The sequence below is a fragment of the Pseudomonas sp. QE6 genome (assembly GCF_041379005.1).
Taxonomy (GTDB): domain Bacteria; phylum Pseudomonadota; class Gammaproteobacteria; order Pseudomonadales; family Pseudomonadaceae; genus Pseudomonas.
Genome location: NZ_CP166873.1, coordinates 5,440,606 through 5,665,425, shown reverse-complemented (window position 1 = coordinate 5,665,425; position 224,820 = coordinate 5,440,606). Strand labels below are relative to the sequence as shown.

Genomic DNA, 224,820 nt, shown 5'->3' with positions numbered 1-224,820 from the left:
CCGAAGGCGGACCGTTCAAGAACCTGTTCGACTTCTGCGACCGCATCGACCTCAAGCGCGTCAACAAGCGCACCCTGGAAGCGCTGATCCGCGCCGGTGCGCTGGATCGCCTCGGCCCGCATTTTTATGACGAGCCCAAGGCCTACCACGCCCACGTCGACATCAACCGCGCCGTATTGCTGGCGTCCATGGAAGAGGCCGTGAAGGCCGCCGAGCAGACCTCGCGCAGCCACGACAGCGGCCACATGGACCTGTTCGGCGGCGTGTTCGCCGAGCCCGAGGCGGACGTCTACGCCAACCACCGCAAGGTCAAGGCGCTCAACCTCAAGGAACGCCTGAAGGGCGAGAAGGACACCCTCGGCCTGTACCTGACCGGTCACCCGATCGACGAGTACGAAGGCGAGGTGCGGCGTTTCGCCCGCCAGCGCATCGTCGAGCTCAAGCCCGCGCGCGATACCCAGACCGTCGCCGGCCTGATCGTCAACCTGCGGGTGATGAAGAACAAGCGCGGCGACAAGATGGGCTTCGTGACCCTGGACGACCGCTCCGGGCGTATCGAGGCCTCGCTGTTCGCCGAGGCCTTCGCCGCCAACCAGGCGCTGCTGCAGACCGACGCGCTGGTGGTGATCGAGGGCGAAGTCAGCCAGGACGATTTCTCCGGCGGCCTGCGCCTGCGTGCCAAGCGTGTGATGGGGCTGGAGGAGGCGCGCACCTCGCTGGCGGAGAGCCTGCGGGTGAAAGTGCACGCGGATGCGCTCAAGGGCGACCGCCTGCGCTGGCTGGCCGACCTCTGCACCCGTCATCGCGGCAGTTGCCCGGTCACCGTCGACTACAGCGGCGAGCAGGCGCGCGCCTTGCTGCAGTTCGGCGAACAGTGGCGGATCGACCCCGCGGACAACCTGATTCAAGCGTTGCGTGACCAGTTCGGCCGCGACAACGTCTTCCTGAACTACCGCTAGTGAGGTCGGTGGCCATAGGCCGCCCGCCCGCCAGTCTCGACCCTTGGCGCCCGATACCGTAAGGTAGGGCGCTTTCAGGTCGTGGAAAACGTCACGAGCGACGGCCAAGCGAGGCGAAAGGGCTCGAAAAAGCGCAGTTTGCGACTGCAAATGAGCATTTTGAGAGCGCTTTCAACGCTGCCTGGCCTAGCGCAGTAGTTTTAACGGCCTGAAAACGGAAAGGCCCTGCCGCCATCATTACGACGGATAGCCCATGAACCCGAATTTTCTCGATTTCGAACAGCCCATTGCCGACCTGCACGCCAAGATCGAAGAGCTGCGCCTGGTCGGTAACGACAACGCCCTGAACATCACCGACGAAATCTCCCGTCTGCAGGAGAAGAGCAAGGCGCTGACCGAGAACATCTTCGGCAACCTGTCCAGCTGGCAGATCGCCCAGCTCGCGCGCCATCCGCGTCGCCCCTACACCCTCGATTACATCGAGCACATCTTCACCGAGTTCGAAGAGCTGCACGGCGACCGTCATTTCGCCGATGACGCGGCCATCGTCGGTGGCGTTGCCCGCCTGGAGGACCAGCCGGTGATGGTCATCGGCCACCAGAAGGGCCGCGAAGTGCGCGAGAAGGTTCGCCGCAACTTCGGCATGCCGCGTCCGGAAGGCTACCGCAAGGCCTGCCGCCTGATGGAAATGGCCGAGCGCTTCAAGATGCCGATCCTGACCTTTATCGATACCCCCGGCGCCTACCCGGGCATCGACGCCGAAGAGCGCGGCCAGAGCGAGGCCATCGCCTGGAACCTGCGCGTCATGGCGCGCCTGAAGACCCCGATCATCGCCACCGTGATCGGCGAAGGCGGTTCCGGCGGCGCACTGGCCATTGGCGTGTGCGACCAGCTGAACATGCTGCAGTACTCCACCTACGCGGTGATTTCGCCCGAAGGTTGCGCCTCGATCCTCTGGCGTACCGCCGAGAAGGCGCCGGATGCCGCCGAGGCCATGGGCATCACCGCCAGCCGCCTGAAGGACCTGGGTATCGTCGACAACATCATCCCCGAGCCGCTGGGCAGTGCCCACCGCGACCCGGCCGCGATGTCCCAGTCGATCCGCAAGGCCCTGCTCGGCCAGCTGGATGTTCTCAAGCAACTGAGCACCGAAGAGCTGCTGGCGCGCCGCTACGAGCGCCTGATGAGCTACGGCGTCGCCTGATCGACGTCTTCGGCGCAGCGTGGATGACGAGGTATCCTTGCCTCGTCATCCGTCCCGCCTTCCTGCGCCATGTCCCTTGACTCCCTGTCCCTGGAAAACCGACTTCTAGCTGCGCTCGCACCCTGGCGCTGCGCGCCGGCGTGGCGCGTGGCATTGTCCGGTGGGCTGGATTCCACCGTTCTCCTGCATCTGCTGGTACGACTCGCCCGTCGCGAGCCATTGCCGCCGATCTCCGCCATTCATGTTCATCACGGTCTGCAGGCCGTCGCCGACGCCTGGCCGGAGCATTGCCAGCGGTTCTGCGATGCACTGGGTGTGCCGTTGCATGTCGAATATGTGCGGGTGGATGACGGCGCCAGCCTGGAACGTGCAGCTCGGGAGGCGCGCTACGCCGCATTCACAGCGATGCTGGGGGCGGGCGAGTGCCTGCTGACCGGCCAGCACCGCGACGACCAGGCGGAGACCGTACTGTTCCGCCTGTTCCGTGGCTCTGGCGTGCTTGGTCTGGCGGGGATGTCTGCCTGCCGTCCATTGGGAGCCGGGCTCCTGCTGCGCCCGCTGTTGGGCGTCTCTCGCGACGAGATTGAGCGCTATGCCCGCAGCCACGGTCTGGCCTGGGTGGAGGACCCCTCCAATGCCAGCGACGATTACGACCGCAATTACCTGCGTAATCAGGTGCTGCCGGTGATTGCCCGGCGCTGGCCGGCGGCGGGGGAAACCATCGCCCGTAGCGCCGAGCATCTCGCGGAGGCCGACGATCTGCTGGCGGAGCTGGCCCAAGCCGATCTGACGGGGGCGGACCAACAGATGCACTATCGGGGAATGCCGCTGCCTTCCCTGGCGATCGGGTCGCTGGCCTCCCTGAGCGATTCGCGCCAGCGCAACGTGCTGCGCCACTGGCTGGGTCCCCTCGCGCGCCTGCCCGACAGCGCGCACTGGGCCGGCTGGCGGGATCTGCGCGATGCCCGGGCGGACGCAGAACCGGTCTGGCGCCTCGCCGACGGCGAGCTGCGCCGCGCCAATGGTCGACTCTGGTGGCTCTCGCATGCTTGGCTGGCCTTCGCACCGCAAGCGCAGCCCTGGGTGGATGCTTCTCAATCATTGGCGCTGCCCGGAAATGGCTCGTTGCACTTCGAGGGCGAGCCGCCGCTCGGGCTGCTGGAGGTCCGTTACCGGCAGGGCGGGGAGGTCCTGGCATTACCCGGCCGTGGCCGCCGCGATCTCAAGCGCCTGCTCAACGAGGCCGGCATTCCGGCCTTTCTCCGTGGCCGCCTGCCGCTGCTCTGGCGAGCCGACGAACTGCTGGGAGTGGCGCTGTTGCCGGAGCTGCGAGCCGAGGAATGCTCGTCATGGACCCTGTGCTGGTTACCTCCGACGAATGACTCGGGTTTGAGCTGATAGCCGCTTTCCGGTAGACTACGCTCCCGTCTTATATCGCTCCTGCCGATCCCCTGTGGAATCAGCGGGAGTTCGCTATTTTCACGACGAAGTCGTGAGCCGGGTCCCAGACCCGACACCTTCGCTTCCCCGGCGGCCGAGCCGCCTAAACGCTGACATTCAGGGCTTTTCATGACGCGCTACATCTTCGTCACGGGTGGTGTTGTTTCTTCATTGGGGAAAGGCATCGCCTCGGCTTCCTTGGCTGCCATTCTGGAAGCGCGTGGCTTGAAGATCACGATGCTCAAGCTGGACCCCTATATCAACGTCGATCCGGGCACCATGAGCCCGTTCCAGCACGGTGAGGTGTTCGTCACCCACGACGGCGCCGAGACCGACCTCGACCTGGGCCACTACGAGCGTTTCGTGCGCACCACGATGACCCAGAACAACAACTTCACTACCGGCCGCGTCTACATGGACGTGCTGCGCAAGGAGCGCCGCGGCGACTACCTGGGCGCCACCGTGCAGGTGATCCCGCACATCACCGACGAGATCAAGCGTCGCATCATCAAGGGCGCCGGCGATGCCGACGTGGCCCTGGTGGAAGTCGGTGGCACCGTGGGTGACATCGAGTCGCAACCCTTCCTCGAGGCCATCCGCCAGCTGCGCGTGGAAATCGGTTCGCGCCGCGCCATGCTGATGCACCTGACGCTGGTTCCGTACATCGCCACCGCCGGCGAAACCAAGACCAAACCGACCCAGCACTCGGTCAAGGAGCTGCGCTCCATCGGCCTGCAGCCGGACATCCTGGTCTGCCGCTCCGATCATCCGGTGGACGTCTCCTCCCGCCGCAAGATCGCCCTCTTCACCAACGTGGAAGAGCGCGCGGTCATCTCGCTGGAAGACGTCGACACCATCTACCGCATTCCGTCCGTACTGCACGCCCAGGGCGTCGATGACTTCGTCGTCGAGCGCTTCGGCCTGGAGTGCGGCCCGGCCGACCTGTCCGAGTGGGATCGCGTGGTCGACGCCAAGCTCAACCCCGAGCGTGAAGTCACCATCGCCATGGTCGGCAAGTACATGGAACTGCTCGACGCCTACAAGTCGCTGATCGAAGCCATGACCCACGCCGGCATCCAGAGCCGCACCAAGGTCAACCTGCGCTACATCGACTCCGAAGACATCGAGCAGCAGGGCACCGGCCTGCTCGAAGGCGCCGACGCCATCCTGGTTCCGGGCGGCTTCGGCCTGCGCGGCGTGGAAGGCAAGATCACTGCCGTGCAGTACGCCCGTGAGAACAAGGTTCCGTACCTGGGCATCTGCCTGGGCATGCAGGTGGCCGTCATCGAATACGCCCGCAACGTGCTGGGCTGGACCGATGCCAACTCCACCGAATTCGACAAGTCCAGCGGCCACCCGGTCGTCGGCCTGATCACCGAATGGCAGGACGCCACTGGCGCCACCGAAGTGCGCACCGAGGCTTCCGACCTGGGCGGCACCATGCGCCTGGGCGCCCAGGAATGCCTGCTGCAGGCTGGTACCCTGGTGCACGACTGCTACGGCAAGGACGTGATCGTCGAGCGTCACCGCCACCGCTACGAAGTGAACAACAACCTGCGTCCGCAACTGGAAGCCGCCGGCCTGAAGATTTCCGGCCGCTCCGGTGACGGCGCGCTGGTCGAAGTGGTCGAGGCCCCGGATCATCCGTGGTTCGTCGCCTGCCAGTTCCACCCGGAATTCACTTCCACCCCGCGTGATGGCCACCCGCTGTTCAGCGGCTTCGTCAACGCTGCGCTGAAGCAAGCCGGGAAGGCCTGAGCATGACCCAGAAGATCATCCGCGTCGGTGATATCCAGATCGGCAACGACCTGCCGTTCGTGCTGTTCGGCGGCATGAACGTGCTGGAGTCGCGCGACCTGGCGATGCAGGTCTGCGAAGAGTACGTGACGGTTACCCAGAAACTGGGCATCCCCTACGTATTCAAGGCCAGCTTCGACAAGGCCAACCGTTCCTCGATCACCTCGTTCCGTGGTCCGGGCATGGAAGAGGGGCTGAAGATCTTCGAAGAGATCAAGAAGACCTTCAAGGTGCCGGTCATCACCGACGTGCACGAGCCCTACCAGGCCGCTCCGGTGGCCGAGGTCTGCGACATCATCCAGCTGCCGGCCTTCCTGTCCCGGCAGACCGACCTGGTCGTGGCCATGGCCAAGACCAACGCGGTGATCAACATCAAGAAAGCCCAGTTCCTCGCGCCGCAGGAGATGAAACACATCCTGCGCAAGTGCGAGGAGGCGGGCAACGACCAACTGATCCTCTGCGAGCGTGGCTCCTCCTTCGGGTACAACAACCTGGTGGTGGACATGCTCGGCTTCGGCATCATGAAGCAGTTCGAGTACCCGGTATTCTTCGACGTCACCCACGCCCTGCAGATGCCGGGCGGTCGCGCCGATTCCGCCGGCGGCCGCCGCGCCCAGGTCACCGACCTGGCCAAGGCCGGCATGAGCCAGGGCCTGGCCGGCCTGTTCCTGGAGGCCCACCCGGACCCCGAGAATGCGAAATGCGACGGCCCGTGCGCCCTGCGCCTGAACAAGCTCGAGCCTTTCCTGTCCCAGCTCAAGCAGCTGGACGACCTGGTCAAGAGTTTCCCCACCATCGAGACCGCCTGAGTCTCACCAGCCGCCCCGTTTATCTCTATCTTCGGAGTGTTATCAAGAATGGCAAAGATCGTCGACATCAAGGGCCGTGAGGTCCTGGACTCCCGCGGCAACCCGACCGTTGAAGCGGACGTGATCCTGGACAACGGCATCGTCGGCAGCGCTTGCGCCCCGTCCGGTGCATCCACCGGTTCCCGTGAGGCTCTCGAACTGCGCGATGGCGACAAGAGCCGTTACCTGGGCAAGGGCGTGCTGAAGGCCGTGGCCAACATCAACGGCCCGATCCGCGACCTGCTGCTGGGCAAGGATGCGGCTGACCAGAAAGGTCTGGATCACGCGATGATCGACCTCGACGGCACCGAGAACAAAGGCAAGCTGGGCGCCAACGCCATCCTGGCCGTATCCCTGGCTGCCGCCAAGGCTGCCGCTCAGGCCAAGGGCGTGCCGCTGTACGCGCACATCGCCGACCTGAACGGCACCCCGGGCCAGTACTCCATGCCGGTTCCGATGATGAACATCATCAACGGTGGCGAGCACGCCGATAACAACGTCGACATCCAGGAGTTCATGGTTCAGCCGGTTGGCGCCAAGAACTTCGCCGACGCGCTGCGCATGGGCGCCGAAATCTTCCATCACCTCAAAGCCGTGCTGAAGGCCCGTGGCCTGAACACCGCCGTGGGTGACGAAGGTGGCTTCGCGCCGAACCTGGCTTCCAACGAAGACGCCCTGGCCGCCATCGCCGAAGCCGTCGCCAACGCCGGCTACAAGCTGGGTGAAGACGTGACCCTGGCCCTGGACTGCGCCTCCTCCGAGTTCTTCAAGGACGGCCAGTACGACCTCGAAGGCGAAGGCAAGGTGTTCAGCGCCGAAGGTTTCGCCGACTACCTGGCCGGCCTGACCCAGCGCTACCCGATCATCTCCATCGAAGACGGCATGGACGAGTCCGACTGGGCTGGCTGGAAAGTCCTGACCGACAAGATCGGTGAGAAGGTGCAACTGGTCGGTGACGACCTGTTCGTGACCAACACCAAGATCCTCAAGCGCGGCATCGAAGAGAAGATCGGCAACTCGATCCTGATCAAGTTCAACCAGATCGGCTCGCTGACCGAGACCCTGGAAGCCATCCAGATGGCCAAGGCCGCCGGCTTCACCGCGGTGATCTCGCACCGTTCGGGCGAAACCGAGGACAGCACCATCGCTGACCTGGCCGTCGGCACCGCCGCTGGTCAGATCAAGACCGGCTCCCTGTGCCGCTCCGATCGCGTTTCCAAGTACAACCAGCTGCTGCGCATCGAAGAGCAACTGGGCGCCAAGGCGCCGTACCGTGGTCGCGCGGAATTCCGCGGCTGATCCTAGTCTGGTACGGTGAAGGGGTGGCAGGAGCCACCCCTTTGCATATGGAGCTGATGGTTTGAGGTTACGTAGCCCTTATTGGCTGTTCGTCGTGCTGATCCTGGCGCTGGCCGGCTTGCAGTATCGCCTGTGGGTCGGCGATGGCAGCCTGGCGCAGGTGCGCGACCTGCAAAAGCAGATCGCCGACCAGCAGGGCGAGAACGAGCGCCTGCTCGAACGTAACCGCATCCTCGAGGCCGAAGTGGCCGAGCTCAAGAAAGGCACCGAGACAGTCGAGGAACGTGCCCGCCACGAACTCGGCATGGTCAAGGACAAGGAAACCCTCTACCAGCTCGCGCAATGACCACTCCCGCCTTTTGGGCCGTGATCCCGGCCGCCGGCATCGGTTCGCGGATGCGCGCCGACCGCCCCAAGCAATACCTCGACCTCGCCGGTCGCAGCATTCTCGAACGTACCCTCGACTGTTTCCTTGGCCATCCCCGGCTCAAGGGCCTGGTGGTGTGCCTGGCAGCCGACGATCCCTGGTGGCCGACCCTGCCCAGCGCCTCCAATGAGCTGATCCAGCGTGCCGAAGGCGGCCGCGAGCGCGCCGATTCCGTGCTCAATGGCTTGCTGCGCCTGACCGAGCTGGGCGCTGCTTCCGACGATTGGGTGCTGGTGCATGACGCGGCCCGGCCGAACCTGGCGCGAGCCGATCTCGACCGCCTGCTGGATGAGCTGGGCAATGACGCGGTAGGTGGCCTGCTCGGCGTGCCCGCGCGGGATACTCTGAAGCGCGTCGGCGCCGACGGCCGCGTGCTCGAAACCATCGACCGCAGCGTGGTCTGGCAGGCCTACACCCCGCAGATGTTCCGCCTGGGCGCGCTGCACCGTGCGCTCGCCGATGCACTGGTGGCCGATGCGGCCATCACCGACGAAGCCTCGGCCATGGAGTGGGCGGGCTATGCGCCGCGCATGGTGGAAGGGCGGGTGGACAACATCAAGGTCACCACTCCGGAAGACCTGCAGCGCCTGCAGCGCAATTTCGCCAAGCACTGATTTTTCGTAATCGTCTTATGGGCGCTATTCGCCATCCGCTCATGCCGTTGAGCGACGGCAGACACAAGCGGACCTTGTCCGCGAAATCCCTCAGGGAAATCACGGATAAGACCCGCTCCTACAAAAGCAGCCGTATCCCGGTACCGTAGGGCGGATAACCTGGAACAGGTTATCCGCCCTACGAAATCTGCTTCAGCCCAGCAACGGCACTTCGATCAGAAAACGGAACAGCGCCCCGTGCTGCTCCACTGCCAGGCAGTGATAGCCGTGGCGCTTGGTGTCTTCCGGAATGCCATGCACCGACTGCGAACAATCGGTGATCACCTCCAGCAGATCGCCCGGCTTGAGCGTCTCCAGGGTTTCCAGGGTGGCGATGGCGTTGTACGGGCAGTGTTCGCCGCGCAGGTCAAGCGACAGCGTCGGCGTCTTGGTGTCGGACATCGTTGGCTTTCCGTTTACGAGTGAAGCGTTGCGCGTTCAGTTGCACCAGCAGCATGCACAGGGCGAGGCCGGCGAAGGTGATCAGCAGGCCGCCGCCGGGACCGAACGCCTGCAGCAGGTTGAGTTTGGGATAGGGCAGGGCGAGGCTGGTGCCCAGCTGGTCCCAGAACACCGCGACCAGGGTGCCGCCGATCACGTTGCCGACGCCGACCACCCAGAAGTGCACCTGGCCTTCCATCGAGCGGTACATCCAGCCGGTTTCGCAGCCGCCGGCCAGCACGATGCCGATGCCGAACAGCAGGCCACCGATCACGGCGTTCGGGCCCATCCAGAAGATCTTCGGCGGCAGGCCATTGTGGATCGCCGCGAAGGTGCCGACGCAGGCGGCCGCCATGCCCAGCAGGATGCCCAGCGCCGCCTGGGTGCGGCCGGTGGTCCAGAGGTCACGGGCGGCGCTGGTGAAGCAGATCTGCGCGCGCTCGATCAGGCCACCGAACAACAGGCCGAACAGGCAGGCCATGCCCAGCACCAGGGAAACTTCGAAGCGCCAGGCAGCGAACAGCGCGGCGATCACCAGCACGGCCAGTCCAAGGCGCCATTGCAGTTTGGCGCGGCGGGCCAGGGCTTCGGCGCTTGGCAGTGCCGCGGCCTTGCCGCCGACTTTCAGCGGAATGCGCAGGAAAGGCAGCAGGCTGATCTTCACCCCGAACCAGGCGCCGATCACGGTGGAGAACATGAAGGCCCAGGCGTGCACCGAGAACATCGGAATCCCGGTGAAGAAGGCCGCCAGGTTGCAGCCCATCGCCAGGCGCGCGCCGAAGCCGGCGATCACCCCGCCGATCAGGCCCTGCAGCAAGCGCCGCTTGCTGGTTGGCCAGCGCAGGCTGACGTTGCCGGCCCAGAGCGCGCAGACCAGAGCGCCGAGGAACATGCCGATGATCATCACGCCATCGATGCGATCAAGCGGCGTGCCCTGCAGGCCGATGATCCTGAAGTAGCTCCACTCCTGCGGCTGGAGTCCGAACCAGGACAGCACATGGCCGCCCCAGCGGGTGAACTCGCCGGTGACGGCCCAGAAGGTACCGGTCATGGCGAAGTAATAGGCGGACGCGACGCCCAGGGCGATCAGCGTCGGCAGTGGCGACCAGAAGCGCAGGAGATAGCGCTCACGGAAGGATGAAAGGGCTGACATCTCGTCGTCCTTGAGCCAAAGGGTGGAAAACCGCCCATTCTAGCCAAGGCGACTGTTCGGTGCTTGCGTCAGGGCAACGGGGACGGCTGCAGGTGCTGCAAACCGTCCTTCAGATGATCCACCAGTTGCCGGACCTTGGGCGACAGGTGCCGCTGCTGTGGATAAAGTGCCCAGACGCCGGTATTCGGCGGCTGGTGTGCCTCCAGCAGGGACAGCAGGCGGCCGCTGCGCAGATGTTCCAGCACGTAGTAGTCCGGCAGCTGGCACAGGCCGAAGCCGCGCAGCACCGCATCGAGCACCGCCTGGCCGCTGTTGCAGCGCCAGTTGCCCTGCACCCGGTGCTGGGTTTCCCGGCCATCCTCGAGGAAGCTCCACTGGTCGCTGCTGCCCACCAGACAATTGTGCTGCGCCAGCTCCGCGACGCTCTGCGGCGAGCCGTGGCGCGCCAGGTATTCCGGGGTGGCGCACAGGTACATCACCCTCGGCGCCAGGCGGGTCGCCACCAGCCGCGAGTCGCTCAGGCGTCCCAGGCGAATCGCCAGGTCGAAACCTTCGTGCAGCAGGTCGAGCTGGCGGTTGGACAGCTCGATCTCCACCCGCAGTTGCGGAAACTGCGCCATGAACTCGTTCACCAGCGGCACCACGAAGCGTTCGCCATAGGCCACCGCGCAGGTCATGCGCAGCAGGCCCTTGGGCTCGGCGGAGAGGTCGCTGACCGCGCGCAGCGCTTCCTCGCGGGCATCCTGCAAACGGCGGCAATGTTGCAGGAAGGTCTGCCCGGCCTCGCTCAGGGTGACCTTGCGGGTATTGCGGTAGAGCAGGCGGGTCTGCAGGCGTTCTTCCAGTCGCGCCACCTGACGGCTGACATGGGACGACGACACGCCCAGGCGTTCGGCGGCGGCGGTGAATTGGCCGGTTTCGGCGACGGCGACGAATTCGTCCAGTCCTTCCCAGCGGTGCATCTGGATTATCCCTGTATGGCAATAATGTTTTGATTATTGCCTGATTATTCCCTGAAACGGGGTTTTCTACACTTCTAAGGCTTTGGGGCACGCTTTTCGCCAACTGCCCCGGACAATCTCCGACGCGGCACTGCCGCGTCGCCGGTTTCCTCGGCCCCGCTGCCGAACCCCGCCCGCGCTGCTGCGGGCGTTGTCGCTTTCCTTCGTTCAGGAGTTTCCAGATGATCAAATCCCGTGCCGCCGTCGCCTTCGCTCCCAACCAGCCGTTGGAAATCGTCGAAGTCGATGTGGCGCCGCCGAAGAAAGGCGAAGTGCTGGTACGCATCGTCGCCACCGGTGTCTGCCATACCGACGCCTACACCCTGTCCGGCCAGGATTCCGAGGGCGTATTTCCCTGCATCCTCGGCCACGAAGGCGGTGGCATCGTCGAGGCGGTGGGTGAGGGCGTGACCTCGCTGAAGGTCGGTGACCATGTGATCCCGCTGTACACCGCCGAGTGCCGCGAGTGCAAATTCTGCAAATCCGGCAAGACCAACCTCTGCCAGGCCGTGCGCGCCACCCAGGGCAAGGGCCTGATGCCCGACGGCACCAGCCGCTTCTCCTACAAGGGCGAGCCGATCTATCACTACATGGGCTGCTCGACCTTCTCCGAGTACACCGTGCTGCCGGAAATCTCCCTGGCCAAGATCCCCGAGGAAGCGCCGCTGGAGAAGGTCTGCCTGCTCGGCTGCGGTGTCACCACCGGCATCGGCGCAGTGCTGAACACCGCCAAGGTGGAAGAGGGCGCCACCGTCGCCATCTTCGGCCTGGGTGGCATCGGCCTGGCGGCGATCATCGGCGCGAAGATGGCCAAGGCCTCGCGCATCATCGCGGTGGACATCAACCCGGCCAAGTTCGACATTGCCAAGCAGCTGGGCGCCACCGACTTCGTCAATCCGAAGGATCACCAGAAGCCGATCCAGGACGTGATCGTCGAGATGACTGACGGCGGCGTGGATTACTCCTTCGAATGCGTCGGCAACGTGCAACTGATGCGTGCAGCGCTGGAGTGCTGCCACAAGGGCTGGGGCGAATCCACCATCATCGGCGTGGCCGGTGCCGGCCAGGAAATCAGCACCCGTCCGTTCCAGCTGGTCACCGGCCGCGTGTGGCGTGGTTCCGCCTTCGGTGGCGTGAAGGGCCGCACCGAGCTGCCGAGCTACGTGGATAAGGCGCAGAAGGGCGAAATCCCGCTGGATACCTTCATCACCCACACCATGGGTCTGGAGAAGATCAACGAGGCCTTCGACCTGATGCACGAAGGCAAGAGCATCCGCTCCGTCATCCATTACTGATCGAGTGGCCGGGGCTTCGCGGCCCCGGCCTCACGGAAAAGGAGGACTCCATGACGGATTCCATCGAACTGATCAGCAGCCAGAAAAGTTTTGGCGGCTGGCATCAGCGCTACCGCCACCGCTCCGAAACTCTCGGTTGCGACATGGTCTTCGCGGTTTACCTGCCGCCCCAGGCCGAGCCCGAGGCAGGGCTGCCGGTGCTGTACTGGCTGTCCGGCCTGACCTGCACCGACGAGAACTTCATGCAGAAGGCCGGCGCCCAGCGCATGGCCGCTGAACTGGGCCTGGTGATCGTGGCGCCGGATACCAGCCCGCGCGGCCCCGAGGTGCCGGGTGATCCGGATGGCGCCTGGGACTTCGGCCTGGGTGCCGGCTTCTACGTCAACGCCACCCAGGACCCCTGGTCGCGCCACTACCGCATGCACGACTATGTGGTGCAGGAGTTGCCCGCGCTGGTCGAGGCCAATTTCCCGGTCTCCCAGCGGCGCGGCATCACCGGTCACTCTATGGGTGGCCACGGCGCGTTGATCTGCGCCCTGCGCAATCCGGGCCGTTATCTGTCGCTATCGGCCTTCGCGCCCATTACCCACCCGAGCGATTGCCCCTGGGGGCAGAAGGCGCTGGGTCGGTTTCTCGGCGAAGACCCGTCCGCCTGGCGCGAATGGGATGCGGTGGAACTGCTGGCGGGCGCCAGCGAGCGCTTGCCGATCCTGGTGGACCAGGGCGACCGGGACGACTTCCTCGCCGTCCAGCTCAAGCCCGAAGCGCTGCGCGAAGCGGCTGCGGCGGTCGGACACCCGCTGGAGCTGCGTCTGCAGCCGGGGTACGACCACAGCTACTACTTCATTGCGAGCTTCATTGAAGATCACCTGCGCCACCACGCTGCAGTGCTCTGTGGCTGACACCCTGATGCCAGTGATCCGGTAGAATCGACGCCCTGACTCCAACAGGGCGTTTTTTCATGCGAATCGGACATGGCTACGACGTGCATCGCTTTGGCGAGGGCGACTTCATCACTCTCGGCGGCGTGCGCATTCCCCACAAGTTCGGGCTGATCGCCCATTCCGACGGCGACGTACTGCTGCATGCCCTTTCCGATGCGCTGCTGGGCGCCTGCGCACTGGGCGATATCGGCAAGCATTTCCCCGACACCGACCCGCAGTTCAAGGGCGCCGACAGCCGCGTGTTGCTGCGCCACGTGCTGTCGCTGGTGGAAGCCAAGGGCTGGAAGGTGGAAAACGTCGACACCACCATCATTGCCCAGGCGCCGAAGATGGCACCGCACATCCAGGCCATGCGTGAGACCATCGCCGCGGACCTGAAGGTCGAGCTCGACCAGGTCAACGTCAAGGCGACCACTACCGAGAAACTGGGCTTCACCGGCCGTGAAGAGGGCATCGCGGTACACGCCGTCGCCCTGCTGAGCCGCGCATGACCGAACTGGAGCTGCTGGGGCCGCGCGCCCACGGAGAGCCTTGCGGGCACGGTGTGTTGAAGGCCGTGGCCGAGGACTTCCAGGTCGATGAAGTGCTGGACATTCCGCTGGCGGGTGACGGCGAACACCTGTGGCTGTGGGTGGAAAAACGCGGCCTGAACACCGAAGAGGCGGCGCGCCGCCTGGCTCGCGCCGCCGGCGTACCGGTGAAGATGATCAGCTACGCCGGCCTCAAGGATCGCCAGGCACTGACCCGCCAGTGGTTCAGCCTGCACCTGCCGGGCAAGGCCGATCCGGATCTGTCCGCCGCCGAAGACGGCAGCCTGCGCATCCTCGAGCGCAATCGCCATCGCCGTAAACTGCAGCGCGGCGCGCATTCGGCCAACGGTTTCACCCTGCGCCTGACCGAACTGCAGGCGGACCGGACGCAGTTGGAGACGCGCCTGAAGGCCATCGCGGCGATCGGCGTACCCAACTACTTCGGCACCCAACGCTTCGGCCATGACGGCGGCAACGTCTTCGATGCCCGGGGCTTCGCCGAGCGCGGCAAGCTGCCCGAGCAGCGCAACATGCGTTCGCGCCTGCTCTCGGCCGGGCGCAGCTATCTGTTCAACCAGGTCCTGGCCCGTCGTGTAGCGCAGGGCACCTGGAACCAGGCGCAGGTCGGCGATCTGCTGGCCTTCACCGACAGCCGCAGCTTCTTCCCGGCCGGCGAGGCGGAATGTGCCGATCCTCGGCTGGCAGTGCTGGACCTGCATCCAACCGGACCGATGTGGGGCGAGGGCGAATCCCCGGCGTCCGCCGTTCCCGGCGACATCGAGCGCAGCGTCCAGCAAGCGGATATGGCGCTTTGCCAGTGGCTTGCCAGTGCGGACCTGGCGCACGAACGGCGCATTCTGCGCCTCCCCATCCCGACTCTGGCATGGCATTATCCCGCCCCTGACATTCTGCAACTGGAATTCGTCCTGCCGGCTGGCTGCTTCGCCACCGCGGTCGTGCGCGAGCTGATCGAACTCGTGCCGGCAGGGCAGACGGAAAGCCCATGCGCATATTGATTGCCAACGACGACGGGGTCACCGCACCCGGTATCGCCGCGCTTTACGACGCGCTGTCCGATCATGCCGACTGCGTCGTGATCGCCCCGGAAGCCGATCGTAGCGGCGCGAGCAGTTCGCTTACGCTGGACCGGCCGCTGCATCCCCATCGCCTCGGCAATGGCTTCATCAGCCTCAACGGTACGCCGACCGACTGCGTGCACCTGGGCCTGAATGGCCTGCTGGACGAGCTGCCGGACATGGTCGTGTCGGGCATCAACCTCGGCGCCAACCTGGGGGACGACGTACTGTATTCCGGCACCGTGGCGGCTGCCCTGGAAGGACGCTTCCTGTCCCGCCCGGCGTTCGCCTTTTCGCTGTGCTCGCGCCTGACGGACAACCTGCCCACCGCGATGCACTTCGCGCGCCTGCTGGTGGAGTCCCATGAGCAGCTCGCCCTGCCGCCGCGGACCGTGCTTAACGTGAACATCCCCAACCTCCCGCTCGATCGCATCAAGGGCATCCAGCTGACTCGCCTGGGTCATCGTGCCCGCGCCGCCGCTCCGGTCAAGGTGGTCAACCCGCGCGGCAAGGAAGGCTACTGGATCGCCGCTGCCGGCGACGCCGAGGACGGTGGAGAGGGCACGGATTTCCATGCGGTGATGCAAGGCTATGTGTCCATCACGCCGCTGCAGATGGACCGGACCTTCCGCGAGGCGTTCAATATCCTTGGCGATTGGATCGGAGGGCTCGACCATGGCCAATGAATTGTCCCGCCGAGGTATTGGCATGACCTCCCAGCGTACGCGCGAGCGGCTGATCCAGCGCTTGTACGAGGAAGGTCTGTCCAACGCCCATGTGCTTGAAGTGATTCGCCGCACGCCGCGCCACCTGTTCGTCGACGAGGCGCTGGCGCATCGCGCCTATGAAGACACCGCGCTGCCCATTGGGCACAACCAGACCATCTCGCAGCCCTTCATGGTGGCGCGGATGACCGAGTTGCTGCTGGCGGCAGGTCCCCTGGACAAGGTGCTGGAGATCGGCACCGGCTCGGGCTACCAGACGGCCGTGCTGTCACAGCTGGTCGAGCGGGTGTTCTCGGTCGAGCGCATCCAGGCCCTGCAGGATCGCGCGAAAGAGCGACTTGCGGAGCTAAACCTGCGAAATGTTGTCTTTCGTTGGGGCGATGGCTGGGAAGGGTGGTCTGCTCTGGCGCCCTATAACGGCATCATCGTCACCGCGGCAGCGGCCGAAGTCCCGCAGGCACTGCTGGACCAGCTGGCGCCCGGCGGCCGACTGGTGATTCCGGTGGGCGGCGGGGAGGTCCAGCAACTGCTGCTGATCGTCCGCACCGAGGATGGCTTCCAGCGCCAGGTGCTGGACTCCGTACGCTTCGTTCCGCTGCTCAACGGCCCGCTGGGCTGAAACAAGCCAGGCGGCAGCGGATACACTATCGGCCGACAGGCTGCACGTAATTCATGGATAAGGGGGATGGGTGAGCTTGACAGCGACCCTGCGACAACGGAACTGGATCAAGGGCCTGGGCCACGCTGTGCTGGCCATTGCCGTTTGCTCTCTGCTGGCGGCCTGTTCTACCTCATCACGTAGCGGAACCACCGTCGTCGATGGCGGCGCCTCCGCGCGCAAGCCGGCAGTGACCAGCGGGCAGTACGTGGTACGTCGCGGTGACACCCTGTATTCCATTGCCTTCCGCTACGGCTGGGACTGGAAAGCCCTGGCCGCGCGCAACAATATTGACGCGCCTTATACCATCCGCCCCGGACAATCGATCCGCTTCGATGGTGGGCCAGCGTCGGTACAACCGTCCGTCGCCAAAAATGCTACGCCCGTCGCTCCAGTGGTTGTCAATAAATCGACTCCTGCGACATCCAGCGCCAGTAAACCGACCACCTCGACCGTTGCGCCTTCGTCGCAGGCCAGCGCGGGCGCTGCAACTCCGGCTCCGTCAGGTGGTGGTGTGAGCGGCTGGATATGGCCGACTAATGGCACCCTGATTGGGCGTTTTGCATCAAACGGCAGTTTGAATAAAGGGATTGATATAGCCGGGCAATTGGGCCAGCCTGTCTTGGCTGCGTCCAATGGTACGGTTGTGTACGCCGGTAGTGGTTTGCGGGGCTACGGCGAACTCGTGATCATCAAGCACAGCGATACCTACGTAAGCGCCTACGGTCACAACCGCAGGTTGCTGGTGCGGGAAGGGCAACAGGTCAAAGTCGGGCAGAACATTGCCGAGATGGGCTCCACAGGGACTGACCGGGTGAAGCTGCACTTTGAGATTCGCCGCCAGGGTAAGCCTGTAGATCCTCTGCAATACCTGCCAAGTCGTTGACGTTTGCTGTTCCCCTGCGTGGGTGAGCGGGCCCTGGTGTCCTAAGGATAAGGACGCACCTGGGCTTGTTGTCGAACTCAGCAAGGGATAACGACATGGCACTTAAAAAAGAAGGGCCGGAGTTTGACGTCGATGATGAAGTGCTTCTTCTGGAGCCCGGCATCATTTTTGAAGAGTCGCTTGCCGAAGAGCAGGTATCGCTTCAAGTCACTCCCAAAGCCTCAGCACTCTCCTCTCTCAAGCAACACAAACACATCGACTACACGCGAGCGCTCGACGCTACGCAGCTGTATCTCAATGAAATCGGCTTTTCGCCGCTGCTGACCCCGGAAGAAGAAGTTCATTTTGCGCGTCTGGCGCAGAAGGGCGACCCGGCCGGCCGACGGAGAATGATCGAGAGCAACCTGCGTCTGGTGGTGAAGATCGCGCGGCGCTACGTCAATCGCGGACTCTCGCTGCTCGATCTGATCGAAGAGGGCAACCTCGGGCTGATCCGGGCTGTGGAAAAGTTCGATCCGGAGCGTGGCTTCCGCTTTTCCACCTATGCGACCTGGTGGATTCGACAGACCATCGAACGGGCCATCATGAACCAGACCCGCACCATTCGCCTGCCGATCCATGTGGTCAAGGAACTCAACGTCTACCTGCGGGCCGCTCGCGAACTGACCCAGAAGCTGGACCACGAGCCTTCGCCCGAGGAGATCGCCAACCTGCTCGAGAAGCCGGTGGACGAGGTCAAGCGCATGCTCGGCCTCAACGAGCGGGTGACTTCCGTAGACGTCTCGCTGGGCCCGGACTCGGACAAGACGCTGCTCGACACGCTCACGGACGATCGGCCGACCGATCCCTGCGAGTTGCTGCAGGATGATGATCTCAGTGAGAGCATCGACCTGTGGTTGTCGGAACTGACCGACAAGCAGCGCGAAGTGGTGATTCGCCGCTTCGGCCTGCGCGGGCATGAAAGCAGCACGCTGGAAGAGGTTGGGCAGGAAATCGGTCTGACCCGCGAGCGGGTTCGCCAGATCCAGGTCGAGGCACTCAAGCGCTTGCGCGAGATCCTCGAGAAGAATGGTCTCTCCAGCGACGCCTTGTTCCAGTAGCGCCTTGCTCCAGTAACAACGGTCGACCTCGAAAAAGCCCGGATAATTCCGGGCTTTTTTATGCGTCGTGATGTAAGCATTTGCTTACACGGCGTGTGAGCGTTCAGCTTGAAATGCTGCTCGTCCAAGCTTCATTGTTTTTTATCTTGTTGTTTTATAAAGAATTTATTGCTCTGCGTCAGCCTGAGAGAAGGGCGCGTGGGGCAGAATGCCCCAGTTGCTGCGACGCGGCAGCCGAGTAATATCACCCCTGCGTACACGGAAAGACGCAGGCCGGTAAGGATGCCGGTCAGGACATCGCAGGATGGCGATTCATCAGGATGATGAACTAGGGAAGAAAGAGTGGGCGGGTTATCCCGCCCCTTTTTTTGCCCGCAGAAAAGTGCCGCAGAAATGAAAAGGCCCGCGCGAGGCGGGCCTTTCTTGTCTTCAGCGATGGAGATCAGCGCTCCAGGTACTGCAGCTTGTTCGGCTTGCCATCCCACTCTTCAGCGTCCGGCAGCGAATCCTTCTTCTCGGTGATGTTCGGCCAGACGTCGGCCAGATCCTTGTTCAGCTCGATGAATTCCTGCATGCCATCCGGGACCTCGTCCTCGGAGAAGATCGCCTGGGCCGGGCACTCCGGTTCGCACAGGGCGCAATCGATGCACTCATCCGGGTGAATGACCAGGAAGTTCGGGCCTTCGTAGAAGCAGTCGACCGGGCAGACTTCCACGCAGTCGGTGTATTTGCACTTGATGCAGTTGTCGGTGACGACGAAGGTCATTTTCTAATTCTCTCCTCAGGCGGGCGGCTAAGCGCGCGCGATTCTAACAGCTTGTTTCGCGGTCCGTCAGACTCGCGTCTTCCATGCATATAACAATTCGAGAGCTTGACGCGGTGTCAGGTCGTCGGGGCTGATGCGCATCAGCTCATCGACGACCGGGTGCGGCAGGCTGGCGAACAGGTCGCTCTGCAGCGGCGCCGGGCTTTTCGGGTCGTTCGAGCGCGGGGCTTCGTGGGGCAGGCTGGTGGTTTCCAGGCGGGCCAGGTGTTCGCGGGCGCGCTGAATGACCGCACCCGGCACACCGGCCAATTGGGCTACTGCCAGGCCATAACTCTGGCTGGCCGGGCCGGGCAGCACGTGGTGCAGGAACACGATGCGCTCGTTGTGCTCGGTGGCGTTGAGGTGCACGTTGGCCACCGCCGGCTCGCTTTCCGGCAGCACGGTCAGCTCGAAATAGTGGGTGGCGAACAGCGTGAAGGCGCGCAGCCTGGCCAGATGCTCGGCAGCGGACCACGCCAGCGACAGGCCGTCGAAGGTGCTGGTGCCACGTCCGACCTCATCCATCAGCACCAGGCTGCGGTCGGTCGCGTTGTGCAGGATGTTGGCGGTTTCGCTCATCTCCACCATGAAGGTGGAGCGGCCGCCAGCGAGGTCATCGGAAGAGCCGATGCGGGTGAAGATGCGGTCCACCAACGACAGCTCGCAACGGGCCGCCGGGACGAAGCTGCCGATGTGCGCCAGCAGCACGATCAGCGCCGTTTGCCGCATATAGGTCGATTTACCGCCCATGTTCGGGCCGGTAATCACCAGCATGCGGGTGTCCTGGTCGAGGTTCAGGTCGTTGGCGACGAACGGCGTATCCAGCACCTGCTCGACTACCGGGTGGCGACCCTGCTCGATCAGGATGCCCGACTCTTCGACGAAGCGCGGGCGGTTCAGGTCGAGATTCAGGGCGCGTTCGGCGAGGTTCGACAGCACATCCAGTTCGGCCAGGGCGGCGGCGGTGTCCTGCAGCGGCGCCAGTTGGGCGATCAGCAGTTCCAGCAGCTCTTCATACAACTGCTTTTCGCGGGCCAGGGCGCGGCTCTGGGCGGACAGCGCCTTGTCTTCGAAGGCTTTCAACTCCGGGGTGATGAAGCGCTCGGCGCCTTTCAGCGTCTGCCGGCGGATATAGTCGGCGGGCGCCTGCTCGGCCTGCACGCGGGGCAACTCGATGTAATAGCCGTGGATGCGGTTGTAGCCGACCTTCAGGTTCGGCAGGCCGGTGCGGGCCTTTTCCCGGGTCTCCAGGTCCATCAGGTACTGGCCGGCGTTCTCGCTGAGCATCTGCAGCTCGTCCAGCTCGGCGTCGTAGCCACGGGCGATCACTCCGCCATCGCGGATCACCGCCGGCGGGTTCTCGATCACCGCACGGGCGAGCAGGTCGGCCAGCTCCGGGTAGGTGCGGATGCTGCCAGCCAGTTGGCCCAGGTATGGGGCTTCCAGTTCGGTCATGCCGTTCTGCAGCTCGGGCAGGGCGGCGAGGGCGTCGCGCAGGCGGGCAAGGTCGCGCGGACGGGCGTTACGCAGGCCGATACGAGCCAGGATGCGCTCGACGTCGCCGATTTCCTTGAGCTGCGGCTGGAGGATTTCGAAGCGATAGCGTTCCAGCAGGCAGGCAATGGACTCCTGGCGGGCTTCGAGGACAGCGCGGTCGCGTAGCGGTCGGTTCAGCCAGCGGGTCAGCAGACGGCTGCCCATGGCGGTCTGGCAGCGGTCGACCACCGACTGCAGGGTATTGTCGCGGCCACCGGCAAGGTTGGTGTCCAGCTCCAGGTTGCGGCGGCTGGCACCGTCGAGGATGACGGTGTCGTCGATGCGCTCATGGCGCAGGCTGCGCAGGTGCGGCAGGGCGGTGCGCTGGGTTTCCTTGGCGTAGGCCAGCAGGCAGCCGGCGGCGCCGATGGCCAGGGTCAGTTCCTGGCAGCCGAAGCCCTTGAGGTCCTGCACGCCGAACTGCTGGCACAGGCTCTTGTGCGCGGAGTCGCGGTCGAAATCCCAGGGCGCGCGGCGGCGCGAGCCACGGCGCTTCTCCGCCGGCAGGCCCTGGGGCCAGTCGTCGGGGATCAACAGTTCGGCGGGGTTCATGCGTTCCAGTTCCGCCAGCAGGGTTTCCCAGCCCTTTATTTCCTGGACGCTGAAGCGGCCACTGGTGATGTCCAGCACGGCCAGACCGAACAGGCGCTCGTCACCCAGCACGGCGGCGATCAGGTTGTCGCGGCGTTCGTCGAGCAACGCTTCGTCACTGACGGTGCCGGGAGTGAGGATGCGTACGACCTGACGCTCCACCGGACCCTTGCTGGTCGCCGGATCGCCGATCTGCTCGCAGATCACCACCGATTCGCCGAGCTTCACCAGCTTGGCCAGGTAGCCTTCGGCGGAGTGGAAGGGGATGCCTGCCATGGGGATGGCATTGCCGGCTGACTGGCCGCGGGCAGTCAGGGTGATGTCCAGCAGCTTGGCGGCCTTCTTGGCGTCCTCGTAGAACAGCTCGTAGAAGTCGCCCATGCGGTAGAACATCAGTTGGTCCGGGTGCTGATTCTTCAGCCTCCAGTACTGCTGCATCATGGGAGTGTGAGCTGAGAGGTCGCTTTGACTCATGGCTTCTGGCTGTCCGGCTTCAACATGCAAAAGCGCCTAGTGTACGGTATCCGCCTGGCCTTCTTTAACCCCGGAGCGCACCGTGCCCCTCACCGATTCCTCGATCACCGAACTCTCCGCGCAACTGGGCGCGCGACTGGCTGCCAACAAGTTGCGCGTCACCACCGCAGAATCCTGCACCGGCGGCGGGATTGCCGAGGCGATCACGCGTATTCCCGGCAGTTCGGCCTGGTTCGAGGCGGGCTACGTCACCTATTCCAATGAGCAGAAGACTCGCCAGCTGGATGTACCGGCCGAGCTGTTCCCGAAGGTTGGCGCTGTCAGTCGTGAAGTGGTGGAGGCCATGGTGGCCGGTGCTTTGCCGCGCAGCGGTGCGGATATTGCCGTGGCGGTCAGCGGCGTTGCCGGTCCGGATGGCGGTTCTGCCGAGAAGCCGGTAGGCACCGTCTGGCTGGCCTGGGGGAAAGGCGAGCAGGTGTTCAGCGAACGCCGTCTGTATGCCGGCGATCGGGAGGCGGTGCGCCGGCAGACCGTGGCGACCGCTCTGGCCGGGCTGTTGCGACTGGCGGACGGGGAAAATCCGCTCCAGGGGTAGGCGAGCGGCTTGCCCTGTGGAATAATACTGGCTACTTATACAGTTGTTCGTGGCCGTCCGGCCCCCTGACTTCGCGAGGACTTCAATGGACGAGAACAAGAAGCGCGCCCTGGCCGCGGCCCTGGGACAGATCGAACGCCAATTCGGCAAAGGCGCGGTCATGCGCATGGGCGACCATGAGCGTCAGGCCATTCCGGCCATTTCCACCGGCTCGCTGGGCTTGGACATCGCCCTGGGCATCGGCGGCCTGCCGAAGGGCCGTATCGTCGAGATCTACGGTCCGGAATCCTCGGGTAAGACCACCCTGACCCTGTCCGTCATCGCCCAGGCCCAGAAGGCCGGCGCCACCTGCGCCTTCGTCGACGCCGAACACGCCCTGGACCCGGACTACGCCGGCAAGCTGGGCGTCAACGTGGACGACCTGCTGGTTTCCCAGCCGGACACCGGCGAACAGGCCCTGGAAATCACCGACATGCTGGTGCGCTCCAACGCCGTTGACGTGATCATCGTCGACTCCGTGGCTGCCCTGGTACCCAAGGCCGAAATCGAAGGCGAGATGGGTGATCAGCACGTCGGCCTGCAGGCGCGCCTGATGTCCCAGGCCCTGCGCAAGATCACCGGCAACATCAAGAACGCCAACTGCCTGGTCATCTTCATCAACCAGATCCGTATGAAGATCGGCGTGATGTTCGGCAACCCGGAAACCACCACCGGTGGTAACGCGCTGAAGTTCTACTCCTCTGTCCGCCTGGACATCCGCCGTACCGGCGCGGTGAAGGAAGGCGACGAGGTGGTCGGTAGCGAAACCCGCGTCAAGGTCGTGAAGAACAAGGTTGCTCCGCCCTTCCGTCAGGCCGAGTTCCAGATCATGTACGGCCGCGGCATCTACCGCACCGGCGAGATCATCGACCTGGGCGTGCAGCTGGGCCTGATCGAGAAGTCCGGCGCCTGGTACAGCTACCAGGGCAACAAGATCGGCCAGGGCAAGGCCAACGCCGCCAAGTTCCTGGAAGACAACACTGAAATCTGCAACACCCTCGACAAGGCCATCCGCGAGCAGCTGCTGACCAACCAGCCGGCGCCGACCAAGGCCGAACTCGCGGCGGCGGAAGCCGAAGCGGAAGCTGAAGCCGACTACTGATCGCCATGTCCGTCGAGCTCGATAACCCCGTCGCGGTGCGGCGGGTCGCCATGGACCTGCTAGCACGACGCGAGCATGGCCGGGCGGAGCTCTCGCGCAAGCTGCGGCAACGCGGTGCAGCGCAGGAACTGATCGACCCCGCCCTCGACCGTCTGGCCGAGGAGGGGTTGCTCAACGAAAGCCGCTACCTGGAAAGCTACATCGCCAGTCGTGCGCGGGCCGGATACGGTCCGGTGCGGATTCGCGAGGAGCTTTCGCAACGCGGTTTGCCCCGTGGCGAAATCGACAGTGCCCTGAGCGAATCGGGCGTCGATTGGAGTGAAAACCTGAGGGAGGTCTGGCGTCGCAAGTTCGCCCGACTGCCGCAGGATGCCCGCGAGCGGGCCCAGCAGGGGCGGTTCCTGAGCTATCGGGGATACTCGATGGAAGCCATCAGCCGGCTCCTGAGTGGCCGGCGATCGGACGATTGAGCTTCATGATTGAAAACAAGGCACCCGCGAGGGTGCCTTGTTCGTTTCGGGGCCGTGATTTCCCGTTGATCAGCGCGCCCAGTTTTCCGGCTGGTTGATGAAGTTCAGCAACTCGCGCAGCCGGCCCTGGTCGCGGCCATTGAAGGCGAAGGCCAGGCGGGTGAGGTGGGAGAACTCCGGCTCATCCAGTTCCGATTCGCTGTAGGGCTGCTGGTGGAAGCCGTCGGTCACGCAGAGGCTGCCGAACTCCTGCTCCAGCAGTTCCAGCGCGCGGGTGCTCAGCGGATGGTTCAGGCGGATCACGAAGCGGTCCTTGAGCCAGCGGCTGGAGTGGAAGTTGCTGTAGAAGTGGGCGATCTCCTCCGCCGCTTCTTCAGCCGAGTGCACCAGCTTCATCAGGTTCATGTCGCTGGGCAGGATGTAGCCATTGTCCTCGAGTTGCTCCTTGATGAACTCCAGAGCGTGATCCCAGTAATGCCCACCGGGCTGGTCGAGCAGCACCACGGGCACCAGCGGGCTCTTGCCGGTCTGGATCAGGGTCAGTACTTCCAGCGCTTCGTCCAGGGTGCCGAAGCCGCCGGGGCAGAGCACCAGGGCGTCCGCTTCCTTGACGAAGAACAGCTTGCGCAGGAAGAAGAAGTGGAAAGACAGCAGGTTGCTGGTGCCATCCACTGTCTGGTTGGCGTGTTGCTCGAAGGGGAGGGTGATATTGAAACCGAGGCTGTTTTCCAGGCCCGCACCTTCATGGGCGGCGGCCATGATGCCACCACCGGCTCCGGTGATGACCATCAGGTCATAGCGGGCCAGGGTTTCGCCCAGCTCGCGGGCCAGGGCGTAGACGGGATGGTCGACCGGCGTACGCGCCGAGCCGAATACCGTGACTTTGCGGCGACGCTTGAACTGCTCCAGGGTGCTGAAGGCATGCTCCATCTCGCGCAGGGTCTGCATCATGATCTTGGCGTCCCAGCGGTTGCGGTCGGCCTGGGCCATGCGGGCTACGGTGGTGAGCATTTCGCGGTAGAGCGGCAGGTTCTGGCTATCGCCGGGTGCGGCCAGTTCGGCCAGCTCCTCGATCTTCTGGGCAAGCTCCGTGCCGCTGGTCTGGAAGTGTCTGGAGAGGTAATCGTCGGGCTCATAGGGCATGTTGATACTCCTTGTTCATCAACCCCTGTTGGCCTGTCCATGCACCGCGGCCTGTCACGCAAGGTGGCGTCGGGACGGAAAGCGCGTGCGTCATGCACAGGTCTAACGCAGGAGGCCTGCGCAGTCTGACACGCAGGGTGTGACAGTCCGTGAGACCTCCACTTCAGATCGCTATCCGGTCCCCCGGTTCCGGAATGTTCGCGTTCCAGTTCAGGCGTTCGTGGAGCGCTTTCTGCAGCGCATCCATTTTTTCTCGTTCGCCATGTATCAGGTATAGCTCGGGTTTGTGCTCGAAGTGGCCAACCCACTGAATTAATTGTGATTGTCCCGCATGGGCGGAGAATCCGCCGAGGGTATGGACCTGCGCTTTGACACCGATGCGCTGGCGCAGGATGCGGACGGTCTCGGCGCCGTCGACGATGGCGCGGCCCAGTGTGCCCTTGGCCTGGAAGCCGGGGAAGACGATATGGCATTCCTCGCGCCAGAGGTTGTGCTTGAGGTGGTGGACGATCCGTCCGCCGGTGCACATGCCGCTGCCGGCGATGATGATCGCGCCGCTCTGGATGCGGTTCAGCGCCATGGATTCCTCGGCGCTCTGCGTGGTGCGCAGGATCGGCAGCCACTCTCCTATCTTCGCGGTACCGGTGCCACGCATGTACTCGCGGTCGACGTCGGCGATTTCACCAATATGTCGCAGGTAGATGCGGTTGGCCTGGGCGGCCATCGGGCTGTCGAGGTAGACCACCTGCTGCGGCAGGCGGCCTTCCTGGTAGAAGCGGCCAAGGTAGTAGATCAGGTCCTGGGTGCGGCCGACGGCGAAGGACGGGATCAGTACGTTGCCGCCGTCGCGTTGGGCCTGGGCCAGGATACCGGCCAGCTCCAGCAGCGTTTCGTTGGCGTCGCGGTGGTCGCGGTCACCATAGGTGGATTCCAGCAGCACCACGTCGGCGCGGATCAGCGGCGTCGGCGTGCGCATCAGCGGCGAGCAGGTGCTGCCCAGGTCGCCGGAGAACACCAGGCGGCGGGTCATGCCGAATTCGGTGATCTCGATTTCGACGATGGCCGAGCCGAGGATATGGCCGGCGTTGTGGAAAGTGACGCGAATGCCCCGCGCCACATCGACCGTGCTGCCATAGCTGACGGGGCGGCGCAGGTTCAATGCTCGCGAGGCATCCTCCAGGGTGTACAACGGCTTCACTGGTGGCCGGTTGAGACGCGCGCGCCATTTGTTCTCCCACTCGGCGTCCTTTTCCTGGATGTGCGCCGAATCCATCAGCATCAACTCCAGCAGGTCGCAGCAGGATTCGGTGGCGTAGATCGGCCCCTTGTAACCTTCCTTCGCCAGGCGCGGCAGCAGGCCGCTGTGGTCGAGGTGGGCGTGGGACAGCACCACCGCGTCGAGTGCCTTGGGATCGAACGGGAAGGGCGTGCGGTTGCTGGCCTCGTTGTCGCGGGTGCCTTTGCTCGGGCTGCGTCCCTGGCGCATGCCGCACTCGAGCAGCACGCGAACGCCGTCGTGGGTCTCCAGCAGGTAGCAGGAACCGGTGACTTCCTGGATCGCACCGATGAAGGTGAGTAACGCCATATCGCCTCCTGGTCGGAATTCTCTTTCAGCCTTGCCCGAATGGTTGGGCGGGGCGTTGATACATGTCAGCGCCCGTCCGGTCTGGCGACCTAGACTTCCTGTCATATCCAAGGAGAGCCGATATGTCCCAGATCCTGCCCAGTCCGGAAGAACTTGCCGCCCACGCGGTCGCCGAACCGGCATATGCCCAGTGGCTGCATGGCCGAGGTCCGCTTCAGCATAGCGCGCAGACCCGGGCGGCGGTCTTTCGCATGGCTCATCAATTGGTCCAGTACGGCCTGCAGCCGGACCTGGCCAGCGTCTACCGGCTGTTCAGCGCGCTGGACGAACTGACCTGCGCCGGCCTCTGGCTGGTGGCGCACATGACCTACGCGCGGCGCGTGCGCCTGGACGGCGTGCCGCTCGAGGCCGAGGACTTCAAGGCGCAACCCGAGGGGCACACCGGCGGCGCGCTGAACATGGTGCCGGCCTATGCAGGCTACCTCGCCCTCAATGCCTTGAGCGGCAAGACCCGAGGCTGGTTGATGGGGCAGGGGCACTGCGTGGCGGCGATCGATGCGCTGAACGTGCTGACCGGCAATCTGCATCCGGAACAGGCCGCTGCCTACGGGCAGGGCGAGCAGGGGCTGAATCGGCTGGTGCAGGACTTCTACAGCTATGTCCAGGCGGCGGACGGCAAGGTGGCCGCGCCGCTGGGCAGCCACGTCAATCCGCACACGGCGGGCGGTATCGCCGAGGGCGGCTACCTCGGTTTCGCCGAGCTGATGTATGCGCACATGCCGCTGCCGGGCGAGACCCTGGTGGCCTTCCTCTCCGACGGCGCCGCCGAGGAGCAGCGCGGCAGCGACTGGATTCCCCGCTGGTGGCGCGCCGAGGATTGCGGCGCGGCGCTACCGGTGATGATCGCCAACGGCCGGCGCATCGAGCAGCGCACGGACCTCGGCACCCACGAAGGACTGGAAGGTTTCAAGCAGCACCTGCGCCGTTGCGGTTTCGACCCGGTCAGCTTCGACGGACGCGACCCGGCGGCCTTCGTCTGCGCTTTGTGGGAGATGGAGCAGCGGCTGGAGCACCGGGTGGAGGAAATGGCCCGTGGCATCCTCCGCTATCCCTTGCCGATTCCCTACGGCATTGCCGAAACGGTCAAGGGCTTCGGCTTCTACGGCGCCGGCAGCAATGCCGCTCATAACCTGCCGCTGCCAGGCAACCCCAGCGAGGATGCGCAGGCACGCGAGCTGTTCAACCAACATGTGGCGCCGCTCTGGGTCGAGCCGCAGGCGTTGGCCGATGCCTGTGCGCTGTTCAGCACCTCCCGCGCCGGCCGAGGGCTGGAGCGGGACAACCCGCTGGCGGTGCGCAGGCCCATCGAACCGTCGATCCCCGAACTTCATTACCGCAGCGACTTCTGCTCGCCTATGGCGGCGCTGGATCGTTTCTATGTGGACCTGTGCGCGGCGAACCCCGACCTGCGGGCCCGCGTCGGCAATCCGGACGAACTGGCGAGCAATCGCCTGGGGGGCGTCCTCAAGGCGCTCAAGCACCGGGTCTGCGAGCCGGAGAGCGAACTGGAGGCGGTCGACGGCCGGGTAATCACTGCGCTCAACGAGGAGGCGGTGGTCTCCGCCTGCCTGGCCAACCAGGGTGGTCTCAACCTGGTGGCGAGCTATGAAGCCTTCTGCGTGAAGATGCTGGGCGCGGTGCGCCAGACGATCATCTTCGCCCGCCAGCAGAAGGAGGCCGGCCGCCCCGCCGGCTGGCTCGGCTGGCCACTGGTGGCCACCTCGCACACCTGGGAGAACGGCAAGAACCAGCAATCGCACCAGGACACCACGTTCTGCGAGGCGCTGCTGGGCGAGATGAGCGATATGGTGCGGGTGGTCTTCCCCGCCGACCACAACAGCGCGCTGGCGCTGTTGCCGGAGATCTACCGCAGCCGTGGGCAACTGACCTGCATGGTGATTCCCAAGCGTGAGCGTCCCTCGGAGTTCAGTCGCGCCCAGGCCGAGCAACTGGCGCGCGACGGGGCGCTGGTGCTGGAGGAGCATCCGGGCAGCGATCCGCTGCTACTGATCGCCAACGGCAGCTATCAACTGGCGGAGATGCGCCGCGCCGCATCGCGCCTGGAGGAGGCCGGCTATCCGTATCGGCTGGTGTACCTGCAGGAGCCTGGCCGGTTCCGTGCGCCACGCGACAACTGGGAGCTGCAGTCGGTGGCCGACGAGGCGCTGACCGCCCGCTTGTTCCCCGATCATTGCGAGCGCCGGGTATTGCTGACGCACATGCGCCCGGAGGTGGCGCGCGGGCATCTCTGGCCAATCCTGCCGGACGCGCTGAAAACCTCGGTACTGGGCTATCGCAACCAGGGCGGCACGCTGAACGAGGCCGGCATGCTGTTCGCCAACCGCGCTTCCTGGGCCAATGTGCTGGCTGCCTGCGCGCGCCTGATGGACGTGCCGCGCACGGCGCTGCTGACGCCCGAAGAGGCGGCGGCCGTGGCGGGCAAGGGCGATCCGGTGCTGTTGCGTTGAGAGAGCGGGATGCGCTGAGGCGCAGCGCGCAACCGTTGGAGGACGGTTGCGCGGGGTTCAGCGTTTCAGCGGTTTGAGCAGACCGTCGAGGCCGTCGATCTTCAGCTCCAGGGTCAACTGCATCAGCTGACCCAGCTCACCCTTGGGGAATTCGCCCTTGCGGTGGAACCACAGCAGGTACTCTTCCGGCAGGTCTACCAGCATGCGTCCCTGGTACTTGCCGAAGGGCATCGGCGTGCGCGCGATCTTCAGCAACTGCAGTTTGTCGAGCATGGCGGGGCGAGGTTACTTCTGCAGCTTGATCTTGCAGCTGCCGGCGTCGAAGCGCTCGGTGGCGACCGGAGCGTTGGTCTTGTACTCGGTGAAGCTGTAAGTGAGGATCGCGCCCCTGGCCAGCAGCTGGCGGTAGCCGGTGTTGGTGCAGACGCTGTCACCCAGTTGGCTGCGGACGCTATCGGGGTTGGCGCGCATGCGCTCGGCGTGGCTGGCGCGCACGCTGAGGTGGTTGATCAGCTGGTTGCCCTCGACGGTGTAGCCCTGGTCGAGAATGTCCTCGTTGATCGCGCGCGGGGTACCCTCGCTGCTTTCCTTGGCGACCTTGTCCAGCATCTGGGACAGTTCGAAGTCCTTCTTCGAGGCGGCGTGCGCGGCGGGGAGGACGAGACAGAGGGCGAGGGCGGTGAGGCGCAGCATGGGCATCTCCTGACAATGGTGCCGATTCGACCGTGCGGACCGATTGGGGTTCGCCGGTAATTCCAGGCCGCCATTGTCCCTGAAAAGCGTGTCCGTGCCGAGAAACACTTGTCATGCCGGCGGCGAATGGCCGTTGGTGGACGATTCGCCGGTCGTCGTGGGACGGGATGCGGAGACGGCTCTGGTACAATCGCCGGTCCGCCTTCATCGTTCTATCCGAGCCATCGATGTTCCTATCCCTTCCCTCCATCCCGGTGGCGCAGCCATGAGCCACGCCGTTGCCCGTCTTCGCGACGAGCGCTTGGCCCGTTGCGTCAAGCCGTTCGTGGCCCGTGGCTCGCGCTCGCCGCGCTGCGCCGGCTGCCGCCTGCGGCCGAACTACTGCATGTGCGGCCTGCGTCCGCAGGTCGAGTCGAACGCGGCGATGTGCCTGGTGATGTTCGATACCGAACCGCTCAAGCCGAGCAACACCGGTTGGCTGATCGCCGAGACCGTGCCTGATACCTGGGCGTTCGGCTGGTCGCGCATCGAAGTCGATCCGGCCCTGGTGGCGCTGCTGGACGATCCGCAGTGGCAGCCCTACGTGGTGTTTCCCGGCGAGTTCGTCCAGCCGGAGCGGGTGGTGACCGAGGTGCTGCCACAGGAGGGCAAGCGCCCGCTGTTCATTCTGCTGGACGCGACCTGGAACGAGGCGCGCAAGATGTTCCGCAAGAGCCCGTACCTGGACCGTTTCCCGGTGCTGAGCATCACCCCCGATGCCCTGTCGCGCTACCGCCTGCGCCGCTCCAAGTTCGACGAACACCTGTGCACCGCGGAGGTGGCGGCGTTGTGCCTGGGGCTGGCCGGCGACCGCCGTGCCGGGGATGCGCTGGATGCCTATCTGGACGTGTTCAGCGAGCGCTACCTGGGCTCCAAGCGCCAGCAGCCGCTGGACGAGCAGAGCCTGGCGCACCAGGCGCTGATGCCTTTTACCAAGGGATCGGATTCGTAGGAGCAACTGTCTTTTTCTGGACAGTCTGTGCCGGCACTTCCCCCTCACCCCAACCCTCTCCCTCAGGGAGAGGGGGTAGATCGTGCCGGCTGACGCTAAGGCTTCATCCTGTTTCGAACGGTTCCCTCTCCCGCTTGCGGGAGAGGGTTAGGGTGAGGGGCTCTTGATCTCGTAGGAGCGGACTTCGTCCGCGATGCTGTGGGGGCGGGGCTGTTCGCGAGCAAGCTCGTTCCTGCAGGCTTGGTCCGAGGCGTATGACGTTTGACCTTGGTTTCCGGCCGTACGGACTTCAACCAGGATGCCTGCCACCGAGCGCTTTACGCTCAACCAGCGAGCCAACTGACGGCGTACAACCGCGAACGGTTGTACGCCATACGGGCTTCCGGTTCGCCCCTGGCCCCACAGGTTCAGGCCGCCTGTGCCTCGGCCTTCTTCGGCCACAGTTGTGCCACCAGCATGCCGGCGAGCATCAGCGCGCAGCCCAGGTAGCCGCGCAGGTGCAGGGATTCCTCGAGGAACAGGGCGCCGGCGATGGCGGCGAACACCGCTTCGAGCGACAGGATGATCGCCGCGTGGGAGGCGATGGCGTGCTTCTGTGCCACGACCTGCAGGGTGAAGCCGGTGGCGACGCCGAACAGTCCGCCATAGATCAGGGCGGGGCCGGCCTGGACGATGGCGTCCCAGCGGATTTCCTCGAAGATCAGCGCCAGGATCAGGCTCACCACCGCGCAGGTGACGAACTGCAGAAACGCCAGGCGGATCGGGTCGTAACGGCTGGCGAACAGGCCCACCAGCAGTACGTGGCCGCCCCAGACGAGGGCGCCGGTCAGTTGCAGCCAGTCGCCGGAGGCGACGTGGAAGTCCGGGCCGATGCTCAGCATGGCCATGCCGATCACCGCCAGCGCCGCGCCAATCCAGGTGCCCATGCCCGTGCGATGGCCGATCAGCAGGCCGAGCAGCGGCACGATGATCACGTACAGGCCGGTGATGAAGCCGGAGTTGGTCACGCTGGTGAACAGCAAGCCGACCTGCTGCAGGTTGATCCCCACGGTCAGCGCGGTGCCGATGGCCAGGCCGGCCAGCAGCAGGCCACGGTTGAAGGGCTGCGCACCGCGCTTGCTCGACCAGGCCAGCAGCGGCAACAGCGCCACGGCGCCGAGGGTGAAGCGCAGACCGGTGTAGAGGAAGGGGCCGATGGCGTCCATCCCGAGGCGTTGCGCGACGAAGGAGACCCCCCAGATCATCGCGGTGAACAGCATCAGGATATCGGCGCGCAGCGCGTGGCTTTTCATTTGTTGTTCTCGAACGGCAGGAAAAGAGCGGAACTCTGCCGTAACGTCCGGGCTTTGGAAAGGGGAGCGGCTTGCCCGCGGGCACAGTGGCAGAGCGTCCGGATCACACTGAAAGTACCGAGCGGTGACGTATTCGCGGCGGACATCGGGGGCTGTCTTTGCGTACAATGTGACGAGCAGTGCTGTATCCGGCTCCGACCTTTCCTGCGCAAGTCTGGCTGTTATCCACAGCGGGGCTTCGGCGCGGCCTTCAAGGAATTTCCATGGCTTCCTACGAGATCCTGATCGCTGACGATCACCCGCTGTTCCGCAGTGCCCTGCACCAGGCCCTGACCATCGGCCTGGGACCCGAGGCGAGACTGTCCGAGGCGGCGAGTATCGCGGACCTGGAGGCCAGGCTGAACGAAAAGTCGGACTGGGACCTGGTGCTGCTGGACCTGAACATGCCCGGCGCCTACGGCTTCTCCGGCCTGGTGCTGCTGCGCGGGCAGTATCCGCAGATTCCGGTGGTGATGGTCTCGGCCCAGGAAGATGCCGCCGTGGTGCAGCGCTCCCGCGAGTTCGGCGCCAGCGGTTTCATCCCCAAGTCCAGCGAGATGACCACCCTGCAGCAGGCCGTGCGCGCGGTGCTCGACGGCGACGTCTGGTGGCCGCCGCAGGTGGATGCGGCGACCGAGATGAGCGAGGAAGTGCGTGCAGCCAGCGCCGGCCTTGCCAGCCTCACCCCGCAGCAGTTCCGCGTGCTGACCATGGTCTGCGAAGGCCTGCTGAACAAGCAGATCGCCTTCGAGCTGAATGTCTCCGAAGCCACGGTGAAGGCCCACGTCACCGCGATCTTCCGCAAGCTCAACGTTCGCACCCGCACCCAGGCGGCGCTGCTGTTGCAGCAGATGGAGTCGGTCCCGGGAGCGTGACCTCGTCACATCCTGTCAAACCGCATGAATCCTTTTTGACGCGCACTGGTATAGAGTGCCGCGACTTTTACCTGTGAGAATCGCTCGTGTCCGCTTCCCCCTTCAAAGGCCAGACCGGCCTGAAACGCATCTTCAACGCCGCCGGTTATTCCCTGGCCGGCTTCGCTGCCGCCTTCAAGGGTGAGGCCGCCTTCCGCCAGCTGGTGCTGATCAACGTCATCCTGATCCCGCTGTCGTTCTTCTGCGACGTCACCCGCGGCGAGCGCGCGCTGATGATCGCGGTGTGCCTGCTGGCGCTGATCGTTGAACTGCTCAACTCCGCCATCGAGGCGGTGGTGGACCGCGTCTCCCTGGAGCGCCATCCGCTGTCGAAGAACGCCAAGGACATGGGCAGCGCCGCCCAGTTCGTGGCGCTGACCATCATCACCGTGACCTGGGCGGGCATCCTGCTGGGCTAATCCTTGTAGGAGCGAGCTTGCTCGCGAACCCGCAAGGCGCGGTGTTTTCCCTCGAGCGTTTTCGCACATACGAGAAGCCGGCGCTTTCGTAGGGCGCATAACGCGCCAGCGTTTTCCGCCGCGAAGAGCCGGCGGATAACCTGTTCCAGGTTATTCGCCCTACGCCAGGTGCGGTTTCTGTTCAGGGAATCATCGGCAGCACGATCTCGTCGCTGCGCGTCACGCCCGCCGTTTCGCTGCGGCACAGGTCGAGAAATTCGCGCATGGTCGCGGTCTGGTACTTCTGTCGGTGCCAGATGAAGTAGAACTGCCGGCGCAGGTCCAGGTCCGGGGTTTCCACCGGCACCAGGCTGCCGCGGCGGAAGGCGTCGCGCAGGGCCAGGCGCGAGATGCAGCCGATGCCCAGCCCCGACTCCACCGCGCGCTTGATCGCCTCGGTGTGTTCCAGTTCCAGCCGCACGTTCAACGGCTCCACGTGGTGCCGCATGGCCTGGTCGAAGGTCAGTCGGGTGCCGGAGCCCTGTTCGCGCAGGATCCACGCTTCCTCGATCAGCCGTTCCAGGTCCGCGCGGCCTTCACGGGCCAGCGGGTGCTGCGGCGCGCAGAACACCACCAGTTCGTCTTCCATCCACGGCTGCACCTCGATGTCCGGATGCTGGCAGTCGCCCTCGATCAGGCCCAGGTCCAGCTCGTAGTGGGCGATGCGCTGCACCACGTGGGCGGTGTTGTGCACGTGCAGGCGCACCCGGCAGTCCGGCTGGCGTTGCATGAAGCGGCCGATCAGCAGGGTCGCCAGGTAGTTGCCGATGGTCAGGGTGGCGCCCAGGTCCAGCGAGCCGAAGGCGCTTTTGCCATTGAGCATGTTTTCGATTTCGCTGCCCCGGTCGAGCAGCGCTACCGCCTGGGGCAGCAACTGGCGGCCGAGGGCATTGAGGGTCAGGCGTTTGCCGGAGCGGTCGAACAGCTTGCAGTCGAACTGCCGCTCCAGCTCGCCCAGCGCCGTGCTGGTGGCCGACTGCGACATGGACAGCGCCTCGGCGGCGCGGGAGACGCTTTCCTGCTGGGCGACAGCGACAAAGACTTCGAGCTGGCGCAGGGTGAATTTCATGGACGGACTCCAGAAGGGCGGCGCGACATTCGGTCGCCCCGGTCTAGGAAAGGCCTGACGGTATCCTTGCGCGTCGACATGACACGGCCTTATCTGCGTTTTGGATTAGCAATATCCAGATAATTTATTTTGCGGATATTGTCGCCGCCTATAAAATGTCGCGCAATTGCGCTACGTCCGGGATTTGCTGGGGTGCGCCACGATTTTCCTAGGAGTCCTTGATGAGCAACCTGTACACCGAGCGCGTTCTCAGCGTGCACCACTGGAACGACACCCTCTTCAGCTTCAAGACCACCCGTAATCCGGGCCTGCGCTTCAAGACCGGCCAGTTCGTGATGATCGGTCTGGAAGTCAACGGTCGTCCGCTGATGCGCGCGTACAGCATTGCCAGCCCGAACTACGAAGAGCACCTGGAATTCTTCAGCATCAAGGTTCCGGACGGTCCGCTGACTTCGCGTCTGCAGCACCTGAAGGAAGGCGACGAGCTGATGGTCAGCCGCAAGCCCACCGGCACCCTGGTGCTGGACGACCTCAAGCCCGGCAAGCACCTGTACCTGCTGAGCACCGGCACCGGCATGGCGCCGTTCCTCTCGGTCATCCAGGACCCGGAAGTCTACGAGAAGTTCGAGAAGGTCATCCTGGTCCACGGCGTGCGCTGGGTCAGCGAGCTGGCCTACGCGGACTTCATCACCAAGGTCCTGCCGGAGCACGAGTACTTCGGCGAGATGGTGAAAGAGAAGCTGATCTATTGCCCGCTGGTTACCCGCGAAGAGTTCCACAGCATGGGTCGCCAGACCGACCTGATGCGCAGCGGCAAGCTGTTCGCCGACATCGGCCTGCCGCCGATGAACCCGCAGGACGACCGCGCCATGATCTGCGGCAGCCCGAGCATGCTGGACGAAACCAGCGAAGTGCTGAATAGCTTCGGCCTGCAGATTTCCCCACGCATGGGCGAGCCGGGCGACTACCTGATCGAGCGCGCCTTCGTCGAGAAGTAAACCGCGCTGTCGGCTCGAAAGAACGCCGCGATTCCTTTGGGGTCGCGGCGTTTTTTTATGCCCCGCATTTCAGCGCTGACGGCGGGGGCTTTTCGTAGGAGCGGTGCATGGGATTGCCGTCACCCTAACCCCGGCGGCGCGCCCCGCTCCTGAGGGAGAGGGGGCTGTTCGCTGCAGGAGGAAACTGTGGCGCCAGCCGGCACGGCATGCTTTTCGTAGGAGCGAGCTTGCTCGCGAACCGGACCGCATCGTGCCTTGCGGGTTCGCGAGCAAGGGCTAGGCGCCCCCCTCGGTCCTACAGAAGGCGTTGCCCGGAAACCGCCGGGTGGTACAGCGGCTGCACCTTGTTCCCCGCCGGGTCGAGCAGGTGGAAGCTGCGTGCGCCGTCGCCATGGTCGAAGGGGCGGTCCAGCAGGGTCACGCCACGGGCCTTGAAGTACTGGTACCAGGCCTCCAGCTCTTCCACGCTGTCGACGATGAAACCGTAGTGATCCATGGTCTGCAGGCCGTTGGCCGCGCCAACGCCGCGTCCGAGGGAGAGGTTGTCGTTGCCGCAGGTGAGGTAGACCAGGTCTTCGTTGGCGCGGTTGAGCACCTCCATGCCGAGCACGTCGACGTAGAAGCGCTCGCACTCTTCCAGGTTGGGCACCAGCAGGGCGAGGTGGCGCAGGCCGTTGAGGCGGCCGGGGCGGGCAGGGAGATCGGACATGAATGGGATTCCTTTTTTGTATACAATTTATTTTCAAATTTAAAACAAAAGGAACGCCCTGTGTACAGTCTCTTTATCAAGACCCGCGTGAAGCCCGGAACCGCCGATGAATTCCTGTCCGCCATCAAGGTCAATGCCGCCGCCTCGGTGGCCAGCGAACCGGGTTGCCTGGTGTTCGATGTGTCCCAGGACCGCATCGATCCGGACGTGATCTACCTCTACGAGATCTACCGCGACGACGCGGCCTATGACGCGCACACCCAGACCGCGCACTTCCGCGACAGCCGCCCGCTGGTGGAGCCGCTGATCCTCGAACAGGAGTGCTTCGAGAGCGACGTGATCGCCCTCAACCCGGTGAACTGAGGCGCGTCAGTTTTCGCCGCGGGCGAGGTCGAGCACGCGGATTTCGCAGTCGGCGGGGTAGTGCCAGTGCACGTCCAGGTCCCACAGGCGCACACCGTAGCGGCGCTCGGGCGGCGGCTTCTGGTAGGCCGGGCGGGGGTCCTGGGCCAGGCACTGCTCCACCAGCTCGCGCACCGGCTGGCCGAGGCGCAGGCCATGCTCGTGGGCCTGGCGCAGGGCCTCGTCGCTCCAGTGCACGGCGATGGGCGCGGGGGGCGCGTCGGCGATGGTATTGCGGGCCTCATTGACGATGTCCGCATAGGGCACGTAGGGCTTGATGTCGATCACCGGCGTGCCGTCCAGCAGGTCGATGCCGGACAGCCAGAGGCGGCCGGGCTCGACCTTCTCCAGCTTCACCACCGACTGGCCGATGCCGTTGGGGCGGTGGGTGGCACGGGTGGCGAATACACCCATGGACTGGTTGCCGCCCAGGCGCGGCGGGCGCACCTTCAGTCGTGGCTTGTCTTCCAGCGCCTGGTGGAAGAGGAACAGCAGCCAGACGTGGCTGACCTGCTCAAGGCCCGCCACCGCATCGCCCGTGTCGAAGGGCGGCAGCAGCTCCAGCACGCCGGTCGCGGCCGGGGCCAGTTGCGGCTGGCGCGGAATGGCGAACTTCTCCTTGAAGCAGGAGCGGACGTGGCCGATGGGCGAGACGGTGTGGGACATGGCGGCACAGGCTGTTGCTGGGGCCGCCATGGTACCCGATTCGGCGTTTATCCGAGGTGGAAGCCGCCATCGATGGGGATGATGTTGCCGGTCATGTAGGCTCCGGCGGCACTCGCCAGGCTGATGGCCAGGGCGGACATTTCCTCTTCGCGACCCCAGCGGCGCATGGGGATGACGGCGGTGTCCTCGGCCATGGCCTGCTCGTCGTTGGCGATGTGGCGGGTCATCTTGCTGGGGAAGCGGCCGGGGGCGATGACGTTGACGTTGATGTGGTCGCCCACCAGCTCGCGGGCCAGCATGCGCGAGAGCTGGTGCAGCGCGGCCTTGCTCGGGCCATAGGCGTAGGCGTTCTCACCGTGGGACGTGACGCCGGCCACTGAGCCGATATTGATCACCCGCGCCGGGCTCTGCGCGCTGCCGGCCTTCTTCAGCAGCGGCAGCAGTTGCTGGATGCAACTGAACACCGCGGTGACGTTGAGCTGCATGACCTTCTCCCAGCCCGAGGCCGGGTAGCTTTCCAGCGGCGCCCCCCAGGTGGTGCCGGCGTTGTTCACCAGGATGTCGAGGTGGTCCAGGCGTTCGGCGAGATCGGCGGCGAGCACACGGGCGCCTTCCTCGGTGGCGAGGTTGGCGGGCAGGCCGATGCACTCGCCGTACTGCGACAGCTCGGCTGCGGTCTCGGCGCAGGCGGCTCCGTCGCGGGCGCAGATGATGACCCTGGCGCCGGCTTCGAGCAGCCCTTGGGCGATCATCCGGCCAATGCCGCGGGTACCGCCGGTGACCAGCGCTGTCTTGCCTTCGAGGGAAAAATAGCGATGCATGAGCCTCTCCTGGCTGCGAAATTCGCCTCACCGTAGCGGGATCGCCGAGGGCCTCCGAGCACTATCGAGAACGCAAATGGCGACGCATCACACCCGCACTGCGCTTTCTTAACCGACGCATAACCTCTGCTGCCCTAGTGTCCACGGATATTCGAGTGGTTGGGGTGCCGGGTGATGCAGGGGTGGAGCAGAGAGCGCAAGGCGTTGGCGTTGCTCATGGGCGTGTCGGCGTTACTGCTGGTGTTCGGGCTGGGTAGCCGCGAGGTCTGGGGGCCGGAGGTGCGCTGGGCGGATATCGCGCTGCAGATGCTGCAGTCGGGCGATTACTTCGACCCCTACCTGCGCGGCGCGCCGTATTACGACAAGCCCTTGCTGTCGTACTGGCTGATCACCGCACCGGCCAGCCTGTTCGGTCTCAACTCCTGGACGCTGCGGGCCGGCACCGTGCTCGCCGGTCTGGGCAGCATCTGGTTGACCTGTTGGCTGGGCGAGCGCCTGTTGCGCAAGGGCACCGGTCTGCTGGCCGGGTGGTTGCTGGCGACCACCTTCTACTTCCTGTTCTGGGCGCGGGTGGCGACGGCGGACATGCTCACGGTGTTCGGCGTGCTGGCGGCGCTGGCCTGCTACTGGCGTGATCCGGAAGACACCCGCTTTTCAGGCTACCTGGGCTTCTGCCTGATCCTGTCACTGACCTCGCTGTGCAAGGGGCTGATCGGCTTCATCCTGCCGGTGCTGGTCTTGCTGCCGCACCTGTTCAGCGAAGGGCGCTGGCGCCGGCACTTGAACCTGCGGCTGCCGGCGGCGCTGGTGATGGCGGGCGGGGTGTACGCGATTCCCTTCGTGCTGTCGCATCTCTACGGTCAGCCCAGCTATGGCGAGAGCGGGCTGGCGCTGGTGTTCAAGGAAAACGTGGTGCGCTTCTTCCACCCCTTCGACCACGTGGGCCCGATCTACACCTACCTGATTTATCTTCCGGCCTACACGCTGCCCTGGGCGCCGTTGTGGATGCTCGGACTGTGGTTCGCCGCGCGCCGCTGGAAGCAGCTGGAGCCCAATGCGCGCTGGCTGGTCTGGGCCCTGGCGCTGCTATTCGCGTTCTTCACTGCCAGCGGCAGCCGGCGCAGTTACTACGTGCTGCCGCTGGTGCCGTTCGCGCAATTGCTGGGCGCGTGGTGGGTGGTCGAGTCGCGCCAGGCTCGCGGCTTGGCCGGCCTGGGCCGTGCCTGGCCGCGAGCCCTCGGAGCCGGTGCGCTGGCAATGTTGCTGATCCTCGGCGTGGCCTACCCGTGGAGCAGCGGGGGCGGCGGCGTCCCTGCTTTTGCTCGCGATGTGCAGGCGGCTGCCGGGCAGATGGCGCCCTGGTCGCAATGGCGGGTGCTGGTGCTGGGTGACCACGATGCGCGGTTGCCGATGTACCTGGAGCAGACTGGTGCCCGGCAGGCACATCCGTTCCTCTATATCCGCTCGGGTTACCCGGAACGTGACAGCGCGACGCTCTTTGCCTGGCTGCGCCAGCGTACCGGCGAGTACTGGGACCCCTCGCGTACCCTGATCATCAGCCAGACAGCGGCCCACGGCGAACATCCCCCGACCTGGTTGTCGGCGGATCACCGGGTGATCCAGTCCCTGCCCAACAACGGCCAGCGCCTGGGGCACAGGACGGTCAGCGAGGCCAGCCTGGCCTATCTGCCGATACCGACAGCGATGCCGCTCAGCGCGAGCGCAGTACCCGACGCAGCAGGAGCAGGTAAGGCGGCAGATTGATCGCCAGCACCACCAGGCCGAGGATGACCTGGGTCGCTTCGGTCAGGCTGGCGGGGTAGATCAGCGGGATCAGGTAATGCTCGATGAAGCCGCCGTCGTAGCCGTTATCGCCGGCCAGGGCGCGTAAGCGGTTCTCCAGCGGCGTGAGCGGGCAATAGAGGTGGAGGAACTCCACCGCCATGCCCCAGGCCGCCGCCGGCACGTGCAGCCAGGCCAGGCGCGGCCAGCGCAGCACCAGCGGGCCGCCGAGCAGCACGAAGAGGATGAAGCCCAGGTGCAGCAGCACCATGGCGTCGGCGGCCAGGCGATAGAGCACGACGGCCTCAGCGCTGCTGGCGCTGGGTCAGGCCCTTGAGGAAGTTGCGCAGCAACTGGTCGCCGCAGGGGCGGTAGTTGTTGTGGCCGGGCTTGCGGAACAGCGCGCCCAGCTCGGTCTTGGTGACGATGAAGCCCACGCTGTCGAGGATCGCGAGGATGTCATCGTCGCGCAGCTCGAAGGCCACGCGCAGTTTCTTCAGGGTGATGTTGTTGGTCAGCGGCAATTCCACCGGCGGCAGCGGGCGCGATTCGTCGCGGCCGCGGCGATGCACGATCAGGCCGTCGAGGAAGTGCGCCAGTACGCGGTCGCTGCAGGGCTTGAAGTCCGGCTCGTCGTCGCGGGCAAGGAAGGCGCCGACATCCTCGGCGCTGAGGTTGAAGCCGGCCAGCGCGGTGATCTCGGCGACCTGGGCGTCGCGGATGTCCAGCAGGTAGCGCAGGCTGCGCAGTACGTCGTTGTTGGTCATGTTCGTTCCAGGCAAATGAAAAGCCCCGCATCGGCGGGGCTCTTGCGGATCAGACCAGTTCGGCCCAGAGGTCGTACTCGTCGGCGTCGGTGATGCGCACGCGCACCTTGTCGCCCGGCTTCACGTCGAAGGTGTCGACGTATACGGCGCCGTCGATTTCCGGGGCGTCGGCGAAGGAGCGGCCGACGGCGCCTTCGTCATCCACTTCGTCGATCAGCACGTCGATTTCCTTGCCGATCTTCAGCTGCAGGCGGGCGGCGGAGATGGCCTGCTGGTGCGCCATGAAGCGCTCCCAACGGTCCTGCTTGACGTCGTCGGGTACCACGTCCAGGCCCAGGTCGTTGGCCGGGGCGCCTTCCACCGGGGAGTACTGGAAGCAGCCGACGCGGTCGAGCTGGGCTTCGGTCAGCCAGTCCAGCAGATACTGGAAGTCTTCCTCAGTCTCGCCGGGGAAGCCGACGATGAAGGTGGAGCGGATGGTCAGCTCGGGGCAGATCTCGCGCCACTTCTTGATGCGCGCCAGGGTCTTGTCCTCGAAGGCAGGGCGCTTCATGGACTTGAGCACTTTCGGGCTGGCGTGCTGGAAGGGGATGTCCAGGTAGGGCAGCAGCTTGCCCTCGGCCATCAGCGGGATCACGTCGTCGACGTTGGGGTACGGGTAGACGTAGTGCAGGCGCACCCACACGCCCATGGAGGAGAGCGCCTGGCACAGCTCCAGCATGCGGGTCTTCACCGGCTGGCCGTCCCAGAAGTCCATCTTGTACTTCAGGTCCACGCCGTAGGCGCTGGTGTCCTGGGAGATGACCAGCAGCTCCTTGACGCCGGCCTTGACCAGGCGCTGGGCCTCGCTGAGCACGTCGCCCACCGGGCGGCTGACCAGCTTGCCGCGCATCGACGGGATGATGCAGAAGCTGCAGCTGTGGTTGCAGCCTTCGGAAATCTTCAGGTAGGCGTAGTGGCGCGGGGTGAGCTTGATGCCCTGCGGCGGCACCAGGTCGATCAGCGGATTGTGCTCGGCCTTGGGCGGGATCACCTCGTGGACGGCATTGACCACCTGCTCGTACTGCTGCGGGCCGGTGACGGCCAGCACGCTGGGGTGTACGTCGCGGATGCTGTCTTCGGCCACGCCCATGCAGCCGGTGACGATCACCTTGCCGTTCTCGGCGATGGCTTCGCCGATGGCGTCGAGCGATTCGGCTTTGGCGCTATCGATGAAGCCGCAGGTGTTCACCACCACCACGTCTGCGTCCTGGTAGGTGGGGACGATTTCGTACCCCTCCATGCGCAGCTGGGTGAGGATGCGTTCGGAATCGACCGTGGCTTTGGGGCAACCCAGGCTGACGAATCCGACTTTGGGTGTGGCGGTGGACATGTGCGGCTAACCTCGAAGGGCGCGCTGGTGGCGCCTCTGATCAAAAAGTGCGCAATTCTAGCGGCAGCCCGCGCGCTTGACCAGTCTCCCTGGGACAAGCTGTCGCAGGCCCCCCGCAGGCGCGTGCCAGCCGGTAATTGTGGGCAACAGGCTCTATAGTCTTTCAGAACGAACACACCCGGCTCTTGCATCGACGAATGGGTCGGAGCAGGATGCGCCGAATTTTTCAGAGGAAATTTGTTACATGTCCGATGCAAGCGCCGGCACCGTTGAGCATGAACAGCCCCATTCCAGCTCCGCGATCGGCCTGATGGTCGGCGCCGTGGGCGTCTGCTACGGCGATATCGGCACCAGCCCGCTGTACACCCTCAAGGAAGTGTTCGTCGGCGGTTATGGTGTGCAGGCCAACCACGATGGTGTGCTCGGCGTGTTGTCACTGATCTTCTGGTCGCTGATCTGGGTGGTGTCGATCAAGTACGTGATCTTCGTGCTGCGCGCCGACAACCAGGGTGAGGGCGGGGTGATGGCGCTGTCGGCCCTGGCCCGCCGCGCCGCCACCGGCCGCCGACGGATGCAGGCGATGGTGGTGATCGCCGGCCTGATCGGCGCGGCGCTGTTCTACGGTGACAGCATGATCACCCCGGCGATCTCGGTGCTCTCGGCCATCGAGGGCCTGGAGATTGCCTTCGACGGGCTGGAGCACTGGGTGGTGCCCCTGTCGCTGATCGTGCTGGTCGGCCTGTTCCTGATCCAGAAGCACGGCACGGCGCGCATCGGCATCTTGTTCGGCCCGGTGATGGTGGCCTGGTTCGTCGCCCTGGCGGCGCTGGGCATCTACGGTGTGTCGCAGCAACCGGAAGTGCTCAAGGCGATGAATCCGGTCTGGGCGCTGAACTTCTTCATCTCCCATCCCGGCATTGGCGTGGCCATTCTCGGCGCCACCGTGCTGGCCCTGACCGGCGCCGAAGCACTGTACGCGGACATGGGCCACTTCGGCCGTAAGCCGATCGCCCGTGCCTGGTTCGCACTGGTGCTGCCGGCGCTGGTGCTGAACTACTTCGGCCAGGGCGCGACCATCCTGGTCAACGCCGAGGCCGCGCGTAACCCCTTCTACCTGACCGCGCCGGGCTGGGCGCTGCTGCCGATGGTGGCGCTGTCCACCCTGGCCACGGTGATCGCCTCCCAGGCGGTGATTTCCGGCGCCTTCTCCCTGACCCGCCAGGCGATCCAGCTCGGCTACGTGCCGCGCATGGTGATCCAGCACACCTCCAGCCATGAGCAGGGGCAGATCTACATCGGCATGGTGAATTGGGCGCTGATGGTCGGCGTGGTGTTGCTGGTGCTGGGCTTCGAGTCCTCCGCCGCCCTGGCCTCGGCCTACGGCGTGGCGGTGACCGGCACCATGCTGATGACTACCCTGTTGATGGGGGTGGTGATCTGGCTGCTGTGGAAATGGCCGCTGTGGCTGGCCATTCCGTTCTTCCTGATGATGCTGCTGGTGGACAGCCTGTTCTTCGCCGCCAACCTGCCCAAGGTGGTCCAGGGCGGTGCCTTCCCGGTGGTCGCCGGCATAGGCCTGTTCATCCTGATGACCACCTGGAAGCGTGGCCGCCAGCTGCTGGTGGACCGCCTCGACGAAGGCTCGCTGCCGCTGCCGCTGTTCATCTCCAGCATCCGCTCGCAGCCGCCGCACCGCGTGCAGGGCACTGCGGTGTTCCTCACCGCGCGCTCCGACGCCGTGCCCCATGCGCTGTTGCACAACCTGCTGCACAACCAGGTGCTGCACGAGCAGGTGGTGCTGCTCACCGTGGTCAACGAAGACAGTCCGCGGGTCAGCCCGGATCGCCGCTTCGAGGTGGACGCCTACGGCGAAGGCTTCTTCCGCGTGGTGCTGCACTTCGGCTTCATGGAAGATCCGGACATTCCGCTGGCGCTCAAGCTCTGCCACCTCAACGAGCTGGACTTCAGTCCGATGCGCACCACCTACTTCCTCAGCCGCGAGACGGTGATCCCATCCAAGCTGATCGGCATGGCGCGCTGGCGTGAGGGGCTGTTCGCCTTCCTGCTGAAGAACGCCAACGGCAATCTGCGCTACTTCAACCTGCCGCTGAACCGGGTGATCGAGCTGGGGACGCAGGTGGAGATCTAAGGCCCCGTGACCAACAAAAAGCGCGCCGATTGGCGCGCTTTTTGTTGGGCGTCTTTTGTAGGAGCGGACGTTGTCCGCGGTCCACTGGCAGTTGGTGCCGAGAGCGTAGGGCGTATAACGCTCCGCGTTATACGCCGATTGGCCTTGGCTTCAGGGCACTCCGCACTTGGCCCTGGCACTGCCGGTCGGGAGTGGTGTATCGGCGTACAACCGCGAACGGTTGTACGCCCTACGATGCGCCGCGGAGCCTTACTCCGGGCGTGCCTCGCCCTTGCCCGGCAGCATGCGCACCAGGGTGTTGTCGCGGCTGATGTAGTGGTGGAACAGCGCAGCCAGGGCGTGCAGGCCGATCAGCCAGTAGCCCAGCACGGCGATGGTCTCGTGCCACTCCTTGACCTGCTTGGCCAGGTCCGGGTTCTTGTCCACCAGGTGCGGCAGCTCCATGCCCCAGAAGGGGATGGGTTTGTCGGCGGCGCTGAGGATCACCCAGCCGGCCAGCGGCAGGCCGATCATCAGGCCGTAGAGTGCGACGTGCATCAGCTTGGCCAGCTTCATCTGCCAGCTCGGCGGTGCCGGGTAGATGGGCGGGGTCGGGTAGATGAAGCGACCGAGCAGGCGCAGCCAGACCAGCACGAAGACGCTCAGGCCAAGCACGAAGTGCCAGTGCTTGAGAAACTCGCGGGCTTCGCTGCCCTTGGGGAAGTTCCCGCGCAGTTCCATGCTGGCATACACCGCCGCGATCAGCAGCAGCATGATCCAGTGCATGGCGATGGACAGGCTTCCGTAGCGGGAGGGTTTCTTTGTCAGGCTCATGACGTTTCCTTGTGTGGCTTCGCGGGCCCCGCTCTGGCAACGGGGCTGACAGTGTCAGTCTAGAGCCTTAAGCCAGCCTGAAGCAGCTCCAGTCCGTGGAGGAAGGGCCGCATCGCGCGGCCCTTTGATAAGGGTCAACCTTCGTTGTCGGCTGCCTGGCGGGAGCGGATGGCGTCGACCAGGCGCTTGGCGAGGGCCGGATAGTTCTCGTCGAAGTGATGGCCGCCAGGGAGCTGGAGGTTTTCCCCGACCGATTGCGGCTGGGTGCAGCCACTCTCGTCCTTTTCCTCGATGCCGTACACGCACAGCACCTTGGGGCCCGGCAGACGGGCCATTTCCGGGCCGGTGGCGGCTTCCTGGCCGGCCTTGCCCAGCCAGCCCTGTACTTCGATCTCGAAGCTGCCGCTGCGGGCGAAGGCCAGCAGGATCACCGCACTGACATCCTTCTTGGCATCGGCCGGCAGGCGGTTGTAGATCGCCGGCAGTACGTCGGCGCCGAAGGAGTAGCCGGCCAGCACGAAGTGCTTGGCGCCCCATTTCTGCCGGTAGTGCTGCATCAGCACGGCAAGGTCGGCGGCGCTCTGCTCGGGGCTCTTGTGCTCCCAGAAGTAGCGCAGGGCATCGACGCCCACCACCGGGTAGCCCAGCTCGGCCATCTGCGCGGCGACATCGCGGTCCAGATCGCGCCAGCCGCCATCGCCGGAGTAGAACAGGGTGACGGTTTCCGACGGCTTGGCGGCGGGGACTTCGACCACCGGCACATTGTCGTTGCCACCTTGCAGCAGGTGGCGCAGTTGGTCGGCGAGGACCTTGGGCAGTGGGGTGTCGTAGTCGGCGATCACCGTCTCGGCGTTCTTCAGACCGCGGGCGAAGCGCGCGCTGGCATCGTCCGGGTTGTCGTTCCATGCGGCCAGCCAGTGGCCGTGGGCGGCGTTCTGCGGCAGGGGCGTGGCGGTGCAGTCGGGCTTTTCCAGGGAGAAGCCGACCGACAGGGCGTGGGCCTTGTCGTCGCTTTGTCCGGCGAGCCAGCGCCAGGCGTAGGCGCCACCCTCGCCGATGCCGGCGACCAGGGTCGGCTGACCGTCCAGCAACTCGCCGGCGGCCTGGATGCGCTGCTGCTGGGCGGCACAATCCTTGTCAGGGAAGACGAACTGCACCACGCGGGCGCCGCTGTCGTGGGCCAGGGCCAGCAACTGGCCGTCGTCCAGTTTCTGGTCCGGCTGCACCGCCAGCAGGACGCGCGCAGTGGGCTGCTTGGCGGGGATGGCCAGGGTGGCGGCGCTGCCGTCGGACAACTGGCGGTGTTCCAGGGAGGCCTGGGAGGCGGGGCGGCTCCACAGCAGCAGGCCGACCGCGATGATGATCAGGAGGAGCAGGGCGAGCAGATGCCGCCAGCGACGTTTCAGCATTTCAGCGTTTCACCAATCCACTCAGGCCGCCGGCGATCAGCGCGGCGGTATCAGCCAGGGCCACCAGCGGGTCCAGTCCGGCGGGCACGGCCAGGTAACGAGGCTCCCAGTCGGGCTGGAACTTGTCCTTGAAGCGACGCAGCCCCTGGAAATTGTAGAACTGCTCGCCCCGGCGGAAGACCAGGGCGCCCAGGCGCTGGGTCAGCGGCGCGCCACGGCGCGGCTGGAGGCCGGCGAGCGGCACCATGCCCAGGCTGAAGCGGGTGTGCCCGCTTTCCTTGTAATGCAGGATCAGGCCGAGCATGAGGAATTCCATGGTCAGCTTCGGTGCGTCGGGCACCATGCGCATCAGGTCGATGCTCGCCAGCTCCTTGCTGCCGGTTTCCAGCAGGTTGGCGAAGGCCACGGCGCGGCCCTCGTGGCGGATCACCACGATGCGGAAATAGTTCAGGTATTCGGGGGTGAAGCGGCCCAGGGAGAAACCTTTCTCGCGGACGTTCTTGCCGCCCAGCCAGGCGTCGGAGATCGCCCGCAGTTCCTCCATCGGCGCCTGGCCCGGTTCGTGGAACTCCAGGCTCAGGCCGTCGCGCTGACCCCGGTTCCAGGTGTAGCGCAGGTCCTTCATTTCCTTGCCCTTGTTCTCCAGGTCGAAGCGACGCAGGTCGACCCGCGCCTCCTCGCCGAGCTTGAGGGCGGTCAGGCCGATGTCCATGTACAGCGGCAGGTTCTCCGCCCGCACCTGGTAGAACACCGGGCGCGCGTGGTGCAGGTCGCAGAGGTCGCGGAACTGCCAGATCAGCTCGGCGCGGGACTGCGCCGGACCCACCGGGTCGAACAGCGCCACCAGGCTGCGGCCGCGGCGGGCGTACATCAGGAAGGCGTCGTTGCCTTCATGGAACAGCAACGCCTTGTCGCCGGAGAGCGCCAGGCCGCCGTCCGGTTGCGAGGAGTTCGCCAGGATGCCGGCGGCGGTGTCCAGGTCTTCGCGACTGGGTTCGAGGATCGCCGGCGGCTCGGTGCGCAGCAGCCAGTACAGCGCTAGTGCGGCCAGCAGCAGACAACTGCCCAGGGCGGCGCGCAGGCCGCGCGGAGCGTCGGCGTCCAGGGCGAATTGCCACCAGAGTTCCTGATCGTAGGGCACGTCCTGGTAGGCGAACAGCAGCAGCCAGATGGACGCGGCGATGACGCAGGCGGCGGCCCCCAGATAGAGCGGCGAGAAGGGCAGGTCCATCAGGCGGCTGCGCCGGTAGAAGGCGCTGCGGAAGATCACCAGCAGCGCGGCGGTGAAGCTCAGGATCAGCGCTTCTTCCCAGTCGAAGCCCTTGAGCAGCGACAGCACCGCGCCGGCCACCAGCAGGCCGAGGGTCAGTGCCCAGGCGGCGGACAGGCGACGGCGCAGGCCATAGGCGAGCAGCAGGCAGAGCACGCCGATCAGGCTGGCGGCCAGGTGCGAGGCATCGATGAGGCGGTGTGGCACCAGGAAGCCGATCTCCTCCAGACGGGTGTCGATGGAGGGTGTGGCGCCGGAGAACAGCAGCACGATGCCGGAGATGAACACCAGCAGGGAAAGGATCTGCGCGGCGAAACCGGAAGTGATCCGCACCGCCTGCTTGGCCACCAGCACGCGCCGGGCTTCGAGGAACAGCAGCAGCAGACAGGCGACGATCAGCGGCAGCACCACATAGATCAGGCGGTACAGCAGCAGCGCGGCGGCCAGCGGCGCGGCGCCCAGTTGCCCGGCGAAGGCCGCCAGCAGCACGGCCTCGAAAACCCCGACGCCACCGGGTACGTGGCTGAGCACGCCGGCCGCCAGGGCGATCAGGTAGACCAGCAGGAAGGCGCCGAAGGGCGGGGCTTCGGGCAGCAGCAGATAAAGCACGGTGGCGGCGCAGGCGACATCCAGTGCGGTGATCAGCAGTTGCAGCAGCGACAGGCGCAGGCCGGGCAGGCGCACGGTGCGGCGACCGATGCGCACCAGGTGGCTGTCGGGAGACGGTTGTTCGGGCAGGCGCCGGCGCTCGATGCCGATCACCAGCAGAATGCAGAAGGCGATGATGCCCAGGGCGAGCACCGCCACCAGCCAGCTCGGCAGGTGCAGGGCCAGGGAGGCGTCGGACAGGTCGCTCAGCGCGGCCAGCGCGGCCAGCACCGGCAGCGCGCAACCCAGGGACAGGCTGGCGAACAGGGTCATTCGCGCCACTTCGGCGGCGCCCAGGCCCTGGCGGGCATACAGGCGATAGCGTACCGATCCGCCCGACAGCATCGACAGCCCCACGGCATTGCCGATGGCGAAGGCGGAGAAGCCGCCGGTCAGCAATGCCGAGGGGGAGAGTCTCACCCCGGCGAAGCGGGTGGCCGACCATTCGTAGCCCAGCAGGGTGATGAAGCCGGCGACGGTGGCGGCGAAGGCGCCTGCCAGCGATGCAGTGGGGACGTCGAGGATGGCGTCGTGCAGGGAATAGGCGTCGATGTCGCGCAGCAGGTGGTAGCAGGCGATCAGCGCGAGGCTGAACAGCAGCAGGGTGACGCCCAGGCCGATCGGTTGGCGATTGGCGTTGATCCAGTGCAGAAGCCCGCTGCGCTGTGGCTGCTCGCCGGTCGCGGGGCTGTCTGGGGTGGCAGGGTTGGCGCTCATCGGGCACCTCATCGAATTTGCGCGACAGAGTAGGGGCAGTGGCGCGATTTCCCAAGTCCCTCGGGAGGATTTCTTCCTGGGGGCGACGATTTGCTGAAGCAGTTTCTTCGGCACAACGAAAAAAGCCACTCCTAAGAGTGGCTTTCTTCTTGATGTCTGGTTGCGGGAGCAGGATTTGAACCTACGACCTTCGGGTTATGAGCCCGACGAGCTACCAGACTGCTCCATCCCGCGGCGGCCATTCTACGGAGATGAAAGCTGTTGTCAATCAATATTTCGTTTTTGATCAATAATTTAAATTTACGCGCAAACGAAAAAGGCCACTCCGAAGAGTGGCCTTTTCCTTGTGTCTGGTTGCGGGAGCAGGATTTGAACCTACGACCTTCGGGTTATGAGCCCGACGAGCTACCAGACTGCTCCATCCCGCGGCGGCCATTCTACGCAGGTGAAAGGTATTGTCAATCGATATTTAGTCTTCGATCAATTATTTGAATCGCACGCAAACGAAAAAGGCCACTCCGAAGAGTGGCCTTTTTCTTGTGTCTGGTTGCGGGAGCAGGATTTGAACCTACGACCTTCGGGTTATGAGCCCGACGAGCTACCAGACTGCTCCATCCCGCGGTCGTTATTCTACTCAGGTGGGCCGGGGTGTCAATGGAAAAAGGGAAAAAGTGATTTTCTATCAGACATTTAGCTGCGACGAAAGGCAGCGGGGCAGTTCACCCAGCGTGGGTGGCAGCCGGCTGTGGATAACCGGGGCGGCGGCTTTTTGCATTACCATGTACAGGTTTCCCGCCGCCTATCCAGGCGGCTTCCGATGGTGATGCAGGCGCCTTCTTCGTGACTCGGCAGAGAAAGATCATCCACATCGATTGCGACTGCTTCTATGCCGCCATCGAAATGCGCGACGACCCGAGTCTCGTCGGCAAGCCGCTGGCCGTGGGTGGTTCGCCGGACAAGCGCGGGGTGGTCGCCACCTGCAACTACGAGGCGCGCGCCTATGGCCTGCATTCGGCGATGGCGATGCGCACGGCGGTGAAGCTGTGCCCGGACCTGACCATCGTCCGTCCGCGCATGGACGTGTACCGCGAGACATCCCGCGAGATCCACGCGATCTTCCGTGACTACACCGAGCAGATCGAGCCGTTGTCGCTGGACGAGGCCTACCTGGACGTCAGCGACAGCGAGCGTTGCGGCGGCAGCGCCACGCGGATCGCCCAGGAGATTCGCCGACGGGTATGGGAAACCCTGCATATCACCGTGTCGGCCGGGGTGGCGCCGAACAAGTTCATCGCCAAGATCGCCAGCGACTGGCGCAAGCCCAACGGTCTGTTCGTGGTGACGCCGGACGAGGTGGACGGCTTCGTCGCCGAATTGCCGGTGAAGAAGCTGCACGGCGTCGGCAAGGTCACGGCGGAGAAGCTGGCACGCCTGGGTATCCGTACCTGCGCGGACCTGCGTGACTGGTCGCGAATCCAGCTGGCGAAGGAGTTCGGCAGTTTCGGCGAGCGTCTGTGGGGGCTGTCGCGGGGGATCGATGAGCGTCCGGTACAGGTGGACAGCCGGCGCCAGTCGATCAGCGTGGAGAACACTTTCGATCAGGACCTGCCTGACCTTGCCGCCTGCCAGGAGGAGTTGCCGTCATTGCTGGGTGAATTGGAACGGCGCATGACCCGCCTGGACGCCAGCTACCGGCCGGGCAAGCCTTTCATCAAGCTGAAATTCCATGACTTCACCCAGACGACTCTGGAGCAGGCCGGCGCTGCGCGGGACCTGGACAGTTACCGACTGCTGCTGGGGCAGGCCTTCCAGCGCGGCAACAAGGCGGTAAGGCTGATTGGCGTGGGGGTGCGTCTGGTCGACCTGCGCGGGGCGCACGAGCAGCTCAGTCTGTTCTAGGGGCAGCCTGTTCCCGGGATTGTTGCCGTTTCGACGCGCTCCCACGACGAAACGGCCGTCCTGTTTCTCAGCCTTCAGGCCACATGCGCATGGCGCGGCCCGAGGCCGGCCACAGGCGCAGCTCGCCCTGGTCGCTGAAGTCCCAGCGCTGGACATCGCGGAGCATCTGCAGGAAGCGTCCTTCCTGCTCCATCAGCGCCTCGGCGCACATCTTCCGGGTGGAGCCCGGCTGGCCGAAGGTCAGCTTGTCGCCTTCCAGCGTGTAGCTGGCGAACCAGTGGTTGCAGCCGGCGCTGCCATAGGCGCGGCCCTTGCCGTCGAGGGTCAGGGTGATGTGGCTGTAGTCGATCAGCGGGCGCTCGCCGATCCATTCGATGCGGTAGGTCTGATCGGTTTCAGGGACCGGCTTGCTGGCGCAGCCGGCCACGGCCAGCGCCACGCAGGCGCCGGCGAACAGGACTTTCATGCAGTCTCCTTGCTCTGGCAATCCGGGCAGAGGTGGCGGGTGCCGGCCTTCGCCCAACCCAGCTCGCCGATGCGCGCTTCGGCGGCAGGCTGCTGGGCGGCCTTGCCGAGGCTGGCGTCGACGGCGAATTCGAAGGTCAGTGTAGCCGCGCAAGCGTCACAGTTGACCGTCCATTCGTGGATCGCCAGTTCACGGAATACCGGGCCCTTGGCCACGGCCATCCACTGTCCCGGCGGGTTGATCAGGTGGCGCACCTTTTCCACTTCCAGGTTCATGCTCAAGCTCTTGCTGCCCTTGAGGCTGACCAGCAGGGTGTCGCCGGCCTTAATCGAGCCGCCGATGCCGGTGACCTGGTAGCGGCCCGGAGTCAGCGCACGGCACTCGTTGAGGGTGAATTGCGGGTTGAGCAGGGTGTAGCGGAAATCGTGCTGGGCCATGGATCCTCCGGGAAAGCGCGGCATTCTAGGCGGCGCGGCGCTCGGATGCGAGCGCCAGCCGATCAACCTTCGACCCGATTGACCGGCTTGCCCGCCTGCCAGGCGCCGATGTTGTCCAGCGTGGTTTCGGCGATGGCGGCCAGCGCCTCGCGGGTCAGGAACCCCTGGTGGGCGGTGACGATGACGTTGGGGAAGGTCAGCAGGCGCGCCAATACGTCGTCCTGCAGCGGCAGGTCGGAGCGGTCGGCGAAGAAGATGTCGGCTTCCTCTTCATAGACGTCCAGGCCGAGGTAGCCGAGCTGGCCGCTCTTGAGCGCCTCGATCAGCGCCGGGGTGTCCACCAGCGCGCCGCGCCCGGTGTTGATCAGCATGGCGCCGCGCTTCATCTGCTGCAGGCTGCGTGGGTTGATCAGATGTCGGGTGGCGTCGTTGAGCGGGCAGTGCAGGCTGAGGATGTCGGACTCGACGAGCAGTTCGTTCAGCTCGACGAAACGGCCGCCCAGGGCCTCGATGGCGCGGTTGGGGTAGGGGTCGTAGGCGAGGATGTGGCAGCCGAAACCGCTCATGATGCGGGCGAAGACTTCGCCGATCTGGCCGCTGCCGATGATGCCGACGGTGCGGCCGTGCAGGTCGAAGCCGGTCAGGCCGTGCAGCGAGAAGTCGCCGTCGCGGGTGCGGTTGTAGGCGCGGTGCAATTGCCGGCAGAGCGCCAGGACCAGTCCCACGGCGTGTTCGGCCACGGCGTAGGGCGAATAGGCCGGAACCCGTACCACGGACAGCCCCAGGGCATGGGCGGCCTTGAGGTCGACGTGGTTGTAGCCGGCCGAGCGCAGGGCGATCAGCCGGGTGCCGCCGGCGGCGAGTCGCTCCAGCACCGGTCGCGACAGGTCATCGTTGACGAAAGGGCAGACCACGTCGAAACCGCTGGCCAGGGCCACGGTGTCCAGGCGCAGCTGCGCCTGCTGGAAGTGCAGTTCGAAGCCGTGGTGGCGGTTGGCTGCGACGAAGCTGTCGTAGTCGTAGGGCTGGTTGCTGAACAGGATGATGCGCATCGTCTTGCGGTCTCAGTGCGTGTCTTGCGGTAGCGCCGTGCTGTCGGCCTCGGCCTCGCGGTTCTCCGTGGCCCTGGCAAGTTCGGCCATGGCCCTGTCGAGTTCGTTCAGGGCTGTGGGAGCGTCCGGGTCGTTCTGCTTGAGCAGGGTTTCCGCGCGCTGGCAGGCGGCGCGCAGCATCGGCACGCCGCAGTAGCGGGTGGCGCCGTGCAGGCGGTGGATGCGTTCGAGCAGGGTGTTGCGGTCGTTGCGCTCGCGGGCCTGGCGGATCACCTGGCGGTCGGCGGACAGCGAGGCGAGCAGCATGCCGAGCATGTCGGCGGCCAGCTCCGCCTTGCCGGCGGCCAGGCGCAGGCCTTCGGCGGGGTCCAGCACGCTCAGGGCGTTCAGGCCCGTCTCGGAGCTGTGCGGCTCCGTGCGTGGCGCGCCCAGGTGCAGGCCGGTCCACTTCAGCAGCACCTGGGCCAGCTGGCGCTCGTCGATCGGTTTGGTCAGGTAGTCGTCCATGCCGCCTTGCAGCAGGGCGCGCTTCTCGTTGGCCAGGGCGTGGGCGGTGAGGGCGATGATCGGCACCGGGCTGACCTCGCGGTCGGCTTCCCACTGGCGGATTGCGTCGGTGGCCTGGCGGCCGTCCATACCGGGCATCTGCACGTCCATGAAGACCAGGTCGAAGCGCTCGCGCTGGACCGCTTCCACGGCGGCCAGGCCGCTGTCGACGGCGACCACCTGGGCGCCCATGTCGCTGAGCAGGGTCTTCACCAGCAGCAGGTTGGCCGGGTTGTCGTCGACGCAGAGCAGGTGCGGTGCACGCTCCAGCACGCCGTTGGCGATCTTTTCCTTGCGGGTCGGGCGCAGGTGGAGCAGTTCGTTCAGCGCCTGCTGCAGCTTGCGGGTGCAGGCCGGCTTGCTCTGCACCTGGGATTCGGGCAGCACCGCGTTGTAGTGCGCCTGCTCGATGGTCGGGCAGAGCACCAGACTCTTGCAGCCGTGCTGTTCGAGTTCGCGGATGGACTGCCGCAGCAGCTCCGGCGGGTGGGTGGCGGAGGTCACCCCGAGCAGGGCCAGGCCGATCGCCGGCTTGCCCTGCGGATCGGCCGCCAGCGCCCGCTCCAGCGTCGCCAGGTCGGGGAACTCGCTGACTTCCAGGCCACAGTCTTCCAGTTGATGGTGCAGGGCGGTGCGGGTCAGCTCATGGGGTTCATAGAGCGCCACGCGCTGCCCGCCCGCCAGCGCCGGCAGCAGGTCGTCGCCGTCATCGCGGGCCTTGGGCAGGTTGAGGCTGATCCAGAATTCGGAACCCTCGCCGGAGCTGCTGTCGACGCCGATCTCGCCGCCCATCTGCTCGATCAGGCGCTTGGAGATGACCAGCCCCAGCCCGGTGCCGCCGGCCTGGCGCGACAGCGAGTTGTCGGCCTGGCTGAAGGCCTGGAACAGTGCGCGCAGGTCCGCGTCGGTGAGACCGACGCCGGTGTCCTGCACGCTGATGCGCAACTGCGCGCGGTCGTCGCTCTCGTCTTCGAGCATGGCGCGCACGGCGATGCTGCCTTCGTGGGTGAACTTGATGGCGTTGCTCACCAGGTTGGTCAGCACCTGCTTCAGGCGCTGCGGGTCGCCCACCAGTTGCAGCGGGGTGTCGCGGTAGATCAGGCTGACCAGCTCCAGCTGTTTTTCGTGGGCGGCGGGGGCGAGGATGGTCAGGGTGTCCTGGATCAGTTCGCGCAGGTTGAAAGGGATGTTCTCCAGCACCAGCTTGCCGGCCTCGATCTTCGAGAAGTCGAGGATCTCGTTGATGATCCCCAGCAGGCTTTCGGCGGACTTGTGGATGGTGCCGAGGTAGTCCTGCTGGCGCGAGGTCAGTTCGCTCTTCTGCAGCAGGTTGGTGAAGCCGAGGATGCCGTTGAGCGGGGTGCGGATCTCATGGCTCATGTTGGCGAGGAACTCGGACTTGATCCGGCTCGCCTCCAGGGCTTCCTTGCGCGCCAGGTCCAGCTCGATGTTCTGGATCTCGATGGTTTCCAGATTCTGCCGCACGTCCTCGGTGGCCTGGTCGATGTTGTGCTGCATCTCCTCCTGGGCGCTCTGCAGGGCTTCGGCCATGCGGTTGATGCCGCCGGCCAGCTCGTCCAGTTCGTGACTGCCCAGCGCCGGCAGGCGGGTTTCCAGGCGGCCTTCCTTGAGCTGCGCCACACCCTGGGCGATCTGCCCCAGCGGCGCGTTGATCGCGCGGCTCATGCGCAGGGCGAGGAGGGCGGTGACCACCAGGCCGGTGATAATCAGCAGCAGGCTGGTGAACAGGCTGCGGTAGCCGCGCAGCAGGGTGCCGTGGTGCGACAGCTCCAGCTCCACCCAGCCCAGCAGCTTGTCGCCGTCGCCGTAGGGCTCGCCGGACAGGCTGCGGTGCCGGCCCAGTACTGGCAGGAGGAAATGGGTGGTGTCGAGGTTGCTGTTCATGCTCAGGTGCGAGCCGTCGCCGCTGGGCATGGGGGTGAGGATGCTGGGCCCGGCATGGACCAGGCGTTCCCGCTCGGGATTGAGGAAGGTGACGGCGCGCACGTCAGGCTGGTCCAGTGCCTCGGTGGCGATGCGCGACAGCAGCTCGGTGTTGTTCTGCGCCAGCGCCGGGGCGGAAAGCGGCGCCAGTTGCTCGGCAATCAGCTGGCCACGCTCGATCAGCTGGGCGCGCATGTCCGACAGCTGCACCCAGGTGAAATAGCCACCCAATACCAGCGCCAGCAGGCTGGTGGGCAGCAGGGTGAGCAGCAGTACACGTCCCTTGATGCCGAGATCCTTGAACACGCGATTCCTCCGGTGCGGTTTTCCCCGGCAGTGTAGCGGTTCGGGCCTGCGGGAGGGGCCTTTGCCTTGCCGAGATTGCGCCGAATCGGGAATACTGGGCGCAATTGCTAATCACTCTTATTTGATATGAACGCATTTTCCTCCTCGGGGCTGCGCCTGCTGACCATCGAGGACGACCCTACCCTGGGCGCCCACCTGTCCTCCCATCTGAGTGAGCGGGGCTTCGACGTCACCTGGTGCCAGGATGGCGTCACCGGCCTGGCCGAGGCGCGCGGCGGCGACTACGACCTGGTGCTGATGGACATCCTGCTGCCCGGCATCGGCGGCCTGGATATCCTGCGCCGGCTACGCCGCGAGCGTTCGGTGCCGGTGATCCTGATGTCCGCCCTGGGGGCCGAGCAGGACCGCATCGCCGGTTTTTCCCAGGGCGCCGACGATTACCTGCCCAAGCCCTTCAGCCTGGTGGAGTTGAGCGTACGGGTCGATGCGGTGTTGCGCCGGGTGGCGCTGGAGCGTGGCCTGCAGGCGCCGGTGGGGAGCAGCGATGGCCTGCAGCTGGATGGCGAAAAGGCCGACGCTGGCCTCGATGGCCGCTGGGCAGGGCTGACCGCTACCGAGTTCCGCCTGCTGGAGACTTTCCTCGTCAGCCAGGGTGAGATCCTGAGCAAGGCCTTCCTTTACCAGCACGTCCTGCATCGTGCCTTCACGCCCCACGACCGTGCCCTGGACATGCATGTCAGCCACCTGCGCCGCAAGCTGCAGGGCATCGGCTACCTGCGCCACCAGTTGCAGACGGTGTGGGGCAAGGGCTACGTGTTCCGCGACGGCGATGGCTGAAGTCCCCGGGCGTCACTCGCTGTTCTGGAGGCTGGCGGTCGCGCTGGTGGCGTTCTGTCTGTTGTTGATCTGGCTGTCCTGGTCCTGGGGCAAGCAGGTCGAGCGGCAAAGCTATTACCTGTCCGCCGAGGCCCGGGAAGTGCTTGGCGGATATGCCCATGAGGCGGAGCGGGCCTGGCGCTCGGGTGGCGCGGCCGGGGTCGATGCCTGGCTGGCGGGGATGCGCCAGCGCGAAGAGGGCTGGATGACCGTGGTCGATGCCCGCTTGCAGACCCTGGGCAGCGTCCCGCTGAGCCGGGAAGAAGTTGCCCACCTGACCTTCCAGCGAGGCCTGGAGTGGCCGGTGAGTTCACGCTCGATAGACCTGCCTTACATCGGCATCCCATTCCCCGGCGAGCCGACGGCGGGTCGCCTGGTGCTGCAACTGCCCGCGCGCTACCTGCCCAGTGGTTTCACGTTCATGCGCCAGTCACTGACCCACGGCCTGGTGCCGGCCGTGCTGGCGCTGCTGCTGTGTGCCTTGCTCTACCGCTACCTGGTGCGCCCGTTGGCGCGCCTGCGCGAGCACGCCAACGCCTTGCAGGCCGACGACCTGGGGGCGGTGGCGGGGCCCGAGCTCAGCGCGCGCCGCGATGAACTGGGTGAACTGGGCCGCGCGCTGGACCATATGGCGGAGCGCCTGCGCAGCCATGTGACCCTCCAGCGCCAGTTGCTGCGCGACCTGTCCCACGAGCTGCGCACCCCGCTCAGCCGCCTGCGGGTGGCGGGCGACAGTCCGATCAGCGAAGCGGCGCTGCGCCAGCGGGTCGAACGCGAGGTGGAGGTGATGCAGCGCCTGGTCGCCGATACCCTCGAACTGGCCTGGCTGGATACCGAGCGGCCGCAGCTGGAGCGGGAGGACATCGACCTGCAATCGCTCTGGGAGCTGCTGGTGGACGATGCCCGCTTCGAGGCCGGCTGGACGCCGGAACGCTTCCTTTATCAGGTGCCGGCGGGGTGTCGTGTGCGTGGTCACCTCAACGGCCTGGCGCGGGCACTGGAAAACCTGCTGCGCAATGCCATCCGCCATTCGCCTGGGAACGGCTGCATCCGCCTGGGCGGCTGCCGCGAGAGCCTGGGCTGGCATCTCTGGCTCGAAGATGACGGCCCCGGCGTAGCCGAGGCCGATCTCGAGCGCATCTTCCAGCCCTTCACCCGATTGTCCGCCGCGCGCAGTGGCGAAGGCTTCGGCCTGGGCCTGAGCATCGCCCGCAGTTCGGTGCGCATGCAGGGCGGCGAACTCTGGGCGGATCGTGGGCCGGCGGGGCTGCGCGTGCACCTGCGGTTGCCCGCCGCGAGCGGCCTCTGAGCATTTGCACACGGCTTATTCGGAAACTTCGTATGGCGCGCCGCGGTTTGCCGTTATCATAGGTGGCCTGGTTTCAGATCCGAGTGCCTCCATGACCGTGCAGTATCCGACTATCGCCGATTGCGTCGGCAATACCCCGCTGGTGCGCCTGCAACGCATGCCCGGGAATACTTCCAATACGCTGCTGGTGAAGCTCGAGGGCAACAACCCCGCGGGCTCGGTGAAGGATCGCCCGGCGCTGTCGATGATCACCCGGGCGGAGCTGCGCGGCGATATCAAGCCCGGCGACACGCTGATCGAAGCCACCTCCGGCAATACCGGCATCGCCCTGGCGATGGCGGCGGCGATCAAGGGTTATCGCATGATCCTGATCATGCCGGACAACTCCACCGCCGAGCGCAAGGCCGCCATGACCGCCTACGGCGCCGAGCTGATCCTGGTGACCAAGGAGCAGGGCATGGAAGGCGCCCGCGACCTCGCCGACCAGATGCAGCGCGAAGGCAAGGGCAAGGTGCTCGACCAGTTCGCCAATGGCGACAACCCGATCGCTCACTACGATTCCACCGGCCCGGAAATCTGGCAGCAGACCGGCGGTGAGATCACCCATTTCGTCAGTTCCATGGGCACCACCGGCACCATCATGGGCGTGTCGCGCTACCTCAAGGAGCAGAACCCCAAGGTGCAGATCGTCGGCCTGCAGCCGATGGAAGGCTCGGCCATCCCCGGCATCCGCCGTTGGCCGCAGGAGTACCTGCCGAAGATCTTCGACTCGACCCGCGTCGACCGCGTGGTCGACATGCAGCAGAGCGAAGCCGAAGACGTGATGCGCCGCCTGGCCCGTGAAGAAGGCATCTTCTGCGGCGTGTCCTCCGGCGGTGCGGTGGCGGCCATGCTGCGCCTGTCCCGCGAGCTGGAAAACGCGACCCTGGTGGCGATCATCTGCGACCGCGGCGACCGCTACCTGTCCTCGGGCGTGTTCGATCCCCACTGACATGGCCAAGCAGAGAACCGGCCTGCGCTTCCAGCCCAGCGGCGGAGCGCGTGGCCCCGCGGTACCGGTGGGCAAGAAGCAGCGCCTGAACATCGAGCGCCTGGCCCATGACGGCCGCGGCATCGCCCACCAGGATGGCCATACCTGGTTCGTCGCCGGTGCATTGCCGGGTGAGTCGGTGGAAGCCCGTGTGCTTGCCGCGCGCAGCAAGGTGGTCGAGGCGCGCTGCGAGCGCGTGTTCACGGCCGCCGACAATCGTCGCAACCCACCCTGTCCGGTCGCCGGCACCTGCGGTGGTTGCAGCCTGCAGCACCTGCCCCATGCCGACCAGTTGGCGCTCAAGCAGCGCACCCTCGCCGAGCAACTGGAACGCTTCTCCGGCCTGACCCCGCAGGAGTGGGCCGCGCCGCTGGTGGGGCCGGAATTCGGCTACCGCCGCCGTGCTCGCCTCGCCGTGCGCTGGGAGGTCAAGGCCAAGCGCCTGGAGGTCGGCTTCCGCGCGGCCGCCAGTCAGGCCATCGTCGCGTTCGACGACTGCCTGGTGCTGGTACCCGAACTGCAATCCCTGGCCCGTGACCTGCCGGAACTGCTGCGCGGTTTTTCCAAGCCGCAGGTCCTCGGCCACGTCGAACTGTTCCACGGCACTGCCAGCGCGTTGCTGCTGCGGCATATCGAACCTTTGTCCGATGGCGACCTGGCGCGACTGCTGGAATTCTGTTCGGCACGCGATGTGCAATTGTGGTTGCAAGGCGACGGAGAACCGACGCCGCACTCCGGGAACTCCGATCTCGGCTTCCGGCTCGATACCTGGGACCTGACCCTGGCCTACCGTCCCGGCGACTTCGTTCAGGTGAACGCGCCGGTCAACGAGGCGATGGTCGCCCAGGCATTGGACTGGCTGAAGCCTGCGGCCGATGAGCGCGTGCTGGACCTGTTCTGCGGCCTGGGCAACTTCGCCCTGCCGCTGGCCCGTCAGGTGCGCGAAGTGGTCGGGGTGGAAGGCGTGCAGGCGATGGTCGATCGCGCTGCGGCCAATGCCCGGGCCAACGGCCTTGCGAATACTCGATTCCACCAGGCGGATCTTTCGAAACCGCTTGCCGGCGCCCTCTGGGCGGCGGAGGATTTCACCGCTGTGCTGCTCGACCCTCCGCGCGACGGAGCCTTCGAGGCGGCACGGGAGATGCGTTCACTGGGCGCCGAGCGGGTACTTTATGTGTCCTGCAACCCGGCGACCCTGGCGCGCGATGCAGGCGAACTGGCCCGGCAGGGCTATCGCCTGAAGCGCGCCGGCATCCTCGACATGTTCCCGCAGACGGCGCATGTGGAGGCCATGGCTTTGTTCGAGGCAGGCTAGGACGGCCTGCGCAATCCGACCGGCCCGAGCAAGAAGAAAGGCCGGCGCTGTGAGCGGTGCACCGTGGGGCACCGTGGGGAAGGGTAGACACGATGGTACAGGTGAGAGCGCACCAGCCGGTCAACACTGACGGCAGCATCAACCTCGAGGCCTGGCTGGACCATGTCCAGACCCTGGTCCCGGTACTGGATCGCAAGGTCCTGCTGGAAGCCTGCGAATTCGCCCGCGAGGTGGAAAACAAGGCGGTCAGCAAGGTGGACAACGCCTGGGCCGACGGCACCTCCAGCTTCCAGACGGGCCTGGAGATCGCCGAGATCCTGGCGGACCTCAAGCTCGACCAGGAGTCCCTGGTCGCCGCGGTGATCTACCGTGGCGTGCGCGAGGGCAAGGTCAAGCTGGAAGACGTCCAGCAGCGCTTCGGCTCGGTGGTCGCCAAGCTGATCGAAGGCGTGCTGCGCATGGCGGCGATCAGCACCAGCCTCAACCCCCGGCAGTCGCTGGTGCTCGGCACCCAGGCGCAGATCGAGAACCTGCGCAAGATGCTGGTGGCCATGGTCGACGACGTGCGCGTCGCGCTGATCAAGCTGGCCGAGCGCACCTGCGCCATCCGCGCGGTGAAGAACGCCGACGAGGAAAAACGCCACCGCGTCGCCCGCGAAGTGTTCGACATCTACGCGCCGCTGGCCCACCGCCTGGGTATCGGCCATATCAAATGGGAGCTGGAGGACCTGTCCTTCCGCTACCTGGAACCCGACCAGTACAAGCAGATCGCCAAGCTGCTGCACGAGCGCCGGCTGGATCGCGAGCAGTACATCGCCACCGTGATGCAGCAGCTCAAGGACGCCCTGGCTGCCACCGGCATCAAGGCGGACCTCTCCGGACGCGCCAAGCACATCTATTCCATCTGGCGGAAGATGCAGCGCAAGGGCCTGGACTTCAGCCAGATCTACGACGTGCGCGCCGTGCGCGTGCTGGTGCCGGAAATGCGCGACTGCTACACCGCGCTGGGCATCGTGCACACCCTCTGGCGGCACATCCCCAAGGAGTTCGACGACTACATCGCCAACCCCAAGGAAAACGGCTACCGCTCGCTGCACACTGCGGTGATCGGCCCCGAGGGCAAGGTGCTGGAAGTGCAGATCCGCACCCACGCCATGCACGAGGAAGCCGAGCTGGGCGTGTGCGCGCACTGGCGCTACAAGGGCACTGACGTCAAGGCCAGCTCCAACCACTACGAAGAGAAGATTTCCTGGCTGCGCCAGGTGCTCGAGTGGCACGAGGAACTGGGCGACATCGGCGGCCTGGCCGAACAGCTGCGGGTGGATATCGAGCCCGACCGGGTCTACGTCTTCACCCCCGACGGCCACGCCATCGACCTGCCCAAGGGCGCGACCCCGCTGGACTTCGCCTACCGCGTACACACCGAGGTCGGCCACAACTGCCGTGGCGCCAAGATCAACGGCCGCATCGTTCCGCTGAACTACAGCCTGCAGACCGGCGAGCAGGTGGAAATCATCACCGGCAAGCAGAGCGGGCCGAGCCGCGACTGGCTGAACCAGAACCTGGGCTACGTCACCACCTCGCGGGCGCGGGCGAAGATCGTCCACTGGTTCAAGCTGCAGGCACGCGACCAGAACGTCGCCGCCGGCAAGGCCATGCTCGAACGCGAACTGGGTCGCCTGGCGCTGCCGCCGGTGGACTTCGAGAAGCTCGCCGAGAAGGCCAACTACAAGACCGGCGAAGACCTGTTCGCCGCCCTGGGCGCTGGCGACCTGCGCCTGGCCCACGTGGTCAGCTACGCGCAACAGCTGGTGGAGCCGGAGCGCGGCACCGAACAGCTCGAACTGATCCCGCGCAAGCCGAGCAAGATCGGCCACGGCAAGCGCGGCGACATCCAGATCCAGGGCGTCGGCAACCTGCTCACGCAGATGGCCGGCTGCTGCCAGCCGCTGCCGGGCGACCCGATCGTCGGCTACATCACCCTGGGCCGCGGCGTGACCATCCACCGCCAGGACTGCGCCACCGCGCTGCAACTGGCCGGGCGCGAGCCGGAGCGGATCATCCAGGTCAGCTGGGGGCCGGTGCCGGTCAGTACCTACCCGGTGGACATCGTCATCCGTGCCTACGACCGTTCCGGCCTGCTGCGTGACGTTTCCCAGGTGCTGCTCAACGAGCGCATCAACGTTCTGGCGGTGAACACCCGCTCGGACAAGGAAGACAACACTGCGGTGATGCGCCTGACCATCGAGATCCCCGGTCTCGACGCGCTGGGACGCCTGCTGGCGCGGGTCTCGCAGTTGCCCAACATCATCGAGGCGCGCCGCGACCGCGCGGGTGGCAAGGATGTATAAGCTCGACGACCTGCTGCACCTGATGGCCCGTCTGCGCGACCCGCAGAACGGTTGCCCGTGGGACCTGAAGCAGAGCTACGCGACCATCGTTCCCTACACCCTCGAGGAGGCCTACGAGGTCGCCGATGCCATCGAGCGCGGCGACTTCGACCACCTGCGCGAGGAGCTGGGCGACTTGCTGTTCCAGGTCGTCTACTACGCGCAGCTGGCGCGGGAAGAGGGGCGCTTCGAGTTCGATGCGGTGGTCGATGGCATCACCCGCAAGCTGGTCCGCCGCCATCCCCATGTATTCCCCGACGGCGACCTCTACGGCGAGCCGGACCCGGCGAAGCTCGAAGAGGCCGCGGTCAAGCAGCGCTGGGAAGAGCTGAAGGCCGAGGAGCGCGCCGCCAAGGCCGCCGAACCGGTGCAGCTGTCGCTGCTGGACGACGTGCCCCACGCCCTGCCGGCGCTGAGCCGCGCCAACAAGCTGCAGAAGCGTGCTTCCCAGGTCGGCTTCGACTGGGCCGATGCCCTGCCGGTGGTGGACAAGGTCCGCGAGGAACTGGACGAGGTGCTCGAAGCCATGGCTGGCGGCGACACCGAGGCCCAGGCAGAGGAGGTGGGCGACCTGCTGTTCGTGGTGGTCAACCTGGCGCGCAAGCTCAAGGTCGACCCGGAAACCGCCCTGCGCGCGGCCAACGCCAAGTTCGAGCGGCGTTTCCGCTACATCGAGACGGCGCTGCGCGACCAGGGCCGCAGCCTCGAAGGCACCAGCCTGGAAGAGATGGACGAACTCTGGGGGGCGGCCAAGCGTGACGAGAAGAATCCGATCAGCTGCGGATAAGCTCCAGCACCCATGAAAAAGCCCCGCAATCGCGGGGCTTTTTTGTGGCTCTTCGTAGCGGCGAGCTTGCTCGCGAAGCGCTTGGCGCCGGCGCTGCCGGAAACTCTGTTCGCGAGCAAGCTCGCTCCTACAGGTATCTCAGTCAAACATCCAGCGCAGCAGCCACACCAGCAGGATCACCGCCAGCACCGGCCGGCCAATGCGATAGGCCTTCGGGTAGCGGCGCTTGAATACCTTCACCTGACTGCCCACGGCATTACCGACGCGGATCAGCACCGAGTAGGCCTGGTTGATCCCGCCGACGCGCTCGCCTTCGACGTTCTGCGGTGCGGTGGCGCGGCCGAGGAAGGCGCTGACGCGGCGATTGAGGCGGGTCAGCAGCGACGACTTGAGCGGGCGCTCGATGTCGCAGAAGAGGATCAGGCGCGACTCGTCGGTTTCGTTCTTCACCCAGTGCACGAAGGTCTCGTCGAACATCACGTCGTGGCCGTCGCGCCAGGCATAGGGCTGGCCGTCGACGAAGATGCGGCACTCGTCGGAGTTGGGCGTGGCCAGGCCCAGGTGGTAGCGCAGCGAGCCGGCGTAGGGGTCGCGGTGCTTGTTCAGGTGGCTGCGCGGCGGCAGGCGGGTGAACATCGCGCCCTTGACGTTGGGGATGCTGCTGACCAGTTCCACGGTCTTCGGACAGAGCTGCTGGGCCGAGGGCAGGGGGCCGTCGTACCAGGTCAGGTAGAAGCGGGTCCAGCCCTTCTTGAAGAAGGAACCGAAGCCGGCCTCGTTGTTGTTCAGGGCATCGCGGATGTAGCCCTCGTCGAACAGCTTCTCGGCCTCCTCGCGGATCATCTGCCAGTTGTCGCGCAGCTTGTCGAGCTCGGGGAAGCGCTCGCGGTCCAGGTAGGGCTTGGGCGGCACGCTGGAGTTCAGGTACATCAGCGAGTTGTACGGGGCGAACCACGCGGAGTGGTTCACGACCTGGCGCAGGAAGGGCAGCCGCACCTTGCCGCGCAGGTGCACGTAGAGGATGGCGACAAGGAAGATGGCAAGAATCGCGAGAACGATGAGCTTGATCATGAGGGCCCTGGATGAGTGAAATCGAGCTGGGCACTTGCGCAGCGCACGCACAGGCCCGAGGATTATACCCCCTGTGAGCGCGAGCGCGGAGCCTTGTGCCACCAGGAAAGTTCCCCCGCGTCAATCAAGGACTGTCGAGAGTCTTATCGAATGAGCATGTCGTTACGTGACCAGTTGCTGAAAGCCGGGCTGGTCAGCGAGAAGCAGGCCAAGCAGGCCGGCAAGCAGAAGCAGAAGCAGCAGCGTCTGGAGCACAAGGGCCAGGCGGAGAAGGATGACAGCCAGCGTCAGGCTGCCCTGCAGGCTCAGGCCGAGAAGCAGGCTCGCGATGCCGAGCTGAACCGCCAGCAGCAGGAAAAGGCTGACAAGAAAGCCAGAACTGCCCAGATCAAACAACTGATCGAAGGCACCCGTCTGCCGAAGCTGGATACCGAGGACTACTACAACTTCGTTGACGCGAAGAAGGTCAAGCGCATTGCAGTCAACGACCTGATTCGCGACAAGCTCAGCCGTGGCAGCCTGGCCATCGTCAGCTACGACGGTCGCTATGACATCGTCCCGCGTGACGCCGCGTTGCGCATCAAGGAGCGGGACGAACGCCGCATCGTGCTGCTCAACGAGCCCAGTGGCGAGCCGGACGAGGACGATCCGTACAAGGATTACGTGGTGCCCGACGACCTCATGTGGTGAGGTCTTCCGGCCTGATTCAGGCCGGATTCAGTACCACCCTTGCGAAGCGCGCTTGCGCTGCCAGCGGTGTGATGGCGTGCAGGCAATCCAGCCGGAGCTCCCGGCTGGCATCGTCCACACGTACTTCCAGATATTCCTCCAGCGTCCCATCCCCACTTCGCCGCGTGTGCGTGGTGAAGGCCTGGGCATCGAACACCAGTCCGTCACGCAACTCGATACGCAGCCAGTAGCGGTAGAGGCAGGCGATCTCCAGGTAATCGTGGAGATCGCAGTGCAGTGGCCGATAGGTATCCATGCTGCTGGGCATGCCCTTACTTCAGATCCGCGATGGCGGCGCCGAAGTTCAGGTGCAGCACCTGGCCATCGACCACCAGGGCGGGCACCGACTTGACCCCGGCGGCCTCGGCTTCGGCGATGCGCGGCGACTGCTCGCCCAGGTGCACCACTTCCACTTCCCGGTTCAGCAATGGCAGCAGCGTGCGTTCGGCTTCGACGCAGACGGGGCAACCAGCGTGGTAATAGACGGTTTTGCTCATGACCCTTCTCCTGAATAATTAGGTATCGAATCGATACCAGTTCAGTCTGCAGGCGAGCAGCGACTTCTGTCAAACTGGTTTTTGATCGATACTATCTATCGGGAGGAGTGCCCATGACCGATACGACCCTGTACGACTACCTCGAACGCATCGCCAGCTTGATGCGCGCCTGGGCTCGGGAACAGCCGCTGATGGCCGACCTGCAGCCGATCCAGTTGAGCGCGCTGAACTACCTGGCGCGCTGCAACCGTTATTCGAATACGCCGCTGGCGGTCACGGACTACCTCGGCCTGACCAAGGGAACGGTGTCTCAGTCGCTGAAGGCGCTGGAGGCCAAGGGGCTGATCCGCAAGCGTCCGGATGCGCAGGATCGGCGCAGCGTGCACCTGGAACTGACGGAGGCGGGGCGGGGGCTGATCGAGTCGCTGGTGCCGCCGGCTTTCCTGAACCGCGCGGAAGAAGTCCTGGGCGAACATAGCGAACTGCTGGTGACGCTGCTGCGCGAGCTGTTGGCGACCATCCAGCGCCAGGAGAACGTGCCGGGCTTCGGCTTGTGCCGCACCTGCCGTTTCCACCAGAAGCTGGAAGAGGGCTCGCTCTGCGGGCTGACCGGTGAGCGACTGGAATCCCGTGAAGGCGAGTTGATCTGCCGCGAGCACGCCGAGCCTGACGAGGCGGCGTGAATGCACCGATTGCGGTGGTGACACCATGAAAAAGCCGGGCATTTGCCCGGCTTTTTCATGCCACGAAGATCACGCCATCAGAAGCGATAGGTCATCTGCGCGGTCAGGCCGTGGGCGCTGTTGTCGTACTTGGCGCTGTAGGCAGGCTGCAGTTCCACACCGGCCAGGCTCTCGCCGTTGGGCTGGTTCACGCCGGCGGTGGATTCCCACAGGTAGGCGTAGGCGAAGTCGAAGGTCATGTCGGCGTTCGGCGAGTAGCCGGCGCCCAGGGTGAAGATCTTGCGATCGCCCACCGGGATACGCACGTTGCGGTGCTCGTTGGTGGTCGGCGACGGGTCGTAGGCGAAGCCGGTACGCAGTACCCACTGGTCGTTGTACTGGTAGGAGGTACCGATGGCGGCCGACCAGGTGTCGTGCCAGCTGAGGTCTTCACCGATGGTGGCGAAGTTCGGCAGCGGCGGGTTCTCGTTCTGCACCTCGATGGACTGCAGACGGCTCCAGCGCGTCCAGGTGGTGCCGCCGTAGACGGTCCAGCGGTCATCCAGCTTCTGGGTGATCGACAGGTCGAGGGACTCGGGCAGGGTGATGTCCAGGCTGGCATCCATGCGCTTGTCGAACAGGCCCATCGGGGAGCCGGATACGGTGGTGTGGCCTTCCAGTTCGTACTTGACCTTGGAGTGGTAGGTCATGCCCAGAGAGGTCATCTCGGTCGGGGTGAACAGCACGCCGACGTTGAAGCCAGCGGCGGTATCGTCGCCCTTGATGCTGATCTCGGTGTCGTCCTTGGCGCCCAACAGGCCCTTGGTGGCCAGGTTGTTCTCCAGCTTGCCGTCGATACGGTTGAAGGTCGGACCGAAGCCGACGGACACCATGTCGTTGAACTTGTAGCTGATGGTCGGCTGGACGGTGATCACCTGGACCTTGCTGTAGGAGCCGTGGTAACGGCCCTGGAAGCTGCCTTCGTAGTCGTTGATGATGCCGTAGGGCACGTAGATGCCCAGGCCGACGCTGACCTTGTCGTCCAGCGGGGTGGCAATGTAGCCGAAGGGCACGGCGGCCAGCGGGACGGAGTCGCCCTTGTTGGTGCCGGTGGCGGCGCTGTGGGCCTGGCTGATGTCGTCCTTGGCGTCGACAATGGCGAGACCGCCACTGATTTCGGTGCGCTTGAGCTTGGACATGCCGGCCGGGTTGCCGTAGATGGTGCTGGCGTCGAGGGCGGAAGAGGCACGGCCTGCGTAGGCGGTACCGGCGCCGCTGGCGCTTTGCTCGTTGATGGCGATGCCGTTGGCCAGGGCCTGGGCAGAGGCGGCGCTAATGGTCAGAGCGAGCGTGGTCTTGAGCCATGTTGTTTTCATTGTTAGAGCAACTCCTGTGTTGATCGGCGCGCACGCTATCAAGATTCGAAAGTCTTGGGTAGTGCCTGGAAAACGCTCTACTTTGGGCTTTATAGCTCAAACAAGCGTTCTATCGGCGTCGTCGCCGTTCGTCGCGATGAACAAAAAAAACTGACCGATCGGTCATTCGAGGACTTAAGGCTCCGCTCAGGCCACCTGACTGAGATTTCCGACGTAGCTGTGCCAGGCGTCGACGAAATCGTGCAGGCGTCCGTGGGGGTGGAATACGCGACGCCAGACCCGGGCCAGGCCCAGGGGATCGTCGGCATGGGGCAGCGGGATGCGCTCGGCCTCCACCATCATCCAGGCGATGGCGGTGCTGTAGCGCAGGTTGACCGTGAGTTCCAGATGCGGGGCATCGAGGAAGGCGTGCTGGCTGGCCAGCCCGCGAACCCGGCTAGCCAACTCCGGGTCGCAGGCCAGATAGCAGTCCCAGAGGGTCTGGTGACGGCTTTCACCGATGCGGTACAGCCCGTGGCCATGGCTGTCGCCCAGCGCGCTCCCCAGCGCCGATTGACAGGCTGCCGCCCCCAGCAGCAGCGCTTCCGCCGCGACACTGTGCCGCCCCAGGTAGAGCAAGGTGGGCCGGATTACGTAGTGGCACAGGTCGTTGGCAGCAATTCCCATGACGTCCTCGTCCTCGGTGACCGGCGGGGCGGGGCGACTTGGCAGCTTCTAGTGATTTTCCTGGCCCCGCCGGAAGCGGACTTAGCCGCTCGATTTGAAGTGTAGTGCGATAATTGTGCTGTAAAGGCCTGTTTTTAAATTGTTTTGATGGCGCAGGAATAATCCATATTCCGTCTGGAAATTAGATGCTGGACGGCAGCTCGGGCATTGCCTCGAGTTTTTCCCCGGCCTCCTCGTGCCCCTGGTCGGCGGCGCGCTGGTACCAGAGACGGGCCTGCGCGGGGTTCTTCGCCACCCCACGGCCCTTGGCGTAGCCCTCGGCCACGGCGAACTGGGCATCCACGTCGCCCTGCTCGGCGGACTTCTTGTACAGCGCGAAGGCCTTCTTGTAGCTGCGGGTCACCCCGGTGCCGTTCTCGTACATGATCGCCAGGTTGTATTCGGCGTCCTTGTCGTTCTGGTCGACCGCCTTCTGGTACCAGTACACGGCCTTCTCCGCGCTCTGCTCCACGCCATCGCCGCTGTCGTAGGCGTTGCCCAGGTTGTACTGGGCGCAGGCGTGCCCCTGTTCGGCGGCCTTCTGGTACCAGTACGCGGCCTGCTCGTAGTTCTGCTCGAACTCGTCGCTGCCGGCGTCGTATTCCAGGCCGAGGCTGTACTGGGCGGTGGCGTGGCCGGCGTTGGCCGCCGCTACCAGTTCGTCGCCGTAGAGGTCGGACCACTGGTCGGCGATGGAGCAGGGCGTGGCTTCCAGGGTGGCGGCCTGGACCGGCGTGGCGGCCCACAGGCACAGCAGCGCGCTGGCGAGCAGGGTGTGGCGAAGGCGGGTGGACATGGATTCACTCCTTTGAAAAATGGGCATGAGTCTGACGCATGCCCGGTTACCTATCCATCGGAACTCAAGCGTACAACACGGCCTGCTTTCCGTTTTCTCTGCGGGACGGCTGATCAGTCGCCCTTGGCCACCGGACGCTTCGCGTCGGTGATCCATTCACTCCAGGAGCCGGCGTACAGGCGGCCCAGCGGGTAGCCGGCGAGGCTCATGGCGAACAGGTTGTGGCAGGCGGTGACGCCGGAGCCGCAGTAGGCCACCAGGTCCTGCGCCGGGCGGCCGCGCAGCAGGCTGGCGAAGCGCTGGTGCAGGTGTTCCGGGCGCAGGAAGCGACCGTCGCTGCCGAGGTTGTCGGTGAAGGCTGCGCACTGGGCGCCGGGGATATGGCCGGCGACCGGGTCGATGGGCTCGACTTCGCCGCGGAAGCGCGGCAGGCCGCGGGCGTCCACCAGCGGCAGGTCGGGCTCGCCGAGGCGCTGGCCGAGGGCGTCGGCGTCGATCAGCAGGCTGTTGTCCGGCTCGCCCTGGAAGTCGCCGGGGCGCACGGGTGTCTCGGCGGTGGTCAGGCGCAGGCCGGCGGCGCGCCAGGCGCCAAGACCACCGTCGAGCAGGTAGACGCCCTCGCGCTTGCCCAGCCACAGCAGCAGCCACCAGGCGCGGGCGGCGAAGGCGCCGGGGCCGTCGTCATAGAGCACCACTTCACTTTCCGCGTTCAGGCCCCAGGTACGCAGGCGTTCCAGCAGTTGTTGCGGGTCGGGCAGCGGATGACGGCCGGTCACGCCGGGAACGACGGGCGCGGAAAGGTCCTTGTTGAGGTCGGCGAAGTGGGCGCCGGGAATGTGATTCTCCTGGTAGCTGCGCGCCCCGTAGGCGGGATCGTCGAGGGAGAAGCGGCAGTCGAGCAGCACGAGGTTCGGGTCATCGAGGCGGGCGGCCAGTTGCTCGGGCGTGAGCAGGCGGGCATGGGGCATGGGCGCATTCCTGTGTCGTGACGGGGCTTGGGTGCATCATAAGGCTTGTATAGCGAACACGTTACTGTCGGTGGGGAATTGGCGAAAATGCTCAACCTGCAATCGGAGCCGCGCAAGGCCGGCCCGCTGCGCGTCGCCCTGGTGGGGCTGGCGACGGTCCTGATCACCCTTGGCTACAGCGTCCGTGTGCTGGCGCTCGGCGCCATTGGCCGGCTGCGCCGCAGCAAGGTCGATGGCTTCACCCGCGACTGGTCCGGCAGCCTGCTGCGCCTGACCGGCGTACGCCTGAGCCGCCACGGCGAGGTGCCGGACTTCGGCGATGGCCGCCGCTACATGATCCTCTGCACCCACTCCAGCTTCTACGACATCCCGGCGATCTTCGTGACCATGCCCGGATCGATCCGCATGCTGGCGAAGAAGGAGCTGTTCTCCGTGCCGATCTGGGGCGCGGCGATGCGCGCGGCGGAGTTCCCGTCCATCGACCGGCACAATCGCCACCAGGCCATGGCGGACCTGGCCAAGGCGCGGGAAATGATGGAAAGCGGCATCGTGCTCTGGGCCGCGCCCGAGGGCACGCGCTCCAAGGATGGCAAGCTGCAGCCGTTCAAGAAGGGCTGCTTCCGCCTGGCACAGCAGACCGATGCGGTCATCGTTCCGGTGGCGATCCGCGGCATCCAGCAACTGCTGCCGGCCGGTGGCCTGAAGCTGAACCTCGGCATGCCGGTGGAGGTGCACGTCGGCGCGCCGATCGACTCCACCGCGTTTGCCGAGGAGGGCGTGGACGCCCTGATGGCCGAGGTGCGCGGGCGCATGCAGGAACTGCTGGAGCCCCCCGCCTCGTCCGCCCGGTCACCTGCCCGCGAGGAGCAGGCGCCGGCCTGAGCCGGGGCCCTCAGTGCAAGGTCAGCCGGCCGATGCGGTCGTTCTCCAGGCTGCCAAGGTAGAGCGCATCGCCCACCGGTTTGGCTGAGGTAACCATGCGCAGGTGCTGACCGCTGGTGTCGTGCAGGCTGCGCACGATCTCGCCCTTCTCGTTCAGCGCGATCACCAGGCCGTAGGGCACCGGCTTGGGCAGGAAGGCGCGCGGCAGCTTGGTCAACTGGCGCTTGAGCCAGGGCAGTTGCTGGATCAGGTCGGCGTCGGCCTTGCGCGGGGAGGGCAGGGCGACCCAGAAGGTGCCCTTGCGGTCGCCGGCGAGGTTGTCCGGCAGCCCTGGCAGATTGTCGATGAATACCTCGTGCTGCCCGGCCTTTTCGCCTTTGAGCCAGTAACGGGTGATGCGGTAGCGATAGGTCTCGTTGACCAGCACGAAGTCCTCGTTCTGCGACAGCGCCACGCCGTTGGCGAAATACAGGTCCTTGAGCAGCGTCTCGGTCTTGCCGCTGGCCGGGTCGTAGCGCAGCAGGCGGCCATGGGGGCGCGCTTCGAGCAGGTCGAGCAGGTAGTCCGGCTGATGGAAACGGCTGGATGCGTCGCTGAAATAGATGCGTCCGTCGCTGGCGATGTCCAGGTCGTCGGTAAAGGCGAAGGGGATGCCGTCGGCGGCATCGGTCAGCACGCGAATCCTGCCTTGCGGATCGACCTGCAGCAGGCCCTTCCAGGCGTCGGCGACGATCAGGTTGCCGGCCTTGTCGAACGCCAGCCCCAGCGGCCGACCGCCGGTATCGACGAAGGTCTCGACCTTGCCGTCCGCGCCGATGCGCACGATACGGCCATCTGCCAGGCCGGCGAAGACGCGGCCTTGGGCGTCCACGGCGGTGTCCTCGGGACCTGTGATCTGCCCCCGGGCGATCAGTTCGGCCTTCATCAGGGTGTCGTTGGGTTCCATCACGCCGGTCATCGGCGGGGCCTTGGGTGGCGTCCAGGCCAATGGGTCGATGGGGCTGGGGGTGAGCGCCAGGTAGGCGGCCAGGGCGGCGACCAGCAGGCCGAGCAGCCCGAGAAGCTTCTTCATGGGGGAGTTGCCTAATTGTTGTTATGGGGCGGGCCCAGCCTAGTCGCTGCATTGCACGCGATACAGACCGATAGCCGAGCGGAATGCTCGCACATCCTGCATCTCTATATAATGCGCGCACCGAAACGAAGGAGATGTTCGTGACCGCTCTCGATATTCAGTGGATTCGCGACGATGCCAGCCTGGCGCGCAAGTGCCAGGACTGGAAAGAACTGCCGTACCTCGCGCTCGATACCGAGTTCATGCGTGTCGATACCTTCTACCCCGGAGCCGGCCTGGTGCAGGTGGGCGACGGCAGTGGCGTGTGGCTGATCGATCCACTGCTGATCCGCGACTGGTCGCCTTTCGCCGCCGTGCTGGAGTCGTCGCTGGTGGTCAAGGTCTTCCATGCCTGCGGCGAGGACCTGGAAGTCTTCCAGCGTCTGACCGGCAGCCTGCCGCAGCCGCTGTTCGATACCCAGCTGGCCGCCGCCTACCTGGGCATGCCGCACTCGATGGGCTACTCGAAACTGGTGCTGGAGATCCTTGGCGTCGACCTGCCCAAGGACGAGACCCGCTCCGACTGGCTGCAGCGCCCGCTCACCGAGATGCAGGTGCGCTACGCCGCCGAGGACGTGCAGCACCTGGCCGAGGTCTACGTGAAGCTGGCGCCGCGCCTGAGTGATGAGAAGCTGCAGTGGCTGCTGGCCGACGGCGCGGACCTGGTCGCCAACCAGACCCGCGTCAGCGACCCGCAGGAGGCTTACCTCGATGTAAAGCTGGCGTGGAAGCTCAATCGCCAGCAACTGGCCGTGCTGCGTGAGCTGTGCGCCTGGCGCGAGGAACAGGCGCGCCTGCGCAACAAACCGCGCAACCACGTGCTGCGCGAGCACACCCTGTGGCCGCTGGCGCGCTTCCAGCCCGCCGACAAGGTCGCCCTGGCGCGCATCGACGACATGCACCCGCGCACCGTTCGCCAGGATGGCGATACCCTGATCGCACTGATCGCCCACGCGGCGAAGCTGCCGGAAGCCGAATGGCCTGAAACGCTGCCCGAACCGCTGCCGCGCGAGGTCACGCCGGTGCTCAAGCAGCTGCGCGAAGTCGGCCAGAAGGAGGCTGAGCGTCTGAACATGGCCCCCGAACTGATGCTGCGCAAGAAGGTTCTCGAAGCGCTGCTCAAGACCGGCTGGCCGAACGGCCCCTACCAATTGCCCGAATCGCTGCAGGGCTGGCGCCGCGAGCTGATGGGGCAGGCCCTGCTGGACAGCCTCGCCGTCCGGACCCACGAATAACGCGGAAGACACACCATGAAACGCATCTGCTCCATCTACAAGAGTCCGCGCAAGAACGAGATGTACCTGTACGTCGACAAGCGCGAGGCGCTGACCCGCGTCCCCGAAGGGCTGATCGCCGCGTTCGGTCCGCCGCAGCACACCTTCGACCTGGTGCTCAGCCCCGAGCGCCAACTGGCCCGCGAGGACATCAACAAGGTCCTGGAAAACATCGAGAAGCAGGGTTACCACCTGCAGATGCCGCCGGCCGAAGAGGAGTACATCGAGCACCTGCCCGAGGAGCTGCTGCGGATGAACGATCCGCTCTGATTCCTCGCTCGCGGACAATACCCTTCGAGCCGCGGACGGGCGCAGTGCTGGCACTGTGCAAGTTCGCGGCTTGAGCGCATTATGCGTGGAGAAAAGGGTTCAACGGAGCGGAACGCTTGGTCTCTGGCTGTGTCTATAGCCGCCTGACTTCCCTGAACTACTACCGAACTCCACGGGAAGCCCTCCTTAAGCGAGTCCAGATGCGCCAGCCGGAAACGTTCCATCGATCCAAGCGAAGGGCCTGAATCATGCGCCTGCTCGTTCTCGATCGCGACCATGCCCTTTACGCTGCCCTGATCATGGCGGCGGAACCGCGGATTACGGTGATTTCCGGCGACAAGCCGGACAAACTCCTCGAAGCCGCCGCCGAGTGCCCCGTCTGGCTCGCCCAGCCCGATTTCGCCGCCCAGCTGCTGCGCCAGGGCGTACACCCGGTGTGGATCCAGTCCAGCTGGGCGGGCATCACCCCGCTGCTAGCGGACGACCTGCCCAAGGATTACGCGCTGACCCGCGCCGTGGGCATTTTCGGCCAGGTCATGACCGAATACCTGCTCACCTACCTGCTCGCCCATGAGCGGCAGATGCTCGGCCGCCTGGCCAGCCAGGTCGGCGTGCAATGGGATGACCGCCTGCCCGGCACGCTCAATGGCCGCCAGGTGCTGATCGTCGGGACCGGCGAGATCGGCCAGGCGGTGGCGCACATGCTGGCGCCGTTCGGCGTGGAGCTGGTGGGGGTGGCGAAGAACCCTCGGCCGCTGCTGCCGTTCAGCCGCGTGGGCGCGCTGGAAGACCTGCCGCGCCTGCTGCAGACCGCCGACTATGTGGTGAACCTGCTGCCCGATACGCCGCAAACCCGCGATATCTTCAACCTGCCGCTGTTCAGCCGGATGAAGCCGACCGCCCTGTTCATCAACGCCGGGCGTGGCACCTCGGTGGTCGACGCCGATCTGGTATCGGCGCTGGAGGCCAACCAGATCGCCGGTGCGGTGATCGATGTCTGCCGCGAAGAACCGCTGCAACCGCAGCATCCGTTCTGGCACACGCCGCGCCTGCTGCTCACTGGGCACACGGCCGCGCCGACGCTGCCGGGGCCGCTGATCGAACTGTTCCGCGACAATCTCGCGCGATTCTGGGCCGGCCAGGAAATGCGCGGCGAGGTGGATTTCAGCCGCGGTTACTGATCGCGTTCGCTTCAAGGAAAAAGGCCCCGGATGGGGCCTTTTTCATGTTCGGGCTCGCTCCTACGAAAAGCATTCAGAGCGAGAAATCGCCCTCGGCGACGATTTCCGCCAGCGGGCGACGTGCGTTGGGCACTTCGCGGGCCTGCAGGCTCTCGGAGAGGATCGACTTGTCGCCCAGCTTGCCGATGGCTATCACCGCATGGATTTCATGGTCCGCCGGCACTTTCAGCTCGCTACGCGCCAGGTCGCGGTCGAAACCAGCCATGCCGTGGGTGTGCCAGCCGGCCAGGCTTGCCTGCAGCGCCAGGTAGCCCCAGGCGGAGCCGGTGTCGAAGCTGTGCCAGAGGGCCGGTTTCTCTTCGGTGGAGCCGGGCGGGGCGAAGGTGGTCTTGGACAGCACGACCACCAGCGCCGAGGCGTTCTGCGCCCAGCCACGGTTGAATTCGCCCAGCAGGTTCAGATAGCGCTGCCAGTTCGGCGTGTCGCGGCGCGCATAGAGGAAGCGCCAGGGCTGCGAGTTGAACGAGGAGGGCGCCCAGCGCGCCGCTTCGATGAAGCTCAGCAGAGTGGCCTCGGGAATGGCTTCGCCACTGAAGGCGCGGGGCGACCAGCGATTGATGAACTGCGGGTCGATGGGGTGCTCGGCAACGCGGGGATTGGCGCTCATGGTGGCTCCTTGATGACTTGGAATAGGCCGATGGTGCCGTGGACGGCCGGGCATCGCGGTGGGAACGGGCGGCGCGGCGGCGCTTGGCCGTCGGCGGGGCGCGCGGCTCTGGTGGGGAGCAGGCGGACCGGGCCCGTGGGGCGCTCAAACTAACCAGCGCGGCGCGCTCTGGCAAGCACATCGCGGTCAATGGTCGCCTGCGCTTGGCCTCAAGGCTCCGCGGGCTTAGACTTTGCGCCCCGTGAAACAGCACCTGTACAAAAAATGGCCGCCAAAGTCGAACCCTTCTGGAAACGCAAGACCCTCGACCAGCTCGATCAGGACGAGTGGGAGTCGCTGTGCGACGGGTGTGGCCTGTGCTGCCTGCAGAAGCTGGAAGACGAGGACGACGGCAGCGTCTACTACACGCGCATCGCCTGCAAGCTGCTGGACCTGAAGACCTGCCGCTGCACCGACTACGCCAACCGCCGTGCCACGGTACCCGATTGCATCCAGCTCACGCCGGCCCAGGCCAACGAGTTCCAGTGGCTACCGCCGACCTGCGGCTATCGCCTGGTCTCCGAGGGCAAGGATTTGCCACTCTGGCACCATCTGGTCTGCGGCGATCCCGACGCCGTGCACCACGAACGCATCTCCCAGTCCGGCCGCATGCTCGCCGAAGGTTCGGTGGCCGAGGACGACTGGGAAGAACACCTGATCTTCCGCGCCGGCTGACCCTTTCGCCGGCGGGTTTCGTCAGCAAGGCACGGCGTGGCATGCTGCCCGCCGTCCCGCCCCGGAGCCGCGCCATGCCAAGCCTCGAAAGCCTCAGCCTGTTCTTCGTCGCCACCCTGGCGCTCAACCTCACGCCCGGCCCGGACATGCTCTACGTGGCCTCGCGCTCGGCGGCCCAGGGCACGGCCGCCGGCCTGATGTCGACCCTTGGTATCGGCGCCGGCTGCGTGGTGTACATGCTGGCGGCGGCCTTCGGCCTGTCGGCGCTGCTGATGATGTCCAGCGTGGCCTTCGGCGTGCTCAAGTGGCTGGGCGCGCTCTACCTGGTCTGGCTCGGCTTGCAGCTGATCCGTGGCGCCTGGCGCGAGCAGAAGCGCACCGAGCTGGAACCGGCGCGCCTGGGCCGGGTGTTCCTGCAGGGCATGATGGTCAACGTGTTCAACCCCAAGGTGGCGCTGTTCTTCCTCGCTTTCCTGCCGCAGTTCGTCCCCGCCGGCAGCCCGGACTTCGTCCTGCAGATTCTCTGCCTTGGTCTGCTGTTCAACATCGGCGGCTGCCTGGTCAATGCCGTGGTTTCGCTGGTCGCCGGGCGTGTCGGCAACCGCGTGGGCAGCAATCCTACCTGGCGCCGCTGGCAGCAGAGCGCCTCGGGCGGACTGATCATGGCGATGGGCGTGGGCCTGGCCTTCAGCAGCCGTCGCTGATTCGCGCTCAGCGCGGCGCCCGCAGCCAGTAGCAGGCTTCCTCGCCGCGTAGCGGAGCCGCGTCGTCCGGCAGTTCCACGCGCTTTTCCCACAGTGGGAACCAGCGCTCGTCCTTCTCGTCGTCGATGGTCGCCGGGCGCACCTGCGTACGGAAGCGCCGTTCGCAGGCGCCCCATTGCACGTAGTTGACCTGCGCCTCGATCAGGCTGACCGCGTTGGCGCCGCCGCGGGCGTCGGGGAAGCACAGTTGCAGGTGGTCGTCTTCCCAGAAGCAGATCTCACAAATCTCGTACGACCCCGGCGGGTCGCCGAAACTGAAGTAGCCGCAGCACGGGCAGGTGTAGAGCATCAGCGATTGCCTTCGATGCCCAGCACCTTGAACAGGAAGGCGTACTCCAGCGCCACGTCCTTCAACCCCTGGTAGCGGCCGCTCATGCCGCCGTGGCCGGCGCCCAGGTCGGTCTTGAGCAGCAGCAGGTTGTCGTCGGTCTTGCTGACCCGCAGCTTGGCCACCCACTTGGCGGCTTCCCAGTACTGCACGCGGCTGTCGTTGTAGCCCGCCACCGCCAGCAGCGCCGGGTAGTCCTGGGCGCTGACGTTCTCGTAGGGTGCGTAGGCGCGGATGCGGGCGTAGACCTCCGGCTCCTGCGGGTTGCCCCATTCGTCGTACTCGGTGACGGTCAGCGGCAGGTCGGGGTTGAGCATGCTGTTGAGTACGTCGACGAAGGGCACCTCGGCGATGGCGGCGGCGAACAGCTGCGGGCGCTGGTTGAGCACCGCGCCGATCAGCAGGCCGCCGGCGCTGCCGCCGCTGATGGCCAGCTGCGCCGGGCTGCTGTAGCCCTGGGCCAGCAGGTGTTCGGCGCAGGCGATGAAGTCGCTGAAGGTGTTCTGCTTGTGCGCGAGCTTGCCGGCGCGGTACCAGGCTTCGCCCAGCTCGCCGCCGCCGCGCACATGGGCGATGGCGAAGACGAAACCGCGCTCCAGCAGGCTCAGGCGGGCGTGGGAGAACCAGGGGTCGAGGCTCTCGCCATAGGCGCCGTAGCCGTAGAGGTAGAGCGGCGCGGGCTGGCCACGGGCGATGTTTTCCAGCACGTCGCGGCGGCCGACCAGGCTGATCGGTACCTGTACGCCGTCGGCGGCGGTGGCCCAGAGGCGGCGGCTCTCGTAGGTATCGGCGTCGAACGGACCTTCCACCGGGGTTTCCTTGAGCACCTGCTGTTCACCGCTGGAAAGCTCCAGCTGGCGAATCTGCGCCGGGCGGTTGAGCGCCTCGTAACGCAGGCGGATCACCGGACTGTCGAACTCCAGGCTGTCCTGCACGTAGAGGTTGTAGGCGGCGTCCGGCAGTTGCACGCGGTAGGCCGGTTGCCCCTGCGGTTGCACCTCGACGATCGGCAGGCCGCCTTCGCGCAGGCTCAGGGTCAGGGCGCTGGCGCTCAGGGTAAGGCCTTCGAGCATCACTTCGTCGCGGTGCGCGATCAGCGTCTGCCAGTGCTCGCGGGTCGGCTGCGCCTCGCTGGCGCGGTACAGGGCGTAGTTGATGCCTTCCTGGTTGCTGCGGATCAGCCAGGCCCAGTCGCCGTTCAGGCGGCCATGGTCGGGGTAGTATTCGTGGTCTTCCTCGCGCGGCGCCAGGCAGGCGAACTCGCCGTCGGGGGTGTTGGCGTCCAGCACCCAGGCCTCGCTGGTGGTCTTGCTGCCCAGCAGCAGGATCAGCTGGCGTTCGGAGCTGGCGCGGTAGCAGTGCAGGAAGAAGCGCCCGTCGCGCTCCTCGAAGACCTGTTCCGCACCGCTCTCACCCAGGCGGTGGCGGTACAGCTTGTGCGGGCGGTGGGTGTCGTCCAGCTCGCCGAAGAACAGAGTGCGGTTGTCGTTGGCCCAGGTCAGGCTGCCATCGCAGTCCTCGAAGGGCAGGGCGGTCACGCTGCCGTCGGCCAGTTCCTTCACGTACAGGTTGTAAATCTCGTCGCCGCTGGTATCCAGGCTGTAGGCCAGTTTCGAATGATCGGGACTGATGCTGAAGGCGCCGACTGACAGGAAGCCGTCGCCGGCCAGGGCGTTGGGATCGAGCAGCAGTTGCTCGGCGGCTTCATCCACCGTCAGTGAGCCGTCGGCCGGACGCGGGCAGCGGTAGTGGCGCGGGTATTCGTCACCGGCGGTGGTGCGCTGGTAGTACAGCCAGGGGCCCCAGGGCGTGGGCAGCGACAGGTCGGTTTCGCGGATGCGTCCCTTGATCTCCTGGAACAGCGTTTCGCGCAATTTGGTCTGAGGAAGAAGCTGATCCTCAAGGTAGGCGTTTTCCGCTTTCAGATAGTCGAGGACGTCTTCGGCATCGCGGTTTTCCAGCCAGGCATAGGGATCGGCGGCGGCCTCGCGGCGGGCGATGGGGGGCTGACGGTCGGTCATGGCGACTCCTTACGTGGCGGGCATGGATGACGCCCGGCTGCGCACCCATGGGGAAAAGCGGCTATCATAAGCCCCCCTCTGCCGCTATCGCACGTACGCGCATGAACGAACACGATTACCTGATCGCCTGGGGCGCCTATCTGGGTGCCGGCCTCGGCCTGACTCTGGTCTGGTTCCTGATGACCGGCTGGATGTGGCGCTGGTTGCGCGAACCCCTGCGGGTGATCGTCATCGTGCTGCTGTTCACCCCGACCCCCGTGGACCCGGCGAACAACCTGTACGCCCCGGCCATCGCCATCACCGCGCTGGACGTGGTGTTCAAGGTCGGCAACAACGCCTGGCGCGCGGTCTCGGACCTTGCGCTGGTGCTGCTGGCGGCGTTCGGCGTGTACCTGCTGTTCGTGCTGGCCCGCTGGCCCATCGAGCGGGCGCTGAAGAACCGCCGCAAGACACCGGCGGCGGAAGACGAGCCGACCCTGCGCAAGCTGATGCAGCCGGAGCTGATGCCCGACGTGGATACCCGCACCGACGAGCGCGGCGACCGTCGCATGCGCATCGAACCACGCCTGTAGAATCGCGCCTTGCGTCCTGACCGACACGCGTCCAGCATGAACTGAACGGCCTTTCGAGGAGTTCCCATGGACTGCGTGTTCTGCGCCATCGCGGCCGGTCGCGTGCCGGCCCACGTTCTCTGCGAAGACGAGCATTTCATCGTGCTGCTGGATATCTACCCGCTGCGGCCCGCGCATCTGCTGCTGGTGGCGCGGGAGCACGTGACCTTCCTGCACCAGCTTTCGGACGGCGCGCAGCAGAGCCTGATGCCGCTGGCCGATCGCATGCAGCGCGTATTGCGCCGGGCCGGTTATGGCCGGATTGGCATCAACCTGCTGGTCAACGATGGCCCCGCGGCCAACCAGCATGTCCCACATTTTCATCTGCACCTGATTCCGCGTGAGCTGAACGATCTGCCGGCCATCGTGCTGCGCTTGCTCACACGTTTCCTGCCGCTGGGGCGGCGCAGGATGCACAATCGCCTGGAACGCGAGCTTCATCAGCTGCGCGAGGCACTGTTGGAGGAGAACTGATTCATGTGCGAGTTGCTCGGCATGAGCGCCAACGTCCCGACGGACATCGTGTTCAGCTTCACCGGGCTGATGCAGCGCGGCGGCGGCACCGGTCCGCACCGTGACGGCTGGGGCATTGCCTTCTACGAAGGACGCGGGGTGCGCCTGTTCCAGGACCCGTCGGCGAGCATCGACTCTGAAGTGGCGCGGCTGGTACAGCGCTACCCGATCAAGAGCGAAACGGTGATCGGCCACATCCGCCAGGCCAACGTCGGCAAGGTCTGCCTGTCCAATACGCACCCCTTCGTACGCGAAATGGGCGGGCGCTACTGGACCTTCGCCCACAACGGTCAGCTCGCCGATTTCCATCCCGAGCCGGGGCTGTACCGCCCGGTGGGCGATACCGACAGCGAGGCGGCCTTCTGCGACCTGCTCAACCGTGTGCGCCGCGCCTTCCCCGAACCGGTGCCGGTGGAGGTTCTGCTGCCGACGCTGGTCCGCGCCTGCGCGTCCTATCGCGAGCAGGGCGTGTTCAACTGCCTGCTCAGCGACGGGGACTGGCTGTTCACCTTCTGCAGCAGCAAGCTGGCCTGGATCACCCGCCGAGCACCGTTCGGCCCGGCGCGTCTGAAGGACGCCGACCTGACCGTCGACTTCCAGTCCGAAACCACGCCTGACGACGTGGTGACGGTGATCGCCACCGAACCGCTGACCGACAACGAGAACTGGACCCTGATGCAGGGCGGCGAGTGGATGCTCTGGTGGCGCGGAGAAATCGTCGACCAGGGACGTATCTGAAGCGGCCAGCGCGCATCCGTGCGACGCAGGCCCGGACCCGACGGACGCCTTCGACGACAATCGGCGGCGCCCTGGGGGCGATTCCAATAAGACAAGAACGAAGGGGGGGAGAAGATGTTGCGCAGCTACATTCGCATGGTGCTGTTCGCACTGGGCCTGATGGTGGCGGTACAGGTGCCGGGCTTCATCAAGGACTACACCCAGCGCATCGACGCCCATCGCCTCGAGGCCGCCCAGGCGCTGCAAGGCTTCAAGGACACCTCCGGGCAATTCTTCAAGGGCGATCTGAATGCGCTGGTGGCGCACTATCGCGGCAGCCCCGACCCGATATTCCAGCGCGATGCCGACAACATCGAGCGCCTGCTGCGCCGCGCCCAGTTGTTCGATAACGAATGGCGCGCCATGCAGGGCAGCTGGTTCCAGCGCGCCTGGCACATGGTGCTGGCGCCGAACGCCGAGCTGCTGCAGGAAACGTATGCGAACTACCGCTACCAGGTGGTGCTGGAACCCGAAGCCATCGCCTGGGGCCTGGCCGGTGGTCTGGTGCTGGCGTGGATCGCCGAGGTGCTGATGGCCTCGCTGGTGGCGCTGGTCGGCCTGGGGGACAACCGCCGGGCTTCGCGTCGGCACTGGAACTGATGTCTGAGGGCTTGTCGTAGGAACGGACTTCGTCCGCGATAGGTTCCGCTCTGTAGCGAATCGCGGGCGGTACGCAGGCGCAATGCCTAGGGTTTTTCCTGTGAGGACGGATTCTTCCGCGATGGATTTCGCGGACAAGGTCCGCTCCTACAATCGCCGAAAAGCGCGCTGCCCGCGCTTCGTAGGAGCGGATCTTATCCGCGAAGCTTTTGCTCTTCCCCACCGCGGCTAGCGCGCCAGCGCTTCCTCCGGCGACTCATGGCGGCGATAGGGGAACACGTCGATCACCTTGCCTGCCCGGATCTGCTCCTGCAAACCCTTCCAGTAATCGGCGTCGAACAGGTTGCCGTGCAGCCGGGCGAACAGCCGGCGCTGCTTCAGGTCGACGAACAGGAAGCGCGGGAACTCCTCCGGGAATACGTCCATCGGCCCCACCGAATACCAGGGCTCGGAAGACATCTCGTCCTCCTCGTAGCGCGGCGGCGGGATGTGGCGGAAGTTCACCTCGGTCAGGTAGCTGATCTCGTCGTAGTCGTAGAACACCACGCGGCCGTGGCGGGTGACGCCGAAGTTCTTCAGCAGCATGTCGCCGGGGAAGATGTTCGCCGCCGCCAGTTGCTTGATCGCCAGGCCATAGTCGTTCAGGGCTTCCTCCACCTGCGCCTCGGTGGCGTGCTCCAGGTAGATATTCAGCGGCGTCATGCGGCGCTCGGTCCAGCAATGGCGGATCAGCACCACGTCGTCTTCCAGCACGACGGTGGACGGCGCCACTTCCAGCAGTTCGGCGAGGCAGTCCGGGTGGAACTTGCGCACCGGGAAGCGGAAGTCTGCGAACTGCTGGGTATCGGCCAGGCGGCCGACGCGGTCGTGGTTCTTCACCAACTGGTACTTCTGGATCACCGTGGCGTGGTCCACGGTCTTGGCCGGGTTGAAGTTGTCCTTGATGATCTTGAACACCACGTTGAAGCCCGGCAGGGTGAACACGCTCATCACCATGCCGCGCACGCCGGGGGCCATGACGAACAGGTCGTCGGTGGTCGCCAGGTGGTTGATCAGCGCGCGGTAGAACTCGCTCTTGCCCTGTTTGTAGAAGCCGATGGAGGTGTACAGCTCGGCGATGTGCTTGCCCGGCAGCAGGCGCTTGAGGAAGGCCACCAGCTCGGCCGGCACCGGCGCATCCACCATGAAGTAGGAACGGGTGAAGGAGAAGATGATCGAGACTTCAGCTTCGTCGGTGATCACCGTGTCGAACTGGATGCCGCGCCCTTCGTGGTGCACCAGCGGGAACACCAGCGGCCACTGCTCGTCCGGGGTGAACAGGCGGCCCACCAGGTAGGCGCCCTTGTTGCGGTAGAACACCGAGCCGATCAGCTCGACGGTGAGCGTCGGGTCCTTGCACACCCAGTCCGGCAGGCTGGCGCGCAGCAGGCTGTCGATGCGCTCCAGGTCGCGCTCGCGGTCGTCGTAGTCCACAGCGAAGCGGTAGTCGTCGAAGATCTGCTCCAGGGTATGGCGCAGGTGGCCGGCGGGGCGGTACAGGCGGGTGTGCGGGTCGCGGGCGTGGGCGCGCAGGGACGGCCGGGTGGTATGCACGAACATGGTGCCGTCGCTGATGTTGTCGTGGCTGAACAGGCCGCAGAAGATCGAGTTGAACCAGGTCTCCGCCAGCTCGTCGTCCAGCCGCGGGTCGATCAGGGTGATGTAGGCGCTCTTGGCGATGGGCCAGCGCTCCACGTCCACCAGGTCGATGTGGGCCATGGTGCGGGTCAGGCGTTCCACGGTCTCGGCGACCTTTTCCTCGTACAGGTTGATGCGCTCGGTCGAGGCTCGCTGCGCCTCCTGCCAGAGTGCCTGCTCGAAGCGCGCAGGCGCTCCGTCGGTGATCTGGTGGAAGCGTGCGCGGTAGTCGTCGAAGCCTTCGAGGATCAGGGTCGCGATCTCGGTCGCCGGCCAGTGCTCAGCCATGGGAGCGCCTCTGCGGAGTCTTGGTGCAGCGAGCTTAGCCACGCACAACGGAGAGCGAAAGGGCGAATTCGTAACGCTCGGCCCGGGGCAAGTTGCGTATGCTGGGCTGCCCTTGTTCCTTTAGATTGAGAGCCTTTGGCAGATGCCTTGGCAAGGAGCCGCCACGATGGACACCCTCCGCATCGAACGCTGCACGGAGCAGCATATCAACGGGCTGACCGCCCTCTACAACGACCCCGCCGTGGCCCGTCAGGTGCTGCAGATGCCTTACCAGGCGCCGGAGCTGTGGCGCAAACGGCTGTGCCAGGACAGCGAGCGCCAGGTGACCCTGGTGGCGCTGCACCAGGACGAAGTGGTCGGTAGCGCCAATCTGGAACAGTACCCGCGCGTGCGCCGCAGCCATTGTGGCGCCATCGGCATGGGGGTGGCGGTCGCCTGGCAGGGGCGCGGCCTCGGGACGCGGTTGCTGGCGGAGCTGCTGGAGGTCGCCGACAACTGGATGAACCTGCGTCGCGTGGAACTGACCGTCTACACCGACAACCAGCCGGCCATCGCGCTGTACCGCAAGTTCGGCTTCGAGGTGGAGGGCGAATTGCGAGACTATGCCTTCCGCGACGGCGCCTTTGCCGACGTGCTGAGCATGGCGCGCCTGCGCAGGAGCTGAACATGGAGTTTGAAAGTCAGCTGCGGGTGGACGCCCTCCGCCTGCGGCGTAGGCTGGTGACTCCCACGCCAAGGATCCGTTCGCGATGAGTCCCGCCGCACTCCTGAACCTGCTCGGGCTGGCCGCCATCTGGGGCGCCAGTTTCCTGTTCATGCGCCAGCTGGTACCTGCCATCGGGGTGATGCCGACCGCGTTCTTCCGCGTCTTTCTCTCCGCCGTCGGGCTGGTGGTGATTCTGCTGGTGCTGCGCACACGCTGGGACTTCCGGGGCAAGTTCGGGCGCATCCTGCTGATCGGGGTGATCAGCTCGGGCATTCCGGTGTTGATGTACAGCCTGGCGGCGCGGGTCCTGCCGGCGGGCTATTCGGCGATCTTCAACGCCACCACGCCGCTGATGGGGGTACTGATCGGCTCGCTGTTCTTTGGTGAGTCGCTGACCGGCTCCAAGGCGCTGGGCGTGCTGCTCGGCCTCGCGGGTGTGGCGGTGCTGACCGGGGCCGGCCCGGTGCCGCTGGATGCCGCCGTGCTGTGGGGCGCCGCCGCCTGCCTGGTGGCGACCACCTGCTACGGCTTCGCCGGGTTCATCACCAAGCGCTGGATCAACGACCAGGGTGGCCTGGACTTCGGCGTGTCCGCCCTGGGCAGCCAGATCGGCGCAACGCTGTGCCTGCTGCCGTTCTTCCTCGGTACCAGCCTGGACATGCCGCTGGCGCCGTTGCTGGAGCCGAAGGTGGTTCTGGCGTTGGCCGGGTTGGGCTTCCTCTGCACCTCCTTTGCCTATGTCCTGTACTTCCGCCTGCTGGCCAGCATCGGCCCGCTGAAGACCATGACGGTGACCTTCCTCATCCCACTGTTCGGCGTGCTCTGGGGCGCGCTGTTGCTGGACGAGTCGCTGTCATGGGCGCACCTGCAGGGCGGGCTGCTGATTGCCGTTGCGCTGTGGCTGGTGTTGCGGCCGGCGCCGTTGTCGAAGGTGGAGACTGCCAGTTGATTCAGCCGGAGGCGAGGAGTCATCCCCGCCTCCGGCTTTCGTGCCCGGTCAGCCGTTATCCACGGCCTGCGTTGCCTCTGCGGCCCGCACCGGCGCCGGCTTGCGGAACACCAGCATCAACCCCACCACGATCAGCCCCATCCCCAGCAGGCCCAGGGCGGACAGGCGGTTGCCGAACACCCCGTAGTCCATCAGCGCCGTGACCGCCGGTACCAGGTAGAACAGGCTGGTGACGTTCACCAGGTTGCCCGCCGCGATCATCCGGTAGAGCAGCACGGTGGCCAGCACCGAGACCATCAGCCCCATCCACAGTGCACTGAGGATGAACGCGGCATTCCACTCGACGTGCAGTGGCTGGAAGGGCGCCACGGCCAGGCACAGGGTCAGCCCGGCGATGTACTGCAGGGGTAGGGTGCCCAACGGGTTTTCGCGGATGTTCTTCTGCAGGATCGACCCGCCGGTAATCGATAGCAGCGCCAGCAGGGAGCAGGCCAGTCCGGCGAAGGTCAGGCCCGACAACCCGATGCTCTGGTAGACCACCATGACCAGTCCGATCAGCCCCAGCGCGAGGCCGCCCAGGCGAGTGGCCGAATGTCGGCGTTCGAGGAGGAAGCTGGTGAGCATTGGCTGCACGCCGAGCACGGTGGCGATGACCCCGGGGGTGACGTGCAGGTCCAGCGCCATCAGGTAGAAGATCGGGTAGATGCCGAGCATCACCAGGCCGGTGAGCACGGCATGGCGCACCTGCTTGCGTTCGCGTGGCCAACGCAGGCCGATCAGTGGCGAGAGGATCAGCAGCGCCACCAGTGCGGTGCCGAAGCGGGCGATGAGGAAGACCATCGGCGAGGCATGGGCCAGGCCCCACTTGCTGATGATGGCGGCGCTGCTCCACAGCAGCACGAAGAGCGAGGTACTGGCCAGGGCGGCCAGGGACGAACGATTGAACGAAATCATGCCATATACCTGTCGTCAGGCAGATCACGGCCGGCCTTCAGGCGGCCAGCCACAAACCGGGCGCCGCGTCAGACGAGCGCGGCAAGCCGGGTGTTGGAATACGCTTGATGCGTGGGCGTCAGAGGCTCACACCGGGCGGCGGATAGGCCGCGCCGGGAGGCGGAGGCGACGCGCTGGCGACGACAGGAGGGGGAGGGCAGGCCGCACCCATACCCGCGCCGCGGGCCGGGGAGGCTGCAGCGATGATTGCCGGATCGGGCAACGGGGATCGGGACATGGATGGAAGCCTGTTCAGTGGGGCAGCAACTGCGCTGCGTGGGCTGACTATAGCGGCCTGGATCGACGCTGGCGAGCCCTGTGCGAGTCGTGCGGCAAAGCGCGACTCCTGCGACAGAAACGACAACGCGCGGCTTCGGCCGCGCGTTGCAGGGCAAGACGATGCTTACTTGCCGGTCTTGATGGTGTTCCAGATGCGGGTGCGCAGGCGGTCGATCTTCTGCGGCATGGATTCGAGGGCGAACAGCTTGGCCATCTTCTCCTGCGGCGGATAGATCGCCGGATCGGCCTTGACGTCCGCGTTCACCAGCGGATCGGCCGCGAGGTTGCCGTTGGCGTAGCGCACGTGGTTGCTGATGTTGGCCATCACTTCCGGGCGCAGCAGGTAGTTCATGAAGGCGTAGCCGGCCTTTTCGTCGGGGGCATCGACCGGCATGGCGACCATGTCGAACCACAGCGGCGAGCCTTCCTTCGGGGTGGAGTACTGGATTTCCACGCCGTTCTTGGCTTCCTTGGCGCGGGTGGCGGCCTGCAGGATGTCGCCCGAGAAGCCGACGGCCACGCAGATCTCGCCGTTGGCCAGGTCGCTGACGTACTTGGAGGAGTGGAAGTAGCGGATGTACGGGCGCACCTTGAGCAGCGCGGCCTCGGCCTGCTTGTAGTCGTCCTGCTTCTGGCTGTGATGCGGCAGGCCCAGGTAGTTCAGGGTGATCGGCAGCAGTTCGGGACCGTTGTCCAGTACGGCGACGCCGCACTTGGCCAGCTTCTCCATGTACTCGGGCTTGAAGAAGATGTCCCAGGAATCGATCGGGGCGTTGTCGCCCAGCACTTCCTTGATCTTCGCCGGGTTATAGCCGATGCCGGTGGTACCCCACAGGTAGGGGAAGCCGTGCTCGTTGCCCGGGTCGTTCACTTCCAGCGCCTTCATCAGCACCGGGTTGAGATTCTTCCAGTTCGGCAACTGGCTCTTGTCCAGCTTCTTCAGCGCGCCGGCCTGGATCTGCTTGGCCATGAAATGGTTGGACGGCACCACGATGTCGTAACCGGATTTGCCGGTCATCAGCTTGCCGTCGAGGGTCTCGTTGCTGTCGTAGACGTCGTAGGTCGCCTGGATGCCGGTCTCTTTGGTGAAGCTCGGCACGGTGTCCGGGGCGATGTAGTCGGACCAGTTGTAGATCTTCACGCTGTCGGCCTGGGCGGCGCCCGCGGACAGCGTGATGGAAAGCGCGAGGGTGGAGAGCAACGGGGAGGAAATTTTCATTCTTGTGTTCCTGACGGCGGTGCGGGATGCCCGGCGCCGTCCGCTTTGTGCGGTCGGCAGTTGTGACGGGCTGCGCAAGAATTAACCGTTTTGCCGGAACATGGCGAGGGGCGGTGGCTGCTTGCGGGTCCGCAGACAGCCACCATGCCCCGGCTCGCACCGTGACGGAACGAGCAGGGGGAAACCGCCCCGAGTGGGGCGCAGGCGTCTTACTGGACCAGCTCCTGTTCGTCGAACACGCCGTCGAACAGCATGCTCGACAGGTAGCGCTCGCCCGAGTCCGGGAGGATGACCACGATGGTCTTGCCCTGCATGTTCGGTTCCTCGGCCAGCTTCACCGCAGCGGCCATGGCGGCGCCGCTGGAGATGCCGCAGAGGATGCCTTCTTCCTGCATCAGGCGCAGGGCCATGGCCTTGGCGTCGTCGTCGGCGATGGTGGCGACGCGGTCCACCAGCGACAGGTCGAGGTTCTTAGGCACGAAGCCGGCGCCGATGCCCTGGATCTTGTGCGGACTGGGTTTGACTTCCTCGCCGGCCAGGGTCTGGCTGATCACCGGCGAGCTGACCGGTTCCACGGCCACCGCGAGGATCGGCTTGCCCTTGGTGTTCTTGATGAAGCGCGATACGCCGGTAAGGGTGCCGCCGGTGCCGACGCCGGCCACCAGCACGTCCACCGCGCCATCGGTGTCGTTCCAGATTTCCGGGCCGGTGGTCTTCTCGTGGATCGCCGGGTTCGCCGGGTTGTCGAACTGCGCCGGCATGAAGTAGCGGGACGGGTCGCTGGCGAGGATTTCCTCGGCCTTGGCGATGGCGCCCTTCATGCCCTTGGCCGGCTCGGTCAGCACCAGTTCGGCGCCCAGGGCCTTGAGCACCTTGCGGCGCTCCAGGCTCATGGAGGAGGGCATGGTCAGCACCAGCTTGTAGCCACGGGCGGCGGCGACGAAGGCCAGGCCGATACCGGTGTTGCCGGAGGTCGGCTCGACGATGGTCATGCCCGGCTTGAGGCGTCCGCTCGACTCGGCATCCCAGATCATGTTGGCGCCGATCCGGCATTTCACCGAGTAGCCGGGATTGCGCCCTTCGATCTTGGCCAGGATGGTGACGCCGCGCGGGGCGATGCGATTGATCTGGACCAGCGGCGTGTTGCCGATGGACTGCGCGTTGTCTGCGTAGATGCGGCTCATGGGGAGAGAGTCCTTGTCGCTCTTGAGTAGACCCGAAAGCCTATTCCCAGCCCGCCTCTGCGTCCAGACGCAGAACCGGCGGAAAGATCGGTCGCCGCGGTGGCTGGAACGGGCCTCAATGGATCTCCGGGAGGCGGCGCCTGGCGAGAAATGGCCGGGCGCGCGGTGACCGGGCATTCAGTGACTGAATGCCCGTCCTGCGTTCACAGTCGAGCGCCATGCGCGTTATAGTCGCAGTCTCCCAAACGCACCTCTCCGCCCGGGTCAGGCCCGGCCGCTACCGTTCGAGGATTTCCCGATGAAGTTCGAAGGCACTCAGTCCTACGTCGCCACCGACGACCTCAAGCTGGCGGTCAACGCCGCCATCACCCTGCAGCGTCCGCTGCTGGTGAAGGGTGAGCCGGGCACCGGCAAGACCATGCTGGCCGAGCAGCTGGCGGAGTCCTTCGGCGCCAAGCTGATCACCTGGCACATCAAGTCCACCACCAAGGCCCACCAGGGCCTGTACGAGTACGACGCGGTCAGCCGCCTGCGCGACTCGCAGCTGGGCGTGGACAAGGTCCACGACGTGCGCAACTACATCAAGAAGGGCAAGCTCTGGGAGGCCTTCGAGGCCGAGGAGCGCGTGATCCTGCTGATCGACGAGATCGACAAGGCCGACATCGAGTTCCCCAACGACCTGCTGCAGGAACTCGACAAGATGGAGTTCTTCGTTTACGAGACCAACGAGACCATCAAGGCCAAGCAGCGCCCGATCATCATCATCACCTCCAACAACGAGAAGGAACTGCCGGACGCCTTCCTGCGCCGCTGTTTCTTCCACTACATCGCCTTCCCGGATCGCGAGACCCTGCAGAAGATCGTCGACGTGCACTACCCGAAGATCAGCGGCACGCTGGTCAGCGAGGCGCTGGACATCTTCTTCGACGTGCGCAAGGTGCCGGGTCTGAAGAAGAAGCCCTCCACCTCCGAGCTGGTGGACTGGCTGAAGCTGCTGATGGCCGACAACATCGGCGAAGCCGTGCTGCGCGAGCGCGACCCCACCAAGGCCATCCCGCCGCTGGCCGGCGCCCTGGTGAAGAACGAGCAGGATGTGCAACTGCTGGAACGCCTCGCCTTCATGAGCCGCCGCGCTTCGCGCTGATCTCCGAATCTGCTCTTTTGTTGTAGGAGCGAGCTTGCTCGCGAACCGTCCAGAGATTGAGCTGCCGGTTAATTTATTCGCGAGCAAGCTCGCTCCTACGAAGAGCACATGCTCCACGAGAGGATGCAGCCATGCTGCTCAACCTGTTCAACGAAATGCGCGCGGCCAAGGTGCCGGTGTCGGTGCGCGAGCTGCTCGACCTGATCGATGCGCTCAAGCACCGCGTCGTGTTCGCCGACATGGACGAGTTCTACTACCTCGCCCGCACCATCATGGTGAAGGACGAGCGCCATTTCGATAAGTTCGACCGGGCCTTCGGCGCCTACTTCAAGGGGCTGGAAAAGCTCGACGACCACCTCAAGGCGCTGATCCCCGAGGAGTGGCTGCGCAAGGAATTCGAGCGCCTGCTGACCGACGAGGAACGTGCGCAGATCCAGTCCCTTGGCGGCCTGGACAAGCTCATCGAGGAGTTCAAGAAGCGCCTCGAAGAGCAGAAGGAACGTCACGCCGGCGGCAACAAGTGGATCGGTACCGGCGGCACCAGCCCGTTCGGCTCCGGCGGCTTCAACCCCGAGGGTATCCGTGTCGGCGATGCCGGCAAGCGCCAGGGCAAGGCCGCCAAGGTCTGGGACCAGCGCGAGTACAAGAATCTCGACGACCAGGTCGAACTGGGCACGCGCAACATCAAGATCGCCCTGCGCCGCCTGCGCAAGTTCGCCCGCGAAGGCGCGGCGGAAGAACTGGATATCGACGGCACCATCGACCACACCGCCAAGGATGCCGGCCTGCTCAACATCCAGATGCGCCCGGAGCGCCGCAACACCGTGAAGCTCCTGCTGCTGCTGGATATCGGCGGGTCGATGGATGCCCACGTGAAGGTCTGCGAGGAACTGTTCTCGGCCTGCAAGACCGAGTTCAAGCATCTCGAATACTTCTACTTCCACAACTTCATCTACGAGTCGGTGTGGAAGAACAACCTGCGCCGCTCCAGCGAACGCACCGCCACCTTCGACCTGCTGCACAAGTACGGGCCGGACTACAAGGTGGTGTTCGTCGGCGACGCCGCCATGGCGCCCTACGAGATCACCCAGGCCGGCGGCAGCGTCGAGCACTGGAACGAGGAGGCCGGCTACGTCTGGATGCAGCGCTTCATGGAGAAGTACAAGAAGCTCATCTGGATCAATCCGTATCCGAAGGACACCTGGAACTACACTGCCTCCACTGGCCTTGTCCGCGAGCTGGTGAAGGAGCAGATGTACCCGCTGACGCTGAGCGGCCTGGAAGAGGGCATGCGCTTCCTCTCCCGTGGTTGAGTACCGGAACGGTGCATAGGCACCGTCCCGGTGTCCGCAAAGGTAACCTTGCGATCGGGCGGATCAGCTTCCGCCCTGCGTCCCAAGGCCCGTAACATGGGGATCGATCCGGCCACGTGGGGTGGCCGGCACGCAACTTGCCTGCCCCTGAGCTGTGCCCGTCGCGGTAACACGCAACGGGCACGCCATCGCTTCTACCCTGGGCATGACATGAATCCGCTGACCTTCTCCCGCTCCACCTGGCTCAATTCCCTGCACATGACCTCGCTGACCGTCGCGCTGATGGAGTCGGAAGGGCACAGCCGCGAGTCGATCCTGGAAGGCAGCGGCATCACCGGCGACGACCTGCTCGACCTGCGTCGGCTGGTCAGCCCGTGGCAGGAACAGCAGGTGTTCGTCAACGTGCAGAACCTCGCCGGCGAGCCCGCCCTGGGCCTGCGCCTGGGCGTGCGCACGCGGATCACCGCCTACGGCCTGCTCGGCTACGCGCTGCTTTCCGCGCCGACCCTGGGCGAGGCGCTGCGCATCGGCCTGAGCTACCCGGTGCTGCTGGGCACCTACTTCCACCTGGCGCTGGAAGTGGAGGGCGACATGGCCTGGCTGAGCGCCACCGGCTACGGCGAAACCGAGTCGATGCGGCCGTTCAATACCGAACTGTGCCTGGGTTCGTTGAAGGTGGCCTGCGCCGACCTGCTCGGCCAGCCGCTGCCGCTGGTGCGCGCCGAGTTCGACTATGACGGCCCGGAGGACCGCCGCGCCGCCTACGCCACCCTGTTCGGCTGCCAGCTGGACTTCGGCTGCAAGCGCAGCGCCATTGGCTTCCCGGCCTCCTGGCTGGAGATGCGCCTGCCCCTGGCCGACGCCGTGACCCATCGCGAGATGCTGGAGCAGTGCCGCCGCCAGAACATCGACCTGGCCGCTCGCCGCGCCTGGCTGGACAAGGTCCGCGCGATCCTCGGCGAACGCCTGCAGGAGCCGCCGGGCCTGGAAGAGCTGGCGCGCCGCCTCAATTGCTCCTCGCGCAGCCTGCGCCGCCACCTGCAGCAACAGCAGACCAGCTACCAGCAACTGCTCGACGAACTGCGCTTCGCCCGCGCCAAGGAGCTGCTGCAGGACGGCGACATGCCGATCTACCGCATCGCCGAGGAGCTCGGCTTCAGCGAAACCGCCAGCCTGCGCCATGCCTTCCAGCGCTGGAGTGGCCAGCCGCCGAGCCATTTCCGCGCATAAAGCCGTGCATGGAAAGCCGTGCACAAAGGCTGCGCCTGAAATCCGTGCGAATTTGTCGTAGATCAAGGAGCAGGCCAGTCCTACAGGCATAGCCTTCAGGGATCCCACAAGGAAACCCCTGAGGGCCTGAGCATGGCCAAGAAATTCCCCCTCAATCCACCGCATCCCGAGCGCATCTGCTGGGGTTGCGACCGTTATTGCCCGTCCACCAACCTGGCCTGCGGCAACGGCGCGGACCGCACCATGCACCCGGCCGAAATGCTCGGTGACGACTGGTACCAGTTCGGTGACTGGAACATCGAGGTGCCGGAGAAGGTTGCCGTGCAGCTGGAGCCGTCCAGCTAGCGCCTCACGCCGCGCCGTCCTGGCGCGCATAACTGACGGTGAGGATTTCCCACTGGTGGCCGTCCGGCTCGTTCCAGTAGAGGATGCGTCCGCCGTTTTCCGTGTCGACCTGATGATCCACCGGCCCGTGTACCCGGCTGCGCCAGGCGATGCCGGCGTCGCGCAGACGCGCGAGGATCGCATCGAATTCCGCTTCGCTGACCCGGAAGCAGAAGTGCAGGCGGGGGAAGGGTTCTTCCCACTGGTCGAAATCCAGGGTCAGTCCCGAATTGACGAATACCGGCACGAACGGGCCGACGCCTTCGCGCGCCCAGGGTACGTCCAGCAGTTCCGCGAGTTGCCGTGCCGCGGCCAGCTTGTCGGCAGCGGGTACCAGCAGGTGATCCAGTTCCACGCTCATGGCCGCCTCCGCAAGGGATATCCCTGAGCAGAGTCTAGGCCCCTGCGAAGCCCGCATCCGGCCCTCGGTCGGGCCGGATGCAGGCTGACGGATCAGCCTTTGGCCGGGGGGATGCCGTAGATCTTCTGGAACTTGGCGATCAGGGCGACCGGCTTGGACTCTTCCTTCTGCATCAGGTAGACCACGCGCTCGCCATTGGGGCCGCTGGCGATCTCGGTGTGGCGGAAGATCGGCTCGCCCAGGCCGTTCATGTCGACCATGTCGCCGTAGCGCTGGGCCACGTAGATCACGCCGTCCTTGCGGATTTCGCCGTAGAAGCCGGCTGCCGGCGGCAGGCTCTGCTTGTAGAACTGGTAGGAGGCGATCTTCTTCGCGTCCTTGTCCTTGTCTTCGGCGCGTACGACCAGGACGACGTTCTGGCCGAACTTGTCCTTCTCGCCCACGTCCTTGGTATAGGTAGTCTTGCCGGTCACCAGGTAGTCGCGGTAGACGTTGGCGTCGTCGAACAGGTAGAGGGTCTCGTCGGTGCGCACCAGGTACCAGTCATCGTTGTTCGGCGTGACTTCCTTGCTGGCGACCGGTGGCTGCATGGCGCAGGCACCCAGGCCGGCGACGAGCAGGGCGATGGATGCGGCTTTGTATAGGTTATTGTTGAACATCGGTTTACCTCCCCAGGTTGAAAGCCAGGGAGTTTCGCCAGCGTTTGTAACGAAGTGATGACTGGTAGATGAACGATTTGTGCGCGCTGGCGCGCCCCATTGCGCGGGGCGCGCCGCCGTCTGCTGAGGAGCAGACGCGGGCTTGCGCCGACGCGACCGCCCACCTCATTCCTCGGTCTTCTGCTGCGACTGCTCCGGGACCGGCAACGGTTGCTGCAATACCAGGCTCTGCGGCGAGGACAACGGGATGCCCAGTTCGCGCAGGCGCCCGAGGATGGTGAACAGCAGGTCGCTGCGGGCGGTCGCCACCGCACGCGGGCTGTTCACATAGCCCGACACCCCCAGGGTCAGTCCGGTGACACCGAGCTCCTTGAAGGTCACCGACGGGGCCGGCGTGGAGGTGATCGATTCGTGCTCGGAGAAGGCGCCCAGCAGCACCTCGCGGACCTTCAGCACATCGGTATCCAGCGGCAGCGTCAGGCTGATGCTGACCACCCCCAGCGCGTTGCTCATGGTCACATTACGCACGTTCTGCGAGATGAACTGCGAGTTGGGAACGATCACCGTGGACTGGTCGGACATCTGGATTTCCGTGGCGCGCACGTTGATCCGGCGGATATCGCCTTCCACTCCGCCGGTCAGGCTGACCCAGTCGCCGACCTTCACCGGGCGCTCGGTGAGCAGGATCAGGCCGGAAATGAAGTTCTGCACGATGGCCTGCAGGCCGAAACCGATGCCCACCGACAGGGCGCTGACCACCCAGGTCAGGCTGGTGAGGTTGATGCGCAGGGCCGAGAGCACCAGCAGCACCAGGATGACCATGCCGATGTAGCCGACCAGGGTCACCAGGGAGGCGCGCATGCCCACGTCCATGCTGGTTTCCGGCAGCAGCTCGTCGGCCAGCCAGCGCTTGAGCAGGCGCAGGCCGAACAGGCCGCCGGCGAGCGTCGCCAGGGCCAGCAGGATGTCCTGCGGGACGATGTTCAGGCGGCCCAGCGACTGGCCGCTTTTCACCAGTTGCACCAGGCCTTGCAGCAACTCGCCCGGACTGGTGCCGGAGGTGGAGAAGGCCACCAGCAGGGTCGTCAGCACCAGCAAGGTGCGGCCCGTGCCGGTCAGCAGCGTGGTGAACTGCGCCTGGTGCTGCGGGTTCACCCCGAGGTTCTGCGCCAGGCGCTCGCCGATAGGGTGCTTGGGCGACAGCAGGGCCTCGCAGAGGTCGCCGAACAGGGCGGTCAGCAGATAGCCGCTGGCGCAGATCACGCTGGCCCAGAGCAGCTTGCCGGCAAGGAAATAGGCCAGCGAGAGGTAGCCGCTGAACAGCGCGAGCAGGATCAGCAGCACCGTGAGCAGGATCGCCATCACCATTACGCCGGTGAGCGGAGAGCTTTCGTACTCCGTTTCGCGGCTGCGGCGGCGGTAGCCATAGAGTGCGGCGGCGAACAGCACCGCGGTGGCCAGTGCGGTGATTCCGTTGACCGCTGCGGTCAGGGCCAGGCTGGCGCCGCTGGCGCTGTTCAGGCGCTCCTGGGTACCGAGCAGCAGGAGCAGCCAGGCCATCAGCCAGGGGAAGGGCGACAGGGCTTTGGCCACCGGATCGGGCAGGTCGGGCAGGCGCCAGGAAGGTCGCTGTACGGCCAGCAGGCCACGGCCGAGGCCAGCGGTGAAGGTGCAGAAGATCACCAGGGAAAGCAGCTGGTCCGCCAGGTTGGACATGCTGCCGCCGAGCTGTTCGTGCCAGTCCAGCCCTTCGCGGATCAGCGCAGCGCCGCCGCCCAGGGTGAGGATGGTCGCCAGGCTCACCGACAGGGCCAGGGCGCTGCGCCGCAGGCGGCCGACGGGAATCCAGCGGATCATCGCCTTGGTCAGCAACCCCTCCAGCAGGCGCCGTCCCGGTATCCAGAGCAGCATGGCAGCGATCAGGCAGACGATGAAGGGCGCGCGGTTTCCGGGCTGCCAGGCCTGGGCGAGGCTGTCGGCCACCTGGGCGTAGACGGCGCTCAAGCGTGCCAGGTCGTCGTCGGTGGGGCGGATCAGGTTGGACCAGAAGCGCGGGCTGAAGGGGGGCGGGGAGCGCGTGGCGATCTGTGAGTTGAGCTGGCTGCGGCGCAGGTTGACGATCTGCGCGGCGAGGTCCTGGGCGGCGCTGTCCACCTGATTGACGCGCTGTACCTGACTGGCAAGCTGCTTCTGTTCCGCCAGCAGGTCATTGCGCTGGCGGGTGAGGTTGTCCGCTTCGCCGGCGACTTCCGGACCGAGTACCTTGAGCTGATCTCCGGTGCGCGCCAGGCGGGTGCTGAGGTCGCCCGCGCTCTGCTCCGCGCGCAGCTGGACCTGCAGCGCAGCCTGGCGCAGGGAGGCCAGCAGGCTGTCGTCGCTGTCGGCGGAAACGCGCTGGCGAATCAGCTCCAGACGTTCGCTCAACTGGTCCAGGCTCGCCTCGTCGGGGAGGTCCGGCAGTTCGAAGGCGGAGGCCGGCGTCGTCGCGTTTGGCTCGCCTGCCAGCGCGGCGGTGGCGCCGACCAGCGACAACATCAGTGCCAACAGGGCATGGCAGCATGCCCGTGCGATGGTTTTGCGCATCTTCCCCCCAGCCGCTGGTCATGGCGTGTTACCGGAGGTAGACCGGTTCCCGCCGTGGCAATTCCCTGAAGCATAGCGAGGCGGGGTGCTCCGGGGGAGGGTTTCGTGGTGAACTGTCGGCGGATACGGTTAGTTAAGGGTCATAAATTCTGGCCATATCGATCCCCTTTTGGCCGCTCACGCTGTTCTGCGTCGTGCCCAGGCTGGGCAGAATCCTGCCACCCGAGAACAAGAATCCTGCGAGGTCTACTCCCATGCTCACGGTCTACAGCGACGATCACCGCCTGCACTTCGGCCAGTCCGAACTGGTCGACGGCAAACTCCAGCCCTGCTTCGAAATGCCCAGCCGCGCGGATACCGTGCTGGCCCGCGTGAAGTCGCAGAACCTCGGCGAGGTCATCGCGCCGAAGGACTTCGGCCTCGAGCCGATCCTGCGCACCCACAACACCCGTTACGTCGAATTCCTCAAGGGCGCCTGGGCCCGCTGGGCGGCCGAAGGCCACACCGGCGACCTGGTCTCCACTACCTTCCCGGGCCGCCGCCTGCGCCGTGACGGTCCGATCCCCACCGCGCTGATGGGCGAGCTGGGTCACTATAGTTTCGACACCGAGGCGCCGATCACCGCCGGCACCTGGCAGGCCATCTACAGCTCGGCCCAGGTCGCGCTGACCGCCCAGGACCACATGCGCCAGGGAGCCAACATGGCCTTCGGCCTATGCCGTCCGCCGGGCCACCACGCCGGCAGCGACTTCATGGGCGGCTACTGCTTCCTGAACAACGCCGCCCTCGTCAGCCAGGCGTTCCTCGACCAGGGCGCCAAGCGCGTGGCCATCCTCGACGTGGACTATCACCACGGCAATGGCACCCAGGACATCTTCTACCGCCGCAACGACGTGCTGTTCGCCTCGATCCACGGCGACCCGCTGGTGGAGTACCCCTATTTCCTCGGCCATGCCGACGAGCACGGCGAAGGCGCCGGTGAAGGCTACAACCACAACTACCCGCTGGCCCACGGCACCGGCTGGGACGGCTGGTCCGCCGCGCTGGAGGACGCCTGCCGCAAGATCGCCGCCTACGCGCCGGACGCGGTGGTGGTCTCCCTGGGCGTGGACACCTACAAGGACGACCCGATCTCCCAGTTCAAGCTGGACAGCCCGGACTACCTGAAGATGGGCGAGCGCATCGCCGCAATGGGCATCCCGACGCTGTTCATCATGGAAGGCGGTTACGCGGTCGAGGCCATCGGCGTCAACGCGGTGAACGTGCTGCAGGGCTTCGAAGGCCGCGCACGTTGACAGCCACAATCGGGCGGACGGGAGTCCGCCCGATTGCATTTTGGCCCGCGAACCTTTGCGCGGGCGCATCACCTGGGGAAGGACATGAACAAGAATAACGCGCTGCGCGGCCTGCTCGCCGCGGCCACCCTCGCCACTGCCTGCACCGCCGGCGCCGCGCCGGAAGTGCGCATCTACAACTGGTTCGACTACATCGGCCCGGATACCCTGAAGGGCTTCCAGGCCGATACCGGCATCAAGCCGCAGTACGACGTCTACGACAGCAATGAAGTGCTGGAGGCCAAGCTGCTCTCCGGCCATTCCGGCTATGACGTGGTGGTGCCCAGCGACGGCTTCCTGCCCAACTACCTGAAGGCCGGTGTGTTCCAGCCGCTGGACAAGAGCCAGCTGCCGAACTGGAAAAACCTCAACCCCGCGCTGCTCAAGGTGCTGGAGAGCAAGGACCCGGGCAACCAGTACGTGATGCCCTACATGTGGGGCACCAACGGCGTCGCCTACAACGTCGACAAGGTCAAGGCCGTGCTCGGCGACAAGGCGCCGCTGGACTCCTGGGACCTGGTGTTCAAGCCCGAGAACCTGGCCAGGCTGAAATCCTGCGGCGTGGCCTTCCTCGACTCGCCCACCGAGGTGATCCCGCAGGTGCTGCACTACCTGGGGCTGTCGCCCAACAGCCGCAATCCCGAGGACTACAAGAAGGCCGAGGCGCTGCTGATGCAACTGCGCCCGAACATCACCTATTTCAGCTCCTCGAAGTTCGTCACCGACCTCGCCAACGGCGACGTCTGCGTGGCCCTGGCCTGGTCCGGCGGCGCGATGCAGGCGGCCAACCGTGCCAAGGAGGCCAAGAACGGTGTCAGGATCGAGTACCGCATTCCCAAGGAGGGCGCGGCGGCCTGGTTCGACGTGCTGGCGATTCCGAAGGACTCGAAGAACGTCGAGCAGGCCCATGCCTTCCTCAACTACCTGCTGCGTCCGGAAGTGGTGGCGCCGATCTCCGACTATGTGGCCTACGCCAACCCCAACCAGGAAGCGGACAAGCTGATCTCGGCGGAGCTGCGCGACAACCCCAACGTCTACCCGACCGCCGAGGTTCAGGCCCGGCTGTACTCGGTGGAGCCGCTGCCGCAGAAGCTGGAGCGCATCCGCACCCGTACCTGGAGCCAGGTGAAGTCGGGCAAGTGATGTCGTTCGCGGCTGGCTGGACAGCGGGTTTCCGTTGGCAGTGAGCTGCCTGGAACTGGAATAATCGGCGGACTTTCATTGCCGCCGATTTTCCCAGGACGCTCCCTTCTCACTGACGAGTCTTGCCATGCACAGTCCGACTGCCGACCGCGCCGCCAACCGGAGGCGCCCATGATTCCCGAACGCAAGAACGCGGATGCCTTCGCCATCCAGACGATGACCGGCCTGTGCGTGATCTGGGGCATCCAGCAGGTTGCGGTGAAGCTGGCGGCGCCGGACATCGCGCCGATCATGCAGGCCTTCGGGCGCAACGCGATCGCCGCCGTGCTGCTGGCGTTGCTGATGTGCTGGCGCGGCGGCTGGGAAGGCCTGCGCCAGGGCACCCTCAAGGGCGGCATGCTGGCCGGGGTGCTGTGCGCCGCGGAGTTCTTCTTCATCGCCCAGGGGCTGGTCTACACCTCCGCCTCGCACATGGCGGTGTTCCTCTACACGGCGCCGATCTTCTCCGCGCTGGCCCTGCATTTCCTGCTGCCCAGCGAGCGTCTGCGGCGCCTGCAGTGGTTGGGCATCGCGGTGTGCTTCGGTGGCATCCTGCTGTGCTTCGGCGGCGGATTCGACCTCGCCGGGATGGACAGCCGCATGTTGCTCGGCGATGCCCTGGGTGTGCTCGCCGGGCTGTCCTGGGGCATGACCACAGTGGCGGTGCGTACGACGCGCCTGTCCGAGGCGCCGCCGAGCCTGACGCTGTTCTACCAGATGTTCGCCGCCGCCCTGTTGTTGCCGCTCACCGCACTGGCGCTGGGCAAGACCCACGAGGTCAGCTTCACCGCCATGAGCGTGGGCAGCGTGCTGTTCCAGGGCGTGGTGGTGTCGTTCTTCAGCTATTTCTGCTGGTTCTGGCTGCTGCGCCGTTACCTGGCGTCGAATCTGTCGGTGTTTTCCTTCATGACGCCGATGTTCGGCATCGCCTTCGGCGTGCTGATCCTGGGCGAACCGCTGAGCCTGAACTTCGTCGGCGGCGCGGTGCTGGTGCTGGCCGGCATCACCCTGGTCAGCAGCGAGCAGTGGATACGCAGCAAGCTGCGTCGATGAGCGGCGGATGTGTCGCGCCGTTGATTCAGGTCAGGCGTCGATCCGGCGCTAACCGATAGGCTTTGTATCAAGGAATGAGTAGCGCGGGCGGAGAGTGGGACGCCGAGCTATTCTTTCCCAGGGCGGCCCATGGTGGTAACGGGCCGCCCGACCCGAATTGGAATGAGGAGGCATCCCATGAAAGTCTGGCTGCAAGGCATCGCGTGGAAACTGGCTGTCACGCTCGGACTGATCGAGCCTCCACGTTTGCAACCCATCCCCATCCGCAGCGACGAACAGCGTCGCCTGATGGAGCAGCGCCGGCGCTACTGATCGCGCCTGCCTACCGCTGAAGAAAAACCCGCCTGATGGCGGGTTTTTTCTTGCCCGTTATTCGTGGGCCTTGAACCAGTCGTCGATCATCGACTTCAGGCGCTCCCCGGAGAAGCTCGGGAAGTGCCCGCCATGCACGGTGCGCACCGGCAGCTCGCGCAGGCGCGCCAGGCTTTTCGCATAGTCGTCGAGGTTGGAGTGGTAGGCGTCCTCGATCAACGGGCCGTCGTAGATGATGTCGCCGGAGAACAGCGTCTTCGTCTCCTCTTCCCACAGGCTGATGCCGCCGGGCGAATGACCGGGCGTGTGCAGCACCTGCAGGCTACGGTCGCCCAGGTCGAGCACATCGCCCTCGTCGATGGTGCGGGTGGCCGGCGCGGCCTTGACCCGGTATTCGGCGTAGCACAGCGGGCAGTCGGGATGGGCGTCGAACATCTCGTCGCCGACGAAGGCGGTGGCCAGGGTGCGCTCGCCGTCGGGGTTGGCGAGGATGTCGGCTTCGGCCGGATGCACCAGGCGTTCGTCGAACTCATGGTGGCCGGCGATGTGGTCGAAGTGGGTGTGGCTGGCGACCGCCAGCAGCGGGCGCTCGGTGAGCCAGGGCAGTTGTTCGCGCAGGCTGACCAGGCCGGAGCCGCTGTCCACCAGCACGTCGCGGTCGCGGCCCTGGATGTGCCACAGGTTGCAGCGATAGAAGGGACGGACGTAGGGCTCGTGGATCAGGCTGACGCCGTCGTAGCAGTGGCGGACTTCGAACCAGCGGTCGCGGGTGACGATTTTCATGGTGTGCGCCTTGAAAGCTGATCGTAGGAGCGGACTTTGTCCGCGATAGCCAAGGTACGGCGATGATCGCGGACAGAGTCCGCTCCTACGGAAATGTCGTGCCGGAGAGGAATACCCCTGACCTATTCCGGCGGCCTAGGGCGTACAACCGTTGGCGGTTGTGCGCCGATACACCGTGTCATTCATTGGCACCAAGGCCAAGCTCGGAGTGCTTGGTGCTCTTGGTAGGAGCGAGCTTGCTCGCGAACAATCCCGAGCTGGGCGGTTCGCGAGCAAGCTCGCTCCTACAGGGGATTACGGCGCGAAAGGCGCCGCTTCCATCACTTCCACGATCAGCGGGCGATCGCTCGGGGCGTTGCGCAGCAGTTCCTGCAAGTGCGCGTGGTCGCGGGCGCGCTCGGCGGCGCAGCCGAAGCCCTTGGCGATGGCGAGGAAGTCCGGGGTGTAGATGTCCACGCCCAGCGGGGTGATGTCGCGGCGTTCCATGTAGCGCTTGATCTCGCCGTAACCGTGGTTGTTCCACAGCAGGACGATGATGCCCACCTGGGCTTCCACGGCGCTGGCCAGTTCGGTCATGGTGAACTGCAGGCCACCGTCGCCCATCAGGCTGATCACCGGGCGGCCCGGCTCGCCGAGCTTGGCGCCGATGGCTGCCGGCAGGCCGTAGCCCAGGGTGCCGTAGCCGGTGGAGGCGTTGAACCAGCGTCGGCCGCCGTCCAGTTCCACCAGATGGTTGCCGCTGTAGACGGTCTGGGTCGAGTCGCCGACGAAGCGCGCGTCGGGCAGCACTTCGAGGATCTTGCCGAACAGCTCGCGATAGTGCGCCCAGCCGCTGAAGTCCTCGGCCAGTTGCGCGCGCACCTTGGCCGCGCGCTGGGCGCCAGGGCTGCCCGCGTCGGCTTCGCGGGCCGGCAGCAGTTCCAGCAGACCGCGCATGGCGGTGCGGGCGTCGGCGTGGATGGCGATGCTCGGTACGTAGTTGCGCATCAGCTGCTGCGGGTCGATGTCGATACGGATCAGCTCGCCGCCGATCTTGAAGTTGCCGTCGAACACCACGTCGTAGTCGGTCTCGCCCAGCTCGGTGCCGATGGCCAGAACCACGTCGGCCTGCTCGGCCAGCTCGCGTACGGGAATCAGCGACTGGTTGCTGCCGATCAGCAGCGGGTGCTCCGGCTGCAGCAGGCCCTTGGCGTTGATGGTCAGCGCGGTCGGCGCATCCAGGGCGATGGCCAGGGCGCGGGCTTCGGCCTGGGCTTCGACGCAGCCGCCACCGAGCAGCAGCAGCGGCTTCTGCGCCTTGGCCAGCTTGGCGGCGGCTTCATGCAGCGGCGAGCGGGCCGGGGCGGGGCGGGCCAGCTGCACGCGCGGGCGCACCTGCATGTGGTCGGCCGGGGCGGTGATGATGTCCAGTGGCAGTTCGATATGCACCGGGCGCGGGCGCTCGCTGTCGAACACGGCGAAGGCGCGGGCCAGCACGGCCGGCAGTTCCTCGACGCTCATCAGGGTGTGGCTGAACGCAGTCACGCCAGCGGTCATGGCGCGCTGGTTGGGCAGCTCGTGCAGGTAGCCGTTGCCGTGGGCCAGGCGCGAGCGTTCGTTGACGCTCGAGATCACCAGCATGGGGATGGAGTCGGCATAGGCCTGGCCCATGGCGGTGAGGATGTTGGTCATGCCCGGGCCGGTGATGATGAAGCACACGCCCGGCTTGCCGGTGACGCGGGCGTAGCCGTCGGCCATGAAGCCGGCGCCCTGTTCGTGGCGCGGGGTGATGTGGCGGATATCGCTGTGGGGCAGGCCGCGGTACAGCTCGACGGTGTGTACGCCGGGGATACCGAAGACGGTGTCCACGCCCCAGGCTTCGAGTTGCTTGACGAGGAATTCGCCGCAGGTGGTCATGGCAGTTTCCTTACAGGGAGAGGTCGTGAAATGAAACGGGGCGCGGTGATCGACTCGCCGCGCCCCATTCTTTGTGTGGTGCTCGATCAGGCTGCGTCGGCGACCGCAACCGGGCGGGGCGACATCAGGCTGACGACGATGAAGCTGACCAGGCCGACGGCCAGACTGTAGTAGATCGGGGTGTTGGCGTCGAAGCCATCCTTGAGCATGAATACCAGGGCGGTGATGAAGCCCAGGGCCATGCTGGTGATGGCGCCGGCGGTGGTGGCGCGCTTCCAGTAGATGGCGCCGATCAGCGGGATCAGCATGCCGCCTACCAGCAGGTTGTAGGCCAGGGTCAGGGCGCTGATCACGTCATTCACGACCAGGGCGATGGCCAGTACCAGCAGACCGGTCAGGGCGGTGAACAGGCGGCTGGTGCCCAGGCTGGATTCCTTGCCGCCGCGCAGCTTGGGCAGCAGGTCTTCGGTGATGGTGGTGGAGGCGGCGAGCAGGCCGGCGCTGGCGGTGGACATCATGGCGGCCAGGGCGGCGGCGATCACCAGGCCACGGATGCCGTCCGGCAGGGCGGACTGGACGATGGCGGCGAAGGCGTTGTTGACGTTGTCCAGGTCAGGCAGCAGCACCTTGGCGCACATGCCGATCAGGGCGCCGACCAGGCCGTAGATCACGCAGTACACGCCCGCGGTGGTGCCGGCGTACTTGGCTACGTTCTCGCTGCGGGCGGTGAACACGCGCTGCCAGATGTCCTGGCCGATCAGGATGCCGAAGAAGTAGATCAGGAAGTAGGTGATGATGGTGTCGTAGCCGATGGTGTGGAAGCTGAAGGCGCTGGCCGGCAGCTTGGCCACCAGCTCATCCCAGCCGCCCACGCGGTACAGGCAGATCGGCAGCAGCACGAACATCAGGCCGACGGTCTTGATGATGAACTGCACGATGTCGGTCAGGGTCAGCGACCACATGCCGCCGATGGTGGAGTACACCACGACCACGCCGCCGCCCAGCAGGACGGAGACCCAGAACGGCAGGCCGAACAGCACCTGCATCACGGTACCGATGGCCAGGGTGGAAACCACGCCGATCATCAGTGCGTAGGCGAACATGATCACTGCCGAAGCCTGGCGGGCCATCGGGTTGTAGCGACGCTCCAGCACCTGGGTCACGGTGAAGATGCGCAGCTTGAGCAGCGGCTTGGCCAGGAACAGGTTCAGCGCGATGATGCCGGCGCCCAGGGCCGCGCACAGCCAGAAGCCGGAGATGCCATGGACATAGCCCAGGCGCACGGTGCCCACGGTGGACGCCCCGCCCAGTACGGTTGCCGCCATGGTGCCCATGTAGAAGGACGGGCCGAGGTTCCGACCGGCCACCAGGAATTCCTCATGGGTCTTGGCGCGGCGCATGCCGTACCAGCCCAGGATCAACATGCCGGCGGCATAGATCAGAACAACGAATATATCCAAGGCCATGATCGGCTCCTCACACTTGCATTGTCATTGTTGCCGCACGCTTGTGGCGTACGGTGATTCACCGGACCGACGGAGGTCGGTCCGATGGGGCTTAGGGGTATTGCTCCGCCTCAGGCTGGCGGTCGATCAGGCGGCTGGTTCGCTGATGTCCAGCACCGGACGATCATGGCTGCCGACCCAGCGCGGGCCTTTGGGGCCATACACGCCCGCTGCTTCCGGGAAGGTCCGCAGCAGGGCGACGTAGAGCACGGCGGCCATGCCGAGGGTGACCGGCAGGCTGATGTCGATGCCGCCGGCCAGGTTGCCCAGGGGGCCTACGAACTGGCCCGGCAGGTTGACGAAGCACAGGCCCAGGGCCGCGCTCGGGATCCATGCGCCCATGCCGCGCCAGTTCCAGCCGTTGTGGAACCAGTAGGCGCCGCCCTGCTGTCCGCGGGTGAACACCTGCAGGTCGTCGGCGTGGTAGAAGCCGCGGCGGATGACCAGACCGAGGATCATGATCACCATCCAGGGGCTGGTGCAGGTGATGATCAGCACGGCGAAGGTGGACACGCTCTGCACCAGGTTGGCGGCGAAGCGGCCGATGAAGATGAAGGCGATGGACAGCACGCCGATCAGCAGGGTGGCCTGCACGCGGTTGAGCAGGCGCGGGAACACGCTGGACATGTCCAGGCCGGTGCCGTACAGCGAGGTGGTGCCGGTGGACATGCCGCCGATCACCGCAATCAGGCACACGGGCAGGAAGAACCAGCTCGGCGAGACCGCCAGCAGGCCGCCGACGTAGTTGTTCTGGGCGATGTAGTCCGGGGCGTTGACGGCCACGATGGTGGCGGTGGCCAGGCCGAACAGGAACGGGATCAGGGTGGCCAGCTGGGCGCAGATCACTGCCAGCATGATGCGCTTCTGCGAGGTTTCGCGCGGGATGTAGCGCGCCCAGTCGCCGAGGAAGGCGCCGAAGGACACAGGGTTGCTCATGGCCAGCAGGGCGGCGCCTATGAAGGCGGCCCAGAAGCCTTCGCTACCCATCTGCACGGTGCCGGCGTAGCTGGCGTCGAAGGGGCCGGAGAAGGCGAACAGGCCGAGCAGGAACAGCAGGCTGGCGGCCCATACGGCGATCTTGTTGACCAGCAGCATGAAGCGGAAGCCGTAGATGCACACGACCAGCACCAGCACGGCGAACAGACCGTAGGCCAGCCCCAGGGTCAGGTCGGTTTCCGGCAGGGCGAACAGGCGCTTGGCACCGCCGATCAGCGCATCGCCCGAACTCCATACGGAGAGAGAGAAGAAGGCGACGGCGGTGAGCAGCGACAGGAACGAACCGACGATCCGCCCGTGCACGCCGAAGTGGGCGCCCGAGGAGACCGCGTTGTTGGTGCCGTTGAGCGGGCCGAACAGGCCCATGGGCGCGAGAATGATCGAACCGACCAGCACGCCGAGGACGATGGCCCAGACGCCGGCCTGGAACGACAGCCCGAACAGAACCGGGAAACTGCCGAGCACGGCGGTGGCGAAGGTGTTGGCGCCACCGAAGATCATGCGGAACAGATCGGTGGGCGTAGCGTTGCGTTCGTGATCCGGGATCTGTTCGACCCCGAATGTCTCGATCGTTGTGATGGCGTGTGCGTTGTTCTTGTTATCCATGACTTCCTCCCGGGATGCCCTGTCTTTATGGCGTCGGAGACGGTGACAGGTGCTCGTGCGTGGCCAGCCAGCGGCCCTGTTTCGGATCACGGCGGAAGACGATGGTCTCCCGTTCGTGGTTCAGGCTCTCCTCTCCCTGGATGCGCAACCGCGTGGCGACGTCGTGGCAGAACACGGCCACATCTTCGCCCTGCAGGCTGACAAAGGTATTGCTGGACTGGCATTCGAGGACTTCGAAGCCGTCGTCACCCAGCCAGCCTTCCCACACCTCGCGGTACGCCGCGCGCGACAGCAGCGGCTGCGGCCAGGTGTGGAAGATGAAGCTGGCGTCTTCGCTGAAGGCCGCGAAGTAGGCCTCGGTGTCGGTGCGCGCGAAGGCTGCCACGAGATCGCGGGCAGCCTCCAGCACCTGTGCTACGCAGGCATCGTTATTCATGTGTTTGCTCGCGCGCTTAGCGGCGCTCTACGCCCGGGAGGATGCAGAGCATTTCGTACAGCAGGTTGGCGCCGAGCAGCGAGGTGTTGCCGGTGGTGTCGTAGGGCGGGGAGACTTCCACCAGGTCGCAACCGATGATGTCCAGGCCCTGGCAGCCACGCACGATTTCCATGGCCTGGATGGTGGTCAGGCCGCCGATTTCCGGGGTGCCGGTGCCGGGCGCCCAGGCCGGGTCGATGCCGTCGATGTCGAAGGACAGGTAAACCGGGCCGCCGCCGACTTTCTCGCGGACTTCGGCCATCAGCGGAGCCAGCGACTTGTGCCAGCACTCTTCGGCCTGCACCACGCGGAAGCCCTGCTTGCGGCTCCAGTTGAAGTCTTCGGCGGTATAGCCCTGGGCGCGCAGGCCGATCTGCACCACGCGGTCGCAGTCGAGCAGGCCTTCTTCCACCGCGCGGCGGAAGGTGGTGCCATGGGCGATCTTCTCGCCGAACATGTGATCGTTGACGTCCGCGTGGGCGTCGATGTGCACCAGGCCGACCTTGCCGTGCTTCTTGTGGATGGCACGCAGGATCGGCAGGGTGATGGTGTGGTCGCCACCCAGGGTCAGCGGGATGATGCCGTGGTCGAGGATGCCATCGTAGGCTTCCTCGATGATGCGCACGGCTTCCAGCAGGTTGAAGGTGTTGATCGCCACGTCACCGATGTCGGCGATGTTCAGCGAGTCGAACGGCGCAGCGCCGGTGGCCATGTTGTACGGACGGATCATCACCGACTCGGCGCGGATTTCGCGCGGCCCGAAACGAGTGCCGGAGCGCAGGGAGGTACCGATATCCAGCGGCACGCCGACGAAGGCGGCGTCGAGCTTGTTGAGCTCTTCGGGGGACTGGATGTGCGGCAGGCGCATCATGGTGGCGATGCCGCCGAAACGCGGCATTTCGTTACCGCCCAGGGGCTGGTGAAGTTTCTTGTCCATGGGGAGGGCCTCAGGCTGATCGCTGTCTTCGTGGAAACAGGCTTGTTGATACTGAGGCCGGATTCTCATCAGGTTGGGTAGTGGGAAAAATCGCTGGCTACAAATAATCACTTCAGAGTTTTCTAAACTTTCCCTGAGCGCTAGACTGCGCCACCTCGTCGCAGGGGTAAGGTTGCCGGGCGCATGGGACCTGATCTGCGGATCGATAGGCAGCTTGCTATCGTTCGTTTCGCTGGTGCAGAAAGTACTGAACTAGAGCGGCTTTGCCGCCGTTTTACGGAGTCCATATGACCGCCAGTGCATTGCCTGACATCAAGCTGCTGCGGATCTTTGCCTGCGTGGTGCGCAGCCAGGGCTTTGCTGCGGCCCAGCAGGAGCTGAACCTGTCGACCTCGGCGATCAGCACCTACATGAGCCAGCTGGAGAACCAGTTGGGCATCGTGCTCTGCCACCGCGGCCGTGGCGGCTTCGGGCTAACCAGCAAAGGTGAGCTGTTCTACCAGGAGACCCTGCGTATCCTCGGCGAACTGGAAGGCTTCGAGCGTTATGCGGCGACCTTGAAAGGTGAGCTGCGTGGCACCCTGAACCTCGGCGTGCTGGACTCCACCGTGAGCGATCCGGCGCTACCACTGGCCGAGGTCATCGGCGCCTTCAGCAGCCTGCACCCGGCGGTGCACCTGCACTTGCAGGTACAAAGTCCTTATGAGCTGCAGCTGGCGGTGCTGGACAACCGCCTGGACCTGGCCATCGGCTCCTTCTTCAGCCGGATGAACGGTCTGGTCTACCAGCCTCTCTATAGAGAGCAGCACTGGCTGTACTGCAGCGACCGTCACCCGCTGTTCGACGGCCGGCGCATTCCCGCCGAGCTGATCACCCAGCAGCGCATGGTCGGCCGTGGCTACTGGAGCCAGGCGGAACTGGCGCGGCACGGCTTCAAGCACAGCGCCGGCACTGTGGAGAGTATGGAGGCGCAGCTGATCCTGATCCTCTCCGGCGGCTACATCGGCTACCTGCCCGAGCACTACGCCCATCCCTGGGTGGAGCAGGGGCGCCTGCGCGCCCTGTTGCCGACCACCTTCGGCTACCAGGCGCCGTTCTCCCTGATCCTGCGCCGTGGCCGCTCCCGCGAGCCGCTGATCCAGAACTTCCGCGACCTGCTGCGGACGCAGCCGAACACGCCATGAGCCGCGTCCGCTGCCCGCGCTGCGAGCGCCCGCTGACGCATTGCCTGTGCGCGCTGGTCCCGCGCCTGGAGAACCGCACCCGCGTGTTGCTGCTGCAGCACCCGAGCGAAGTCGGCCATGCACTGAACACCGCGCGGCTGGCGGCCCTTGGGCTGGCCAATGCGGAATTGCTGGTGGGCGAGGACTTCAGTGGTCTCGACCTGTCTGACTGGGATGCCTGGCTGCTGTTTCCCGGTGAATCCGCTGTCGCGTTGGCCGATCTGGCAGCGCGCCCCCTGGATAAACTACGCCTGCTGGTAGTGCCCGATGGCACCTGGCGCAAGGCGCGCAAGCTGCTGCATCTCAATCCCGGCCTGGCGGCGCTGCCCCGTGTGGCACTGCCCGGCGGGCTGAGCTCCCGCTACCGCTTGCGCAAGGCGCCGGCCGAAGGCGCGCTGTCGACCATCGAGGCGGTGGTGCATGCCCTCGACGCGCTGGATGCGCCGCAGTCCCACACGGAGCTGCTGCGGCCGTTCGAGGCGCTGATCGACGGACAGATCGCCGCGATGGGCGAGGAGACCTTCCTGCGCAACCACGGGCCGCGTTCTTCGCCCTGAGCGTTCTTCTGTAGGAGCGAGCTTGCTCGCGAACAGATCCTCCGGCCACGCGGGCGCCGGGTTGGTTCGCGAGCAAGCTCGCTCCTACGAAAAGCCGGCCGGCGGATTCGCTTACTGCGGTCGACTCGTTATACTGCGCGCCTCATTCCTTTTCGCGAGGTGTTCGTCCGATGCGCAATTGATGCCGCCGTGGTTTCACGGCCCGTTTCCGTCCCAGGTTCCGCCTGGGGGATTTCCGGCATCAATCTGGATGGCATATGACGAGCCCCTTCACCCTGGCGCTGCAAGGCGTCTCTTTCCAATTGCCCAGCGGCGAAGCGCTGCTGAGCGATCTCAACGAAACCTTCGACGACCGCCGTACCGCGCTGGTCGGGCGCAATGGCGTGGGCAAGTCCGTGTTGGCGCGGATCATGGCCGGCCAGTTGCAGCCCAGTGCCGGGCGTTGCCTGAGTTCCGGGCTGGTGCACTACCTGCCGCAGCGCGTCGAGCCGCAGGCGTTTCGCAGCGTGGCGGACCTCGCCGGGGTGCAGCCGCTGCTGGATGCGCTGGCGCGGGTCGAGGCGGGCGGCGTCGATCCCGCCGACTTCGAGCGCCTCGACGGTCACTGGGATATCCATGCGCGCCTGGAGGCCGAGCTGGCCGCCAGCGGGCTCGGGCACCTGGCGCCCGATACGCCGGCCGCACACTTGAGCGGCGGCGAGTGCACGCGAGTGGCGCTGCTCGGTGCCTGGCTCAGCGAGGCGGACTGGCTGATCCTCGACGAGCCGAGCAACCACCTCGACCGCGCCGGGCGCGAAGCGTTGCGCGAGCAGGTGCAGCGCTGGCATGGCGGGCTGATCCTGGTCAGCCATGACCGCCTGCTGCTGGACGACTTGCCGCGCATCGTCGAACTGTCTCCCACCGGATTGCGCAGCTATGCCGGGGGCTACGGCTTTTACCGGGAGGTTCGCGAGCAGGAGCAGGACAATGCGCAGCGCGAATTGCAGCGTCGCAAGCTGGAGCGCGACCGCCAGCAACGGGCCATGCAGGAGCAGCGCGAGCGCCAGGAGCATCGCCAGGCGAAAGGGCGGAAGGATGCCCGCGAGGCCAACCAGGCAAAGATCCTCGTCGACCGGCAGAAGGAGCGCAGCCAGGCCAGCATTGCCCGCCTGAGCACCCAGCATGGCGATCGCCGCGAGCAGTTGGCGCGTGAGGTGCGAGAAGCGTTCGGCCAGTTGCGCGAGGAAGATGGAGTGACGCTCAACGCACCGGACTGCGCGCTGCCCGAGCCGCGCGGCGTGCTGTCTTTGGAGGCATTGCGCTTGCCGTTCGGCAATGCCGCTCCGCTCGATCTGCAACTGGCAGGGCCGCGCCGTGTGGCGGTGATCGGTCGCAATGGCAGCGGCAAGTCGACCTTGCTCAAGGTCATCGCCGGCGAATTGGACCCCGCTTCCGGTTCGTGCGAGCTGAAGGTACGCAGCACCTACCTGGACCAGCATCTGGCTGCGCTCTTGCCCGGACGCTCGGTGCTGGAGCAGTTGCAGGCGCGCAACCGGGCGCTGGATCAGTCCGTGTTGCGCACCCGGCTGGCACAGTTGGGCCTGTCGGCGGCGCGTGTCGATCAGCCCTGCGGGCTGCTTAGCGGCGGCGAGCGATTGAAGGCGGCATTGGCCTGCGAGATCTACGCGGAGCAACCGGCGCAACTGCTCTTGCTGGACGAGCCTGACAACCATCTCGACCTGCCATCCCGTGAGGCGCTGGAGACTCTCCTGCGGCAATACCGGGGCGCGCTGCTGGTGGTCTCCCACGACGATGCCTTCCTGGACCGTCTGGAACTGGAGGCGCGTCTGGAGTGCCTGGACGGCAGTTGGCGCTGGCATCGCGAGTGAGGGCTTTACCCGCCGGGCGGGGCTGGCTAGGATCGACTTCCCTTCCTTCCCGGCTGCCTCTGCCGTGTACCGCCCAGGCGTTGATTCGCGAAGCGGTCATTCATGCTGCCGACGCTCCAACGGCCGCCCTTCGCTGGCGTGCCATTCCTTTTTGATCAGCTGAATCAGGATGATTTCATGCTCATTCGCCAACGCATCGCCGCGGACAATCCGCGCCTGCTCGACATCTGGCTGCGCTCCGTGCGCGCTACCCATCACTTCCTCCAGGCGTCCGATATCGACGCACTATTGCCGCAGGTCCGCGACCTGTACCTGCCCGCCGTCGAGGTCTGGGTGGCGGTGGATAACGACGATCATCCACTGGGTTTCATCGGGCTCAACGAGTGCCATGTGGAGATGCTCTTCATCGACCCCGAGTTGCGCGGACAGGGCATCGGTACCCGGCTGCTCGACTTCGTGCGCGAGTCGCGCGACCCACTGAGTGTCGACGTCAACGAGCAGAACCCTCAGGCGGTGGGGTTCTACCTGCACTACGGCTTCGTCCAGACCGGGCGCTCGCCCACCGACGGTGAAGGGCGGCCGTTCCCGCTGCTGCACATGAGTCTGCCCGACGAGGCATAAGCGGCTCTTCGTACGGCCGAGGCTTAGGGCGTATTAGGTTCCGCGTTATACGCCGATTGACTCTGCTCCCAGCGCACTCCGGGTTCGGCGATGGCGATGGAGTCCGGTGTATCGGCGTACAACCGCGAACGGTTGTACGCCCTACGTGGCGTTCAGGGCCCGGTGTCACCACTGCCGAAACTGATGCTCCGCGCGCCGAGCCTGAGCAGGCTGTCGGCGAACAGGTCGCTGGCGGTGCTGCCGCAGTCCCAGGCGGCTTCCCAGTCTTCCCGGCGGCGCCAGTGCAGGCGGCCGACCAGGCGCTGCGGCTCGCCTTCGGCGTGCAGTTCGCTGGCGAGGTAGCCGGGGCGCAGGTGAAACAGCTGCTGCAGGTGTTCCAGGTAATCACCCAGTTTCGCGGCGATGTGCGCGCGCTGCTGTGGCGTCACGCCAATCTCGATCTGCAGGACGAAGTGCGGGGCGTCGATGCAGGCGTGGATCGGGCTGGGCTGGGTCATGGTTCTTGGCTCCTGTCTTGAACCGAATGCCAGGCGAGGGTAAAACCTCAACTTAAGTTGAGGTCAATAGCCCATGAAGAAATCTTCTCCCTGTTCGATGCACCGCGACCTGAGCGTCGGCGAGCTGGCCAAGCGCGCTGGCGTGGCCGTGTCGGCGCTGCACTTCTACGAAGCCAAGGGGCTGATCGCCAGCACGCGCAATGCCGGCAACCAGCGTCGTTATTCGCGCGATACGCTGCGGCGGGTGGCGGTGATCAAGGTGGCGCAGCGGGTCGGTATCCCGCTGGGCGAGATTGCCGAGGCGCTGGGCTCGCTGCCCACCGGGCACAACCCCACGGCGGCGGACTGGGCGCGGCTGTCGGCGCGCTGGCGGGATGATCTGAATGAGCGGATCGAGAAGCTGCTGCTGTTACGCGATCAGCTCGATGGCTGCATTGGTTGCGGATGTCTGTCGATGGAGGCGTGCCCACTGCGCAATCCGGGGGACCGGTTGGCGGAGGAGGGGCCGGGGGCGCACTGGCGGGGGAAGAACTGAAGAGCCCCTCTCCCTGAAGGGAGAGGGGACCGTTCGGAGTGAGGTGATTCCACATAGCTCGCCGGACGCTTTGGGTGGAGGGAGCATCATTCTTCCAGCCGGCACGAATAGCTCCCTCTCCCTTCAGGGAGAGGGCTGGGGAGAGGGTAAGCCCCAGCTCTGAAGTCCCTGGACAAACTCACCGCTCCCGCAACGCCTCCCAACGCGCCTTCAGCACCGGCTTGAGAATGTAATCCAGCACGCTCTTCTCGCCGGTGATGATGTCCACCGTCGCCACCATGCCGGGGATGATCAGCAGTGGCTTGGCGTCGGTGCCCAGGTGGTTCTTGTCGGTACGCACCTGGATCAGATAGAAGCTGTTGCCCTTGTCGTCGGTGATGGTGTCGGCGCTGATCAGTTCCAGCTTGGCCTTGAGTCCGCCGTAGATGGTGTAGTCGTAGGCGGTGAATTTCACAGTCGCCGGCTGGCCGGGATGGAGGAAGGCGATGTCCTGCGGACGCACCCGCGCCTCCACCAGCAGGTTGTCCTCCAACGGAACGATCTCCACCATGTCGCTGCCGGGCTGCACCACGCCGCCGATGGTATTGACCTTGAGCTGCTTGACGATGCCGCGCATGGGCGAGACCACCAGGGTGCGGTTGACCTTGTCGTCGATGGCGCGGCTGGTGGCGGTGAGTTTGTTGAAGTCGGTGCGGACCTCGTTGAGCTCCTTCAGCGCGTCGCTGCGAAAGCCCAGTTTCGATTCCTCGATCTTGCGCTGGATTTCGTTCACCGCCGCCTCGGCGCGGGGGATGGCCAGGCTGGTGGCGTTGAGGTCGCCGCTGATCTCCACGGCGCTGCGGCGCAGGCGCAGCAGCTCCACCGGGGAGACCGCGCCGCTCTTCACCAGCGGCTCGGACATGTTGATCTCCTGCTGCACCAGGCCGAGGCTGGAGCGGTATTGCTGCGCCTTGGCGCGGAACTCCTGAAGTTCCTGGCTCTTCTGCCGCAGCTGTTCCTGGAGGATGTTCTGCTCGCTGTTCTGTCGCTGCTGGCGGGTCTGGTAGAGGGCCAACTGGTCTTCCACCACCTGCGGCGCGTCTTTCTTCAGCTCATCGGTGAATACCGGCTCGCGGCCTTCGGCTTCCGCGCTCAGACGTTCCACGCGGGCTTCCAGGGAGTTGCGGTCGGCCTCGGTCTCGCCCTTGTTGGAGGCGAAGCGGGTATCGTCCAGGCGCAGCAGCGGCTGGTTCTTCTCCACCACCTGGCCTTCGCGGACGAAGATCTCCGAGACGATGCCGCCTTCCAGGTTCTGGATGGTCTGCACCTTGGAGGAGGGGATGGCCTTGCCTTCGCCCTTGGTCACTTCTTCTATATCGGCGAAGTAGGCCCAGGTGATGGCCGCCACCAGCAGGCCGAGCGCCGCCCAGAGGGTGATGCGGGTGGCGTTGGGCGAGTCTTCCAGCAGCGTACCCTGGACCTCCGGCATGAACTCTGTGTCGCGGGCGCCGTTGCCGCCCAGGTAGTCGCGGATCGATTGGGAGAACTGCATGGCGATTACCCCGCTGCCGGGCCGACGTGGCCCTTGCGCAATGCTTCGATGACCGCGTCTTTCGGGCCGTCGGCGACGATGCGGCCGCTGTCGAGCACCAGCAGGCGGTCGACCAGGCTGAGCATCGAGGTGCGGTGGGTGACCAGCAGCAGGGTCTTGTCGCGGCAGGCTTCGTGCAGGCGCTTGCGCAGGATCTCCTCGCTGCTGTTGTCCATTGCGCTGGTGGGTTCGTCGAGCAGCAGGATCGGCGGGTCGAGCAGCAGTGCGCGGGCCATCAGCACGGCCTGGCGCTGGCCGCCGGAGAGCAGCTGGCCGCGCTCGCCCACCGGACGGTCGAAGCCCAGCGGGTGCTGCCGGGCCAGCTCGCTGACGCCGCTCAATTCGGCCACTTCCAGCATCCGCGCGTCGCTGATGTAGCGCGCGCCGAGGGTCAGGTTGTCGCGCAGGCTGCCGGCCAGCAGTGGCAGGTCATGGGCGACGTAGCCGATCTGCTGGCGCAGGTCGGCGACGTCGATCTGCCGCAGGTCCAGGCCGTCGAGCAGGATCTGTCCTTCGTCGGGTTGGTAGAAGCCCATCAGCAGACGGCCGAAGGTGCTCTTGCCGGAGCCGCTCTTGCCGATGATGCCGACCTTCTCCCCGGGAGCCAGGCGCAGGCTGATGTGGTTCAGCGCCGGGGTGTTCTGGCCCTGGTAGCTGAAGCTGAGCTGGCGGACCTCCAGGGCGCCGTGCAGTTGCGTGCGCTCCAGCGGACGCTGGCGCGGCTGGCGCTCCTGCGGCAGGGCCATCAGCGCGTCGGTGCTGGTCATGGTCAGACGCGCCTGCTGGTAACGGGTGATCAGCCCGGCGATCTGCCCGAGCGGGGCGAGCACCCGGCTGTTGAGCATGTAGCTGGCGACCAGCGCACCGACGCTGAGGTTGCCGTCGAGGATGCTGTAGACCCCCGCGCAGATCATCGCCATGCCGGCGAACTGCTGCAGGAACAGGGTGCCGTTGGTGGCCAGCGCGGAGAGGAAGCGGGCGTGGTTGTCCAGGCGGGCGAGGGCGCCGTGGGTGCTTTCCCAGCGATACTGGCGCTCGCTCTCGGCGCCGCAGGCCTTGAGGGTTTCCAGGCCGCCCAGGGTTTCGATCAGCAGCGCCTGGCGCTCGGCGCCCAGGGTCAGGCTCTTCTGCACCGTGTCGCGCAGGCGGCTCTGGATGATCAGGGCGAAGACGATGGTGATGGGGAAGGCCAGCAGCGGGATCGCGATGAGCCAGCCACCGAGCAGGCCGATCACCAGGATCATCAGCAGCGAGAAGGGCAGGTCGATCAGGCTGGTCAGGGTCAGGGCGGTGAGGAATTCGCGCAGGCCCTGGAAGTCGTGGATGCTCTGGGCGAAGCCGCCGACGGTTTCCGGCTTGGCGACCATCGACATGCCGGTGATGCGTTCGAACAGGGTCGCCGACAGCACCACGTCGGTCTTCTTGCCAGCCATGTCCAGCAGGTTGGAGCGCAGCACCCGCAGCAGCAGCTCGAACAGCGTTCCCAGCAGCAGGCCGGCGGCCAGGACCCAGAGGGTCGAGAGCGCCTGGTTGGGCACGACGCGGTCGTAGGTCTGCATGACGAACAGCGGCACCAGCATGCCCAGCAGGTTGATCAGCAGGCTGGCCACCAGCGCGTCGGTGTAGAGCCAGCGTGATAACCCGAGGGTGTCACGGAACCAGGCTTCCACCCGCGGCACCAGCGGTTTGCGCGCGGCTTCCAGTTCGTGGCGCGGGCGGGCGAACAGGGCCTGGCCGCTGTACTGGGCGGCCAGTTCTTCGGCGCTGACGGACTGCTCGCCACCTTCGGTCTCGCAGGGCAGGATCAGCGCCTGGCCGTCGTCGCGCCATTGGCGCAGCACGGCGCTGCGGCCGTCGTTGAGCAGCAGCAGTACCGGCAGGTTGAGGTTGGAGATGCTCTTCAGTTCACGGCGCAGCAGGCGGCCCTGCAGCCCGGCGCGAGCCGCCGCACGGGGCAGCAGGCTGGCGGACAGGCGCTGGTCGGGCAGGGGCAGGCCGGCCGACAGGCTGTTGCGGCTGACCGCGCAGCCGTGCAGGCGGCAGAGGATCAGCAGGCCGTCGAGCAGAGGGTCGTCATGGCTCAGGCGTGGGTCGCCGGGCGCGGGGGCGCCGCGCTCCTGGATGATCATGGTCACGCTACTTCCTCCCGGGCCGGGTCACCGCCGGCCACCCCCCGCGGGATGCCCGGCCTGCGCCGCACGACGGTTCCGTGCCCTCTGTCGTATCGCCTTACGACCGTCACCCCGTGGCCGGATGGCACGGGGTACGGAGGACGGTCGGGTGCGACTTTCTTATTTCAGATCAGGCAGGCGTGCCTCGTTCTTCACATCCGTGAGGGCCACGGATTCGTGCGGCGCCACCACGTGCTGGGACTTGAGCAGGTAACCCATGCTGGCGAGTACGCGGTACATCGAGTATTCCTCGGTGTAGCGGACCTCGGTATAGCGGCGGTTGGCGGTGAACAGTTCGTTCTCGCTGTCCAGCAGGTCGAGCAGGGTGCGCTGGCCGAGGGTGAACTGCTGCTGGTACGCCTCGCGCACCTTGCGGGTGTAGTCGGCGTATTCGCGGGCCGGCTGGGTCTGCTTCTTGGCGTTCTCCATCGCGTCCCAGGCCAGCGAGAGGTTCTCGTTGATCAGGCGCAGGGCGTTGTTGCGGATGTCCTGGGCCTCGTTGATCTCGTGCGAGGTAGCGTTCAGGTGGGCCTTGTCGCGCATCCCGTTGAACAGGTTGTAGCGCATCACCACTTGGGCTTGCCACTGGTTGAAGTGGCCTTCCTCGCCGTCGATGTTGTTGTTGGCGCTCTTGGCCAGTTCGGCGTCGAAGCGCGGGTAGAAGGGCGCCTTGGCAGCCTCGTACTGGGCTTCGGCGGCATTTACGTCGGCCTGGGCGGATTTGAGCAGCGGGTTGTCGCTAAGCATGTTCTGCCGGGCGGCCAGCAGGTCCGGCGGCACCTCGGCCTTGACGGTGGAAGGGGCCTCCAGCTGGTCCGGCATCCGTCCGGTGGCGCTATAGAAGCTGGCTTCGGCATCGGCCAGATTCACCTCTTCGGTGTAGAGGTTGTTCTGCGCCAGGGCCAGACGGGCGATGGCCTGATCGTTGTCGGCGGTGCTGCCGACGCCACGCTCGCTGCGCAGGCGGATCTGGTCACCGATGCGTTCGTGGGCCTGCAGGTTGTTCTTCGCCAGGGCCACCATCTCGCGGCGCTTGAGCACGTCGAGGTAGACCTCGACGGTGCGCAGGGCGGCGTTCTCCGAGGTGCCTAGGATACGGAAGGCCTTGGAGTTGACGTTGGCCTCGTTACGCTTGACCTCGTTGGGAGTGCCGAAGCCGTCGAACAGCATCTGCCGCAGGCGGATCTCGGACTCGCCGCGGGTCAGGGTTTCGTCATTGTGATCGCCGAGGGCGCGGGTGGAGGGGCTGTCGGTGTTCTCCCGGCCGTAGCCGAGCAGAAGGTCGACGGTTGGCAGATAGCCGCCCCTGGCAAACTTCAGTTCCTCGTCCGCAGTCAGGCGGCTGTTCACGCTCTGGCTGATTTCCGGGTGGTATTGCAGTGTGCTTTGTATAGCCTCGGTCAGCGTCATGGCCTGCCCATGGGCGCATGATGCCGCGATAAATACACCGCTCCATAGTGCCGCGTTACGACTGCGCATGGCTTTGCTCCTGGTGTTCTCTTTACCTGTGATGCTCTTTGAGTCGCCAATTTTTTGGCTTTTTTCTCTTATCAAGCGTTTCACGCCTGTAACATCACAGCTAAGAACAACTTTCCAGACAGCTCAGAAGAATTTTTCACAAGACTTATTCAGAAAAAATCTTATGAGACATCTGAAAAGCAGCACATTGTTTAAGCCTGCAAGCCCCGGTATTTCCCGGGTATGGGCGAGGACGGTGCTTGCAATAGAAGCCAGGTACGGTTTGGAGCAGTTAGGGCGGGGACTACGGCAGAAGGACACGAAAAAGCGTCGTCAGAGTGACAAAAAAATGTCGCTGGCTTTTTGATGCTGAGACGCCACCAGTCCTTTTCGCCACCTTCGCAACTTTCTTCGCGCATCCGAATACACAAGCGTGCCTTGGCCTGTTTCGGATAGCTGCATGCCGGTGGAACCGGTTCAGGCAGTGGAGCGGAGGAAGGACTCATGGCTACGTTGATGGGTGTCGTCAGTAAAGTGGTCGGCGAAGTGTTTGCGGTAGCCGCCGATGGATCGCGTCGTCCTTTGAGCCAGGGAGACAAGGTGTTCGTTGGTGAACAGCTGGTCACCGGTGCCCATGGCTCAGTGGTACTGAAAATCGCCGGAGGGGGTGAAATCACCCTCGGGCGTGACAGCTCCCTTCCCATGACCGCGCAGTTGCAGTCCGCCGCCCACCACTCGCAGGACGGCCAGCAACAGGCTGTCACCCAGCAGCCCGCGACACCGACCAAGCAGGACATCACTGACGTGAAGGCCCTGCAAGCGGCAATCGCCGCCGGCGTGGACCCGACCAAGGCAGCCGAAGCCACCGCCGCCGGCCCGAGTGCCGGTACTGCCGGCGGAGCCAATGGGCAGCCGGGCGGTGGGCACTCCTTCGTGCTCCTGACCGAGGTTGCCGGGCATGTCGGCCCGGAGATCGGCTTCCCTACCGGTCCGCTCACCTGGGGCCCATTGTTCCCGCAAGACCGCGTTGCCGCGCCACTCGATGAGGCAGCCAGCTCCGGTCCCGGTGCCATCAGTATCGGCGAAAATGCCCTGGGCGGCCCCGGCGGCGCTACGCTGGGCGGCAGCCTGAACTACGACTTCGGCACCAATGGCGCCGGCGGCTTCACCTGGGGGACGGCCGGCCTGCCCAACCTGACGTCCGGCGGCGTGCCGCTGACCTACACCGTCAGCGCCGATGGCCATACGCTCACCGCCAGTGCCAACGGCACTCCGGTGTTCACCCTGACGCTGACCAACATCAACACCGGCGCCTTCGAACTCAACCTGCTGCAGCCGGTGGACCATCCGGGGGCGGGGCAGGACACCCTGACTCTCAACGTGCCCTACACCATCACTGACGGTACCGGGGGCACCAGCACCAGCAACCTGGCCGTCGGCATCGTCGATGCCTTGCCGAGTGCCGCGCTTGCCGCCAACGGTGGGGTGGACGGCGCGTTGCTGACCCATGACGCCGCCACCCTGGGGGCTGATTCCGATAGCAGCAGCGCCGACTTCAGCGCGGCCTTCCAGGTCAACGCCAGCTACGGCGCCGATGGCGCCGGCAGCACCGTGCTGAGCTACAGCCTCCAGCTGGTCGGTGCCGACGGCAGCAACTCTGGATTGACCAGCGGTGGTGCGGCGATCTTCCTGCACAGCGTCGGTGGCGTCATCGTGGCCTCCACTTCCGCCAGCGCGGCCGGCATCACCGCGGAGAACACCATCTTCTCGCTGTCGGTGAACGGCAGCACCGGCGTGGTCACCCTGACCCAGTTCAGCGCGATCGATCATGCGCTGCCGGGCAGCGATGGCAACTTCGCCGGGCAGAGCGCAGTGCTCGACCTGGGCCTGGTGCAACTGCAGGGCACCCTGGTGGTCACCGACCGTGACGGCGACACCGCTACCTCCTCCAGTACGCTGGACCTGGGTGGTCGCGTCAGCTTCGCCGATGATGGTCCGAGCATTGCAATCGGCCTTGGCGAGGGGCAGGTGGGCTCCCTGGTTACCCATGACGCGCTGACCATCGGTAGCGCCTCCGACACTGCGACGACCGACTTCTCCGGTGCCTTCACCATCACCCAGCAAAACGCAGGTGCTGACACTCCTGCCTCGGCAGTGAGCTGGACCTACGCCGTACACCTGGACGTGGCGGGCGGCACCGCTTCCGGTCTGAGCAGCGGTGGCCAGACCATCTACCTGTACCAGATCGGCAATCAGGTGGTGGGCAGCACGGCGAGCACTCAGGCTGGCGTGACCGCCGGCAACACCGTGTTCGGCCTGAGCGTCGACGGCAGCGGCAAGGTGACCCTGACCCAGTACGCCGAACTCGATCATCCCAAGCCGGGCAGTGACCAGCAGATCTCCCTGGGCAGCGACCTGGTGAGCCTGCAGGGTACCGCGAGCATCACCGACTTCGATGGCGACAAGGCCACCTCCACGGCGAGCCTGGACCTCGGCGGCAAGGTGACCTTCGATGACGACCGCCCAAGCATTGGCGTTGGCGTCAATGGTGCGCAGGCGGGGGCTCTGGAGACCCATGATGCGCTGACCATCGGAGGCGCTTTCGACAGTTCTACGGCCAACTTCTCCGGCGTCTTCACCATTACCCAGCAAAATGCCGGCGCCGATACCCCGGCCTCGGCAGTGAGCTGGACTTATGCCATGCACCTGGACGTGGCGGGCGGCACCGCTTCCGGCCTGAGCAGCGGTGGCCAGACCATCTACCTGTACCAGATCGGCAATCAGGTGGTGGGCAGCACGGCCAGCACTCAGGGTGCCGTGACCGCCGGCAACACCGTGTTCGGCCTCAGCGTCGACGGCAGCGGCAAGGTCACCCTGACCCAGTACGCCGAGCTCGATCATCCCAAGCCGGGCAGTGACCAGCAGATCTCCCTGGGCAGCGACCTGGTGAGCCTGCAGGGTACCGCGAGCATCACCGACTTCGACGGTGACAAGGCCACTTCCACCGCCAGCCTCGACCTGGGCGGCAAGGTGACCTTCAATGACGATGGTCCGAGCATCAGTGTGGGCCTCGGCAATGCCGAGATCGGTAACCTGGAAACCCATGATCACCTGACCATCGGTAACGCCTCCGACACTGCGACGACCGACTTCTCCGGTGCCTTCACCATCACCCAGCAAAACGCGGGTGCTGACACTCCTGCCTCGGCGGTGAGCTGGACCTACGCCGTGCACCTGGACGTGGCGGGCGGCACCGCTTCCGGCCTGACCAGCGGCGGCCAGACCATCTACCTGTACCAGATCGGCAATCAGGTGGTGGGCAGTACGGCCAGCACTCAGGGCGCCGTGACCGCTGGCAATACCGTGTTCGGCCTCAGCGTCGACGGTAGCGGCAAGGTCACCCTGACCCAGTACGCCGAGCTCGATCATCCCAAGCCGGGCAGTGACCAGCAGATCTCCCTGGGCAGCGACCTGGTGAGCCTGCAGGGTACCGCGAGCATCACCGACTTCGACGGTGACAAGGCCACTTCCACCGCCAGTCTCGACCTGGGCGGCAAGGTCACCTTCGACGACGATGGTCCGAGCATCAGCGTGGGTCTCAGCAATGCCCAGGTCGGCGGTCTGGAAACCCAGGATCACCTGACCATCGGTAACGCCTCCGACAGCGATACAACCGATTTCTCCGGTGCCTTCACCATCACCCAGCAGAGCAGCGGTGCCGATACTCCGGCCTCGGCGGTGAGCTGGACCTATGCCGTGCACCTGGACGTGGCGGGCGGCACCGCTTCCGGCCTGAGCAGCGGTGGCCAGACCATCTACCTGTACCAGATCGGCAATCAGGTGGTGGGCAGCACGGCGAGCACTCAGGCTGGCGTGACCGCCGGCAACACCGTGTTCGGCTTGAGCGTCGACGGCAGCGGCAAGGTCACCCTGACCCAGTACGCCGAGCTCGATCATCCCAAGCCGGGCAGTGACCAGCAGATCTCCCTGGGCAGCGACCTGGTGAGCCTGCAGGGCACCGCCAGCATCACCGACTTCGACGGTGACAAGGCCACTTCCACCGCCAGTCTCGACCTGGGCGGCAAGGTGACCTTCAACGATGATGGTCCGAGCATTACCGCCGATCTCAGCGGCGCCCAGATCGCTGGCCTGGAAACCCATGACGCGCTGACTATCGGCGATGCCTCCGACCACGACACGGTGGACTTCTCCGGCGCCTTCACGGTCACCCAGCAGAGCAGCGGCGCCGATACCCCGGCCTCGGCGGTGAGCTGGACCTATGCCATGCACCTGGACGTGGCGAGCGGCACCGCTTCCGGCCTGAGCAGCGGCGGCCAGACCATCTACCTGTACCAGATCGGCAATCAGGTGGTGGGCAGCACGGCGAGCACTCAGGCTGGCGTGACCGCCGGCAACACCGTGTTCGGCCTCAGCGTCGATGGCAGCGGCAAGGTCACCCTGACCCAGTACGCCGAGCTCGATCATCCCAAGCCGGGCAGTGACCAGCAGATCTCCCTGGGCAGCGACCTGGTGAGCCTGCAGGGCACCGCCAGCATCACCGACTTCGACGGCGACAAGGCCACTTCCACCGCCAGTCTCGACCTGGGCGGCAAGGTGACCTTCAACGACGATGGTCCGAGCATCAGCGTGGGGCTCAGCAATGCCGAGATCGGTAACCTGGAAACCCAGGATCACCTGACCATCGGTAATGCCTCCGACAGCGATACAACCGATTTCTCCGCTGCCTTCACCATCAACCAGCAAAACGCGGGTGCTGACACTCCTGCCTCGGCAGTGAGCTGGACCTACGCCGTGCACCTGGACGTGGCGGGGGGCACCGCTTCCGGTCTGAGCAGCGGTGGCCAGGCCATCTTCCTGTACCAAGTTGGCACGCAGGTGGTGGGCAGCACCTCCAGCACCTTGGCTGGTGTGACCCCTGGCAACACCGTGTTCGGCTTGAGCGTCGACGGCAGCGGCAAGGTCACCCTGACCCAGTACGCTGCTATCGATCATACCCAGCCCGATCATGATCAACAGGTCTCCCTGGGCAGCGACCTGGTGAGTCTGCAGGGCACCGCGAGCATCACCGACTTCGACGGTGACAAGGCCACCTCCACTACCAGTCTCGATCTGGGCGGCAAGGTCACCTTCGACGACGATACCCCGAGCAGCAACATCAGCCTCAGCGATGCTCAGGTCGGCAGTCTGGAAACCCATGACGCGCTGACTATCGGCGATGCCTCCGACCACGATACGGTGGACTTCTCCGGTGCCTTCGTCATCACCCAGGAAATCGCTGGCGCCGACATCCCTGCCTCGGCAGTGAGCTGGACCTATGCCATGCACCTGGACGTGGCGGGCGGCACCGCTTCCGGCCTGAGCAGCGGCGGCCAGACCATCTACCTGTACCAGATCGGCAATCAGGTAGTGGGCAGCACGGCGAGCACTCAGGCTGGCGTGACCGCCGGCAACACCGTGTTCGGCCTCAGCGTCGACGGCAGCGGCAAGGTCACCCTGACCCAGTACGCCGAACTCGATCATCCCAAGCCGGGCAGTGACCAGCAGATATCCCTGGGCAGCGACCTGGTGAGCCTGCAGGGCACCGCGAGCATCACCGACTTCGACGGTGACAAGGCCACCTCCACCGCCAGTCTCGACCTGGGCGGCAAGGTCACCTTCGATGACGATGGCCCGAGCATCAGCATTGGTTTGAGCAACGCTCAGATCGATGCACTGGAGACCCATGATGCCCTGACCATCGGTGCCAATGCCGACCACGATACGGTGGACTTCTCCGGTGCCTTTACCGTCACCCAGCAAAATGCCGGCGCCGATACCCCGGCCTCGGCAGTGAGCTGGACTTATGCCATGCACCTGGACGTGGCGGGCGGCACCGCTTCCGGCCTGACCAGCGGCGGCCAGACCATCTACCTGTACCAGATCGGCAATCAGGTGGTGGGCAGTACGGCCAGCACTCAGGGCGCCGTGACCGCTGGCAATACCGTGTTCGGCCTCAGCGTCGACGGTAGCGGCAAGGTCACCCTGACCCAGTACGCCGAGCTCGATCATCCCAAGCCGGGCAGTGACCAGCAGATCTCCCTGGGCAGCGACCTGGTGAGCCTGCAGGGTACCGCGAGCATCACCGACTTCGACGGTGACAAGGCCACTTCCACCGCCAGTCTCGACCTGGGCGGCAAGGTCACCTTCGACGACGATGGTCCGAGCATCAGCGTGGGTCTCAGCAATGCCCAGGTCGGCGGTCTGGAAACCCAGGATCACCTGACCATCGGTAACGCCTCCGACAGCGATACAACCGATTTCTCCGGTGCCTTCACCATCACCCAGCAGAGCAGCGGTGCCGATACTCCGGCCTCGGCGGTGAGCTGGACCTATGCCGTGCACCTGGACGTGGCGGGCGGCACCGCTTCCGGCCTGAGCAGCGGTGGCCAGACCATCTACCTGTACCAGATCGGCAATCAGGTGGTGGGCAGCACGGCGAGCACTCAGGCTGGCGTGACCGCCGGCAACACCGTGTTCGGCTTGAGCGTCGACGGCAGCGGCAAGGTCACCCTGACCCAGTACGCCGAGCTCGATCATCCCAAGCCGGGCAGTGACCAGCAGATCTCCCTGGGCAGCGATTTGGTGAGCTTGCAGGGGACCGCGAGCATCACCGACTTCGACGGTGACAAGGCGACCTCTACCACCAGTCTCGACCTGGGTGGCAAGGTCACCTTCGACGACGATGGCCCGAGCATCAGCGTTGGTTTGAGCAACGCTCAGATCGATGCGCTGGAGACCCATGATGCCCTGACCATCGGTGCCAATGCCGACCACGATACGGTGGACTTCTCCGGTGCCTTTACCGTCACCCAGCAAAATGCCGGCGCCGATACCCCGGCCTCGGCAGTGAGCTGGACTTATGCCATGCACCTGGACGTGGCGGGCGGCACCGCTTCCGGTCTGAGCAGCGGTGGCCAGACCATCTACCTGTACCAGATCGGCAATCAGGTGGTGGGCAGCACGGCGAGCACTCAGGGCGCCGTGACCGCCGGCAACACCGTGTTCGGCTTGAGCGTCGACGGCAGCGGCAAGGTCACCCTGACCCAGTACGCCGAGCTCGATCATCCCAAGCCGGGCAGTGACCAGCAGATCTCCCTGGGCAGCGATTTGGTGAGCTTGCAGGGGACCGCGAGCATCACCGACTTCGACGGTGACAAGGCGACCTCTACCACCAGTCTCGACCTGGGTGGCAAGGTCACCTTCGACGACGATGGCCCGAGCATCAGCGTTGGTTTGAGCAACGCTCAGATCGATGCGCTGGAGACCCATGATGCCCTGACCATCGGTGCCAATGCCGACCACGATACGGTGGACTTCTCCGGTGCCTTTACCGTCACCCAGCAAAATGCCGGCGCCGATACCCCGGCCTCGGCAGTGAGCTGGACTTATGCCATGCACCTGGACGTGGCGGGCGGCACCGCTTCCGGTCTGAGCAGCGGTGGCCAGACCATCTACCTGTACCAGATCGGCAATCAGGTGGTGGGCAGCACGGCGAGCACTCAGGGCGCCGTGACCGCCGGCAACACCGTGTTCGGCCTGAGCGTCGACGGCAGCGGCAAGGTCACCCTGACCCAGTACGCCGAGCTCGATCATCCCAAGCCGGGCAGTGACCAGCAGATCTCCCTGGGCAGCGATTTGGTGAGCTTGCAGGGGACCGCGAGCATCACCGACTTCGACGGTGACAAGGCGACCTCTACCACCAGTCTCGACCTGGGCGGCAAGGTCACCTTCGATGACGATGGCCCGAGCATCAGCGTTGGTTTGAGCAACGCTCAGATCGATGCGCTGGAGACCCATGATGCCCTGACCATCGGTGTCAATGCCGACCACGATACGGCCGATTTCTCCGGTGCCTTTACCGTCACCCAGCAAAATGCCGGTGCCGATACCCCGGCCTCGGCGGTGAGCTGGACCTACGCACTGCAATTGAGTGCAGGCGTGACGCAGGGGAGTTTCTCCGGGCTGAGCAGCGGCGGCGCGGCAATTTACCTCTACACCATCGGCGGCCAGGTCGTCGGCAGCACCGCCAATAGCCTGGGGGCGGTGAGCGCCGGCAATACCGTCTTCTCGCTCTCGGCGAACAGTAGTACCGGGGTAGTCACCCTGACCCAGAACAGTGCGATCGACCATGCGCTGCCGGGCAGCGACAGCAACTATGACAGCCAACAGGCCGTGCTCAATACGGGCCTGGTGCAGTTGCACGGTACCGCCAGCATCACCGACTTCGACGGTGACACCTCCACCTCCTCGACCAACCTTGATCTTGGCGGCAAAGTGGCCTTCGCTGACGACGGCCCTGTGGTGAGCCAACCGCTCACCCAGAACGTCTTCGATGCCAAGGGCTTCCACCTGGAGGGCATCCTGGATGTCAACTTCGGTGCCGACGGTCGTGGAGGCTTCGATCTGAGCGGTAATACGGCACCCAGTGGACTGCACTATGTGGTCACCAGCCTGGCGGGGGGCGGCTCCCTGCTGACCGCCCTGGACGGTGACAACCAGCCGTTCTTCACGCTCCAGATCAACAGCAACGGCACCTACAGCTTCGATGTGGTCAACTCGCGGCCGACTGCCGAGGTGGGGTACGACCTGACCACGATCAATGCCAGCGGGCCGGCACCTTCGTTCACCTTGACGTCGTCCGGACTCAGCGCAACCTTCACCACCACCGCCGGTCACCTGGTGAACCCGTCAACCAACGGCATGGGGATCGACAACAACACGATCGATACCGGTGAGAGCCTCAAGATCGCCTTCAGCGATACTGTCTATAACGCGAGCTTCAAGGTTCAGAAGCTCTCGTCCGGGGACACTCTCACCTGGAGCGTGCTGAGTGCGGCCGGGGCGCTACTGGCCAGCGGTACCTTCGTACCTCCGGCGGGTACCGGCGAGAGCGCCTCCACGACCTGGAACCTGCTGAGTAATGGGCACTTCATCACCGGTTCGGCCGCCCAGTTGGCGGAGAGCGGCTTCAGCACGGTGGTACTGGGCAGTAGCGATGGCGATTACCGGGTCCTGACCCTTTCCGCCGATCGCGCCGTGCTGCCGCCGGACCTGGCGCTCAACTTCGGCGTTGTCGTGACTGACGGCGATGGCGACCATGCCAACCTGAATCTTGGCCTGGAAATGAACACCCCGACACTGCTGGTGGTGGGCAGCAATGCCGACGACAGCGGCTCCTCGACGACCCAGCACACCATTCCGAACCCGACCGATGCCGACAAGAGCGGCGATATCGCGGGCGGCAACGGCAGCGATGTGCTGGTGGGGGACAAGGGCGGTGTTGCGCAGCCGGTCGGGAATGACCATCTGGTGGGCGGTGCCGGCAACGACATTCTCTTCGGTGACTCCATCAACACCGACAACCTGAGCTGGGCGGGCCATGCCGCGGGCACGCACAACGGTGCCGGCCTCCAGGGGCTGGTGGACTATCTGACCGCCACCAACGGTGGAACGGCGCCTTCCACCGGGCAACTGCTCAACTACATCGCCGCCCATGCCCAGGAGCTCAATGTCGCCGGCGATCCCCGTGGCGGCAATGACATCCTCGAAGGCGGGGCCGGCAATGACCTGATGTTCGGCCAGGGTGGCAACGACAAGCTGATCGGAGGCCCCGGCGACGACATCATGTTCGGCGGTACCGGCGCGGATGAGTTCGTCTGGAAGGCAGGGGACACCGGTCACGATGTGATCAAGGACTTCAGCATCGCCGAAGGCGACACGCTGAACCTGACCGACTTGTTGCAGGGAGAGGCCGCCACGGCTTCGTCCTTGGCGCATTACCTGAACTTCACGGTGACCTCCGGCACCACCAGCATCGGCGTCATGCCCACCGGCACCGGCCCGGTGACCCAGACCATCGACCTGGCCAACGTCGACCTGTCCGCCAAGTACGCCGGCCATGCGGGCAATGGCGTGCTCTCGGCGGGCGATACCCAGCAGGTGCTCAACGGCCTGCTCGGCGATCACGTGATCAAGACCGATACCGTCTGACCGCTGTCGCTTCACCCCTGAAACCGCCGCCTCCGGGCGGCGGTTTCGTTCGTGCCGCACAACGGGGGTGAGGGCTGGCCTATACGGCTGGTGAATGATCGTCGCGGTGCGTCCTCACTGCCGCCTATGCTCGGGGCCACAGCATCCTCCCCAACGAACAATCAGAACGAGGTTTCCCATGCGCGAAGTGGTGATCGTCGACAGCGTCCGTACCGGCCTGGCCAAGTCCTTCCGGGGCAAATTCAACATGACCCGCCCGGACGACATGGTCGCCCATTGCATCGACGCGCTGCTCGCGCGCAACGACCTCGATCCGCTGCTGGTGGACGACTGCGTGGTGGGCGCCGGCTCCAACGAAGGCGCCCAGGGCCACAACATCGGCCGCAATGCGGCGGTGCTGTCGAAGCTCGGTATCCATGTCGCCGGCATGACCCTCAACCGCTACTGCTCCTCGGGCCTGCAGGCCATCGCCATCGCCGCCAACCAGGTGGCTTCGGGCTGCAGCGACATCCTGGTGGCCGGCGGCGTCGAGTCCATCACCATGACCGCGGGCAAGATGAACCGCGACAACTTCGTGAACCCGCGCCTGGAAGCCGAGTTCCCCGGTATCTACTACCCCATGGGGCAGACCGCCGAGATCGTCGCCCGTCGCTACAACGTCACTCGCGAGCAGCAGGACCTCTACGCCCTGCAGAGCCAGCAGCGCACAGCCCGCGCCCAGGCCGAGGGCCTGTTCAACGATGAAATCGTGCCGATGAACGTGAAGTACCTGGTGGAAGACAAGGCCACTGGCGAGAAGAAAGTGCTCGATGGCGTGGTCGATCGCGACGACTGCAACCGCCCGGACACCACGATCGAGGGCCTGAACTCCCTCAAGCCGGTGTTCGCCGAGGATGGCTCGGTCACCGCCGGTAACGCCTCGCAGCTTTCCGACGGCGCCTCCATGACCCTGGTGATGAGCCTGGAGAAAGCGCTGGAGCTGGGCCTCAAGCCCAAGGCCTTCTTCCGTGGCTTCACCGTCGCCGGTTGCGAGCCGGACGAAATGGGCATCGGCCCGGTGTTCTCGGTGCCCAAGCTGCTCAAGGCCAGGGGGCTGCAGGTCGCCGACATCGACCTCTGGGAGCTCAACGAAGCCTTCGCGTCCCAGTGCCTCTATGCCCGCGATCGTCTGGGCATCGACAACGAGAAGTACAACGTCAACGGCGGCTCCATCTCCATCGGCCATCCCTTCGGCATGACCGGCTCGCGCCAGGTGGGCCACCTGGTGCGTGAGCTGCAACGCCGCAACCTGCGCTACGGCATCGTCACCATGTGCGTGGGCGGCGGCATGGGCGCCACGGGGTTGTTCGAAGCGGTGCGTTGAGCCTCCGTCAATACCGCGTTCCTCCGGCCCGCTCCACGCAAGCGGGCCAGTAGCGACGAAAAAGCCCCCGGCAAATATGCCGGGGGCATTTTATTTTGACAGGATTGAGAGGGTCTCCGGCGGAGTGCTGCTCGCTAATAGATATCTACCACATGACCTGGAGCGGCCAGGTTGCACAGATGTGGAACTGTAGGAGCGAGCTTGCTCGCCACCAGCGTATTCCGGCTGAACGAATAGCCTGGACGTCTGCAACGGCAAACGCCCTGCGCTGTACCGGATCAGCGTGCGGCGCGTACGAACAGGCCTGCTGCCAGCCTCATGCGGTCGATGTACTTCGCAACCTCGCGTTCGGCATCGAAGCGAGTGAAGTAAGGCCCTTCCAGCGTTCCTTCCCGCGTTGAGAAGAAGTACTGGCCATTGACCGAGGTGATCCGGTCGCTGCGGTAGTGGGTTGCCGCATGGGCATCGTTGGACCGTTGACCGACCATGAAGTCGCCTCCTGTGCAAAAGGATCAATTACCTAGGAGTGTATGCAGCCAACCTGCGTGCCACTAGGCTTGCGACGAACGGCAGGGTTTCGTTTCAGGACCGAGCGCTGGCAGACAGGCTCGGACTTGTTGTTTTGGTTATAAGAAAATCAAAATATATTCTTTTTAATTAAAAAAGACCTTGTGCATAGTTGACCTCAACATGAACAAGGAGAGACCCATGAGCTTGCGACTTGGCGACATCGCCCCCGACTTCGAACAGGAATCCAGCGAAGGCCGCATTCGCTTCCACGAATGGCTCGGCAGCAACTGGGGCGTGCTGTTCTCCCACCCGGCCGACTTCACTCCGGTGTGCACCACCGAGCTTGGGCTCACCGCCAAGCTGAAAGACCAGTTCGCCGAGCGCGGCGTCAAGGCGATAGCACTCTCGGTTGACCCGGTGGACTCCCACGTGAAGTGGATCGACGACATCAACGAGACCCAGAATACCGTGGTCAACTTCCCGATCATCGCCGATGCCGACCGCAAGGTGTCCGAGCTGTACGACCTGATCCACCCGAACGCCAACGATACCCTGACCGTGCGTTCGCTGTTCGTCATCGACCCGAACAAGAAGGTGCGCCTGACCATCACTTACCCCGCGAGCACCGGACGCAACTTCAACGAGATCCTGCGGGTGATCGACTCGCTGCAACTGACTGACAACCACAAGGTCGCCACCCCGGGCAACTGGCAGGACGGCGACGACGTGGTGATCGTGCCCTCGCTCAAGGACGAGGAAGAGATCAGGCAGCGTTTCCCCAAGGGCTATCGTGCAATCAAGCCTTACCTGCGGCTGACGCCCCAACCGAACAAATGATCCGAAGCGGCTGCGCGTCGGCCAGCCTGCGTTGCCAGCGACAGCGAGATGCTCATGTGCTTCAGCACGCTCCGCTCGCACTGCCGCTGGTGCCTTGCCTGGCTCTGGCTCGCGCGCTCCGGGTCTCGATGTTTCAACCTCGAGCAGGGTAATGGGGCCGGTTCGCCGGCCCATTTTTTTCAGTTTTCACGCGCGGACCACGCCGCGCTTTTTTATCTGTTCTGACTTGCCCGCCACACGGGGAGAAGACGTCAGCCCACGCCAAGGAGAACGACCATGGGTCATTCCACCTGGCGCCGCAGCCTGGCCGTCGCTCTTCTCGCGAGCCTGCCGATCGGCGCCTACAACGCTCCCGCCCAAGCAGCCGACGCCCCGAAAGAAGTGCGGCTGGACTACGCCTACTACGCGCCCACCAGCCTGGTGCTCAAGCACTTCGGTTGGCTGGAGAAGTCCCTCAAGCCGCAGGGAACCGAGGTGCGCTGGGTGTTCAGCCAGGGCAGCAACCGCTCGCTGGAATACCTCAACGCCGGCAGCACCGATTTCGCGTCTACCGCCGGGCTTGCCGCCGTGCTCAGCCGCGCCAACGGCAGCCCGCTGAAGACCGTCTACATCGCCAGCCGTCCGGAATGGACCGCGCTGGTAGTGCCGAAGGATTCGCCGCTCACGTCCGTCGCCGACCTCAAGGGCAAGAAGATCGCCGCTACCAAGGGGACCGACCCGTACCTGTTCCTGCTGCGCAGCCTGCAGCAGGCGGGGCTGGACAAGAACGACGTGGAGATCGTCCATCTGCAGCACCCGGACGGCCGCGCCGCGCTGGAGCAGGGCAGGGTGGACGCCTGGGCCGGTCTCGATCCGCACATGGCCGCCAGCGAGCTGCAGGCCGGCTCGCGCCTGCTGTACCGCAACGTCGACTTCAACAGTTACGGCGTGCTCAGCGTCACCGAGAAGTTCGAGCAGGAGCAGCCGGCGCTGATCAAGCAGGTCATCGCCGCCTATGAAGAGGCGCGTCAGTGGGCCGTTGCGCATCCGGAGGAGACCGCCAAGCTGCTCGCCGAGGAAGCCAAGCTGCCGCTGGAAGTGGCCAAGCTGCAACTCTCGCGCACCGACTTCAGCAAGCCGTTGCCGGGTGCCGAGCAGGTTGCCGCGCTGAAGGCCGCCGCGCCGATTCTGCTCGATGAGCAACTGGTGCGACCGGGTACCGATGTCACCGCCGTGGTCGATCAACTGATCGACCCGCAACTGGCCGGCGATGTGATCGGCAAGCCTGCCGTCGCCAAGGTGGAGCAATAGTCCATGCCAACCCAGAGCCTGCGCCTGGCCCGCCAGCGTCGCGCCTTCATACTGCGCTGGCCGCGGTTGAGCTGGCGCGCCTGGCTGGTGCCGCTGCTGCTTTGCGTGGCGCTGGAATTGGCGGTGCGCATCGGCTGGCTCGCCGAACACCAGATGCCGGCGCCCAGCAGCGTCGCGCTGACGCTCTGGCAACTGGCCCAGGGCGAGCTCTGGAAGCATGTCGCCGCCAGCCTGGCGCGGGTCGCGGCGGGTTTCTTCATCGGCGCGGCCGCCGCCGTGCTGATCGGCACCTGGGTCGGCCTCAGCCAGCGCGCCGAGGCCTATCTGGAGCCGACTTTCCAGGCGCTGCGGGCGATCCCCAGTCTCGCCTGGGTGCCGCTCCTGCTGCTCTGGCTCGGCATCGACGAGACGCCGAAGATCGTGCTGATCGCTCTCGGCGCCTTCTTCCCCGTCTACCTCTCGCTGGTGGCCGGCGTGCGCAACGTCGACCGCAAGTGGGTGGAGCTGGGCCGGCTGTATCACCTGTCGCCCTTCGCCCTGGTACGGCGCATCCTCCTGCCGGCGGCGCTGCCGAGCCTGTTCACCGGCCTGCGCGGCGCGCTGAGCCTGAGCTGGATGTTCCTGGTCGCCGCCGAACTGATTGCCGCCACCCGTGGCCTGGGCTACCTGCTCAGCGACGGCCGGGAAACCTCACGACCGGACATCGTCATCGCCGCCATCCTGGTGCTGGCGGTGCTCGGCAAGCTCAGCGACAGCCTGCTCAAGGTGCTGGAACAGCGTGCGCTGGCCTGGCGCGACACCTTTGCCGGCAACGGAGACAGCTGATGAGCGCCTTGCTGGAACTGCGGGATATCCGCAAGAGCTTCTCCGGCGTGCGGGTGCTGGACGACGTCAGCCTGAGCCTGGCGCCGGGTGAGGTTGTGAGCCTGCTCGGTCCCAGCGGCTGTGGGAAAAGTACCTTGCTGCGTATCGCCGCCGGGCTGGACGACGAGTTTGCCGGCTGCCTGGAGCGCAACCCGCTGCTGGGCTTCGGCCCGGATGGCGAGAGTGGCCGTGGCGGCGGTGGCATCGGCGTGGTGTTCCAGGAGCCGCGCCTGCTGCCCTGGCTGACGGTGGCGCAGAACATCGGCTTCGCCGACGGCTGGCTGGCCGACGACCACCGCATCGAGCATCTGCTGCGCGATGTGGGGCTGGAAGGCAAGGGCGACCTGCTGCCCAAGCAGCTCTCCGGTGGCATGGCCCAGCGCGCGGCCATCGCCCGTGGTCTCTACGGGCGGCCGCAGGTACTGCTGCTGGACGAGCCGTTCAGCGCCGTGGACGCCTTCACCCGCATCCGCCTGCAGGACCTGATCCAGGACCTGGCGGTGGAATACGACATCAGCATCCTGCTGGTCACCCACGACCTCGACGAAGCCTTCTACCTCAGCGACCGCGTCCTGCTGCTGGGCGGCAGCCCCAGCCGCCTGCGCCGCGAACTCCCCGTGCCCCTGCCGCGCCCGCGCGATCGCCGCGCGGTGGAGCTGGCCTACCTGCGCGGCGAAGCGCTGACCGAGCTGCACCAGTCCCACGTCATCTGACTGTCTTCAGCCGAGACGACTGGTTTTTCGTAGGAGCGAGCTTGCTCGCGAACCGCTTGATGCCGGAGTAGCCGGAGAGCGTTCGCGAGCAAGCTCGCTCCTACATTTAAATCAAAATCGCATAACTAAATGAATAAATAACATTTATTGGAATATTAGATGGGCTGTTAAGGTCTATGCACATTGGTTAGCAGGGCGATGACTGAATCGCTCAGATCGTTATAAGGAATCGCGCACATGTACGTAGTCACCCTTGCCGGCAGCCCGAGCCAGCGTTCCCGTTCCGGCGTCCTCCTGGACGTCGCGCGGAACTGGCTGCACGAGCGTGGCGCCGAGCTGCGTTCCTACGGGGTGCGCGACTTCCCGGCCGAGGACCTGCTGCACGCGCGATTCGACAGCCCGCGAGTGGTGGAGCTGATCGAACAGGTGGCCCGCGCCGATGGCCTGGTGATCGCAACGCCGGTGTACAAGGCGTCCATCGCCGGCGCACTGAAGGTCCTGCTCGACCTGCTGCCGGAGCGGGCGCTGAGCCACAAGGTGGTGCTGCCCCTGGCCACCGGCGGCAGCAACGCCCACATGCTGGCGGTGGATTACGCGCTCAAGCCGGTTCTCGCCGCGCTCAAGGCCCAGGAAACCCTGCACGGCGTGTTCGCCGAGGACAACCAGGTGCAGTACGCCGAAGGCAGTAAGCCGGCACGCCTCGACCCGGCCCTGGAACATCGCCTGCTGGACGCCCTGGAACAGTTCCATGGCGCCCTGGCACGCCGCCCCAAACCCATCGACCCGAACCTGCTCAACGAGCGGCTGATCAACGCCCGCTGGAGCATCTGATCCCCAAGATACCAACGCCAAGCCCCGACCCGGCAGGCGACGACTCCCGTACACCACGAAAAGGCCCTCACCGTCCCGTCAACGGGACCGCAGGTCCGGCAAGCACACTCGATAAAGGAGCACTCCCATGCGGACCCTCACTTTGCGTAGTGGACTGGCGGCCCTGCTGATCGCGGCCCTGTCCTATAACGCCCAGGCAGAAGAACAACCCGGTACCCTGCGTATCGGCTACCAGAAGTACGGCACCCTGGTGCTGCTCAAGGCCCGCGGCACGCTGGAGAAGCGCCTGGCCGAGCAGGGCGTCAAGGTGCAATGGACAGAATTCCCCGGCGGCCCGCAGCTGCTCGAAGGCCTGAACGTCGGCAGCATCGACTTCGGCGTCACCGGCGAGACTCCGCCGGTATTCGCCCAGGCCGCCGGTGCCGACCTGGTCTATGTCGCCCACGAACCGCCGGCGCCGACCAGTGAGGCGATCCTGCTGCCCAAGGATTCGCCGATCAAATCCCTCGCCGAGCTCAAGGGCAAGAAGATTGCCCTGAACAAGGGCTCCAACGTGCACTACCTGCTGGTGCGCGCCCTGGAGAAGGCCGGCCTGAAATACACCGATATCCAGCCCGTCTACCTGCCGCCGGCCGACGCCCGCGCCGCCTTCGAGCGTGGCAGCGTCGACGCCTGGGTGATCTGGGATCCGTACCAGGCAGCGGCCGAGAAGCAGCTCTCCGCCCGCACCCTGGTGGACGGCACCGGCCTGGTGGACAACCACCAGTTCTACCTGGCGACCCGCCCCTACGCGAACAATCACCCGCAGGTGATCACCACCCTGATCGACGAAGTGCGTTCGGTGGGCCAGTGGTCGCAGCAGAACCCGCAGCAGGTGACCGACCAGGTCGCACCGCTGCTCGGCCTGCCGGCGGACATCACCCTCACCGCCGTGAAACGCCAGGGCTACGGCGCCCAGCCGATCACCCCGGAAGTCACCGCCGCGCAGCAGAAGATCGCCGACACCTTCACCCAGCTGAAGCTGATTCCCAAGCAGCTGAGCATCAAGGACGTGGTGTGGACGGCGCCGGCCAAGGTGGCCACCAGCAACTGATCCGCTTTGTGTAGGAGCGAGGGGGACGCCTGGTCCTTGCTCGCGAACCCGCCCAGCGCCAGCGCTGCCGGGAAATCTGTTCGCGAGCAAGCTCGCTCCTACGAAGAACAGCAGCAACACGAAATACCCGAATCCCTTCATCGCGCGGCTACGCCACGCCGGCGCGCTTATCTGGAGCAATTGCGATGAGTCTCGACATCTTCTGGTTCCTGCCGACCCACGGCGACGGCCGCTACCTGGGCACCGCCGAAGGCGCCCGCGCGGTGGACCACGGCTATCTGCAACAGGTCGCCCAGGCCGCCGACCGCCTCGGCTTCGGCGGCGTGCTGATCCCCACCGGCCGTTCCTGCGAGGACTCCTGGCTGGTCGCCGCCTCGCTGATCCCGGTGACCCAGCGCCTGAAATTCCTGGTCGCCCTGCGCCCGGGCATCATTTCCCCGACCGTGGCCGCGCGCCAGGCCGCCACCCTTGACCGGCTTTCCGGCGGACGCGCGCTGTTCAACCTGGTGACCGGCGGAGACCCGGACGAGCTGGCCGGCGACGGCCTGCACCTGAGCCACGCCGAGCGCTACGAAGCCTCCGTCGAGTTCACCCGCATCTGGCGCCGCGTGCTGGAAGGCGAGACCGTCGACTACGACGGCAAACACCTGCAGGTGAAGGGCGCCAAGCTGCTCTATCCGCCGATCCAGCAGCCACGCCCGCCGCTGTACTTCGGCGGCTCCTCCGATGCGGCCCAGGACCTCGCCGCCGAGCAGGTCGAGCTGTACCTGACCTGGGGCGAGCCGCCGGCCGCCGTCGCCGAGAAGATCGCCCAGGTCCGCGAGAAGGCCGCCAGGCAGGGCCGTAGCGTGCGCTTCGGCATCCGCCTGCACGTCATCGTCCGCGAGACCAACGAGGAAGCCTGGAAGGCCGCCGACCGCCTGATCTCCCACCTGGACCAGGACACCATCGACCGCGCCCAGGCGTCCCTGGCGCGCTTCGACTCCGTCGGCCAGCAGCGCATGGCCGCCCTGCATGGCGGCAGCAAGGACAAGCTGGAAGTCAGCCCCAACCTCTGGGCCGGCGTCGGCCTGGTGCGCGGCGGCGCCGGCACCGCGCTGGTCGGCGACGGCCCGACTGTGGCGGCCCGCGTCAAGGAGTATGCGGAGCTCGGTATCGACACCTTCATCTTCTCCGGCTACCCGCACCTGGAAGAGTCCTACCGGGTCGCCGAACTGCTCTTCCCGCATCTGGATATCGCCCAGCCGCAGCAACCGCAGGCGCGCGGCTACGTCAGCCCGTTCGGCGAGATGGTGGCCAACGACATCCTGCCGAAAGCCGCGTCCGCCAGCTGACCTGACCGTAGGGCGGATAGCGCGCAGCGTTATCCGCCGTGGATCCCGAACGGCGGATGAAGCCTTCCCGCTTCATGCGTCCTACGACGAATCCGGAGTGATGAGATGAGCATTTCCAACAACCTCGCCCAGCGCCTTGCGCCCTGGGCCCTGCCGGTGGGCCTGGTGCTGATCTGGCAACTGGCCGTGGAAACCGGCTGGCTGTCCAGCCGCATCCTGCCGGCGCCCAGCGCCGTGGCCGAGGCCGGCTACCACCTGGTGGTCAGTGGCGAGCTTTGGCAGCACCTGGCGATCAGCACCTGGCGCGCCGCCGTCGGCTTCCTCATCGGTGGCAGCATCGGCCTGGCGCTGGGACTGATCACCGGCCTGTCGAAGTGGGGCGAGCGCTTCCTCGACAGCTCGGTGCAGATGATCCGCAACGTGCCGCACCTGGCGCTGATCCCGCTGGTGATTCTGTGGTTCGGCATCGACGAGTCGGCGAAGATCTTCCTGGTCGCCCTCGGCACCCTGTTCCCGATCTACCTCAACACCTACCACGGCATCCGCAACATCGATCCGGGCCTGCTGGAGATGTCGCGCAGCTACGGCCTGTCCGGTTTCGCGCTGTTCCGCCAGGTGATCCTGCCCGGCGCGCTGCCTTCGATCCTGGTCGGCGTGCGCTTCGCCCTGGGCTTCATGTGGCTGACCCTGATCGTTGCCGAGACCATCTCCGCCAGCTCCGGTATCGGCTACCTGGCAATGAACGCCCGCGAATTCCTGCAGACCGACGTGGTGGTGCTGGCGATCCTTCTCTATGCGGTGCTCGGCAAGCTGGCCGACCTCGCCGCCCGAGGCCTGGAACGCGTCTGGCTGCGCTGGCACCCGGCATACCAGAGCAAGGGAGGTGCGGCATGAACGCCGTGAATTCTCTGTCTCAAAAGCAGCTGCCCCAGCAACTCAAGAAAGGCATCCCGCTGGTGGTGGAAGGCGTGGTCAAGCGCTTCGGTGAGCGGGAGGTGCTCAAGGGCATCGACCTGCGCATCCCCGCCGGCCAGTTCGTCGCCATCGTCGGTCGTAGCGGTTGCGGCAAGAGCACCTTGCTGCGCCTGCTGGCCGGGCTCGACAACGCCAGCGAAGGCCAGTTGCTGGCCGGCGCGGCACCGCTGGAGAGCGCCCGCGATGGCACCCGCCTGATGTTCCAGGATTCGCGCCTGCTGCCCTGGAAACGGGTGATCGACAACGTCGGCCTGGGCCTTAAGGGCGACTGGCGTGGCCAGGCACTGGAAGCGCTGGAGGCGGTCGGCCTGGCCGATCGCGCCAACGAGTGGCCGGCCGGCTTGTCCGGTGGCCAGAAGCAGCGCGTGGCCCTGGCCCGCGCCCTGATCCACCGTCCACGCCTGCTGCTGCTCGACGAACCGCTGGGCGCGCTGGATGCCCTGACCCGCATCGAGATGCAGCAACTGATCGAGCGCCTCTGGCAGCAGTATGGCTTCACCGTGCTGCTGGTCACCCACGACGTCAGCGAGGCCGTGGCCATCGCCGACCGGGTGATTCTCATCGAGGACGGCGAGATCGGCCTGGACCTCAATGTCGAACTGCACCGGCCGCGCGCCCGTGGTTCGGCACGCCTGGCCGCGCTGGAGGCCGAAGTGCTCGAACGCGTGCTGTCGCTGCCGGCGCAGCCGCCCGAGCCGGAACCCGTATCCCCATTGCCCACGCAATTGCGCTGGGCGCTTTGATCCAACGTTCATCCGTATCACGACATTCCCCCAAGGAGCATTGCCATGACCATCAAAGCCATCAACGTCCGCAACCAGTTCAAAGGCACCATCAAGGAAATCATCGAAGGCCCGGTCCTGTCGGAGATCGACGTGCAGACCGCTGCCGGCATCGTCACCTCGGTGATCACCACCCGTTCCGTGCGCGAGCTGGAACTGGCCATCGGTAGCGAAGTGATCGCCTTCGTCAAATCCACCGAGGTTTCCATCGCCAAGCTGTAAGTGCGGTGATGGAGGAGGGCGGGCAGTCCGGCGACGGGCTGCCCGTTTTCTTTTGTGCAGGCGCGTGTCGGGTCGCGCACATGGCTTTTGCAGGATGGGTGGAGCGGAGCGATACCCATGCTGTGGGTGAGGCCGACGGGCATCGCATGCTCCACCCATCCTACGAAAACCTCCCACCTTTGTGTCGGATAGAGCAATTACTCTATTTCCCTTAGACTCCTCTCAAACCAACAAGAAAAAGGAGTCCCGCATGTCCCTGAGTCCCTCCGCCTTCACCCTGCTCGGCCTGGTCGCCTGGACCGTGCTGCTGGTCCTGCTGCTGGTCAACCAGCGTGGCCTGCTGGTGATGTCCGGCCGCATGAAGGTCAACGTCTTCGCCGCCGACGGCAGCAACACGCCCGGCGCCTTCGGCCAGCGGCTGGTGCGGGCCCACGCCAACTGCGTGGAGAACGTGCCGCTGTACGCCGCCGTCCTGCTCTACGCCATGGTCAGCGGCGCGACGCTGGTGACCGATCCGTTGGCCCCGACCCTGCTGGGCGCGCGCATCGTGCAATCGGTGGTGCACCTGATCAGCACCTCGGCGCTGGCCGTGTGGATTCGCTTCGCCGCGTTCTTCGTCCAGTTGCTGATCCTGATCTGGTGGCTGCTGCGCCTGGCCGGTCTGATCTAGTGCCTTGATTGGGAGCGACGCGGCGTTGCCGCCGAGCGACCGGAACAGTTGCGTGTCGCAACTGTTCCTATGGCGTGATACCGCCATGACTTAGCATGGCGAACCGCACACGCGTCGAGGCTCCCATGCACGTTTCTTCCGGCCGCTGGCAATTCGGCCTGTTTCTCGCCCTGATCACCGCCGTGCTCTGGGGCATCCTGCCGATCAAGCTCAAGGAAGTCCTGAAGACCATGGACCCGGTCACCGTGACCTGGTTTCGCCTGGTGGTCTCCGGCGGTCTGCTGCTCGTCTACCTGGGCTTCACCCGCCAGTTGCCGCGCTTCGCGCCGCTGGGCACGCGCGGCAAGGGGCTGGTGCTGGTCGCCATCCTCGGCCTGACCGGCAACTACGTCTGCTACCTGATCGGCTTGCGCATGCTCACGCCCGGCACCACGCAACTGGTGATCCAGATCGCGCCGATCCTCCTGCTGCTGGGCAGCCTGCTGGTGTTCAAGGAAAGCTTCAGCCTCGGCCAGGGCCTGGGGCTCGCGGTGCTGATCGCAGGCTTCGGGCTGTTCTTCAACCAGCGTCTGGCGGAACTGTTCGGCTCGCTCGGCGAATACACCACCGGTGTGCTGATCGTGGTTTTCGCCGCCTTTATCTGGACCTTCTATGGTCTCGCACAAAAGCAGCTGCTGACCCAATGGACCTCGGTACAGGTGATGATGGTGATCTACCTGGGCTGCGGCGCGCTGCTCACCCCCTGGGCGCATCCGCTGGAGGCGCTGGACCTGTCGCCGCTGCAGGGCTGGCTGCTGCTGGCCTGCTGCCTGAACACCCTGGTGGCCTACGGTGCCTTCGCCGAGGCGCTGGCGCACTGGGAGGCTTCGCGGGTCAGCGCGACCCTGGCGATCACCCCGCTGGTGACCTTCGCCTCGGTGGCGCTGGCCGCTTCGCTGTGGCCCGACTACGTGTACCCGGAAAACCTCAACGGCCTGGCTTACGTCGGCGCGCTGCTGGTGGTGAGCGGCTCGGCATTGACCGCCCTGGCGCCCTCGCTGCTGCGCAGCTACCGGGCCCGCCGCCAGCGCCTCGCGGATACCTGAGCAAGGGCCGCCCATTGGGCGGCCTCTTTCATTGAGGCCCGAGGGGAGGGGACTGTGTTTCCTGGGATCGAGGCGGGTGCCCGGTCCTCGCTCGCGAACCATCCAATACCGGTGCCGTCGGTCGAATCTGTTCGCGAGCAGGCTCGCTCCGCTCCAGCAGGTCTGTCAGACCTGCGTACCCAACTGCTCCGCCCGGCGCAGCCAGGTCTGGCGCTGCTCCTCGCTGGAGCCTCGCACCGGACTGAACTCTTCCAGATGGTGAAGCTCGATACCGCAGGGCGCGAGGATGCAGCGGGTCATCTGGCGATGCGCCGGGGCGCCCTGGCGCAGGCGGTAGTGCCAGTGGGTCTGGTCATGGCTGACCAGCAGGTCGGCGCTGCGCCCGCCCAAGAGCGGTTCGAACTCGCGGGATTCGGCCGAGCGGTAGCGGAAGGCGAAGCCCGGTTGCAGCACGCGGTCGAAGAAGCCCTGCAGCAGCGCCGGCAGGCCGCCCCACCAGACCGGATAGATGAACGCCAGGTGCTGCGCCCAGTGGATCTGCCGTTGCGCCTCGAGCACGTCCGGCTCGAGGGCCTGGCTCTGCTCGTAGCCGCCGCGCAGCACCGGATCGAAGTTCAGCTCGCCGAGCTTCAGGGTGTGCACCACATGGCCCTTGGCGCGGGCGCCCTGGGCGTAGGCTTCCGCCACCGCATGGCAGAAGCCGCCGGGCTTGGGCGAGCCGAGCACCAGCAGCACGCGCTTGCCGTCGCCCTCGATGGGGGTGGCGCCATGCTTGGCTGCATCAACCATTCTGTCCTGCCTCCAGCATGGTTTCCGGGCGTACCCACTGGTCGAACTCGGCGTCTGTCAGGTAACCCAGCTCCAGGGCCGCTTCGCGCAGGGTCTTGCCCTCGGCGTAGGCCTTCTTGGCGATCTCGGCGGCCTTGTCGTAGCCGATATGCGGGTTCAGCGCGGTGACCAGCATCAGGCCGCGCTCCAGATGTTCGCGCATCTTCGCCGCGTCCGGCTCCATGCCGGCCACGCAGTGGCTGTTGAAGTTGCGGCAGCCATCGGCGAGCAGGCGCACCGATTCGAGCAGGTTATGGATGATCACCGGCTTGAACACGTTCAGCTGCAGGTGGCCCTGGCTGGCGGCGAAGGTGACGGTCGCGTCGTTGCCGAACACCTGGCAGGCGAGCATCGACAGGGCCTCGCACTGGGTCGGATTGACCTTGCCGGGCATGATCGAGGAGCCCGGCTCGTTGGCCGGCAGCTTCACCTCGGCGAAGCCCGCGCGTGGGCCGGAGCCGAGCAGGCGCAGGTCGTTGGCAATCTTCATCAGGGCGGTGGCCAGGGCCTTCAGGGCGCCGGAGAGGATCACCAGCGGCTCGTGGCCGGCCAGGGCGGCGAACTTGTTCGGCGCGGAGACGAAGGGCAGGCCGGTGAGGTCGGCCAGCTCAGCGGCGATGGCGTCGGCGAACTCCTTCGGCGCATTCAGCCCGGTGCCGACGGCGGTGCCGCCCTGGGCCAGCTCGTAGACGGCAGGCAGGGCCGCGCGGATGGCGCGGTCGGCGTAGTCGAGCTGGGCGACGAAGGCGGACAGCTCCTGGCCGAAGGTGACCGGCGTTGCGTCCATCAGGTGGGTGCGGCCGGTCTTCACCAGGTCGGCATGGCGCGCGGCCTGCTGGGCCAGGCCGCCGCGCAGCTCGGCGATGGCCGGCAGCAGGTCGTCATGCACGGCGCGCGCGGCGGCGAGGTGCATGGCGGTGGGGAAGCTGTCGTTGGAGCTCTGTGCGCGGTTCACGTGGTCGTTGGGGTGCACCGGCTTCTTGCCGCCACGGCCGTTGCCGGCGATCTCGTTGGCGCGCCCGGCGATCACCTCGTTGACGTTCATGTTGCTCTGGGTGCCGCTGCCGGTCTGCCAGACCACCAGCGGGAACTGATCGTCGTGCTCACCGGCGAGGACTTCGTCGGCGGCTTCTTCGATCAGGCTGGTGATGTTCTCCGGCAGTTCGCCCAGTTGCGCATTCACACGGGCCGCGGCCTTCTTCACCAGCGCCAGGGCATGCACCACGGCCAGCGGCATGCGCTGCCCGCCGATGGCGAAGTTTTCCAGCGAACGCTGGGTCTGCGCGCCCCAATAGGCATCGTCGGGGACTTCGATGGGGCCGAGGCTGTCGGTTTCGGTGCGGCTCATGATGCGTTCCTCCTGGAATGACTCGGGCAGTTTAGGCCGTTGTCGGCGCTCCGGGTTCCGCGTCGGCTCAATGACCGTGATAGAGCGATCTCACCAGCGTGCCCGGGTGGCGCCGACCCAGCCGAGGGCTTCGCGTACCGGAACGTGCTCGCCGTCGAGGCTGCGCAGGGAGCCGTCGAAGTGGCCGAACCACTGGCTGGTCTCGGCGAACAGCGGCCCCAGGCGCGGGCAGGCACGGTGCAGCTTGCGTGGTGTGAAGGTGAGGTCGACCCGTTCGCAGGGGCTGCGCAGGTGCCACGGCGCCAGGGGATCATGGGGCGCCTGGTGGATCTCGACCTCGTGCTCCAGGCGCTGCAACTCGCCGCCGAACCACAGGGCGTTTTCCTTGAGCGGGGTGTGATCGGTCCAGCCGCTGCCAAAATTGCCGGCGATACCGCCGGGTCCGGCGAAGGCGGCGCGGGTCCAGTGGGTGCGGAAGGGCCACACGCCACGGCCGAAGTCCAGGGCGGCGAAGCTTTCGCCGGCGCTGCACCGATAGACGCTCTGGCCCAGCTGCAGGCTGCCGCGCACCGGCAGGCCCATCTGTCGGCTGCAGGCGTGGAAGCACTGGCCGGCCATGGGCACAACCAGGTTGACCGACTCCAGGTGTGCGGGACGCTTGACCTCCAGCGCCAGGTCCAGCGGCTGGCCGCCGAGGTCGGGGGCGCTGGCGGTGATGCGCAGCTGGCCGGGCTGTTCGACGAAGTTCAGGCACAGGTCGCCATGCTGGAAACTGTGGCTCTGGTTGGGCACGTCGGGCAGGTCGCAGCCGCTGCCCAGCGGCGTGATCTGGGTGCGGTGCACCGAGCGACCGGTTTCCAGGTCGAGGAAGTAGATGGCGCCGTAGCCCAGGTAATCGAGGTCGGCGATGGTCAGCGAGAGCATCCAGCCCGGTGCGTTGATGCACCAGTGATTCCAGCGTTTGCGGCGTCCGGGGTTGCCCGGCAGGTTGCAGACCGTCTGCGGCCGGCTCGACCAGCCGATGGCGGCGTCGTTCAGGCGGCCGCGCGGGTCGCACAGGGGAGGGGAATTCGCGTAGGGCGGCACGTAGGTGAAGGTATTCATTGGACACATCCATGTGGCAACGGGACGCAGCATGCCGGTTTGCCGAAAGGTCGACAAGAGATGCGGGCCATTTCCGTGCAGTTCGGCGGTCTCTTGAGCACTTTCCGAACTTAGGCGCAGAATGGCGGGTCCCACCGGGACATACCTTCAGACTCAAGGACCGCCCAATGACCGCTCTTCGTACTCTCTGCACCGCAGCTCTACTGGTGGGCTTCAGCTCTGTCGCCCTGGCCGACGCCAACACCGAGGCGGAGAAATTCCTCAAGCAGGTTCACGCCGACAAGCTCACCGTGCCGGTCTATGCGCAGGTCCAGCAGATGCTCGCCCAGCGTTTCGCCGAGTCCAAGGCGCCCGAGAGCAAGAAGCCGGTGCTGGAGCGTTACCAGGCCAAGGCCAATGCCGAACTCGACCGCGCGGTAGGCTGGGACAAGCTCAAGCCTGAACTGGTCAAGCTCTACACCAGCAACTTCAGCGAATCCGAGCTCAAGCAGATCAACGACTTCTACGCCTCGCCCGTGGGCCGCAAGATGCTGGAGAAGATGCCGCGCCTGACCGCCGAATCCGCCCAGCTGACCCAGGCCAGGCTGCAGACCGCCGTGGAGCCGGTGAACAAGCTGATGGCCGACATGGACAAGGAACTGGGCGTGAAAGCCCCGGCCGCTCCGGCCAAGAAGCCCTGATCATCCCGACCTGCATTGACAGCCTGATTGCCAGCGAGACCCGACATGAGCATGCGTGACCGTATCCAATCCGCCCTGGGCGCCCTCGAACCACAGCACCTGGAGGTACACGACGAGAGCCACATGCACAGCCGCGGGCAGGAAACGCACTACAAGGCCGTGATCGTCAGCCCGGTGTTCGCCGGGCTGAACGCGGTGAAGCGGCACCAGAAGGTCTACGCCACCCTCGGCGACCTGATGGGGCAGTTCCACGCCCTGGCCCTGCATACCTACACCCCCGAGGAGTGGGCGCAGCAGGGACAGGCGCCGGACTCGCCGACCTGCCGTGGCGGCAGCAAGCATGACCTGCATTGACCGCGCGCCGCGCTGATAGGCGGCAGGATGCGGGCTTCGTCCCGCTCCGGTAGAATGCGATACCCAGCGCCGGCTTCTGCCGGCGCTGTCATTTTCAGCTGCTGTAATTCAAAGACCCGGTCCGCCCTTTACGCGGGCGACCACTGGAGTGATGCATGACCACCGATCGAATCGTCGTCGCGGCGCTGTACAAGTTCGTCTCCCTGCCCGACTACGTCGCGCTGCGCGAACCCCTGCTGCAGACCCTGCTGGACAATGGCGTGAAGGGCACCCTGCTGCTCGCCGAAGAGGGCATCAACGGCACCGTCTCCGGCACCCGTGCCGGCATCGACGGCCTGCTGGCCTGGCTGCGCAATGACCCGCGCCTTGCGGATGTGGACCACAAGGAGTCCTACTGCGGCGAACAACCCTTCTACCGCACCAAGGTCAAGCTGAAGAAGGAAATCGTCACCCTCGGCGTGCCGGGCGTGGACCCGAATTCGAAGGTCGGCACCTACGTCGAACCCAAGGACTGGAACGCGCTGATTTCCGATCCGGAAGTGCTGCTGATCGACACCCGCAACGACTACGAAGTGGCCATCGGCACCTTCGAGGGTGCCATCGACCCGAAAACCAAGTCGTTCCGCGAATTCCCCGACTACATCCGCGAGCATTACGACCCGGCCAGGCACAAGAAGGTCGCCATGTTCTGCACCGGCGGCATCCGCTGCGAGAAGGCGTCGAGCTACATGCTCAGCGAAGGCTTCGAAGAGGTGTTCCACCTCAAGGGCGGCATCCTCAAGTACCTGGAAGAGGTGCCCGAGGCCGAGACCTTGTGGCGCGGCGACTGCTTCGTCTTCGACAACCGCGTGACCGTGCGCCACGACCTCACCGAAGGCGACTACGATCAGTGCCATGCCTGCCGCAACCCGATCTCGGTCGAGGACCGTGCCTCCGAGCACTACGCGCCGGGCATCAGCTGCCCGCACTGCTGGGATTCGCTGCCGGAGAAGACCCGTGCCAGCGCCCGCGAGCGGCAGAAGCAGATCGAACTGGCGCGCGAGCGCAACCAGCCGCATCCCATTGGCCGTGATCCCCGCGCGGAGAACTGATCCATGACCAGCCGCCTGCTCTACGTGATGGACCCGATGTGCTCCTGGTGCTGGGGCTTCGCCCCGGTGGCCGGGAAGCTGGTGGAGCAGGCGCGCGCCGCCGGCGTGCCGCTGGCGCTGGTGATGGGCGGGTTGCGCACCGGCCAGGGCGCGGCCCTGGAGCCGGCCACCAAGCGCTACATCCTCGAACACTGGCAGGCAGTGCATGACGCCACCGGCCAGCCGTTCCGCTTCGAGGGCGCGCTGCCCGAAGGCTTCGTCTACGACACCGAGCCGGCCTGCCGGGCGGTGGTCACCGCCCGTCGCCTCGACGACGACTGCGCCTGGGCGCTGGTCGGCGAGATCCAGCGGGCCTTCTACGCCGAAGGTCGCGACGTCACCCAGGCCAGCGTGCTCACCGAGCTGGCCGAGCGCGTGGGCCTGCCGCGCATCGAGTTCGCCGAGGCCTTCGACAGCCAGGACAATCACCTGGCGACCCTGGCCGACTTCTCCTGGGCCCGTGACCTGGGCATCGCCGGCTTCCCTACGTTGCTGGCCGAGCGCGATGGCCAGCTGGCCCTGCTGACCAACGGCTACCAGCCTCTGAGCGAACTCGCGCCATTGCTGGAGCGCTGGCTGGAGCGCGGGCGGCATGCCTGAGCTGTCCGCTGACCGCCTGAGCTGGGCGGAGATTCGCCGGCTCGCTTTCCGTCACCGCAAGGCCCTGCTTCTCGCCAACCTCGTCGCCGTGCTGGCCACCGCCTGCAGCGTGCCCATCCCGTTGCTGCTGCCGCTGCTGGTGGACGAAGTGCTGCTGGGCAAGGGCGACGCCGCGCTGCGGGTTATGAACCAGTGGCTGCCCCAGGCCTGGCACAAGCCGGCCGGCTACATCGGCCTGATGCTGCTGGCGACCCTGGTGCTGCGCAGCTGCGCGCTGGTCTTCAACGTGCTGCAGGCGCGCCTGTTCGCACGGCTGTCCAAGGACGTGGTGTACCGCATCCGCCTGCGCCTGATCGAACGCCTGAAGCGTATCGCCCTGAGCGAGTACGAAACCCTCGGCGGCGGCTCGGTCAGTGCGCACCTGGTGACCGATCTGGACACCCTCGACAAGTTCGTCGGCGACACCCTGAGCCGCTTCCTGGTGGCGCTGCTGACTCTCTGCGGCACCGCCGCCATCCTGATCTGGATGCACTGGAAGCTGGCACTGCTGATCCTGCTGTTCAACCCGCTGGTGATCTTCGCCACGGTGCAGCTGGGCAAGCGCGTCAAGCACCTGAAGAAGCTGGAGAACGACAGCACCTCGCGCTTCACCCAGGCGCTGACCGAAACCCTCGAAGCGATCCAGGAAGTACGCGCCGGCAACCGCCAGGGCTTCTTCCTCGGCCGCCTCGGCGTGCGTGCCCGCGAGGTGCGGGACTATGCCGTGGCCTCGCAGTGGAAGAGCGATGCGGCCGGGCGCGCCAGTGGGTTGCTGTTCCAGTTCGGCATCGACCTGTTCCGCGCCGCGGCGATGCTCACCGTGCTGTTCTCCGACCTGTCCATCGGCCAGATGCTGGCGGTGTTCAGCTACCTCTGGTTCATGATCGGCCCGGTGGAACAGCTGCTGAGCCTGCAGTACGCCTTCTACGCCGCCGGTGGCGCGCTGAGCCGCATCAACGAGCTGCTGGCCCGCGCGGACGAGCCGCAGTACCCGCACCGCCGCGATCCCTTCGTCGGGCAGGACAACGTCGGCATCCAGGTGCGCGACCTGAGCTTCGCCTATCGCGACGAGCGGGTGCTCGATGGCATGGATCTGGACATCGCTGCGGGCGAGAAAGTCGCCATCGTCGGTGCCAGCGGTGGCGGCAAGAGCACTCTGGTGCAGTTGCTGCTCGGTCTCTACCAGCCGCAATCCGGCAGCATCCGCTACGGCGGCGTGGCGCTGGAGGAGATCGGCCTCGACTGTGTACGCGAGCACGTGGCGGTGGTGCTGCAGCATCCCGCGTTGTTCAACGACACGGTGCGCGCCAACCTGACCATGGGCCGCGAGCGCAGCGACGAAGCCTGCTGGCGCGCTCTGGAAGTGGCGCAGCTGGCGGACTCCATCCGCAGCCTGCCGCAGGGGCTGGACAGCGTGGTGGGCCGCTCCGGCGTGCGCCTCTCCGGCGGCCAGCGGCAGCGCCTGGCCATCGCCCGCATGGTGCTGGCCGAACCCAAGGTGGTGATCCTCGACGAGGCCACCTCGGCGCTGGACGCGGCCACCGAGTACGCCCTGCACCAGGCGCTGGGGCGTTTCCTCGACGGTCGCACCACGCTGATCATCGCCCACCGCCTGTCAGCGGTTAAGCAGGCCGACCGGGTGCTGGTGTTCGATGGCGGGCGCATCGCCGAGGACGGCGACCATCAGCAACTGATCGCCGAAGGCGGGCTCTATGCCCGTCTGTACGGCCATTTGCAGCAGCACTGATCAGCCGTAGCGGGTGACTTCCAGGAAGCTCACGCAGTTGCCCAGGTCGTGGAAGACCCGGGTATGGCTGATGTCGTTGTAGGCGATCCCGCGCAGCAGGTCGATCAGCTCGGCGTCGCTGCGGTAGTGCGGCTCCCAGTCCAGCAGCCCTTCCAGGTAGGCGATGTCCGGGATGTCCGGCAGGAAGTTGCTCAGTAGCAGGCGTCCGCCCGGCAGCAGGCGGGCGAACAGGTTGCGGGTGAGGTCATGGGCGTCCTGGTCGTTGAGGACTTCATAGATCCCGCCACAGTAGATCAGATCGAAATGACGCAGGTCGGTCCGGCTGTAGAGCAGCTCGTCGAGGCCGCATTGCACCGCCCGTACGCCCTTCGAGGCGTAGCAGGATTCCACGGTCTGCAGCGTCTGTAGCTGAGGGTCGAGGGCGACGAACTCGCGGAAGTACCCGTCGCGCAGGGCCCTTGAAAGGTCGGCCTCGCGCAGGTGGCCGCAGCCTACGCAGAGAATGCGCGCCTGGCCGCCGAGCTGCTCGCAGGTACGGTCGATCTCCCGTGCCAGCAACTGGCGGCGCGAGCGCAGGGCGCGCGCCGCTGGCGCGGAGCTGGCGTAGCGGAACAGCTCGTCGGTGGGGCCGTCGGGCAGCAGCGAGGGCAGGGCGCTGTCGATGCCGTAGAGATAGTCCATGAGCACGGCATTGCCGGAGCCTTCACCCATCGGCCGCTCCCGCCGGCGGGGAAAGGGCAGCACCCGGGACTGCGCCATGGGCGTCGACTGGCCGATGGCCAGCGCCAGCAGTTCGGTGTTGCTGTCCTTGATACGGCGCAGTTGCTGTTCGAGTTCTTCGATGGCCTGTGCGATCGATGCCGGATTTTGCTGGGTCCGATTGTCCATTGCCGTCCACCTGGGATGCCGATTGCGTGGCCGGCCCCTTCCGGGCCGGTGCTCCAGTCACCACCTTAGAGGGCTCGGGGCCTCAGTCCATCATCTGAATGAATGATGAACTCGCCGGATCAGCGCTGCCCAACGCGCACCAGCAGGCTGACCAGTTCGGCCTGGCGGCTGGTGTGGGTCTTGCGGAACAGCGCGCGCAGCTGGCTGCGCACGGTATTGATGGAGGTACCCAGGTGTTCGCCGCATTGCTCCGGTGACAACCCGCGCACCAGGAGGTCGCCCAGGCGCTGCTCGGCCGGGGTGAGGCCGAACAGTTCGCTGAGCAGGCGGCTCTGGCGCTGCGGGTCGAGCAGGGCGAGCAGGGCCAGTGGGCGCTGGAAGTTCTGGTTGAAGCCGGCCTCGGCCGGCACCGGGGTGACCAGCAGCTCCAGCGCGCTGCCATCGCTCAGCGGCAGCCAACCCGCTTTTCCCTTGCCCTGGCGCGGCGCGGCGTAGCGCACCAGCGCTTGCAGGCGGGCATTATGCTGGCGGCAGTGCAGGCGACCGAAGACTTCGTAGAACGGCACTTTGGCCTGCCCCAGTTGTCGCTGTGCGGCCAGGTTGGCGTAGAGCACCCGCGTGTCGCCATCGAGCAGCCAGAGCGGCGTGGGGTGCTGGTCCAGCAGCAGGTCGCGTTTGGCCAGCTCCTCACGCATGTCGCCGATTCGCTCGAACATCCGCGCCGCGCGAATCAGGTGCTGGCTCAGGCGATTCAGCAGGGCCTGCTCGTCCGAGGTGGGATAGCGCGCGCCGACACTGGTCAGCACCGACAGGTAGATGCCGGCACTGGACTGTTCGTTGAGCTTCAGGCACGACACGTTGAGCATGTCGTTGGGCAGCTGGAATTCCTGGTAGTAGGGGTCGCGGCGAATGCGCTCCGGGCCGTACTCCTCCAGGTCGTGGTACCAGTTGCCGACGGGGCGGTGGAGCATGAAGCCCTTGGACGGGTCGATGTTGCAATAGTCGCGGTTGTACAGCTCGATGGCGCCGGGATCACAGAGGTTGATCTCGCTGGCCAGGGCGCCGTCCTGGGTCTGGTCCCAGAACAGCAGGGCGCCCTGCTGGCGGCCGGTGGCGTCGATCAGGCCGGAGAGCAAGGGCAGCCAGGCGCTCTCGTCGAGCACGCATTCATAGGAAAGCCCCACCAGCTGGTCGTAAAGCTCCTCCATATCCCGACGCTGCATGGGGTCTCTCCGGGCTTGCAGACTGCACGATTGGCTGATGTATGGCTCATCGCCGCTATTCGCGCAAGGCACCGGGAAGGAGCGCCGTGGCAGGCCGTTGGTCGGGCGCGGGTCTCCCGACGAATGGCGGTGGTGGGCAGAAAATGACATCGTGCCATCTGCATTTGGCCCAACCTGTGCTTCGTCAGCCGACCAAGGGCCCTGCGATGCGGTTTGAGGATTTTCCGTGATCGACTATGAGTAAAAGGTAGGTAACACAGAAATTCCCTTCGGCGGCGCGAGCCAGAACCGCCCGGTATGGCTTGCCAGGGATAAGAAGAAGGAAGTCGAAGTACATTATGGATGCCTTGGGGCTTGTGCCGAACCGTCGAAGAACCCGGCTACTGCGGCTGATATGGCCGTTCATGGCCGTGGTACTGCTGCAGGCGCTGATTGCCGCCGGCAGCCTGTACATTCTTTCCGGCGTGCGGGCCTACGTGGGGGGCGAAAGCCTCTGGTCGAAGGGGCAGAAGGATGCCATCCACTACCTGCAGCGCTATGGCCAGACCCGCGACCCGGAAGACTACCGCCGCTACCAGGCCGCCATCGCCATTCCGCTGGGCGACCGCACTTTCCGCGCGGCCCTCGACCAGGACCCGCCGGATATCGAGCAGGCGCGGCGCGGCGCGCTGGAGGGCGGCAATCACCCGGATGACGTCAACAGCCTGATCTGGCTGTATCGCTACTTCCACGAATACAGCTTCTTCGACGAGGCGGTGAAACGCTGGATCGTCGGTGACGCCTACCTGGACCAGCTCCTGCAAGTGGCCGACGAGATGCACGGCAGCATCCGCGCCGGCACCGTCAACCCCGGCGACCTGAGTTACTGGAACAGCCGCATCCAGGGCATCAACGATGGCGTGACGCCTGCGGCGATGGCCTTCTCCGCCGCCCTGGGCAAGGGTTCGCGGATGCTGATGTGGGTGCTGCTGGTGGTCAACTGCCTGGCGGGGCTGGCGCTGATCCTCCTGGCAATCTGGCGCACCCTCAAGCTGGTGCGCCAGCAGCGGGTCTACGAAAGCGCGCTGGACACCGAGAAGGAGCGGGCCCAGACCACCCTGGCGGCGATCGGCGACGGCGTGGTGACCCTCGATGCCCAGGAGTGCATCGCCTACTTCAACCCGGCCGCCGAGCGCCTGATCGGCTGGGACAGCGCCATGGCGGTCGGCCTTCCGCTGCGTTCGCTGCTGCGGGTATTCGACGAGGCCAACGAGGAGGAGGGCCTGCCGCTGGTGGGGCAGATCCTGCGTGGCGAGGTGGATGGCGGCAGCGAGTCTAGCAAGCTGATCCAGCGCCTGGATGGCACCCGCGTGGCGGTGACGCTGGTGGGCACGCCGATCCACGCCGACGGGCGGGTGGTCGGCGTGGTGCTGGTGATGCACGACATGACCCGCGAGCGCCAGTACATGGCCAGCCTGTCGTGGCAGGCGACCCACGATGCGCTGACCGGCCTGACCAACCGCCGCGAGTTCGAATTCCGCCTGAAGCAGGCGATGGAGAGCTCGGTGCATCTGGATGAGCGTCACGCACTGATGTACCTGGACCTGGACCAGTTCAAGCTGGTCAACGACACCTGCGGCCACGCCGCCGGCGATGAGCTGCTGCGCCAGGTGTGCTCGGTCCTGCAGCAGTGCCTGCGCGATGGCGACACCCTGGCGCGGCTGGGCGGCGACGAGTTCGGCATCCTGCTGGAGAACTGCCCGCCGGAGATGGCCGAGCAGATCGGCGAGCGCATCCGCCTGACCGTCCAGGGGCTGCATTTCATCTGGGAAACCCGGCCCTTCAACATCACCGTCAGCATCGGCGTGGTGCATGTGTCGTCGATGCTGGTGTCCGTGGAGGAGGCGCTGCGCTGTGCCGACATGGCCTGCTACATGGCCAAGGAGAAGGGCCGCAACCGGGCCCAGGTGTTCCGCCCCGACGATACCGAGCTGTCTACCCGCGTGGGCGAGATGGCGTGGGTCCAGCGCATCCGCCTGGCGCTGGACGAGGAGCGCTTCTGTCTCTACGCGCAGCCGATCTTCCCGGTCGACCCGCACGCGGAGGAGGGCGCCCACGTCGAGCTGCTCCTGCGCCTGAACGACGAGTGCGGCCGGCTGGTGGCGCCGATCAACTTCATCCCCGCCGCCGAACGCTACGGGCTGATGCCGGACATCGACCGCTGGGTGGTCGAGAACGCCTTCAAGACCCTGGCCGCCCGCGCGCTGGAAGGCGATTACGAGCCGATCCATACCTGCGCCATCAACCTGTCCGGGGCGACCATCGGCGACGACACCTTCCTCGATTTCCTGCGTGACCTGCAGCCGCGCTACGGCATCGTCCCGGCGAGCATCTGCTTCGAGGTCACCGAAACCAGCGCGATCGCCAACCTGGTCAACGCGACGCGCTTCATCCAGGAGCTCAAGGCCCTGGGCTACCGCTTCTCCCTCGACGACTTCTGTGCCGGAATGTCCTCCTTCGTCTACCTCAAGCACCTGCCGGTGGACTACCTGAAGATCGACGGCAGCTTCATCAAGGACATGCTCGACGACCCCATCGACCGGGCCATGGTCCAGGTGATCAACCAGATCGGCCACGTCATGGGCAAGCGCACGGTGGCGGAGTTCGTCGAATCGCTGGAAATCCTCGAAGTCCTGCGGGAAATCGGCGTCGACTATGCTCAGGGCTATGGCCTGGCCCGGCCGCAACCATTCAACCGCAGCTTCCTGCGCGAGGCGGAAATGGCGACCGCTGGGGCGAACACAACCTCCGGACGGTGACGACGGGTGCGCGGAGGGCTAATCTGAGGCCAGTTTTACCGGTGCTTGCATGGATTGACCGGCAACGGAGCCTTGGATGAACGAGACCTTTGTTCGTAGTGGGCCGCTCAAGGAGCTTTCCAGTTACCCCCTCTGGGCCCAGCGCCTGGTGCAGGACTGCGAGAGCAGTCGCCTGGCGGTGGTCGGCCATCCCTTCTACGCCCGCCTGCGTGACGGCCAGCTCAGTCGCCAGACCCTGCGCGCCTTCCTCATAGGCGGCTGGCCGGTGGTGGAGCAGTTCCCCCTGTACATGTCGCAGAACCTGCTCAAGACCCGCTTCGGCCGCAGTCCTGGCGAGGACATGGCGCGGCGCTGGCTGATGCGCAACATCCGCGTCGAACTCAACCACGCCGACTACTGGCTGCGCTGGGCCGAGAGCTACGGCGTGACCCTGGCCGAGCTCAAGGCCCAACTGGTGCCGGGCGAACTGCACGCTCTCAGCCACTGGTGCTGGCACACCTGCTCCAGCGACGAGCTGGCGCTGGCCATGGCGGCCACCAACTACGCCATCGAAGGCGTTACCGGCGAGTGGTCGGCACTGGTGTGCTCCACCGACACCTACGAGCGCACCCTTCCGGCGGGCTGCCGCAAGGACGCCATGCGCTGGCTTAGGATTCACGCCCGCTACGATGACGATCATCCGTGGGAGGCGCTGGATATCATCTGCACCCTCTACGGCCCGCAACTCTCGGTGCCGCGCTGTCTGGCCCTGCGCGAGGCGATCTGCAAGAGCTACGGCTACATGCGCATGTTCCTCGACCATTGCATGGCGCTGGAGCAGGTGCACAGCGGCTCGCGGCGGCGGTCGATACAGGCGGCGGGGTAGGTTGGGCGGGGAAGGCTTTCGCGGCATTTCCCCGGCTCTATTGGCGTCGATCTAGCTGGCGCTTCTAGGCTGTCGACTTCCAGAATGGTGCCGGATCGAACCATCGGATATGCCTGCCGGGACTGGCTGCCTTGAGGATTGCCGGGCTTTGGCGGGCCGGATCAGAGGGGCTGGCAGTGGGATGGATCGGCACAGGGGCTTTGCCCTCACCCCAACCCTCTCCCGGAGGGAGAGGGGGCTGATCGGCGCGCGGGGTCACCTCACGTGCCCGCCGGAACCTGCCGAACGAAAGCCACGAGCGAATTATCAGGATTGCGCGGGCCTCAGCAGCCCCTGCGGACGGTCAGATGGCTGGGGTGAGGGGACTCTTGCACTGCCGCGCCAGACCACTCAAGGCACCAGAATGATCTTCTCGCTGCTCCCCTCGTTGATTTCCCGATAGCGCTGCACCCCCTCGCTCAGCGGCACCTCGCGCAGGCCGCCGGGCAGCGGCAGCTTGCCGTCGTCGAACCATTGGCCGAACTCGCGCAACATCCTGGCGCAGGCCTCCGGGCCGTAGAGCAGCGAGTTGACCCCAACCACGGTGCCGCCGCGACGGTACAGCGCCAGGGCCGGCAGATGGACGTGCCCGTCCACCGGTGCGGCGATGATGGCGATGCGGCCGAAGGTGGCCAGTGCGGCGACGGCGGCGGGCAGCCAGAAACCGGTGGTATCGAAGATCACCTCGGCGCCACCGGAGTAGTGCTCTTCCACCTGCGCGGCCAGCGCGTCCGCGGAGCCCAGCAGGATGCTCCGGACACCTTGCGCCTGCAGCTCCGCCTGCGATTCGGCACGGCGCACCGCGCCCAGCACCTCGGCGCCGCGGGCCTTGGCCAGGGCGATGGCCGCCGCGCCAACGGCGCCGGAACCGATCACCAGCAGGCGCGTGCCGGCGCCCACCTGGCTGCGCTCCAACGCGTCCCAGGCGGTGGTGTAGGGCACGCCGCAACTGGCGGCCTGGGCGAAGCTCATGCGCTCGGGCATCAGCGCCACGCCGCCGGCTGGCACGCTCATCAACTGCGCGTGGCTGCCGTTGCGGGTGAAGCCCAGGCCCTTGCCGGTGCCCCAGACGGACTTGCCGAGCAGCTCGACCGGGCCCTTCACCACGGTGCCGGCGAAGTCGCGGCCCGGCACGCGCGGCAGGGTGGTGTAGGGGAAGCGGCCCAATACGTTCTTCACGTCGCTGGGATTGAGGCCGGCGGCGTGGACTTCCACCAGTACCTCGTCGGCGGCGGGCACCGGGTCGGGCAGTTCGGTGAAGCTCAGGGCGGCGAGGTCGCCGGTACGGTCGAATTGCAGGGCTTTCATGGCACGGGTCCGTAACAGTGAGAGGAAGGTTTAGTCAGTGCAGCCAGCGGTTGAGCAGCGGCAGGGCGTTCTCGCCGATCTGCATGCCCAGCAGGCCGACCAGCGCCACGAGCGGTGGGGCTGGCGAACGGAAATCGAGAAAGTGGTAGGCCAGGCCGACGGCGAGGCCGATGGCCAGGGAAATCAGGTAGCTCATGGTGTCCTCCGCGCGAGGCTCGGCGGTTGAAGGGGGATGAGTGAAGTCTAGGGCGCGGGATCGGCTGGTGCCGGTCATCGGCTTCGGAATATCGGACAGATGTGTGGTGGGGGATTGGACGGCCGTGCTGGGCGACGCTGCTTTTCGTAGGAGCGGACCTTGTCCGCGAAATCCATCGCGGAGGAATCCGTTGTCGCAGGATTACCTCCGCAGCAATGCGCGATCTGTTGGACCGTCGGGAATGCCCAGTCCTCGCTCGCGAACCCGCTCAGTACCCGCCCGGCCGGCGAATCGCGGAGAAGCTCCGCTCCTACGAAGAACGGTGCGCTACCTGGCGCAATACTCCGACGGCGCCATCCCCAACTCTCGCCGGAACATCTCGCTGAAGCTCCCCGGCTGGTAGCCCAGGCCATGGGCGATCTGGTTCACCTGGACGCCCTCGCTCAACTGTGCCACGGCAGTGGCCAACTGCACCTGCCGGCGCCACTGGGCGAAGCCCATGCCCAGGCTGCGCTGGAACAGGCGGGCGAGGGTGCGCACGCTGGCGCCGGCGTCGGCGGCGTGCTGTTCGAAGGGGATTACCTGGGATGGCTCGGCCATCACTGCATGGCAGAGATTGAGCAGGCGACGGTCGGAATCGTCCGGCAGCGGCACGCGCAGCAGCAGGCTGCGGGCGCGCTGCAGCTCCAGCACGGCCAGTTGCGACAGCGCCTGGTAGTAGTCGGTGTCCGGTTCGCGCTCATGCTCCACCAAGTGCACGATCAGCTCGCGCAGCAGGCCACCGACCTCGAACGCCTGCACCTGTTCGCCCAGCGAGTCGGCGGTGCCAGGGCGCAGGTAGATATTGCGCATTTGCAGTTCGCTGACCACCCGGATGCCGTGGGGCACTTGCGGCGGCAGCCAGACGGCGCGGTTGGGCGGCACCAGCAGCGCTTCCTGCGGGGTCTCTACCCACATCACCCCGGACATCGCGTAGAGCACCTGCCCCCAGTCGTGGGAGTGCGGTTCGATGTGCAGGCCGCGCGGGTAGCTGCGGGCCAGGGCGCGAAGGGACGCGTTGGTGGCGTCGAAGTCAGGGGGAGCGGCGCGGGCCATGGCGGGATTCGGCGGTGGAGATGCGCCGCATGGTAGCCGCTGGCCGCGCCCGCTGGCGAGCCGGGCCGCACGCGGTGGCACGCTGGCGCACCGCCTTGTAACGAATTCTTTACGGTGCGGCAGCCCGCCGCAGGGGGCTTTGCCCGGCGTAAGGATTTCTTGCCGCGCAACCAGGGGCGGGCCGAGCGGTGCGGCGCCGGGATGGCTTGTCCAGAGCGCCGCGGACGGTTGAGATGAAGGCATTCCAGACGCCTGGGCGGCCCCGCGCCGTACAGCCGATAACGACAATGAGGAGGCCGGATGAACGCCGTGTCCAAGATCGAGCAGCACAATCCCATCGGTACCGACGGCTTCGAGTTCGTCGAATTCACCGCCCCCGATGCCCAGGGCATCGAGCAACTGCGCCAGCTGTTCACCGGCATGGGCTTCACCGAGACCGCCAAGCACCGTTCCAAGGAAGTCTTCCTGTTCCAGCAGAACGACATCAACATCGTGCTCAACGGCAGCCCCACCGGCCATGTCCACGAGTTCGCCAAGAAGCACGGCCCGAGCGCCTGCGCCATGGCCTTCCGGGTGAAGAACGCCGCCCAGGCCGCCGCCTACGTCGAGTCCCAGGGCGCCAAGCTGGTGGGCAGCCACGCCAACTTCGGCGAGCTGAACATCCCCTGCGTCGAAGGTATCGGCGGTTCGCTGCTGTACCTCGTGGACCGCTATGGCAGTCACAGCATCTATGACGTCGACTTCGAGTTCATCGAAGGCCGCACCGCCAACGACAACGCCGTCGGCCTCCTGGCAATCGACCACCTGACCCACAACGTCAAGCGTGGCCAGATGGACGTCTGGTCCGGCTTCTACGAGCGCATCGCCAACTTCCGCGAGATCCGCTACTTCGATATCGAAGGCAAGCTCACCGGCCTGCTGTCGCGCGCCATGACCGCGCCCTGCGGCAAGATCCGCATCCCGATCAACGAGTCGGCGGACGACAAGTCGCAGATCGAGGAATTCATCCGCGAGTACCATGGCGAAGGCATCCAGCACATCGCCCTGTCCACCAACGACATCTACGAAACCGTGCGCAAGCTGCGCGCCAACGGCGTGGACTTCATGACCACCCCGGACACCTATTACGAGAAGGTCGACACCCGCGTCCCCGGCCACGGTGAGTCGCTGAAGGACCTGCGCGATCTGAACATCCTGATCGACGGCGCACCCGGCGATGACGGCATCCTGCTGCAGATCTTCACCAATACGGTGATCGGTCCGATCTTCTTCGAGATCATCCAGCGCAAGGGCAACCAGGGCTTCGGCGAGGGCAACTTCAAGGCCCTGTTCGAATCCATCGAGGAAGACCAGATTCGCCGTGGCGTGATCTCCGAGACCAAGTAACCGTCACTCGCGCCGGCCGCGTTTCGCGGTCGGCGCCGGAGAGCCGTCATGCTGACCCTTTATTCCTACTGGCGTTCCAGCGCCGCCTACCGGGTGCGTATCGCCCTCGGTCTCAAGGGCCTGGCCTACCGCCAGGTGCCGGTGCACCTGGTGAAGGACGGCGGCCAGCAGCACGCCGCCGACTACAAGGCGCTCAACCCGCAGGAACTGGTGCCGCTGCTGGTGGACGGCGAGGCGCGCATCGCCCAGTCCCTGGCCATCCTCGAATACCTCGAGGAAACGCACCCGCAACCGAGCCTGCTGCCGCGCGATGCGCTGCAACGCGCCCAGGTCCGCGCGCTGTCCCTGCACATCGCCTGCGACATCCACCCGCTGAACAACCTGCGCGTGCTGCAGTACCTCAGCGGCCCGCTGGGTGTGGCGGACGAGGCGAAGAATGCCTGGATTCGCCATTGGGTCGAGACCGGCCTGCGCGCAGTGGAGGCCGGATTGGACGTGCTGCCCGGCCCACTGTCCCTCGGCGAGCGCCCCGGGTACTTCGAGGCCTGCCTGATTCCCCAGCTGTACAACGCCCGGCGCTTCGACTGCGACCTCTCCGGCTGCCCGCGCCTGCTCGCCATCGCCGCGCGCTGCGAGACCCTCGAAGCCTTCCAGCAGGCCGCCCCGGAGGTGCAGCCGGACGCCCAGTAATCCCCTCGTTCCACCGCTCTTTAGCCTTGCCTTGCCCGCACCGCCCAGCCACGAGCCGGGCGGCCGATTCACGTCACAGATAAAAACAACAGGTGACGCATGACGCGTGAAACTCAACACGCAGGCCAGCTCCAGCGCGGCCTGAAGAATCGCCATATCCAGCTGATCGCCCTCGGCGGCGCCATCGGTACCGGGCTGTTCCTCGGCTCGGCCGGGGTGCTCAAGTCCGCCGGTCCGTCGATGATCCTCGGCTACGCCATCGCCGGCTTCATCGCCTTCCTGATCATGCGCCAGCTCGGCGAGATGATCGTCGAGGAGCCCGTCGCCGGCTCCTTCAGCCACTTCGCGCACAAGTACTGGGGCGGGTTCGCCGGTTTCCTCTCGGGCTGGAACTGCTGGGTGCTGTACATCCTGGTGGGCATGTCGGAACTCACAGCAGTGGGCAAGTACATCCACTACTGGTGGCCGGACGTACCGACCTGGGCCACTGCCGCGCTGTTCTTCGTGGCGGTCAACGCCATCAACCTGTTCAACGTGAAGGCCTTCGGCGAGGCGGAGTTCTGGTTCGCCATCATCAAGGTCGCCGCTATCGTCGGCATGATCGTCCTGGGCTGCTACCTGCTGGCCAGCGGCTCGGGCGGCGAGCAGGCGGCGGTGAGCAACCTGTGGAGCCACGGCGGCTTCTTCCCCAACGGCATCAGCGGGCTGGTGATGGCCATGGCGATCATCATGTTCTCCTTCGGTGGCCTGGAGATGCTCGGCTTCACCGCCGCCGAGGCCGACCGGCCGAAGACGGTGATCCCCAAGGCGATCAACCAGGTGATCTACCGCATCCTGATCTTCTACATCGGCGCGCTCACCGTACTGCTCTCGCTGACTCCCTGGGACAGCCTGCTGCAGACCCTCAATGCCTCCGGCGACGCCTACAGCGGCAGCCCCTTCGTGCAGATCTTCTCGATGATCGGCAGCAGCACCGCCGCCCACGTCCTCAACTTCGTGGTGCTGACCGCCGCGCTGTCGGTTTACAACAGTGGCACCTACTGCAACGGCCGCATGCTGGTAGGGCTGGCCGAGCAGGGCGATGCCCCGCGCGCGCTGGCCAAGGTGGATGCGCGCGGCGTGCCGGTGCGTTCGCTGCTGGTCTCGGCGGCGGTGACCTTCTTCGCCGTGCTGGTGAACTACCTGATCCCGGCCCGTGCCCTGGAGCTGCTGATGTCCCTGGTGGTCGCCGCGCTGGTGATCAACTGGGCGATGATCAGCCTGGCGCACCTGAAATTCCGCGCACGCATGGATGCCGAGGGCAAGCGCACCGCCTTCCGCGCCGTGGCGTATCCGGCGGCCAACTGGCTGTGCCTGGGCTTCGTGGTGTTCATCCTCGGCGTCATGCTGCTCACCCCGGGCATCCAGGTGTCGGTCTACGCGATCCCGGTATGGCTGCTGGTGATGTACGGCTGCTATCGCCTCAAGCGCCAGCCGGCGCTGCGTGGCGAGCGCGGCGCGGTGCTCGCCGAGTGACGCGTTGACCCGATCCCCGGTTGGGCACGGACCGCGCGCGATTGACCGCGCGGTCCGACCTTTCCTAGAGTGACCGGGCCATTTTTCGTCAGAGGGATACTCATGAAAAACGCACTTTGGCTGCTCGCGGCCGCCGTGCCGGTCCTGCTCGTTGCCTGCGGCGGCGAAGAGAAAAAGGCGCCCCAGGTCGACGCGCTGGTCCTGCCTGGCGACGCCAAGCTGGATTCGCGCAGCGTCTCGTACAAGTGCGAGGACGGCCGCAAGTTTGGCGTCCAGTACCTGAACAAGGGCGACAACAGCCTGGCTGTGGTGCCGGTGACCGACGCCTCGACCCTGGTGTTCACCAACGTCATCTCCGCCTCCGGTGCCAAGTACGCCGCCGGCCAGTACGTGTGGTGGACCAAGGGCCAGGACGCCACCCTGTACAAGGACTGGAAGGGCGGTGAGCCCGCCGATGGCGTGGCCTGCAAGGAGAACTGAGTGCTCTCCCGCGACCCCAAGAAAAAGCCCGGCAGATGCCGGGCTTTTTCTTGGGCAGAGAAGGTGACTCCGTAGAGCGTACAACCGTTCGCGGTTGTACGCCGATACACCGGTCCCATCGCCAGCTTCGTATTCGAGCCTGGTCAATGAATCCCAGGTCGACCCCGAGCGGGTGGTAGCCAAGGTCAAGCGGCGTATAACACGGAGCGTTATACGCCCTACGCTCCAACTTAGAAGGTGAACTCCAGGTTCACCGTCGGCGTCGAGGTGCGGCTGCCGCGCCCGCCGTCCACGCCGAACTTGTTGTGCCAGTACTCGTAGCCCACGCCGACCCAGAAGTTCGGTTGCCGCTTGGTGCCCGGCAGGGTGGCGAACATCAGCGAGGTGCGGATCAGGGTTTCCGGCGCCGTGTCGTTGTCGTTGTAGTCCTCGCCCTTCTCCCCGGTGTAGTTCAGGAAGCCCTGGAACTTCGCTCCGTGATCGCCCAGCTGGAACGGCCGCAGCCAGGTCAGGTTGACCATGTAGGTGGCGTCGAAGGTGTGGTCCGGGTGTTTCACGTTGGGAATGCCCGAGTGGTTCTTCTCGCGGTAGTAGAACAGCGAGAGGTCCAGCACGCCGGGGCTGTTGAACTTGATGGTGGGGCCGAACACCAGGGCGCGCTTCTTCGCCGAGGCGCGGTTGTTGTTGCGGCTGGCGTCGAAGCCGAAGGTGAAGGCGTGATCCTTCACCAGCCCCTTGCCCTGCGGCAGGTCGAACACCCGCGAGGCGAACAGCTGGCTGCGGAACACCCCGTAGACTTCGCTGCTGCCCTCGTTGGTGCCCTTGCGTGGGTCGTTGTTGTCGGACTCCAGCACATCCAGGTGGAAGAAGTTGCTGCCGTAGCGGTAACCGTCCGCGTGGCTGAAGCTGTAGATGTTCTTGCTGATGTCGTTCGGGTTATTCGGGTTGGTGAAGTCCTTGCCGTAGCGATACCCGAGGGTGTTGCTGGTCCACTCGAAGATGCGACCATCATCGGCCTGCGCCGCGCCCCAGGGGGCGGCGATCAGCGCGGTGCCGAGGGCGAGCCAGCGGCCGTTGCTCAGGCGGCGGCTGGAACGCGATTGAAGGCGGGCGGCATCAATGGCCGCCGGCGCCAACAGGGTTGGAAACATGCTGCACCTCATCTTGTTTTTGTTATGGGGCCCGCGTGCCGCAGTTCGCGCTGCGACCGGTGACAGGAGAGGGTTCTAATGGCGAATTGACGACATTGCAAGAAAAACTTGTACACAACTTCGTATACAAAAGTTGATCCAAAAGTCAGGAATGAGCTTTGCGCGGCGGGCCAGATAGTCCGGGGACAGATGCACCCCGGCGCGATATGCTGCAGATATTTCCCGCCAGACCCTTCGCCATGCTGCAGATTTCCAACACCGTGCAGATTCCCGACGCCGAGATCGAGCTGAACGCCATCCGCGCCCAGGGTGCTGGCGGTCAGAACGTCAACAAGGTGTCCAGCGCCGTGCACCTGCGCTTCGACGTCCGCGCCTCGTCGTTGCCGGAGTTCTACAAGGAGCGCCTGCTCGCCCTGAGCGACCAGCGCCTCACCAGCGAGGGCGTGGTGGTGATCAAGGCCCAGCAGTACCGCACCCAGGAGCAGAACCGCGAGGACGCGCTGAACCGCCTGGCGGAGCTGATCCGCAGCGTCGCCAGGGTGGAGAAGAAGCGCCGCCCGACCAAGCCGACGCTGGGCTCGAAGACGCGCCGCCTGGAGGGCAAGAGCAAGCGCGGGGCGATCAAGGCGGGGCGGGGGAAGGTCGATTACTGAGGGGCGGAAAGGGCTCAAGGGCACTTGCTTTTCGTAGGAACCCCCTGTGCCCGAATGCCGTCAGTGCACCAGCACCCCCGTGAACACATACGCCTGCGCCAGCGTGATCAACCCGATGAACGCCGCGAAGATCAGGCTGTGCTTGACCGTGAAGCGGAACAGGTCCGACTCGCGCCCGACCATCCCGGTGGCCGCGCAGGCCACGGCGATGGACTGCGGCGAGATCATCTTGCCGGTCACCCCGCCCGTGGTATTGGCCGCCACCAGCAGGGTGTCGCTGACCCCGAGCTGGTGCGCGGTGGTCGCCTGCAGCGAGCCGAACAGCGCGTTGGACGAAGTGTCCGAACCGGTCAGGAACACCCCCAGCCAGCCGAGGAACGGCGAGAAGAACGGGAAGGCCGCGCCGGTTCCGGCCAGCACCAGCGCCAGGGTGGTGGACATGCCCGAGTAGTTGGTGACGAAGGCGAAGGCCAGCACCATACCGATGGTCAGCACCGGCCATTTCAGTTCCCGCAGCGTGTCGCGGAAGGTCGCCGCACCGCTCTTCACGCCGATGCGCAGGATGGCCATGGAGATCAGCGCCGCGAGGAAGATCGCCGTGCCGCTGGCCGAGACCAGGTCGAACTTGTAGATCGCCGGCATCGGTGTCGGATTGGCGACGATGGGCGCGGCCTTGAGCACCAACTGATCGAGGTATGGCACCTTGATCACCGCCACCCAGCTCTCCAGCGCGCCGCCGGGCAGGAACAGCGCCTTGAACGGCTTCATGGTCCAGATGGTCACCAGCACCGTGAGGATCAGGAACGGCGACCAGGCCTTGAAGATCTGCCCGAAGCTGTACTGGGATTCGCGCTGACCTCCACCGCCCACTCCGCCAAGCGTCGCGCTGCCGTCGGCGTTGATGCTCGAGAACTCCGTCTCGCGCAGGTTCGCCGGTTGCCACACGCGCAGGAACAGCGTCAGGCAGACCATGCTCAGCAGTGCGGAGGTGATGTCCGGCAGCTCCGGACCGATGAAATTGGACGTGAGGAACTGGCTGATCGCAAAGGAGCCGCCGGCCACCAGCAGCGCCGGCCAGGTTTCACGGATGCCGCGCCAGCCGTCCATCATCGCCACCAGCCAGAAGGGCACGATCACCGACAGGATCGGCAACTGCCGCCCGGCCATGGCGCCGATCTTGAAGGCGTCCACGCCCGACACCTGCCCGGCGACGATGATCGGGATGCCCAGGGCGCCGAAGGCCACCGGCGCGGTGTTGGCGATCAGGCACAGGCCGGCCGCATACAGCGGGTTGAAGCCCAGCCCCACCAGCAGCGCCGCGGTGATCGCCACCGGCGCGCCAAAGCCCGCCGCGCCCTCGAGGAAGGCGCCGAAGGAGAAGCCGATCAGCACCACCTGCAGGCGCTGGTCGACGGTGATCGACAGCACCGAGCTGCGGATGATCTCGAACTGCCCGCTCTTCACCGTGAGCTTGTAGAGGAACACCGCCGCCACGATGATCCAGGCGATCGGCCAGAGCCCGTAGAAGAAGCCGTAGACCGCCGAGGCCAGCGCCTTGTCCACCGGCATGTGGTAGACGAACACGGCGATCAGCAGCGACAGCGCCAGGGTGATGGCCCCGGCGACGTGTCCCTTGAGGCGGAACACCGCCAGGGCGAGGAAGAAGAAAATGATCGGCACGAGGGCCGCCAGGGCCGACAGCCCGAGGCTGCCAAGCGGGGTATAGAGCTGCTGCCAGGTTTGCATGGGGAGGGTCCCTTGTTGTTGTAGGAGGCAAAAGCGTCAGCGGTGGATGAGCGATAGCGGTGGTGAATGGTTGGGTGGCGCATGGACGCGAGAGCCCGGCGCCAGCCATTGAAAAAGCCCCGGAACGCGGCGCGTAGCGGGGCTTTCGAGAGCGGGGTCCGGCAAGCATTCAGGGGTGTCGCCGTCGGCTCGCTTGTGGCCGGCGGCGACCAGGCCCAAGCCTGTGGCCACCTGTCGGCAGGGCCGCGTGAGCGCTTTCAAAGCGCTGTCGCTCCGACGCTGGCGACCTGTGCGTCTTCGCCGGACTTCACCCCGGAAACGCCCACCGCGCCGATCACCTGCCCGTCCACCACCACCGGCACCCCGCCTTCGAGCGAGGTGAGCAGCGGCGCGCTGACGAAAGCCACGCGCCCGCCGTTGACCATGTCCTCGTAGTCCCTGGTTTCGCGCCGGCCCAGTGCCGCGCTGCGGGCCTTCTCGATGGCGATGTAGGCGCTGGCCGGGGCGCAGCCGTCGAGGCGCTCCAGCGCCAGCGGATGGCCGCCGTCGTCGACCACCGCGATCGAGACCGCCCAGTGGTTGCGCTGCGCCTCGGCGCGCGCTGCGGCAAGGATGCGGCCCACTTCCTGCTGGGTCAGAACGGCTTTGTTGAGCATGTTTCCACCTCGCCTTGGTTGTCGGGTTGCGGCGCGTCGGCCAGGGCTTCTTCCACCAGTTCGATCCAGTGTCTTACCGGCGTGCGGCCGGCGCCGCCCAGGTGCGTCTGGCAGCCGATGTTGGCCGTGACTATGACCTCCGGGCCGCCGCTCTCCAGCGCCTGCAGGCGGCTGTCGCGCAGGCGTCTGGACAGCTCCGGCTGGGTCAGCGAATAGGTCCCGGCGGAGCCGCAGCACAGGTGGCTGTCCGGCACGCCGGTGAGGCTGAAGCCCAGGCGGGTGAGCACGCTCTCCACTGCGCCGCCGAGCTTCAGCGCGTGCTGCAGGGTGCAGGGGCAATGGAAGGCCAGGCGGCGGTCGCCATGCAGGTTCAGCTCCTCCAGCGGCTCGGCGCGCAGCACTTCGGACAGGTCGCGGGACAGTTCGCTGACCCGCCGGGCCTTGGCCGCGTATTGCGCATCGCGCTCCAGCAGATGGCCGTAATCGCGGACGAAGGCGCCGCAACCGCTGGCCGTCTGCACGATGGCCTCGGCGCCGGCGTCGATGGACGGCCACCAGGCGTCGATGTTCCGGCGTGCGCGCGCCAGGCCTTGCTCCTGGGCGTTCAGGTGATAGTCCACGGCGCCGCAGCAGCCGGCGTCCGCCGCCGGGATCACGCTGATACCCAGGCGATCCAGCACCCGCGCCGCGGCGGCATTGGTGTTGGGGGAGAGCGCCGGCTGCACGCAGCCTTCGAGCATCAGCATGCGCCGTGCATGGCGCGGTTTCGGACGCTCCACCGGCGGGGGCGGATGGCGCGGCAGCTTGCTTTGCAGGCTCTGCGGCAGTAGCGGGTAGAAGGCCCGCCCGGCCTTCGCCAGGGCGCCGAACAGCACGGCGTTCGGCACCACGGCGCGCAGGCCGCGACGCAGCACGCGCTCGCCGAAGGTGCGTGGCACCCGCTCTTCGACCACGGCGCGGCCGATGTCCAGCAGGTTGTGGTAATCCACGCCGGAGGGGCAGGTGGTTTCGCAGTTGCGGCAGCTCAGGCAGCGGTCCAGGTGCTCGCGGGTGCTGGCGCCGGGCTCATGGCCTTCGAGTACCTGCTTGATCAGGTAGATACGCCCGCGCGGGCCGTCCAGTTCGTCGCCCAGCAACTGGTAGGTCGGGCAGGTGGCGGTGCAGAAGCCGCAGTGCACGCAGGAGCGCAGGATGCTCTCGGCTTCCTCGGCGCGGGGCAGGTGCCTGGCCTGTTCGCTCAGGTTGGTTTGCATCAGACCTCCGCGTACATTCGGCCAGGGTTGAAGATGCCCTGCGGGTCGAGCTGCTGCTTGAGGTTCTGGTGGTAGCGCAGCAGGGATGCGGGCAGCGGGTGGAAGCTGTCATCGCCCGGCGCGCAGCGCATGGCATGGCCCGCGACTTCGGCGACGCTTTGGCGGATCAGATCGGCGTCCGCCTCGGACTTGAGCCAGCGCTGTGCGCCGCCCCAGTCGAGCAGTTGTTCGCCCGGCAGGGAAAGCGATGGCGTGGCGTTGGGCAAGGATAGCCGCCAGAGGGCGCCGGGACCGGAGAAGAAGTCCAGGCGCTGTTCGCGCAGGTCCTGCCAGTAGCCGCTGTCGATCTCCTCGCCGCCCAGCCGCAGGCGCGCCGAGCACACCGAGCCTTCGCCGCCTTCCAGGCGCAGATGCAGCGCCGTGCCGTCATGGCAGGCGGCGGTGATCGGGATGGGCTGGGTGCCCCACTCCGCGAGTTCTCCCAGCGCCTGATGAATATCCATCTCCAGGCGCAGGCTGGCGCACATCCGGGGCTTGGGCAGCACCTTCATCGACACCTCGGTGATCACGCCCAGACAGCCGAAACTGCCGGCGAGCAAACGGGAGAGGTCATAGCCGGCAACGTTCTTCATCACCTCGCCGCCGAAGCGCAGCAGCTTGCCGTGACCGGTGATCACCCGCGTACCGAGCACGTAGTCGCGCACCGAGCCCGACCAGGGTCGGCGCGGGCCGGAGAGCCCGGCGGCGACCATGCCGCCGAAGGTGGCGCCGCTGAAGGTTGGCGGCTCGCAGGGCAGCAGTTGCCCGGCTTCATCCAGTGCCGCTTCGATCTCCGCCAGCGGCGTGCCGGCGCGGGCGGTGAGCACCAGTTCGGTCGGGTCGTAGCTGACGATGCCGCTGTGACGGCGCGTGTCCAGCTCCACGCCGTTCACCGGGCGGCCGAGGAAAGCCTTGCTGTCGCCGCCGCGAATGCGCAGCGGTGTGCGTGTGGCGAGCGCCTGGTTCACCTGGTCGAGCAGGTCGGTGCTGGCATCGGGCATCAGAAACGCTCCAGGTCGGGGAAGGGCAGCTGACCGTGGTGCACGTGCATGGCGCCGAATTCCGCGCAGCGGTGCAGGGTCGGGATGTTCTTGCCGGGGTTGAGCAGGCGGTCCGGGTCGAACGCCGCCTTCACCGCATGGAACAGGGTCAGCTCGTCGCTGTTGAACTGTGCGCACATCTGGTTGATCTTCTCGCGCCCGACGCCGTGCTCGCCGGTGATGCTGCCGCCCGCCGCCACGCAGAGTTCGAGGATCCTGCCGCCGATGGCCTCGGCGCGCTCCAGCTCGCCGGGCAGGTTGGCGTCGAAGAGGATCAGCGGGTGCATGTTGCCGTCGCCGGCATGGAACACATTGGCCACGCGCAGGCCGAATTCCTCGGACAGCTCGGCGATGCCGTGCAGCACGCGTGGCAGCTCGCGACGCGGGATGGTGCCGTCCATGCAGTAGTAGTCCGGGGAGATGCGCCCCACCGCCGGGAAGGCGTTCTTGCGCCCGGCCCAGAAGCGCACGCGCTCGGCCTCGTCGCAGGCCAGGCGCACGTCGGTGGCACCGGCCGCGCGCAGCACGCCGTCGACGCGCTCGCAGTCGTCCTGCACGTCGGCTTCCACGCCGTCCAGCTCGCAGAGCAAGATGGCGGCGGCGTCCACTGGGTAGCCGGCGTGGATGAAGTCCTCGGCGGCGCGGATCGACAGGTTGTCCATCATCTCCAGCCCGCCGGGGATGATGCCGGCGGCGATGATGTCGGCCACCGCGCGGCCGGCCTTTTCCACCGAGTCGAAACTGGCCAGCAGTACCCGCGCCACCTGCGGGCGGGGCAGCAGCTTGACCGTGACTTCGGTGACGATGCCGAGCATGCCTTCGGAGCCGGTGAACAGTGCCAGCAGGTCGAAGCCGGGGCTGTCCAGGGCGTCGCTGCCCAGGGACAGGTGCTCGCCCTCGACGGTGAGGATGTCCACCTTCAGCAGGTTGTGCACGGTCAGGCCGTACTTGAGGCAATGCACGCCGCCGGCGTTCTCCGCGACGTTGCCGCCGATGGAGCAGGCGATCTGCGAGGACGGGTCGGGTGCGTAGTACAGGCCGTGCGGCGCGGCGGCCTGGGAGATCGCCAGGTTGCGCACTCCCGGCTGCACGCGGGCGAAGCGGCCCTGCGGGTTCACTTCGAGGATGCGGTTGAAGCGCGCCATCACCAGCAGGATGCCTTTCTCCAACGGTAGTGCACCGCCGGAGAGACCGGTGCCCGCGCCGCGCGCCACCACCGGCACCTTGCGCCCGTGGCAGAGCCTGAGCAGCGCCTGCACCTGCTCGATGCGTTCGGGCAGAGCCACCAGCATCGGCACGGTGCGGTAGGCGGAGAGGCCGTCGCATTCGTAGGGTTTGAGGTCTTCGGGGCGGTGCAGCAGTTCCAGGTCCGGCACGGCGGCACGCAGTTCGGCCAGCAGGGCGGCCTTGTCGACGGCAGGCAGCGCGCCATCGACGCGCTCGTCATAGAGGATGTTCATAGGCTCACGGTGCTCTGGTCTTGTTGTTGTTCGCGCCCGGCGAGCGGCGCGTGGAGCCACGGCACCGTGAAAGTGCGACCGACGGTCAGGCCACGTCCATCGCCTTCTGCACTGGTCCTACCAGATCTTGCACGAGCGTCCATTGGAAAGCCGCGGTACTGAGTGCTAGGGTTCTGGACAGCGAGGCAGGTGAATACCTACTGGTCCGACCAGTTTGTAACGGCAGGGGGAGCGTACCGATGACGACTCATGCACAGGGCAAGCAGCGCGTCGCCGACCAGGTGGCGGAGAAGATCGAGCGGCTGATCGTCGACGGCGTGCTCAAGGTCGGCCAGGCATTGCCTTCGGAACGGCGCCTGGTGGAGAAGCTCGGCTGCTCGCGCTCGGCGCTGCGTGAAGGGCTGCGCTCACTGCGTGGACGCGGCATCGTCGATACGGAGCAGGGGCGCGGTTCGTTCGTCGCCGACCTCACCGGCGTCGACGACATGTCGCCGCTGATGCACCTGTTCCGCTCGCAGCCGCGTACCCTCTACGACCTGCTGGAAGTGCGCGCGCTGCTGGAGGGGGAGTCCGCGCGCCTGGCCGCGCTGCGCGCCACCGAGGCCGACCTGGTACTGATCGGCCGACGCTTCGAGGAAATGCACGCCGCCTACGACGAACCGCAGCCACTGGACCCGCGCGAACATGCGCGGCGCGATCATGCCTTTCATCAGGCCATCAGTGAGGCGTCGCACAACCCGGTGCTGGTGCACACCCTGCAGTCACTCAACGAACTGATGCTCAGCACCGTGTTCGCCTCGGTGAACAACCTCTACAACCGGCCGCCGCAGAAGCGCCAGATCGACCGCCAGCACGCGCGGCTGTACCGCGCCATCAGCGAACGCCAGCCCGACCAGGCCCAACGCTCCGCCCGCGAACATATCCACAGCGTGAGGGACAATCTGCGGGAGATCGAACAGGAGGAGCAGCGCCTGGTGCGCGCGACCTTGCGCCTGGAGGGGTGGAAATAACGGTTCTTCCTGGGAGCGAGCCTGCTCGCGAGAACCGTCAGTTCTCGAAGCTGCAACCCACCCGCCCCAGTCCCTCGATCTCCAGCTCGAACACATCCCCCGGCGCGACCTGCGACATCGGTGCCAGCGCCCCGCACAACAGGACATCGCCAGCCTTCAATGGCGTACCCAGGCGCGCCATGCGCCGAGCCAGCCACAGGGCGATATCCAGCACCGCCGCGATGTTCGTCTGGGTAGGCGGGAAGGCTGGGGCGCCATTGCGCAGCAGTTGCACCGCCAGCGCCGCGCCCTGCAGTTTCTCCAGCGCCACCGGCTGGCTGCCGGTGAGGTAGAGGCCCGCGCAGAGGTTGTCGGCGATCGAGTCGAGCAGGCCGATCTGCCAATTGGCCACGGCGGTGTCGTTGATCTCGATGGCTGGCACGGCGCCGTCGAGGCAGGCGCCCAGGGTGGCCAGGTCAGGCTCTTTCAAGGGCAGGTCGCGGCCCACCAGCAGGGCGATTTCCGCCTCGATGCGCGGCTGCAACAGGCGCTCGCGGGAAATGCGCGCGCCACTCTGGCAGCGCAGGTCGGCGAGCAGCCGGCCGTAGACCGGCTCGTCGACCTTCAGCGCGGCCTGCATCACCGGCGAGATCAGCCCGGCCTTGGCGCCCGCCAGGCGTTGACCGGCGGTGAGCGCCAGGTCGATGCCCAGCGCCTGCACGCGGTAGGCATCCTCCAGCCCGGCCAGGGCGTAGGTGGCCGCGGGAGCGGCGATGGGCGTTCGGCTGGCCCGCGCGTCGGCCAGGGCGCGGGCGGCGGCCTGGTGGTTGTCGGTGCTCATGGCGCGTCTCCTCAGCGGCAGGGAATGTCGCCGACTACGGTGGTGCGGTACATCTCGCGGCGCATGCCGTGGTAGTCCGACACCGGGTAGTGCCAGGTGCTGCGGTTGTCCCAGATCGCCAGGGTCCCCTGGCTCCAGCGCATGCGGCAGGTGAAGGCGGGCTGGGTGGCGATGCCGAACAGGTAGTCCAGCAGCGGCTGCGACTCGGCGGGGCGCATGCCCATGATGCCACTGGTGTAGGCGGGGTTGATGAAGAGGACCTTCTTGCCGGTTTCCGGGTGGCGGGTGACCAGCGGGTGGGAGCGCACTTCGCCGTCGTGGCTGCCATAGCGCACCGCCATGTTTTCCATCAGGTCGTTGTGCTTGGCCTCGGCGCCGTAAGCGCGCTCCGGGCTGTGGATGGCGTCGAGGGTTTCCAGCTGGGCGCGCAGCTTGGGCGACAGCCATTCATAGGCCAGCGCCAGGTTGGCGTAGAGGGTGTCGCCGCCGAAGGGCGGGATGTCGTGGCCGTAGAGCAGGGTGAAGGCCGGCGGGCGCTCCTGGAATGACCAGTCGGTGTGCCAGGCACCGCCGAACACCACCGGCGTCTTCTCGTTGGCTTCCTTGACCACGCGCACCACGTGAGGGTGGCCGTCCATGCCGACCACATAGGGTTCCCGGCCGAACTCGCCAAAGCGCAGGGTCACGGCTTCGAGGTCTTCCACGCTGAGCGACTGGCCGCGGATGAACAGCACCTTGTGCGCCAGCAGGGCCTGGCGCAGCTCGGCGAAACCCTCATCGCCCAGTTGCCGCAGATCGACGCCGCTGACGTCCGCGCCGATGGCGCCGGTGGCGGGGACGATGCTGAAGTGGCGGTACTCGGCCGCTCGGTTCTGGCTCGGCAAGGCGTAGAAGAACTCGAACATGGGGAAGCCTCTTGTGGGTGTTATTGGCCACTCAAGGATGGTCAGCGTGCGCGCTTTCTTCCATGATGATCAGCGCCAAAAATTGATTTTCTCCGCCAACGAGAGCCGCCAGGGAGACCGCGATGGATTGGCGTCAGGTCCGCGAGATCACCGGGGTGCGTTACCTGCTCGATACCGCCCGCGACAGCGGGCTGGCGCCGGAGGCCTGCCTGGTGGGCAGCGCGATCGCGCTGGCGGATCTGCAGTCGCGCGCGGTACGCATCCAGGCCTGGCAGGAGCTGGCGGTGATCCGCAATGTGCTGCAGCACATCGGGCGTCCCGGCCTGGGGCTGGTCGCTGGCCAGCGCTACCACCTGACCTCCCTCGGCCACCTGGGCTTCACCATGCTCGCCAGCCGCACCCTGCAGGAGGCGTTCGAGACCTTCGGGCGCTTCCAGAGCCTGGCGCTGACCCTCTGCCCGGTGAGCAGCGAGCCCGAGGTACGTGGCGTCTGGCTGGTCTACGACGACACGGTGCTGCCCGAGGATGCGCGGCCCTTCGTGGTGGAGCGCGGCATCGCCGGGTGCCTGCAACTGTCGCGGGAGCTGTTGCAGCGCTCGTTACAGCCGTTGGCCATCGAGTTGAAGAGCGTTGAACCGACAGACCTCACGCCGTTCCGCGAGCTGTTCGGACTGGTTCCTAGCTTCGCCGCGCCACGCAACGCGATGCTGTTCGCCATGCAGGATCTGCTCGCGCCGTTGCCGCAGGCGCACATCAGCGCCCGCGACAGCGGTGAGCAGTTGTGCGAGCAGCTATGCGGCGAGCTGGCGCTGACCCTCGCCGCCACACCGACTGCGCGGCAGGTGCAGCAACTGCTGCTGCGCGAGTCCGCCAGTCTGCTGGGCGGTGCCGAGGTGTCCGGGCGACTAGGGCTGTCCGAACGCACCCTGCAGCGGCGCCTGGCGGAGGAGGGGCAGAGCCTGCAGGCGCTCAACGATGGCATCAAGCAGCGGCTCGCCGAGCGTCTGCTGCGGGAGTCGCGCATGGACCTGCAGGAGATCGCCCAGTGTCTGGGCTATGCCGAGGCGGCCAGTTTTTCCCGTGCCTTTCAGCGCTGGACCGGGCAGGCGCCGGGGCGCTGGAAACGCCGGGGCGGCCTGCCGCTCCAGTCTTCGTGATGCGGGTCGGTTTCTGACTCCAACCCTTTCCCAGAGGGGGAGTGCAGCCAGGGGCACGGATATCACCGTCTCTGCCTAGGCCTTTCGCTCCGGCAAAAAAAAGACCGGCCCATTGGCCGGTCGAGGGGGAAGAAAACGGTATCAGCGACAGACGCTGGCAATGGCCAGCGCCAGGTCGCCCAGGCGTTCGGCATCGAGCCCGGCGATGTTGGCGCGGCCGCTGCCGACCATGTACACGCTGTGCTCTTCGCGCAGGCGGCGCACCTGTTCCGGCGTGAGGCCGGTGTAGGAGAACATGCCGCGCTGGATGGCGATATGCGCGAAACGCTCGGCCAGGCCGTGCGGGCGCAGCGCTTCCACCAGCCCCAGGCGCAGGTCGGCGATGCGCGCGCGCATGCCGTCCAGCTCGTCCAGCCAGAGCGCCTTGAGGTCCGTGTCGCCGAGGATGGTGGCGACCACTTCGGCGCCATGGGCGGGCGGGGTGGACCAGAGGCTGCGGGCCATCAGCGCCAGCTGGCTGCGCACGTCGGTGAGCTTGGCGGCGCTGCCGGCGCAGACGATCAGCGCACCGGTCCGCTCGCGGTAGAGGCCGAAGTTCTTCGAGCAGGAACTGGTGATCAGCATTTCCGGCAGGCTGTCGGCGAACAGGCGCACGGCGCGGGCGTCTTCTTCCAGGCCATCGCCCAGGCCCTGGTAGGCGAAGTCCAGCAGCGGCAGCAGCTCGCGGCGGCGCACCACGTCCAGCACGCGTTGCCAGTCGTTGTAGGCCAGGTCGAAGCCGGTGGGGTTGTGGCAGCAGGCGTGCAGCAGCACCACGTCGCCATGGGGCACGCGCTCCAGGGCGCTGAGCATGGCTTCCACGTCGAGACGGTTGTCGGCATCGACGTAGGGGTAATGCGACACGCGCACGCCGGCGGCGGCGAACAGGCTTTCGTGGATCGGCCAGGTCGGGTCGCTCAGCCAGATGCTCCTGCCCGGCAGGCAGTGGGCGATGAAGTCCGCCGCCAGGCGCAGGGCGCCGGTGCCGCCCGGGGTCTGGGTGGCGTCGGCGCGCTGGGTGGCCAGCAGGCGCGAATCGGCGCCCAGCACCAGTTCGCACAGGCGGGCGGCGAACAGCGCATCACCGTGGCCGCCGACGTAGCTCTTGGTGGTCTCGGTCTCCACCAGGCGTTGCTCGGCGATCTTCACCGCGCGGGGGATCGGCGTCAGGCCCTGGGCGTCCTTGTAGACGCCCACGCCAAGGTCGAGCCGCGCCGGGTTCGGGTCGGCCCGGTAGGCGTCGAGCAGGCCCAGGATCGGGTCGCCCGGCACGCGGGTGACCTTGGCAAAATGACTCATTTGCGGCCCTCGGCGGTTTGCGCCACCTCGTCGGTGCGGGCGGCCATGATGAAGTCGTTGCGGTGCAGGCCCTTGAGCTCGTGGCTCCACCAGGTGACGGTGACCTTGCCCCACTGGGTCAGCAGGTCGGGGTGGTGGCCTTCTTCCTCGGCGATGGCGCCGATGGCGTTGGTGAAGGCCAGGGCATGACGGAAGTTCTTGAACAGGAAGACGCGCTCCAGCTCCATGTGGCCGTCACGGACTTCGATGTTCCAGTCCGGAATCTGCTTGATCAGGACGGCCAGTTCCTCGTCCGAGACCTTCGGGGCGTCGGCGCGGCAGGCTTCGCAATGGGCTTGGGTGAGTGCAGTCATGGGGTTCTCCTAGATAGGGGCCTTGTTGGGGGCATAGGAGTGGGCTCGCGGACCATCTTAGGCTCGCGAGCACGCCTCATCCTAGGCACAGATGGCGGGATTTGCAGCGGATCAGGCCGCCTGCTTGGGCGGAAACTTCGGCGCGTGCAGACCCAGGTGCATGGCCTCGCGGACCAGCGCCATGATGTCCTGGTGGGCCAGTTCGAACAGGCGCTTGAGCTCCGGCAGGACGAAGTACAGCGGCTGCAGGATGTCGATGCGGTACGGGGTGCGCATGCATTCCAGCGGGTCGAACGCCTGGCGCTCGGGCTCGTCGGAGAGGCTGTAGACGGTCTCCTTCGGCGAGGAAAGGATGCCGCCGCCGTAGATGCGTACGCCCTGGGAGGTGTCGAGCAGGCCGAATTCGATGGTCATCCAGTACAGGCGGGCGAGGAACACGCGCTCTTCCTTGCTGGCGGCCAGGCCGAGCTTGCCGTAGGTGTGGGTGAATTCGGCGAACCAGGGGTTGGTCAGCAGCGGGCAGTGGCCGAAGATCTCATGGAAGATGTCCGGTTCCTGCAGGTAGTCCAGCTCTTCCGGGGTACGGATGAAGGTGGCCACCGGGAACTGCTGGCTGGCCAGCAACTCGAAGAAGGTCTGGAAGGGAATCAGCGCCGGCACCCGCGCCACGCGCCAGCCGGTGGTGGATTGCAGCACCCGGTTGATCTCGTCCAGTTGCGGGATGCGGTCATGGGGCAGGCCGAGTTGTTCGATGCCGTCCAGGTATTCCTGACAAGCGCGGCCCTCGATCACTTTCAGCTGGCGGGTGATCAGGGTGTTCCAGACCTGGTGTTCGGCTTCGGGGTAGTGGATGAAACCGTTCTCGTCAGGTTGGCGGGCCACGTACTGCGTTGTCTTCATGGGTCCTCCGGCTTCGAGGCCTTGTTGTTGTGATGGACCAAGAAATAGCGCGGCTGATGTCGGCGCACAGCCCCCGGATAGAGCCTTGGCGTCCCGGATAGCTGCTGATTTCGTAAAGAAATGATTACGCTTCGGCGTAAAAGCACCCGGTCACGGCTTGAAGGTGCGTCCGGGTGTCACATATTCTTGACGGAAATTTCCGGCTGCCTTGTGAAAATCCACGCCGGAACGCCCATCAGAACCACAACTACGGGCCCGCCATGCGTATCAAAGTGCACTGCCAGAACCGCGTCGGCATCCTGCGCGACATCCTCAACCTGCTGGTCGACTACGGCATCAACGTCAACCGCGGCGAAGTCGGCGGCGAGCAGGGCAACGCCATCTACCTGCTCTGCCCGAACCTCATCAACCTGCAATTCCAGTCGCTCAAGCCCAAGCTCGAAGCGGTGCCCGGCGTGTTCGGCGTCAAGCGCGTCGGCCTGATGCCCAGCGAGCGCCGTCACCTGGAACTGAACGCGCTGCTGGCGGCGCTGGACTTCCCGGTGCTGTCGATCGACATGGCCGGGCAGATCGTCGCGGGCAACCGGGCGGCCGCGCAGTTGCTGGGCGTGCGCGTTGACGAAGTGCCCGGCATCCCGCTGTCGCGCTACGTGGAAGACCTCGACCTGCCGGAGCTGGTGCGGGCCAACAAGGCGCGCATCAATGGCCTGCGGGTGAAGGTGAAGGGCGACGTATTCCTGGCCGACATCGCGCCACTGCAATCCGAGAACGATGAAAGTGAAGCGCTGGCCGGCGCCGTGCTGACGCTGCACCGCGCCGACCGCGTCGGCGAGCGCATTTATAACGTGCGGCGCCTGGAGTTGCGCGGCTTCGACAGCATCTTCCAGAGCTCGCGGGTGATGGCCGCCGTGGTGCGCGAGGCGCGGCGCATGGCGCCGCTGGATGCACCGTTGCTGATCGAAGGCGAGACCGGCACCGGCAAGGAGCTGCTGGCCCGCGCCTGCCACCTGGCCAGCCCGCGCGGGCAGTCGCCGTTCATGGCGCTGAACTGCGCCGGCCTGCCCGAATCCATGGCCGAGACCGAGCTGTTCGGTTACGGCCCCGGCGCCTTCGAAGGCGCGCGCCCGGAAGGCAAACTCGGCCTGCTGGAGCTGACCGCCGGCGGCACGCTGTTCCTCGATGGCGTGGGCGAGATGAGCCCGCGCCTGCAGGCCAAGCTGCTGCGCTTCCTGCAGGACGGCTGCTTCCGCCGGGTGGGCAGCGACGAGGAGGTATATCTCGACGTGCGGGTGATCTGCGCCACCCAGGTCGACCTGTCCGAGCTCTGCACCAAGGGCGAATTCCGCCAGGACCTCTACCACCGCCTCAACGTGCTGTCGCTGCACATCCCGCCGCTGCGCGAATGCCTCGACGGCCTGGAACCGCTGGTGGAGCACTTCCTCGACCAGGCCAGCCGCCAGATCGGCTGTGGCCTGCCCAAGCTGGCGCCGCAAGCGCTGGACCGCCTCGGCCGCTACCACTGGCCGGGCAACGTGCGGCAGTTGGAGAACGTGCTGTTCCAGGCGGTCTCGCTGTGCGAGGGCGGCACCATCAAGCCCGAGCACATCCGCCTGCCGGACTACGGCGCGCCGCACCCGCTGGGCGACTTCTCCCTGGAGGGCGGGTTGGACGTCATCGTCGGGCGCTTCGAGAAGGCGGTGCTGGAGCGGCTCTATCGTGAGCACCCGAGCAGCCGGCAGTTGGGCAAGCGGTTGGGGGTGTCGCATACGACCATTGCCAACAAGTTGCGGCAGCATGGGTTGGGGCAGAGCGACGAGTCGTAGGGCGTTTCTGGGGCTCTGTTGGGGGGACCCAGTCCCGTAGGTGCGGACTTTGTCCGCGATGCTTGTTTCTTGTTTGGATGTCCAGCGCCGCTTCGGCGTGCGCTGAGAGATTTTGTTTCGCCCCCTCGGGCGAGTCCCTTTTGTCAAACGACACAAAAGGAACCAAAAGGTCTTGCCCCATCATCCGGGTCTCGCTTCGCGAGACTCCCCTCACTCCATCGAAGTTTCAGGGGCACGCCGCGAAGGGCCATCCCTGGCCCATCGCGGCTCTCGCGGCATCCATGCCGCTCAACCCCTGAAACTCCGATTCCGCTCGGCCTCCTGAAGGGGCGCTCCGGTGCGCGCGGATATTTCTCTGGAAGTCTTTAAATCCAGAGCCAGAGCGGTGCGCATGCTTTCGTAGGAGCGGACCTTGTCCGAGAAGTCTCATCACCGCACTCAGGTTGCAGGATGAAAAGCAGTCTATGCACGAAGCAGCCACAGTTGCAGGCGCGCGCAGAGTCCCGTCAGGAGGCCGAGTGGAGGTATTGCGCAGAGGGGCTAGCGGCATGGATGCCGCGAGAGGTGTAGAGGGCCAGGGATGGCCCTTCTACGCCGACCCTCGGAGCAATGCCGGAAGGAGGGAAGTCTTCGCGAAGCGAAGACCCGGATGTCGGGACGAGACCTTTTGGTTACTTTTGTGTCGTTTGAGAAAGTGACTCGCCCGAGGGGGCGAAACAAAATATCCCAACACACACCGAAGCGACGCAGAAACACCGATCAAGACGGCGGATAACACTTTAGGCGCTACTTTCCCCTACAAAGAGCATCGCGGACGGAGTCCGCACCTACAAAACCATGCCGTCGTGAATCACCAGGTCTTCGGCCGATACCCCTTCACACACGCCCGCACTTCATCGTCGATCACATTCCCAGGCTTGATGCACTGGGCCAGCGTGCGCGGGCTGTCGCTGTAGCGCGAAGGGGCAGGGGCGGCGGTCTCCGCCGTGGGCGCCAGGCCCAGGCGGCTTTGCAGCAGCACCCAGCGCTGCTGCAGCCAGAGCTGGCTGGCCGGGTCGCGCCAGAGCGCCGTACCTGCGGCGATGAGCAGCAGCGGAATGAGCAGCCAGAGCAATGGCTTGATCCACAGGCGCCAGTTGCGCCGGGGATTTGCCTCCTGCTCAGCCTGCTTCTGGTTCTGTTGCCTGACCTGCTGCCAGTACCAGTCGCGGTCTTTTTCGCTCATGTCGGTGTATCCGGATGCCGTTCTGCGCAGCGTAGCGGGAAGCGCGATTGGCGGCGAGCCACGATCGGCGGTCCTTGTGACCGGCTTCGCGCGCCACCATAGTTGAGGCCATGACTTCCACCTCGCTTTCCTCGCGCAGCCGGGACGACGCGCTGGCCGCCTTCCATCCGGCGGTGGCCGCCTGGTTCCGCGCCCACTTCGCCGCGCCGACCCAGGCGCAGGTGCTGGCATGGCCGGCAATCCAGGCCGGCGATTCGACCCTGGTGGCCGCGCCCACCGGCTCGGGCAAGACGCTCACCGCCTTCCTCGCCGCCATCGATGCGCTGGTGCGCGAGGGACTGGCCAACGGTGGCGCGCTGCCGGACCGCACCACCGTGGTCTACGTCTCGCCGCTCAAGGCGCTGTCCAACGACATCCGCATCAACCTCGAAGAACCGCTGGCCGGCATTCGCGCCGTGCTGGGCGAGATGGGGCTGCCGGAGGTGGACATCCGCACCGCCGTGCGTACCGGCGACACCACCTCCAGCGAGCGCGAGGCGATGCGCCGGCAGGTGCCGCACATCCTGGTGACCACCCCGGAATCGCTCTACGTGCTGCTCGGTTCCGACTCCGGCCGCGCCATGCTGGCCGGGGCGCGCAGCGTGATCGTCGACGAAATCCACGCGCTGGCGGCGAGCAAGCGCGGCAGTCATCTGGCGCTGTCACTGGAGCGTCTGCAGGCGCTGTGCGAGGCGCCGCTGGTGCGCATCGGCCTGTCCGCCACGCAGAAACCCCTTTCGGCGGTGGCGGCGTTCCTGGTGGGGCAACGGGCGGCCTGCCGGATCATCGACATCGGCTACAGCCGCCAGCGCGACCTGAACCTGGAAGTCCCCCCGGCGCCGCTGGAAGCGGTGATGTCCCACGACGTCTGGGACAAGGTCTACGACCGCCTCGCCGAACTGGCCGAGGAACACCGCACGACTCTGGTGTTCGTCAACACCCGGCGCCAGGCCGAGCGGGTCACCCGGCACCTGGCCGAGCGCATCGGCGCCGGCTGGGTGGCGGCGCACCACGGCAGCCTGTCCAAGGAGTTGCGCCTGGGCGCCGAGCGGCGGCTCAAGGCCGGCCAACTGCGGGTGCTGGTGGCGACCGCCTCGCTGGAGCTGGGCATCGATATCGGTGACGTCGAGCTGGTCTGCCAGCTCGGTTCGCCGCGCTCCATCGCCGCCTTCCTGCAACGCGTCGGACGTTCCGGGCACAGCGTCGGCGGCACGCCCAAGGGGCGGCTGTTCCCGGCCTCGCGGGACGACCTGATCGAGTGCGTGGCGCTGCTCGACAGCGTGCGCCGCGATGAGCTGGACGCGCTGACGATTCCGCGCGCGCCGCTGGACGTGCTGGCGCAGCAGATCGTCGCCGAAGTGGCCTGCCGGGAGTGGGGCGAGGAGGAACTGTTCGGGCTGTTCACCGCTGCCCAGCCCTACGCCGATCTCCCCCGCGAACACTTCGACGCGCTGTTGCGCACCCTGGCCGAGGGCTACACCAGCCGCAATGGCCAGCGTGGCGCCTACCTGCACCGCGATGCCGTGCACCAGCGCCTGCGCGGACGGCGCGGCGCCAGGCTGACGGCGGTGACCTCCGGCGGCACCATTCCCGATACCGGCGACTACGCCGTGCTGCTGGAGCCCCAGGGCCTGAGCGTCGGCACGGTGAACGAGGACTTCGCGGTGGAAAGCCTGGCCGGCGACGTGTTCCAGCTGGGCAATATTTCCTACCGTATCCTGCGCATCGAGCCGGGCCGGGTGCGCGTCGAGGATGCCCAGGGCCAGCCGCCGAACATTCCCTTCTGGCTCGGCGAAGCGCCGGGCCGCAGCGATGAGTTGTCGTTCAGCGTCGCGCGCCTGCGCGAGCGGCTGGATAGTTTGCTGGCACAGGGCGAGGGCGATGCCGAGCCCCTGGCGCGGGCCATCGGCTGGCTGCAGGACGAACTGGAGCTGGACGAAGGCGCGGCACGCCAACTGGTGGAATACCTGGCCCGCGCCCGTCACGCCCTCGGCGCACTGCCGACCCAGAAGACGCTGATCCTCGAGCGCTTCTTCGACGAGTCCGGCGGCATGCAGCTGGTGATCCATTCGCCTTTCGGCAGCCGTCTCAATCGCGCCTGGGGCCTGGCCCTGCGCAAGCGCTTCTGCCGCACCTTCAATTTCGAATTGCAGGCCGCCGCCACCGAAAACGCCATCATCCTCTCGCTGTCCACCAGCCACAGCTTCCCGTTGGAGGAAGTCTGGCGCTACCTGCACTCCAACAGCGCCGAACAGGTGCTGATCCAGGCGCTGCTCGATGCGCCGCTGTTCGGCGTGCGCTGGCGCTGGAACGCCACCACGGCGCTGGCGTTGCCGCGCTATTCCGGTGGACGCAAGGTCGCCCCGCAGCTGCAACGCATGCGCAGCGAGGACCTGCTGGCCTCGGTGTTCCCCGACCAGGTGGCCTGCCTGGAGAACATCGTCGGCGAGCGCGAGATTCCCGATCACCCGCTGGTGGCGCAGACCCTCGACGACTGCCTGCACGAGGCGATGGACAGCGAGGGCTGGCTGGCCCTGCTGCGGCGCATGGAGCGCGGCGAGGTGACCTTGCTGGCGCGCGACCTGCCGGCCCCTTCGCCGCTGGCGGCGGAAGTGCTGACGGCCAGCCCCTACGCCTTCCTTGACGACGCGCCGCTGGAGGAGCGTCGGACCCAGGCCGTACAGAGCCGCCGCTGGACCGATCCGGAAAGCGCCGACGACCTCGGTGCGCTGGATGTGCAGGCCATCGCCGCGGTGCGCGCCGAAGCCTGGCCGGAAGCCCGCGATGCCGACGAGATGCACGAGGCGTTGACCGGACTGGGTGGCATCCGCGACAGCGAGGCGCAGGCCAACGAGGGCTGGCCCCAGTTGCTCAAGGCGCTGGCCAAGGCGGGCAGGGCGACGCGTCTGTCCTTGCCGGTCGGAGAGGTTTGGGTAGCGGCGGAGCGGCTCAGCCAGTGGCAGGCGTTGCATCCGCAGGTGGCCATGACGCCTGTGCTCGACCTGCCGCCGGCATTGCGCGAGACATGCGCGGCGGATGAAGCGCAAGTCGAACTGGTACGCGCTCGCCTGACCGGCTTTGGTCCGCGTCTGCAACGCGAGCTGGCCGACGACCTGGGCATTGCCACCGGCGATGCCGGCTTCGCCCTGGCCAGCCTGGAGCGCGAGGGCTATGTGCTGCGCGGACGCTTCGTGCCGGGTGTGAGCGATGAGCAATGGTGCGAGCGTCACCTGCTGGTGCGCATCCATCGCTACACGGTCAAGCGCCTGCGCCGGGAGATCGAGCCGGTACCGCGCGCCGACTTCATGCGCTTCCTGTTCGACTGGCAGCGGGTTTCCAGTGGCTCGCGGGTGCGTGGCGCGGAATCCCTGGCCGGCGTGCTCAGCCAGCTGGAGGGCTTCCAGGCCGCCGCCGGCGCCTGGGAGAGCGACATCCTGCCGGCGCGGGTGGCCGACTATGGCATCAACTGGCTGGACGACCTGTGCCGCGCCGGCCGGCTGGTCTGGGCGCGCCTGCCCAGCCGCAGCTCGGCGCGTGGCCGCAGCGGGCCGCTCAAGAGCACGCCCATCGTCCTGCTGCCGCGCGCGCAGATGGCGCTGTGGAGCTCACTGGGCGCGGCGCAGCCGGAGGCCGAGCTGTCGGCCAAGGCCAACAAGGTGCTGGAGGTGCTCAAGGAGCACGGCGCGTCCTTCTTCGACGAACTGGCCAGCGACAGCCACCTGCTGCGCACCGAGCTGGAAGCCGTGCTGGGTGAGCTGGTGGCGGCCGGGCGGGTGAATGCCGACAGCTTCGCCGGCCTGCGCGCGCTGCTGATGCCGGCGGCGAGACGCCACCCGCAACGGCGCTCGCGCACACCGCTGTTCGGCATGGCCGACGCCGGACGCTGGGCGTTGTTGCGCCGAACCACCCTGGAGCCGGGCACGCGGCTGCCGGCGGAAACCCTGGAACACGTCGCCATGACCCTGCTGCGCCGCTACGGTGTGGTCTGCTGGCGCCTGCTCGACCGCGAGGCCGACTGGTTGCCGCCGTGGCGCGACCTGCTGCGGGTCTATCACCGCCTGGAGGCGCGCGGGGAAATCCGTGGCGGACGCTTCGTCGCCGGGCTCACCGGCGAGCAGTTCGCCCTGCCCGAGGCTGTCGGCCTGCTGCGCGAGGTGCGTCGCCGCGAGGCTGGCGGAGAATGGGTGGTGGTTTCGGCGGTGGACCCGCTGAACCTGTCCGGTACCCTGCTGCCAGGGCGCAAGGTGCCGGCGTTGGCCGGCAACCGGGTGCTCTACCGCGAGGGTGCGCCGGTAGGCGCCCTGATTGCCGGCGAGGTGGAGCTGCTGGCGGAACTGGCGGCGGAAGACCAGGCGCGGGCGCGGGAGTTGCTGATCCGCCGGTAACGGGGTCAAGGCTGGCTTACACTCAGCGACACGAACCTCTTTTCGATGAGACCGAGATGTCGTCCCGCGAGCCGCCGCATCTGTCCGCCTTGCTGCGCCAATGGTGGTTTCTGCCGCTGCTGGTGCTCGCCACTGTCCTGCGCCTGCACGAACTGACCGAATCGGCGATCTGGGGCGATGAAAGCTCCAGCCTGCTCCTGGCCCTCTATTCGCCCTCGGCGCTCTGGCATCACGCCGCCCATGACGTGCATCCGCCGCTGTACTTCTTCCTGTTGCACCTGTGGGTGCAGGTGCTGGGCGAAGGCGTGCTGGCGCTGCGCCTGCTGAGCGCGGTGTTCGGCTCGCTGGCGGTGTTCCTCGGCGGCTGGCTGGCCTGGCGGCTCGCCAGTCGCCGCGCGGCCTTCCTGGCCACCTTGCTGCTGGCGTTGCTGCCCACGGCGGTGCGCTACAGCCAGGAGGTACGCATGTATTCGCTGCTGGGCTGCTGGCTGCTGGCGGCGACCCTGGCGCTGCTCTACTGGTTGGACACGGGGCGCCGCCGTCACCTGGTGGCGTATGCGCTGCTGATGACGGCGGCGTTCTACACCCATTACTTCAGCGTGCTCGGGCTGCTGGTGCACTGGCTCTGGCTGGCTTCGCTGCCGGACAGCCCGTTGCGGCGGCGCGACTGGTGGCTGGCCAATCTGGCCGTGGCCGTGCTGTTCCTGCCCTGGCTTCCGGGGATGCTCGACCTGGCCCGGCACATGGCCGACCTGGTGGCGGGCGGCGACGTGGGCTGGGAGCCGCCCGTGGACGCGCTGTCGGTGCCCTCCATGCTCTGGCAGTGGCTGGCGCAGTCGGATGGCAACGAGCTGCCCTGGCCGTTGCTGCTGGGCGTGCCGGTCTTGCTGCTGGCGGTACTGCTGCTGGTGCTGCGCCGGGACCGCAGCCGCCTGCGCGTCGGGGTGCTGGCGGCGCTCTACTGCGGCGTGCCGCTGCTGATCCTGTATGGCGTGTCGTTCGTCTCGTCGGTGTTCGTTGAGCGCTACCTGACCGCCTTCGCCCTTGGCCTGCCGCTGCTCCTGGCGCTGGGGCTGGATCGCCTGCTGGCATCGCGCCGGGCCTTGGGCGCCGTCTTGCTGGTGACCCTGCTGGGCCTGGAGTGCACGGGCCTCGGGCGTCTCTACGAGGCCGACCCGGACGAACAGTTCGACGGCATGGCTGCCTACGTCAACGCGCACTATCGCGGTGGCGACCGCATCGTGGTGGACGACATCCTCTGGTACCTGGCCTTCCGTTACTACAACCACACCGGCAGCCAGCCGCTGCTGTATACCGCGCCGGCGGAGGATGGCTCGTCCGGGCGGCCGACCCTCTACGGCTTCGGCTCGCTGATCGACGACCGGCGGCATTCCTTCGTCGATCGCCTGGCCGACCTGCCGCAGGACGAGGGTCGCGTCTGGCTGGTGATGAGCCGCTACAACGACAATGAGATTCCCGACGTGCCGGCCAACTGGCGACGGGTGGCGCAGCATGCCGGCGGGGAAGTGCAGGCGATGCTGTTCGAGCGCGCGGGACAGCGCAACGCCGCACGCTGAGGGCTTATCGCCGGATCAGAAACGGATGCGCCCGGTGAAAGCATCCTTGAGCATCACCCAGTCGCCCATGAAGGACCACAGCGGGTACTTGAAGGTGGCCGGGCGGTTCTTCTCGAACACGAAGTGCCCGACCCAGGCGAAGCCGTAGCCGGCAAACGGCAAGGCCAGCAGCCACAGCCACTGCCCGCTGACGATGGCGTAGGCGAGCAGCGACAGCACCAGCAGGCTGCCCACGTAGTGCAGGCGGCGGCAGGTCGGGTTGCTGTGTTCCTGCAGGTAGTAGGGGTAGAACTCGGCAAAGCTCTGGAATCGATCAGCGGTCCGGGTGCTCATGGCGCACCTCCTGTTGTTGTGGTGGCCCAGTGTAGGCGCGGGCCGGCGGACTTGCGGATGACATAGGGGGCCAGTTTAGTATCCCGCTACGCCGCGCCGCTGGCGCGAGTCATCAGCATAACTAGAAGAATCGAGCATGCCTGAGCGTACAACCCTGTCGAGCTGGGTGCGGGGGATCGTGCAGTCGCTGGAGCTGGAAGGCCTGGACAGCCGTGCATTGTTCGTCGAGCTGGGGCTGGATTACGCCGCTCTCGACGACCCCGACGCGCGCTACCCACAGGACGCCATGAGCCGCCTGTGGAACCGCGCGGTGGAGCTGTCCGGCAACCCGGCCATCTGCCTGAACATCGCCCGTGTGCACACGCCGGCCTTTCCGGTGGTGGGCTATGCGCTGATGTCCAGCCGCAACCTGGGCGAGGGCTTCGAGCGCCTGGAGCGCTACCAGCGGATCATCGCCGAGGGCGCCGACCTGACCTTCCGCCGCCTGCCCGAGGGCTGCCTGTACAGCATCGCCGTGCATGGCGACCGCCTGCCGGTGCCGCGGCAGAGCGCCGAGTGCTCGCTGGCCAGCCTGATCAGCATGCTGCGCTGGATCACCGGACGCCCGATCAAACCCCTGGAAGTCCACCTGGCCGGCGAGCCGCCGCGGAATGCCGCGCCCTACCGCGAGCTGTTCCAGGCGCCGCTGGTCTTCGGCCACACGCACTGCGCCATGCTGTTCTCCCACGAGGACATGGCCGCGCCGCTGCCCACCGCCAACGAGGAACTGGCGCGCCTGCACGACCGCTTCGCCGGGGAGTACCTGGCGCGTTTCGTCAGCAGCCGCTTCAGCCACCAGACGCGCCAGGTGCTGTGCCGCCTGCTGCCCCAGGGCGAGCCCAAGCGCGAGAGTGTGGCGCAGGCACTGCACCTGTCCGAGCGCACCTTGCAGCGGCGCTTGCAGGAGGAGGGCAGCAGCTACCAGCAACTGCTCGACGACACCCGCCGCGAACTGGCCCAGCAATACCTGGCCACGCCGCGCATGACGTTACTGGAGATCGCCTACCTGCTGGGGTTTTCCGAGCCGAGCAATTTCTTCCGGGCGTTCCGTCGCTGGTTCGGGATGACGCCGGGGGAGTATCGGGAAGGGTTGTAAGCGGGCGCAACGCTCCTACAGAAGCCTGCCGCAGCGGGCTAGCGTAGACGGCGCCTGGGAATGATGGGTATCGCTGCGCTCCACACCATCCTACGGCGTATTCATCCTGCAAATTTGGTGGCAGGGACGATCAATGCCGCCAGAACGCCGGGGTGAACAGCACCAGCACGGTGATGATCTCCAGGCGACCGAACAGCATCCCGGCGCTGAGCAGCCATTTGGCAGCGTCCGGCAGCGGTGCGAAGTTGCCCGACGGGCCGATGATCGGCCCCATGCCCGGCCCCACGCCGGCCACGGTGCTGGCGGCGCCGGTCAGCGCGGTCATCCAGTCCAGGCCGAGGAACGACAGCCCCAGCGCCAGTACGCCCACGGTGCCGCCGAAGAAGAACGAGAAGGTCAGGATCGAGCGGACGATTTCCTCGTCCAGCCGGTGGCCGTTGTAGCTCTGCCTGATCACCGCGCGCGGGTGGATCAACTGGTAGAGGCTGGCGCGCAGCAGGGTGAAGGCCACCTGGAAGCGGAAGATCTTGATGCCGCCGGCGGTGGAGCCGGAGCAGCCGCCGATGAAGCCCAGGTAGAAGAACAGCATGATCGAGAAGTGCCCCCACAGGCTGTAGTCGCCCAGGGCGAAGCCGGTGGTGGTCATCACCGAGGTGACGTTCACCGCGACGATGCGGAAGGCATCCTGCCAGGCGAGGTCGGAGTTCACCGCATACCAGGTCCCCATCACCACCCAGGTGAACAGCAGTATGCCGAGGAAGCCATGGACCTGGTGATCCTTGATCAGCGCCTTGCGGTGGCCGCGCAGGGTGGCCACGTAGAGCACGAAGGGAATGCTGCCCAGGATCATGATCACCACCGCCACCCAGTGCACCGCCGGCTGGTGCCACTTGGCCAACGACTGGTCGGAGGTGGAAAAGCCGCCGGTGGAGATCGCCGACATGGCGTGGTTGACCGCGTCGAACAGGCCCATGCCGGCCCACCACAGGGCCAGCGCGCCGAGGATGGTGATGCCGACGTACACCCCGACGATGTACTTGGCCACCATGTGCGAGCGTGGCATGACCTTGTCGGAGCGGTCCGAGGATTCGGTCTGGAACAGGCGCATGCCGCCGATGCGCAGCATCGGCAGGATCGCCACCGCCATGCCGATGAAGCCGATGCCGCCCAGCCAGTGCAGCAGCGAGCGCCAGATCAGCAGGCCCGGCGACATGCTGTCCAGCCCGCTGAGCACGGTGGAACCGGTGGCGGTGATGCCGGACATGCTCTCGAAGATCGCGTCGGTGAAGCTGATGTGCCGGGCGAACATGAAGGGCAGGGCGGAGAAGAAGCAGACGATCACCCAGCTCGACACCGTGAGCATGTACATGTCCCGCGGGCGCAGGTGCACCTGCTCCGGGCGGCCGGGGAGAACCATGCCCAGCCCGCAGGTGAAGGTGATGATCGCCGACCAGATGTAGGGGTGCAGTTCGCTGCCGCGGCCGTAGTAGAGCAGGGTGGCCATAGGGATCAGCATGGCGACGGCCAAGGTGATCACGAAGATGCCGATGATGAATCCAAGGGTACGTAGTGTCGGCAGGGCCATGCGGCGGCGCTCGGGTATCGGTGAACCGGCCATTTTACCTGCCGTCGGGCAAGTGTAAACCGAGTGAATCTGCCCTCTTCACAAGCGCAACGGGATGGATAGAATCTTGCGCAGCCCGCCGGCGCTCGCCGGTTTCTCTGGTGCATTCGCATCCATGTCCAATAACAATCCGTGTCTGAATTGTGGCGCCTGCTGCGCGCATTTCCGTGTGTCCTTCTATTTTGGCGAGTGCCAATCCTCCGGTGGCGTCGTCCCGGATGAGCAGGTCGTCCAGGTCAGCCCCTACATGGTCGCCATGCGCGGCACCGAGGTGCGCCCGGTGCGCTGCGTCGGCCTGCTCGGTGACGTCGGTTGCGGCGTGCGCTGCACGATGTACGAACAGCGTTCCTCGACCTGCCGGGAATTCGAGGCCTCCTGGACCGATGGCGTCCACAACCCCAACTGCGACGCGGCCCGCGCCGCCTATGGGCTGCCGCCGCTGACGCCACCGGTGATGCCGACGCTTTCGCCGGACCGGGTGGCCTGACGGCGCAGCGAGCGCTGGGCAAATGCGAACCCTTTGCGTCTACAATGGCGCTTTCGAGTTTGTCTGGAGGTAGCCCATGGAGGCTCTCGACGCGTTGCACAACCGTGTATCCCACGCTCGCCTGGGTGAGCCGGCGCCGTCCGCCGAACAGCTGGACGGCCTGTTCCGCGCCGCCCTGCGTGCGCCGGATCACGGCCAGCTGCGACCCTGGCGGTTCCTGACCGTGGAAGGGGATGCGCGCGCTCGCCTGGGCGAGCTGTTCGCCCGTGCGCTGCAGGCCCAGCAACCCGACGCGGCGCCCGAGGCGCTGGACAAGGCGCGCGCCATGCCGCTGCGCGCGCCGACCCTGGTGGTGGCCGTGGCGCGCCTGCAGGAGCACCCGAAGGTGCCGGAAATCGAGCAGTGGCTGGCTGCCGGCTGTGCCGCCTACGGCATCATCGAGGCTGCCTATGCCCAGGGGCTGGGCGCGATGTGGCGCACTGGCGCCATGGCGTTCGATCCGTTTGTGCGGGAAGGCTTGGGCCTGGCGGCCAACGAGCGCATCGTCGGTTTCATCTACCTGGGCACGCCGATCGGCGAGCTGCGCCGGCCGACGCCGCTCGATCCGGCGGCCTTCGTCAGCGCCTGGCAGGGCTGAGCGGCAGCCCCAGGCGAATCTTCCAGCCCTTGCCGTGGGCGCGCCAAAGCAGGCGTCCGCCCTGCCAGGCGGCAAGGCGTTGAGCCGGACGCAGGGCGTCCGGCAGCCAGGCCCGCGCCAGCGGGTCGTGGCCTTGCAGATCCACTCTCAAGAGTCCCCGCGTTGAGCTGAGCGTCAGCTCCAGCGCGGCGTTCGGCCGTCTCTGCAGCGCGGCCTGCAACAGCGCATCCAGTGCCCCGCGCAGCGCTTCGGGCCAGCTTTCCAGCGGCCAGGTGCCCGACTGCGGCAGGTTCAGGCGCAGGCCGGGCCAGCGCGCGCGCCATTGCTCGGCCAGGCGCGCCAGTTCCACCGCCAGCACCAGGCTCTGCGGGTCGTCCGGCGGCGCGCCGAATGACCGCGCGATGGGCGGCACGGGAGCATGCGGGAACGGGGTGGCCAGGGCGGGAAGGCTCATTCGGGTTCTCCGGAAAATAGTGCGTCGCTCAAGCGGCCGGTCGGTGCAGGGGCAGGTCGATGCTGGCCTGGAAGCCGCCATCGGGATGGTTGCCCAGGCGCAGCCGGCCGCCGTGGCGTTCGATGGCGCGGCGGGCGATGGCCAGGCCCAGGCCGTGGCCGGGGCTGCTCTGGTTGGGCGCGCGGAAGAAGGGTTCGCCCAGCTGCGCCAGGTGTTCCTCGTCGGCGCCGGGGCCGTGGTCGCGCACGTTGATGTGCAGGCGTTCGCCGTCGACCTGGGCCCGTACGTCCAGCGGCTGCTCGACGGGGTTGAAGCGCAGGGCATTGCGCAGCAGGTTGTCGAGGGCGCGTTCGAGCATGTCGGGCCAGCCGTCCAGCGCCAGGTCCGGCGCGATGTCCAGCTGGATCCGCTGGTCCGGGTAAAGCAACTGGGCATCGTCGCGCAGGCGCTCGAACAGCGGCAGCAGGGCGATCCGGCTGGCCGGGCCGGGGTCGGCGTCGAGGCGGGCGAGGGCGAGGATTTCGCCGATCAGGGCCTCCAGGCGATCGCACTCCTGCTCCAGGCGCGGCCACATGTTGGCGCGTTCCTCGGGAGTGGCGCGCTCGGCCAGGGCGAGGGCGATGCGCAGCCGCGCCAGCGGTGAGCGCAACTCGTGGGAAACGTCCCGCAGCAACTGGCGCTGGCTGCTGATCAGGCGTTGCAGGCGGGCGCCCATGCGGTTGAAGTCGCGCGCCAGTACGCCCAGTTCATCGCCACGACGTGACAGGCGCGCCAGGCTGTCCTGCTGGTAGGCGGTCTGGCCGAGGTCGTGCACGGCGCGGCGCAGGCGGTTCAGCGGACGAGTGATGGAGAGCGTCAACAGCAGGCTGAATACGGTCAGCACCACCAGGGCGATGCCCAGAGCGCTGAGCGGCCACAGCAGGCTGCCGCGATGCCAGGCCTGCAGCGCCGGGTGGGGAATGCGGTAGATGAACAGGAAGGTCTGGTCGGTACGCGGGCTGACGTATTCCTGGCTCAGTTGGCGCCAGGGGAAGCGCGGCAGGTTTTCCCGGTTGAACGAGCCGCCCGGTCGGGGCGGGCGCGGCAGGTAGGTGCCGTTGACCAGGCGCTGGCCGCTCTCGTCGAGCACCTGCACCGAGAGTTCGTACTGCTGCCGGCGACTTTCCAGCAGCCCCTGGGCGGCTTCCGGACCACGGGTTTCGTAGAGCAGGGTCCATTGCCGGGCGAGGTCATGCAGGCCGGGGTAGCGGGCGATGACCCAGGTGTCCTGGTTGAGGGCGCGGCCCAGCAGGATCGACAGTCCGGCCACCAGCAGCAGGGCGAGCCAGAAGGCGGCGAGGATCCGCCAGAAGAGTGAGCGCATGGTCTTCCTGTTCAGCCGCATGGTCTATCCGTTGTCAGGGCCCCACGGCAAGGCGCCGGGATAACCCGGCGCCTGCACTTGCGGGAGCGATCAGTTGGCCTTGGCGCCGTCCTTCTGGGCCTTCCAGGTCTGGAATTCCGCCCATTCGGCCTTGCGCTGTTCGCGCTGTTTCTTCAGCTCGTCGAACTTCTTCTGCTGGTCGGGCGTCAGGATGCCGCGAATGCCGGATTCAGCCTTGTCGTGGTTGGCCTTGAGCTCGGCCTGCATGGCCTTGCGGTCGGCTTCGGGCAGCTTGTTCCAGTACTTCTCGGTGATCTCGTGGCGATTCTTCATGGAGTCGCCCATCAGCTTGCCGATCTGCTGGCGCTGCTCCTGGCTCAGGTTCAGGTCGCGGAACATGCCGCCACGTCCGCCGTGCATCATGCCGTGGTCGTGGTCTTTCATGTACGGGGCCGGCGGCGGGGCGTCGGTCGGCGCGGGAGTGGCCGCCAGTGCGACGGTCGGCAGGGCGGCGGCGATCAGCAGGGCGGTCAGGGTCTTGCGCATGGTGTTTCTCCTTTCAGGGACCGGTCGTTACCGGATGGGCCCAGTCTAGGGTCGGCAAGGTCAAGGGCGGTCAGTCACAGGTAAAGCTTCGGTAAAGATTACGTGAAGCGCCTCTCCGAACTTTACGAAAGCCCGCGCCAGGGCGGCTCGGGGCTTGCAGCCCGCGCGCTTCAGGGCGCGTAGAAATACCCGCGGCCACGCAGGGCGAGGATGCGCGGACGGCCGTCGGGGTGGCCGCCGAGCTTCTTGCGCAGGTTGCTGACGTGCATGTCCAGGCTGCGGTCGTACAGGGTCAGCTTGCGGCCCAGCGCGAGCTGCGCCAGGGCCTGCTTGTCCAGCGGTTCGCCGGGCTGGCGCAGCAGGGCTTCGAGGATGCGGCTCTCGGAGAGGGTGAGGCTGATTTCCTGCTCGCCGATGCTTGCTACGCCGCGCGTGAGGTTCAACGCCAGGTCGCCCAGCTCCAGCTGTGCGCTGGGCTGCGCCGGGTGGCTGCGGCGCAGCACGGCGCGCAGGCGGGCGGTGAGTTCACGGGGGTCGCAGGGTTTGGCGAGATAGTCGTCGGCGCCCAGCTCCAGGCCGAGGATACGGTCCAGTGGTTCGCCGCGGGCGGAGAGCATCAGCACCGGCAGGTCCGGATGTTCGCCGCGCAGTTGCTTGAGCAGTTCCAGCCCGCTGCCATCGGGCAGCATCACGTCGAGTACCACCGCGTCCGGGGCGCGGCTGGCCAGCGCGGCGCGGGCCTGCGCACCGTCATGGGCGGCGCGGATGCTGAAGCCTTCCTGGACCAGCCAGGTGCCGAGCAGCTCGCAGAGCTCGCGGTCGTCGTCGATCAGCAGCAGTTCACTCATGAAGTCGGTTCTTTCAGTTGATCCATTCGCGGCGATGCCGGCGGCGGCTGCCACGGCTCAGCGCACCGAGGAGGAAAGCCAGCAGGGCGGTGGCGCCGCCGCTGACGTACCAGGTCTGCTGCTCGGTCAGCAGGCGCGGCGGCTGTTGCGACTGGGCTTCGCGCAGTTGCAGTTTCAGGCGCTGGTTCTCCTGACGCAGACGACCGATGACGGCTTCGTCCTGGCTGTTGTCCCGGTCCGCGGATTGCGCGGCCAGTTGGGCGGCCAGCGCCTGGCGTTGCTGCTCGCTCTCGGCCAGGCGGCGTTCGAGGTCGGCGTGGGCGCTGGCGCTCGACGCGTCAATGACTTCGACAGCGGCGGCCGGAGGCTGTTCCGGAGCGGGTTCTTCGGCCTGGGCGGCCAGGGGCAGGGCGAGACAGACGAGCAGGGGCAGACGGTGCATCGGGACTCCTTGTTCGATGATGTACCGCCGTTCACGGCCATCCCGGCGGTGTCCGGCTGCTATCCCCCGCGAACGTCCCTGCCGCGGGGCTGCAACGGGGCGAGCGGTTACGGCAGGACTTTCTTGAACGGCTTGACCACGACTTCGGCGTAGACGCCGGCGGCGCGGTAGGGGTCGGCATCGGCCCAGGCCTGTGCTGCGGCCAGGGACTCGAACTCGGCGACGATCAGGCTGCCGGTGAAGCCGGCGGCGCCCGGGTCGTTGCTGTCGATCGCCGGGTGCGGACCGGCCAGCACCAGGCGGCCTTCTTCCTTCAGTTGCTCCAGGCGGGCGATGTGCGCGGGGCGAGTGGCCAGGCGACGTTCTTGGGAAGCGGTGATATCACGGGCAATGATCGCGTAGAGCATGTCAGTCCTTGGGTTTTTCGCCGGTAGGTTCATCGTGCATGTGGCGGGCCAGGAACACGCCCTGGCCGATCAGGAACAGCAGGGTCATGCCCAGGCTGCCGAACACCTTGAAGTCCACCCAGATGCTCTGGAAGGTGAAGGCGACGAACAGCTGGACACAGCCGCAGATCAGGAAGAACAGCACCCAGGCGATGTTCAGTTTCGCCCAGAGGGAATCGGTGAGGTGCACCGCGTGGCCCATGATCCGCTGGATCAGCGGCTGGTTGCCGATGAAGTGGCTGCCGGCGAAGGCCAGGGCGAACAGCCAGTTCACCACCGGCGCCTTCCACTTGAGGAAGGTTTCGCTGTGGAAGGCCAGGGTCATGCCGCCGAACAGCAGGCAGGCGGCGAGGGTCACCCACTGGCCCTTGTCCAGCTTGCGCTGCTTGATCAGCAGGGCGCCGTAGACCACCACGGAGGTGGCGATCAGCACGGCGGTGGCGCTGTAGATGCCGCCGACCGAGAAGCTCTGGCCAGCGAGTTCGACGTTGCGCGGGTCGAGCTTGTAGACGATGAAGAACAGGATGAGGGGGATGAAATCGATGAATTGCTTCATTACGGCAGCCAGAGCCTGGTAGAGCCGGCATAATACCAACCTGCCGGTGAACTGAAAGCCTCATCCGCCCAACGCTGCGCCCGCTCATGGTTTCAACCCGTTGCCGTGAGAGCGGGCGCACATAAGCGTCTATACAGAAATAAGCCGTCCCCAGCCTACGGAAGCCCTGCATGCGAGTTGACCTGCACTGCCACAGCACCGCGTCCGACGGACTCCTCAGCCCGACGGCCCTGGTCGAGCGCGCCCACGGGCGCGGCGTGCGTGTGCTGGCGCTGACCGACCACGACACCCTCGACGGCCTGCCGGAGGCCCGCGATGCCGCGCGTCGGTTGGGCATGGAACTGGTCGACGGGGTCGAGCTGTCCTGCACCTGGGGGGGCGCGACCATCCACGTGCTGGGCTATGGCTTCGATCCGCGCGCCGAATCGCTGGTCGAGGCACTGGACGACCTGCACCGCGCCCGCTGGACCCGTGCCGAGGAGATCGGCCGGCGCCTGGAGGCCAAGGGCATGCCCGGCGCCTTCGAGGGCGCGCAGGCGGTGCAGCGCGAGCTGGGTGACAGCGAGAATGCCCCGGCGCGCCCGCACTTCGCCGAGTTCCTGCTGCGCCAGGGCTACGTCAAGGACCGCGCCGAAGCCTTCCGCAAGTGGCTGGGCGCCGGCAAGCTGGGCGACGTCAAGCAGCACTGGCCGGCCCTTGCCGATGCGGTCGGCACCCTGCGCGCCGCCGGCGCCTGGATCAGCCTGGCGCACCCCTACCAATACGACTTCACGCGCACCAAGCGGCGCAAGCTGGTCGCCGACTTCATCGCCGCCGGTGGCCATGCCATCGAGGTGGTCAACGGCCCGCAGCCGGCGGAGCAGGTCGGCGTGCTCAGCATCCTCGCCCGCGAGTTCGGCCTGATGGTCACCGCCGGCAGCGATTTCCACGGCCCCAGCGACTGGTCCGAACTGGGCCTGTACCGTACGGTGCCGGATGATCTGCCGCCGCTGTGGCCGCGTTTCGCCCATGCGGACACCGCCCCAGGGAACAAGGAGACTCAATGAGCCAGTTCTTTCAGGTCCACCCGGAAAACCCCCAGTCGCGCCTGATCAAGCAGGCGGTGGAGATCGTCCGGCAGGGGGGCGTGATCGCCTATCCCACCGACTCCTCCTACGCGCTGGGTTGCCGGATCGGTGAAAAGTCGGCGGTGGAGCGCATCCGCCACATTCGCCGGCTGGACGACAAGCACAACTTCACCCTGGTCTGCCGCGACCTCTCCGAACTGGGGCTCTACGCCAAGGTCGATACCGGCCTGTTCCGCCTGCTCAAGGCGCACACCCCCGGCCCCTATACCTTCATCCTCAACGCCACCCGCGAAGTGCCGCGCATGTTGCTGCACCCCAAGCGCCGCACCATCGGCCTGCGCGTGCCGAGCTGCCCCATCGCCCTGGCGCTGCTGGAGGAACTGGGCGAGCCGCTGATGAGCGTCAGCCTGATCCTGCCGGGGCAGACCGAGCCGCTCAACGACCCGTACGAGATGCGCGACCTGCTGGAGCATCAGGTGGACCTGATCATCGATGGCGGCTACGGCGGCGGCGAGGCGTCCACGGTGATCGCGCTGACCGACGAGGACCCGGTGGTGGTGCGCGTCGGCTGCGGCGATCCGGAACCCTTCATGGTCAGCGCCTGAGCATCGGTTCCCGAACTTGAGCCTGTCCTGATGCAGCAGACCCGACGCGCAGCAGTTCGGGAACTGGCTCGGCACCTATACTGCGCACTTCGTTCCTGACTCCGCGAGGTTGATCCTTGGCCAGCGTCGAATCCCAGCGCCGCGTGCTGTCCGGCATGCGCCCTACCGGGCGCCTGCACCTGGGGCATTACCACGGCGTGCTGCAGAACTGGGTGAAACTGCAGCACGAATATGAATGTTTCTTCTCCATCGTCGACTGGCATGCCCTGACCACCGAGTACGACGAAACCGAAGGTATCCGCCAACACGTGCGCGACATGGCCATCGACTGGCTGGCGGTGGGCGTCAGCCCCAGCGCGGCGACGATGTTCATCCAGTCCCAGGTGCCCGAGCACGCAGAGTTGCACCTGCTGCTGTCGATGATCTGCCCGCTGTCCTGGCTGGAGCGGGTGCCGACCTACAAGGAACTGCAGGAAAAGCTCAGCCACAAGGACCTCTCCACCTACGGCTTCCTCGGCTATCCGCTGCTGCAGGCGGCGGACATCCTGATCTACCGCGCCGGCTGGGTGCCGGTGGGTTCCGATCAGTTCGCCCACGTCGAGTTCAGCCGCGAGATCGCCCGGCGCTTCAATCATCTGTATGGCGGCGAGGAGGATTTCGAGGAACGGGTGCAGACCGCCATCGGCCGGCTGGGCAAGAAGACCGGCAAGCTCTACTCCAGCCTGCGCCGCACCTGGCAGGAGCAGGGCGATGCCGAAGCGCTGGAAACCGCGCAGGCCCTGCTCAAGGAGCAGCAGAGCCTGACCTTGGGCGACCGCGAACGGCTGCTGGGCTACCTCGAAGGCAGCAGCCGGCTGCTGCTGCCCGAACCCCAGACCCTGGTCAGCCAGGCGCCGAAGATGCCGGGGCTGGATGGCCACAAGATGTCCAAGTCCCACGGCAACACCATCGCCCTGCGCGACAGCCCGGCGGAGGTGGAGGAAAAGATCGCGCGGATGCCCACCGACCCTGCGCGGGTGCACCGCAACGATCCCGGCAATCCGGACCTTTGCCCGGTGTGGCAGTGGCACCTGATCTACTCCGACGCCGGCTGCCGGCAGTGGGTGCAGGAGGGCTGCCGCAGCGCCGGTATCGGCTGCCTGGACTGCAAGCGGCCGCTGATCGAGGCGATCCAGCAGGAGCTGGCGCCGATCCAGGAACGCGCGCTGGACTACGAGGACAACCCGGAGCTGGTGCGCAGCATTCTCGCCGAGGGCGCCGAGCACGCCCGCGAGACCGCCCGTGAAACGCTGGTGGAGGTTCGGCATGCCATGGGGCTGTCCTACCGCTGATAAACGCTTTTCGTAGGAGCGAGCTTGCTCGCGAACAAGCCCCCGCTGCGGAGCCTGGTTCGCGAGCAAGCTCGCTCCTACAGGAATGCCCACCGCCGCGCGACGTGATTTGACACCGCCCATCCCTTGAGCCATTTCCCCCACCCACGAGGGGTAAAAGCAGGGATAATGCCGCCTGTATCCCCCAGACCCTGACGAGTGGCCGATGAGTGACCTGACCGAGCCGGACGATCCTTCCAGCGCCACCGAATACCGGGCCCCGGTACAGCTGGCGCTGGTCTACGGCGAGGCGCTGACCGAGCTGCCGCAGGACCTGTACATCCCGCCGGACGCCCTGGAAGTCTTCCTCGAAGCCTTCGAAGGCCCGCTCGACCTGCTGCTCTACCTGATCCGCAAGCAGAACATCAACATCCTCGACATCCCGGTGGCGGAAATCACCCGCCAGTACATGGGCTACGTCGAGCTGATGAAGTCGGTGCGCCTGGAACTGGCCGCCGAGTACCTGGTGATGGCCGCCATGCTCGCCGAGATCAAGTCGCGCATGCTGCTGCCGCGCTCGGCCGAGGCCGAGGAAGAAGAGGAAGACCCGCGCGCCGAGCTGATCCGCCGCCTGCAGGAATACGAGCGCTTCAAGAAGGCCGCCGAGGACCTCGACACCCTGCCGCGCCTGGGCCGCGACATCATCCTGCCAGCCGTTGCCGCGCCGGATGCGCGGGCGCGCAAGCTGCTGCCCGACGTCGACATGCAGGAACTGATGCTGTGCATGGCCGAGGTGCTGCGCCGCGCCGACCTGTTCGAAAGCCACCAGGTCACCCGCGAGATGCTCTCCACCCGCGAGCGCATGACCGAGATTCTGGAGCGCCTGAAGGGCGAGGGCTTCGTGCCCTTCATCAGCCTGTTCCGCGTCGAGGAGGGCAAGCTCGGCGTGGTGGTGACCTTCATGGCCGTGCTCGAACTGGTGAAGGAACAACTGGTGGAGCTGGTGCAGAACGCCGCCTTCGCGCCGATCCACGTGCGCGCCCGGACCGAGACCACGGAAGGCGCTCCGTCCGCGGAAACCTTACAGGAGGAAGGCGAGGGGGCCTTCGAACCCGAGGAGGCAGTGCCTGCGGAGCCGACTTTCGATGACCTTGAAGATTCGCTCTGAACAACCCGGCGACCACGCCGCCATCGACGCCCTGTTGCGCGCGGCGTTCGCCGACCATCCGCACAGCCGGCAGACCGAGCACCTGCTGGTGCAGGCCCTGCGCGAGGAAGGCGCACTCAGCCTGGCGCTGGTGGCCGAGGAGGCCGGCGAAGTGGTCGGCTACCTGGCCGCCTCGCCGGTGACCCTCGATGGCGCAGACATCGGCTGGCTGGGCCTGGGCCCGCTGGCGGTGCTGCCGGCGCGGCAGAAGGGCGGTATTGGCGCTGCACTGGCGCAGGCCTGCCTGGAGCAGCTGCGCGCTGAAGGCATAGCCGGCTGTGTGCTGGTGGGCGATCCGGATTACTATTCGCGCTTCGGCTTCGTCGCCGATGACACCCTGGTGTTCCCCGGCATCCCCGCCCCGTACTGCCAATGCCTGCGCCTGACCCCGCAGGCCCAGGCGGTGCGCGGCGAAGTGGCCTACCACCCGGCCTTTACCCGTTTCGGCTGACCCACTGAGCGACTCGATGAACCTGTCCGACCCCAAAGAACTGGCGACCCTGCTCGAAGGCATCCTCCTGGCGGCCGGCAAGCCGCTGTCGCTGGAGCGCCTCGGCGAGCTGTTCGAGGAGGCCGAGCGGCCGGAGCCGCAGCAGTTCCGCGATGCGCTGGCGGTGCTGTCGCTGTCCTGCGCCGGCCGGGCCTTCGAGCTGAAGGAGGTGGCCACCGGCTACCGCCTGCAGGTGCGCGAGAAGCTCGCCCCCTGGGTCGGCCGCCTGTGGGAAGAACGTCCGCAGCGCTATTCCCGCGCCCTGCTGGAGACCCTGGCGCTGATCGCCTACCGCCAGCCGATCACCCGTGGCGAGATCGAAGAGATCCGTGGCGTCGCGGTGAACACCCAGATCGTCAAGACGCTGATGGAGCGCGAGTGGATCCGCATCGTCGGCTACCGCGAGGTGCCCGGCCGTCCGGCGATGCTGGCCACCACCCGGACCTTCCTCGACTACTTCAACCTGAAGAGCCTGGAAGAGCTGCCGCCGCTGGCCGAGCTGAAACTGATGGAGCCCGAGCCCCAGCCGATCCTCGAGGACATGGCGCCGACGGTCAGTCTGCCGAGTCCCGAGGAATACGACGAGGACTACATTCCGCCGTCGCTGCAGGCGCTGGCCGACCAGGCGCTGCGCGATGCCGGCGAGGAGCCGGAGCCCGCTCCGCCGGAGGAAAAGCCCGAGGAGACCAGCTTCCGCAGCCTGCTCGCCGAGCTGGACGAGATGGAGCAGGGCCTGAAGACCGATTTCGACGACCTCATCGACCTGCCGCCGGCGGATGCCGAGGACAATGGCGTGGACGCCGATTTCAGTGGTGTCTTCGGCTTGCCCGAGGTTCAGCCGGAAGGCTCGGCGCCGGAAGACACGGAGACGGAGCCCGCTTCGCCTGAGCCCGAGCCTGCCGTCACCGCGCCGGCCGCCGAGGCGGAAGAGGAGTGGGACGAGGAACGCGCCCTGCGCGAAGCCATGCGCGAGGAAATGGAGTTCAACGCCCGCAATCGCGACCATTAAAGGCATTTCCCCGACGCTTTCCAGCCGTTCGGTGATTGACTTCCGCCTTCGGCGCGACGACCTTATGTGCCGCGTTCGAAAGGCGCTGGCGGCAACACCCGGGGGAGCCGCCGGAATCCCCGTCCCTTCGACGACCCTCGATAACAATCCACAGTGGCCCGGCGCTTCGCGCAGGCTGCTGAGTACCCATATGAAAACAACACCAATCAGCCGTATCTCCTGGCTCGGCCTTCTGCTGGGCCTGAGCAGCGCTTCGCTTTCCGCAGCCCAGGCTCCTGCCGTGGCACCCGCCGTGCCGCTGCCCGGCCAGTCGAAGGACGCCTTCATCGACAGCCTGATGCAACGCATGACGCAGGAAGAGAAGATTGGCCAGCTGCGCCTGGTCAGCGTCGGTCCCGATCATCCCAAGCCGGTGTTGCTGGAAGAGATCGCCGCCGGCACCACTGGCGCGGTGTTCAACACCGTGGTGCGTCCGGGCATCCGCGACCTGCAGGATGCGGCGATGAAGAGCCGGCTGAAGATCCCGCTGTTCTTCGCCTATGACGTGGTCCACGGCCATCGCACCGTGTTCCCCATCGGCCTGGGCCTGGCGGCCAGCTGGGACCTGGCGTCCATCGAGCGCAGTGCCCGCGTCTCGGCCATCGAGGCCAGCGCCGACGGCCTCAACCTGACCTATTCGCCCACCGTCGACATCGCCCGCGATCCGCGCTGGGGCCGTGTCTCCGAGGGCTTCGGTGAAGACGCCTGGCTGACCAGCAAGGTCGCTGCCGCGGTGGTCAAGGGATACCAGGGCAAGGGCCTGGACCAGCCGGAAACCATCATGGCCGGGGTCAAGCACTTCGCCCTGTACGGCGCCGGCGAAGGCGGCCGCGACTACAACACCGTGGACATGAGCCCGCAGCGCATGTTCCAGGACTACCTGCCGCCGTACCGCGCCGCCATCGATGCCGGCGCCGGCGCGGTGATGGTCTCGCTGAACAGCATCAACGGCGTGCCCGCCACCGCCAACAAGTGGTTGCTGCAGGACCTGCTGCGCGGCCAGTGGGGCTACAAGGGCCTGACCCTGAGCGACCACGGCGCGGTGGGCGAGCTGATCAAGCACGGCGTGGCCGCCAACGAGCGCGACGCCACCCGCCTGGCGATCAACGCCGGCGTCGAAATGAACATGAACGACGACCTCTACGGCAAGCACATGCCCGAGTTGCTCAAGGCGGGCCTGATCAGCCAGGCCGAGATCGACCGTGCCTGCCGCGACGTGCTGGCCGCCAAGTGGGACATGGGCCTGTTCAAGGACCCGTACCGCTACCTGCAGGGCAAGGACCCGGTGGACACCGACGCCGAGGAGCGCCTGCACCGTGCCGACGCCCGCGAGATCGCGCGCAAGGGCATGGTCCTGCTGAAGAACCAGGATGGCGTGCTGCCGCTCAAGCGTGATGGCGTGATCGCCCTGGTCGGTCCGCTGGCCGACAGCAAGCGCGACGTGATGGGCAGCTGGTCCGCCGCCGGCAAGGCCTTCCAGGCGGTGACCGTGCTCGAAGGCATGGGCACGGCGACCCGCGGCAAGGCCGCATTGCTTTATGCCAAGGGCGCCAACGTCACCGACGACCAGGAGATCATCAAGTACCTCAACGAGTACAACGAGGACGTCAGCGTCGACTCCCGCAGCCCGAAGGAAATGATCGACGAGGCCGTGGCCAAGGCGAAGCAGGCCGACGTGGTGGTCGCCGTGGTCGGCGAGGCCCAGGGCATGGCCCACGAGGCGTCGAGCAAGACCAACCTGCATATCGCACAGAGCCAGGTCGAGCTGCTCAAGGCCCTCAAGGCCACCGGCAAGCCGCTGGTGCTGGTGCTGATGAACGGCCGCCCGCTGGACCTGCGCTGGGAAAGCGCGAATGCCGACGCCATCCTGGAAACCTGGTTCAGCGGCACCGAGGGCGGCAATGCCATCGCCGACGTGCTGTTTGGCGACTACAACCCGTCGGGCAAGCTGAGCATGACCTTCCCGCGTTCGGTGGGGCAGGTGCCGATCTACTACAACCACCTGAACACCGGCCGCCCGTTCGACCACGAGCACCCGAACAAGTACACCTCGCGTTACTTCGACTCGCAGAACGGCCCGCTGTACCCCTTCGGCTACGGCCTGAGCTACACCGACTTCAGCGTCTCGGACGTGAAGATGTCGGGCAGCAGGCTGAAGAAGGGTGACCAGCTGACCGCCAGCGTGACGGTGAAGAACACCGGCAAGGTCGCCGGCGAGACCGTGGTGCAGCTCTACCTGCGCGACGTCGCCGCCTCCATCAGCCGTCCGGTGAAGGAGCTCAAGGGCTTCAGCAAGATCATGCTGCAGCCGGGCGAGTCGAAGGTGGTGCAGTTCCCGATCCGCGAGGAAGACTTGCGCTTCTACGACAGCCAGCTGCGCTACGCATCGGAGCCGGGCGAGTTCAAGGTCTACGTCGGCCTGGATTCGGATAACGTGAAGGAGCAGAGCTTCACGCTGCTTTAAGCGTTATCCACAAGCGCTGGTTCCAGACGAAAACGCCACGGCTCATCGAGTCGTGGCGTTTTTCTTTTTCAGGTCGCCGGGTTCGCCAGCTTCCTGGCCCTGCGCCCGATCAACCAGCGCAATGCGCCTTGCACCAGCACGGACAGCATTGCCGCTTCGGCGAAGCTCTGCACGGTGCCGGTCTCCGGCAGGCGCAAGGCCAGCCACAGGCAGAAGGCGCCGAAGGCCGGACGCCCGGTGACCATGCCGCGCAGCAGGGCGATGACGAAGCCCGCGCCATTCAGGCGCTGCGACGATACGCAGAGCACGATGGAGAGCAGCGGGAACACCGCCAGCAGGCCGCTCCAGCTTGGCCCGGCCCAGCCGGCGAGGGCGGTGACGGCCAGCGTCAGCGCGGCGCCGGCGAGCATGCGCAGGCCCAGTTCGAAGCGTCCGATGGGGGAGAGGGTGGGCGGCAGTTCCACTCGCGGCATGAACAACAGGCTGGTCAGTGTGCCCAGCGCCGCCGCACCCAAGGCCCAGGCGGGCAGAGTGGGCAGTTGCGTCAGTCCCCAGGCGGCGGCCAGCCAGGCCAGCATCGCGCCGCCCAGCGCCAGCGGCCAGGGATGGCGTCGGCAGATCCAGGCATAGGTGAAGTTGAACGCCTCCGAGGCGAAGATCGCCGCCAGCGCCAGTAGCGCGGCCTGGGCGCCGAAGTCGCGGCCATGTTCGAGGGTGATCAGGCAGAGGATCGGCCCGGTGATGGCGGGCAGGGTGGCCAGGCAGCCGGCGACGGCGGGCCCCCACCAGCGCCCGGAGAGCGAGACCAGCAGCAGGAACAGCGGAACCAGGGTGAGCTTGAGGGCGAGCATGAAGGCGGCGAGCAAGAAGTGACGGCGGATTCTAGCAAGAGCGGGGTTGGGTGCGATTGGCGGCTTCGATGGCGGCGATGAGAAATCCGACACGCGTATGCAGGATGGCGTGGAGCGCAACGAACCCCATCGATCCCGAGCACTGGCGGCATGGGTTTCGCGCTGATCCCTGCCCATCCTGCAAGCTGATTGATAGTGCGGTGCAGTGGTTGTTCGCGAGCAAGCTCGCTCCTACGAAGAGCCTGCGCTCCCTACCTGTAGGAGCGAGCTTGCTCGCGAACCTTCTTCATCCCTGCGCCAAATACACCGCCCGCGCCGTATCCAGCATGCGGTTGGAGAATCCCCACTCGTTGTCGTACCAGGCCATCACCTTGACCAGTCGGCCGCTCACCCGCGTGTGGCTGGCGTCGAAGATGGCGGAGCGCGAGTCATGGTTGAAGTCCACCGAAACCAGCGGCTGGCGGTTGAAGCCGAGGATCGGCGAGCCCTGGCTGGCACGTTCGAACAATGCGTTCACCTCCTCGGCGTGGGCCGTGTGGGCGACCTGCACCGTCAGGTCCACCAGCGACACATTGATCACCGGCACCCGCACCGCCAGTCCGGTCAGTTTGCCGGCCAGTTCCGGCAGCACCAGGCCCACCGCGTCGGCGGCACCGGTGCGGGTCGGGATCATCGACTGGGTCGCCGAGCGCGCCCGGTATGGATCGCTGTGGTAGACGTCGGACAGGTTCTGGTCGTTGGTATAGGCATGGATGGTGGTCATCAGCCCGTACTCGATGCCCAGTTCGCGGTGCAGTACCTGGGCCACCGGCGCCAGGCAGTTGGTGGTGCAGGAGGCGTTGGAGACGATCTGGTGCGTCGGCCGCAGGATGTGTTCGTTGACGCCGTAGACCACCGTGGCGTCGACTCCCTGGCCCGGTGCCGAGATCAGCACCTGGCGTGCGCCGGCGTCGAGGTGCGCGGCGGCCTTCTCGCGGCTGGTGAAGAGGCCGGTGCATTCCAGCACGATGTCCACCTCCAGCACCTTCCACGGCAGCTCCGCCGGGTTGCGGATAGCCGTGACGGCGATCTGGTCGCCCTCTACGCTGAGACTTTCCGCGTCATGCTCCACCTGGCCAGGGAAGCGCCCGTGCACGCTGTCGTACTGCAGCAGGTGGGCGTTGATCGCCGCGTCGCCCAGGTCATTGATCGCCACCACTTGCAGGTGCTGGCGATAGGGGCCCGAGTAGAGTGCGCGGAGAACGTTCCGACCGATGCGACCGAAACCGTTGATAGCCAGGCGTATAGTCATGGATGTCGTCTCTTTTCTTTTGTTGTGGTAAAAAACATTAAATTTCCGCTTCGAAGAAAAGTAAACGCTTTGTATTCGAAGATTATGTTGTAAAAACAACAACTGATAGTCTGTAGGAGAATGCTGCCATGCACCCTCGTGTGCTCGAAGTCACCCAGCGCATCCAGGCCCGCAGCGCGGCAACCCGCCAGCGCTACCTCGACCTGGTCAAGGCAGCCGCCACCAAGGGTCCGCACCGCGGCACGCTGCCTTGCGGCAACCTCGCCCACGGCGTCGCGGCCTGCGGCGAGTCCGACAAGCAGGCGCTGCGGCTGATGAACCAGGCCAACGTCGCCATCGTTTCCGCCTACAACGACATGCTCTCCGCGCACCAGCCGCTGGAGCGCTTCCCGGAGCTGATCAAGGACGCCCTGCGGCAGATCGGCTCGGTCGGCCAGTTCGCCGGCGGCGTGCCGGCCATGTGCGATGGCGTGACCCAGGGCGAACCGGGCATGGAACTGTCCCTGGCCAGCCGCGACGTGATCGCCATGGGCACCGCCATCGCGCTGTCCCACAACATGTTCGACGCCGCGCTGTGCCTGGGCGTGTGCGACAAGATCGTCCCCGGCCTGCTGATCGGCTCGCTGCGCTTCGGCCACCTGCCGGTGGTGTTCGTGCCGGCCGGCCCCATGCCCACCGGCATCTCCAACAAGGAGAAGGCCGCGGTGCGCCAGCTGTTCGCCGAAGGCAAGGCCACCCGCGAGGAGCTGCTGGCCTCGGAGATGGCCTCCTACCACGCGCCGGGTACCTGCACCTTCTATGGCACCGCCAACACCAACCAGCTGCTGGTGGAGGTGATGGGCCTGCACCTGCCGGGCGCCTCCTTCGTCAACCCGAACACCCCGCTGCGCGACGAGCTGACCCGCGAAGCCGCCCGCCAGGCCGCGCGCCTGACGCCGGAGAACGGCCAGTTCGTGCGCATGGCGGAGATCGTCGACGAGAAGGCCATGGTCAACTCGGTGGTAGCGCTGCTCGCCACCGGCGGCTCGACCAACCATACCCTGCACCTTTTGGCCATCGCCCAGGCCGCCGGTATCCAGCTGACCTGGCAGGACATGGCCGACCTTTCCGAAGTCGTACCGACCCTGGCGCGTATCTATCCCAACGGCCAGGCTGACATCAACCACTTCCAGGCGGCGGGCGGCATGTCCTTCCTGATCCGCCAGCTGCTGGACGGCGGCCTGCTCCATGAAGACGTGCAGACCGTGGTCGGCAAGGGCCTGCGCCGCTACGTGCAGGAGCCTTTCCTCGAAGAGGGCAAGCTGGTCTGGCGCGAAGGCCCGGCGGCGAGCCTGGACGAGAACATCCTGCGCCCCATCGACAAGCCGTTCTCGCCCGAAGGCGGCCTGCGCCTGATGGAAGGCAACCTTGGCCGTGGCGTGATGAAGGTGTCCGCCGTGGCACTGGAACACCAGGTCGTCGAGGCGCCGGTGCGTATCTTCCACGACCAGTCGAGCCTGGCGGCCGCCTTCAAGGCCGGCGAGCTGGAGCGCGACCTGGTCGCCGTGGTGCGCTTCCAGGGCCCGCGCGCCAACGGTATGCCGGAGCTGCACAAGCTCACGCCGTTCCTTGGCGTGCTGCAGGACCGTGGCTTCAAGGTGGCGCTGGTGACCGACGGGCGCATGTCCGGCGCGTCCGGCAAGGTGCCGGCGGCGATCCATGTCTCCCCGGAAGCGCTCAACGGCGGCCCGCTGGCCAAGCTGCGCGACGGCGACGTGGTGCGCGTCGACGGCACGACCGGCGAGCTGCGCGTGCTGGTGGATGCGGCGGAGTGGGATGCCCGTCCGCTGGTGGAAACCCCGGCCATCGATAACCTTGGCATGGGCCGCGAGTTGTTCGCCTTCATGCGCAACGCCTTCAGCCCGGCGGAGCAGGGCGCCTGCAGCTTCACGGCCGAACTGAACGGTCCGAGCTGACCCTGCCGGTCTCCCGTGTGACGGACTGCCTGTTCGTCGCACGGGGCGTTTTCGGCGCTGTCCTATGCTGGCATGATCCCGCGCCGCATCCTTCCAACCCATTTCCAGGCCAGAGCCCGCCATGAATTCCAATAACGCTCAGCCCGCCTCGAACGGTTTCGCCCTGGTCGGCGACATCGGCGGCACCAACGCCCGCTTCGCCCTGTGGCGCGGTGAAGTCCTCGAATCCGTCCAGGTCCTGGCCTGCGCCGACTACCCGCGGCCCGAAGACGCCGTGCGCGACTACCTGCAGCGCGTTGGCCAGCCGCTGTCGGCCATCGACAACGTCTGCCTGGCCTGCGCAGGTCCCGTTGGCGCCGCCGACTTCAAGTTCACCAACAACCACTGGGTGATCAAGCGCGACGCCTTTCGCGCCGAACTGGGCCTGAGCCACCTGCTGCTGGTGAACGACTTCAGCACCATGGCCTGGGCGGCTTCGCGGCTGTCGGAAGAACACCTGGTGCAGGTGCGCCCGGGCAAGGCGCTGGAAGGCCGCGCCAGGCTGATCATCGGCCCGGGCACCGGTCTGGGCGTAGGCAGCCTGATGCCGTTGCCGGGCGGCGGCTGGGACGTGCTGCCCTGCGAAGGTGGCCATGTCGACCTGCCGGTAACTTCCGAGCGTGATTTCGCCCTCTGGCAGCTGCTGCGCGAAAAATATGGCCACGTCTCGGCCGAGCGCGTGCTCTCCGGCAGCGGCCTGGAAAACCTCTACCGCATGAGCTGCCAGCTCGATGGCGTGGAACCAAAATGCGCCACCGCCGCCGAGATCGGCGAGCGCGCCATGGCCGGCGACGCCTACGCCGACGCGGTGCTGGAACACTTCTTCCTCTGGCTGGCGCGGGTCGCCGGCAATGCCGTGCTGACGGTCGGTGCGCTGGGTGGCGTGTACATCACCGGCGGTATCGTCCCGCGCTTCCTCGAGCGCTTCCAGCGCAGCGGCTTCGCCGAGGCGTTCCGCGCCCGCGGCAAGACCAGCGGGCCCTACCTGGAGCCGGTGCCGGTGTGGGTCATGACCGCCGAACACCCCGGTCTGTTCGGCGCCGGCGTCGCCCTGGAGCAGGCCCTGCGCAACGAAGGCTGAATCCACGCTGCATCCCTGAAGAACAACAAGAACGAAGGACGCCCCAAGTGACCCAGCCCGCCAAATCCATCCTGCTGGTGGACGACGACCAGGAAATCCGCGAGCTGCTGGAAACCTACCTCAGCCGCGCCGGTTTCCAGGTGCGCAGCGTTGCCGATGGCGAGAGCTTCCGCCGCGCGCTGTGCGAGGAGGATGCCGCCCTGGCGATCCTCGACGTGATGCTGCCCGACGAGGACGGCTTCAGCCTGTGCCGCTGGATTCGCTCGCACCAGCGCCACGCCTGCATGCCGGTGATCATGCTCACCGCCAGCTCCGACGAGGCCGACCGCGTGGTGGGCCTGGAACTGGGCGCCGACGACTACCTCGGCAAACCCTTCAGCCCCCGCGAGCTGCTGGCGCGGATCAAGGCGTTGCTGCGCCGCGCGCAGTTCACACAGGTGCGCGGCGGCGAAGTGCTGGCCTTCGACGACTGGCGGCTGGATACCATCAGCCACCGGCTGTTCCACGAGGACGGCGAGGAGCACTTCCTCAGCGGCGCTGACTTCGCCCTGCTCAAACTGTTCCTCGACAACCCCCGGCAGATTCTCGACCGCGACACCATCGCCAGCGCCACCCGTGGCCGCGAGGTGATGCCGCTGGAGCGCATCGTCGACATGGCTGTCTCGCGTCTGCGCCAGCGCCTGCGCGACACCGGGAAGCCGGCGCGGCTGATCCAGACCGTGCGCGGCAGCGGCTACCTGCTGGCCGCCCAGGTTCGCCCGCACCTCGCCGGCCATGAGTGAGCGCCGCCGCAGGGCCCTGGTGCCGCGCTCGCTGCTCGGGCGCATGCTGCTGCTCACCCTGCTGGCGGTGCTGATTGCCCAGGGACTGTCGAGCCTGTTCTGGATTTCCCACCTGCGCAGCAGCCAGCGCGACGGCCTGCTCACCAGTTCGCGCAGCTTGGCCTATTCCATGGCAGCGAGCGTCAGCTACTTCCGCTCGCTGCCCATCGGCTACCGCCCGCTGGTGCTCGACCAGCTGCGCAGCATGGGCGGCACGCGCTTCTTCGTCTCGCTCAACGAACGCCCTCTGGACATGCGCGCGCTGCCGGACACCACCAACAAGCAGGCGGTGATCGACATCGTGCAGGACGTGCTGCACCAGAAGCTGGGCAAGGACGTGGAGCTGCAGGTGGAGTTCGTCAGCCCCGATGACCTGCGGTTGTTCAATGGCGAGCTCAAGCTCGAAGAACTGCCGCGCTCCTGGGCGCACTACGCGCTGACCCTGGAGCCGGTGAACCCGCCGGTGCTGGTCACGCAGATCCGCATCGGCGAAAGCGAATGGCTGTACATCGCCAGCCTGATGCCCGCACCCTACGTGACCCTGGAACCTGAAAGCCTGCCGCCGCAGCAGATCATCTCCATCGTCTTCACCAGTCTCCTGTTGCTGCTGTTCACCGGCCTGCTGGTGCACTGGCAGAGCCGCCCGCTCAAACGCCTGGCCAGCGCCGCCCGTGACATCGCCCTGGGCGGCCAGGACCAGCCACTGGAGGAGAGCGGGGCGAGCGAACTGGTGGAAGTCTCCCGCGCCTTCAACACCATGCGCGAGCGCATCGACCGCTACGTCAACGAACGCGCTCAGCTGTTCAGCGGCATCTCCCACGACCTGCGCACGCCCATCACCCGCTTGCGTCTGCGCGTGGAGCTGCTGGAGGACGAACAGGCGCGGGACAAGTTCAGCCACGACCTCGACGAACTGGAACTGCTGGTGAAGGGTGCGCTGCAATGCGTGAAGGACACCGACATCCACGAGAACGTCGAGCCGGTGGACCTCAACCAACTGCTGCAGTACGTCGCCGGGCCCTATATCGCCGATGGCCGAGTCGAGGTGCTCGGCGCCGCCCGCGAGCCTTATCCGGGCAAGCCGCTGGCGCTCAAGCGCTGCATCGGCAACCTGCTGGACAACGCCCTGAAATACGGCGGCCGCGCTCAGTTGAGCATCGAGGATGATCCTGACGCTGTGGTTCTGCATGTCGACGACCAGGGGCCGGGTGTACCGGAGCAGCGGCTGGAGAAGGTCTTCGAACCGCGTTTCCGCCTCTCCGAGCGCGGCCAGGGCTACGGACTGGGGCTGGGTATCGCGCGCAATATCGCGCATACCCATGGCGGGGAAGTCACCTTGCAGAACCGCCGGGAAGGTGGGTTGCGGGTGACCTTGAGGTTGCCGCGGTTGGAGGTGGAGTAGGGCGGTTGGTTTTCTCCGGTGGGTATGGCGCGTGGCGGTGCCGTTTCCCTCTCCCTAACCCTCTCCCTGAAGGGAGAGGGGACCGTCCGGCATGTGCGTTCAGGCCGGAGTCAGCTTGATGCAAAGGCCATCTGAAGCGCAGGAACCTACAGGCAGCTCGGAAAGCTCCCTCTCCCTTCAGGGAGAGGGCTGGGGAGAGGGTGGTGGGCCAAGCCACAAATATTCAGGAAACATCCCAGAGTGCCTTTCCAGCTCCCCAGATACTTTCACGCAAATCCCACTCAAAGCCCCCAATGTCACCACCTCGTGACAATCGAAGATCGCTTCGTTACCCGGAGACCGGAATGCCTTGGATAGACTCGGACCATCGCAAGCGCAGACTTGCCTCCAATAACAAGAACAAGGTGCTCCCCATGAATGCGATCCGTCGCCTGTCGGCCGCCATCTGTCTGTCTTCCTTCTGTCTCTCCCCAATGCTGGCCCACGCCGGTGAAGTCGAAGTGCTGCACTGGTGGACTTCCCCCGGCGAGAAGCGCGCCGCCGAAACCCTGAAGAAACTCGTCGAAGCCAAGGGCCACACCTGGAAGGACTTCGCCGTCGCCGGCGGTGGTGGCGAAGCGGCCATGACCGTGCTCAAGACCCGCGCCGTTTCCGGCAACCCGCCGGCCGCCGCGCAGATCAAGGGGCCGGACATCCAGGAGTGGGGTGAGCTCGGTCTGCTGGCCGACCTCGACGACGTCTCCGCCGAGGGCAAGTGGGACCAGCTGCTGCCGCCGCAGGTGGCGCAGATCATGAAGTACAAGGGCGACTACGTGGCCGTGCCGGTCAACGTGCACCGGGTGAACTGGCTGTACATCAACCCGGAAGTCTTCAAGAAGGCCGGCGCCACGCCGCCGACCACCCTCGACGAGCTCTTCGCCGCCGCCGACAAGCTCAAGGCCGCCGGCTTCACGCCCCTGGCTCACGGCAGTCAGCCCTGGCAGGACGGCACCCTGTTCGAAAACCTGGTGCTCAGCAAGATGGGCCCGGAAGGCTACCGCAAGGCCTTCGTCGAGCTGGACAAGGACACCCTTACCGGCGCGCAGATGGCCGACGTCTTCGTCGCGCTGAAGAAGCTGCACAGCTATGTGGACGCCGACGCTGCCGGCCGCGAGTGGAACGTCGCCACCGGCATGGTGATCAACGGCAAGGCCGGCATGCAGATCATGGGCGACTGGGCCAAGAGCGAGTTCACCGCCGCCGGCAAGGTGGCGGGCAAGGACTACCAGTGCCTGCCGTTCCCCGGCACGCAGAAGGCCTTCGACTACAACATCGATTCCCTGGTGATGTTCAAGCTCAGCAACGCCGAGAACCGCAAGGCCCAGGAAGACCTGGCGCGCGCGGTGCTCGCCCCGGCCTTCCAGAAGGACTTCAGCCTGAACAAGGGCTCGATCCCGGTGCGCCTGGACGTCGACATGACGCCCTTCGACAGCTGCGCCCAGCAGTCCATGAAGGACTTCAAGGCCGCCTCCGCCAGCAACAACCTGGTGCCGAGCATGGCCCACAGCATGGCCGCCTCCAGCTACGTGCAGGGTGCGATCTTCGACGTGGTCACCAACTTCTTCAACGACCCCGCCGCCGATCCGCAGAAGGCCGCACAGCAACTGGGCGCCGCCATCCAGGCCGCCGCGCAGTAAGGCGCTCGCCGGCCCTGTAACGGGGCCGGCTTTCCTCCCGACAGAACGACTCCGGGCCGCCACGGCAGCCCGGGTGGGCTCACTCATCCTCGAGAAAGCAGATGGCGACCCGATCTCCGACTTTCACTCCCCACCGCGTTTCGCTGCTCGACGGCCTGCAGGCCTGGCTGCCGAAGCTGGTGCTGGCCCCGAGCATGCTCGTGGTGCTGGTCTGCGTGTACGGCTACATCGGCTGGACGCTGCTGCTGTCCTTCACCAACTCGCGCTTCATGCCGGCCTACAGCTGGGCCGGGCTGACCCAGTACCTGCGCCTGTGGGGCAACGACCGCTGGTGGGTGGCGAGCAAGAACCTGCTGCTGTTCGGCGGCCTGTTCATCGGCGTCTGCCTGGTGCTCGGGGTGTTCCTTGCCGTGCTGCTGGACCAGCGCATCCGCCGCGAAGGCTTCATTCGCACCGTCTACCTCTACCCCATGGCGCTGTCGATGATCGTCACCGGCACGGCCTGGAAGTGGTTGCTCAACCCCGGCCTGGGGCTGGACAAGCTGCTGCGCGACTGGGGCTGGACGGGCTTTCGCTTCGACTGGCTGGTGGACTCGGAGCGGGTCGTCTATTGCCTGGTGATCGCCGCCGTGTGGCAGGCCTCCGGATTCGTCATGGCGCTGTTCCTCGCCGGCCTGCGCGGGGTCGATCCGGCCATCGTGCGCGCCGCCCAGGTGGACGGTGCGAGCCTGCCGACCATCTACCTGCGTATCGTCCTGCCGAGCCTGCGCCCGGTGTTCTTCAGCGCGCTGATGATCCTCGCTCACATCGCCATCAAGAGTTTCGACCTGGTCGCCGCGATGACCGCCGGCGGCCCCGGCTACTCCTCCGACCTGCCGGCGATGTTCATGTACGCCCACACCTTCACCCGCGGCCAGATGGGCCTGGGCGCGGCCAGCGCGATGCTGATGCTGGGCGCCGTGCTGGCCATCGTCGTGCCGTACCTGTATTCCGAACTGCGGGGCAAGCGCCATGCATGACTCGACCCTGAAACCGTCGTTCAGCCTGAGCCGCCTGGCGGTGCACGCGACCCTCTGGGGTGCCGTGGCGCTGTACGTGATCCCACTGCTGGTGATGCTGCTGACCAGCTTCAAGACCCCGGAAGACATCCGAAACAGCAACCTGCTGGCGCTGCCGGACGTGTTCACCCTGATCGGCTGGGTGAAGGCCTGGGGCGCGGTGGGGGACTACTTCTGGAACTCGGTGAAGATCACCGTGCCCGGCGTGCTGATCTCCACCTTCATCGGCGCCATGAACGGCTACGTGCTGTCGATGTGGCGCTTCCGCGGTTCGCAGCTGTTCTTCGGCGCGCTGCTGTTCGGCTGCTTCCTGCCGTTCCAGGTGATCCTCCTGCCGATGTCCTTCACCCTCGGCAAGCTCGGCCTGGCCAACACCACCACGGGCCTGGTGATGGTCCATTGCATCTACGGCCTGGCCTTCACCACGCTGTTCTTCCGCAACTACTTCGTGGCGATTCCCGATGCGCTGGTGAAGGCCGCGCGGCTGGACGGCGCAGGGTTCTTCACCATCTTCCTGCGCATCCTGATGCCGATGTCCACGCCCATCGTGATGGTCTGCCTGATCTGGCAGTTCACCCAGATCTGGAACGACTTCCTGTTCGGCGTGGTGTTCGCCAGCGGCGATGCCCAGCCCATCACCGTGGCGCTGAACAACCTGGTGAACATCAGCACGGGCGTGAAGGAATACAACGTTGACATGGCGGCCGCGATGATCGCGGCGCTGCCCACGCTGGTGGTCTACGTACTGGCCGGCAAGTACTTCGTGCGCGGGCTCACCGCCGGCGCCGTCAAAGGTTGAGGTAACCCCCAGATGTCCACACTCGAACTGCGCAACCTGCACAAGTCCTACGGCAGCGGCCTGGCCGACACCCTGAAGTCGATCAACCTGTCGATCGATTCGGGCGAGTTCCTGATCCTGGTCGGCCCCTCCGGCTGCGGCAAATCCACCCTGATGAACTGCATCGCCGGGCTGGAAAGCGTGACCGGCGGCGCCATCCTGGTGGACGGCCAGGACATCAGCGGCATGAGCCCGAAGGATCGCGACATCGCCATGGTGTTCCAGTCCTACGCGCTGTACCCGACCATGAGCGTACGCGAGAACATCGCCTTCGGCCTGAAGATCCGCAAGCTGCCCAGGGCCGAGATCGACGCCGAAGTAGCGCGCGTCTCGAAGCTGCTGCAGATCGAGCACCTGCTCGAACGCAAGCCCTCGCAGCTTTCCGGCGGCCAGCAGCAGCGCGTGGCCATGGGCCGGGCGCTGGCGCGGCGGCCGAAGATCTACCTGTTCGACGAGCCGCTGTCGAACCTCGACGCCAAGCTGCGCGTGGAGATGCGCACCGAGATCAAGCTGATGCACCAGCGCCTGAAGACCACCACGGTATACGTGACCCACGACCAGATCGAGGCCATGACCCTGGGTGACAAGGTGGCGGTGATGAAGGACGGCATCGTCCAGCAGTTCGGTACGCCGCAGCAGATCTACAACGATCCGGCCAACCTGTTCGTCGCCAGCTTCATCGGTTCGCCGCCGATGAACTTCATCCCGCTCAAGGTCCAGCAGCAGGGCGGCCGGCTGGTCGGCCTGCTGGACAGCGGCCAGGACCGTTGCGAGCTGCCGCTGCAACTGGACGCCGGGCTGGTCGAGAGTCGCGAGCTGATCCTCGGCGTGCGTCCGGAACAGGTGCAGCTGGCCAGCGACGGTGCCAACGGTCCGAGCGACCTGCGCGCCGAAGTCGAGGTGGTCGAACCCACCGGTCCGGACACCCTGGCCTTCGTCACGCTCAACGGTGCCAAGGTCTGCTGCCGACTTGCGCCGGACCAGGCGCCGCAGCCGGGGGCGTCCCTGCAGCTGCGTTTCGATCCTTCCCGCGCACTGCTGTTCGACGCGCGGAGCGGCGAGCGTCTGCGCGCCGAGCCGCGCGGCGACGGCGCGAACAAGGTGACGCCGCTGGCACGGCAGAAGCATTCCTGAAGTACCCCTGCCTGCAACTACGCTAGAAACCAAGACAACGAGGACGCTGGAGATGCACAAGAACAACAAGAACCGGCCTGCCGCACGAACCCTGGGCTGCCTGCTCGCACTGGGCTGCGTGGGCAATGTCGCCCATGCCGCCGACGCCTTTTCATCCGAGTCCAGGTGGGGCCTGGGCGACTGGGGCGGCAAGCGCACCGAACTGCTGGAGAAGGGCTACGACTTCAAGCTCGACTACGTCGGCGAAGCCGCGAGCAACCTGGGCGGCGGCTACGACCAGCACACCACCGCGCGTTACTCCGACCAGTTCGCCCTCGGCACCCACCTGGACCTGCAGAAGATCCTGGGCTGGGACGCCACCGAGTTCCAGCTCACCGTCACCGAGCGTAGCGGCCGCAACCTCTCCAACGACCGCATCAGCGACCCGCGCGCCGGGCAGTTCAGCTCCGTACAGGAAGTCTGGGGCCGTGGCCAGACCTGGCGCCTGACCCAGATGTGGATCAAGCAGCAGTACTTCGACGGCGCACTGGACGTGAAGGTCGGCCGCTTCGGCGAAGGCGAGGACTTCAACAGCTTCCCCTGCGACTTCCAGAACCTGGCCTTCTGCGGCTCGCAGGTGGGCAACTGGGTCGGCGGCATCTGGTACAACTGGCCGGTCAGCCAGTGGGCCGCCCGCGTGAAGTGGAACTTCAACGATCAGTGGTACGCCCAGGTCGGCGCCTACAACCAGAACCCCTCGAACCTGGAGACCGGCAACGGCTTCAAGCTCAACGGCAGCGGCACCGAAGGCACCATCCTGCCGGTGGAGCTGGTCTGGATGCCCAAGGTCGGCGCGGCGCAGCTGCCCGGCGAATACCGCCTGGGCTACTACTACAGCACTGCCAAGGCCGACGACGTCTTCGAGGACGTCAACGGCAACCCGCAGCCGCTCACCGGTGAGCCGTTCAAGTCCCACAGCAGCAAGCACGGCTGGTGGGTGGTGGCGCAGCAACAGATCACTGCGCACAACGGCGACGCCTCGCGCGGCCTCAGCCTGTTCGCCAACTTCACCGTGCATGACGAGGCGACCAACACGGTGGACAACTACCAGCAGCTGGGCGTCGTCTACAAAGGCCCGTTCGATGCGCGGCCCAAGGACGACATCGGCTTCGGCGTGGCGCGCATCCACGTCAACGATGACGTGCAGGACCGCCAGCGCCTGGTGAACCAGGTCAACGGCATCGACGACTACGACAACCCGCTGTACCAGCCCATCCAGGACACCGAGTACAACGCCGAGCTGTACTACGGCGTGCATGTGACCAATTGGCTCACCGTGCGCCCGAACCTGCAGTACATCAAGCATCCCGGTGGCGTCGACGAGGTCAACAACGCCGTGGTGGCCGGCCTGAAGATCCAGTCCAGCTTCTGATTGCTTCCTGGTGCGAATCTGGCCCGTCCGTGCGACGGGCCTTTTTTCATTGGCGCGGGCGCTGCGCGTGGCTAGGCTTTGCGAGTAGAATCGCCGCTTTTCATCGAATGTAGTGAAACTACAGCCTCTTTACGCCCCGGAGCGTCCGGGCAGGGATTGGATCAGGACATCCGGATAATGCTCGAGCATCCGCTGCAGCGCTTTTTTCATTCCATGCGGGCCAAGCGCCCCTTCGACTGGGTGCGCTTCCAGCGTCGCGACCTGCTGCTGATCGATCACCCGCAGTGCCAGGCGGTATTCAGCCGCCAGGGCGCGCAGTTGCTGCACTTCCAGCCGCGCGGTGCGCGCCCGCTGCTGTGGTGTTCCAGCCAGTGGCCGAGCCTGAGCACCGCGCCGATTCGGGGCGGCATCCCGGTCTGCTGGCCCTGGTTCGGCAGTCACCCGGTCGAGCCCGACTGGCCCCAGCACGGCTGGGCGCGCCAGCGCGAGTGGCGGATGCTCGATGCCTGGGCCGACGACAGCAAGGTGGTGGTCAGCTGGCAACTGGACGTCGAGGATTGGCACGTGCGCCTGGAGGCGCGCCTGGGCCAGGACCTGGATATCGAGCTCTCCAGCTACCACGAGGATGACAGCGACTGCCTGTTCAGCTTCGCCCTGCAGCCATACTGGCGCGTGGGCTCGCTGCGTCGTTCGGTGGTCCATGGCATGGAGCTGGACGGCAAGGCCACCGGTCTGCCCAATACCTGGGCTCCGCGCGGGGCGGTCAAGCAGGTGCTCTACAACACAGGGGCCCTGGTGCTGGAAGATGCCGGCTGGCAGCGCCGTCTGCGCATCGACAAGAACGTCGGCGCCGGCAGCGTGATCTGGCACCCCGGCAGCCGCACGGTGGAGCAGGTGGCGGCGGCCGAGGCGGATCGCTTCCTGTGCATTGGCGCCGCCGGCTATCGCGCGGGCGGGCTGATCCTGGCGCAGGGCGAGCGGATGTTGCTGAACCTGCGCGCCGGGCTGGTCTGATCGACTGAGCTTCTAGGGCGGGCCGAACGAGTGTAAGCGAGCTTGCTCGCGAACCGCTTGGCTCCAAAGTTTCCGGCGAGAGCGTTCGCGAGCAAGCTCGCTCCTACGGAAAGCCACGTTGCGTGCCGGCCTTATCCCGTAGGAGCGGACCTTGTCCGCGAAGAGTCAGCCGTGCACTAGAGCATCGCGGAGAAGCTCCGCTCCTACGAGAGCGGATCAGCGTGCGGCATTGCTTTTTGTAGGCGCGATGCTTTCCTAATCTTCCTCATCGAGCTGGTAACGCGTTGGCACCAGGCTCTCCTTGATCCGCCGCAGGTGCGGCTGGAAGTCCACGCCGCGGCGCAGGGTCACGCCAGTGGCGAGTACGTCGAGCACGGTGAGCTGGATGATCCGCGAGGTCATCGGCATGTAGATGTCGGTGTCTTCCGGCAGCGGGATGTCCAGGCTCAGGGTGCTGGCGCGGGCCAGCGGGGAGTCGGCGGCGGTCAGGCCGAGCACCGAGGCACCGTTCTGCCGTGCCAGGTGCGCCACTTCCACCAGCTCGCGGGTGCGCCCGGTATAGGAAATCACCACGAACAGGTCGCCGGTGTGCGCCACCGAGGCGATCATCCGCTGCATCAGCACGTCGCTGTGGGCCGATACCGCCAGGTTGAAGCGGAAGAACTTGTGCTGCGCATCCAGCGCCACGGAGCTCGAAGCGCCGAGGCCGAAGAAATGGATCTGCCGGGCCTGGATCAGCAGGTCCACGGCGCGGTCGATCACCTTGGGGTCGAGCAGCTTGTAGGCGCTGTCCAGCGAGGCGATGGTGCTGCTGAAGATCTTCCGGGTGTAGGCCTCGGGCCCATCGTCCTCGGCCACCGCCTGGGCGACGAAGGCCGCGCCGCTGGCCAGGCTCTGGGCCAGCTGGATCTTCAGCTCCGGGTAGCCGCTCATGCCGAAGGAGCGGCAGAAGCGGTTCACCGTCGGCTCGCTGACGCTGGAGGCCTGGGCCAGCGCGGCAATGCTGAAGCGCGTGGCCTGCTGCGGGTCGCGCAGTATCACTTCGGCGACCTTGCGCTCGGCCTTGTTCAGCTGTTCCAGACGGCTCTGGATCTGCTCCAGCAGGTTTTTCATCCGTGCTCCTTGAGGTAATCGACGGTTGACCGGGTAGGGCCGATCAGCGGCGCTATCCTAACTTTCAGGCCGGCAGCGACCAACAAGGACGCGAAACGGCAAAAATATGTTGTTTAATTACTACATATTTGTCTTAATGCCGGCGTAGAAGGCTAACTATCGTTCAAAATTTAGTTGGTAACAACAAATGCCTGAAGTCCGCGTTCTGCCCTGCACCCTCGCGCTGTTCGGCGCCCTGGGTGATCTTGCCCTGCGCAAGCTGCTCCCGGCGCTGTACCAGCTCGATCGCGAGAGCCTGCTGCACGGCGAAACCCGCATTCTCACCCTGGCCCGCGACGAAGGTGCCAGCGAGGCGCCGCTGGCCGTCATCGAGCGACGCCTGCGCCAGGCGGTGCCCGCGAAGGAGTGGGACGAGGCGGTGTGGATGCGCTTCCAGGCGCGCCTGACCCACCTGAACATGGACTTCCTCGATGGCGGCTCCTACACGGCGCTGGCCGAACAGGTCGGCGAGGAGCGCACCCTGGTCGCGTACTTCGCCACGGCCGCCTCGGTATTCGGCGGCATCTGCGAGAATCTCGCCGCCGTCGGCCTCGCCGAGCGCACCCGGGTGGTGCTGGAGAAACCCATCGGCCACGATCTGGAGTCCTCCCGTGCGGTGAACGACGCGGTGGCGCGCTTCTTCCCGGAAAACCGCATCTACCGGATCGACCACTACCTGGGCAAGGAGACGGTGCAGAACCTCATCGCGCTGCGCTTCGCCAACAGCCTGTTCGAGACCCAGTGGAACCAGAATCACATCTCCCATGTGGAGATCACCGTGGCCGAAAAGGTCGGCATCGAAGGCCGCTGGGGCTACTTCGACAAGGCCGGCCAGCTGCGCGACATGGTGCAGAACCACCTGCTGCAGCTGCTCTGCCTGATCGCCATGGACCCGCCGGCGGACCTGACCGCCGACAGCATCCGCGACGAGAAGGTGAAGGTGCTGCGTGCGCTGGAGCCCATCGCGCCGGAGCAACTGGCCACCCGCGTGGTACGCGGCCAGTACACCGCCGGTTTCATCGACGGCAAGGCGGTGCCCGGCTATCTCGCCGAGGAAAACGCCAACCCCAACAGCGACGCCGAGACCTTCGTCGCGCTGCGCGTGGACATCCGCAACTGGCGCTGGTCCGGCGTGCCGTTCTACCTGCGTACCGGCAAGCGCATGCCGCAGAAGCTGTCGCAGATCGTCATCCACTTCAAGGAACCGCCGCACTACATCTTCGCCCCGGAGCAGCGCTCGCTGATCAGCAACCGCCTGATCATCCGCCTGCAGCCGGACGAGGGCATTTCCCTGCAGGTGATGACCAAGGACCAGGGCCTGGGCAAGGGCATGCAACTGCGCACCGGCCCGCTGCAACTGAATTTCTCCGAGACCTTCCACACCGCCCGTACGCCGGACGCCTACGAGCGACTGCTGCTGGAAGTCATGCAAGGCAATCAGTACCTGTTCGTGCGCAAGGACGAGGTGGAGTTCGCCTGGAAATGGTGTGACCACCTGATCGCCGGCTGGGGCCGCCTGGGCGAGGAACCCAAGCCATACCCGGCGGGCAGTTGGGGACCGCAGGCGTCTGTTGCCCTCATCGCACGCGACGGGAGGGACTGGTATGGCGATCACTGAACCGAAACTGGCTGAAGGCATGGCCTGGAACACCTGGAACAACGCCGCCGAGCAGGCGCAGGGACTGGCCGCTACCGTGGCCGACGGGTTGCGCGCGGCGCTGGCCGAACGTGGCCGGGCGTTGCTGGTGGTATCCGGTGGGCGTAGTCCGATCGCCTTCCTCGAAGCGCTGAGTAGCGCGGAGCTGGACTGGTCGAAGGTGTCCGTCAGCCTGGCCGACGAGCGCTGGGTGCCCGAGTCGCACCCTGACAGCAATGCCGGCCTGCTACGTCGCCATCTGCTCAAGGGCGCGGCGGCCCGCGCGCACTTCATCGGTCTGTACCAGTCGGCAGCCTCGCTGGAAGAGGCCGCCGACAAGGCCGACCGTTTCCTGCATGAGCTGAGCCTGCCCATCGACGTGCTGGTGCTGGGCATGGGTGACGACGGCCATACCGCCTCGCTGTTCCCCGGCAGCGCCGGGCTGGCCGAAGCGCTCGACCCGGCGAGTACGCGCCGCTGCCTGCCGATGTGGGCGCCGAGCGTGCCTCGTCAGCGTCTGACCCTGACCCGCGCCGTCTTGCAGGGGGCGCGGCTGCAACTGCTGGCCATCCAGGGCGAGGCCAAGCTGGCCACCCTGAGCCAGGCGCTCAGCGACAACGACGACCAGCGCATGCCGGTCAACGCGTTCCTGCGCGCACCTCTTTCGATCCATTGGTGCCCCTGAGGCACGGAGTTACCGCAATGTCTGAACAACACATCCAGCAGATCGATGCCCTGGCGCAGCGTGCGCGCATCCTGCCGGTGATCACCATCGACCGCGAGGCGGACATCCTGCCCATGGCGGATGCCCTTGCCGCTGGAGGGATCACCGTTCTGGAAGTGACCTTGCGGACCTCGCTGGGGCTCACCGCCATTCGCCAGTTGAGTGAGCGACGCCCGGAGCTGCTGGTGGGCGCCGGCACCGTGCTCGATCCGGAAACCTTCCGCCAGGCGGAAGAGGCGGGGGCGAAGTTCATCGTCACGCCGGGTTGCACCGAGGAGTTGCTGCAGTACGCCGTGACTCGCCCGGTGCCGCTGCTGCCGGGCGTGGCCACCGCCTCGGAAATCATGGCGGCGTACCGCCACGGCCTGCGCCGCTTCAAGCTGTTCCCGGCGAAGGTGTGCGGCGGCGTGGAAGCGCTCAAGGCCTTCGGCGGGCCGTTCCCGGACGTGCGCTTCTGCCCCACCGGCGGCGTCGGCCCGGACAACCTGAATGATTACTACCGGCTGGCCAACGTGATGTGCGTGGGCGGCAGCTGGATGCTGCCCAAGGGCGCCATCGACAGTGGCGACTGGGCTACGGTCGAGCGCCTGAGTCGAGAGGCGCTGACGTTACTGGACACACACTGAGCTGTCCCGGTTTGGACGTGCCCGGCCCTGTGCCGGGCTTTTTTATGGGGGCGAGCGGCTCTTCGTAGGAGCGAGCTTGCTCGCGAACGGATTTCCCCGGCGGCTCTGATGCTCGGGCTGTTCGCGAGCAAGCTCGCTCCTACAGATAACGGATGCTTTGGTGCATCTCAGGGCAAACGATCAATCCACCCCGACGAACCCACCCGTCTGGTGCCGCCAAAGCCGCGCGTAAAGCCCGCCATGGGCCAGCAGCTCGGCATGGCTGCCGCTCTCGACGATGCGGCCGTGTTCCAGCACCACCAGGCGGTCCATGCGGGCGATGGTGGAGAGGCGGTGGGCGATGGCGATCACCGTCTTGCCCTGCATCAGGGTCTCCAGGCTTTCCTGAATCGCCGCTTCCACTTCCGAGTCGAGCGCCGAGGTGGCTTCGTCGAGAATCAGGATCGGCGCATCCTTGAGCAGCACGCGGGTGATCGCGATGCGCTGGCGCTGGCCGCCGGAAAGCTTCACGCCGCGCTCGCCGACGTGGGCGTCGAGTCCCTGCCGCCCTTCGGCGTCGCTCAGTTGTGGGATGAATTCCGAGGCGCGGGCCTTCTGGATGGCGTCCTGCAATTCGTCCTCGCCGGCATCCGGGCGACCGTAGAGCAGGTTGGAACGGATCGACCGGTGCAGCAGCGAGGTGTCCTGGGTGACCATGCCGATCTGCGCGCGCAGGCTTTCCTGGGTCACGCCGGCGATGTCCTGATCGTCGATCAGGATGCGTCCGCCTTCCAGGTCATACAGGCGCAGCAGCAGGTTGACCAGGGTGGACTTGCCGGCGCCGGAGGGGCCGACCAGGCCGATCTTCTCTCCGGGGCGCACCACCAGGTCGAGGCCGTCGATCAGGCCGCCGCCCTTGCCGTAGCTGAACGACACCTGTTCGAAGCGAACCTCGCCGCGATTCACCGTCAGCGGCCTGGCCTCAGGCTTGTCCACCACCTGGCGGGGCAGGGCGATGGTCTGCATGCCGTCCTGCACCTGGCCCACGTTCTCGAAGATGCCGCCGACCACCCACATGATCCAGCCGGACATGTTGTTGATACGGATGACCAGGCCGGTGGCCAGGGCGATGGCGCCCACCGAGATCAGCGACTGGCTCCACAGCCACAGGGCCAGGCCCGTGGTGCCGGCGATCAGCAGGCCGTTGAAGATGGTGATGGTGACGTCCATGGAAGTCACCACGCGCCCGGCGCGCTGGGCCTTGCGGGTCTGATCGTCGATGGCCTCGCGGGCATAGTCCTCTTCCTGGCGCGTGTGGGCGAACAGCTTGAGGGTGGTGATGTTGGTGTAGCCGTCGACGATGCGGCCCATGAGCTTGGAGCGCGAATCGGAGGCGGCCACCGAGCGGCGCTTCACCTGCGGCACGAAGTAGCCCAGCGCGCCGACGTAGCCGATCACCCAGAGTACCAGCGGGATCATCAGGCGCCAGTCGGCCTCGGCGAACAGCACCAGGGCGCTGAGGGTGTAGATGACCACGTGCCAGATGGCGTCCACCACCTGCACGGCGGAGTCGCGCAGGGAGTTGCCGGTCTGCATGATGCGCTGGGCGATGCGTCCGGCGAAGTCGTTCTGGAAGAAGCCCAGGCTCTGCTTGAGCACGTAGCGGTGGTTCTGCCAGCGGATCAGGTTGGTCATGCTGGGGTTGATGCTCTGGTGCACCAGCATGTCGTGCAGGCCGTTGAACAGCGGGCGCAGGATCAGCGCGACCACGGCCATCCAGATCAGCTCGCGGTCGTGCAGGGAGAAGAAGTCGGCGGGGGCGGTGCCCTGGGCGAGGTCGACGATGCGCCCCAGGTAGCTGAACAGCGCGACTTCGATCAGCGCGACGATCAGGCCGACGAAGAGCAGGGCGAGGAACACCGGCCAGACCTGGCGCAGGTAATAGACGTAGAAGCGGATGACGTCGGAGGGCGGCATGCGCTCGGGGACGTCACGGAAGGGATCGATCAGACGTTCGAAACGACGGTAAAGCATGATTCTTCTCAGGTTGGTAGCGGGTCCGTCCTGGACCCGCTGGATATGGCCTCCGTCAGGCGTGTGCGCGGGACATCACAGGCGCTTGGCGGAGAGGATGACGACCGGGGCTTTCGGGACGTCCTGGAACATGCCGCGGTTGCCGGTCTGGACCTGGGCGATCTGGTCGACCACGCCCATGCCGCGCACCACCTTGCCGAACACGGCGTAGCCGAAGTCGCGGGCACCGTGGTTGAGGAAGTCGTTGCCGGTCAGGTTGATGAAGAACTGGCTGGTGGCCGAGTCCACCGCGCTGGTACGGGCCATGGCCAGGGTGCCGCGCTCGTTGAGCAAGCCGTTGTCGGCTTCGTTCTTGATCGGCGCCTGGGTGTCTTTCTGGCTCATGCTCTCGGTGAAGCCGCCGCCCTGGATCATGAAGTTGGGGATCACGCGGTGGAAGATGGTGCCGTTGTAGAAGCCACTGTCGACGTAGTTCAGGAAGTTCTTCACGGAAATGGGGGCCTTGTCGGCGTACAGCTCGATCTCGATTTCACCCGAGGTGGTGGACAGCAGTACGTGCGGCTTGTTGGCGTCGGCGGCGAATACCGAGCCGGCCAGGACCAGGGAGCAGGCAGCGAGCAGGAAGCGTTTGAACAGAGTCATTTGGCGGATGTTTCCGTTGGGTTCTAGGGATGGTCGACCTGCTCGAGGAAGTCGAGCAGAGTGGTGTTGAAGCGTTCCGGCTGATCCAGCGGTGTGGCGTGCCGCGAGTCCTCGATCACCACCAGGCGGGCGTTGGGCAGGTGCCCGACGTAGGCCTGCTTGAGCGAGACCGGGGTGTAGTCGCGGTCGGCGCTGATCACCAGTGTGGGACAGGTTATGCGCGCCAGGCGCTCCTGCACACCCCAGCCGATGATGGCGTGCAGGCTGGAAAGGTAAGCGCGTTTGTCGTTCTGCGGCCAGCGTTGCTGGATCTTGCGGCGCAGGTCGGCCTGCTCGGGCTTGGGGAACAGCAGCTTGCCCAGGGCCTTGCCCACGGTGTCCAGGCCCAGCACGTGGGCGAGGAACAGCCGGCGCGCCACTTCCAGGTATTCGCGAAGGCTGCGCGGTTTCAATTCCGGCGCGCTGTTGACGATGGTCAGGCTGTTCAGTCGTTCCGGCCAGCGGGTGGCCAGCTCGAAACCGATCATGCCGCCCATGCTGATGCCGACCAGGTGCACGCGGCCCAGGTGCAGGTGGTCGAGCAGGGCGATCACGTCTTCGGCGAAGGCGCCGATGCTGTAGCGTTCGCGCGGTTTGTCCGACTGGCCGTGGCCGCGCACGTCGAGGGCGATCACCCGGTGGCGCTTCTCCAGCTCCGGCACCTGGTATTCCCAGTCGCGGGTGCTTGAGCCAAGGCCGTGCACCAGCAGCACCGGGGTGCCGAATCCGCTTTCCTCGTAATGCAGGCGGTGGCCGGTGTGGTCGAAGAATGGCATGACGGGCTCCTTGCTTTGGCTCTGGGCCCTGGCCTCAGGTCGGGCTCTCGGGGGCGGCGAAGTGCGCGTCCAGTGGGACGCTGGCGAAGGTGGTCAGCAGTTCGACGAGAATCTGCGTGGCCGGGCCCAGCGGCTTCTCCTTGTTCGGGTAGAGGTAGAAGCGGCTCTCGCGTACGCCGCCCTGGGTCAGCGGCAGCGGTTTGAGCACGCCGTCCTTGAGCTCTCGCTCGATCATGTGCCGCGGCAACCAGGCGAAGCCCAGGCCGTTGCTGACGAAGGTGGCGGCGGTAGCCAGGCTGCCTACCGTCCAGCGTTGCTCGGCGCCCAGCCAGCCGACGTCGCGTGGCTGCAGGCGGCCGGAGTCGCGGATCACCACCTGCATCTGGGTTTCCAGGTCCTGGTGGGTGACCTC

205 protein-coding genes, 3 tRNA genes and 1 pseudogene (2 of these 209 cut by a window edge) are annotated in these 224,820 nt (G+C 66.1%); 116 read left to right on the top strand and 93 right to left on the bottom strand.

From position 1 onward, the window contains the following. From dnaE to ispD, 8 genes are all read left to right on the top strand, one after another. On the top strand, positions 1–959 hold the end of the coding sequence (dnaE, locus tag ACAW63_RS25875) for a DNA polymerase III subunit alpha (RefSeq protein WP_371230201.1). It extends 2,572 nt beyond the left edge of the window; only the last 959 of its 3,531 coding nucleotides appear in the window; its start codon lies off the left edge, out of view; the stop codon is at positions 957–959. Between the two features lie 253 nt (positions 960–1,212). After that, positions 1,213–2,163 carry an acetyl-CoA carboxylase carboxyl transferase subunit alpha gene (gene accA, locus ACAW63_RS25870; protein ID WP_371230199.1) on the top strand — a complete coding sequence of 317 codons (951 nt, stop codon included), beginning with the start codon at positions 1,213–1,215 and terminating at the stop codon, positions 2,161–2,163. A gap of 69 nt (positions 2,164–2,232) precedes the next feature. Beyond that, positions 2,233–3,561, top strand: a complete 1,329-nt coding sequence (tilS, locus tag ACAW63_RS25865; RefSeq protein ID WP_371230198.1) for a tRNA lysidine(34) synthetase TilS — start codon at positions 2,233–2,235, stop codon at positions 3,559–3,561. A 171-nt stretch (positions 3,562–3,732) separates the two neighbouring features. Beyond that, entirely contained in the window at positions 3,733–5,361 is a 1,629-nt protein-coding gene (locus ACAW63_RS25860; RefSeq protein ID WP_254470769.1) for a CTP synthase, read from the top strand. 2 nt (positions 5,362–5,363) lie between these two features. Next, complete coding sequence (kdsA, locus tag ACAW63_RS25855) at positions 5,364–6,209, top strand: 3-deoxy-8-phosphooctulonate synthase (RefSeq protein WP_371230195.1); 846 nt, start codon at positions 5,364–5,366, stop codon at positions 6,207–6,209. Between the two features lie 48 nt (positions 6,210–6,257). Continuing rightward, a complete protein-coding gene (gene eno, locus ACAW63_RS25850) occupies positions 6,258–7,547 on the top strand; it encodes a phosphopyruvate hydratase (protein ID WP_275608222.1) in 1,290 nt (429 codons plus the stop codon). A 61-nt stretch (positions 7,548–7,608) separates the two neighbouring features. Then, entirely contained in the window at positions 7,609–7,893 is a 285-nt protein-coding gene (gene ftsB, locus ACAW63_RS25845) for a cell division protein FtsB (protein WP_017521200.1), read from the top strand. Then, on the top strand, positions 7,890–8,588 hold the full coding sequence (ispD, locus tag ACAW63_RS25840; RefSeq protein ID WP_371230193.1) for a 2-C-methyl-D-erythritol 4-phosphate cytidylyltransferase: 699 nt from the start codon (positions 7,890–7,892) through the stop codon (positions 8,586–8,588). Before ftsB ends, ispD begins: the two co-directional genes overlap by 4 nt. Before the next feature lie 192 nt (positions 8,589–8,780). On the opposite strand, the gene yedF is transcribed toward ispD, so the two are convergent. From yedF to ACAW63_RS25825, 3 genes are all read right to left on the bottom strand, one after another. Beyond that, the gene (yedF, locus tag ACAW63_RS25835; protein WP_371230192.1) at positions 8,781–9,029 is read right to left on the bottom strand and encodes a sulfurtransferase-like selenium metabolism protein YedF; all 249 of its coding nucleotides are present in this window, start codon (positions 9,027–9,029) and stop codon (positions 8,781–8,783) included. After that, entirely contained in the window at positions 8,995–10,221 is a 1,227-nt protein-coding gene (gene yedE, locus ACAW63_RS25830) for a selenium metabolism membrane protein YedE/FdhT (RefSeq protein ID WP_371230190.1), read from the bottom strand. The genes yedF and yedE overlap by 35 nt, the downstream gene beginning before the upstream one ends. A 68-nt stretch (positions 10,222–10,289) precedes the next feature. Further along, positions 10,290–11,183, bottom strand: coding sequence for a LysR substrate-binding domain-containing protein (locus ACAW63_RS25825; RefSeq protein ID WP_275608218.1), 894 nt, complete (start codon positions 11,181–11,183; stop codon positions 10,290–10,292). A gap of 221 nt (positions 11,184–11,404) precedes the next feature. On the opposite strand from ACAW63_RS25825, the gene ACAW63_RS25820 reads away from it, so the two are divergent. The 8 genes from ACAW63_RS25820 to rpoS all read left to right on the top strand — a co-directional run bounded on the left by ACAW63_RS25820 (position 11,405) and on the right by rpoS (position 18,436). Then, on the top strand, positions 11,405–12,517 hold the full coding sequence (locus ACAW63_RS25820) for an S-(hydroxymethyl)glutathione dehydrogenase/class III alcohol dehydrogenase (RefSeq protein WP_371230188.1): 1,113 nt from the start codon (positions 11,405–11,407) through the stop codon (positions 12,515–12,517). A 50-nt stretch (positions 12,518–12,567) separates the two neighbouring features. Continuing rightward, the gene (gene fghA, locus ACAW63_RS25815) at positions 12,568–13,419 is read left to right on the top strand and encodes an S-formylglutathione hydrolase (protein WP_371230186.1); all 852 of its coding nucleotides are present in this window, start codon (positions 12,568–12,570) and stop codon (positions 13,417–13,419) included. A gap of 59 nt (positions 13,420–13,478) precedes the next feature. Beyond that, a complete protein-coding gene (gene ispF, locus ACAW63_RS25810; protein ID WP_017521207.1) occupies positions 13,479–13,952 on the top strand; it encodes a 2-C-methyl-D-erythritol 2,4-cyclodiphosphate synthase in 474 nt (157 codons plus the stop codon). Next, positions 13,949–15,007 (top strand): tRNA pseudouridine(13) synthase TruD, encoded by a 1,059-nt coding sequence (truD, locus tag ACAW63_RS25805; RefSeq protein WP_371230185.1) that lies wholly within the window; start codon positions 13,949–13,951, stop codon positions 15,005–15,007. Before ispF ends, truD begins: the two co-directional genes overlap by 4 nt. After that, positions 14,995–15,753, top strand: coding sequence for a 5'/3'-nucleotidase SurE (surE, locus tag ACAW63_RS25800; protein WP_275608214.1), 759 nt, complete (start codon positions 14,995–14,997; stop codon positions 15,751–15,753). Before truD ends, surE begins: the two co-directional genes overlap by 13 nt. A 22-nt stretch (positions 15,754–15,775) precedes the next feature. Further along, a complete protein-coding gene (locus tag ACAW63_RS25795) occupies positions 15,776–16,411 on the top strand; it encodes a protein-L-isoaspartate(D-aspartate) O-methyltransferase (protein WP_152224982.1) in 636 nt (211 codons plus the stop codon). A 70-nt stretch (positions 16,412–16,481) separates the two neighbouring features. Continuing rightward, a complete protein-coding gene (locus ACAW63_RS25790; RefSeq protein WP_371230183.1) occupies positions 16,482–17,336 on the top strand; it encodes a peptidoglycan DD-metalloendopeptidase family protein in 855 nt (284 codons plus the stop codon). A gap of 95 nt (positions 17,337–17,431) precedes the next feature. Beyond that, the gene (gene rpoS, locus ACAW63_RS25785) at positions 17,432–18,436 is read left to right on the top strand and encodes an RNA polymerase sigma factor RpoS (protein WP_371230181.1); all 1,005 of its coding nucleotides are present in this window, start codon (positions 17,432–17,434) and stop codon (positions 18,434–18,436) included. Between the two features lie 131 nt (positions 18,437–18,567). Here rpoS and ACAW63_RS25780 read toward each other — a convergent pair whose 3' ends face one another. The 3 genes from ACAW63_RS25780 to mutS all read right to left on the bottom strand — a co-directional run bounded on the left by ACAW63_RS25780 (position 18,568) and on the right by mutS (position 21,842). Beyond that, the gene (locus tag ACAW63_RS25780) at positions 18,568–18,921 is read right to left on the bottom strand and encodes a hypothetical protein (protein WP_371230179.1); all 354 of its coding nucleotides are present in this window, start codon (positions 18,919–18,921) and stop codon (positions 18,568–18,570) included. Next, positions 18,879–19,202 (bottom strand): ferredoxin FdxA, encoded by a 324-nt coding sequence (gene fdxA, locus ACAW63_RS25775; RefSeq protein ID WP_371230178.1) that lies wholly within the window; start codon positions 19,200–19,202, stop codon positions 18,879–18,881. The genes ACAW63_RS25780 and fdxA overlap by 43 nt, the downstream gene beginning before the upstream one ends. Positions 19,203–19,268: 66 nt before the next feature. After that, the gene (mutS, locus tag ACAW63_RS25770; RefSeq protein WP_371230176.1) at positions 19,269–21,842 is read right to left on the bottom strand and encodes a DNA mismatch repair protein MutS; all 2,574 of its coding nucleotides are present in this window, start codon (positions 21,840–21,842) and stop codon (positions 19,269–19,271) included. 82 nt (positions 21,843–21,924) lie between these two features. Here mutS and ACAW63_RS25765 point away from each other — a divergent pair, with 82 nt between their 5' ends. From ACAW63_RS25765 to recX, 3 genes are all read left to right on the top strand, one after another. Beyond that, on the top strand, positions 21,925–22,437 hold the full coding sequence (locus ACAW63_RS25765) for a CinA family protein (RefSeq protein WP_371230174.1): 513 nt from the start codon (positions 21,925–21,927) through the stop codon (positions 22,435–22,437). Between the two features lie 85 nt (positions 22,438–22,522). Next, positions 22,523–23,578 carry a recombinase RecA gene (gene recA / locus ACAW63_RS25760; protein WP_152224972.1) on the top strand — a complete coding sequence of 352 codons (1,056 nt, stop codon included), beginning with the start codon at positions 22,523–22,525 and terminating at the stop codon, positions 23,576–23,578. 5 nt (positions 23,579–23,583) lie between these two features. Beyond that, a complete protein-coding gene (recX, locus tag ACAW63_RS25755; RefSeq protein ID WP_371230172.1) occupies positions 23,584–24,048 on the top strand; it encodes a recombination regulator RecX in 465 nt (154 codons plus the stop codon). A 69-nt stretch (positions 24,049–24,117) separates the two neighbouring features. Here the strand turns inward: recX and ACAW63_RS25750 are convergent, their stop codons facing one another. Both ACAW63_RS25750 and ACAW63_RS25745 read right to left on the bottom strand, forming a co-directional pair. After that, on the bottom strand, positions 24,118–25,191 hold the full coding sequence (locus ACAW63_RS25750) for an LOG family protein (protein ID WP_371230170.1): 1,074 nt from the start codon (positions 25,189–25,191) through the stop codon (positions 24,118–24,120). Positions 25,192–25,354: 163 nt separating this feature from the next. Further along, positions 25,355–26,776, bottom strand: coding sequence for an MBL fold metallo-hydrolase RNA specificity domain-containing protein (locus ACAW63_RS25745; protein WP_371230168.1), 1,422 nt, complete (start codon positions 26,774–26,776; stop codon positions 25,355–25,357). Positions 26,777–26,898: 122 nt separating this feature from the next. Here ACAW63_RS25745 and ACAW63_RS25740 point away from each other — a divergent pair, with 122 nt between their 5' ends. After that, positions 26,899–29,304: a xylulose 5-phosphate 3-epimerase gene (locus ACAW63_RS25740; protein ID WP_371230166.1), complete on the top strand. Its 2,406-nt coding sequence runs from the start codon at positions 26,899–26,901 to the stop codon at positions 29,302–29,304. 57 nt (positions 29,305–29,361) lie between these two features. Here ACAW63_RS25740 and ACAW63_RS25735 read toward each other — a convergent pair whose 3' ends face one another. Both ACAW63_RS25735 and ACAW63_RS25730 read right to left on the bottom strand, forming a co-directional pair. Then, the gene (locus ACAW63_RS25735; protein ID WP_275608206.1) at positions 29,362–29,577 is read right to left on the bottom strand and encodes a DUF3820 family protein; all 216 of its coding nucleotides are present in this window, start codon (positions 29,575–29,577) and stop codon (positions 29,362–29,364) included. A gap of 12 nt (positions 29,578–29,589) precedes the next feature. Then, positions 29,590–29,997, bottom strand: coding sequence for a quorum-sensing-regulated virulence factor family protein (locus ACAW63_RS25730; protein ID WP_275608205.1), 408 nt, complete (start codon positions 29,995–29,997; stop codon positions 29,590–29,592). A 265-nt stretch (positions 29,998–30,262) separates the two neighbouring features. On the opposite strand from ACAW63_RS25730, the gene ACAW63_RS25725 reads away from it, so the two are divergent. After that, positions 30,263–30,988: a tRNA-uridine aminocarboxypropyltransferase gene (locus tag ACAW63_RS25725; protein ID WP_371230164.1), complete on the top strand. Its 726-nt coding sequence runs from the start codon at positions 30,263–30,265 to the stop codon at positions 30,986–30,988. Between the two features lie 407 nt (positions 30,989–31,395). On the opposite strand, the gene ACAW63_RS25720 is transcribed toward ACAW63_RS25725, so the two are convergent. Next, positions 31,396–32,280 (bottom strand): DMT family transporter, encoded by an 885-nt coding sequence (locus ACAW63_RS25720; protein ID WP_371230163.1) that lies wholly within the window; start codon positions 32,278–32,280, stop codon positions 31,396–31,398. Positions 32,281–32,543: 263 nt separating this feature from the next. Here ACAW63_RS25720 and erdR point away from each other — a divergent pair, with 263 nt between their 5' ends. After that, a complete protein-coding gene (gene erdR / locus ACAW63_RS25715) occupies positions 32,544–33,194 on the top strand; it encodes a response regulator transcription factor ErdR (RefSeq protein WP_371230161.1) in 651 nt (216 codons plus the stop codon). Positions 33,195–33,280: 86 nt separating this feature from the next. Next, positions 33,281–33,652 (top strand): diacylglycerol kinase, encoded by a 372-nt coding sequence (locus ACAW63_RS25710; protein WP_024765290.1) that lies wholly within the window; start codon positions 33,281–33,283, stop codon positions 33,650–33,652. 181 nt (positions 33,653–33,833) lie between these two features. On the opposite strand, the gene ACAW63_RS25705 is transcribed toward ACAW63_RS25710, so the two are convergent. Next, a complete protein-coding gene (locus tag ACAW63_RS25705; RefSeq protein WP_371230159.1) occupies positions 33,834–34,760 on the bottom strand; it encodes a LysR family transcriptional regulator in 927 nt (308 codons plus the stop codon). Positions 34,761–34,981: 221 nt separating this feature from the next. Between ACAW63_RS25705 and fpr the strand changes: the two genes are divergently transcribed. Then, complete coding sequence (fpr, locus tag ACAW63_RS25700) at positions 34,982–35,758, top strand: ferredoxin-NADP reductase (protein WP_275608200.1); 777 nt, start codon at positions 34,982–34,984, stop codon at positions 35,756–35,758. 295 nt (positions 35,759–36,053) lie between these two features. Here fpr and ACAW63_RS25695 read toward each other — a convergent pair whose 3' ends face one another. Further along, entirely contained in the window at positions 36,054–36,467 is a 414-nt protein-coding gene (locus tag ACAW63_RS25695) for a VOC family protein (RefSeq protein WP_371230158.1), read from the bottom strand. A 60-nt stretch (positions 36,468–36,527) separates the two neighbouring features. Here ACAW63_RS25695 and ACAW63_RS25690 point away from each other — a divergent pair, with 60 nt between their 5' ends. Next, complete coding sequence (locus ACAW63_RS25690; protein WP_371230156.1) at positions 36,528–36,830, top strand: putative quinol monooxygenase; 303 nt, start codon at positions 36,528–36,530, stop codon at positions 36,828–36,830. 6 nt (positions 36,831–36,836) lie between these two features. Here ACAW63_RS25690 and tsaA read toward each other — a convergent pair whose 3' ends face one another. Beyond that, entirely contained in the window at positions 36,837–37,535 is a 699-nt protein-coding gene (tsaA, locus tag ACAW63_RS25685; protein WP_371230154.1) for a tRNA (N6-threonylcarbamoyladenosine(37)-N6)-methyltransferase TrmO, read from the bottom strand. A 47-nt stretch (positions 37,536–37,582) separates the two neighbouring features. Next, the gene (locus tag ACAW63_RS25680) at positions 37,583–38,356 is read right to left on the bottom strand and encodes an SDR family oxidoreductase (RefSeq protein WP_371230152.1); all 774 of its coding nucleotides are present in this window, start codon (positions 38,354–38,356) and stop codon (positions 37,583–37,585) included. 174 nt (positions 38,357–38,530) lie between these two features. Here ACAW63_RS25680 and ACAW63_RS25675 point away from each other — a divergent pair, with 174 nt between their 5' ends. Then, positions 38,531–40,120, top strand: a complete 1,590-nt coding sequence (locus ACAW63_RS25675) for an ArnT family glycosyltransferase (RefSeq protein WP_371230151.1) — start codon at positions 38,531–38,533, stop codon at positions 40,118–40,120. Here the strand turns inward: ACAW63_RS25675 and ACAW63_RS25670 are convergent. The 3 genes from ACAW63_RS25670 to rimO are packed head-to-tail and all read right to left on the bottom strand — an operon-like array spanning position 40,068 to position 42,277. Next, positions 40,068–40,436, bottom strand: coding sequence for a DUF2784 domain-containing protein (locus tag ACAW63_RS25670; protein ID WP_371230149.1), 369 nt, complete (start codon positions 40,434–40,436; stop codon positions 40,068–40,070). The genes ACAW63_RS25675 and ACAW63_RS25670 overlap by 53 nt on opposite strands. A 7-nt stretch (positions 40,437–40,443) precedes the next feature. After that, positions 40,444–40,905 (bottom strand): DUF1456 family protein, encoded by a 462-nt coding sequence (locus ACAW63_RS25665; protein WP_275608193.1) that lies wholly within the window; start codon positions 40,903–40,905, stop codon positions 40,444–40,446. A 49-nt stretch (positions 40,906–40,954) separates the two neighbouring features. Then, positions 40,955–42,277 carry a 30S ribosomal protein S12 methylthiotransferase RimO gene (gene rimO, locus ACAW63_RS25660; protein ID WP_275608192.1) on the bottom strand — a complete coding sequence of 441 codons (1,323 nt, stop codon included), beginning with the start codon at positions 42,275–42,277 and terminating at the stop codon, positions 40,955–40,957. Positions 42,278–42,521: 244 nt separating this feature from the next. On the opposite strand from rimO, the gene ACAW63_RS25655 reads away from it, so the two are divergent. Further along, a complete protein-coding gene (locus tag ACAW63_RS25655; protein WP_371230146.1) occupies positions 42,522–44,426 on the top strand; it encodes a potassium transporter Kup in 1,905 nt (634 codons plus the stop codon). 249 nt (positions 44,427–44,675) lie between these two features. Here ACAW63_RS25655 and ACAW63_RS25650 read toward each other — a convergent pair whose 3' ends face one another. From ACAW63_RS25650 to ACAW63_RS25625, 6 genes are all read right to left on the bottom strand, one after another. After that, positions 44,676–45,239, bottom strand: a complete 564-nt coding sequence (locus ACAW63_RS25650) for a cytochrome b (protein WP_371230144.1) — start codon at positions 45,237–45,239, stop codon at positions 44,676–44,678. Positions 45,240–45,373: 134 nt separating this feature from the next. Then, complete coding sequence (locus ACAW63_RS25645) at positions 45,374–46,648, bottom strand: virulence factor family protein (protein ID WP_371230142.1); 1,275 nt, start codon at positions 46,646–46,648, stop codon at positions 45,374–45,376. A gap of 1 nt (position 46,649) precedes the next feature. After that, positions 46,650–49,295 carry a bifunctional lysylphosphatidylglycerol flippase/synthetase MprF gene (gene mprF, locus ACAW63_RS25640; RefSeq protein ID WP_371230140.1) on the bottom strand — a complete coding sequence of 882 codons (2,646 nt, stop codon included), beginning with the start codon at positions 49,293–49,295 and terminating at the stop codon, positions 46,650–46,652. Between the two features lie 145 nt (positions 49,296–49,440). Beyond that, positions 49,441–49,517 (bottom strand) — tRNA-Met (locus ACAW63_RS25635). Between the two features lie 117 nt (positions 49,518–49,634). Further along, positions 49,635–49,711: transfer RNA gene (locus ACAW63_RS25630), tRNA-Met, on the bottom strand. A 116-nt stretch (positions 49,712–49,827) separates the two neighbouring features. After that, positions 49,828–49,904 (bottom strand) — tRNA-Met (locus ACAW63_RS25625). A 279-nt stretch (positions 49,905–50,183) separates the two neighbouring features. Here ACAW63_RS25625 and dinB point away from each other — a divergent pair. Continuing rightward, the gene (dinB, locus tag ACAW63_RS25620; RefSeq protein WP_370601701.1) at positions 50,184–51,182 is read left to right on the top strand and encodes a DNA polymerase IV; all 999 of its coding nucleotides are present in this window, start codon (positions 50,184–50,186) and stop codon (positions 51,180–51,182) included. Positions 51,183–51,249: 67 nt separating this feature from the next. Here the strand turns inward: dinB and ACAW63_RS25615 are convergent, their stop codons facing one another. The 4 genes from ACAW63_RS25615 to ACAW63_RS25600 all read right to left on the bottom strand — a co-directional run bounded on the left by ACAW63_RS25615 (position 51,250) and on the right by ACAW63_RS25600 (position 55,933). After that, positions 51,250–51,648, bottom strand: coding sequence for an META domain-containing protein (locus ACAW63_RS25615; protein WP_371230138.1), 399 nt, complete (start codon positions 51,646–51,648; stop codon positions 51,250–51,252). After that, the gene (locus ACAW63_RS25610; protein WP_331316949.1) at positions 51,645–52,085 is read right to left on the bottom strand and encodes a hypothetical protein; all 441 of its coding nucleotides are present in this window, start codon (positions 52,083–52,085) and stop codon (positions 51,645–51,647) included. Before ACAW63_RS25610 ends, ACAW63_RS25615 begins: the two co-directional genes overlap by 4 nt. 62 nt (positions 52,086–52,147) lie before the next feature. Continuing rightward, positions 52,148–53,137 carry a 2-hydroxyacid dehydrogenase gene (locus ACAW63_RS25605; RefSeq protein ID WP_371230136.1) on the bottom strand — a complete coding sequence of 330 codons (990 nt, stop codon included), beginning with the start codon at positions 53,135–53,137 and terminating at the stop codon, positions 52,148–52,150. Positions 53,138–53,149: 12 nt separating this feature from the next. Further along, positions 53,150–55,933 carry a response regulator gene (locus tag ACAW63_RS25600; RefSeq protein ID WP_371230134.1) on the bottom strand — a complete coding sequence of 928 codons (2,784 nt, stop codon included), beginning with the start codon at positions 55,931–55,933 and terminating at the stop codon, positions 53,150–53,152. Between the two features lie 126 nt (positions 55,934–56,059). Between ACAW63_RS25600 and ACAW63_RS25595 the strand changes: the two genes are divergently transcribed. The 6 genes from ACAW63_RS25595 to mazG all read left to right on the top strand — a co-directional run bounded on the left by ACAW63_RS25595 (position 56,060) and on the right by mazG (position 63,640). Further along, a complete protein-coding gene (locus ACAW63_RS25595) occupies positions 56,060–56,770 on the top strand; it encodes a response regulator transcription factor (RefSeq protein ID WP_371230132.1) in 711 nt (236 codons plus the stop codon). Further along, the gene (locus ACAW63_RS25590) at positions 56,763–58,118 is read left to right on the top strand and encodes a histidine kinase sensor domain-containing protein (protein WP_371230130.1); all 1,356 of its coding nucleotides are present in this window, start codon (positions 56,763–56,765) and stop codon (positions 58,116–58,118) included. Before ACAW63_RS25595 ends, ACAW63_RS25590 begins: the two co-directional genes overlap by 8 nt. 91 nt (positions 58,119–58,209) lie before the next feature. Continuing rightward, positions 58,210–59,109 carry a cysteine synthase CysM gene (gene cysM, locus ACAW63_RS25585; RefSeq protein ID WP_275608180.1) on the top strand — a complete coding sequence of 300 codons (900 nt, stop codon included), beginning with the start codon at positions 58,210–58,212 and terminating at the stop codon, positions 59,107–59,109. A gap of 1 nt (position 59,110) precedes the next feature. After that, entirely contained in the window at positions 59,111–60,463 is a 1,353-nt protein-coding gene (gene rlmD, locus ACAW63_RS25580) for a 23S rRNA (uracil(1939)-C(5))-methyltransferase RlmD (RefSeq protein WP_371230127.1), read from the top strand. 92 nt (positions 60,464–60,555) lie between these two features. Next, positions 60,556–62,814, top strand: a complete 2,259-nt coding sequence (relA, locus tag ACAW63_RS25575; protein WP_371230126.1) for a GTP diphosphokinase — start codon at positions 60,556–60,558, stop codon at positions 62,812–62,814. Further along, positions 62,807–63,640 (top strand): nucleoside triphosphate pyrophosphohydrolase, encoded by an 834-nt coding sequence (gene mazG / locus ACAW63_RS25570; protein ID WP_371230125.1) that lies wholly within the window; start codon positions 62,807–62,809, stop codon positions 63,638–63,640. Before relA ends, mazG begins: the two co-directional genes overlap by 8 nt. A gap of 138 nt (positions 63,641–63,778) precedes the next feature. Here the strand turns inward: mazG and ACAW63_RS25565 are convergent, their stop codons facing one another. Beyond that, positions 63,779–64,711 (bottom strand): aspartyl/asparaginyl beta-hydroxylase domain-containing protein, encoded by a 933-nt coding sequence (locus ACAW63_RS25565; RefSeq protein WP_371230123.1) that lies wholly within the window; start codon positions 64,709–64,711, stop codon positions 63,779–63,781. A gap of 150 nt (positions 64,712–64,861) precedes the next feature. Between ACAW63_RS25565 and ACAW63_RS25560 the strand changes: the two genes are divergently transcribed. Next, on the top strand, positions 64,862–65,401 hold the full coding sequence (locus tag ACAW63_RS25560) for a DUF2058 domain-containing protein (RefSeq protein WP_371230121.1): 540 nt from the start codon (positions 64,862–64,864) through the stop codon (positions 65,399–65,401). A 16-nt stretch (positions 65,402–65,417) separates the two neighbouring features. On the opposite strand, the gene ACAW63_RS25555 is transcribed toward ACAW63_RS25560, so the two are convergent. Together ACAW63_RS25555 and ACAW63_RS25550 are read right to left on the bottom strand one after the other, a co-directional pair. Then, a complete protein-coding gene (locus ACAW63_RS25555) occupies positions 65,418–65,696 on the bottom strand; it encodes a Rho-binding antiterminator (protein WP_371234792.1) in 279 nt (92 codons plus the stop codon). A gap of 16 nt (positions 65,697–65,712) precedes the next feature. Beyond that, the gene (locus tag ACAW63_RS25550) at positions 65,713–65,937 is read right to left on the bottom strand and encodes a thioredoxin family protein (RefSeq protein WP_343572453.1); all 225 of its coding nucleotides are present in this window, start codon (positions 65,935–65,937) and stop codon (positions 65,713–65,715) included. 113 nt (positions 65,938–66,050) lie between these two features. Between ACAW63_RS25550 and ACAW63_RS25545 the strand changes: the two genes are divergently transcribed. After that, positions 66,051–66,620, top strand: coding sequence for a MarR family winged helix-turn-helix transcriptional regulator (locus ACAW63_RS25545; RefSeq protein ID WP_371230119.1), 570 nt, complete (start codon positions 66,051–66,053; stop codon positions 66,618–66,620). Positions 66,621–66,697: 77 nt separating this feature from the next. Here ACAW63_RS25545 and ACAW63_RS25540 read toward each other — a convergent pair whose 3' ends face one another. The 4 genes from ACAW63_RS25540 to ACAW63_RS25525 form a co-directional block, all read right to left on the bottom strand. Continuing rightward, positions 66,698–67,975 carry an outer membrane protein transport protein gene (locus tag ACAW63_RS25540; RefSeq protein ID WP_371230117.1) on the bottom strand — a complete coding sequence of 426 codons (1,278 nt, stop codon included), beginning with the start codon at positions 67,973–67,975 and terminating at the stop codon, positions 66,698–66,700. Positions 67,976–68,161: 186 nt separating this feature from the next. Further along, positions 68,162–68,641 carry a hypothetical protein gene (locus ACAW63_RS25535; RefSeq protein ID WP_207885371.1) on the bottom strand — a complete coding sequence of 160 codons (480 nt, stop codon included), beginning with the start codon at positions 68,639–68,641 and terminating at the stop codon, positions 68,162–68,164. Between the two features lie 181 nt (positions 68,642–68,822). Continuing rightward, a complete protein-coding gene (locus ACAW63_RS25530) occupies positions 68,823–69,476 on the bottom strand; it encodes a tetratricopeptide repeat protein (protein ID WP_371230116.1) in 654 nt (217 codons plus the stop codon). Positions 69,477–69,589: 113 nt separating this feature from the next. Continuing rightward, a complete protein-coding gene (locus tag ACAW63_RS25525; RefSeq protein ID WP_371230115.1) occupies positions 69,590–70,444 on the bottom strand; it encodes a sulfurtransferase in 855 nt (284 codons plus the stop codon). 87 nt (positions 70,445–70,531) lie between these two features. Here ACAW63_RS25525 and ACAW63_RS25520 point away from each other — a divergent pair, with 87 nt between their 5' ends. Then, positions 70,532–71,326 (top strand): lysophospholipid acyltransferase family protein, encoded by a 795-nt coding sequence (locus tag ACAW63_RS25520; protein WP_371230113.1) that lies wholly within the window; start codon positions 70,532–70,534, stop codon positions 71,324–71,326. A gap of 10 nt (positions 71,327–71,336) precedes the next feature. On the opposite strand, the gene ACAW63_RS25515 is transcribed toward ACAW63_RS25520, so the two are convergent. After that, a complete protein-coding gene (locus tag ACAW63_RS25515) occupies positions 71,337–72,398 on the bottom strand; it encodes an SMP-30/gluconolactonase/LRE family protein (protein ID WP_371230111.1) in 1,062 nt (353 codons plus the stop codon). A 140-nt stretch (positions 72,399–72,538) separates the two neighbouring features. Here ACAW63_RS25515 and rnd point away from each other — a divergent pair, with 140 nt between their 5' ends. From rnd to ACAW63_RS25500, 3 genes are all read left to right on the top strand, one after another. After that, positions 72,539–73,672: a ribonuclease D gene (gene rnd / locus ACAW63_RS25510; RefSeq protein WP_371230109.1), complete on the top strand. Its 1,134-nt coding sequence runs from the start codon at positions 72,539–72,541 to the stop codon at positions 73,670–73,672. Between the two features lie 15 nt (positions 73,673–73,687). After that, on the top strand, positions 73,688–73,981 hold the full coding sequence (locus ACAW63_RS25505) for a YcgL domain-containing protein (protein WP_275608165.1): 294 nt from the start codon (positions 73,688–73,690) through the stop codon (positions 73,979–73,981). A 248-nt stretch (positions 73,982–74,229) separates the two neighbouring features. After that, positions 74,230–75,162: a D-2-hydroxyacid dehydrogenase gene (locus ACAW63_RS25500; RefSeq protein ID WP_371230107.1), complete on the top strand. Its 933-nt coding sequence runs from the start codon at positions 74,230–74,232 to the stop codon at positions 75,160–75,162. Between the two features lie 73 nt (positions 75,163–75,235). Here ACAW63_RS25500 and ACAW63_RS25495 read toward each other — a convergent pair whose 3' ends face one another. After that, positions 75,236–75,829 carry a nitroreductase family protein gene (locus tag ACAW63_RS25495; RefSeq protein ID WP_331316983.1) on the bottom strand — a complete coding sequence of 198 codons (594 nt, stop codon included), beginning with the start codon at positions 75,827–75,829 and terminating at the stop codon, positions 75,236–75,238. Between the two features lie 264 nt (positions 75,830–76,093). On the opposite strand from ACAW63_RS25495, the gene ACAW63_RS25490 reads away from it, so the two are divergent. Together ACAW63_RS25490 and ACAW63_RS25485 are read left to right on the top strand one after the other, a co-directional pair. Then, positions 76,094–76,543 carry a YcgN family cysteine cluster protein gene (locus ACAW63_RS25490; protein WP_275608162.1) on the top strand — a complete coding sequence of 150 codons (450 nt, stop codon included), beginning with the start codon at positions 76,094–76,096 and terminating at the stop codon, positions 76,541–76,543. Positions 76,544–76,617: 74 nt separating this feature from the next. Then, the gene (locus ACAW63_RS25485) at positions 76,618–77,247 is read left to right on the top strand and encodes a LysE family translocator (RefSeq protein WP_371230104.1); all 630 of its coding nucleotides are present in this window, start codon (positions 76,618–76,620) and stop codon (positions 77,245–77,247) included. Between the two features lie 7 nt (positions 77,248–77,254). Here ACAW63_RS25485 and ACAW63_RS25480 read toward each other — a convergent pair whose 3' ends face one another. Together ACAW63_RS25480 and ACAW63_RS25475 are read right to left on the bottom strand one after the other, a co-directional pair. Further along, positions 77,255–77,596 carry a CPCC family cysteine-rich protein gene (locus ACAW63_RS25480; RefSeq protein ID WP_371230102.1) on the bottom strand — a complete coding sequence of 114 codons (342 nt, stop codon included), beginning with the start codon at positions 77,594–77,596 and terminating at the stop codon, positions 77,255–77,257. Beyond that, on the bottom strand, positions 77,596–79,656 hold the full coding sequence (locus tag ACAW63_RS25475; RefSeq protein WP_371230100.1) for a S9 family peptidase: 2,061 nt from the start codon (positions 79,654–79,656) through the stop codon (positions 77,596–77,598). Before ACAW63_RS25475 ends, ACAW63_RS25480 begins: the two co-directional genes overlap by 1 nt. A 101-nt stretch (positions 79,657–79,757) precedes the next feature. Between ACAW63_RS25475 and ACAW63_RS25470 the strand changes: the two genes are divergently transcribed. The 4 genes from ACAW63_RS25470 (at position 79,758) to ACAW63_RS25455 (ending at position 82,157) form a co-directional block, all read left to right on the top strand. Further along, a complete protein-coding gene (locus ACAW63_RS25470; protein ID WP_371230098.1) occupies positions 79,758–80,228 on the top strand; it encodes an MFS transporter in 471 nt (156 codons plus the stop codon). A 66-nt stretch (positions 80,229–80,294) separates the two neighbouring features. Then, positions 80,295–80,741 (top strand): HIT family protein, encoded by a 447-nt coding sequence (locus tag ACAW63_RS25465; protein WP_371230096.1) that lies wholly within the window; start codon positions 80,295–80,297, stop codon positions 80,739–80,741. 3 nt (positions 80,742–80,744) lie between these two features. After that, positions 80,745–81,518 (top strand): class II glutamine amidotransferase, encoded by a 774-nt coding sequence (locus ACAW63_RS25460; RefSeq protein WP_275608158.1) that lies wholly within the window; start codon positions 80,745–80,747, stop codon positions 81,516–81,518. Between the two features lie 114 nt (positions 81,519–81,632). Next, the gene (locus ACAW63_RS25455; RefSeq protein WP_371230094.1) at positions 81,633–82,157 is read left to right on the top strand and encodes a DUF2937 family protein; all 525 of its coding nucleotides are present in this window, start codon (positions 81,633–81,635) and stop codon (positions 82,155–82,157) included. Positions 82,158–82,385: 228 nt separating this feature from the next. Here ACAW63_RS25455 and aceK read toward each other — a convergent pair whose 3' ends face one another. Continuing rightward, the gene (aceK, locus tag ACAW63_RS25450; protein ID WP_371230092.1) at positions 82,386–84,122 is read right to left on the bottom strand and encodes a bifunctional isocitrate dehydrogenase kinase/phosphatase; all 1,737 of its coding nucleotides are present in this window, start codon (positions 84,120–84,122) and stop codon (positions 82,386–82,388) included. Positions 84,123–84,288: 166 nt separating this feature from the next. On the opposite strand from aceK, the gene ACAW63_RS25445 reads away from it, so the two are divergent. Further along, on the top strand, positions 84,289–84,786 hold the full coding sequence (locus ACAW63_RS25445) for a GNAT family N-acetyltransferase (protein WP_371230090.1): 498 nt from the start codon (positions 84,289–84,291) through the stop codon (positions 84,784–84,786). Between the two features lie 85 nt (positions 84,787–84,871). After that, positions 84,872–85,777: a DMT family transporter gene (locus ACAW63_RS25440; protein WP_371230088.1), complete on the top strand. Its 906-nt coding sequence runs from the start codon at positions 84,872–84,874 to the stop codon at positions 85,775–85,777. A 48-nt stretch (positions 85,778–85,825) separates the two neighbouring features. On the opposite strand, the gene ACAW63_RS25435 is transcribed toward ACAW63_RS25440, so the two are convergent. The 3 genes from ACAW63_RS25435 to cysK all read right to left on the bottom strand — a co-directional run bounded on the left by ACAW63_RS25435 (position 85,826) and on the right by cysK (position 89,452). Continuing rightward, positions 85,826–86,731 (bottom strand): DMT family transporter, encoded by a 906-nt coding sequence (locus tag ACAW63_RS25435; protein WP_371230086.1) that lies wholly within the window; start codon positions 86,729–86,731, stop codon positions 85,826–85,828. Between the two features lie 442 nt (positions 86,732–87,173). After that, positions 87,174–88,268 carry a polyamine ABC transporter substrate-binding protein gene (locus tag ACAW63_RS25430; protein WP_371230085.1) on the bottom strand — a complete coding sequence of 365 codons (1,095 nt, stop codon included), beginning with the start codon at positions 88,266–88,268 and terminating at the stop codon, positions 87,174–87,176. 209 nt (positions 88,269–88,477) lie between these two features. After that, positions 88,478–89,452, bottom strand: coding sequence for a cysteine synthase A (gene cysK / locus ACAW63_RS25425; RefSeq protein ID WP_371230083.1), 975 nt, complete (start codon positions 89,450–89,452; stop codon positions 88,478–88,480). 298 nt (positions 89,453–89,750) lie between these two features. Between cysK and ACAW63_RS25420 the strand changes: the two genes are divergently transcribed. The 4 genes from ACAW63_RS25420 (at position 89,751) to ACAW63_RS25405 (ending at position 93,484) form a co-directional block, all read left to right on the top strand. Then, positions 89,751–90,596: a MoxR family ATPase gene (locus tag ACAW63_RS25420; RefSeq protein WP_015476360.1), complete on the top strand. Its 846-nt coding sequence runs from the start codon at positions 89,751–89,753 to the stop codon at positions 90,594–90,596. A gap of 131 nt (positions 90,597–90,727) precedes the next feature. Beyond that, a complete protein-coding gene (locus ACAW63_RS25415; RefSeq protein ID WP_017518512.1) occupies positions 90,728–91,909 on the top strand; it encodes a VWA domain-containing protein in 1,182 nt (393 codons plus the stop codon). Positions 91,910–92,119: 210 nt separating this feature from the next. After that, positions 92,120–93,139 carry an AraC family transcriptional regulator ligand-binding domain-containing protein gene (locus tag ACAW63_RS25410; protein WP_371230081.1) on the top strand — a complete coding sequence of 340 codons (1,020 nt, stop codon included), beginning with the start codon at positions 92,120–92,122 and terminating at the stop codon, positions 93,137–93,139. A gap of 132 nt (positions 93,140–93,271) precedes the next feature. Next, positions 93,272–93,484, top strand: a complete 213-nt coding sequence (locus tag ACAW63_RS25405) for a DUF3079 domain-containing protein (RefSeq protein WP_371230080.1) — start codon at positions 93,272–93,274, stop codon at positions 93,482–93,484. Between the two features lie 4 nt (positions 93,485–93,488). Here ACAW63_RS25405 and ACAW63_RS25400 read toward each other — a convergent pair whose 3' ends face one another. From ACAW63_RS25400 to ACAW63_RS25390, 3 genes are all read right to left on the bottom strand, one after another. Beyond that, positions 93,489–93,884, bottom strand: a complete 396-nt coding sequence (locus ACAW63_RS25400) for a VOC family protein (RefSeq protein WP_371230078.1) — start codon at positions 93,882–93,884, stop codon at positions 93,489–93,491. A gap of 92 nt (positions 93,885–93,976) precedes the next feature. Beyond that, positions 93,977–94,543, bottom strand: coding sequence for a hypothetical protein (locus ACAW63_RS25395; protein ID WP_371230076.1), 567 nt, complete (start codon positions 94,541–94,543; stop codon positions 93,977–93,979). A gap of 165 nt (positions 94,544–94,708) precedes the next feature. Further along, a complete protein-coding gene (locus ACAW63_RS25390) occupies positions 94,709–97,126 on the bottom strand; it encodes a DUF3772 domain-containing protein (RefSeq protein ID WP_371230074.1) in 2,418 nt (805 codons plus the stop codon). Between the two features lie 254 nt (positions 97,127–97,380). Here ACAW63_RS25390 and ACAW63_RS25385 point away from each other — a divergent pair, with 254 nt between their 5' ends. From ACAW63_RS25385 to ACAW63_RS25370, 4 genes are all read left to right on the top strand, one after another. Further along, positions 97,381–98,421, top strand: a complete 1,041-nt coding sequence (locus ACAW63_RS25385) for a histone deacetylase family protein (RefSeq protein ID WP_371230072.1) — start codon at positions 97,381–97,383, stop codon at positions 98,419–98,421. A gap of 84 nt (positions 98,422–98,505) precedes the next feature. Then, on the top strand, positions 98,506–99,603 hold the full coding sequence (locus ACAW63_RS25380; protein ID WP_371230070.1) for an extracellular solute-binding protein: 1,098 nt from the start codon (positions 98,506–98,508) through the stop codon (positions 99,601–99,603). Between the two features lie 171 nt (positions 99,604–99,774). Beyond that, positions 99,775–100,695: a DMT family transporter gene (locus ACAW63_RS25375; RefSeq protein ID WP_371230068.1), complete on the top strand. Its 921-nt coding sequence runs from the start codon at positions 99,775–99,777 to the stop codon at positions 100,693–100,695. Between the two features lie 177 nt (positions 100,696–100,872). Further along, on the top strand, positions 100,873–101,007 hold the full coding sequence (locus tag ACAW63_RS25370; protein WP_275608141.1) for a PA1414 family protein: 135 nt from the start codon (positions 100,873–100,875) through the stop codon (positions 101,005–101,007). 57 nt (positions 101,008–101,064) lie between these two features. Here the strand turns inward: ACAW63_RS25370 and ACAW63_RS25365 are convergent, their stop codons facing one another. From ACAW63_RS25365 to speB, 6 genes are all read right to left on the bottom strand, one after another. Further along, positions 101,065–101,790 carry an MBL fold metallo-hydrolase gene (locus ACAW63_RS25365; protein WP_371230067.1) on the bottom strand — a complete coding sequence of 242 codons (726 nt, stop codon included), beginning with the start codon at positions 101,788–101,790 and terminating at the stop codon, positions 101,065–101,067. A gap of 294 nt (positions 101,791–102,084) precedes the next feature. Beyond that, positions 102,085–103,686 carry a 5-guanidino-2-oxopentanoate decarboxylase gene (locus ACAW63_RS25360; RefSeq protein WP_371230065.1) on the bottom strand — a complete coding sequence of 534 codons (1,602 nt, stop codon included), beginning with the start codon at positions 103,684–103,686 and terminating at the stop codon, positions 102,085–102,087. Positions 103,687–103,772: 86 nt separating this feature from the next. Next, positions 103,773–105,152, bottom strand: coding sequence for a sodium:solute symporter (locus tag ACAW63_RS25355; protein ID WP_371230063.1), 1,380 nt, complete (start codon positions 105,150–105,152; stop codon positions 103,773–103,775). Positions 105,153–105,278: 126 nt separating this feature from the next. After that, positions 105,279–106,793, bottom strand: a complete 1,515-nt coding sequence (locus tag ACAW63_RS25350; RefSeq protein WP_331317018.1) for a cytosine permease — start codon at positions 106,791–106,793, stop codon at positions 105,279–105,281. 25 nt (positions 106,794–106,818) lie between these two features. Next, positions 106,819–107,229 carry a nuclear transport factor 2 family protein gene (locus ACAW63_RS25345; RefSeq protein WP_371230062.1) on the bottom strand — a complete coding sequence of 137 codons (411 nt, stop codon included), beginning with the start codon at positions 107,227–107,229 and terminating at the stop codon, positions 106,819–106,821. 16 nt (positions 107,230–107,245) lie between these two features. Continuing rightward, complete coding sequence (gene speB / locus ACAW63_RS25340) at positions 107,246–108,205, bottom strand: agmatinase (RefSeq protein ID WP_275608136.1); 960 nt, start codon at positions 108,203–108,205, stop codon at positions 107,246–107,248. A gap of 287 nt (positions 108,206–108,492) precedes the next feature. Here speB and ACAW63_RS25335 point away from each other — a divergent pair, with 287 nt between their 5' ends. The 4 genes from ACAW63_RS25335 (at position 108,493) to ACAW63_RS25320 (ending at position 112,474) form a co-directional block, all read left to right on the top strand. Beyond that, positions 108,493–109,389, top strand: a complete 897-nt coding sequence (locus ACAW63_RS25335; protein WP_371230061.1) for a LysR family transcriptional regulator — start codon at positions 108,493–108,495, stop codon at positions 109,387–109,389. After that, on the top strand, positions 109,386–109,985 hold the full coding sequence (locus ACAW63_RS25330) for a tRNA-uridine aminocarboxypropyltransferase (RefSeq protein ID WP_371230059.1): 600 nt from the start codon (positions 109,386–109,388) through the stop codon (positions 109,983–109,985). Before ACAW63_RS25335 ends, ACAW63_RS25330 begins: the two co-directional genes overlap by 4 nt. Positions 109,986–110,242: 257 nt before the next feature. Beyond that, positions 110,243–111,853, top strand: a complete 1,611-nt coding sequence (locus ACAW63_RS25325; protein ID WP_371230057.1) for an ABC-F family ATP-binding cassette domain-containing protein — start codon at positions 110,243–110,245, stop codon at positions 111,851–111,853. 177 nt (positions 111,854–112,030) lie between these two features. Continuing rightward, complete coding sequence (locus ACAW63_RS25320) at positions 112,031–112,474, top strand: acetyltransferase (RefSeq protein ID WP_371230055.1); 444 nt, start codon at positions 112,031–112,033, stop codon at positions 112,472–112,474. Between the two features lie 152 nt (positions 112,475–112,626). Here ACAW63_RS25320 and ACAW63_RS25315 read toward each other — a convergent pair whose 3' ends face one another. After that, positions 112,627–112,971 carry an antibiotic biosynthesis monooxygenase gene (locus ACAW63_RS25315; protein ID WP_371230054.1) on the bottom strand — a complete coding sequence of 115 codons (345 nt, stop codon included), beginning with the start codon at positions 112,969–112,971 and terminating at the stop codon, positions 112,627–112,629. 97 nt (positions 112,972–113,068) lie between these two features. Between ACAW63_RS25315 and soxR the strand changes: the two genes are divergently transcribed. After that, positions 113,069–113,506: a redox-sensitive transcriptional activator SoxR gene (gene soxR / locus ACAW63_RS25310; protein WP_371234791.1), complete on the top strand. Its 438-nt coding sequence runs from the start codon at positions 113,069–113,071 to the stop codon at positions 113,504–113,506. Between the two features lie 178 nt (positions 113,507–113,684). Here soxR and ACAW63_RS25305 read toward each other — a convergent pair whose 3' ends face one another. The 3 genes from ACAW63_RS25305 to ACAW63_RS25295 form a co-directional block, all read right to left on the bottom strand. Then, positions 113,685–115,037 (bottom strand): HlyD family type I secretion periplasmic adaptor subunit, encoded by a 1,353-nt coding sequence (locus tag ACAW63_RS25305; RefSeq protein WP_371230052.1) that lies wholly within the window; start codon positions 115,035–115,037, stop codon positions 113,685–113,687. A gap of 5 nt (positions 115,038–115,042) precedes the next feature. Then, positions 115,043–117,205, bottom strand: a complete 2,163-nt coding sequence (locus tag ACAW63_RS25300) for a type I secretion system permease/ATPase (protein ID WP_371234789.1) — start codon at positions 117,203–117,205, stop codon at positions 115,043–115,045. A gap of 162 nt (positions 117,206–117,367) precedes the next feature. Then, a complete protein-coding gene (locus tag ACAW63_RS25295) occupies positions 117,368–118,726 on the bottom strand; it encodes a TolC family outer membrane protein (protein ID WP_371230049.1) in 1,359 nt (452 codons plus the stop codon). Here ACAW63_RS25295 and ACAW63_RS25290 point away from each other — a divergent pair. From ACAW63_RS25290 to ACAW63_RS25280, 3 genes are all read left to right on the top strand, one after another. Continuing rightward, positions 118,725–119,072 carry a hypothetical protein gene (locus ACAW63_RS25290; RefSeq protein WP_371230048.1) on the top strand — a complete coding sequence of 116 codons (348 nt, stop codon included), beginning with the start codon at positions 118,725–118,727 and terminating at the stop codon, positions 119,070–119,072. The two genes, ACAW63_RS25295 and ACAW63_RS25290, sit on opposite strands and share 2 nt — an antisense overlap. 137 nt (positions 119,073–119,209) lie before the next feature. After that, complete coding sequence (locus ACAW63_RS25285) at positions 119,210–128,755, top strand: retention module-containing protein (protein WP_371230046.1); 9,546 nt, start codon at positions 119,210–119,212, stop codon at positions 128,753–128,755. Positions 128,756–128,933: 178 nt separating this feature from the next. Then, positions 128,934–130,118, top strand: a complete 1,185-nt coding sequence (locus ACAW63_RS25280; RefSeq protein WP_371230045.1) for an acetyl-CoA C-acyltransferase — start codon at positions 128,934–128,936, stop codon at positions 130,116–130,118. Positions 130,119–130,396: 278 nt separating this feature from the next. On the opposite strand, the gene ACAW63_RS25275 is transcribed toward ACAW63_RS25280, so the two are convergent. Beyond that, positions 130,397–130,606, bottom strand: a complete 210-nt coding sequence (locus tag ACAW63_RS25275; protein WP_371230043.1) for a DUF6316 family protein — start codon at positions 130,604–130,606, stop codon at positions 130,397–130,399. 220 nt (positions 130,607–130,826) lie between these two features. On the opposite strand from ACAW63_RS25275, the gene ACAW63_RS25270 reads away from it, so the two are divergent. From ACAW63_RS25270 to ACAW63_RS25215, 12 genes are all read left to right on the top strand, one after another. Then, positions 130,827–131,465 (top strand): peroxiredoxin, encoded by a 639-nt coding sequence (locus tag ACAW63_RS25270; protein ID WP_371230042.1) that lies wholly within the window; start codon positions 130,827–130,829, stop codon positions 131,463–131,465. Between the two features lie 276 nt (positions 131,466–131,741). Further along, positions 131,742–132,755: an aliphatic sulfonate ABC transporter substrate-binding protein gene (locus ACAW63_RS25265; protein ID WP_371230040.1), complete on the top strand. Its 1,014-nt coding sequence runs from the start codon at positions 131,742–131,744 to the stop codon at positions 132,753–132,755. 3 nt (positions 132,756–132,758) lie between these two features. Further along, complete coding sequence (locus tag ACAW63_RS25260) at positions 132,759–133,580, top strand: ABC transporter permease (protein ID WP_371230039.1); 822 nt, start codon at positions 132,759–132,761, stop codon at positions 133,578–133,580. Continuing rightward, positions 133,580–134,332 carry an ABC transporter ATP-binding protein gene (locus ACAW63_RS25255; RefSeq protein ID WP_371230038.1) on the top strand — a complete coding sequence of 251 codons (753 nt, stop codon included), beginning with the start codon at positions 133,580–133,582 and terminating at the stop codon, positions 134,330–134,332. Before ACAW63_RS25260 ends, ACAW63_RS25255 begins: the two co-directional genes overlap by 1 nt. A gap of 237 nt (positions 134,333–134,569) precedes the next feature. Beyond that, positions 134,570–135,163, top strand: a complete 594-nt coding sequence (gene ssuE / locus ACAW63_RS25250) for an NADPH-dependent FMN reductase (protein WP_371230037.1) — start codon at positions 134,570–134,572, stop codon at positions 135,161–135,163. A gap of 127 nt (positions 135,164–135,290) precedes the next feature. Beyond that, positions 135,291–136,256, top strand: coding sequence for a sulfonate ABC transporter substrate-binding protein (locus ACAW63_RS25245; protein ID WP_371230036.1), 966 nt, complete (start codon positions 135,291–135,293; stop codon positions 136,254–136,256). A 185-nt stretch (positions 136,257–136,441) separates the two neighbouring features. Next, positions 136,442–137,590 (top strand): FMNH2-dependent alkanesulfonate monooxygenase, encoded by a 1,149-nt coding sequence (ssuD, locus tag ACAW63_RS25240; RefSeq protein ID WP_371230035.1) that lies wholly within the window; start codon positions 136,442–136,444, stop codon positions 137,588–137,590. A gap of 105 nt (positions 137,591–137,695) precedes the next feature. Further along, positions 137,696–138,484 (top strand): aliphatic sulfonate ABC transporter permease SsuC, encoded by a 789-nt coding sequence (gene ssuC, locus ACAW63_RS25235; RefSeq protein WP_371230034.1) that lies wholly within the window; start codon positions 137,696–137,698, stop codon positions 138,482–138,484. Beyond that, on the top strand, positions 138,481–139,308 hold the full coding sequence (ssuB, locus tag ACAW63_RS25230) for an aliphatic sulfonates ABC transporter ATP-binding protein (protein ID WP_371230033.1): 828 nt from the start codon (positions 138,481–138,483) through the stop codon (positions 139,306–139,308). Before ssuC ends, ssuB begins: the two co-directional genes overlap by 4 nt. 45 nt (positions 139,309–139,353) lie before the next feature. Next, positions 139,354–139,569, top strand: a complete 216-nt coding sequence (locus ACAW63_RS25225; protein WP_275608115.1) for a molybdopterin-binding protein — start codon at positions 139,354–139,356, stop codon at positions 139,567–139,569. Between the two features lie 250 nt (positions 139,570–139,819). Continuing rightward, a complete protein-coding gene (locus ACAW63_RS25220; RefSeq protein WP_371230032.1) occupies positions 139,820–140,239 on the top strand; it encodes an MAPEG family protein in 420 nt (139 codons plus the stop codon). 125 nt (positions 140,240–140,364) lie between these two features. Further along, entirely contained in the window at positions 140,365–141,324 is a 960-nt protein-coding gene (locus ACAW63_RS25215) for a DMT family transporter (protein WP_371230031.1), read from the top strand. 165 nt (positions 141,325–141,489) lie between these two features. Here the strand turns inward: ACAW63_RS25215 and ACAW63_RS25210 are convergent, their stop codons facing one another. The 3 genes from ACAW63_RS25210 to ACAW63_RS25200 form a co-directional block, all read right to left on the bottom strand. After that, on the bottom strand, positions 141,490–142,113 hold the full coding sequence (locus tag ACAW63_RS25210; protein WP_371230030.1) for an NAD(P)H-dependent oxidoreductase: 624 nt from the start codon (positions 142,111–142,113) through the stop codon (positions 141,490–141,492). Continuing rightward, complete coding sequence (locus ACAW63_RS25205) at positions 142,106–143,500, bottom strand: class II fumarate hydratase (RefSeq protein WP_371230029.1); 1,395 nt, start codon at positions 143,498–143,500, stop codon at positions 142,106–142,108. The genes ACAW63_RS25210 and ACAW63_RS25205 overlap by 8 nt, the downstream gene beginning before the upstream one ends. 90 nt (positions 143,501–143,590) lie before the next feature. Continuing rightward, the gene (locus ACAW63_RS25200; RefSeq protein WP_371230028.1) at positions 143,591–144,604 is read right to left on the bottom strand and encodes a DUF2804 domain-containing protein; all 1,014 of its coding nucleotides are present in this window, start codon (positions 144,602–144,604) and stop codon (positions 143,591–143,593) included. Positions 144,605–144,725: 121 nt separating this feature from the next. On the opposite strand from ACAW63_RS25200, the pseudogene ACAW63_RS25195 reads away from it, so the two are divergent. The 5 genes and pseudogenes from ACAW63_RS25195 to ACAW63_RS25175 all read left to right on the top strand — a co-directional run bounded on the left by ACAW63_RS25195 (position 144,726) and on the right by ACAW63_RS25175 (position 149,154). Continuing rightward, positions 144,726–145,284 (top strand): annotated as a pseudogene (locus tag ACAW63_RS25195) (DUF2059 domain-containing protein). A 45-nt stretch (positions 145,285–145,329) separates the two neighbouring features. Further along, on the top strand, positions 145,330–145,638 hold the full coding sequence (locus ACAW63_RS25190; protein ID WP_371230027.1) for a BolA family protein: 309 nt from the start codon (positions 145,330–145,332) through the stop codon (positions 145,636–145,638). Positions 145,639–145,793: 155 nt separating this feature from the next. Continuing rightward, the gene (locus tag ACAW63_RS25185; protein WP_371230026.1) at positions 145,794–146,729 is read left to right on the top strand and encodes a rhodanese-related sulfurtransferase; all 936 of its coding nucleotides are present in this window, start codon (positions 145,794–145,796) and stop codon (positions 146,727–146,729) included. A gap of 3 nt (positions 146,730–146,732) precedes the next feature. After that, on the top strand, positions 146,733–147,368 hold the full coding sequence (locus ACAW63_RS25180; protein ID WP_371230025.1) for a DsbA family protein: 636 nt from the start codon (positions 146,733–146,735) through the stop codon (positions 147,366–147,368). After that, entirely contained in the window at positions 147,361–149,154 is a 1,794-nt protein-coding gene (locus tag ACAW63_RS25175) for an ABC transporter ATP-binding protein (protein ID WP_371230024.1), read from the top strand. The genes ACAW63_RS25180 and ACAW63_RS25175 overlap by 8 nt, the downstream gene beginning before the upstream one ends. On the opposite strand, the gene ACAW63_RS25170 is transcribed toward ACAW63_RS25175, so the two are convergent. Both ACAW63_RS25170 and ACAW63_RS25165 read right to left on the bottom strand, forming a co-directional pair. After that, entirely contained in the window at positions 149,155–150,042 is an 888-nt protein-coding gene (locus ACAW63_RS25170) for a class I SAM-dependent methyltransferase (protein ID WP_371230023.1), read from the bottom strand. It lies immediately after the preceding gene. Positions 150,043–150,161: 119 nt separating this feature from the next. Next, complete coding sequence (locus ACAW63_RS25165; protein WP_371230022.1) at positions 150,162–151,265, bottom strand: helix-turn-helix transcriptional regulator; 1,104 nt, start codon at positions 151,263–151,265, stop codon at positions 150,162–150,164. A 404-nt stretch (positions 151,266–151,669) separates the two neighbouring features. Here ACAW63_RS25165 and ACAW63_RS25160 point away from each other — a divergent pair, with 404 nt between their 5' ends. Then, positions 151,670–154,063 (top strand): EAL domain-containing protein, encoded by a 2,394-nt coding sequence (locus ACAW63_RS25160; RefSeq protein WP_371230021.1) that lies wholly within the window; start codon positions 151,670–151,672, stop codon positions 154,061–154,063. Between the two features lie 76 nt (positions 154,064–154,139). Beyond that, entirely contained in the window at positions 154,140–154,928 is a 789-nt protein-coding gene (locus ACAW63_RS25155; RefSeq protein ID WP_371230020.1) for a TenA family transcriptional regulator, read from the top strand. A 390-nt stretch (positions 154,929–155,318) separates the two neighbouring features. Here ACAW63_RS25155 and ACAW63_RS25150 read toward each other — a convergent pair whose 3' ends face one another. The 3 genes from ACAW63_RS25150 to ACAW63_RS25140 all read right to left on the bottom strand — a co-directional run bounded on the left by ACAW63_RS25150 (position 155,319) and on the right by ACAW63_RS25140 (position 157,566). Beyond that, entirely contained in the window at positions 155,319–156,275 is a 957-nt protein-coding gene (locus tag ACAW63_RS25150) for a zinc-binding alcohol dehydrogenase family protein (protein ID WP_371230019.1), read from the bottom strand. A gap of 34 nt (positions 156,276–156,309) precedes the next feature. Continuing rightward, positions 156,310–156,471: a DUF1427 family protein gene (locus tag ACAW63_RS25145; protein ID WP_015476413.1), complete on the bottom strand. Its 162-nt coding sequence runs from the start codon at positions 156,469–156,471 to the stop codon at positions 156,310–156,312. A 327-nt stretch (positions 156,472–156,798) separates the two neighbouring features. After that, positions 156,799–157,566, bottom strand: coding sequence for a helix-turn-helix transcriptional regulator (locus ACAW63_RS25140; RefSeq protein ID WP_371230018.1), 768 nt, complete (start codon positions 157,564–157,566; stop codon positions 156,799–156,801). A gap of 300 nt (positions 157,567–157,866) precedes the next feature. Here ACAW63_RS25140 and hppD point away from each other — a divergent pair, with 300 nt between their 5' ends. The 4 genes from hppD to ACAW63_RS25120 all read left to right on the top strand — a co-directional run bounded on the left by hppD (position 157,867) and on the right by ACAW63_RS25120 (position 161,637). Next, complete coding sequence (gene hppD, locus ACAW63_RS25135; RefSeq protein ID WP_371230017.1) at positions 157,867–158,952, top strand: 4-hydroxyphenylpyruvate dioxygenase; 1,086 nt, start codon at positions 157,867–157,869, stop codon at positions 158,950–158,952. A gap of 48 nt (positions 158,953–159,000) precedes the next feature. Then, a complete protein-coding gene (maiA, locus tag ACAW63_RS25130) occupies positions 159,001–159,642 on the top strand; it encodes a maleylacetoacetate isomerase (protein ID WP_371230015.1) in 642 nt (213 codons plus the stop codon). A gap of 99 nt (positions 159,643–159,741) precedes the next feature. Next, positions 159,742–161,157 carry an amino acid permease gene (locus tag ACAW63_RS25125; protein ID WP_371230013.1) on the top strand — a complete coding sequence of 472 codons (1,416 nt, stop codon included), beginning with the start codon at positions 159,742–159,744 and terminating at the stop codon, positions 161,155–161,157. Positions 161,158–161,259: 102 nt separating this feature from the next. Continuing rightward, positions 161,260–161,637: an MliC family protein gene (locus tag ACAW63_RS25120; RefSeq protein WP_371230011.1), complete on the top strand. Its 378-nt coding sequence runs from the start codon at positions 161,260–161,262 to the stop codon at positions 161,635–161,637. 230 nt (positions 161,638–161,867) lie between these two features. Here the strand turns inward: ACAW63_RS25120 and ACAW63_RS25115 are convergent, their stop codons facing one another. Then, positions 161,868–162,788 carry a nucleoside-binding protein gene (locus tag ACAW63_RS25115; RefSeq protein ID WP_371230010.1) on the bottom strand — a complete coding sequence of 307 codons (921 nt, stop codon included), beginning with the start codon at positions 162,786–162,788 and terminating at the stop codon, positions 161,868–161,870. 239 nt (positions 162,789–163,027) lie between these two features. Here ACAW63_RS25115 and arfB point away from each other — a divergent pair, with 239 nt between their 5' ends. Then, complete coding sequence (gene arfB, locus ACAW63_RS25110) at positions 163,028–163,441, top strand: alternative ribosome rescue aminoacyl-tRNA hydrolase ArfB (protein ID WP_371234788.1); 414 nt, start codon at positions 163,028–163,030, stop codon at positions 163,439–163,441. A 60-nt stretch (positions 163,442–163,501) separates the two neighbouring features. Here the strand turns inward: arfB and ACAW63_RS25105 are convergent, their stop codons facing one another. The 5 genes from ACAW63_RS25105 to glcD all read right to left on the bottom strand — a co-directional run bounded on the left by ACAW63_RS25105 (position 163,502) and on the right by glcD (position 169,635). Beyond that, positions 163,502–165,187 carry a lactate permease LctP family transporter gene (locus tag ACAW63_RS25105; RefSeq protein ID WP_371230008.1) on the bottom strand — a complete coding sequence of 562 codons (1,686 nt, stop codon included), beginning with the start codon at positions 165,185–165,187 and terminating at the stop codon, positions 163,502–163,504. A 257-nt stretch (positions 165,188–165,444) separates the two neighbouring features. After that, positions 165,445–165,843 (bottom strand): heme-binding protein, encoded by a 399-nt coding sequence (locus ACAW63_RS25100; protein ID WP_371230006.1) that lies wholly within the window; start codon positions 165,841–165,843, stop codon positions 165,445–165,447. Beyond that, positions 165,822–167,096, bottom strand: coding sequence for a glycolate oxidase subunit GlcF (glcF, locus tag ACAW63_RS25095; protein WP_371230004.1), 1,275 nt, complete (start codon positions 167,094–167,096; stop codon positions 165,822–165,824). The genes ACAW63_RS25100 and glcF overlap by 22 nt, the downstream gene beginning before the upstream one ends. After that, positions 167,096–168,136, bottom strand: a complete 1,041-nt coding sequence (glcE, locus tag ACAW63_RS25090; RefSeq protein ID WP_371230003.1) for a glycolate oxidase subunit GlcE — start codon at positions 168,134–168,136, stop codon at positions 167,096–167,098. The genes glcF and glcE overlap by 1 nt, the downstream gene beginning before the upstream one ends. Then, entirely contained in the window at positions 168,136–169,635 is a 1,500-nt protein-coding gene (gene glcD, locus ACAW63_RS25085; RefSeq protein ID WP_371230001.1) for a glycolate oxidase subunit GlcD, read from the bottom strand. Before glcD ends, glcE begins: the two co-directional genes overlap by 1 nt. A 239-nt stretch (positions 169,636–169,874) precedes the next feature. On the opposite strand from glcD, the gene glcC reads away from it, so the two are divergent. Further along, a complete protein-coding gene (gene glcC, locus ACAW63_RS25080) occupies positions 169,875–170,645 on the top strand; it encodes a transcriptional regulator GlcC (RefSeq protein WP_371230000.1) in 771 nt (256 codons plus the stop codon). Positions 170,646–170,682: 37 nt separating this feature from the next. On the opposite strand, the gene ACAW63_RS25075 is transcribed toward glcC, so the two are convergent. Together ACAW63_RS25075 and ACAW63_RS25070 are read right to left on the bottom strand one after the other, a co-directional pair. Next, positions 170,683–171,465 (bottom strand): 2-keto-4-pentenoate hydratase, encoded by a 783-nt coding sequence (locus ACAW63_RS25075; RefSeq protein ID WP_371229999.1) that lies wholly within the window; start codon positions 171,463–171,465, stop codon positions 170,683–170,685. A gap of 11 nt (positions 171,466–171,476) precedes the next feature. Next, on the bottom strand, positions 171,477–172,370 hold the full coding sequence (locus ACAW63_RS25070) for a TauD/TfdA dioxygenase family protein (RefSeq protein ID WP_371229997.1): 894 nt from the start codon (positions 172,368–172,370) through the stop codon (positions 171,477–171,479). 122 nt (positions 172,371–172,492) lie between these two features. Between ACAW63_RS25070 and ACAW63_RS25065 the strand changes: the two genes are divergently transcribed. Next, complete coding sequence (locus tag ACAW63_RS25065) at positions 172,493–173,527, top strand: AraC family transcriptional regulator (RefSeq protein WP_371229995.1); 1,035 nt, start codon at positions 172,493–172,495, stop codon at positions 173,525–173,527. A 141-nt stretch (positions 173,528–173,668) separates the two neighbouring features. Here ACAW63_RS25065 and ACAW63_RS25060 read toward each other — a convergent pair whose 3' ends face one another. The 3 genes from ACAW63_RS25060 to phhA form a co-directional block, all read right to left on the bottom strand. Then, positions 173,669–174,865, bottom strand: coding sequence for an amino acid aminotransferase (locus tag ACAW63_RS25060; protein WP_371229993.1), 1,197 nt, complete (start codon positions 174,863–174,865; stop codon positions 173,669–173,671). Further along, positions 174,862–175,218: a 4a-hydroxytetrahydrobiopterin dehydratase gene (locus ACAW63_RS25055; RefSeq protein WP_015478129.1), complete on the bottom strand. Its 357-nt coding sequence runs from the start codon at positions 175,216–175,218 to the stop codon at positions 174,862–174,864. Before ACAW63_RS25055 ends, ACAW63_RS25060 begins: the two co-directional genes overlap by 4 nt. 111 nt (positions 175,219–175,329) lie before the next feature. Further along, entirely contained in the window at positions 175,330–176,118 is a 789-nt protein-coding gene (gene phhA / locus ACAW63_RS25050) for a phenylalanine 4-monooxygenase (RefSeq protein ID WP_371229991.1), read from the bottom strand. 260 nt (positions 176,119–176,378) lie between these two features. Here phhA and ACAW63_RS25045 point away from each other — a divergent pair, with 260 nt between their 5' ends. Next, positions 176,379–177,941 carry a sigma-54-dependent transcriptional regulator gene (locus ACAW63_RS25045; RefSeq protein ID WP_371229989.1) on the top strand — a complete coding sequence of 521 codons (1,563 nt, stop codon included), beginning with the start codon at positions 176,379–176,381 and terminating at the stop codon, positions 177,939–177,941. Between the two features lie 850 nt (positions 177,942–178,791). On the opposite strand, the gene ACAW63_RS25040 is transcribed toward ACAW63_RS25045, so the two are convergent. Continuing rightward, on the bottom strand, positions 178,792–179,166 hold the full coding sequence (locus ACAW63_RS25040) for a hypothetical protein (protein ID WP_371229987.1): 375 nt from the start codon (positions 179,164–179,166) through the stop codon (positions 178,792–178,794). A 110-nt stretch (positions 179,167–179,276) separates the two neighbouring features. On the opposite strand from ACAW63_RS25040, the gene ACAW63_RS25035 reads away from it, so the two are divergent. Both ACAW63_RS25035 and ACAW63_RS25030 read left to right on the top strand, forming a co-directional pair. Next, on the top strand, positions 179,277–183,590 hold the full coding sequence (locus ACAW63_RS25035) for a DEAD/DEAH box helicase (protein WP_371229985.1): 4,314 nt from the start codon (positions 179,277–179,279) through the stop codon (positions 183,588–183,590). Between the two features lie 56 nt (positions 183,591–183,646). After that, positions 183,647–185,167, top strand: a complete 1,521-nt coding sequence (locus ACAW63_RS25030; RefSeq protein ID WP_371229983.1) for a glycosyltransferase family 39 protein — start codon at positions 183,647–183,649, stop codon at positions 185,165–185,167. 15 nt (positions 185,168–185,182) lie between these two features. Here the strand turns inward: ACAW63_RS25030 and ACAW63_RS25025 are convergent, their stop codons facing one another. Continuing rightward, entirely contained in the window at positions 185,183–185,500 is a 318-nt protein-coding gene (locus tag ACAW63_RS25025; protein WP_275610851.1) for an Mpo1-like protein, read from the bottom strand. 136 nt (positions 185,501–185,636) lie between these two features. On the opposite strand from ACAW63_RS25025, the gene ACAW63_RS25020 reads away from it, so the two are divergent. Continuing rightward, positions 185,637–186,635 carry an AraC family transcriptional regulator gene (locus ACAW63_RS25020; protein ID WP_371229981.1) on the top strand — a complete coding sequence of 333 codons (999 nt, stop codon included), beginning with the start codon at positions 185,637–185,639 and terminating at the stop codon, positions 186,633–186,635. A 130-nt stretch (positions 186,636–186,765) separates the two neighbouring features. Here the strand turns inward: ACAW63_RS25020 and ACAW63_RS25015 are convergent, their stop codons facing one another. Continuing rightward, entirely contained in the window at positions 186,766–188,220 is a 1,455-nt protein-coding gene (locus ACAW63_RS25015) for a TrkH family potassium uptake protein (RefSeq protein ID WP_371229979.1), read from the bottom strand. A 154-nt stretch (positions 188,221–188,374) separates the two neighbouring features. On the opposite strand from ACAW63_RS25015, the gene ACAW63_RS25010 reads away from it, so the two are divergent. Further along, complete coding sequence (locus ACAW63_RS25010) at positions 188,375–188,746, top strand: YkgJ family cysteine cluster protein (protein WP_331316047.1); 372 nt, start codon at positions 188,375–188,377, stop codon at positions 188,744–188,746. Between the two features lie 76 nt (positions 188,747–188,822). Further along, positions 188,823–189,383: a nitroreductase family protein gene (locus ACAW63_RS25005; RefSeq protein WP_371229977.1), complete on the top strand. Its 561-nt coding sequence runs from the start codon at positions 188,823–188,825 to the stop codon at positions 189,381–189,383. Here the strand turns inward: ACAW63_RS25005 and ACAW63_RS25000 are convergent. The 7 genes from ACAW63_RS25000 to ACAW63_RS24970 form a co-directional block, all read right to left on the bottom strand. After that, positions 189,364–189,837 (bottom strand): hypothetical protein, encoded by a 474-nt coding sequence (locus ACAW63_RS25000; protein WP_371229975.1) that lies wholly within the window; start codon positions 189,835–189,837, stop codon positions 189,364–189,366. The genes ACAW63_RS25005 and ACAW63_RS25000 overlap by 20 nt on opposite strands. A gap of 28 nt (positions 189,838–189,865) precedes the next feature. Then, positions 189,866–191,200: a sensor histidine kinase gene (locus ACAW63_RS24995; RefSeq protein WP_371229973.1), complete on the bottom strand. Its 1,335-nt coding sequence runs from the start codon at positions 191,198–191,200 to the stop codon at positions 189,866–189,868. Between the two features lie 90 nt (positions 191,201–191,290). Then, on the bottom strand, positions 191,291–191,746 hold the full coding sequence (locus ACAW63_RS24990) for a Spy/CpxP family protein refolding chaperone (RefSeq protein ID WP_371229971.1): 456 nt from the start codon (positions 191,744–191,746) through the stop codon (positions 191,291–191,293). Between the two features lie 170 nt (positions 191,747–191,916). After that, positions 191,917–192,594 carry a response regulator transcription factor gene (locus ACAW63_RS24985; RefSeq protein ID WP_275610857.1) on the bottom strand — a complete coding sequence of 226 codons (678 nt, stop codon included), beginning with the start codon at positions 192,592–192,594 and terminating at the stop codon, positions 191,917–191,919. A 13-nt stretch (positions 192,595–192,607) separates the two neighbouring features. After that, entirely contained in the window at positions 192,608–193,036 is a 429-nt protein-coding gene (locus ACAW63_RS24980; protein WP_371229969.1) for a translation initiation factor 2 (IF-2, GTPase), read from the bottom strand. Between the two features lie 107 nt (positions 193,037–193,143). After that, positions 193,144–193,443: a YciI family protein gene (locus ACAW63_RS24975; protein WP_015478115.1), complete on the bottom strand. Its 300-nt coding sequence runs from the start codon at positions 193,441–193,443 to the stop codon at positions 193,144–193,146. Between the two features lies 1 nt (position 193,444). After that, on the bottom strand, positions 193,445–194,038 hold the full coding sequence (locus tag ACAW63_RS24970; RefSeq protein WP_371229967.1) for a septation protein A: 594 nt from the start codon (positions 194,036–194,038) through the stop codon (positions 193,445–193,447). Positions 194,039–194,208: 170 nt separating this feature from the next. On the opposite strand from ACAW63_RS24970, the gene ACAW63_RS24965 reads away from it, so the two are divergent. The 7 genes from ACAW63_RS24965 (at position 194,209) to bglX (ending at position 202,229) form a co-directional block, all read left to right on the top strand. Continuing rightward, complete coding sequence (locus tag ACAW63_RS24965; protein WP_371229966.1) at positions 194,209–195,084, top strand: PHP domain-containing protein; 876 nt, start codon at positions 194,209–194,211, stop codon at positions 195,082–195,084. Next, the gene (locus ACAW63_RS24960; RefSeq protein WP_275610861.1) at positions 195,081–195,710 is read left to right on the top strand and encodes an L-threonylcarbamoyladenylate synthase; all 630 of its coding nucleotides are present in this window, start codon (positions 195,081–195,083) and stop codon (positions 195,708–195,710) included. Before ACAW63_RS24965 ends, ACAW63_RS24960 begins: the two co-directional genes overlap by 4 nt. Before the next feature lie 155 nt (positions 195,711–195,865). Continuing rightward, positions 195,866–197,041, top strand: a complete 1,176-nt coding sequence (locus ACAW63_RS24955; RefSeq protein ID WP_371234786.1) for a tryptophan--tRNA ligase — start codon at positions 195,866–195,868, stop codon at positions 197,039–197,041. Positions 197,042–197,375: 334 nt separating this feature from the next. Then, the gene (locus ACAW63_RS24950) at positions 197,376–198,188 is read left to right on the top strand and encodes a ScpA family protein (protein WP_371234785.1); all 813 of its coding nucleotides are present in this window, start codon (positions 197,376–197,378) and stop codon (positions 198,186–198,188) included. Beyond that, a complete protein-coding gene (locus ACAW63_RS24945) occupies positions 198,166–198,678 on the top strand; it encodes a GNAT family N-acetyltransferase (RefSeq protein WP_371229964.1) in 513 nt (170 codons plus the stop codon). Before ACAW63_RS24950 ends, ACAW63_RS24945 begins: the two co-directional genes overlap by 23 nt. Positions 198,679–198,694: 16 nt before the next feature. Then, the gene (scpB, locus tag ACAW63_RS24940; protein WP_371229962.1) at positions 198,695–199,726 is read left to right on the top strand and encodes an SMC-Scp complex subunit ScpB; all 1,032 of its coding nucleotides are present in this window, start codon (positions 198,695–198,697) and stop codon (positions 199,724–199,726) included. A 205-nt stretch (positions 199,727–199,931) separates the two neighbouring features. Next, entirely contained in the window at positions 199,932–202,229 is a 2,298-nt protein-coding gene (bglX, locus tag ACAW63_RS24935; RefSeq protein ID WP_371234784.1) for a beta-glucosidase BglX, read from the top strand. A 68-nt stretch (positions 202,230–202,297) separates the two neighbouring features. Here the strand turns inward: bglX and ACAW63_RS24930 are convergent, their stop codons facing one another. Together ACAW63_RS24930 and gap are read right to left on the bottom strand one after the other, a co-directional pair. After that, on the bottom strand, positions 202,298–203,080 hold the full coding sequence (locus ACAW63_RS24930) for a hypothetical protein (protein ID WP_371229960.1): 783 nt from the start codon (positions 203,078–203,080) through the stop codon (positions 202,298–202,300). A 286-nt stretch (positions 203,081–203,366) separates the two neighbouring features. After that, positions 203,367–204,371, bottom strand: a complete 1,005-nt coding sequence (gene gap, locus ACAW63_RS24925; protein ID WP_371229958.1) for a type I glyceraldehyde-3-phosphate dehydrogenase — start codon at positions 204,369–204,371, stop codon at positions 203,367–203,369. 128 nt (positions 204,372–204,499) lie between these two features. On the opposite strand from gap, the gene edd reads away from it, so the two are divergent. The 10 genes from edd (at position 204,500) to ACAW63_RS24875 (ending at position 216,800) form a co-directional block, all read left to right on the top strand. Beyond that, positions 204,500–206,326, top strand: coding sequence for a phosphogluconate dehydratase (gene edd, locus ACAW63_RS24920; protein WP_371229956.1), 1,827 nt, complete (start codon positions 204,500–204,502; stop codon positions 206,324–206,326). Positions 206,327–206,447: 121 nt separating this feature from the next. Then, complete coding sequence (locus ACAW63_RS24915) at positions 206,448–207,446, top strand: glucokinase (protein ID WP_371229955.1); 999 nt, start codon at positions 206,448–206,450, stop codon at positions 207,444–207,446. 47 nt (positions 207,447–207,493) lie between these two features. After that, the gene (locus ACAW63_RS24910; protein WP_371229953.1) at positions 207,494–208,228 is read left to right on the top strand and encodes a response regulator; all 735 of its coding nucleotides are present in this window, start codon (positions 207,494–207,496) and stop codon (positions 208,226–208,228) included. 19 nt (positions 208,229–208,247) lie between these two features. After that, positions 208,248–209,669: an ATP-binding protein gene (locus ACAW63_RS24905; RefSeq protein WP_371234782.1), complete on the top strand. Its 1,422-nt coding sequence runs from the start codon at positions 208,248–208,250 to the stop codon at positions 209,667–209,669. A 413-nt stretch (positions 209,670–210,082) separates the two neighbouring features. Next, a complete protein-coding gene (locus ACAW63_RS24900) occupies positions 210,083–211,345 on the top strand; it encodes an ABC transporter substrate-binding protein (protein WP_371229951.1) in 1,263 nt (420 codons plus the stop codon). Between the two features lie 101 nt (positions 211,346–211,446). Continuing rightward, positions 211,447–212,364, top strand: coding sequence for a carbohydrate ABC transporter permease (locus ACAW63_RS24895; protein WP_371229949.1), 918 nt, complete (start codon positions 211,447–211,449; stop codon positions 212,362–212,364). Beyond that, a complete protein-coding gene (locus ACAW63_RS24890; protein WP_088418070.1) occupies positions 212,357–213,202 on the top strand; it encodes a carbohydrate ABC transporter permease in 846 nt (281 codons plus the stop codon). The genes ACAW63_RS24895 and ACAW63_RS24890 overlap by 8 nt, the downstream gene beginning before the upstream one ends. 12 nt (positions 213,203–213,214) lie before the next feature. Beyond that, positions 213,215–214,375, top strand: coding sequence for an ABC transporter ATP-binding protein (locus ACAW63_RS24885; RefSeq protein ID WP_371229947.1), 1,161 nt, complete (start codon positions 213,215–213,217; stop codon positions 214,373–214,375). Positions 214,376–214,427: 52 nt separating this feature from the next. Beyond that, complete coding sequence (locus ACAW63_RS24880; protein WP_371229945.1) at positions 214,428–215,786, top strand: carbohydrate porin; 1,359 nt, start codon at positions 214,428–214,430, stop codon at positions 215,784–215,786. A gap of 177 nt (positions 215,787–215,963) precedes the next feature. Next, positions 215,964–216,800 (top strand): D-hexose-6-phosphate mutarotase, encoded by an 837-nt coding sequence (locus ACAW63_RS24875; RefSeq protein ID WP_371229943.1) that lies wholly within the window; start codon positions 215,964–215,966, stop codon positions 216,798–216,800. A gap of 255 nt (positions 216,801–217,055) precedes the next feature. Here ACAW63_RS24875 and ACAW63_RS24870 read toward each other — a convergent pair whose 3' ends face one another. Then, positions 217,056–217,913, bottom strand: a complete 858-nt coding sequence (locus tag ACAW63_RS24870) for a MurR/RpiR family transcriptional regulator (RefSeq protein ID WP_371229942.1) — start codon at positions 217,911–217,913, stop codon at positions 217,056–217,058. A gap of 187 nt (positions 217,914–218,100) precedes the next feature. Between ACAW63_RS24870 and zwf the strand changes: the two genes are divergently transcribed. From zwf to ACAW63_RS24855, 3 genes are read left to right on the top strand one after another with little or no spacing between them, the layout of a single operon-like run. Then, positions 218,101–219,570, top strand: coding sequence for a glucose-6-phosphate dehydrogenase (gene zwf / locus ACAW63_RS24865; RefSeq protein ID WP_371229940.1), 1,470 nt, complete (start codon positions 218,101–218,103; stop codon positions 219,568–219,570). Then, the gene (gene pgl, locus ACAW63_RS24860) at positions 219,557–220,273 is read left to right on the top strand and encodes a 6-phosphogluconolactonase (RefSeq protein ID WP_371229937.1); all 717 of its coding nucleotides are present in this window, start codon (positions 219,557–219,559) and stop codon (positions 220,271–220,273) included. Before zwf ends, pgl begins: the two co-directional genes overlap by 14 nt. 17 nt (positions 220,274–220,290) lie before the next feature. Further along, the gene (locus ACAW63_RS24855) at positions 220,291–220,938 is read left to right on the top strand and encodes a bifunctional 4-hydroxy-2-oxoglutarate aldolase/2-dehydro-3-deoxy-phosphogluconate aldolase (protein ID WP_371229935.1); all 648 of its coding nucleotides are present in this window, start codon (positions 220,291–220,293) and stop codon (positions 220,936–220,938) included. Between the two features lie 180 nt (positions 220,939–221,118). On the opposite strand, the gene ACAW63_RS24850 is transcribed toward ACAW63_RS24855, so the two are convergent. The 4 genes from ACAW63_RS24850 to ACAW63_RS24835 all read right to left on the bottom strand — a co-directional run. Next, positions 221,119–222,951, bottom strand: a complete 1,833-nt coding sequence (locus tag ACAW63_RS24850; protein ID WP_371229932.1) for an ABC transporter ATP-binding protein — start codon at positions 222,949–222,951, stop codon at positions 221,119–221,121. A gap of 75 nt (positions 222,952–223,026) precedes the next feature. After that, positions 223,027–223,587: a peptidylprolyl isomerase gene (locus tag ACAW63_RS24845; RefSeq protein ID WP_371234780.1), complete on the bottom strand. Its 561-nt coding sequence runs from the start codon at positions 223,585–223,587 to the stop codon at positions 223,027–223,029. Positions 223,588–223,616: 29 nt separating this feature from the next. After that, complete coding sequence (locus tag ACAW63_RS24840) at positions 223,617–224,408, bottom strand: alpha/beta fold hydrolase (protein ID WP_371229930.1); 792 nt, start codon at positions 224,406–224,408, stop codon at positions 223,617–223,619. Positions 224,409–224,442: 34 nt separating this feature from the next. Then, positions 224,443–224,820, bottom strand: partial view of a LysR family transcriptional regulator gene (locus ACAW63_RS24835; protein WP_371229927.1) — the 3' portion only. 549 nt of this gene lie beyond the right edge of the window; the window shows 378 of its 927 coding nt (coding positions 550–927); its start codon lies off the right edge, out of view; the stop codon is at positions 224,443–224,445.

Coding starts and splice junctions, on each gene's coding strand:
- ACAW63_RS25455 (WP_371230094.1), top strand. CDS start 81,633: ATGTTGCGCAGCTACATTCGCATGGTGCTGTTCGCACTGGGCCTGATG.
- ACAW63_RS25280 (WP_371230045.1), top strand. CDS start 128,934: ATGCGCGAAGTGGTGATCGTCGACAGCGTCCGTACCGGCCTGGCCAAG.
- ACAW63_RS25515 (WP_371230111.1), bottom strand. CDS start 72,398: ATGAAGAAGCTTCTCGGGCTGCTCGGCCTGCTGGTCGCCGCCCTGGCC.
- ACAW63_RS25140 (WP_371230018.1), bottom strand. CDS start 157,566: ATGGCCCGCGCCGCTCCCCCTGACTTCGACGCCACCAACGCGTCCCTT.
- ACAW63_RS25665 (WP_275608193.1), bottom strand. CDS start 40,905: ATGACCAACAACGACGTACTGCGCAGCCTGCGCTACCTGCTGGACATC.
- ACAW63_RS25390 (WP_371230074.1), bottom strand. CDS start 97,126: ATGCGCAAAACCATCGCACGGGCATGCTGCCATGCCCTGTTGGCACTG.
- mprF (WP_371230140.1), bottom strand. CDS start 49,295: ATGAGGTGCCCGATGAGCGCCAACCCTGCCACCCCAGACAGCCCCGCG.
- zwf (WP_371229940.1), top strand. CDS start 218,101: ATGCCTGAAGTCCGCGTTCTGCCCTGCACCCTCGCGCTGTTCGGCGCC.
- ACAW63_RS25145 (WP_015476413.1), bottom strand. CDS start 156,471: ATGAGCTACCTGATTTCCCTGGCCATCGGCCTCGCCGTCGGCCTGGCC.
- erdR (WP_371230161.1), top strand. CDS start 32,544: ATGGCTTCCTACGAGATCCTGATCGCTGACGATCACCCGCTGTTCCGC.
- ACAW63_RS25100 (WP_371230006.1), bottom strand. CDS start 165,843: ATGCTCAACAAAGCCGTTCTGACCCAGCAGGAAGTGGGCCGCATCCTT.
- ACAW63_RS24915 (WP_371229955.1), top strand. CDS start 206,448: ATGAATTCCAATAACGCTCAGCCCGCCTCGAACGGTTTCGCCCTGGTC.
- yedE (WP_371230190.1), bottom strand. CDS start 10,221: ATGTCAGCCCTTTCATCCTTCCGTGAGCGCTATCTCCTGCGCTTCTGG.
- ACAW63_RS24900 (WP_371229951.1), top strand. CDS start 210,083: ATGAATGCGATCCGTCGCCTGTCGGCCGCCATCTGTCTGTCTTCCTTC.
- ispD (WP_371230193.1), top strand. CDS start 7,890: ATGACCACTCCCGCCTTTTGGGCCGTGATCCCGGCCGCCGGCATCGGT.
- ACAW63_RS25435 (WP_371230086.1), bottom strand. CDS start 86,731: ATGATTTCGTTCAATCGTTCGTCCCTGGCCGCCCTGGCCAGTACCTCG.
- ACAW63_RS25225 (WP_275608115.1), top strand. CDS start 139,354: ATGACCATCAAAGCCATCAACGTCCGCAACCAGTTCAAAGGCACCATC.
- ACAW63_RS24985 (WP_275610857.1), bottom strand. CDS start 192,594: ATGAGTGAACTGCTGCTGATCGACGACGACCGCGAGCTCTGCGAGCTG.
- ACAW63_RS25750 (WP_371230170.1), bottom strand. CDS start 25,191: ATGCCCTATGAGCCCGACGATTACCTCTCCAGACACTTCCAGACCAGC.
- ACAW63_RS25375 (WP_371230068.1), top strand. CDS start 99,775: ATGATTCCCGAACGCAAGAACGCGGATGCCTTCGCCATCCAGACGATG.
- ACAW63_RS25405 (WP_371230080.1), top strand. CDS start 93,272: ATGGCCAAGAAATTCCCCCTCAATCCACCGCATCCCGAGCGCATCTGC.
- ACAW63_RS25535 (WP_207885371.1), bottom strand. CDS start 68,641: ATGGGAATTGCTGCCAACGACCTGTGCCACTACGTAATCCGGCCCACC.
- ACAW63_RS25410 (WP_371230081.1), top strand. CDS start 92,120: ATGAATCCGCTGACCTTCTCCCGCTCCACCTGGCTCAATTCCCTGCAC.
- ACAW63_RS25150 (WP_371230019.1), bottom strand. CDS start 156,275: ATGAAAGCCCTGCAATTCGACCGTACCGGCGACCTCGCCGCCCTGAGC.
- ACAW63_RS24870 (WP_371229942.1), bottom strand. CDS start 217,913: ATGAAAAACCTGCTGGAGCAGATCCAGAGCCGTCTGGAACAGCTGAAC.
- ACAW63_RS25055 (WP_015478129.1), bottom strand. CDS start 175,218: ATGACTGCACTCACCCAAGCCCATTGCGAAGCCTGCCGCGCCGACGCC.
- eno (WP_275608222.1), top strand. CDS start 6,258: ATGGCAAAGATCGTCGACATCAAGGGCCGTGAGGTCCTGGACTCCCGC.
- ACAW63_RS24875 (WP_371229943.1), top strand. CDS start 215,964: ATGCTCGAGCATCCGCTGCAGCGCTTTTTTCATTCCATGCGGGCCAAG.
- ACAW63_RS25470 (WP_371230098.1), top strand. CDS start 79,758: ATGAACGAACACGATTACCTGATCGCCTGGGGCGCCTATCTGGGTGCC.
- ACAW63_RS25645 (WP_371230142.1), bottom strand. CDS start 46,648: ATGCTGAAACGTCGCTGGCGGCATCTGCTCGCCCTGCTCCTCCTGATC.
- ACAW63_RS25680 (WP_371230152.1), bottom strand. CDS start 38,356: ATGCATCGCTATTTTTCCCTCGAAGGCAAGACAGCGCTGGTCACCGGC.
- glcF (WP_371230004.1), bottom strand. CDS start 167,096: ATGCAAACCAACCTGAGCGAACAGGCCAGGCACCTGCCCCGCGCCGAG.
- ACAW63_RS25615 (WP_371230138.1), bottom strand. CDS start 51,648: ATGAAAGTCCTGTTCGCCGGCGCCTGCGTGGCGCTGGCCGTGGCCGGC.
- ACAW63_RS25505 (WP_275608165.1), top strand. CDS start 73,688: ATGAAACGCATCTGCTCCATCTACAAGAGTCCGCGCAAGAACGAGATG.
- arfB (WP_371234788.1), top strand. CDS start 163,028: ATGCTGCAGATTTCCAACACCGTGCAGATTCCCGACGCCGAGATCGAG.
- ACAW63_RS25015 (WP_371229979.1), bottom strand. CDS start 188,220: ATGGCCCTGCCGACACTACGTACCCTTGGATTCATCATCGGCATCTTC.
- ACAW63_RS25290 (WP_371230048.1), top strand. CDS start 118,725: ATGGCTTTGCTCCTGGTGTTCTCTTTACCTGTGATGCTCTTTGAGTCG.
- ACAW63_RS25305 (WP_371230052.1), bottom strand. CDS start 115,037: ATGCAGTTCTCCCAATCGATCCGCGACTACCTGGGCGGCAACGGCGCC.
- ACAW63_RS25285 (WP_371230046.1), top strand. CDS start 119,210: ATGGCTACGTTGATGGGTGTCGTCAGTAAAGTGGTCGGCGAAGTGTTT.
- ACAW63_RS25385 (WP_371230072.1), top strand. CDS start 97,381: ATGCTCACGGTCTACAGCGACGATCACCGCCTGCACTTCGGCCAGTCC.
- ACAW63_RS25180 (WP_371230025.1), top strand. CDS start 146,733: ATGACCAGCCGCCTGCTCTACGTGATGGACCCGATGTGCTCCTGGTGC.
- ACAW63_RS25350 (WP_331317018.1), bottom strand. CDS start 106,793: ATGGATAACAAGAACAACGCACACGCCATCACAACGATCGAGACATTC.
- gap (WP_371229958.1), bottom strand. CDS start 204,371: ATGACTATACGCCTGGCTATCAACGGTTTCGGTCGCATCGGTCGGAAC.
- ssuB (WP_371230033.1), top strand. CDS start 138,481: ATGAACGCCGTGAATTCTCTGTCTCAAAAGCAGCTGCCCCAGCAACTC.
- ACAW63_RS25325 (WP_371230057.1), top strand. CDS start 110,243: ATGACGAGCCCCTTCACCCTGGCGCTGCAAGGCGTCTCTTTCCAATTG.
- ACAW63_RS25335 (WP_371230061.1), top strand. CDS start 108,493: ATGACCGCCAGTGCATTGCCTGACATCAAGCTGCTGCGGATCTTTGCC.
- edd (WP_371229956.1), top strand. CDS start 204,500: ATGCACCCTCGTGTGCTCGAAGTCACCCAGCGCATCCAGGCCCGCAGC.
- ACAW63_RS25030 (WP_371229983.1), top strand. CDS start 183,647: ATGTCGTCCCGCGAGCCGCCGCATCTGTCCGCCTTGCTGCGCCAATGG.
- ACAW63_RS25725 (WP_371230164.1), top strand. CDS start 30,263: ATGAGCCACGCCGTTGCCCGTCTTCGCGACGAGCGCTTGGCCCGTTGC.
- ACAW63_RS25655 (WP_371230146.1), top strand. CDS start 42,522: ATGTCCGATGCAAGCGCCGGCACCGTTGAGCATGAACAGCCCCATTCC.
- ACAW63_RS25400 (WP_371230078.1), bottom strand. CDS start 93,884: ATGAGCGTGGAACTGGATCACCTGCTGGTACCCGCTGCCGACAAGCTG.
- ACAW63_RS24895 (WP_371229949.1), top strand. CDS start 211,447: ATGGCGACCCGATCTCCGACTTTCACTCCCCACCGCGTTTCGCTGCTC.
- maiA (WP_371230015.1), top strand. CDS start 159,001: ATGCTGACCCTTTATTCCTACTGGCGTTCCAGCGCCGCCTACCGGGTG.
- ACAW63_RS25185 (WP_371230026.1), top strand. CDS start 145,794: ATGACCACCGATCGAATCGTCGTCGCGGCGCTGTACAAGTTCGTCTCC.
- ACAW63_RS25010 (WP_331316047.1), top strand. CDS start 188,375: ATGTCCAATAACAATCCGTGTCTGAATTGTGGCGCCTGCTGCGCGCAT.
- phhA (WP_371229991.1), bottom strand. CDS start 176,118: ATGAAGACAACGCAGTACGTGGCCCGCCAACCTGACGAGAACGGTTTC.
- ACAW63_RS25430 (WP_371230085.1), bottom strand. CDS start 88,268: ATGAAAATTTCCTCCCCGTTGCTCTCCACCCTCGCGCTTTCCATCACG.
- ssuD (WP_371230035.1), top strand. CDS start 136,442: ATGAGTCTCGACATCTTCTGGTTCCTGCCGACCCACGGCGACGGCCGC.
- ACAW63_RS25125 (WP_371230013.1), top strand. CDS start 159,742: ATGACGCGTGAAACTCAACACGCAGGCCAGCTCCAGCGCGGCCTGAAG.
- ispF (WP_017521207.1), top strand. CDS start 13,479: ATGCGAATCGGACATGGCTACGACGTGCATCGCTTTGGCGAGGGCGAC.
- ACAW63_RS24960 (WP_275610861.1), top strand. CDS start 195,081: ATGAGCCAGTTCTTTCAGGTCCACCCGGAAAACCCCCAGTCGCGCCTG.
- ACAW63_RS25320 (WP_371230055.1), top strand. CDS start 112,031: ATGCTCATTCGCCAACGCATCGCCGCGGACAATCCGCGCCTGCTCGAC.
- ACAW63_RS24980 (WP_371229969.1), bottom strand. CDS start 193,036: ATGCACCGTCTGCCCCTGCTCGTCTGTCTCGCCCTGCCCCTGGCCGCC.
- tilS (WP_371230198.1), top strand. CDS start 2,233: ATGTCCCTTGACTCCCTGTCCCTGGAAAACCGACTTCTAGCTGCGCTC.
- ACAW63_RS24840 (WP_371229930.1), bottom strand. CDS start 224,408: ATGCCATTCTTCGACCACACCGGCCACCGCCTGCATTACGAGGAAAGC.
- kdsA (WP_371230195.1), top strand. CDS start 5,364: ATGACCCAGAAGATCATCCGCGTCGGTGATATCCAGATCGGCAACGAC.
- ACAW63_RS25440 (WP_371230088.1), top strand. CDS start 84,872: ATGAGTCCCGCCGCACTCCTGAACCTGCTCGGGCTGGCCGCCATCTGG.
- ACAW63_RS25415 (WP_017518512.1), top strand. CDS start 90,728: ATGCTGCTCAACCTGTTCAACGAAATGCGCGCGGCCAAGGTGCCGGTG.
- ACAW63_RS25020 (WP_371229981.1), top strand. CDS start 185,637: ATGCCTGAGCGTACAACCCTGTCGAGCTGGGTGCGGGGGATCGTGCAG.
- ACAW63_RS24890 (WP_088418070.1), top strand. CDS start 212,357: ATGCATGACTCGACCCTGAAACCGTCGTTCAGCCTGAGCCGCCTGGCG.
- ACAW63_RS24975 (WP_015478115.1), bottom strand. CDS start 193,443: ATGCTCTACGCGATCATTGCCCGTGATATCACCGCTTCCCAAGAACGT.
- ssuE (WP_371230037.1), top strand. CDS start 134,570: ATGTACGTAGTCACCCTTGCCGGCAGCCCGAGCCAGCGTTCCCGTTCC.
- mutS (WP_371230176.1), bottom strand. CDS start 21,842: ATGAGTCAAAGCGACCTCTCAGCTCACACTCCCATGATGCAGCAGTAC.
- surE (WP_275608214.1), top strand. CDS start 14,995: ATGCGCATATTGATTGCCAACGACGACGGGGTCACCGCACCCGGTATC.
- soxR (WP_371234791.1), top strand. CDS start 113,069: ATGCACCGCGACCTGAGCGTCGGCGAGCTGGCCAAGCGCGCTGGCGTG.
- ACAW63_RS25490 (WP_275608162.1), top strand. CDS start 76,094: ATGGCCGCCAAAGTCGAACCCTTCTGGAAACGCAAGACCCTCGACCAG.
- ACAW63_RS25275 (WP_371230043.1), bottom strand. CDS start 130,606: ATGGTCGGTCAACGGTCCAACGATGCCCATGCGGCAACCCACTACCGC.
- aceK (WP_371230092.1), bottom strand. CDS start 84,122: ATGGCTGAGCACTGGCCGGCGACCGAGATCGCGACCCTGATCCTCGAA.
- ACAW63_RS24855 (WP_371229935.1), top strand. CDS start 220,291: ATGTCTGAACAACACATCCAGCAGATCGATGCCCTGGCGCAGCGTGCG.
- ACAW63_RS24965 (WP_371229966.1), top strand. CDS start 194,209: ATGCGAGTTGACCTGCACTGCCACAGCACCGCGTCCGACGGACTCCTC.
- ACAW63_RS25605 (WP_371230136.1), bottom strand. CDS start 53,137: ATGCGCATCATCCTGTTCAGCAACCAGCCCTACGACTACGACAGCTTC.
- recX (WP_371230172.1), top strand. CDS start 23,584: ATGTCCGTCGAGCTCGATAACCCCGTCGCGGTGCGGCGGGTCGCCATG.
- ACAW63_RS25040 (WP_371229987.1), bottom strand. CDS start 179,166: ATGAGCGAAAAAGACCGCGACTGGTACTGGCAGCAGGTCAGGCAACAG.
- ACAW63_RS25200 (WP_371230028.1), bottom strand. CDS start 144,604: ATGAATACCTTCACCTACGTGCCGCCCTACGCGAATTCCCCTCCCCTG.
- ACAW63_RS25205 (WP_371230029.1), bottom strand. CDS start 143,500: ATGAGCCGCACCGAAACCGACAGCCTCGGCCCCATCGAAGTCCCCGAC.
- mazG (WP_371230125.1), top strand. CDS start 62,807: ATGTATAAGCTCGACGACCTGCTGCACCTGATGGCCCGTCTGCGCGAC.
- glcD (WP_371230001.1), bottom strand. CDS start 169,635: ATGAACATCCTCTATGACGAGCGCGTCGATGGCGCGCTGCCTGCCGTC.
- ACAW63_RS25370 (WP_275608141.1), top strand. CDS start 100,873: ATGAAAGTCTGGCTGCAAGGCATCGCGTGGAAACTGGCTGTCACGCTC.
- scpB (WP_371229962.1), top strand. CDS start 198,695: ATGAACCTGTCCGACCCCAAAGAACTGGCGACCCTGCTCGAAGGCATC.
- ACAW63_RS25460 (WP_275608158.1), top strand. CDS start 80,745: ATGTGCGAGTTGCTCGGCATGAGCGCCAACGTCCCGACGGACATCGTG.
- ACAW63_RS25860 (WP_254470769.1), top strand. CDS start 3,733: ATGACGCGCTACATCTTCGTCACGGGTGGTGTTGTTTCTTCATTGGGG.
- ACAW63_RS25255 (WP_371230038.1), top strand. CDS start 133,580: ATGAGCGCCTTGCTGGAACTGCGGGATATCCGCAAGAGCTTCTCCGGC.
- ACAW63_RS24930 (WP_371229960.1), bottom strand. CDS start 203,080: ATGCTCGCCCTCAAGCTCACCCTGGTTCCGCTGTTCCTGCTGCTGGTC.
- ACAW63_RS25170 (WP_371230023.1), bottom strand. CDS start 150,042: ATGGACAATCGGACCCAGCAAAATCCGGCATCGATCGCACAGGCCATC.
- ACAW63_RS25705 (WP_371230159.1), bottom strand. CDS start 34,760: ATGAAATTCACCCTGCGCCAGCTCGAAGTCTTTGTCGCTGTCGCCCAG.
- ACAW63_RS25070 (WP_371229997.1), bottom strand. CDS start 172,370: ATGTTCGAGTTCTTCTACGCCTTGCCGAGCCAGAACCGAGCGGCCGAG.
- ACAW63_RS25420 (WP_015476360.1), top strand. CDS start 89,751: ATGAAGTTCGAAGGCACTCAGTCCTACGTCGCCACCGACGACCTCAAG.
- ACAW63_RS25745 (WP_371230168.1), bottom strand. CDS start 26,776: ATGGCGTTACTCACCTTCATCGGTGCGATCCAGGAAGTCACCGGTTCC.
- ACAW63_RS25165 (WP_371230022.1), bottom strand. CDS start 151,265: ATGCAGCGTCGGGATATGGAGGAGCTTTACGACCAGCTGGTGGGGCTT.
- ACAW63_RS25120 (WP_371230011.1), top strand. CDS start 161,260: ATGAAAAACGCACTTTGGCTGCTCGCGGCCGCCGTGCCGGTCCTGCTC.
- ACAW63_RS25115 (WP_371230010.1), bottom strand. CDS start 162,788: ATGTTTCCAACCCTGTTGGCGCCGGCGGCCATTGATGCCGCCCGCCTT.
- ACAW63_RS25075 (WP_371229999.1), bottom strand. CDS start 171,465: ATGAGCACCGACAACCACCAGGCCGCCGCCCGCGCCCTGGCCGACGCG.
- ACAW63_RS25300 (WP_371234789.1), bottom strand. CDS start 117,205: ATGATCATCCAGGAGCGCGGCGCCCCCGCGCCCGGCGACCCACGCCTG.
- ACAW63_RS25175 (WP_371230024.1), top strand. CDS start 147,361: ATGCCTGAGCTGTCCGCTGACCGCCTGAGCTGGGCGGAGATTCGCCGG.
- ACAW63_RS25650 (WP_371230144.1), bottom strand. CDS start 45,239: ATGAGCCTGACAAAGAAACCCTCCCGCTACGGAAGCCTGTCCATCGCC.
- glcC (WP_371230000.1), top strand. CDS start 169,875: ATGACGACTCATGCACAGGGCAAGCAGCGCGTCGCCGACCAGGTGGCG.
- ACAW63_RS25495 (WP_331316983.1), bottom strand. CDS start 75,829: ATGAGCGCCAATCCCCGCGTTGCCGAGCACCCCATCGACCCGCAGTTC.
- ssuC (WP_371230034.1), top strand. CDS start 137,696: ATGAGCATTTCCAACAACCTCGCCCAGCGCCTTGCGCCCTGGGCCCTG.
- rpoS (WP_371230181.1), top strand. CDS start 17,432: ATGGCACTTAAAAAAGAAGGGCCGGAGTTTGACGTCGATGATGAAGTG.
- ACAW63_RS24955 (WP_371234786.1), top strand. CDS start 195,866: ATGCGCCCTACCGGGCGCCTGCACCTGGGGCATTACCACGGCGTGCTG.
- ACAW63_RS25035 (WP_371229985.1), top strand. CDS start 179,277: ATGACTTCCACCTCGCTTTCCTCGCGCAGCCGGGACGACGCGCTGGCC.
- ACAW63_RS25740 (WP_371230166.1), top strand. CDS start 26,899: ATGTCCCAGATCCTGCCCAGTCCGGAAGAACTTGCCGCCCACGCGGTC.
- ACAW63_RS25270 (WP_371230042.1), top strand. CDS start 130,827: ATGAGCTTGCGACTTGGCGACATCGCCCCCGACTTCGAACAGGAATCC.
- ACAW63_RS25735 (WP_275608206.1), bottom strand. CDS start 29,577: ATGCTCGACAAACTGCAGTTGCTGAAGATCGCGCGCACGCCGATGCCC.
- ACAW63_RS25215 (WP_371230031.1), top strand. CDS start 140,365: ATGCACGTTTCTTCCGGCCGCTGGCAATTCGGCCTGTTTCTCGCCCTG.
- tsaA (WP_371230154.1), bottom strand. CDS start 37,535: ATGTCCCACACCGTCTCGCCCATCGGCCACGTCCGCTCCTGCTTCAAG.
- ACAW63_RS25475 (WP_371230100.1), bottom strand. CDS start 79,656: ATGACCGACCGTCAGCCCCCCATCGCCCGCCGCGAGGCCGCCGCCGAT.
- truD (WP_371230185.1), top strand. CDS start 13,949: ATGACCGAACTGGAGCTGCTGGGGCCGCGCGCCCACGGAGAGCCTTGC.
- ACAW63_RS25155 (WP_371230020.1), top strand. CDS start 154,140: ATGAACGAGACCTTTGTTCGTAGTGGGCCGCTCAAGGAGCTTTCCAGT.
- ACAW63_RS25525 (WP_371230115.1), bottom strand. CDS start 70,444: ATGCCCCATGCCCGCCTGCTCACGCCCGAGCAACTGGCCGCCCGCCTC.
- fghA (WP_371230186.1), top strand. CDS start 12,568: ATGACGGATTCCATCGAACTGATCAGCAGCCAGAAAAGTTTTGGCGGC.
- relA (WP_371230126.1), top strand. CDS start 60,556: ATGGTACAGGTGAGAGCGCACCAGCCGGTCAACACTGACGGCAGCATC.
- ACAW63_RS25105 (WP_371230008.1), bottom strand. CDS start 165,187: ATGCAAACCTGGCAGCAGCTCTATACCCCGCTTGGCAGCCTCGGGCTG.
- ACAW63_RS25675 (WP_371230151.1), top strand. CDS start 38,531: ATGCAGGGGTGGAGCAGAGAGCGCAAGGCGTTGGCGTTGCTCATGGGC.
- ACAW63_RS24885 (WP_371229947.1), top strand. CDS start 213,215: ATGTCCACACTCGAACTGCGCAACCTGCACAAGTCCTACGGCAGCGGC.
- ACAW63_RS25560 (WP_371230121.1), top strand. CDS start 64,862: ATGAGCATGTCGTTACGTGACCAGTTGCTGAAAGCCGGGCTGGTCAGC.
- ACAW63_RS25330 (WP_371230059.1), top strand. CDS start 109,386: ATGAGCCGCGTCCGCTGCCCGCGCTGCGAGCGCCCGCTGACGCATTGC.
- glcE (WP_371230003.1), bottom strand. CDS start 168,136: ATGCCCGATGCCAGCACCGACCTGCTCGACCAGGTGAACCAGGCGCTC.
- pgl (WP_371229937.1), top strand. CDS start 219,557: ATGGCGATCACTGAACCGAAACTGGCTGAAGGCATGGCCTGGAACACC.
- cysM (WP_275608180.1), top strand. CDS start 58,210: ATGACCGTGCAGTATCCGACTATCGCCGATTGCGTCGGCAATACCCCG.
- fdxA (WP_371230178.1), bottom strand. CDS start 19,202: ATGACCTTCGTCGTCACCGACAACTGCATCAAGTGCAAATACACCGAC.
- ACAW63_RS25820 (WP_371230188.1), top strand. CDS start 11,405: ATGATCAAATCCCGTGCCGCCGTCGCCTTCGCTCCCAACCAGCCGTTG.
- ACAW63_RS25695 (WP_371230158.1), bottom strand. CDS start 36,467: ATGTCCGATCTCCCTGCCCGCCCCGGCCGCCTCAACGGCCTGCGCCAC.
- ACAW63_RS25720 (WP_371230163.1), bottom strand. CDS start 32,280: ATGAAAAGCCACGCGCTGCGCGCCGATATCCTGATGCTGTTCACCGCG.
- ACAW63_RS25595 (WP_371230132.1), top strand. CDS start 56,060: ATGAACGCATTTTCCTCCTCGGGGCTGCGCCTGCTGACCATCGAGGAC.
- yedF (WP_371230192.1), bottom strand. CDS start 9,029: ATGTCCGACACCAAGACGCCGACGCTGTCGCTTGACCTGCGCGGCGAA.
- ACAW63_RS25590 (WP_371230130.1), top strand. CDS start 56,763: ATGGCTGAAGTCCCCGGGCGTCACTCGCTGTTCTGGAGGCTGGCGGTC.
- ACAW63_RS25465 (WP_371230096.1), top strand. CDS start 80,295: ATGGACTGCGTGTTCTGCGCCATCGCGGCCGGTCGCGTGCCGGCCCAC.
- ACAW63_RS25295 (WP_371230049.1), bottom strand. CDS start 118,726: ATGCGCAGTCGTAACGCGGCACTATGGAGCGGTGTATTTATCGCGGCA.
- ACAW63_RS25520 (WP_371230113.1), top strand. CDS start 70,532: ATGCTCAACCTGCAATCGGAGCCGCGCAAGGCCGGCCCGCTGCGCGTC.
- ACAW63_RS25500 (WP_371230107.1), top strand. CDS start 74,230: ATGCGCCTGCTCGTTCTCGATCGCGACCATGCCCTTTACGCTGCCCTG.
- recA (WP_152224972.1), top strand. CDS start 22,523: ATGGACGAGAACAAGAAGCGCGCCCTGGCCGCGGCCCTGGGACAGATC.
- ACAW63_RS25245 (WP_371230036.1), top strand. CDS start 135,291: ATGCGGACCCTCACTTTGCGTAGTGGACTGGCGGCCCTGCTGATCGCG.
- ACAW63_RS25480 (WP_371230102.1), bottom strand. CDS start 77,596: ATGCTCTACACCTGCCCGTGCTGCGGCTACTTCAGTTTCGGCGACCCG.
- ACAW63_RS24850 (WP_371229932.1), bottom strand. CDS start 222,951: ATGCTTTACCGTCGTTTCGAACGTCTGATCGATCCCTTCCGTGACGTC.
- accA (WP_371230199.1), top strand. CDS start 1,213: ATGAACCCGAATTTTCTCGATTTCGAACAGCCCATTGCCGACCTGCAC.
- ACAW63_RS25355 (WP_371230063.1), bottom strand. CDS start 105,152: ATGGCCTTGGATATATTCGTTGTTCTGATCTATGCCGCCGGCATGTTG.
- ACAW63_RS25380 (WP_371230070.1), top strand. CDS start 98,506: ATGAACAAGAATAACGCGCTGCGCGGCCTGCTCGCCGCGGCCACCCTC.
- ACAW63_RS24990 (WP_371229971.1), bottom strand. CDS start 191,746: ATGCGCAAGACCCTGACCGCCCTGCTGATCGCCGCCGCCCTGCCGACC.
- ACAW63_RS25345 (WP_371230062.1), bottom strand. CDS start 107,229: ATGAATAACGATGCCTGCGTAGCACAGGTGCTGGAGGCTGCCCGCGAT.
- ACAW63_RS25555 (WP_371234792.1), bottom strand. CDS start 65,696: ATGGATACCTATCGGCCACTGCACTGCGATCTCCACGATTACCTGGAG.
- rlmD (WP_371230127.1), top strand. CDS start 59,111: ATGGCCAAGCAGAGAACCGGCCTGCGCTTCCAGCCCAGCGGCGGAGCG.
- cysK (WP_371230083.1), bottom strand. CDS start 89,452: ATGAGCCGCATCTACGCAGACAACGCGCAGTCCATCGGCAACACGCCG.
- ACAW63_RS25000 (WP_371229975.1), bottom strand. CDS start 189,837: ATGAGCCTTCCCGCCCTGGCCACCCCGTTCCCGCATGCTCCCGTGCCG.
- speB (WP_275608136.1), bottom strand. CDS start 108,205: ATGGACAAGAAACTTCACCAGCCCCTGGGCGGTAACGAAATGCCGCGT.
- ACAW63_RS25060 (WP_371229993.1), bottom strand. CDS start 174,865: ATGAGTCATTTTGCCAAGGTCACCCGCGTGCCGGGCGACCCGATCCTG.
- ACAW63_RS25025 (WP_275610851.1), bottom strand. CDS start 185,500: ATGAGCACCCGGACCGCTGATCGATTCCAGAGCTTTGCCGAGTTCTAC.
- dinB (WP_370601701.1), top strand. CDS start 50,184: ATGCGCGACGACCCGAGTCTCGTCGGCAAGCCGCTGGCCGTGGGTGGT.
- ACAW63_RS25730 (WP_275608205.1), bottom strand. CDS start 29,997: ATGCTGCGCCTCACCGCCCTCGCCCTCTGTCTCGTCCTCCCCGCCGCG.
- ACAW63_RS25190 (WP_371230027.1), top strand. CDS start 145,330: ATGAGCATGCGTGACCGTATCCAATCCGCCCTGGGCGCCCTCGAACCA.
- ACAW63_RS25825 (WP_275608218.1), bottom strand. CDS start 11,183: ATGCACCGCTGGGAAGGACTGGACGAATTCGTCGCCGTCGCCGAAACC.
- fpr (WP_275608200.1), top strand. CDS start 34,982: ATGAGCAACCTGTACACCGAGCGCGTTCTCAGCGTGCACCACTGGAAC.
- ACAW63_RS25550 (WP_343572453.1), bottom strand. CDS start 65,937: ATGAGCAAAACCGTCTATTACCACGCTGGTTGCCCCGTCTGCGTCGAA.
- ACAW63_RS25265 (WP_371230040.1), top strand. CDS start 131,742: ATGGGTCATTCCACCTGGCGCCGCAGCCTGGCCGTCGCTCTTCTCGCG.
- ACAW63_RS25260 (WP_371230039.1), top strand. CDS start 132,759: ATGCCAACCCAGAGCCTGCGCCTGGCCCGCCAGCGTCGCGCCTTCATA.
- ACAW63_RS25565 (WP_371230123.1), bottom strand. CDS start 64,711: ATGATCAAGCTCATCGTTCTCGCGATTCTTGCCATCTTCCTTGTCGCC.
- ACAW63_RS25445 (WP_371230090.1), top strand. CDS start 84,289: ATGGACACCCTCCGCATCGAACGCTGCACGGAGCAGCATATCAACGGG.
- ACAW63_RS25210 (WP_371230030.1), bottom strand. CDS start 142,113: ATGGTTGATGCAGCCAAGCATGGCGCCACCCCCATCGAGGGCGACGGC.
- ACAW63_RS25045 (WP_371229989.1), top strand. CDS start 176,379: ATGCGTATCAAAGTGCACTGCCAGAACCGCGTCGGCATCCTGCGCGAC.
- ACAW63_RS25160 (WP_371230021.1), top strand. CDS start 151,670: ATGGCCGTGGTACTGCTGCAGGCGCTGATTGCCGCCGGCAGCCTGTAC.
- ACAW63_RS25540 (WP_371230117.1), bottom strand. CDS start 67,975: ATGAAAACAACATGGCTCAAGACCACGCTCGCTCTGACCATTAGCGCC.
- rimO (WP_275608192.1), bottom strand. CDS start 42,277: ATGTCCACCGCCACACCCAAAGTCGGATTCGTCAGCCTGGGTTGCCCC.
- ACAW63_RS24880 (WP_371229945.1), top strand. CDS start 214,428: ATGCACAAGAACAACAAGAACCGGCCTGCCGCACGAACCCTGGGCTGC.
- ACAW63_RS25530 (WP_371230116.1), bottom strand. CDS start 69,476: ATGTCCACCCGCCTTCGCCACACCCTGCTCGCCAGCGCGCTGCTGTGC.
- ACAW63_RS25395 (WP_371230076.1), bottom strand. CDS start 94,543: ATGTTCAACAATAACCTATACAAAGCCGCATCCATCGCCCTGCTCGTC.
- ACAW63_RS24945 (WP_371229964.1), top strand. CDS start 198,166: ATGACCTTGAAGATTCGCTCTGAACAACCCGGCGACCACGCCGCCATC.
- ACAW63_RS25005 (WP_371229977.1), top strand. CDS start 188,823: ATGGAGGCTCTCGACGCGTTGCACAACCGTGTATCCCACGCTCGCCTG.
- ACAW63_RS25220 (WP_371230032.1), top strand. CDS start 139,820: ATGTCCCTGAGTCCCTCCGCCTTCACCCTGCTCGGCCTGGTCGCCTGG.
- hppD (WP_371230017.1), top strand. CDS start 157,867: ATGAACGCCGTGTCCAAGATCGAGCAGCACAATCCCATCGGTACCGAC.
- ACAW63_RS25360 (WP_371230065.1), bottom strand. CDS start 103,686: ATGACCACCTGCGGCGAATTCCTCGTCAAGCAACTCGAAGCCTGGGGC.
- ACAW63_RS25610 (WP_331316949.1), bottom strand. CDS start 52,085: ATGGCCCAGCACGATTTCCGCTACACCCTGCTCAACCCGCAATTCACC.
- ACAW63_RS24970 (WP_371229967.1), bottom strand. CDS start 194,038: ATGAAGCAATTCATCGATTTCATCCCCCTCATCCTGTTCTTCATCGTC.
- ACAW63_RS25795 (WP_152224982.1), top strand. CDS start 15,776: ATGACCTCCCAGCGTACGCGCGAGCGGCTGATCCAGCGCTTGTACGAG.
- ACAW63_RS25065 (WP_371229995.1), top strand. CDS start 172,493: ATGGATTGGCGTCAGGTCCGCGAGATCACCGGGGTGCGTTACCTGCTC.
- ACAW63_RS25545 (WP_371230119.1), top strand. CDS start 66,051: ATGACCGATACGACCCTGTACGACTACCTCGAACGCATCGCCAGCTTG.
- ACAW63_RS25315 (WP_371230054.1), bottom strand. CDS start 112,971: ATGACCCAGCCCAGCCCGATCCACGCCTGCATCGACGCCCCGCACTTC.
- ACAW63_RS25365 (WP_371230067.1), bottom strand. CDS start 101,790: ATGAAAATCGTCACCCGCGACCGCTGGTTCGAAGTCCGCCACTGCTAC.
- ACAW63_RS25485 (WP_371230104.1), top strand. CDS start 76,618: ATGCCAAGCCTCGAAAGCCTCAGCCTGTTCTTCGTCGCCACCCTGGCG.
- ACAW63_RS24995 (WP_371229973.1), bottom strand. CDS start 191,200: ATGCGCTCACTCTTCTGGCGGATCCTCGCCGCCTTCTGGCTCGCCCTG.